At 55.5% G+C, this 198,552-nt stretch carries 192 protein-coding genes, 1 tRNA gene, 1 pseudogene and 1 other annotated feature (1 of these 195 cut by a window edge); of the genes and pseudogenes, 93 read left to right on the forward strand and 101 right to left on the reverse strand.

Annotation, left to right across the window (positions count from 1 at the left end; translation table 11 throughout):
* The 5 genes from selB to IM313_RS09160 form a co-directional block, all read right to left on the reverse strand.
* Positions 1–568, reverse strand: the 5' end (the start) of a protein-coding gene (gene selB, locus IM313_RS09140) for a selenocysteine-specific translation elongation factor (RefSeq protein ID WP_192971809.1). The gene continues 1,271 nt to the left of window position 1, outside the view; only the first 568 of its 1,839 coding nucleotides appear in the window; the start codon lies at positions 566–568; the stop codon falls past the left edge of the window.
* Positions 565–1,950, reverse strand: a complete 1,386-nt coding sequence (gene selA, locus IM313_RS09145; RefSeq protein ID WP_192971810.1) for an L-seryl-tRNA(Sec) selenium transferase — start codon at positions 1,948–1,950, stop codon at positions 565–567. The genes selB and selA overlap by 4 nt, the downstream gene beginning before the upstream one ends.
* 103 nt (positions 1,951–2,053) lie before the next feature.
* Positions 2,054–2,662: a glutathione S-transferase gene (locus tag IM313_RS09150; RefSeq protein ID WP_028015050.1), complete on the reverse strand. Its 609-nt coding sequence runs from the start codon at positions 2,660–2,662 to the stop codon at positions 2,054–2,056.
* Between the two features lie 90 nt (positions 2,663–2,752).
* Complete coding sequence (locus IM313_RS09155) at positions 2,753–3,889, reverse strand: HlyD family secretion protein (RefSeq protein WP_028015049.1); 1,137 nt, start codon at positions 3,887–3,889, stop codon at positions 2,753–2,755.
* A 2-nt stretch (positions 3,890–3,891) separates the two neighbouring features.
* On the reverse strand, positions 3,892–4,248 hold the full coding sequence (locus IM313_RS09160; RefSeq protein ID WP_028015048.1) for a DUF3302 domain-containing protein: 357 nt from the start codon (positions 4,246–4,248) through the stop codon (positions 3,892–3,894).
* Positions 4,249–4,882: 634 nt separating this feature from the next.
* Here IM313_RS09160 and IM313_RS09165 point away from each other — a divergent pair.
* The 9 genes from IM313_RS09165 (at position 4,883) to trmL (ending at position 14,969) form a co-directional block, all read left to right on the forward strand.
* On the forward strand, positions 4,883–6,790 hold the full coding sequence (locus IM313_RS09165) for a PTS mannitol transporter subunit IICBA (RefSeq protein ID WP_028015047.1): 1,908 nt from the start codon (positions 4,883–4,885) through the stop codon (positions 6,788–6,790).
* 102 nt (positions 6,791–6,892) lie between these two features.
* Entirely contained in the window at positions 6,893–8,041 is a 1,149-nt protein-coding gene (gene mtlD, locus IM313_RS09170; protein ID WP_192971811.1) for a mannitol-1-phosphate 5-dehydrogenase, read from the forward strand.
* Positions 8,038–8,628 (forward strand): mannitol operon repressor MtlR, encoded by a 591-nt coding sequence (gene mtlR / locus IM313_RS09175; RefSeq protein ID WP_192971812.1) that lies wholly within the window; start codon positions 8,038–8,040, stop codon positions 8,626–8,628. Before mtlD ends, mtlR begins: the two co-directional genes overlap by 4 nt.
* Positions 8,629–8,685: 57 nt before the next feature.
* The gene (locus tag IM313_RS09180) at positions 8,686–9,048 is read left to right on the forward strand and encodes a YibL family ribosome-associated protein (RefSeq protein WP_008502724.1); all 363 of its coding nucleotides are present in this window, start codon (positions 8,686–8,688) and stop codon (positions 9,046–9,048) included.
* Positions 9,049–9,319: 271 nt separating this feature from the next.
* A complete protein-coding gene (lldP, locus tag IM313_RS09185) occupies positions 9,320–10,975 on the forward strand; it encodes an L-lactate permease (protein ID WP_192971813.1) in 1,656 nt (551 codons plus the stop codon).
* Entirely contained in the window at positions 10,972–11,745 is a 774-nt protein-coding gene (gene lldR, locus IM313_RS09190) for a transcriptional regulator LldR (protein ID WP_192971814.1), read from the forward strand. The genes lldP and lldR overlap by 4 nt, the downstream gene beginning before the upstream one ends.
* Positions 11,742–12,929 (forward strand): quinone-dependent L-lactate dehydrogenase, encoded by a 1,188-nt coding sequence (gene lldD, locus IM313_RS09195; protein ID WP_045630252.1) that lies wholly within the window; start codon positions 11,742–11,744, stop codon positions 12,927–12,929. Before lldR ends, lldD begins: the two co-directional genes overlap by 4 nt.
* A 180-nt stretch (positions 12,930–13,109) precedes the next feature.
* Complete coding sequence (locus tag IM313_RS09200; RefSeq protein WP_192971815.1) at positions 13,110–14,450, forward strand: aromatic acid/H+ symport family MFS transporter; 1,341 nt, start codon at positions 13,110–13,112, stop codon at positions 14,448–14,450.
* Between the two features lie 45 nt (positions 14,451–14,495).
* The gene (gene trmL, locus IM313_RS09205; RefSeq protein WP_192971816.1) at positions 14,496–14,969 is read left to right on the forward strand and encodes a tRNA (uridine(34)/cytosine(34)/5-carboxymethylaminomethyluridine(34)-2'-O)-methyltransferase TrmL; all 474 of its coding nucleotides are present in this window, start codon (positions 14,496–14,498) and stop codon (positions 14,967–14,969) included.
* On the opposite strand, the gene cysE is transcribed toward trmL, so the two are convergent.
* From cysE to IM313_RS09230, 5 genes are all read right to left on the reverse strand, one after another.
* Positions 14,966–15,787, reverse strand: coding sequence for a serine O-acetyltransferase (gene cysE, locus IM313_RS09210; protein WP_008502718.1), 822 nt, complete (start codon positions 15,785–15,787; stop codon positions 14,966–14,968). The genes trmL and cysE overlap by 4 nt on opposite strands.
* A 74-nt stretch (positions 15,788–15,861) precedes the next feature.
* Entirely contained in the window at positions 15,862–16,881 is a 1,020-nt protein-coding gene (gene gpsA, locus IM313_RS09215; RefSeq protein WP_059357133.1) for an NAD(P)H-dependent glycerol-3-phosphate dehydrogenase, read from the reverse strand.
* The gene (secB, locus tag IM313_RS09220; protein ID WP_003860835.1) at positions 16,881–17,348 is read right to left on the reverse strand and encodes a protein-export chaperone SecB; all 468 of its coding nucleotides are present in this window, start codon (positions 17,346–17,348) and stop codon (positions 16,881–16,883) included. Before secB ends, gpsA begins: the two co-directional genes overlap by 1 nt.
* A 32-nt stretch (positions 17,349–17,380) precedes the next feature.
* On the reverse strand, positions 17,381–17,632 hold the full coding sequence (gene grxC / locus IM313_RS09225; RefSeq protein ID WP_028015037.1) for a glutaredoxin 3: 252 nt from the start codon (positions 17,630–17,632) through the stop codon (positions 17,381–17,383).
* Positions 17,633–17,643: 11 nt separating this feature from the next.
* A complete protein-coding gene (locus IM313_RS09230; protein ID WP_014882007.1) occupies positions 17,644–18,075 on the reverse strand; it encodes a rhodanese-like domain-containing protein in 432 nt (143 codons plus the stop codon).
* A 246-nt stretch (positions 18,076–18,321) separates the two neighbouring features.
* Here IM313_RS09230 and gpmM point away from each other — a divergent pair, with 246 nt between their 5' ends.
* From gpmM to IM313_RS09255, 5 genes are read left to right on the forward strand one after another with little or no spacing between them, the layout of a single operon-like run.
* A complete protein-coding gene (gpmM, locus tag IM313_RS09235; protein WP_192971817.1) occupies positions 18,322–19,866 on the forward strand; it encodes a 2,3-bisphosphoglycerate-independent phosphoglycerate mutase in 1,545 nt (514 codons plus the stop codon).
* Between the two features lie 33 nt (positions 19,867–19,899).
* Entirely contained in the window at positions 19,900–21,159 is a 1,260-nt protein-coding gene (envC, locus tag IM313_RS09240) for a murein hydrolase activator EnvC (RefSeq protein ID WP_231940812.1), read from the forward strand.
* A 3-nt stretch (positions 21,160–21,162) separates the two neighbouring features.
* Positions 21,163–22,113 carry a divergent polysaccharide deacetylase family protein gene (locus IM313_RS09245; protein WP_192971818.1) on the forward strand — a complete coding sequence of 317 codons (951 nt, stop codon included), beginning with the start codon at positions 21,163–21,165 and terminating at the stop codon, positions 22,111–22,113.
* A gap of 20 nt (positions 22,114–22,133) precedes the next feature.
* The gene (locus tag IM313_RS09250; RefSeq protein WP_192971819.1) at positions 22,134–23,339 is read left to right on the forward strand and encodes a glycosyltransferase; all 1,206 of its coding nucleotides are present in this window, start codon (positions 22,134–22,136) and stop codon (positions 23,337–23,339) included.
* Positions 23,340–23,354: 15 nt separating this feature from the next.
* Positions 23,355–24,269, forward strand: a complete 915-nt coding sequence (locus IM313_RS09255) for a hypothetical protein (protein WP_192971820.1) — start codon at positions 23,355–23,357, stop codon at positions 24,267–24,269.
* A gap of 27 nt (positions 24,270–24,296) precedes the next feature.
* On the opposite strand, the gene tdh is transcribed toward IM313_RS09255, so the two are convergent.
* Both tdh and kbl read right to left on the reverse strand, forming a co-directional pair.
* Positions 24,297–25,325, reverse strand: coding sequence for an L-threonine 3-dehydrogenase (gene tdh, locus IM313_RS09260; protein ID WP_006812404.1), 1,029 nt, complete (start codon positions 25,323–25,325; stop codon positions 24,297–24,299).
* A gap of 9 nt (positions 25,326–25,334) precedes the next feature.
* Positions 25,335–26,531 (reverse strand): glycine C-acetyltransferase, encoded by a 1,197-nt coding sequence (gene kbl, locus IM313_RS09265; protein WP_192971821.1) that lies wholly within the window; start codon positions 26,529–26,531, stop codon positions 25,335–25,337.
* 215 nt (positions 26,532–26,746) lie between these two features.
* On the opposite strand from kbl, the gene rfaD reads away from it, so the two are divergent.
* Genes rfaD through IM313_RS09295 form a run of 6 tightly spaced genes read left to right on the forward strand, consistent with a single transcriptional unit; the run spans position 26,747 to position 32,935 of the window.
* Entirely contained in the window at positions 26,747–27,679 is a 933-nt protein-coding gene (gene rfaD, locus IM313_RS09270; protein ID WP_041911658.1) for an ADP-glyceromanno-heptose 6-epimerase, read from the forward strand.
* Between the two features lie 2 nt (positions 27,680–27,681).
* Positions 27,682–28,728, forward strand: a complete 1,047-nt coding sequence (rfaF, locus tag IM313_RS09275) for an ADP-heptose--LPS heptosyltransferase RfaF (RefSeq protein WP_049001260.1) — start codon at positions 27,682–27,684, stop codon at positions 28,726–28,728.
* 3 nt (positions 28,729–28,731) lie between these two features.
* Entirely contained in the window at positions 28,732–29,715 is a 984-nt protein-coding gene (gene rfaC, locus IM313_RS09280; protein WP_047366919.1) for a lipopolysaccharide heptosyltransferase RfaC, read from the forward strand.
* Positions 29,716–29,718: 3 nt separating this feature from the next.
* On the forward strand, positions 29,719–30,819 hold the full coding sequence (locus IM313_RS09285) for a glycosyltransferase family 9 protein (RefSeq protein WP_028015028.1): 1,101 nt from the start codon (positions 29,719–29,721) through the stop codon (positions 30,817–30,819).
* 5 nt (positions 30,820–30,824) lie between these two features.
* Positions 30,825–31,733, forward strand: a complete 909-nt coding sequence (locus tag IM313_RS09290) for a glycosyltransferase family 2 protein (RefSeq protein WP_192971822.1) — start codon at positions 30,825–30,827, stop codon at positions 31,731–31,733.
* Positions 31,721–32,935 (forward strand): O-antigen ligase, encoded by a 1,215-nt coding sequence (locus tag IM313_RS09295; protein WP_192971823.1) that lies wholly within the window; start codon positions 31,721–31,723, stop codon positions 32,933–32,935. The genes IM313_RS09290 and IM313_RS09295 overlap by 13 nt, the downstream gene beginning before the upstream one ends.
* A 24-nt stretch (positions 32,936–32,959) precedes the next feature.
* On the opposite strand, the gene IM313_RS09300 is transcribed toward IM313_RS09295, so the two are convergent.
* Positions 32,960–33,916 carry a polysaccharide deacetylase family protein gene (locus tag IM313_RS09300; RefSeq protein ID WP_028015025.1) on the reverse strand — a complete coding sequence of 319 codons (957 nt, stop codon included), beginning with the start codon at positions 33,914–33,916 and terminating at the stop codon, positions 32,960–32,962.
* A 150-nt stretch (positions 33,917–34,066) separates the two neighbouring features.
* Between IM313_RS09300 and rfaQ the strand changes: the two genes are divergently transcribed.
* From rfaQ to coaD, 7 genes are all read left to right on the forward strand, one after another.
* Entirely contained in the window at positions 34,067–35,137 is a 1,071-nt protein-coding gene (rfaQ, locus tag IM313_RS09305) for a putative lipopolysaccharide heptosyltransferase III (protein ID WP_192971824.1), read from the forward strand.
* The gene (locus IM313_RS09310) at positions 35,134–36,261 is read left to right on the forward strand and encodes a glycosyltransferase family 4 protein (protein ID WP_028015023.1); all 1,128 of its coding nucleotides are present in this window, start codon (positions 35,134–35,136) and stop codon (positions 36,259–36,261) included. Before rfaQ ends, IM313_RS09310 begins: the two co-directional genes overlap by 4 nt.
* A gap of 2 nt (positions 36,262–36,263) precedes the next feature.
* The gene (locus IM313_RS09315) at positions 36,264–37,364 is read left to right on the forward strand and encodes a glycosyltransferase (RefSeq protein WP_041911667.1); all 1,101 of its coding nucleotides are present in this window, start codon (positions 36,264–36,266) and stop codon (positions 37,362–37,364) included.
* An 11-nt stretch (positions 37,365–37,375) separates the two neighbouring features.
* Positions 37,376–38,365: a glycosyltransferase gene (locus IM313_RS09320; RefSeq protein ID WP_049001243.1), complete on the forward strand. Its 990-nt coding sequence runs from the start codon at positions 37,376–37,378 to the stop codon at positions 38,363–38,365.
* Between the two features lie 66 nt (positions 38,366–38,431).
* Positions 38,432–39,706 carry a lipid IV(A) 3-deoxy-D-manno-octulosonic acid transferase gene (gene waaA / locus IM313_RS09325; RefSeq protein WP_028015020.1) on the forward strand — a complete coding sequence of 425 codons (1,275 nt, stop codon included), beginning with the start codon at positions 38,432–38,434 and terminating at the stop codon, positions 39,704–39,706.
* A complete protein-coding gene (locus IM313_RS09330) occupies positions 39,706–40,476 on the forward strand; it encodes a glycosyltransferase family 2 protein (protein ID WP_192971825.1) in 771 nt (256 codons plus the stop codon). Before waaA ends, IM313_RS09330 begins: the two co-directional genes overlap by 1 nt.
* A 3-nt stretch (positions 40,477–40,479) precedes the next feature.
* Entirely contained in the window at positions 40,480–40,959 is a 480-nt protein-coding gene (gene coaD / locus IM313_RS09335) for a pantetheine-phosphate adenylyltransferase (protein WP_025758454.1), read from the forward strand.
* 2 nt (positions 40,960–40,961) lie between these two features.
* Here the strand turns inward: coaD and mutM are convergent, their stop codons facing one another.
* The 4 genes from mutM to radC form a co-directional block, all read right to left on the reverse strand.
* Entirely contained in the window at positions 40,962–41,771 is an 810-nt protein-coding gene (gene mutM / locus IM313_RS09340) for a bifunctional DNA-formamidopyrimidine glycosylase/DNA-(apurinic or apyrimidinic site) lyase (RefSeq protein ID WP_028015018.1), read from the reverse strand.
* Between the two features lie 72 nt (positions 41,772–41,843).
* Positions 41,844–42,011: a 50S ribosomal protein L33 gene (rpmG, locus tag IM313_RS09345; RefSeq protein WP_003024094.1), complete on the reverse strand. Its 168-nt coding sequence runs from the start codon at positions 42,009–42,011 to the stop codon at positions 41,844–41,846.
* A gap of 22 nt (positions 42,012–42,033) precedes the next feature.
* Complete coding sequence (rpmB, locus tag IM313_RS09350) at positions 42,034–42,270, reverse strand: 50S ribosomal protein L28 (protein WP_002436699.1); 237 nt, start codon at positions 42,268–42,270, stop codon at positions 42,034–42,036.
* Between the two features lie 218 nt (positions 42,271–42,488).
* The gene (gene radC / locus IM313_RS09355; RefSeq protein WP_028015017.1) at positions 42,489–43,154 is read right to left on the reverse strand and encodes a DNA repair protein RadC; all 666 of its coding nucleotides are present in this window, start codon (positions 43,152–43,154) and stop codon (positions 42,489–42,491) included.
* Between the two features lie 174 nt (positions 43,155–43,328).
* On the opposite strand from radC, the gene coaBC reads away from it, so the two are divergent.
* The 3 genes from coaBC (at position 43,329) to slmA (ending at position 45,691) form a co-directional block, all read left to right on the forward strand.
* Positions 43,329–44,540, forward strand: coding sequence for a bifunctional phosphopantothenoylcysteine decarboxylase/phosphopantothenate--cysteine ligase CoaBC (gene coaBC, locus IM313_RS09360; RefSeq protein WP_028015016.1), 1,212 nt, complete (start codon positions 43,329–43,331; stop codon positions 44,538–44,540).
* Positions 44,518–44,976 carry a dUTP diphosphatase gene (gene dut / locus IM313_RS09365; protein ID WP_015570042.1) on the forward strand — a complete coding sequence of 153 codons (459 nt, stop codon included), beginning with the start codon at positions 44,518–44,520 and terminating at the stop codon, positions 44,974–44,976. The genes coaBC and dut overlap by 23 nt, the downstream gene beginning before the upstream one ends.
* 118 nt (positions 44,977–45,094) lie before the next feature.
* Positions 45,095–45,691: a nucleoid occlusion factor SlmA gene (gene slmA, locus IM313_RS09370; RefSeq protein WP_028015015.1), complete on the forward strand. Its 597-nt coding sequence runs from the start codon at positions 45,095–45,097 to the stop codon at positions 45,689–45,691.
* Between the two features lie 41 nt (positions 45,692–45,732).
* On the opposite strand, the gene pyrE is transcribed toward slmA, so the two are convergent.
* Both pyrE and rph read right to left on the reverse strand, forming a co-directional pair.
* Positions 45,733–46,374, reverse strand: coding sequence for an orotate phosphoribosyltransferase (gene pyrE / locus IM313_RS09375; RefSeq protein ID WP_192971826.1), 642 nt, complete (start codon positions 46,372–46,374; stop codon positions 45,733–45,735).
* A 68-nt stretch (positions 46,375–46,442) separates the two neighbouring features.
* Positions 46,443–47,159 (reverse strand): ribonuclease PH, encoded by a 717-nt coding sequence (gene rph / locus IM313_RS09380; RefSeq protein WP_010426431.1) that lies wholly within the window; start codon positions 47,157–47,159, stop codon positions 46,443–46,445.
* A gap of 125 nt (positions 47,160–47,284) precedes the next feature.
* On the opposite strand from rph, the gene IM313_RS09385 reads away from it, so the two are divergent.
* Both IM313_RS09385 and IM313_RS09390 read left to right on the forward strand, forming a co-directional pair.
* Positions 47,285–48,148: a YicC/YloC family endoribonuclease gene (locus tag IM313_RS09385; protein ID WP_028015013.1), complete on the forward strand. Its 864-nt coding sequence runs from the start codon at positions 47,285–47,287 to the stop codon at positions 48,146–48,148.
* A gap of 206 nt (positions 48,149–48,354) precedes the next feature.
* Positions 48,355–48,972, forward strand: a complete 618-nt coding sequence (locus IM313_RS09390) for a trimeric intracellular cation channel family protein (RefSeq protein WP_023334014.1) — start codon at positions 48,355–48,357, stop codon at positions 48,970–48,972.
* Between the two features lie 2 nt (positions 48,973–48,974).
* On the opposite strand, the gene ligB is transcribed toward IM313_RS09390, so the two are convergent.
* A complete protein-coding gene (ligB, locus tag IM313_RS09395) occupies positions 48,975–50,645 on the reverse strand; it encodes an NAD-dependent DNA ligase LigB (RefSeq protein ID WP_192971827.1) in 1,671 nt (556 codons plus the stop codon).
* A gap of 251 nt (positions 50,646–50,896) precedes the next feature.
* Here ligB and gmk point away from each other — a divergent pair, with 251 nt between their 5' ends.
* The 5 genes from gmk to recG are packed head-to-tail and all read left to right on the forward strand — an operon-like array spanning position 50,897 to position 56,763.
* A complete protein-coding gene (gene gmk / locus IM313_RS09400; RefSeq protein ID WP_010426438.1) occupies positions 50,897–51,520 on the forward strand; it encodes a guanylate kinase in 624 nt (207 codons plus the stop codon).
* Between the two features lie 54 nt (positions 51,521–51,574).
* Complete coding sequence (rpoZ, locus tag IM313_RS09405) at positions 51,575–51,850, forward strand: DNA-directed RNA polymerase subunit omega (protein ID WP_000135058.1); 276 nt, start codon at positions 51,575–51,577, stop codon at positions 51,848–51,850.
* A gap of 19 nt (positions 51,851–51,869) precedes the next feature.
* Positions 51,870–53,984 carry a bifunctional GTP diphosphokinase/guanosine-3',5'-bis pyrophosphate 3'-pyrophosphohydrolase gene (gene spoT, locus IM313_RS09410; protein ID WP_045630233.1) on the forward strand — a complete coding sequence of 705 codons (2,115 nt, stop codon included), beginning with the start codon at positions 51,870–51,872 and terminating at the stop codon, positions 53,982–53,984.
* A gap of 4 nt (positions 53,985–53,988) precedes the next feature.
* A complete protein-coding gene (gene trmH / locus IM313_RS09415; protein ID WP_028015010.1) occupies positions 53,989–54,678 on the forward strand; it encodes a tRNA (guanosine(18)-2'-O)-methyltransferase TrmH in 690 nt (229 codons plus the stop codon).
* A 3-nt stretch (positions 54,679–54,681) separates the two neighbouring features.
* Positions 54,682–56,763, forward strand: coding sequence for an ATP-dependent DNA helicase RecG (recG, locus tag IM313_RS09420; RefSeq protein WP_063437255.1), 2,082 nt, complete (start codon positions 54,682–54,684; stop codon positions 56,761–56,763).
* A 2-nt stretch (positions 56,764–56,765) separates the two neighbouring features.
* On the opposite strand, the gene gltS is transcribed toward recG, so the two are convergent.
* Complete coding sequence (gene gltS / locus IM313_RS09425) at positions 56,766–57,968, reverse strand: sodium/glutamate symporter (RefSeq protein WP_028015008.1); 1,203 nt, start codon at positions 57,966–57,968, stop codon at positions 56,766–56,768.
* Positions 57,969–58,193: 225 nt separating this feature from the next.
* Here gltS and xanP point away from each other — a divergent pair, with 225 nt between their 5' ends.
* Together xanP and IM313_RS09435 are read left to right on the forward strand one after the other, a co-directional pair.
* The gene (gene xanP / locus IM313_RS09430) at positions 58,194–59,585 is read left to right on the forward strand and encodes a xanthine/proton symporter XanP (protein WP_014881972.1); all 1,392 of its coding nucleotides are present in this window, start codon (positions 58,194–58,196) and stop codon (positions 59,583–59,585) included.
* A 119-nt stretch (positions 59,586–59,704) separates the two neighbouring features.
* Positions 59,705–61,393, forward strand: coding sequence for an AsmA family protein (locus IM313_RS09435; RefSeq protein ID WP_192971828.1), 1,689 nt, complete (start codon positions 59,705–59,707; stop codon positions 61,391–61,393).
* 110 nt (positions 61,394–61,503) lie between these two features.
* Here IM313_RS09435 and yicI read toward each other — a convergent pair whose 3' ends face one another.
* Positions 61,504–63,822 carry an alpha-xylosidase gene (yicI, locus tag IM313_RS09440; RefSeq protein ID WP_192971829.1) on the reverse strand — a complete coding sequence of 773 codons (2,319 nt, stop codon included), beginning with the start codon at positions 63,820–63,822 and terminating at the stop codon, positions 61,504–61,506.
* Positions 63,823–63,834: 12 nt separating this feature from the next.
* Complete coding sequence (locus IM313_RS09445) at positions 63,835–65,226, reverse strand: glycoside-pentoside-hexuronide family transporter (protein ID WP_192971830.1); 1,392 nt, start codon at positions 65,224–65,226, stop codon at positions 63,835–63,837.
* Between the two features lie 289 nt (positions 65,227–65,515).
* On the opposite strand from IM313_RS09445, the gene IM313_RS09450 reads away from it, so the two are divergent.
* Positions 65,516–65,610: transfer RNA gene (locus tag IM313_RS09450), tRNA-Sec, on the forward strand.
* Positions 65,611–66,088: 478 nt separating this feature from the next.
* On the opposite strand, the gene IM313_RS09455 is transcribed toward IM313_RS09450, so the two are convergent.
* Complete coding sequence (locus IM313_RS09455; RefSeq protein WP_192971831.1) at positions 66,089–66,250, reverse strand: YlcI/YnfO family protein; 162 nt, start codon at positions 66,248–66,250, stop codon at positions 66,089–66,091.
* Between the two features lie 128 nt (positions 66,251–66,378).
* On the opposite strand from IM313_RS09455, the pseudogene IM313_RS09460 reads away from it, so the two are divergent.
* The 4 genes and pseudogenes from IM313_RS09460 (at position 66,379) to IM313_RS09475 (ending at position 69,043) form a co-directional block, all read left to right on the forward strand.
* A pseudogene (locus IM313_RS09460) lies at positions 66,379–66,644 on the forward strand (SymE family type I addiction module toxin).
* 417 nt (positions 66,645–67,061) lie between these two features.
* Positions 67,062–67,757 carry a hypothetical protein gene (locus IM313_RS09465; protein WP_192971832.1) on the forward strand — a complete coding sequence of 232 codons (696 nt, stop codon included), beginning with the start codon at positions 67,062–67,064 and terminating at the stop codon, positions 67,755–67,757.
* Between the two features lie 211 nt (positions 67,758–67,968).
* Positions 67,969–68,448 carry a type VI secretion system tube protein Hcp gene (locus tag IM313_RS09470; RefSeq protein ID WP_041911682.1) on the forward strand — a complete coding sequence of 160 codons (480 nt, stop codon included), beginning with the start codon at positions 67,969–67,971 and terminating at the stop codon, positions 68,446–68,448.
* 10 nt (positions 68,449–68,458) lie between these two features.
* Complete coding sequence (locus IM313_RS09475) at positions 68,459–69,043, forward strand: hypothetical protein (RefSeq protein ID WP_226837538.1); 585 nt, start codon at positions 68,459–68,461, stop codon at positions 69,041–69,043.
* A gap of 33 nt (positions 69,044–69,076) precedes the next feature.
* Here the strand turns inward: IM313_RS09475 and IM313_RS09480 are convergent, their stop codons facing one another.
* Positions 69,077–69,520, reverse strand: a complete 444-nt coding sequence (locus tag IM313_RS09480) for an acetyltransferase (protein ID WP_192971833.1) — start codon at positions 69,518–69,520, stop codon at positions 69,077–69,079.
* Between the two features lie 248 nt (positions 69,521–69,768).
* Positions 69,769–70,293: a lipocalin family protein gene (locus tag IM313_RS09485; protein ID WP_192971834.1), complete on the reverse strand. Its 525-nt coding sequence runs from the start codon at positions 70,291–70,293 to the stop codon at positions 69,769–69,771.
* 117 nt (positions 70,294–70,410) lie between these two features.
* Here IM313_RS09485 and IM313_RS09490 point away from each other — a divergent pair, with 117 nt between their 5' ends.
* The 5 genes from IM313_RS09490 (at position 70,411) to IM313_RS09510 (ending at position 74,932) form a co-directional block, all read left to right on the forward strand.
* A complete protein-coding gene (locus IM313_RS09490; RefSeq protein WP_192971835.1) occupies positions 70,411–71,136 on the forward strand; it encodes a MerR family transcriptional regulator in 726 nt (241 codons plus the stop codon).
* A gap of 99 nt (positions 71,137–71,235) precedes the next feature.
* On the forward strand, positions 71,236–71,646 hold the full coding sequence (gene uraH / locus IM313_RS09495) for a hydroxyisourate hydrolase (protein ID WP_028014995.1): 411 nt from the start codon (positions 71,236–71,238) through the stop codon (positions 71,644–71,646).
* 102 nt (positions 71,647–71,748) lie between these two features.
* Positions 71,749–72,708, forward strand: coding sequence for a DUF523 and DUF1722 domain-containing protein (locus IM313_RS09500; RefSeq protein ID WP_041911685.1), 960 nt, complete (start codon positions 71,749–71,751; stop codon positions 72,706–72,708).
* Positions 72,709–72,853: 145 nt separating this feature from the next.
* Positions 72,854–73,942 carry an AAA family ATPase gene (locus IM313_RS09505; RefSeq protein ID WP_192971836.1) on the forward strand — a complete coding sequence of 363 codons (1,089 nt, stop codon included), beginning with the start codon at positions 72,854–72,856 and terminating at the stop codon, positions 73,940–73,942.
* Positions 73,943–74,932: a DUF4225 domain-containing protein gene (locus tag IM313_RS09510; protein ID WP_370528752.1), complete on the forward strand. Its 990-nt coding sequence runs from the start codon at positions 73,943–73,945 to the stop codon at positions 74,930–74,932.
* Here IM313_RS09510 and IM313_RS09515 read toward each other — a convergent pair.
* The 5 genes from IM313_RS09515 to IM313_RS09535 all read right to left on the reverse strand — a co-directional run bounded on the left by IM313_RS09515 (position 74,910) and on the right by IM313_RS09535 (position 78,598).
* On the reverse strand, positions 74,910–75,239 hold the full coding sequence (locus IM313_RS09515; RefSeq protein WP_041911688.1) for a hypothetical protein: 330 nt from the start codon (positions 75,237–75,239) through the stop codon (positions 74,910–74,912). The two genes, IM313_RS09510 and IM313_RS09515, sit on opposite strands and share 23 nt — an antisense overlap.
* Before the next feature lie 109 nt (positions 75,240–75,348).
* Positions 75,349–76,302, reverse strand: coding sequence for a GlxA family transcriptional regulator (locus IM313_RS09520; protein ID WP_192971837.1), 954 nt, complete (start codon positions 76,300–76,302; stop codon positions 75,349–75,351).
* Positions 76,303–76,328: 26 nt separating this feature from the next.
* The gene (locus IM313_RS09525) at positions 76,329–77,108 is read right to left on the reverse strand and encodes an MBL fold metallo-hydrolase (protein ID WP_192971838.1); all 780 of its coding nucleotides are present in this window, start codon (positions 77,106–77,108) and stop codon (positions 76,329–76,331) included.
* 122 nt (positions 77,109–77,230) lie between these two features.
* On the reverse strand, positions 77,231–78,031 hold the full coding sequence (gene nlpA / locus IM313_RS09530; protein WP_192971839.1) for a lipoprotein NlpA: 801 nt from the start codon (positions 78,029–78,031) through the stop codon (positions 77,231–77,233).
* Between the two features lie 147 nt (positions 78,032–78,178).
* The gene (locus IM313_RS09535) at positions 78,179–78,598 is read right to left on the reverse strand and encodes a GNAT family N-acetyltransferase (protein ID WP_063155222.1); all 420 of its coding nucleotides are present in this window, start codon (positions 78,596–78,598) and stop codon (positions 78,179–78,181) included.
* 186 nt (positions 78,599–78,784) lie between these two features.
* Here IM313_RS09535 and IM313_RS09540 point away from each other — a divergent pair, with 186 nt between their 5' ends.
* From IM313_RS09540 to IM313_RS09560, 5 genes are all read left to right on the forward strand, one after another.
* The gene (locus tag IM313_RS09540) at positions 78,785–79,354 is read left to right on the forward strand and encodes a TetR/AcrR family transcriptional regulator (protein WP_192971868.1); all 570 of its coding nucleotides are present in this window, start codon (positions 78,785–78,787) and stop codon (positions 79,352–79,354) included.
* A 148-nt stretch (positions 79,355–79,502) separates the two neighbouring features.
* Entirely contained in the window at positions 79,503–80,624 is a 1,122-nt protein-coding gene (locus IM313_RS09545) for an efflux RND transporter periplasmic adaptor subunit (protein ID WP_192971840.1), read from the forward strand.
* On the forward strand, positions 80,624–83,734 hold the full coding sequence (locus IM313_RS09550; protein WP_192971841.1) for an efflux RND transporter permease subunit: 3,111 nt from the start codon (positions 80,624–80,626) through the stop codon (positions 83,732–83,734). Before IM313_RS09545 ends, IM313_RS09550 begins: the two co-directional genes overlap by 1 nt.
* Positions 83,734–85,098, forward strand: coding sequence for an efflux transporter outer membrane subunit (locus tag IM313_RS09555; protein ID WP_059357163.1), 1,365 nt, complete (start codon positions 83,734–83,736; stop codon positions 85,096–85,098). Before IM313_RS09550 ends, IM313_RS09555 begins: the two co-directional genes overlap by 1 nt.
* Before the next feature lie 121 nt (positions 85,099–85,219).
* Positions 85,220–85,516, forward strand: coding sequence for a YicS family protein (locus IM313_RS09560; protein ID WP_032661999.1), 297 nt, complete (start codon positions 85,220–85,222; stop codon positions 85,514–85,516).
* 44 nt (positions 85,517–85,560) lie between these two features.
* Here the strand turns inward: IM313_RS09560 and IM313_RS09565 are convergent, their stop codons facing one another.
* Positions 85,561–86,511, reverse strand: coding sequence for a LacI family DNA-binding transcriptional regulator (locus IM313_RS09565; protein WP_049000269.1), 951 nt, complete (start codon positions 86,509–86,511; stop codon positions 85,561–85,563).
* 293 nt (positions 86,512–86,804) lie between these two features.
* Here IM313_RS09565 and IM313_RS09570 point away from each other — a divergent pair, with 293 nt between their 5' ends.
* From IM313_RS09570 to IM313_RS09595, 6 genes are all read left to right on the forward strand, one after another.
* Positions 86,805–87,119 carry a PTS sugar transporter subunit IIB gene (locus tag IM313_RS09570; RefSeq protein WP_014830072.1) on the forward strand — a complete coding sequence of 105 codons (315 nt, stop codon included), beginning with the start codon at positions 86,805–86,807 and terminating at the stop codon, positions 87,117–87,119.
* An 11-nt stretch (positions 87,120–87,130) separates the two neighbouring features.
* Entirely contained in the window at positions 87,131–88,456 is a 1,326-nt protein-coding gene (locus IM313_RS09575; protein ID WP_028014981.1) for a PTS sugar transporter subunit IIC, read from the forward strand.
* A gap of 17 nt (positions 88,457–88,473) precedes the next feature.
* A complete protein-coding gene (locus tag IM313_RS09580; RefSeq protein WP_192971842.1) occupies positions 88,474–89,850 on the forward strand; it encodes a glycoside hydrolase family 1 protein in 1,377 nt (458 codons plus the stop codon).
* 5 nt (positions 89,851–89,855) lie between these two features.
* Entirely contained in the window at positions 89,856–90,158 is a 303-nt protein-coding gene (locus IM313_RS09585; protein WP_028014979.1) for a PTS lactose/cellobiose transporter subunit IIA, read from the forward strand.
* A 138-nt stretch (positions 90,159–90,296) separates the two neighbouring features.
* Positions 90,297–91,676, forward strand: a complete 1,380-nt coding sequence (locus IM313_RS09590; RefSeq protein ID WP_041911699.1) for a carbohydrate porin — start codon at positions 90,297–90,299, stop codon at positions 91,674–91,676.
* A 147-nt stretch (positions 91,677–91,823) separates the two neighbouring features.
* Complete coding sequence (locus IM313_RS09595; protein WP_028014977.1) at positions 91,824–92,729, forward strand: EamA family transporter; 906 nt, start codon at positions 91,824–91,826, stop codon at positions 92,727–92,729.
* Positions 92,730–92,777: 48 nt separating this feature from the next.
* Here IM313_RS09595 and nepI read toward each other — a convergent pair whose 3' ends face one another.
* Complete coding sequence (gene nepI / locus IM313_RS09600; protein ID WP_192971843.1) at positions 92,778–93,968, reverse strand: purine ribonucleoside efflux pump NepI; 1,191 nt, start codon at positions 93,966–93,968, stop codon at positions 92,778–92,780.
* A gap of 207 nt (positions 93,969–94,175) precedes the next feature.
* Here nepI and IM313_RS09605 point away from each other — a divergent pair, with 207 nt between their 5' ends.
* Positions 94,176–95,174 (forward strand): aldo/keto reductase, encoded by a 999-nt coding sequence (locus IM313_RS09605; RefSeq protein WP_192971844.1) that lies wholly within the window; start codon positions 94,176–94,178, stop codon positions 95,172–95,174.
* Positions 95,175–95,236: 62 nt separating this feature from the next.
* Here the strand turns inward: IM313_RS09605 and IM313_RS09610 are convergent, their stop codons facing one another.
* From IM313_RS09610 to IM313_RS09645, 8 genes are read right to left on the reverse strand one after another with little or no spacing between them, the layout of a single operon-like run.
* A complete protein-coding gene (locus tag IM313_RS09610) occupies positions 95,237–96,412 on the reverse strand; it encodes an acetyl-CoA C-acetyltransferase (RefSeq protein WP_192971845.1) in 1,176 nt (391 codons plus the stop codon).
* On the reverse strand, positions 96,409–96,822 hold the full coding sequence (locus IM313_RS09615; RefSeq protein WP_028014973.1) for a carboxymuconolactone decarboxylase family protein: 414 nt from the start codon (positions 96,820–96,822) through the stop codon (positions 96,409–96,411). Before IM313_RS09615 ends, IM313_RS09610 begins: the two co-directional genes overlap by 4 nt.
* Positions 96,809–98,029, reverse strand: a complete 1,221-nt coding sequence (locus tag IM313_RS09620) for an MFS transporter (protein ID WP_049000255.1) — start codon at positions 98,027–98,029, stop codon at positions 96,809–96,811. The genes IM313_RS09615 and IM313_RS09620 overlap by 14 nt, the downstream gene beginning before the upstream one ends.
* A 21-nt stretch (positions 98,030–98,050) precedes the next feature.
* Positions 98,051–98,701, reverse strand: a complete 651-nt coding sequence (locus tag IM313_RS09625) for an HAD family phosphatase (RefSeq protein WP_047366714.1) — start codon at positions 98,699–98,701, stop codon at positions 98,051–98,053.
* 3 nt (positions 98,702–98,704) lie between these two features.
* Positions 98,705–98,929, reverse strand: a complete 225-nt coding sequence (locus tag IM313_RS09630; protein WP_041911708.1) for a 2-hydroxymuconate tautomerase — start codon at positions 98,927–98,929, stop codon at positions 98,705–98,707.
* Positions 98,930–98,936: 7 nt separating this feature from the next.
* Positions 98,937–99,770: a hypothetical protein gene (locus IM313_RS09635; RefSeq protein ID WP_049000252.1), complete on the reverse strand. Its 834-nt coding sequence runs from the start codon at positions 99,768–99,770 to the stop codon at positions 98,937–98,939.
* Complete coding sequence (locus tag IM313_RS09640) at positions 99,763–100,539, reverse strand: AfsA-related hotdog domain-containing protein (RefSeq protein ID WP_028014968.1); 777 nt, start codon at positions 100,537–100,539, stop codon at positions 99,763–99,765. Before IM313_RS09640 ends, IM313_RS09635 begins: the two co-directional genes overlap by 8 nt.
* A 10-nt stretch (positions 100,540–100,549) precedes the next feature.
* On the reverse strand, positions 100,550–101,161 hold the full coding sequence (locus IM313_RS09645; protein ID WP_049000250.1) for a hypothetical protein: 612 nt from the start codon (positions 101,159–101,161) through the stop codon (positions 100,550–100,552).
* A gap of 187 nt (positions 101,162–101,348) precedes the next feature.
* On the opposite strand from IM313_RS09645, the gene IM313_RS09650 reads away from it, so the two are divergent.
* Entirely contained in the window at positions 101,349–102,269 is a 921-nt protein-coding gene (locus IM313_RS09650) for a LysR family transcriptional regulator (RefSeq protein ID WP_049000249.1), read from the forward strand.
* On the opposite strand, the gene IM313_RS09655 is transcribed toward IM313_RS09650, so the two are convergent.
* The gene (locus tag IM313_RS09655; RefSeq protein ID WP_045260830.1) at positions 102,266–102,718 is read right to left on the reverse strand and encodes a DUF1198 domain-containing protein; all 453 of its coding nucleotides are present in this window, start codon (positions 102,716–102,718) and stop codon (positions 102,266–102,268) included. The genes IM313_RS09650 and IM313_RS09655 overlap by 4 nt on opposite strands.
* A 324-nt stretch (positions 102,719–103,042) precedes the next feature.
* On the opposite strand from IM313_RS09655, the gene IM313_RS09660 reads away from it, so the two are divergent.
* Genes IM313_RS09660 through IM313_RS09670 form a run of 3 tightly spaced genes read left to right on the forward strand, consistent with a single transcriptional unit; the run spans position 103,043 to position 107,853 of the window.
* Positions 103,043–105,685, forward strand: a complete 2,643-nt coding sequence (locus IM313_RS09660) for a T6SS effector BTH_I2691 family protein (RefSeq protein WP_127334656.1) — start codon at positions 103,043–103,045, stop codon at positions 105,683–105,685.
* Between the two features lies 1 nt (position 105,686).
* The gene (locus IM313_RS09665; protein ID WP_192971846.1) at positions 105,687–106,790 is read left to right on the forward strand and encodes a DUF6708 domain-containing protein; all 1,104 of its coding nucleotides are present in this window, start codon (positions 105,687–105,689) and stop codon (positions 106,788–106,790) included.
* Positions 106,783–107,853 carry a DUF6708 domain-containing protein gene (locus IM313_RS09670; RefSeq protein WP_192971847.1) on the forward strand — a complete coding sequence of 357 codons (1,071 nt, stop codon included), beginning with the start codon at positions 106,783–106,785 and terminating at the stop codon, positions 107,851–107,853. The genes IM313_RS09665 and IM313_RS09670 overlap by 8 nt, the downstream gene beginning before the upstream one ends.
* 59 nt (positions 107,854–107,912) lie before the next feature.
* Here IM313_RS09670 and uhpT read toward each other — a convergent pair whose 3' ends face one another.
* The 9 genes from uhpT to IM313_RS09715 form a co-directional block, all read right to left on the reverse strand.
* The gene (gene uhpT / locus IM313_RS09675; RefSeq protein WP_028014963.1) at positions 107,913–109,304 is read right to left on the reverse strand and encodes a hexose-6-phosphate:phosphate antiporter; all 1,392 of its coding nucleotides are present in this window, start codon (positions 109,302–109,304) and stop codon (positions 107,913–107,915) included.
* A gap of 132 nt (positions 109,305–109,436) precedes the next feature.
* Complete coding sequence (locus tag IM313_RS09680) at positions 109,437–110,747, reverse strand: MFS transporter (protein ID WP_048999160.1); 1,311 nt, start codon at positions 110,745–110,747, stop codon at positions 109,437–109,439.
* Entirely contained in the window at positions 110,740–112,245 is a 1,506-nt protein-coding gene (gene uhpB, locus IM313_RS09685; protein ID WP_192971848.1) for a signal transduction histidine-protein kinase/phosphatase UhpB, read from the reverse strand. Before uhpB ends, IM313_RS09680 begins: the two co-directional genes overlap by 8 nt.
* The gene (gene uhpA, locus IM313_RS09690) at positions 112,242–112,835 is read right to left on the reverse strand and encodes a transcriptional regulator UhpA (protein WP_041911714.1); all 594 of its coding nucleotides are present in this window, start codon (positions 112,833–112,835) and stop codon (positions 112,242–112,244) included. The genes uhpB and uhpA overlap by 4 nt, the downstream gene beginning before the upstream one ends.
* Before the next feature lie 82 nt (positions 112,836–112,917).
* On the reverse strand, positions 112,918–113,205 hold the full coding sequence (gene ilvN, locus IM313_RS09695) for an acetolactate synthase small subunit (protein WP_028014960.1): 288 nt from the start codon (positions 113,203–113,205) through the stop codon (positions 112,918–112,920).
* Between the two features lie 3 nt (positions 113,206–113,208).
* Positions 113,209–114,897, reverse strand: a complete 1,689-nt coding sequence (ilvB, locus tag IM313_RS09700) for an acetolactate synthase large subunit (RefSeq protein ID WP_192971849.1) — start codon at positions 114,895–114,897, stop codon at positions 113,209–113,211.
* A 106-nt stretch (positions 114,898–115,003) separates the two neighbouring features.
* The gene (gene ivbL, locus IM313_RS09705; RefSeq protein ID WP_057979964.1) at positions 115,004–115,102 is read right to left on the reverse strand and encodes an ilvB operon leader peptide IvbL; all 99 of its coding nucleotides are present in this window, start codon (positions 115,100–115,102) and stop codon (positions 115,004–115,006) included.
* A gap of 107 nt (positions 115,103–115,209) precedes the next feature.
* Positions 115,210–115,689, reverse strand: coding sequence for a type VI secretion system tube protein TssD (locus tag IM313_RS09710; protein WP_063943320.1), 480 nt, complete (start codon positions 115,687–115,689; stop codon positions 115,210–115,212).
* Positions 115,690–115,897: 208 nt separating this feature from the next.
* Positions 115,898–116,602, reverse strand: a complete 705-nt coding sequence (locus tag IM313_RS09715; RefSeq protein WP_048957713.1) for a hypothetical protein — start codon at positions 116,600–116,602, stop codon at positions 115,898–115,900.
* Between the two features lie 106 nt (positions 116,603–116,708).
* Between IM313_RS09715 and IM313_RS09720 the strand changes: the two genes are divergently transcribed.
* The 5 genes from IM313_RS09720 (at position 116,709) to emrD (ending at position 120,150) form a co-directional block, all read left to right on the forward strand.
* On the forward strand, positions 116,709–117,191 hold the full coding sequence (locus IM313_RS09720) for a hypothetical protein (protein ID WP_192971870.1): 483 nt from the start codon (positions 116,709–116,711) through the stop codon (positions 117,189–117,191).
* Between the two features lie 102 nt (positions 117,192–117,293).
* Positions 117,294–117,383 carry a type I toxin-antitoxin system toxin TisB gene (gene tisB, locus IM313_RS09725; RefSeq protein ID WP_045260836.1) on the forward strand — a complete coding sequence of 30 codons (90 nt, stop codon included), beginning with the start codon at positions 117,294–117,296 and terminating at the stop codon, positions 117,381–117,383.
* A 64-nt stretch (positions 117,384–117,447) separates the two neighbouring features.
* A complete protein-coding gene (locus IM313_RS09730; RefSeq protein WP_028014956.1) occupies positions 117,448–117,894 on the forward strand; it encodes a GNAT family N-acetyltransferase in 447 nt (148 codons plus the stop codon).
* Positions 117,895–117,956: 62 nt separating this feature from the next.
* Positions 117,957–118,790 carry an EamA family transporter gene (locus tag IM313_RS09735; protein WP_028014955.1) on the forward strand — a complete coding sequence of 278 codons (834 nt, stop codon included), beginning with the start codon at positions 117,957–117,959 and terminating at the stop codon, positions 118,788–118,790.
* Between the two features lie 175 nt (positions 118,791–118,965).
* Positions 118,966–120,150, forward strand: coding sequence for a multidrug efflux MFS transporter EmrD (gene emrD / locus IM313_RS09740; RefSeq protein ID WP_192971850.1), 1,185 nt, complete (start codon positions 118,966–118,968; stop codon positions 120,148–120,150).
* Here emrD and IM313_RS09745 read toward each other — a convergent pair.
* Together IM313_RS09745 and dsdC are read right to left on the reverse strand one after the other, a co-directional pair.
* Positions 120,053–121,141: a glycoside hydrolase family 5 protein gene (locus IM313_RS09745; protein ID WP_192971851.1), complete on the reverse strand. Its 1,089-nt coding sequence runs from the start codon at positions 121,139–121,141 to the stop codon at positions 120,053–120,055. The two genes, emrD and IM313_RS09745, sit on opposite strands and share 98 nt — an antisense overlap.
* An 84-nt stretch (positions 121,142–121,225) precedes the next feature.
* Positions 121,226–122,152: a DNA-binding transcriptional regulator DsdC gene (gene dsdC / locus IM313_RS09750; protein ID WP_039024536.1), complete on the reverse strand. Its 927-nt coding sequence runs from the start codon at positions 122,150–122,152 to the stop codon at positions 121,226–121,228.
* A 204-nt stretch (positions 122,153–122,356) separates the two neighbouring features.
* On the opposite strand from dsdC, the gene dsdX reads away from it, so the two are divergent.
* Both dsdX and dsdA read left to right on the forward strand, forming a co-directional pair.
* The gene (gene dsdX, locus IM313_RS09755) at positions 122,357–123,694 is read left to right on the forward strand and encodes a D-serine transporter DsdX (RefSeq protein ID WP_192971852.1); all 1,338 of its coding nucleotides are present in this window, start codon (positions 122,357–122,359) and stop codon (positions 123,692–123,694) included.
* Positions 123,695–123,711: 17 nt separating this feature from the next.
* A complete protein-coding gene (dsdA, locus tag IM313_RS09760; RefSeq protein WP_192971853.1) occupies positions 123,712–124,998 on the forward strand; it encodes a D-serine ammonia-lyase in 1,287 nt (428 codons plus the stop codon).
* A 17-nt stretch (positions 124,999–125,015) separates the two neighbouring features.
* Here dsdA and IM313_RS09765 read toward each other — a convergent pair whose 3' ends face one another.
* The 4 genes from IM313_RS09765 to IM313_RS09780 form a co-directional block, all read right to left on the reverse strand.
* A complete protein-coding gene (locus IM313_RS09765) occupies positions 125,016–125,363 on the reverse strand; it encodes a DUF202 domain-containing protein (RefSeq protein ID WP_023309822.1) in 348 nt (115 codons plus the stop codon).
* On the reverse strand, positions 125,353–125,700 hold the full coding sequence (locus IM313_RS09770; RefSeq protein ID WP_028014948.1) for a YidH family protein: 348 nt from the start codon (positions 125,698–125,700) through the stop codon (positions 125,353–125,355). The genes IM313_RS09765 and IM313_RS09770 overlap by 11 nt, the downstream gene beginning before the upstream one ends.
* Before the next feature lie 92 nt (positions 125,701–125,792).
* Positions 125,793–127,115 (reverse strand): 6-phospho-alpha-glucosidase, encoded by a 1,323-nt coding sequence (locus tag IM313_RS09775; RefSeq protein WP_045260840.1) that lies wholly within the window; start codon positions 127,113–127,115, stop codon positions 125,793–125,795.
* Positions 127,112–128,734: an alpha-glucoside-specific PTS transporter subunit IIBC gene (locus IM313_RS09780; protein ID WP_028014946.1), complete on the reverse strand. Its 1,623-nt coding sequence runs from the start codon at positions 128,732–128,734 to the stop codon at positions 127,112–127,114. The genes IM313_RS09775 and IM313_RS09780 overlap by 4 nt, the downstream gene beginning before the upstream one ends.
* Positions 128,735–128,955: 221 nt before the next feature.
* On the opposite strand from IM313_RS09780, the gene IM313_RS09785 reads away from it, so the two are divergent.
* Entirely contained in the window at positions 128,956–129,702 is a 747-nt protein-coding gene (locus IM313_RS09785; RefSeq protein ID WP_192971854.1) for a GntR family transcriptional regulator, read from the forward strand.
* Here IM313_RS09785 and IM313_RS09790 read toward each other — a convergent pair.
* From IM313_RS09790 to ibpA, 3 genes are all read right to left on the reverse strand, one after another.
* The gene (locus tag IM313_RS09790) at positions 129,670–131,331 is read right to left on the reverse strand and encodes a putative transporter (protein ID WP_063943335.1); all 1,662 of its coding nucleotides are present in this window, start codon (positions 131,329–131,331) and stop codon (positions 129,670–129,672) included. The genes IM313_RS09785 and IM313_RS09790 overlap by 33 nt on opposite strands.
* Before the next feature lie 129 nt (positions 131,332–131,460).
* A complete protein-coding gene (gene ibpB, locus IM313_RS09795; protein WP_028014943.1) occupies positions 131,461–131,889 on the reverse strand; it encodes a small heat shock chaperone IbpB in 429 nt (142 codons plus the stop codon).
* 136 nt (positions 131,890–132,025) lie between these two features.
* Positions 132,026–132,436 carry a small heat shock chaperone IbpA gene (ibpA, locus tag IM313_RS09800; RefSeq protein WP_008500162.1) on the reverse strand — a complete coding sequence of 137 codons (411 nt, stop codon included), beginning with the start codon at positions 132,434–132,436 and terminating at the stop codon, positions 132,026–132,028.
* Positions 132,430–132,501, reverse strand: a sequence feature (ROSE (Repression Of Heat Shock gene Expression) occurs in the 5'-region of heat shock genes and acts as an RNA thermometer to modulate expression.). It overlaps the preceding gene by 7 nt.
* A gap of 250 nt (positions 132,502–132,751) precedes the next feature.
* Here ibpA and IM313_RS09805 point away from each other — a divergent pair.
* A complete protein-coding gene (locus IM313_RS09805; RefSeq protein WP_014881914.1) occupies positions 132,752–133,084 on the forward strand; it encodes a YceK/YidQ family lipoprotein in 333 nt (110 codons plus the stop codon).
* On the opposite strand, the gene IM313_RS09810 is transcribed toward IM313_RS09805, so the two are convergent.
* From IM313_RS09810 to IM313_RS09845, 8 genes are all read right to left on the reverse strand, one after another.
* Positions 133,081–134,310: a DUF3748 domain-containing protein gene (locus tag IM313_RS09810; RefSeq protein ID WP_192971855.1), complete on the reverse strand. Its 1,230-nt coding sequence runs from the start codon at positions 134,308–134,310 to the stop codon at positions 133,081–133,083. The genes IM313_RS09805 and IM313_RS09810 overlap by 4 nt on opposite strands.
* A gap of 51 nt (positions 134,311–134,361) precedes the next feature.
* The gene (locus tag IM313_RS09815; RefSeq protein ID WP_080351061.1) at positions 134,362–135,699 is read right to left on the reverse strand and encodes an MFS transporter; all 1,338 of its coding nucleotides are present in this window, start codon (positions 135,697–135,699) and stop codon (positions 134,362–134,364) included.
* A 78-nt stretch (positions 135,700–135,777) separates the two neighbouring features.
* A complete protein-coding gene (gene dgoD, locus IM313_RS09820) occupies positions 135,778–136,926 on the reverse strand; it encodes a galactonate dehydratase (protein WP_028014940.1) in 1,149 nt (382 codons plus the stop codon).
* Positions 136,923–137,540 (reverse strand): 2-dehydro-3-deoxy-6-phosphogalactonate aldolase, encoded by a 618-nt coding sequence (locus IM313_RS09825; RefSeq protein WP_028014939.1) that lies wholly within the window; start codon positions 137,538–137,540, stop codon positions 136,923–136,925. The genes dgoD and IM313_RS09825 overlap by 4 nt, the downstream gene beginning before the upstream one ends.
* Positions 137,524–138,402 (reverse strand): 2-dehydro-3-deoxygalactonokinase, encoded by an 879-nt coding sequence (locus IM313_RS09830; protein ID WP_192971856.1) that lies wholly within the window; start codon positions 138,400–138,402, stop codon positions 137,524–137,526. The genes IM313_RS09825 and IM313_RS09830 overlap by 17 nt, the downstream gene beginning before the upstream one ends.
* Positions 138,399–139,088: a D-galactonate utilization transcriptional regulator DgoR gene (dgoR, locus tag IM313_RS09835; RefSeq protein ID WP_003861109.1), complete on the reverse strand. Its 690-nt coding sequence runs from the start codon at positions 139,086–139,088 to the stop codon at positions 138,399–138,401. Before dgoR ends, IM313_RS09830 begins: the two co-directional genes overlap by 4 nt.
* Before the next feature lie 228 nt (positions 139,089–139,316).
* Positions 139,317–140,126: a sugar-phosphatase gene (gene yidA / locus IM313_RS09840; RefSeq protein ID WP_049001544.1), complete on the reverse strand. Its 810-nt coding sequence runs from the start codon at positions 140,124–140,126 to the stop codon at positions 139,317–139,319.
* 115 nt (positions 140,127–140,241) lie between these two features.
* A complete protein-coding gene (locus IM313_RS09845) occupies positions 140,242–141,267 on the reverse strand; it encodes an NAD(P)-dependent alcohol dehydrogenase (RefSeq protein WP_049001546.1) in 1,026 nt (341 codons plus the stop codon).
* Positions 141,268–141,376: 109 nt separating this feature from the next.
* On the opposite strand from IM313_RS09845, the gene IM313_RS09850 reads away from it, so the two are divergent.
* Positions 141,377–142,312: a LysR family transcriptional regulator gene (locus tag IM313_RS09850; RefSeq protein WP_192971857.1), complete on the forward strand. Its 936-nt coding sequence runs from the start codon at positions 141,377–141,379 to the stop codon at positions 142,310–142,312.
* A gap of 34 nt (positions 142,313–142,346) precedes the next feature.
* Here the strand turns inward: IM313_RS09850 and gyrB are convergent, their stop codons facing one another.
* The 4 genes from gyrB to dnaA are packed head-to-tail and all read right to left on the reverse strand — an operon-like array spanning position 142,347 to position 148,359.
* Positions 142,347–144,758 carry a DNA topoisomerase (ATP-hydrolyzing) subunit B gene (gene gyrB / locus IM313_RS09855; protein ID WP_028014934.1) on the reverse strand — a complete coding sequence of 804 codons (2,412 nt, stop codon included), beginning with the start codon at positions 144,756–144,758 and terminating at the stop codon, positions 142,347–142,349.
* Between the two features lie 28 nt (positions 144,759–144,786).
* Positions 144,787–145,860, reverse strand: a complete 1,074-nt coding sequence (gene recF, locus IM313_RS09860) for a DNA replication/repair protein RecF (RefSeq protein WP_192971858.1) — start codon at positions 145,858–145,860, stop codon at positions 144,787–144,789.
* Positions 145,860–146,960, reverse strand: a complete 1,101-nt coding sequence (gene dnaN, locus IM313_RS09865) for a DNA polymerase III subunit beta (protein ID WP_008500170.1) — start codon at positions 146,958–146,960, stop codon at positions 145,860–145,862. The genes recF and dnaN overlap by 1 nt, the downstream gene beginning before the upstream one ends.
* Positions 146,961–146,964: 4 nt before the next feature.
* Complete coding sequence (gene dnaA, locus IM313_RS09870; protein WP_032644944.1) at positions 146,965–148,359, reverse strand: chromosomal replication initiator protein DnaA; 1,395 nt, start codon at positions 148,357–148,359, stop codon at positions 146,965–146,967.
* Between the two features lie 599 nt (positions 148,360–148,958).
* On the opposite strand from dnaA, the gene rpmH reads away from it, so the two are divergent.
* The 9 genes from rpmH to IM313_RS09915 all read left to right on the forward strand — a co-directional run bounded on the left by rpmH (position 148,959) and on the right by IM313_RS09915 (position 156,478).
* Entirely contained in the window at positions 148,959–149,099 is a 141-nt protein-coding gene (gene rpmH, locus IM313_RS09875; protein WP_000831330.1) for a 50S ribosomal protein L34, read from the forward strand.
* A 16-nt stretch (positions 149,100–149,115) separates the two neighbouring features.
* A complete protein-coding gene (rnpA, locus tag IM313_RS09880; RefSeq protein WP_014072458.1) occupies positions 149,116–149,475 on the forward strand; it encodes a ribonuclease P protein component in 360 nt (119 codons plus the stop codon).
* Entirely contained in the window at positions 149,439–149,696 is a 258-nt protein-coding gene (gene yidD, locus IM313_RS09885) for a membrane protein insertion efficiency factor YidD (RefSeq protein ID WP_001307474.1), read from the forward strand. Before rnpA ends, yidD begins: the two co-directional genes overlap by 37 nt.
* A gap of 2 nt (positions 149,697–149,698) precedes the next feature.
* Positions 149,699–151,342 carry a membrane protein insertase YidC gene (gene yidC, locus IM313_RS09890; RefSeq protein WP_028014931.1) on the forward strand — a complete coding sequence of 548 codons (1,644 nt, stop codon included), beginning with the start codon at positions 149,699–149,701 and terminating at the stop codon, positions 151,340–151,342.
* A gap of 72 nt (positions 151,343–151,414) precedes the next feature.
* Entirely contained in the window at positions 151,415–152,779 is a 1,365-nt protein-coding gene (gene mnmE, locus IM313_RS09895) for a tRNA uridine-5-carboxymethylaminomethyl(34) synthesis GTPase MnmE (protein WP_126327371.1), read from the forward strand.
* 111 nt (positions 152,780–152,890) lie between these two features.
* A complete protein-coding gene (locus IM313_RS09900; RefSeq protein WP_192971859.1) occupies positions 152,891–154,066 on the forward strand; it encodes an MFS transporter in 1,176 nt (391 codons plus the stop codon).
* The gene (gene yidZ / locus IM313_RS09905) at positions 154,035–155,006 is read left to right on the forward strand and encodes an HTH-type transcriptional regulator YidZ (protein ID WP_048961462.1); all 972 of its coding nucleotides are present in this window, start codon (positions 154,035–154,037) and stop codon (positions 155,004–155,006) included. Before IM313_RS09900 ends, yidZ begins: the two co-directional genes overlap by 32 nt.
* Before the next feature lie 122 nt (positions 155,007–155,128).
* Positions 155,129–155,875 (forward strand): 4'-phosphopantetheinyl transferase superfamily protein, encoded by a 747-nt coding sequence (locus IM313_RS09910; protein WP_192971860.1) that lies wholly within the window; start codon positions 155,129–155,131, stop codon positions 155,873–155,875.
* A gap of 36 nt (positions 155,876–155,911) precedes the next feature.
* Positions 155,912–156,478: an NADPH-dependent FMN reductase gene (locus IM313_RS09915; RefSeq protein WP_003861147.1), complete on the forward strand. Its 567-nt coding sequence runs from the start codon at positions 155,912–155,914 to the stop codon at positions 156,476–156,478.
* A 61-nt stretch (positions 156,479–156,539) separates the two neighbouring features.
* Here the strand turns inward: IM313_RS09915 and adeP are convergent, their stop codons facing one another.
* Positions 156,540–157,877, reverse strand: a complete 1,338-nt coding sequence (adeP, locus tag IM313_RS09920) for an adenine permease AdeP (RefSeq protein ID WP_192971869.1) — start codon at positions 157,875–157,877, stop codon at positions 156,540–156,542.
* 165 nt (positions 157,878–158,042) lie between these two features.
* Between adeP and yieH the strand changes: the two genes are divergently transcribed.
* Positions 158,043–158,708: a 6-phosphogluconate phosphatase gene (gene yieH, locus IM313_RS09925; protein ID WP_047366739.1), complete on the forward strand. Its 666-nt coding sequence runs from the start codon at positions 158,043–158,045 to the stop codon at positions 158,706–158,708.
* A 44-nt stretch (positions 158,709–158,752) separates the two neighbouring features.
* Here yieH and phoU read toward each other — a convergent pair whose 3' ends face one another.
* The 24 genes from phoU to asnC form a co-directional block, all read right to left on the reverse strand.
* On the reverse strand, positions 158,753–159,478 hold the full coding sequence (gene phoU, locus IM313_RS09930; RefSeq protein WP_003861153.1) for a phosphate signaling complex protein PhoU: 726 nt from the start codon (positions 159,476–159,478) through the stop codon (positions 158,753–158,755).
* Positions 159,479–159,504: 26 nt separating this feature from the next.
* Positions 159,505–160,278 carry a phosphate ABC transporter ATP-binding protein PstB gene (gene pstB / locus IM313_RS09935; protein WP_010426574.1) on the reverse strand — a complete coding sequence of 258 codons (774 nt, stop codon included), beginning with the start codon at positions 160,276–160,278 and terminating at the stop codon, positions 159,505–159,507.
* 47 nt (positions 160,279–160,325) lie between these two features.
* Positions 160,326–161,216 (reverse strand): phosphate ABC transporter permease PstA, encoded by an 891-nt coding sequence (pstA, locus tag IM313_RS09940; protein WP_014881893.1) that lies wholly within the window; start codon positions 161,214–161,216, stop codon positions 160,326–160,328.
* Complete coding sequence (gene pstC / locus IM313_RS09945; RefSeq protein ID WP_028014924.1) at positions 161,216–162,175, reverse strand: phosphate ABC transporter permease PstC; 960 nt, start codon at positions 162,173–162,175, stop codon at positions 161,216–161,218. Before pstC ends, pstA begins: the two co-directional genes overlap by 1 nt.
* Before the next feature lie 81 nt (positions 162,176–162,256).
* A complete protein-coding gene (gene pstS / locus IM313_RS09950; RefSeq protein WP_028014923.1) occupies positions 162,257–163,297 on the reverse strand; it encodes a phosphate ABC transporter substrate-binding protein PstS in 1,041 nt (346 codons plus the stop codon).
* 245 nt (positions 163,298–163,542) lie between these two features.
* Positions 163,543–164,616 (reverse strand): fimbrial protein StgD, encoded by a 1,074-nt coding sequence (gene stgD / locus IM313_RS09955; RefSeq protein ID WP_053087970.1) that lies wholly within the window; start codon positions 164,614–164,616, stop codon positions 163,543–163,545.
* A 9-nt stretch (positions 164,617–164,625) separates the two neighbouring features.
* Positions 164,626–167,148 carry a fimbria/pilus outer membrane usher protein gene (locus tag IM313_RS09960; RefSeq protein ID WP_192971861.1) on the reverse strand — a complete coding sequence of 841 codons (2,523 nt, stop codon included), beginning with the start codon at positions 167,146–167,148 and terminating at the stop codon, positions 164,626–164,628.
* A gap of 17 nt (positions 167,149–167,165) precedes the next feature.
* Positions 167,166–167,852 carry a fimbrial chaperone gene (locus IM313_RS09965; RefSeq protein ID WP_192971862.1) on the reverse strand — a complete coding sequence of 229 codons (687 nt, stop codon included), beginning with the start codon at positions 167,850–167,852 and terminating at the stop codon, positions 167,166–167,168.
* A 69-nt stretch (positions 167,853–167,921) separates the two neighbouring features.
* Complete coding sequence (locus IM313_RS09970) at positions 167,922–168,503, reverse strand: chaperone-usher fimbrial major subunit (protein WP_047366742.1); 582 nt, start codon at positions 168,501–168,503, stop codon at positions 167,922–167,924.
* A gap of 443 nt (positions 168,504–168,946) precedes the next feature.
* Positions 168,947–170,776 (reverse strand): glutamine--fructose-6-phosphate transaminase (isomerizing), encoded by a 1,830-nt coding sequence (gene glmS, locus IM313_RS09975; protein WP_047366743.1) that lies wholly within the window; start codon positions 170,774–170,776, stop codon positions 168,947–168,949.
* A 224-nt stretch (positions 170,777–171,000) separates the two neighbouring features.
* On the reverse strand, positions 171,001–172,371 hold the full coding sequence (gene glmU / locus IM313_RS09980) for a bifunctional UDP-N-acetylglucosamine diphosphorylase/glucosamine-1-phosphate N-acetyltransferase GlmU (RefSeq protein ID WP_192971863.1): 1,371 nt from the start codon (positions 172,369–172,371) through the stop codon (positions 171,001–171,003).
* A 138-nt stretch (positions 172,372–172,509) separates the two neighbouring features.
* Positions 172,510–172,929 carry a F0F1 ATP synthase subunit epsilon gene (locus IM313_RS09985; RefSeq protein ID WP_006177560.1) on the reverse strand — a complete coding sequence of 140 codons (420 nt, stop codon included), beginning with the start codon at positions 172,927–172,929 and terminating at the stop codon, positions 172,510–172,512.
* Positions 172,930–172,949: 20 nt separating this feature from the next.
* Positions 172,950–174,332 carry a F0F1 ATP synthase subunit beta gene (atpD, locus tag IM313_RS09990; protein WP_003862362.1) on the reverse strand — a complete coding sequence of 461 codons (1,383 nt, stop codon included), beginning with the start codon at positions 174,330–174,332 and terminating at the stop codon, positions 172,950–172,952.
* Positions 174,333–174,363: 31 nt separating this feature from the next.
* A complete protein-coding gene (gene atpG / locus IM313_RS09995) occupies positions 174,364–175,227 on the reverse strand; it encodes a F0F1 ATP synthase subunit gamma (protein ID WP_003862364.1) in 864 nt (287 codons plus the stop codon).
* A gap of 51 nt (positions 175,228–175,278) precedes the next feature.
* Positions 175,279–176,820, reverse strand: a complete 1,542-nt coding sequence (gene atpA / locus IM313_RS10000; protein ID WP_003862367.1) for a F0F1 ATP synthase subunit alpha — start codon at positions 176,818–176,820, stop codon at positions 175,279–175,281.
* Positions 176,821–176,832: 12 nt separating this feature from the next.
* A complete protein-coding gene (gene atpH, locus IM313_RS10005) occupies positions 176,833–177,366 on the reverse strand; it encodes a F0F1 ATP synthase subunit delta (protein WP_003862369.1) in 534 nt (177 codons plus the stop codon).
* A gap of 14 nt (positions 177,367–177,380) precedes the next feature.
* A complete protein-coding gene (atpF, locus tag IM313_RS10010) occupies positions 177,381–177,851 on the reverse strand; it encodes a F0F1 ATP synthase subunit B (protein WP_003862370.1) in 471 nt (156 codons plus the stop codon).
* A gap of 48 nt (positions 177,852–177,899) precedes the next feature.
* Positions 177,900–178,139 (reverse strand): F0F1 ATP synthase subunit C, encoded by a 240-nt coding sequence (gene atpE / locus IM313_RS10015; RefSeq protein WP_000429386.1) that lies wholly within the window; start codon positions 178,137–178,139, stop codon positions 177,900–177,902.
* 49 nt (positions 178,140–178,188) lie between these two features.
* Positions 178,189–179,004, reverse strand: a complete 816-nt coding sequence (gene atpB, locus IM313_RS10020; protein WP_028014916.1) for a F0F1 ATP synthase subunit A — start codon at positions 179,002–179,004, stop codon at positions 178,189–178,191.
* 8 nt (positions 179,005–179,012) lie between these two features.
* On the reverse strand, positions 179,013–179,393 hold the full coding sequence (atpI, locus tag IM313_RS10025; RefSeq protein WP_008500194.1) for a F0F1 ATP synthase subunit I: 381 nt from the start codon (positions 179,391–179,393) through the stop codon (positions 179,013–179,015).
* Positions 179,394–180,009: 616 nt separating this feature from the next.
* Positions 180,010–180,633 (reverse strand): 16S rRNA (guanine(527)-N(7))-methyltransferase RsmG, encoded by a 624-nt coding sequence (gene rsmG / locus IM313_RS10030; RefSeq protein WP_049001577.1) that lies wholly within the window; start codon positions 180,631–180,633, stop codon positions 180,010–180,012.
* 107 nt (positions 180,634–180,740) lie between these two features.
* A complete protein-coding gene (gene mnmG / locus IM313_RS10035) occupies positions 180,741–182,630 on the reverse strand; it encodes a tRNA uridine-5-carboxymethylaminomethyl(34) synthesis enzyme MnmG (RefSeq protein ID WP_080329734.1) in 1,890 nt (629 codons plus the stop codon).
* Between the two features lie 374 nt (positions 182,631–183,004).
* On the reverse strand, positions 183,005–183,454 hold the full coding sequence (mioC, locus tag IM313_RS10040) for an FMN-binding protein MioC (RefSeq protein ID WP_041911749.1): 450 nt from the start codon (positions 183,452–183,454) through the stop codon (positions 183,005–183,007).
* A 90-nt stretch (positions 183,455–183,544) separates the two neighbouring features.
* Complete coding sequence (gene asnC, locus IM313_RS10045; protein WP_008500198.1) at positions 183,545–184,003, reverse strand: transcriptional regulator AsnC; 459 nt, start codon at positions 184,001–184,003, stop codon at positions 183,545–183,547.
* 151 nt (positions 184,004–184,154) lie between these two features.
* Between asnC and asnA the strand changes: the two genes are divergently transcribed.
* Entirely contained in the window at positions 184,155–185,147 is a 993-nt protein-coding gene (gene asnA, locus IM313_RS10050; protein WP_041911750.1) for an aspartate--ammonia ligase, read from the forward strand.
* Here the strand turns inward: asnA and viaA are convergent, their stop codons facing one another.
* Together viaA and ravA are read right to left on the reverse strand one after the other, a co-directional pair.
* Positions 185,148–186,599 carry an ATPase RavA stimulator ViaA gene (gene viaA / locus IM313_RS10055; RefSeq protein ID WP_041911751.1) on the reverse strand — a complete coding sequence of 484 codons (1,452 nt, stop codon included), beginning with the start codon at positions 186,597–186,599 and terminating at the stop codon, positions 185,148–185,150.
* Complete coding sequence (gene ravA, locus IM313_RS10060; protein ID WP_045631286.1) at positions 186,593–188,089, reverse strand: ATPase RavA; 1,497 nt, start codon at positions 188,087–188,089, stop codon at positions 186,593–186,595. The genes viaA and ravA overlap by 7 nt, the downstream gene beginning before the upstream one ends.
* Positions 188,090–188,310: 221 nt before the next feature.
* On the opposite strand from ravA, the gene kup reads away from it, so the two are divergent.
* The 7 genes from kup (at position 188,311) to rbsR (ending at position 196,261) form a co-directional block, all read left to right on the forward strand.
* Complete coding sequence (gene kup / locus IM313_RS10065) at positions 188,311–190,179, forward strand: low affinity potassium transporter Kup (protein ID WP_192971864.1); 1,869 nt, start codon at positions 188,311–188,313, stop codon at positions 190,177–190,179.
* Positions 190,180–190,406: 227 nt separating this feature from the next.
* The gene (gene rbsD / locus IM313_RS10070; RefSeq protein WP_192971865.1) at positions 190,407–190,826 is read left to right on the forward strand and encodes a D-ribose pyranase; all 420 of its coding nucleotides are present in this window, start codon (positions 190,407–190,409) and stop codon (positions 190,824–190,826) included.
* 7 nt (positions 190,827–190,833) lie between these two features.
* On the forward strand, positions 190,834–192,339 hold the full coding sequence (gene rbsA, locus IM313_RS10075; RefSeq protein WP_028014908.1) for a ribose ABC transporter ATP-binding protein RbsA: 1,506 nt from the start codon (positions 190,834–190,836) through the stop codon (positions 192,337–192,339).
* 4 nt (positions 192,340–192,343) lie between these two features.
* The gene (rbsC, locus tag IM313_RS10080; RefSeq protein WP_006808742.1) at positions 192,344–193,309 is read left to right on the forward strand and encodes a ribose ABC transporter permease; all 966 of its coding nucleotides are present in this window, start codon (positions 192,344–192,346) and stop codon (positions 193,307–193,309) included.
* Positions 193,310–193,336: 27 nt separating this feature from the next.
* A complete protein-coding gene (gene rbsB, locus IM313_RS10085; protein WP_010426610.1) occupies positions 193,337–194,227 on the forward strand; it encodes a ribose ABC transporter substrate-binding protein RbsB in 891 nt (296 codons plus the stop codon).
* A 108-nt stretch (positions 194,228–194,335) separates the two neighbouring features.
* Positions 194,336–195,265 (forward strand): ribokinase, encoded by a 930-nt coding sequence (gene rbsK / locus IM313_RS10090; RefSeq protein ID WP_192971866.1) that lies wholly within the window; start codon positions 194,336–194,338, stop codon positions 195,263–195,265.
* A 3-nt stretch (positions 195,266–195,268) separates the two neighbouring features.
* Positions 195,269–196,261 carry a ribose operon transcriptional repressor RbsR gene (gene rbsR, locus IM313_RS10095; protein WP_028014905.1) on the forward strand — a complete coding sequence of 331 codons (993 nt, stop codon included), beginning with the start codon at positions 195,269–195,271 and terminating at the stop codon, positions 196,259–196,261.
* Here rbsR and mdtD read toward each other — a convergent pair.
* Both mdtD and IM313_RS10105 read right to left on the reverse strand, forming a co-directional pair.
* Positions 196,227–197,660: a multidrug transporter subunit MdtD gene (gene mdtD, locus IM313_RS10100; RefSeq protein WP_028014904.1), complete on the reverse strand. Its 1,434-nt coding sequence runs from the start codon at positions 197,658–197,660 to the stop codon at positions 196,227–196,229. The genes rbsR and mdtD overlap by 35 nt on opposite strands.
* Positions 197,657–198,364, reverse strand: a complete 708-nt coding sequence (locus IM313_RS10105; RefSeq protein ID WP_028014903.1) for a FadR/GntR family transcriptional regulator — start codon at positions 198,362–198,364, stop codon at positions 197,657–197,659. Before IM313_RS10105 ends, mdtD begins: the two co-directional genes overlap by 4 nt.
* Positions 198,365–198,552: the final 188 nt, after the last annotated feature.

Consider the following 198,552-nt stretch of genomic DNA (forward strand, 5'->3'; position numbering starts at 1 on the left):
GCCCCGCACCTTTGACGGTAAACGCCCGGTCAATCGCCAGACGGAAGCGGTGATGGCTGGCGTGGTCTCGCGACGAAAGCTGCTGCAAATGGTGGCGAAGTTCGCCGATACCGCGCTCTTCTGTCGCTACGGTGACAAAAAGCGGTGCATCGGCAAAACCATATTCCCGTAAGGTCGCCTGCACCGCTTCGCGCACCTCGCTGACGCGCGCGTCGTCAACGCGATCGGCTTTCGTCAGCGCCACGGTCAGCTGCGGGTTGCCTGTCAGCTGGAGGATCGCCAGATGCTCACGGGTTTGCGCCATCACGCCGTCATCGCAGGCCACCACAAGCAGGGCATGATCGATGCCCCCCACGCCCGCCAGCATGTTGGAAAGAAATTTTTCATGCCCCGGAACATCAATAAAGCCCAGCACGCGGCCATCGGGCTGGGGCCAATAGGCATAGCCAAGATCGATGGTCATGCCGCGCTTTTTCTCTTCCGGCAGACGATCGGCGTTTATGCCGGTAATTGCCTGCAGTAACGTGGTTTTTCCGTGGTCGACGTGACCGGCGGTGGCAATAATCATTTCAACAACATCTCCAGAAATCGCTCTTCATCTTCAAGGCAGCGCAGATCCAGCCACATGCGGCCGTCGTAAATCCGTCCGATAACCGGTGTCGGCAGGCCACGCCAGCGCAACGACAGGGCCTCAAGGCGGCTACCGCGCCCGTCACGCGGGGTGAAGGTGAGCGCTTGACTCGGCAGCCTGTCCACCGGCAGCGAACCGCTGCCAATTTGCGACTGGCAGGGCTCAATGCGAACGTCAAAATCGGGGTAGTGCGGGGCAACGCGCGGCAGCAGCAGTTCGGCCTGGTCGCGAATCGAGGCGGCATCCCGGCTTAACAGGCGCAGCGTGGGCAGGCGGTCAGCCAGTTTCTCCGGGTGGAGATAGAGGCGCAGCGTCGCGTCCAGCGCGGCAAGGGTCATTTTATCGGCGCGCAGGGCGCGTTTGAGCGGGTGCTGCTGCAGCTGCGCAATCAGCTCGCGCTTGCCGACGATAATTCCGGCCTGCGGCCCGCCCAGCAGTTTGTCGCCGGAAAAGCTGACCAGGCTCACGCCCGCCGCAATCATCTCTTGCGGCATCGGCTCTTTAGGCAGCCCGTACTGGCTGAGATCCACCAGCGAACCGCTGCCGAGATCGGCAATCACCGGAATATTCAGCTCGCGCCCAATCGCCGCCAGCTCGGCCTCTTCAACCGTTTTGGTGAAGCCTTCAATATGATAATTGCTGGTGTGGACCTTCATCAGCAGGGCGGTGTTTTCATTCACCGCCGCGCGATAATCTTTCGCATGGGTACGGTTAGTCGTACCCACTTCATGCAGCGTGCAGCCCGCCTGGCGCATCACGTCCGGGATGCGAAACGCCCCGCCAATCTCCACCAGCTCGCCGCGGGACACCACCACCTCTCTGCCGCTCGCGGTCGCCGCCAGCATCAGCAGCACCGCCGCCGCGTTGTTATTCACAATGCAGGCATCTTCCGCACCGGTTAGCTGGCAGAGCAGATCCGCCAGCGCGCGATCGCGATGCCCGCGCCCGGCGCCGTCCAGATCGTACTCCAGCGTCACCGGCGAGCGCATGGCCTGCACGACCGCAGCCACCGCCTCTTCCGCCTGCTGGGCGCGTCCCAGGTTGGTGTGCAGCACGGTCCCTGTCAGGTTGACCACCGGGCGTAACGCGCTTTGCGCCTTCTCACCCAGCCGATGCTCAACTTCCTGCTCCCACGCTGCACACCAGTCGGGCAAGGCGTTTTCGGCCTGGATATGGCCTCGGGCTTCATCCTGAAGCAGACGTAACATCTCCACCGTCGCGGTATGGCCGAAGCGCTCAACGGCAGCGTGAATGCGGGGCTCGCGAAGAAGTCGGTCGGTCGCGGGGATCTGGCTGTACAGCGAATGATGAGTAGTCATGAAAGCGCCTGGCGAGTAAATATCTTCCCCCCTCCCGACGGGAGAGGGAGTTAACATATGGAGGGATTGTACCGCCTCCGACGCCGAAGTGTTATAACCCGCGTCAAGCCTTTGGCGGTTCGGTGCGGGCAAAGCTCTCGCGGCTAAAGAGCGTTTCTGCGAGTTTCACCAGCAGCGGACGGTCAACGCACCAGCCAGGGGACACCCGGCGGAAGTTGAGATAGCCGATGGCGCAGGCGATGGCGATGGTTGCCAGATCCAGGCTGTCGGTGTGGATCTTGCCCTCCCGGATAAGCTTTTCACACATATCCAGACTGCGGCTGATTTTTTCCCGCTGGCGCAGCAGCTCGCTTTCTGACTGCTGGGCGGCGGGCCTTGCCTGCTCGCGAACGGAGGTGAGTGCTGCATCCATAATGCCGTCGGCCAGGGCTTCAATTTGCTTCACCGCCAGCGCCGCTTTAGGGTCAGACGGCAGCATTGCCGGGGCAATGCCCAGCTGTTCGATATACTCCGCAATAATGGGGGAATCGAACCAGTATTCGCCCTCGTCCGTCACCAGCGCCGGAACTTTCCCCAGCGGGTTATACTGCGCGACGCCGTTTTCGGCGTTGTAGGGCTGTTCATTAACGAATTCAAATTCAATCCCTTTCTCCAGCAGGAGAATCGAGATTTTTCGCACGAAGGGACTGGTGTAGCTACCGATGAGTTTCATTGCCTGATCCTTGATGCCGGGAAAAAGTCAGTATGGATCAAGCGATGAAAAAAGGGCAGATATGCGTGTCGCATTCCCGCCCCGGAAGGATTAGTGATCGAGATAGAGGTAGTGCATCCAGCTGGTCATACGCAGCAGCACTTTACGCATCACCGAGACGTGGGCGAAATGATCCGAATAGACCGCCACCTGGGCATAAATACCGTCCGGCAAAGCATCGACGTCGGCGTTAGGCTCCAGTTCAATCAGCGCCTGTACCCCATCCGTACCCGGCGCAACGGTCAGTGCCTGCAAGGCACCCTGCGCCTGATACGACCCGCCCGGCACTACCGGCAGAACGCTGGTGAGCTTACCGGTGAACACCTGGCCCGGCAGCGCGTTAAATACCACTTCCGCTTCATCGCCCGGCTTCAGACGCAGCAGCGAGTTCTGACGGAACTGGGCCACAATCTGGCGCTTCTGTTCAGGAATGAAGACCATCACCGGGCGCAGCGGCAGCGCGGCGGCATAGGTTCCCGGACGAATCAGCACCTGGGTGATATAGCCATTGCTCGGCGCGCGCACCACGGTCTGATCGAGGTTGTATTTTGCTTCAGCAAGCTGGGCGCGTAACGAGGCAATCTGCGACTGCTCGCCGTTCACCATGCTGTCCAGCTGGCTTTGAATCTGCGTCTGCTCAGCAACGGAGCCTTTCACCATGGCATCCTGCGCCAGATAGTTCTGCCGCGCGTTATCAATATCGCTTTCAGAGAACGGATTCACCTTCGCCTGGCTGCCTTTGAGGTAGCGCTGATAATCTTTATATAGTCGATCGCGCTCAGCGGAGACGCGTGTCGTATTGGCAACCGCTTCCGAAAGCTGCGCTTTCAGAGTGTCGATATTGTGCGTCGCGGTCACCAGGTCCGCCTTCAGTCTGTCGACGCGCGCCTGATAGCGGCCCGGATCCAGTTTAAATAACACTTCGCCTTTTTTAATGAGCTGGTTATTTTTATCGGTCACTTCAGTAACCACCCCTGTGACCTGCGGCGTAATCGGAATGGAAATTACCGCTTTTTGCGCCGTAAAGGTATACGGATGGTTATAGTTCATTAGCAGAATGAGTCCGGCAACAATAAACACCCCGCCTAACGTCGCGGTAGCAAGCGTCCACTGATTTACCGGAATACGAAATATTTTAAAGATTGCCCAGGCAAATGCCACATAGGTCAGAATAATCAACAGATCCATGATTAGCGCTCCAGCGTGTTTTTATCATCAGAGGGCTGAACCGCTGCCAGCTTGTGTTCTAACTCGGCCACGCGTTTGGCCAGCGCATCCATCCCCGGAACTTCATCAGGCTTAGTGATGTGGTTCTGCATGCCCCAGCCGCGATCTTCACGGTACAGCGTGGCCCAAATCCACAGGAACGGCCAGATGGCATGGAGCGTAAACAGGCTGATCCAGCCTGCCGTATGAATAGCATCGGCATGGGGATGATTACGCTTTTTAGCCATATTATAGGGGATGTCATGGATAGCGATGATTCCGTAAAAAAGAACCAGAAATACAAAAATCAACACGCCCAGCGCAAAATAGTTGAGAAACATAGTCTCCTCACTTAAACAACGTCAACTCATTACATTAATAAAACAGCACGCAGCCTAATTAATTTATTTTTAAATTTAAAAGGCACACTGATTATTTCAGAGCCGGGGAGTATCGGTTTTTATAATATCTCCACGCAAGTTTATAAGCGTGTCAAAATATATCCTGAATAATAATATACTCAACCTTACATTATGAGCGTAATTCAGGTTTCAACTTTCCGCCATACTACATATGTAAACTGTTTTATTAGCTTTCCGTGTTACTCAAGGCCGTCCTGACGCCGATCGCAGTCGGAGAAATCGGCATAAAAATATTTTGTGAAACCAGTCACAATCCAGAAACAAACCCGCAAAAGCAAAACGTGACATTAATCACATAAAGAGGTGGTTTTTGCTCTATTTTTCGCCATCGTATTTTTTTTACTCGTCTATTTTGTGACTCAGATCACTTCATTCAACGCCACACCCCCTACATTTACGTGACATGCATCACACAAAATTCCGCTGTCTGGACAGTTGAACGATTCAGTGCCAGATTTCACAGCATCAGAACAGGGTCCGGCTACCTCTGCCGCCTCATTAACAATAAACCTCGGGCCGCAAGCCTAAGCGTAAACAGAAGAAGGGGTGTTTTATGTCATCCGATTTCAAGATCAAAGTTCAAAGCTTTGGTCGTTTCCTCAGCAACATGGTGATGCCAAATATCGGCGCGTTTATCGCGTGGGGTATTATCACCGCATTGTTCATTCCGACAGGGTGGTTGCCTAACGAAACGCTGGCGAAACTTGTTGGCCCAATGATTACCTATCTCCTGCCGCTGCTCATCGGTTATACCGGTGGTCGTCTGGTGGGCGGTGACCGTGGTGGCGTCGTGGGTGCCATCACAACCATGGGCGTGATCGTCGGTGCGGATATGCCGATGTTCCTCGGTGCGATGATTGCCGGTCCTCTGGGCGGCTGGGCGATTAAGAAATTCGACGTCTGGGTTGATGGCAAGATCAAGTCCGGCTTCGAAATGCTGGTGAACAACTTCTCTGCGGGCATCATCGGGATGATCCTCGCGATTCTGGCGTTCCTCGGCATTGGTCCGGCTGTTGAAGTGCTGTCCAAACTGCTGGCAGCGGGCGTTAACTTCATGGTGGCGCACGACATGCTGCCACTGGCGTCTATCTTCGTTGAACCGGCGAAAATCCTGTTCCTGAACAACGCCATTAACCACGGTATCTTCTCGCCGCTGGGTATTCAGCAGTCTCACGATCTCGGTAAGTCCATCTTCTTCCTGATTGAAGCGAACCCGGGTCCGGGTATGGGCGTTCTGCTGGCGTACATGTTCTTTGGTCGCGGCAGCGCGAAGCAGTCTGCTGGCGGCGCGGCTATCATCCACTTCCTGGGCGGTATCCACGAAATTTACTTCCCGTACGTGCTGATGAACCCACGTCTGATCCTGGCCGTTATCCTCGGCGGTATGACTGGTGTGTTCACCCTGAGCGTGCTGGGCGGCGGTCTGGTCTCCCCTGCTTCTCCAGGCTCTATCCTGGCGGTGCTGGCGATGACGCCGAAAGGCGCGTACTTCGCGAACATCGCGGCGATCTGTGCGGCGATGGCGGTCTCCTTCGTGGTCTCTTCTATCCTGCTGAAAACCAGCAAGGTGAAAGAAGACGACGATATCGAAGCGGCAACCCGTCGTATGCACGACATGAAAGCCGAATCCAAAGGTGCGACCCCGCTGGCGGCTGGCGATGTCTCTAACGACCTGAGCCACGTGCGTAAAATCATCGTTGCCTGCGACGCCGGTATGGGTTCCAGCGCAATGGGTGCCGGCGTGCTGCGTAAGAAAGTGCAGGATGCGGGCCTGACCAATATCTCCGTAACCAACAGCGCGATTAACAACCTACCGCCGGACGTTGACCTGGTCATCACGCACCGCGATCTGACCGAGCGCGCTATGCGTCAGGTACCGCAGGCACAGCACATCTCGCTGACCAACTTCCTGGACAGCGGCCTGTACACCAGCCTGACCGAACGTCTGGTTGCCGCGCAGCGTCACGAAGACAACGAAGTGAAAGTGCGCACCAGCCTGCAGGACAGTTTTGACGAAAGCAACGCTCACCTGTTTAAGCTGGGCGCGGAGAACATCTTCCTCGGCCGTACCGCGAGCACCAAAGAAGAGGCGATTCGCTTTGCCGGTGAACAGCTGGTGAAGGGCGGCTACGTTCAGCCAGAATACGTTGACGCGATGCTGGAACGTGAAAAACTGACGCCAACCTACCTGGGTGAATCCATCGCGGTTCCGCACGGTACGGTTGAAGCAAAAGACCGCGTGCTGAAAACCGGCGTGGTGTTCTGTCAGTATCCTGACGGCGTGCGCTTCGGTGAAGAAGAGGACGACATCGCCCGTCTGGTGATTGGTATCGCAGCTCGCAACAACGAGCATATTCAGGTGATTACCAGCCTGACCAACGCGCTGGATGATGAGTCCGTCATCGAGCGCCTGGCACAAACTGAAAGCGTTGAAGAAGTTCTGGCCCTGCTCAACAAATAGCAGCGCCTCTTCCCTCTCCCCTTCGGGGAGAGGGCTAGGGTGAGGGGGAAACGTTCCTCACCCCAGCCCTCTCGGGTAAAAACATTGATGAAGGTTAACACTATGAAAGCATTACATTTTGGCGCAGGTAATATCGGTCGTGGCTTTATCGGTAAACTGCTGGCAGACGCGGGCATTACCCTGACATTCGCCGATGTGAATCAGGTGGTTCTGGATGCCCTGAATGCCCGTCATAGCTATCAGGTTCATGTGGTGGGTGAAAACGAACAGGTTGAAACCGTCTCTGGCGTCAACGCGGTCAGCAGCATCGGCGACGACGTGATTGACCTGATCGCCAGCGTTGATCTGGTGACCACCGCCGTGGGTCCGGTGGTGCTTGAACGTATTGCTCCTGCTGTCGCGAAAGGCCTGACGAAGCGTAAAGCACAGGGCATTGAAACACCGCTGAACATCATCGCCTGTGAAAACATGGTGCGCGGCACCACGCAGCTGAAAGGCCACGTTATGGCGGCCGTGGCTGAGGAAGATAAAGCCTGGGTTGAAGCGCACGTCGGGTTTGTGGATTCCGCTGTAGACCGTATCGTTCCGCCGTCCGAATCCGCCACCAACGATCCGCTGGAAGTCACGGTTGAAACCTTCAGCGAGTGGATCGTCGATAAAACTCAGTTCAAGGGCGCGCTGCCGACCATTCCGGGAATGGAACTCACTGATAACCTGATGGCATTTGTCGAACGCAAACTCTTCACGCTGAACACCGGGCATGCTATAACCGCGTACCTCGGAAAATTGGCCGGTCATCAGACCATTCGCGACGCGATCCTCGATGAGCAGATCCGCGCGGTGGTGAAAGGGGCAATGGAAGAGAGCGGCGCGGTGCTGATCAAACGCTACGGTTTTGATGCTGATAAACACGCAGCATATATCCAGAAAATCCTCGGTCGTTTTGAAAACCCGTATCTGAAAGATGACGTTGAGCGCGTGGGCCGTCAGCCGCTGCGTAAGCTGAGCGCGGGCGACCGCCTGATTAAGCCGCTGCTGGGCACGCTGGAATACGGTCTGCCGCACGCCAACCTGGTGAAAGGAATTGTTGCCGCGATGCACTACCGCAGCGAGCAGGATCCGCAGGCGATTGAGCTGGCTCAGCTGATTGATGACAAAGGCGCGCAGGCTGCGCTGGCGCAGATTTCCGGTCTGGACGCCAGCAGCGACGTGGTTGCGGAGGCGGTTAACGCATACAACGCAACCAAATGATGCAGAATCCGGCGCAGGTAAACCTGCGCCCGAATAACAGATTGTCAGATATGCAGGCAATAATGGAACAAACCCAGGCCTTTGAAAATCGTGTGCTTGAGCGTCTGAATGCTGGCAAAACCGTACGAAGTTTCCTGATTGCCGCCGTCGAGCTGTTAACCGAGGCGGTGAATATCCTGGTGCTTCAGGTGTTTCGCAAAGACGACTACGCGGTAAAGTACGCTGTAGAACCGTTACTGGACGGAGACGGACCGCTGGGCGATCTGTCGGTGCGTCTGAAGCTGATTTATGGTCTTGGCGTGCTCAACCGCCAGGAGTATGAAGACGCTGAACTGTTAATGGCGCTGCGCGAAGAGCTCAATCATGACGGTAATGAGTACACTTTTACCGATGATGAAATCCTGGGGCCGTTCGGCGAGCTGCACTGCGTCACCGCCCTGCCTCCTGCTCCCCATTTTGATAACAGCGACCCTGAACTGTACGCGATGCAAAAGCAGCGCTATCAACAGGTTGTCCGTTCCACTATGGTCCTCTCCCTGACTGAGCTGATTTCTAAAATCAGCTTAAAAAAAGCGTTTCAGAAGTAAGCCCGTTCACATTGGTGTATCCTTCCCTGTAATTCCCCCGATTTAGAGTCAATTGTCATGAAAGAAGTCGAAAAGAACGAAATTAAACGCCTGAGCGACCGTCTGGATCTGATCCGTCACCAGATGGCTGGCCTGTCTCTGGTTGATTCCGCCGAGAAATATGCCGAGCTGGAAAAAGAGACCGCGAAGCTGGAAGCGGAGATTGAGCGCCTGCGCGAAGTGAAAGGCCAGAAGCTGAGCAAAGAAGCGCAGAAGCTGATGAACATGCCGCACCGCCGCGCGATCACCAAAAAAGAGCAGGCCGACATGGGCAAGCTGAAGAAAAGCGTCCGTGGTCTGGTGGTGGTTCACCCGATGACCGAGCTTGGCCGCGAAATGGGCCTGAAAGAGATGACGGGTTTTTGTAAGACCGCATTCTGATTTCATGCCGGGTGGCGCTGCGTTTACCCGGCCAACTCTTTTCCGCTTCGCGTGAATTGGTCCAACCAATAGCGCAATCAATCCTCCCCCGGTTCACAATTCCATTATTTGCGCTCACAAAACCATTGCCACTCCATAACATCTGGTTAACCATTCATTGTCATTAACCCTACAACACAATATTGGCAGGACCACTTTTACACAGCTTGTGACGCAGAGTTGAGCGGAGACTCACCCGCAGCACAGGCTGTCTGGTCCCCAGGAGACCTGCATGAGCCTCTGGCAACAAAACTACGACCCGGCCGGCAATATCTGGCTGTCGAGCCTGATCGCATCGCTACCGATCCTGTTCTTCTTCTTTGCGCTGATTAAGCTCAAGCTGAAGGGCTACCTTGCCGCGACGTATACCGTTGCCATCGCCCTGCTGGTGGCGCTGTTCTTCTACAAGATGCCGGTCGACCGCGCGCTGGCCTCCGTCGTCTACGGTTTCTTCTACGGCCTGTGGCCGATTGCGTGGATCATCATCGCCGCGGTCTTTGTCTATAAAATCTCGGTAAAGACCGGGCAGTTCGACATCATTCGTTCGTCGATTCTCTCCATCACGCCTGACCAGCGCCTGCAGATGCTGATTGTCGGCTTCTCCTTCGGGGCGTTTCTGGAAGGCGCGGCAGGTTTTGGCGCACCGGTGGCGATCACCGCCGCGCTGCTGGTCGGGTTGGGCTTTAACCCGCTCTACGCCGCTGGCCTGTGCCTGATTGTGAACACCGCACCGGTGGCGTTTGGCGCGATGGGGATTCCTATTCTGGTGGCCGGACAGGTGACCGGGCTGGACAGCTTTGAGATCGGCCAGATGGTTGGCCGCCAGCTGCCGTTCCTGACCATTATTGTCCTCTTCTGGATCATGGCGATTATGGACGGCTGGCGCGGCGTGAAGGAGACCTGGCCTGCGGTGATGGTGGCAGGCGGCTCGTTCGCGATTGCCCAGTATCTCAGCTCAAACTTCCTCGGCCCGGAACTGCCGGACATTATCTCTTCCCTGGTGTCGCTGGTCTGCCTGACGCTGTTCCTGAAACGCTGGCAGCCGGTGCGTATCTTCCGCTTTGGGGACATGGGCGCGTCGCATGTGGATCAGACCCTCGCCCGCACGGGCTATACCGCAGGACAGATCGTCCGCGCCTGGTCGCCGTTCCTGTTCCTGACCGCCACCGTGACGCTGTGGAGCATACCGCCGTTTAAAGCGCTGTTCGCTCCCGGCGGCGCGCTGTACGACATGGTGATTAACATCTCCGTGCCGTTCCTCGACAAGATGGTTGCCCGTATGCCGCCGGTCGTGCACGACGCCACCCCGTATGCGGCAGTGTTTAAGTTTGACTGGTTCTCCGCCACCGGTACGGCCATCCTGTTTGCGGCACTCCTTTCCGTGGTGTGGCTGCGCATGAAGCCTGCCGCCGCGGTGCAGACTTTTGCGGCAACGATTAAAGAGCTGATGCTGCCGATCTACTCCATCGGCATGGTGCTGGCGTTCGCGTTTATCTCGAACTACTCCGGCCTGTCGTCGACGCTGGCATTAGCGCTGGCCCACACCGGACACGCGTTCACCTTCTTCTCGCCGTTCCTCGGCTGGCTGGGGGTGTTCCTGACGGGTTCAGATACCTCGTCTAACGCCCTGTTTGCTGCCCTGCAGGCGACGGCTGCGCAGCAGATTGGCGTGTCGGACGTGCTGCTGGTCGCCGCGAACACCACCGGCGGCGTGACCGGCAAAATGATCTCCCCGCAGTCCATCGCCATTGCCTGTGCGGCGGTGGGACTGGTGGGCAAAGAGTCGGACCTGTTCCGCTTTACCGTGAAACACAGCCTGATATTCACCTGCATGGTGGGCGTGATCACCACCCTGCAGGCCTATGTCTTAACCTGGATGATCCCATGATAGTGATGCCCAGACGCCTATCCGACGAGATTGCCTCTCGCGTGCGGGCGCTGATTGAAGAACAACAGCTGGAAGCGGGCATGAAATTGCCCGCCGAGCGCCAGCTTGCCGCCCGGCTTGGCGTATCGCGTAACTCACTTCGCGAGGCGCTGGCGACGCTGGTCAGCGAAGGCGTACTGGTGAGCCGTCGCGGCGGCGGCACCTTTGTGCGCTGGCAGCATGATGACTGGTCCGAGCAAAACATCGTGCAGCCGCTGAAGACGCTGCTGGAAAACGACCCGGACTACAGCTTCGACATTCTTGAAGCGCGTCACGCCATCGAAACCAGTACCGCATGGCACGCAGCGATGCGGGCAACCGAAGCCGACAAAGAGAAGCTCAAAGCCTGCTTCGAGACCACGCTAAGCAGCGACCCGGACATCGCCTCCCAGGCGGACGTGCGCTTCCATCTGGCAATCGCCGAGGCGTCGCACAACGTGGTGCTGCTCCAGACCATGCGCGGGTTCTTCGACCTGCTGCAATCCTCCGTGAAGCAGAGCCGCCAGCGCATGTATCTGGTCCCGCCGGTCTTTGCCCAGCTGACCGAACAGCACGAGGCGGTGCTCAACGCCATTCTGGCCGGCGATGCCGAAGCCGCGCGCAAGGCGATGATGGCGCATCTCGGCTTCGTGCACACCACCATTAAACGATTTGATGAAGACCAGGCCCGACAGGCGCGTATTACCCGTCTGCCTGGCGAAAGTGATATTTCCAGGGAGAACAAAGCATGATTATTTCAGCAGCCAGTGACTACCGCGCCGCGGCGCAGCGCATTTTGCCGCCGTTCCTGTTCCACTACATCGACGGTGGGGCGTATGCCGAATACACCCTGCGCCGCAACGTGGAGGATCTGTCAGAAGTGGCCCTGCGCCAGCGCGTGCTGAAGAATATGTCTGACCTGAGCCTTGAGACGAAACTGTTCAACGAAACGCTCTCCATGCCCGTCGCGCTCGCGCCCGTCGGCTTATGCGGCATGTACGCCCGCCGGGGCGAAGTGCAGGCCGCCGCCGCGGCAGATGCCAAAGGCATTCCGTTTACCCTCTCTACCGTGTCCGTCTGCCCGATTGAAGAAGTCGCGCCGACCCTCAAGCGCCCGATGTGGTTCCAGCTGTACGTCCTGCGCGATCGCGGCTTTATGCGTAACGCCCTGGAGCGCGCTAAAGCGGCGGGCTGCTCCACGCTGGTCTTTACCGTTGATATGCCGACCCCGGGCGCGCGCTACCGCGATGCGCACTCCGGCATGAGCGGCCCGAACGCCGCGATGCGCCGTTACTGGCAGGCGGTAACGCATCCACAGTGGGCGTGGGATGTGGGTCTGAACGGCCGTCCGCACGATCTGGGGAATATCTCGGCCTATCTCGGTAAACCGACCGGGCTGGAGGATTACATCGGCTGGCTGGCGAACAATTTCGATCCGTCGATCTCGTGGAAAGACCTGGAGTGGATCCGCGAATTCTGGGATGGCCCGATGGTGATCAAAGGGATCCTCGACCCGGAAGATGCCCGCGACGCGGTGCGTTTTGGCGCGGATGGAATTGTGGTCTCTAACCACGGCGGACGCCAGCTCGACGGCGTGCTCTCTTCCGCCCGCGCCCTGCCGGCCATTGCCGATGCGGTGAAAGGCGATATTGCCATTCTGGCCGACAGCGGCATCCGCAACGGGCTGGACGTGGTGCGCATGATTGCCCTGGGTGCCGACAGCGTGCTGCTGGGCCGCGCATATCTTTACGCCCTGGCGACGGCCGGTCAGGCGGGCGTGGCAAATCTGCTAAACCTGATCGAGAAAGAGATGAAGGTGGCGATGACCCTGACCGGCGCGAAGTCGATCAGTGAAATCAGCAAGGATTCGCTGGTGCAGGAGCTGAGTAAACTGCCGGCGGCGCTGGCTCCGCTGTCACATGGCGACGCGGCCTGATCCTCTCCCGTTACCCCACCTTTCCCATGCGTCCGATTTCCCCCTCGGGCGCTTTTTTTGTTGAAAATAACACCTGCGTAACATTCTGGATAAGAAAATTTGACACATCCCTCCCGTTCGCAATTGTATAGACAAGCAAATACAAGAACACAAAAACAACATCACATCGGAGGGGAGCGTATGACCTATTCAGGTAAGGTGGATATTCAGCAGGTGATCGACGAGAGTCCTTTTTCAGGGTTTCACTGGCTTCTTATCGTGCTGGGCTTTCTGGTTCTGGCGATCGATGGTTTTGATACGGCAGCGATGGGCTACATCGCGCCCACGCTGTCGGCAGAATGGGGGATCCATAAGCAGGATTTGGGGCCAGTGCTGAGTGCGGCGCTGCTGGGGCTGTCGCTGGGAGCCCTTGTTGCAGGTCCGGTATCGGACCGGATGGGACGCAAGCGCGTGCTGGTCTTTTCGTGCCTGTTCTTCGGCCTGGCGAGCCTGGGGACGGCCTGGGCGCAAAGCCTGAATACCCTGACGCTGTGGCGCTTTCTGACGGGTCTCGGGCTCGGCGCCGCGATGCCAAACGCCATCACGCTGATCTCAGAGTTCGCCCCCCAGCGCTGCCGCGCCATGGCGATTAATACCATGTACTGCGGCTTCCCTCTGGGCGCTGCGGGCGGCGGGGCGATCTCTTCCTGGCTTATTCCCCACCACGGCTGGCGAAGCGTGCTGCTGACCGGCGCGATTGCGCCGCTGATTTTAACCGTGCTGCTGGCGCTGCTGCTGCCGGAATCGGTGAAGTTTCTGGTGCAGCGCGGGAAAGACGTCGCGCAGGTTCGCCGCATTGCCAGCCGGTTCAGCCGCAGCACGCTGGAGAGCGTTACGGGCTTTTTCCTGGCGGAAGAGAAAACCGCGTCTAAAAAAGGAAGCGTGGGGCAGCTGTTTTCCATGCCCTGGCTACCCGGCACCCTGATGCTGTGGGTGACTTATTTTATGGGGCTGGTGATTTACTACGTCCTGCTTAGCTGGATGCCGACGCTGATGCAGGGGATGGGTTATGCCCTGGCGGAATCCGCCTGGCTCACCTCGCTGTTTACCTTCGGCGGCACCGCAGGCATTCTGCTCGCGGGCTGGATGATGGACCGCTGGGAAGCGCACAAGGTGGTCGCAGGTGGTTTTGTGCTGACGATGGGCCTGATTCTTTTGCTTGGCCTTGAGCATAACCATATCGCCCTGTTTGGCGGGCTGATTTTCCTGATGGGGATCGCGATGAACGGCGCGCAGTCGGGCATGCAAACCCTCGCGGCCACCTTTTACCCTACCGAGTGCCGCGCGACGGGCATCGCCTGGATGCAGGGGATCGGCCGCTTTGGCGGCGTGGCGGGCACCATGACCAGCGCCCAGCTTCTTTCCATGCAGTGGCAGGCAGACAGTATTTTAATGATCCTCAGCGTACCCGCCCTGCTGGCCGCGGCGGCAACCGTCTACAAAATGCTGTACAGCCGCTCGCAGGAACCCGGCGTCGCGTAGTTCCTCTCTTTTCTGCTATTCTGCCCCCGCAATTAAGGGGGCAGCATGCTTAACATCGTTTTATTCGAACCAGAAATTCCGCCGAACACCGGCAATATCATCCGCCTGTGCGCCAACACCGGTTTTCGTCTGCACATCATCGAGCCGATGGGCTTTACGTGGGACGACAAACGCCTGCGCCGCGCGGGGCTGGATTACCATGAATTTACCGCCGTGGTTCGCCATCACGATTACGCCGCGTTTCTGGAAGCAGAGAGGCCGCAGCGCATGTTCGCCCTGACCACCAAAGGCACGCCAGCGCACAGCGCCGTGAGCTATCAGGAGGGTGACTATCTGATGTTTGGCCCGGAAACCCGCGGCCTGCCGGCCACGATCCTCGATGCCCTGCCCGCTGAGCAGAAAATCCGTATTCCGATGATGCCGGACAGTCGCAGCATGAACCTGTCGAACGCGGTGTCGGTGGTAGTGTATGAAGCCTGGCGCCAGCTGGATTACCCGGGCGCCATTCTCAGAAGTTAAATGCCGTCACCATACTCGAAGGTATGGTGAATGCCGTTGAAGTGCTGATCCATATCCATCGACGGCTTATCGCTGTCTGGCTTACCAACGATGCGCGCCGGTACGCCAGCGGCGGTGGTGTGCGGTGGCACGGGCTGGAGCACAACCGACCCCGCGCCAATCTTCGCGCCGCGCCCGACTTCGATATTGCCGAGGATTTTAGCCCCCGCGCCAATCATCACCCCTTCACGAATTTTCGGATGGCGATCGCCGCTGGTTTTTCCGGTACCGCCCAGGGTAACCGACTGCAGGATCGAGACGTCGTCTTCAATCACCGCCGTTTCCCCGACAACGATACCGGTGGCGTGGTCGAGCATGATCCCGCGGCCAATCTTCGCCGCCGGGTGAATATCAACCTGAAACGTCACGGAAACCTGGTTTTGCAGGAAGATCGCCAGCGCGCGGCGGCCTTCATTCCATAGCCAGTGGCCAATGCGGTACGCCTGCAGGGCGTGGAAGCCTTTCAGGTACAGCAGCGGCGTAGAGTATTTATCCACTGCCGGGTCACGGGTGCGCACGGCCTGGATATCACAGGCGGCAGACGCAATCATTTCCGGGTCAGCGGCGTAAGCCTCTTCCACCACCTCACGAATCGCAATCGCGGGCATGATCGAGGACGCCAGCTTGTTGGCGAGCATATAGCTCAGGGCGCTGCCGAGGTTTTCGTGCTTGAGTAGCGTTGCGTGGTAGAAACTGGCCAGCATAGGCTCACAGTCGGCCAGCGCCCGGGCTTCGGCTTTAATGTTATTCCAGACGATATCCAGTTCTTCACACGGCATTGCTTACTCCAGACGATAGTTAATGACCAGCCAGTTCTGCGCTGGCTGGGTCATTCAGGTGACAACGGTTCCGACTAGTTACTGCTGCGCTCGTCCTTGCGCGCACGACCTAATAAGGTCAATGCTGCCTCGCGCGCATTTTTTCCGCAATACAATACCTGATAAATTTCCTCGGTTATTGGCATTTCGACACCGAAACGGTGCGCCAACTCGCGGACTTCTTTGGTATTGCGGTAGCCTTCAACCACCTGGCCAATCTTCTCCTGCGCCTCTTTCACATCGCTGCCCTGTCCGAGCATCATGCCAAAGCGGCGGTTACGAGACTGGTTGTCGGTACAGGTCAGCACCAGATCGCCCAGGCCCGCCATCCCCATAAAGGTGGCCGGATCGGCACCCAGCGCTTCGCCCAGACGGGACATCTCGGTTAAGCCGCGGGTAATCAACGCCGTACGCGCGTTGGCGCCAAAGCCAATACCGTCAGACATCCCGGCCCCAATGGCAATCACGTTCTTCACCGCGCCACCCAGCTGCACGCCGATAAAATCGGGGTTGCTGTAGACGCGGAAGCTCTTGCCGCAGTGCAGCAGTTGCTGGAGATCGTCGGAGAAGGCCTGATCGGTGGATGCCAGCGAGATCGCCGTCGGCAGGCCCGCAGCCAGCTCTTTGGCAAAGGTCGGCCCGGAGATGACCGCCAGCGGGATCTCATCCCCCAGCGCTTCGCGGGCAACGTCCTGCAGCAGACGTCCGGTTTCCGCTTCCAGCCCTTTGGTCGCCCAGACGATACGCGCATCCTGGCGCATCAGCGGCTTGATCTGATTCAGCACGTCGCCAAAGACATGGCTTGGCACCACAATCAAAATGTTGCGGCTGGCCGCCAGCGCGGTTGCAAGATCGCTTTCCAGGTGCAGGGTGTCAGGGAACGGAACATCCGGGAGAAACGCCACATTGCAACGGTCGCGCTGCAGCGTGGCGATATGTTTTGGATCGTGGCCCCACAGGACCACGTCGTGACCATTTCTTGCCAGCGTGATGGCAAGAGCGGTGCCGTATGAGCCGGCACCGATCACAGTCATTGACGCATTAACAGTGCTCATCAGGCATCCTGATGTTGTTCGGCACCTTCGCCAGCCTGCTGCTGCAGATAGTTCATGAACAGCGCATCAAAGTTCACTGGCGCAAGGTTCAGTTGCGGGAATGTACCGCGAGAAACCAGGCTGGTGATGCATTCACGGGCATACGGGAACAGGATGTTCGGGCAGTATGCACCCAGGCAATGCGCCATCTGGTTGCCTTCGATGCCGCCGATGGAGAAGATACCGCCCTGCTGTACTTCGCACAGGAATGCAGTTTCTTCGCCCAGAGAGGCGGTCACGGTCACACGCAGTACGACTTCATACACGTCATCCGCCAGCTGGGTGGATGCGGTATCCAGATCAAGTTTAACCTCTGGCTGCCAGTCTTTCTGGAAAACGTGCGGCGCATTTGGCGCTTCGAAAGAGACATCCTTGGTGTAGATACGCTGGATCTGGAAAGTCATTTCGGTGTTGTTTTGTTCTGACATGGAAATACCCTTTTTAATTGTCCTAAAGTCTCTTAGCTCAGCAGCGGATCGAGTCCACCACGGGCGTCGAGCGCATACAAGTCATCACAGCCGCCAATGTGCTGCGCATCAATAAAAATCTGCGGAACCGTCGTACGACCACTACGTTGGATCATCTCTTCGCGTTTGATCGCGTCACCGTCAATCGGCAGTTCCTGGAACGTGACGCCTTTGCTGCTCAGCAGCGCTTTCGCACGGTGGCAGAACGGGCACGTCGCTTTGGTGTAGATCTCAATATTGGCCATGACTGAACTCCTTATTTACCGCGAACCAAAGGAAGATTTTCCCCGCTCCAGCCGGAAATCCCTTCTTTCAGTACCGTTACGTTTTCGAAGCCCGCTTTGTAAAGCGCGCTGGCAGATTCCTGCGCCTGCATACCGGTCGCATCCACAACGATAATGGGCTGGGCTTTGTGTTTCTCAAGCTCACCAACGTTGTTGGCTTTGATTTCAGCTGGCAACAGGTTGATTGCGCCGGCAATGTGACCTTTACGGAAATCGTCACGCTGACGCAGATCGACAACGACGGCATCTTCTTTGTTAATCAGACGCGTCGCTTCACCACGGGTGATAACCTTAATCTTAGACGTCAGGCTCTTAAATGTGGTGAACAGCACAGCAGCCAGCAGGCCAATCCACGCGATGCTCAGTACCGGATGGCGGCTAACGAATTGCATAATTTCTTGCATGGAGGGTAACTACTCCCGACTAAGTGATAAAAAAACCAGGACAGGAGTATACCTGTGCGTTCTGGCAAATACAGCCAGCGACCATAACCTAATCCATTTTCTGCGGCATGCCACCTAAAAAAATGCCTCAAAATGGTCCGGTCAGCATCTTGCCCCCGCATTTTCTTTGATCTTCTGCGGCTATTTGATCGATTCAGCTGTAGTAAAATTACGCAAATTTTGACTCTTGAGCATGAGGTTATTGCAATGTCGGTTTCTAAAAAACCTATGGTACTGGTGATTCTGGATGGCTATGGCTACCGTGAAGATAGCCAGGATAACGCTATTTTCAACGCAAAAACCCCGGTCATGGATGCACTGTGGGCAAAACGTCCGCATACCCTGATTGACGCATCCGGTCTGGAAGTGGGCCTGCCGGATCGCCAGATGGGCAACTCCGAAGTTGGCCACGTTAACCTCGGCGCGGGTCGTATCGTGTATCAGGATCTGACCCGTCTGGACGTCGAAATCAAAGAACGCACCTTCTTCGCTAACCCGGTTCTCTGCGGTGCGGTAGATAAAGCCGTTGCGGCAGGTAAAGCGGTGCACATCATGGGTCTGCTCTCCGCAGGCGGCGTGCACAGCCACGAAGATCACATCATGGCGATGGTTGAACTGGCCGCTGAACGCGGTGCGGAAAAAATCTACCTGCACGCCTTCCTGGACGGTCGCGACACGCCACCGCGCAGCGCAGAAGGGTCCCTGAAAGCTTTCGAAGACAAATTCACTGCGCTGGGCAAAGGCCGCGTGGCCTCCATCATTGGCCGTTACTACGCTATGGACCGCGACAACCGCTGGGATCGCGTTGAACAGGCCTATGACCTGATGACCCTGGCAAAAGGGGAATTCCAGTTCCCGACTGCGGTTGAAGCACTTGAAGCCGCTTACGCGCGTGATGAAAACGATGAATTCGTAAAAGCGTCCGTGATTCGCGCGGAAGGCCAGGCCGATGCCGCAATGGAAGATGGCGACGCGCTGATCTTCATGAACTTCCGCGCTGACCGCGCGCGCGAAATCACCCGTGCGTTCGTCAACAGCGACTTCGACGGTTTCGCCCGTAAAAAAGTGGTGAACATCGACTTCATCCAGCTGACCGAATACGCGGCAGATATCAAAGCGCCGTGCGCTTACCCACCAGCCTCGCTGGCTAACACCTTCGGCGAGTGGATGGCGAAGAACGACAAAACCCAGCTGCGTATCTCCGAAACTGAGAAGTATGCGCACGTGACCTTCTTCTTTAACGGCGGCGTTGAAGAGCCGTTCAAAGGCGAAGAGCGCATTCTGATCAACTCGCCGAAAGTTGCGACTTACGATCTGCAGCCAGAGATGAGCTCTGCGGAATTGACTGAAAAATTGGTCGCGGCCATCGAAAGCGGCAAGTACGACACCATCATTTGTAACTACCCGAACGGCGACATGGTCGGCCATACCGGCGTAATGGAAGCGGCAGTGAAGGCGGTTGAAGCGCTGGACCACTGCGTTGAGCAGGTTGCGAAAGCGGTTGAGTCCGTTGGCGGCCAGCTGCTGATCACCGCTGACCACGGTAACGCCGAGCAGATGCGCGACCCGGCAACCGGTCAGGCGCACACCGCCCATACCAACCTGCCTGTTCCACTGATTTATGTGGGTGATAAATCACTGAAAGCAGTAGAAGGCGGCAAGCTTTCCGACATCGCGCCAACCATGTTGTCGCTGATGGGTATGCCGATCCCTGAAGAGATGACTGGTAAGCCGCTGTTCATCGTGGAATAATCGCTCCCCATGAGGGGAAAGGCGATTTTTTCAATCACATGGGTCGTGAAGCCGCTTAGGCTATCAGTCAGACCTCTGCTTTGCGCCAGCGCACTCAGCGCTGGCGTATTGCTGTGCGCCGCATCCGCCCACGCGGATGACCGCGACCAGCTGAAATCCATTCAGGCCGATATCGCCGCCAAAGAGCGTGCGGTACGCCAGCAGCAACAGCAGCGCGCCACCCTGCTCGCCCAGCTTAAGCAGCAGGAAGAGGCCATCTCCGCTGCCGCACGTAAACTCCGTGAAACGCAAAACACCCTCACCCAGTTGAACAAACAGATCGACGAGATGAATGCGTCGATTGCCAAACTGGAGCGCCAGCGTGACGCGCAGGAGCGCAACCTCGCAGCACAGCTGGATGCCGCATTCCGCCAGGGTGAGCATACCGGACTCCAGCTGATCCTCAGCGGTGAAGAGAGCCAGCGCGGCCAGCGTCTGCAGGCCTATTTCGGCTATCTGAACCAGGCGCGTCAGGAGACCATTGCACAGCTGAAGCAGACGCGTGAAGAGGTTTCCACCCAAAAAGCGGAGCTGGAAGAGAAGCAGAGCCAGCAGCAGACGTTGCTCTACGAACAAAAAGCGCAGCAGGCGAAACTTGAGCAGGCCCGTAACGAACGCAAGAAAACGCTGTCGGGTCTTGAGTCCTCCATTCAGGCAGGACAGAGCCAGCTGAGCGAAATGCGCGCCAACGAATCAAAACTGCGTAACAGCATTGCCCGTGCGGAAGCCGCAGCGAAGGCGCGCGCCGAAAAAGAGGCCCGCGAGGCGCAGGCGGTTCGCGACAAGCAGCAGGAAGCCTCCCGGAAAGGGACCACCTACAAGCCAAGCGAAAGCGAACGCTCCCTGATGTCGCGTACCGGCGGTCTGGGTTCCCCGCGCGGTCAGGCCTACTGGCCCGTTCGCGGCACTATTCTGCATCGCTATGGCGAACAGCTGCAGGGTGAGCTACGTTGGAAAGGGATCGTTATCGGTGCGTCTGAAGGTAGCGAAGTGAAAGCCATCGCCGATGGCCGCGTGATTCTGGCCGACTGGCTGCAGGGTTACGGGCTGGTGGTGGTGGTCGAGCATGGTAAAGGCGACATGAGTCTTTACGGCTACAACCAGAGCGCGCTGGTCAGCGTCGGCACCCAGGTGCGCGCCGGCCAACCCATCGCCCTTGTGGGCAGCAGTGGCGGTCAGGGCCGCCCGTCACTCTATTTCGAAATTCGTCGTCAGGGTCAGGCGGTCAATCCACAGCCGTGGTTGGGAAGATAAGTTTTGCTTCAATTTCGTCGAATGGTTCTCTCCGTCGTCAGCGCACTGGCGCTGGCTGCACCGGTATATGCAGGTAAACTCGCCATCGTGATTGATGACTTCGGTTATCGACCACACTATGAAAATCAGGTGCTGGCGATGCCGTCAGCCATCTCCGTCGCCGTCCTGCCGAATGCGCCACACGCGCATGAAATGGCGACCAAAGCGCACAATAGCGGCCACCAGGTCCTCATCCATCTGCCGATGGCACCGCTCAGCAAGCAGCCGCTGGAAAAAGACACCCTGCGCCCGGATATGAGCAGCGATGAGATCGAGCACATCATCCGCGACGCCTACAACAAGGTGCCGTATGCCGTGGGTCTGAACAACCATATGGGTAGCGCGATGACCTCCAGCCTGTACGGTATGCTGAAGGTGATGCAGGCGCTGGAGCGTTACAATCTCTATTTCCTCGACAGCATGACCATTGGCAACAGCCAGGCGATGCGTGCCGCTCAGGGTACGGGGGTGAAGGTGATCAAGCGCAAAGTCTTCCTGGACGACTCCCAGAACGAAGCGGATATCCGCGTGCAGTTCAACCGCGCGGTACAGCTGGCGCGCCGTAACGGTTCGGCGATTGCCATCGGGCACCCGCATCCGTCTACCGTTCGCGTTTTGCAGCAAATGCTGCCGACCTTACCCGCCGATATCACGCTGGTACGCCCGAGCGATCTGCTCAATGAACCGCAGGTAGACACGTCTCGTCCGGAGAGCGCTCAACCTCCGGCAACGCAGCCGCGTAATCCGTTCCGCGGCGTGAAGAACTGCGCGCTGAAAAAGCCGCTCGAGCCGGTGCATGCAACCCGCTTCTTTGCGGTCATCAGCGAAAGCGTGGGCCAAAGTACGCTGGTGCAGTACTTCCAGCACCAGTGGCAGGGATGGGGTAAAAAAGTCTCAGCGAACCAATCCCAGTGACAGGCGATTAAGGTAGAAAGATGCCACAGCGACACAAAATTCTGCTCCTCGATACCGGTAAAGAGTGGGGAGGAGGCACCAACAGCATGCTCGAGCTTCTGAAGCGGATTAACCGCGAGAAGTTCGATATTACCTGTTGTTTTTACAGTGATTACAGCCGGGCCGAAGGACAAACCATCGGCCAGGTGTTGAACGGCATTGGCATCCCGTTAATTGTCATTCCGCAGCAAAAGCAGCCCGGATGGGCGAAGGTTGCGAAAGAGCTGGGCCGCAGCCTGCTATTTTTCTCGCGCAGCGCCCGCAAGGTATTTACCCGACATATTGATACGCTCTGGCGCATCCGGCCCAACGTCAGCAAGATCGAGACGATTTTCAGGGAAGGCGGTTTCGATACGCTGTACATGAACAATCAGCCGGGCTCTAACGAAGAGGGTTATCTGGCGGGCGCGAACCTGCATGCGCGGATAATTCAGCATTGCCGGATTGAACCGGTGCTGACCCCGCCGCTGGTGAAGCTGGTGAATGCCCACGCCACAAAAATCATCGCGGTTTCGCACGGCGTTGAACGCGTGTTGCTTCAGCATGGCGTCCGGCCCGAGCTGTGTACCACGGTCAACAACGCCATCGACATCCACCAGCCTTTACCCGACCGACGCGCCATGCGCCAGCGTCTGAACATCGATGACGACACCTTTGTGTTCGGTAGCATTGGGTCGCTTATCCCTCGCAAGTCCAACCACCATACTCTGGAGGCGCTGGCCCAGTTCAGCCAGAAGCACCCGCAGGCAAAATGGAAGATGGTGCTGGTCGGTGAAGGGGCTGAACGCGGCGCGCTGACGGCGCAGGCTGACGCGCTGGGGATTGCTGAGCACATCATTTTTACCGGTTTCCAGAACACGCCTTTTGACTATCTCGCCACCTTTGACGCGTTTATTCTGGCTTCGAAGAGCGAAGGTTTGCCCCGCGTCGTGCTGGAGGCAATGCTGCTGAATATTCCGGTGATTGGCTCAAAGGTAACCGGCACGGCAGAATTGATCGACCATGAGTCGACCGGGCTGCTGTTCCCGTGGAGCGATGTGTCGCAACTTGCTCAACATCTGGATAATATCTGGCAGGATCCTGCTCTGCGCGCCCGGCTCGCCGCAGCCGCGCACCAGAATGTCTGCAACGTGTATGCCATTGAAAGCTATGTTAACGGTGTCGAGGCCGTTCTTGGCGCGCAATAACCAAACGAGAAGAACATGTTTAAATTCCTGAATGCTCGCTACCGCCACATTACCGGGCGTCATAACATTCCGTACGCTTCCCTTCCGGTCACGCGCGATCTCGTTGCGGTTGATTCCATCGTGATCCCTTGTACGGGCGCGGATTTCGTCGAAGAGGCGTTATTATCAGCGACCTTTGCAGAGCGTTACGCCACCGACGTCAGCGAGATTGTTATCGTCAGCGATCAGCCTGAATCCGCTTTCGGCGAGCTGCCGCCAAAAACCCGCGTTGTGACCCTCACGCTGCCAAAACGTGAAGAGGGGTACCGCTATAAGCAAATCTACCTCAGCCGTCTGGTGAAGCTTAACGCTCCGCTTCAGGCGCGCGGAGAAGGCGTATTGATGATCGACTCCGATCTCAACCTGCTGAAGATGCCCCAGATCAACATGGCCGATATGCACATCTACTCCAGCTTCCGTCAGGGCAAAATGATCGCCAAGCTGGACGGCGCCCCCGCAGAAAAAGTGCCGGCCTATTACAAAGAAACGGTGCGCCCGTATCTGATCGATCACGTTAACGGCGCGTTTCTTGCCGCAACCAAAAAGACCTGGCGTCGCATCTGCCCGCTGTGGCTGACGCTGTTCCAGGATACCTGGGAACTGATGGACGATACCCAGCCGCCGACCGATCAGCTGCCGCTCGCTGCGCTGCTGGACATGCTGGATGTTAAAACGGTTAACCTGGGCGACTGGATGAACTGGCCGGTCTCCAAGAAGATCGGCGGTCAGGAAGCGGTTGTGCCGAAAGAGGTGATTGGCGCGCACGGGGGTTTCCCGCTTTCCGAATGGCAGAAGTATCTGGAATCGCCGGATAACAAATTGCTGTTCAAAGGGCAGGACTATACCCGCAAGGTGCGCTACCTGACGGATGAAGAGAAAAAGAATCAGTAAAAAAGGGGGCCTGAGGCCCCTTTTTGTTTACTTATCCCAGCTCAGGATCACTTTCCCTGACTGGCCGGAACGCATCGCGTCGAAGCCCTGCTGGAACTCATCGATGGAGAAACGGTGAGTGATAATCGGGGACAGATCCAGGCCGGACTGGATCAGCGCTGCCATCTTGTACCAGGTTTCGAACATCTCGCGGCCATAGATGCCCTTGATGAACAGCCCTTTGAAGATGACTTTGTTCCAGTCGATGGACATATCTGACGGCGGAATGCCCAGCATCGCGATACGGCCACCGTGGTTCATAGTGTCCAGCATGGTGCGGAACGCCGGCGGCGCGCCGGACATCTCCAGGCCTACGTCAAAGCCTTCGGTCATACCCAACTCTTCCATCACGTCGGTCAGGCTCTCTTTCGAAACATCCACCGCACGGGTGACGCCCATTTTGCGCGCCAGCGACAGGCGGTATTCGTTCACGTCGGTGATCACCACGTTGCGCGCGCCCACGTGCTTCGCCACGGCTGCCGCCATAATGCCGATTGGGCCGGCGCCGGAGACCAGCACGTCTTCACCGACCAGGTCGAAGGAGAGCGCGGTGTGTACCGCGTTGCCGAACGGGTCGAAGATGGAGGCCAGATCGTCAGAGATATTATCCGGGATTTTGAAGGCGTTAAACGCCGGGATCACCAGGTATTCCGCGAAGCAGCCCGGACGGTTTACGCCCACGCCGACGGTGTTGCGGCACAGGTGGGTGCGACCGCCACGGCAGTTGCGGCAGTGACCGCAGGTAATATGGCCTTCACCAGAGACGCGATCGCCAATGCTAAAGCCTTTGACTTCCTGGCCGATGCCGACCACTTCACCAACATATTCGTGACCGACAACCATTGGGACAGGAATGGTTTTTTGCGACCACTGATCCCAGTTGTAGATGTGAACGTCAGTACCGCAGATGGCGGTTTTACGAATTTTGATCAGCAGATCGTTATGACCGACTTCCGGCTCCGGCACGTCGGTCATCCAAATCCCTTCTTCCGCTTTCAGTTTGGATAACGCTTTCATCACACGTCCTCAGGCAATTACGCCCAGCTGTTTGCCGATGCGGGTAAAGGCTTCCACCGCACGCTCAATTTGTTCAGGCGAATGCGCCGCAGACATCTGGGTGCGGATACGCGCCTGACCTTTTGGTACCACCGGGAAGAAGAACCCGGTGACGTAAATCCCTTCTTTCTGCAGCTCACGGGCAAACTGCTGCGCCACAACTGCGTCGCCCAGCATCACCGGAATGATCGCGTGATCAGCGCCGGCCAGGGTGAACCCTGCGGCGCTCATTTTTTCGCGGAACAGACGGGCGTTTGCCCACAGGCGGTCGCGCAGCTCGGCGCCGGACTCCACCATCTCCAGCACTTTGATGGAGGCGGCCACAATGGCCGGCGCCAGGGAGTTGGAGAACAGGTACGGGCGGGAGCGCTGACGCAGCCACTCAACCACCTCTTTACGCGCAGCGGTATAACCGCCGGACGCGCCGCCGAGCGCTTTGCCCAGCGTACCGGTGATGATGTCCACGCGGCCCATCACGTCACAGTATTCGTGGGAGCCGCGGCCGTTTTCGCCGACAAAACCGACCGCGTGGGAGTCATCGACCATCACCAGCGCGTCGTATTTATCCGCCAGGTCGCACACGCCTTTCAGGTTGGCGATCACGCCGTCCATGGAGAACACGCCGTCGGTCGCGATCAGTACATGGCGGGCACCCGCGTCGCGTACCTCTTTGAGCCGCGCTTCCAGCTCAGCCATATCGTTGTTGGCGTAGCGGAAACGCTTCGCTTTACACAGGCGAACACCGTCGATAATGGAGGCGTGGTTCAGGGCATCGGAGATAATCGCATCTTCTGCGCCGAGCAGGGTTTCAAACAGACCGCCGTTGGCGTCGAAGCAGGAGGAGTACAGAATCGCGTCTTCCATTCCGAGGAAGTTTGCCAGCTTTTGCTCAAGCTGCTTGTGGCTATCCTGGGTACCGCAGATGAAGCGCACGGAGGCCATGCCGAAGCCGTGGGTGTCCATGCCGTTTTTCGCGGCGGCAATCAGCTCAGGGTGATTCGCAAGACCTAAGTAGTTGTTCGCGCAAAAGTTGATCACATGGCTGCCGTCGGCAACGGTGATGTCCGCCTGCTGGGCAGACGTGATAATACGCTCTTCTTTGAACAACCCTTCCGCACGTGCGGTGTCGAGGTCGCTGTTTAACTGTTTGTAAAAATCACCACGCATTGCAATTCTCCAGACTCGGCAAATTTTGGCACATATTACCCAAACCTATAGTTCATGACGAGATGACGCCGTATCTCTTCTCGTTTTTGCAGCATAAATCACGTGTACCCCTGCTGCATATCGGTGAATGGCTGAAGACCGGGCATTGTGATGATATGATATGAATATTAGCGTCCGGGATTGTCCCCGGGCTCAACACTTCAAAGGTTACAGTTATGATCATCGTTACCGGCGGCGCGGGCTTTATCGGCAGCAACATTATTAAGGCCCTCAATGATAAGGGCATCACCGACATTCTGGTGGTGGACAACCTGAAAGACGGCACCAAGTTCGTTAACCTGGTGGATCTGAACATCGCTGACTACATGGATAAAGAAGACTTCCTTATCCAGATTATGGCGGGTGAAGAGTTCGGCGAGATCGAAGCCATCTTCCACGAAGGCGCGTGCTCTTCCACCACCGAGTGGGACGGCAAGTACATGATGGATAACAACTATCAGTACTCTAAAGAGATCCTGCACTACTGCCTGGAGCGTGAAATTCCGTTCCTGTACGCCTCTTCCGCGGCAACCTACGGCGGGCGCACCTCGGACTTCATCGAATCCCGCGAATACGAGCAGCCGCTGAACGTCTACGGCTACTCCAAGTTCCTGTTTGACGAGTACGTGCGTCAGATCCTGCCGGAAGCGAACTCACAGATCGTCGGCTTCCGCTACTTCAACGTCTATGGGCCGCGCGAAGGCCACAAAGGCAGCATGGCGAGCGTGGCGTTCCACCTGAACACCCAGTTGAATAACGGTGAAAGCCCGAAACTGTTCGAAGGCAGCGACGGCTTCAAGCGTGACTTCGTCTACGTAGGCGACGTTGCAGCCGTAAACCTGTGGTTCCTGGAAAACGGCGTCTCCGGCATTTTCAACCTGGGCACGGGCCGCGCGGAATCCTTCCAGGCGGTGGCAGACGCGACGCTGGCATACCATAAGAAAGGCAGCATCGAGTACATTCCGTTCCCGGATAAGCTGAAGGGCCGTTACCAGGCGTTCACGCAGGCCGACCTGACCAACCTGCGCGCAGCAGGTTATGACAAGCCGTTCAAGACCGTTGCCGAAGGCGTAACGGAATATATGGCCTGGCTGAACCGCGACGCATAAGTATGAAGATTCTGGTGATCGGCCCGTCATGGGTGGGCGACATGATGATGTCGCAAAGTCTCTATCGCACGCTCAAGGCGCGTTATCCCCAGGCGATAATCGACGTGATGGCACCCGCATGGTGCCGTCCGCTGTTATCGCGTATGCCGGAAGTAAACGAGGCGATCCCGATGCCACTCGGCCACGGGGCGCTGGAAATCGGCGAACGCCGCAAGCTCGGTCATAGCCTGCGCGAGAAGCGCTATGACCGTGCGTACGTGTTGCCAAACTCCTTTAAATCCGCCCTCGTACCTTTCTTTGCGGGCATTCCGCACCGTACCGGCTGGCGCGGCGAAATGCGCTACGGTCTGCTGAACGACGCGCGGGTGCTGGATAAAGCGGCCTGGCCGCTGATGGTGGAGCGCTACGTGGCGCTGGCCTACGACAAAGGGGTGATGCGCAGCGCGAAAGACCTGCCGCAGCCGCTGCTGTGGCCGCAGCTTCAGGTGAACGAGGGGGAGAAATCCCACACCTGCAACGCGTTTGCCCTTTCGTCCGAACGCCCAATGATTGGCTTCTGCCCCGGCGCCGAGTTTGGCCCGGCAAAACGCTGGCCGCACTACCACTACGCCGAACTGTCGAAACAGCTGATCGACGAGGGCTACCAGATTGTGCTGTTTGGCTCGGCGAAGGATCACGAGGCGGGCAACGAAATTCTCGCCACGCTGAGCACCGAGCAACAGGCCTGGTGCCGCAACCTGGCTGGAGAAACGCAGCTTGAGCAGGCCGTTATCCTGATTGCCGCCTGTAAGGCCGTGGTCAGCAATGACTCTGGCCTGATGCACGTCGCCGCCGCGCTGGATCGTCCGCTGGTTGCGCTGTATGGCCCAAGCAGCCCGGACTTCACGCCGCCGCTGTCACACAAGGCGCGCGTAATCCGTTTGATCACCGGCTACCACAAGGTACGCAAAGGCGATGCCGCTGAAGGTTACCATCAGAGCCTGATCGACATAACGCCGCAGCGCGTTCTCGAAGAGCTCAACGAACTGCTGTTGAGCGAAGAAGGATAACGGATGCGGGTATTGATCGTTAAAACCTCCTCAATGGGCGATGTTCTGCATACGCTGCCGTCGCTGACGGACGCCATGCGGGCCATCCCCGGCATCCGTTTTGACTGGGTGGTGGAAGAAGGCTTCGCGCAGATCCCCACCTGGCATGAAGCGGTTGACCGCGTGATCCCGGTCGCGATTCGCCGCTGGCGCAAAGCGTGGTTCTCCGCGCCGATTAAAGCCGAGCGTAAAGCCTTCCGTGAAACGGTGCAGGCGCAGCGTTACGACGCGATTATCGACGCGCAGGGGCTGGTGAAAAGCGCGGCGCTGGTCACGCGTCTGGCGCACGGCGTAAAGCACGGCATGGACTGGCACACCGCCCGCGAACCGCTGGCGAGTCTGTTCTATAACCGTCGCCACCACATCGCAAAGCAGCAGCACGCCGTAGAACGCACCCGCGAACTGTTTGCGAAAAGCCTCGGCTATGCGAAACCGGAAGCGCAGGGCGACTACGCCATTGCGCAGCACTTTTTGCGCAATACAGATCCCTGTGCTCAGCCTTATCTTGTCTTTCTGCATGCCACAACGCGCGACGATAAGCACTGGCCGGAAACACACTGGCGAAGGCTGATTGAACTAATGCAACCCTCCGGCATCCATATTAAACTCCCGTGGGGCGCTGAGCATGAGCGGCAGCGTGCGGCGCGTCTGGCAGCAGGCTTTTCCCACGTCGAGGTGTTACCCAAACTCACGCTGGCGCAGGTTGCCGCAGAGCTGGCAGGCGCTAACGCCGTTGTTTCCGTGGATACGGGTTTAAGCCATTTAACCGCGGCGCTGGATCGCCCAAATATCACCCTTTTTGGCCCGACCGATCCCGGCCTGATCGGGGGCTATGGCAAAAACCAGCATCAGATGGTCAGCCCGACTCAGCAAACGAAGGATATCAGCGCAGATGCGATTTTTTCATTTTTACAGGGCAGCCGTTGGCTTTCCAACAGGGATATTTAACCCATGAGTTACGTATTTCTGCTGATTTTACTCTTTCCGGTGAAGCTTATCCGGAAGCTGTTGCGCAAAGAGACAGGGAAAAACCTGGTCATTCAGACAGCCAAAATCGGTGATTTTGTTAATGCAACGCCTCTTCTGGCCTGGCTGCAAAAAAGCGACGTGCTCATCAGCCGCAGCGTAGGTGCGCTGGCGAAGCACGACGAGACGGTCGAAGAGATTTATTTTATTGAGCAGCATAAGCGTAACCTGTGGCGTAAGCTCTGTTTCGCCTGCAGGATCATGAACCGCTATGACAACGTCTACCTTCTGCAGCCTAACAGCGTGAATCTTTTTTTCGCCTCCGTTTGTAACGCCAAAAACAAGCAATTCTTAAGCACTTACACGCGCAGGTGGTATCACGGGATTTTCTATTCAACGGCCGATGGTACGGTTGACCACGGTAGAAAAACGTTAACAGTCACTAACTATCTTAAGCTGGCCGACCGCGCTCTGACCTGGCAAGACTCTCCAAAGCACGCCACAAAGCCACTGTTTAAACCCGCGACTTATCCGGCGATCCTTGATAAACCCGGCGTGATCCGCATTGGCATCAGTATCGCCGCCGGGAATAAAGCCAAAACCGTTCCGCCTGTCATCTGGAAGCAAATTGCCGATCGTCTCGCCGACCTGCCCTGCGAGTTTTATGTCTTTGGCGCCCCGAATGAACAGTCCTGGATGGATGACATCACCCGCGCTTACGGTGAACTGCCCAACTTTATTAATCTGATTGGCAAGATCTCGCTTGAAGAGCTTCCGTGGGCAATTTCTAAAATGGATTGTTATATCGCCTCCGACTCGGGGAATGTCTACATCGCCGATGCGGTTGGCGTGCCGGTCGTCTTACTGTTCGGTCCGTGCTGTCACTACGAGCAGCGCCCGCTTGGCAACGTGTTGCTGATTGGCAACGATGACAATATTTGCTCGTATGTTTTTGAAACTCGTTATTATTTCTCGCAAGGCCGGGAAGAACTCTTCGCGGTAACAGATGAATCGCTGGACGAACTTAAACATTTCATTTGCGGGCTACCAACAGCAAAATCTGCCTTTGATGCTCAGGGAAACTAATTACTATGGCTTTTCTCAGCATCATTATTGCCGCACATAATGCCGAAAACACGCTTCACGCCACACTGGAAAGTCTGCAAAACGCGATTCAGAATGCAGGCGATGATGTAGAAGTTATTATCATTAATGACAGTTCCAACGATTCCACACAGGATATTATTGAGGCGTGGTTGCCAAAGCTTCCGCATGCGCAATGCCAATACGTTGAGTACCGTAACGTAGGGCATGTTCGAAACAGCGCAGTCTCGCTGGCGTCAGGCGATTACATCACGATGCTTGATAGCGACGATCTGTTAAAGCCGGGTAGCATCCGGGATGCCGTCGCCTTCCTGAAAGCAGAGCGTCCTGATATGTTGCTGACGCGCCTGCTGGAAATACGCGATATGCGGAAAATCACCTCCGCATGGCAGGGATTCACGCCCGTCTCATTATCGCAAAATGATGCAATAAAGCGTTTCCTGCAGCACAAAGATTTTCAGGCGCATCTGATCGGGCAATTCATCCACCGCAAGCTGTATGCAAGCAACCCGATCCCGTCTATGGTCTGCTATGAAGATTTTGCGGTATTTCCCGGCATGCTGAGGCAATCGCGTAAAATCTTCTTTCAGCGTCAGGGACACTATTTTTACATCAAACGCAGCGACAGTTTGTCGAGCCGTCTTGACGCCAGTAAAATCGCCACGCTGATTGAATGTACGCTACAGATGGAAAATACATTCCCGCAATCATTTAAGCATCTTATTAATTGCCACTGGTTTGATATTTACAGTAATCACCGACAATATCTGACCGACCTGCAGCTCAAACTGGTTAAGGCGCGGGTAAATGCACTTTATTCTTTCTCTTTTTTCTTCTCCAGAGATGTACGTTTCAGCTACAAAAAAAGGGTCATTGAGGCATTATGGAAAAAGTAAAACTGCGGCTCTATCAGCTGACGCTGATTTTGAGCCTCATTTCGTTTGCACTGGCGCTGCTGAGCTCAGGTAAACAACGCGAATTTTTCTATATTGCGGTTTATGCCAGCATTATCGGCTTAGCTTGCGAATATAAAAAAATCACCCTGCGCCCCTTTTCAATCGCGCTCCCCATATTGCTGATTGGGCTACTCAATCTTGTCTGGTATATGGTGTACGAATACCATAGCGAAGGTTTAAACGCTTACAGCGATTATCTGGGTGCCAGTAAGAAACTGATATTAGCGAGCATTCTCGTTTTCTATCTTGACCGGTTTAAAACTTACGTCGATAAAAGCGCTTTCCAGAAGTACTTCCTGTACGCGGCAGGTACAGGGTTTGTCCTCGCCACGGGATATGGCTTGTGGCAGGCGACGCAGGGTATGGCACGTATAGAGATGGCCATCAATCGCGCCACCGTGTCTGCCTATGTTTACTCCGTACTGTCACTGGCGCTGGTATACAGCCTTTATCTTCAAAAAAACAGAAAACTGTATGTCGTCGCGGGTCTTACCATCTTAATATCTTACTTCGTTATTCTTTTAACGGGGACGCGTGCTGCAATGGGATTATATTTGCTCCTTGCGATTGTACTCACGCTCTACCACTTCAGAAGAATTCATCTGAAATCAACGCTGATTTTTTTATGTATTGTGGCAGGTGTAGTTGTCGTTAGTTACAAACCATTAATTTCACCCAAGATTATGCAAGCACAGGCTGAGCTTGAGAAATATGAAAGCGGAGTAGACGGCACCTCACTTGGCTCTCGTTTTACCATGTGGAATGTAGGTATTCAGAACGGGCTTGCACATCCACTAGGGCAATCATTAGAAGAAAGGTATTTCTGGACGCAACATTATATTAATGATGGACATCCTAATCTAATCACTGCACTTGGCTATTTAAAAATACACCTACACAATGAATTTATCGAAAAATACTCTCTGCAGGGGCTTCCGGGTCTGGCGATATTACTCTTTTTCTTCGTTTCGATGATTACTTACGCGCTTAAAAACCGAAATGGCCTGCTGCTGACAACGATGCTTCTTTTATTACTCTATGGCCTGACGGACGTCATTTTATTGAGCTCAGAAGCCCTAATATTCTTTGTTACTCTTTTTGCATTGAGTACTCCTTTATCGCAAACCAGACAACATCAATAAGAGATAATGCCCGCCAGCCGGGCATTATTTTTTCTTGTATTGATAAAACTCCACCAGCGTCATCCCCACCGTCTTATCGGATAGCCAGCTAAAAAGCGCTTCTAAATCCTGATACAACCCTTCGATCGCCGCCTCATCTTTAAACGTGGGGCTTCCGCCGGGCATAAATTCTGACGAATGAAGCATAAACTCCACATAGTCATTTCCCCGCGACAGGCACTGCTGCGCGACCTGAATCATCTGCGCCGCATTGCCGCCGGACGGTCGCAACCAGTTTACGGACGGAGAGCGGTATTTCCCGCGCAGACGATCATAGCCTTGCTTGATCGTGTTCAACCAGGCCGGATGTTTATACTGAATGCTCATCGGCACTTCGAGTAAGGGGCTATTTCCCGCCTGGGAAATAGTATCTAAATCCATAAAATAGGCGTGGTCGGGGAAATGCTGATAATCCGTTCCGCCATTGCCCTGCGGAGCACCTTTCGCATTGCGCCAGTTCACGCGTGGCGTCACGGAGCAATCAACCTGGTAGCCCAGTTCAACGAGCAATTTTGCATAGCGGCTATCAAATGCCCAACGCCCGGCGCGGTGGCTCAGCATTTTGGTCTGGAATGTCTCTTCCAGCAGACGGGTCATGAACAGCACTTTCTCACGCATCACCTCGTCTGAAAATTCAATCAGATACGGTTGCCAGCGCCAGTCATCTCCCGTGAGATCGTGCTCAGGTGGGCTATTCCATGCGTGAAGGTGCATACCCACCTCCCCCTGACCGCGAGCGATCGCGTCCCTGGCGAATTCAATGAAAACGGGCTCGATTGCCATCTCATAGTTTGTCAGCCATACGGGCTTAAAACCAAAACGCTCACAGAGGGCCTGGAACCGGGCCAGATAGCGCGCATTTTCCGTTTTAATGACGCGGTGATTCTGCCAGAGATTATCGCCCTCAGTATCAATCGTGATGATAAACGCTGGTTTTTTCATAATGAGTCCGCATGACAGGGAAGTTAGCGCTATGTTACGCACTCACCAAAGCCTGAGTAAAGCCTCCCTGGGAAATTCCTGAGATTATGGAGAAAGAGTGCAAGTCGCTACCAGGTCTATTAGAATTGCCAACAGTACAACGCCGATAAGATGATGATGAATAACTTACCTGACACGCCTGATTTGCGCATTCTACTGATCAAACTCCGCCATCATGGCGATATGTTATTGACCACCCCCGTCATTGATTCATTACGTCAAAAATGGCCACAAGCGCAAATTGACGTGCTGTTGTATGAAGAAACGCGCGATATGCTCGCCGCGCACCCGACGATTGGCACTATTTATGGAATCGATCGTAAATGGAAGCAGCTGGGCACGCTAAAGCACCTTCAAAAGGAGTGGCAGTTACTCTGCGCGTTACGAAAGCAACATTATCATCTGGTGATAAATCTTGCCGATCAGTGGCGTAGCGCTATCGTCACCCGTTTCACCGGTGCGCCGGTTCGCCTCGGATTTGCCTTTAACAAACGCAACAATCCATTCTGGCGTTTCTGTCATAGCGATTTAGTCTCTGTTGCAAATCACAAATGCCTGCACACTGTCGAACAAAATCTCTCCATTCTGTCACCATTACAGGTCGCGCCTGAGCCAGCTGTTACCATGGCCTACAGCGCAGAAGACTGGCACCACGCCCACCAGCAGCTGGTGCAAAAAGGAGTGGGCGATAACTACATCGTCATTCAGCCGACATCACGCTGGTTCTTCAAATGCTGGGATGAAAGCAAAATGGCGCAAACCATCACCGCGCTGCAGCAGGATGGGCATACCGTTGTACTCACGGCCGGGCCGGATAAAAAAGAGCTGGCGATGATAGATCGCATACTCGCCGCCTCACCGAAAACGGGGGTCGTCTCGCTGGCGGGACAGCTAACGTTGCGCCAGCTGGCCTCACTCATCGACCACGCGTGTCTTTTTATTGGCGTTGACTCCGTTCCGATGCATATGGCCGCCGCGCTGCAGACGCCCTGCGTGGCGCTGTTTGGCCCTTCCAAACTGACGTTTTGGTCTCCATGGCAAGTCAACGGTGAAGTCATCTGGGCTGGCGACTACGGTCCCCTTCCCGATCCCGACGCTATTGATACCAAAACGAAAGAACGCTATCTCGACGCCATTCCTGTTGATGCTGTCGTCTCCGCTGCAAGGAGATATTTGTCATGAAACACCATCGTCTGGCGATTGTTCGCCAAAAGTATCGCCCTGATGGCGGAGCGGAGCGCTTCGTTTCACGTGCGCTCACCGCGCTGAGCAATCAGAATCTTGAACTCAACGTCATTACGCGTGAATGGCAGGGCGAGAGACAGGACGACTGGCATATCCATATTTGCGACCCGAGCAAATGGGGCCGAATTAGCCGCGAACGCGGGTTTGCCCATGCTGCCCGCGCGCTGTGGCAGCAACAGCAGTTTGATATTGTGCAAAGCCACGAGCGGATTCCGGGCTGTGATATCTACCGCGCTGGCGATGGCGTTCATCGCCGCTGGCTGCTACAGCGTGCGCGCATCCTGCCCGCCTGGCGCGCGAAAATGCTGATGGTCGACCGCTATCACCGCTACGTGATGCACGCCGAGCGTGAAATGTACCAGGCACCAGAGCTGAAAGCGGTTATCTGTAATGCGGAGATGATCAAACGCGAAATCGTCGAAGACTTTGATATTGACGCAAAAAAGATCCATGTGATTTATAATTCAATTGATTCCAGCCGCTTCGTTCCGGCCCAGGAAGCACAGCGTGCCGCGCTGCGTCAGCAATTTGGTTTGCCAGCCGATGCCGTGGTGTTCTGTTTTGTAGGATCGGGATTTGAACGAAAAGGATTGGCCAGCGCCATACGCGCTATCGCAGGAACTTCAGCCTGGCTGATTGTGGTTGGACAGGATAAAGCAGAACATCGTTATCGTGACCTCGCCCGTTCATTGGGCTGCGAAGGGCAAATCCGTTTCCTGGGGATGCAGAAAGAAACGCTGCCTTTTTATCAGCTATCCGATGGTTTACTGTTGCCAACGCTGTATGATCCCTTTCCAAACGTCATTCTTGAAGCGATGGCCTGCGGCTTGCCCGTCATTACTTCAGAGAGTTGCGGAGGCGCTGAATTTATTCAGCAAGGCCAGAACGGATTTTATTGTGACGCCTTGGATATCAACACATTGAAGGAGGCAATTGCAGCCACTCCTTCTCTGGGAAAAAATAACACGATGGGGCAAGCGGCACGTGAACGGGTAAAAGACGCCACCCCCGAAAAACTGTCAAGTCAGCTTATTTCGCTTTATCAAAAATTACTGGATTAAAAATGCGCATCCTAATGATTATTGATGGTTTACCCGGTGGGGGAGCTGAAAAAACAGTTCTTACACTTTCCAGCGGATTAACGGAAATGGGGCATCAGGTCTCCCTTTTCTCTCTGCGGAAAGTGTGTGATTACGCCATCCCGGAAGGCATTGATTATCAGGTGGTTCAGGATACCTGCAAAAAACCGTGGCGCAAGTTGACGGAGATCCCACGCCGAGCCCGCCTGCTGGATCAGGCAATTGAGCGGGCTGAGCGCAGCGGAAAATTTGACGTTGTGTTCTCTCATCTGCACAAAACTGACCGCATTGTGGCGCACTGCCGCGCGCTGGAGCGTGAAAAAGTCTGGTTCTGCGTGCATGGCATGTTCTCTTTCTCCTATCTTCGCCATCGCAGCGGGCTGTCGCGCTGGTTTAAGCATCTTAAAATTCGTCATACCTACGAAAACCGAAACGTTGTCGCCGTCTCAGGCGCCGTGCTGAAAGACCTTTCCGAGACCCTGGCTCTGAAACTCCGGCGTAAAGCGGTTATCCACAATCCTTTTGATATCCCTGAAATTCAGCGTCTGGCGGATGCCCCCTTCGAGATGCAAGGGAAGGATTACATCATCCATGTCGGCCGCTTCCATGAACACAAACGCCACGACCGTCTTTTACGCGCGTTCGCACAGAGCCAGCTCGACACTACGCTTGTCATGATGGGCAATGGCTCCGAAGCCAAAATTCAAAAGCTCAAACAGCTTGCCCGCGACCTGGGTATTGAAGACAAGACGGTTTTCCGTCCCTTCGACTCCAATCCCTACCCCTGGATTAAAGGGGCACGCCTCTTAGTGTTAAGTTCTGACTGCGAAGGTTTTGGTAATGTGCTGGTGGAATCCATTATCTGCCAGACGCCACCGGTCAGTACCAATTGTCCGGGTGGCCCCGCAGAAATCCTCACCGGCGCCTTAGCGCGCGGGCTGGCAGAGCTAAATGACGCGTCACTGGCAAAAACCCTGGTAGATATTTATACCGCCCCGCCGGTTGTTGGCGATGCAACGATTGCGTCGTTCGGTATCAATGCCATTTGCCAGCAGTACATTGCTTTGGTCGACAATCAAAAATAATCAGGTTTCTTATGCAAAATTCAGCGCCATTGTTAAGCGTGGTGGTTGCCGTTTATAACGGCGAAGCTTTTCTGGATCAGTTCTTTACCTGCCTTGTGAATCAACGCATCGACAGCATGGAAGTCATTATTGTCAATGATGGCTCAACTGACCGCTCGATGCAGATCGTCGAAAGCTGGCGTGAAAAACTGCCGCAGATGCAGGTGATTGAACAGCAAAACCAGGGCGTTTCCATTGCGCGAAATACCGGCCTGGCCGTTGCAACCGGTCAGTATCTCTCTTTCCCGGATATTGATGACGTCTTCAAACCTGGCATGTACCAGCGTCTGCTGGATATGGCCGTCACGCAGGATTTGGATGTCGCCACCTGCAACGGCAACTACGTCTGGGAAAATGATAAGAAACCGTCTCGACCTATCTTCCCCGAGGATAAACTCGCCTCAACGGGCGTTATGACGGGCCCGGCATGGTTAAAGATGGCGCTGGATTCACGTAAGTTCCTGCACGTGACCTGGCTTAATATCTATCGCCACGATTTTATTCGTAAACACAGTTTCCATTTCGAACCCGGCCTGCGCCATCAGGATATCCCATGGACTACCGAGGTGCTGCTTGCCGCAGAGCGCGTTCAGTACACCAATGAACGCTTTTATGACTACTACATTCACTCTGCCTCGGTATCGCATACGCCGGATAATGACGACACGCTGATTCGCTCCGCGCGCCACTACATGAAAATCCTGCAGATGCTTGATGCCATTAACCAGCGTTACCCGGATAAAGTGAAAAATATCCCCGCCTGCCACTGGCAAATCGCCAAAGAGGGGCTGGGGATCATTCATACCTTCGACAACATGAAGGATGAGACAAAGAAAACAATGATTATCAAAGAGTTCTTCGACACCGGGATCTGGAAGCTTATCTGGAAAAGTGCCAAAAGCCCGCGTTTGCGCTGGCGCCTGGGCCGACGCTACTTCCGTTTAAAACGGTATCTGGCATAAGAGATAGCTTTACCTGGCTTAAATGCTTAGAATTTGCCCGCCGAAACTAAAAAGACGGATAATCGCTTGGAATTGTTGTATACCGCCCTGCTCTATATCATTCAGCCACTGGTGTGGCTGAGACTGTTGCTTCGTAGCCGTAAAGCGCCTGCGTATCGTAAACGCTGGGCTGAACGCTATGGCTTTTGCCGCAATAAAGTCGCCCCGGACGGTATTTTGCTGCATTCCGTTTCTGTCGGTGAAACGCTGGCGGCGATCCCGCTGGTTCGCGCTCTGCGCCACCGCTACCCGTCTCTGCCGATTACCGTCACCACCATGACGCCAACCGGCTCAGAGCGCGCGTTATCCGCGTTTGGCAAAGACGTTCATCACGTCTACCTCCCTTACGATCTGCCCTGCGCTATGAATCGTTTCCTGAATACCGTTCGCCCGAAGCTGGTGATCGTGATGGAAACCGAGCTGTGGCCGAACATGATTTCCGCTCTGCATGCCCGTAAAATTCCGCTGGTGATTGCCAACGCGCGCCTTTCAGAGCGCTCGGCGAAAGGCTACGGCAAGCTGGGCAAATTTATGCGCCGCCTGCTGAGCAAAATCACGCTGATTGCCGCGCAGAACGAAGAAGACGCGGCACGCTTTATCTCTCTGGGCCTGAAGCGCAACCAGCTTGCCGTGACCGGCAGCCTGAAATTCGATATTTCCGTTACCCCTGAACTGGCCGCCCGCGCCATCACGCTGCGCCGCCAGTGGGCTCCGCGTCGCCAGGTCTGGATAGCGACCAGTACTCATGAGGGCGAAGAGGCGATTATCCTGCAGGCGCACCGTAAGCTGCTGGAAACCTTCCCGGACCTACTGCTGATTCTGGTGCCTCGTCACCCCGAACGTTTTAAAGATGCCCGCGAAATGGTGCAGAAAGGCGGCTTCAGCTTCACCCTGCGCAGCAGCGGAGAGATCCCTTCCGGCAGTACCCAGGTGGTGATTGGCGATACGATGGGCGAACTGATGCTGCTCTACGGCATTGCTGACCTCGCCTTTGTTGGCGGCAGCCTGGTGGAGCGCGGAGGCCATAACCCGCTCGAGCCGGCAGCCCACGCCATTCCTGTGTTGATGGGTCCACACACGTTTAACTTCAAAGATATCTGCGCTAAATTGCAGCAGGCCGATGGTTTAATTACCGTGACCGATGCGGACTCGGTCGTCAAAGAAGTATCGACCCTTCTGACGGATGAAGATTACCGCCTGTGGTACGGTCGCCACGCCGTCGAAGTGCTGCACCAGAACCAGGGCGCACTCACCCGTCTGCTGCAGCTTCTGCAACCTTATCTGCCTCAGCGGAGCCACTAATGTCTACGCGTCTGTCGGTCGTCATGATCGCCAAAAACGCCGCCGACCTGCTTCCGGACTGCCTGGCCTCCGTCGCCTGGGCTGACGAAATTGTTATCCTCGACTCCGGAAGCACGGACAAGACGGTGGACATCGCCCGGGCTGCGGGCGCAAAAGTCTTTACCGATACCGACTGGCAGGGCTACGGCATTCAGCGCCAGCGCGCGCAGGGTCACGCCACGGGCGATTATGTGCTGATGATCGACACCGACGAGCGCGTCACCACGGAACTCCAGCAGGCCATTCAGGCGGTGCTTTCCTCACCCCAGCCTGGCGCCGTATACAGCATCGCGCGTCGCAACTACTTCCTTGGCCGCTTCATGCGCCACAGCGGCTGGTATCCGGATCGCGTAATGCGCCTCTACGAGCGCGGGCGCTTTCAGTACAACGACAATCTTGTCCATGAGTCACTGGCCTGCGACGGCGCCCAGGTCATCCCCCTGACGGGTGATTTGCTGCATCTGACCTGCCGTGATTTCGCCAGCTTCCAGCAAAAGCAGCTCAACTATGCCACCGCATGGGCGCAGGAACGCCACCAGCGCGGCAAGAAGGCCTCGCTGACAGGAATCTTCACCCACACGCTGGGCGCGTTTCTGAAAACGCTGCTGCTGCGCGGCGGCGTGCTGGATGGTAAGCAGGGCTGGTTACTGGCGGTAGTGAATGCCCAGTATACTTTCAACAAATACACCGAGCTGTGGGCGCTCTGCCGCGGCTACTCAGAGAAAACGTGAGCCATGAGCACAAAAGCGATTTATCCGGGTACCTTCGATCCGATCACTAACGGTCATCTTGACATCATTACCCGTGCAGCGTGCATGTTCGACAAGGTGATCCTGGCGATTGCCGCCAGCCCCAGCAAAAAGCCGATGTTTGATCTCAACGAGCGCGTGCAACTTGCCACCGACGCCATTTCGCACCTGCCGAATGTTGAAGTTGTCGGGTTCAGCGATCTGATGGCGAACTTCGCCCGCGCCCAGCAGGCCAATATTCTGATTCGTGGCCTGCGCGCGGTGGCAGACTTCGAGTATGAGATGCAGCTGGCGCACATGAACCGTCATCTGATGCCGGAGCTGGAAAGCGTATTCCTGATGCCGTCAAAAGAGTGGTCGTTTATCTCGTCCACGCTGGTGAAAGAGGTGGCGCGCCATCACGGGGACGTTACCCATTTCCTGCCGGATAACGTCCACCAGGCGCTGATGGAAAAGCTAAAGTAGTTCTATTTCTGACACTGGCGGCAGTAGAACGTGGCGCGCTGGGCGTGCTTCGTGGCAATAATCGGCGTCCCGCATGCCCTGCATGGCTCGCCCTTACGGCCATACACCTGCAGCTCCTGGGCAAAATAGCCTGGTTTACCATCGCTCTGCAGAAAATCCTTCAGGGTGGTCCCGCCTTGCTCAATCGAGCGCAGCAGCACTGCTTTAATGACCCGAACCAGCAGCTCACACTCCTGCGCGGACAGCGACGAGGCCAGCCGATCGGGATGGATCCCGGCCGCGAACAGCGATTCACTGGCGTAAATATTCCCCACGCCGACCACCAGCTTGTTATCCATCAGCCAGGGCTTGATCGGGGTCTTTTTCTTCGCGCACTTCTCTTTCAGGTAGTCCGCATTAAACGCGTCTGAAAGCGGCTCAGGGCCCAGATGCGCCAGCACGTTGTGTCCTTCCAGCTCCTTCGTCCACAGCCACGCGCCAAAGCGCCGCGGATCGGTGTAGCGGAGCACTTTGCCGTTGCTCATTACCAGGTCAACGTGATCGTGTTTTTCCGCAGGCAGTTCTTCGGTCAGGATGCGCAGGCTCCCGGACATCCCAAGATGGATAATGATCCAGCCGTCAGGCAGCTCCAGCAGCAGGTATTTCGCGCGGCGCTGCACGCTAAGGACGGGTTTGTCGCTTAACGCGTGGATCTCATCGGACACCGGCCAGCGCAGTCGTCCATTGCGAACGACGGCATGAAGAATAGTCGCGCCGACCAGATGGGGCTCAATGCCGCGACGGCTGGTCTCTACCTCAGGTAATTCAGGCATGGTTCCTCCGTTGAGATGCAGAATGCAAAAAACCCCGCAGTTGCGGGGTTTTTCAATACAAGGAGGCTAAAATTATTTGATTTTAGCTTCTTTGTACAGTACGTGCTGGCGTACAACTGGATCGAATTTTTTCAGTTCCAGTTTTTCCGGCTTAGTACGTTTGTTCTTCGTGGTGGTGTAGAAGTGACCTGTACCAGCAGAAGAAACCAGCTTGATTTTCTCGCGAATACCTTTAGCCATGATTTATTTCCTCTTTAAGTACTTAGTACTTTTCGCCACGGGCACGCAGTTCAGACAGAACTGTATCGATGCCTTTCTTATCGATTACACGCATACCTTTAGCAGATACACGCAGGGTGACAAAACGCTTCTCGCTCTCAACCCAGAAACGGTGAGAGTGCAGGTTCGGCAGGAAACGGCGTTTAGTCGCGTTCAGTGCGTGGGAACGGTTGTTACCGGTCACCGGACGCTTGCCAGTAACTTGGCAGACTCGGGACATGTCTATTCTCCAAAAATCAAATTAGCTCGAGCTTCGTATGGGGTATCGGCGCCTCGTCAGGCTTTACAGCCCGGTCATCGCGTAGTTCTAAGTGAACTCTCGATTGCCAGGCCCAAATGCCAAACCCGAGATTCTCAAAGGTGGCGTAGTATACGCTGACTCGGCGGTGTGCTCAAGTCCCGAACAGACAAAGATCCCGATGGATCGCGAGAAATAGCCTAAATCCAGCCATGTTCTGCAAAAGAAATGTACTCTCCGCGGCCAATTATCAGATGGTCCAGAACACGAATGTCCATGAATTGACAGCATTTGATAATGCGTTCGGTGATTTCTTTGTCAGCTCTGCTCGGTTCTGCACAGCCAGAGGGGTGATTATGCGCGAGGATCACCCCCGCTGCATTCACTTTTATCGCTTCACGCACAATTTCACGCGGATGTACCTCAACGTGGCTCAGTGTACCCGAAAACAGGCGGCTGTGCTTCAGTACCCGGTTCCTGTTGTCGAGAAAGATCACCATAAAGATCTCCCGCTCCAGACCAGATAGCTGGCTTTGCAAAAATTCGCGGGTCATGTCAGGGGTAAGGATCGGATCTTGCTCCTCCATCTGTACGTTATAAAATCGCCGGGCAAGTTCAGCAATACCCCGTAACTGGGCATACTTCGCGACGCCAATGCCTTCTACGTGCGTAAACGCCTCCAGTTCGGCTGTCAGCAAACCATGTAGTGAACCAAAATGGTCTATCAGATTTTTCGCCAGCGTAAATACCGTTTTTCCCTTCGTACCTGTACGTAAAAAGAGCGCCAGCAGCTCCTCGTCTTTTAATAACGCGACGCCATGACGCAGCATTTTTTCGCGCGGTAGCAGCAGTTCAGTCTCTTCCATGCCCGGCCTCCTTCTGTTTGCCATTATGCTGCCACAGGCAAATCCGGGGCTCGACGCTGAGGTTTCGTTCTTGCGTAGCGCCTCGCAAAGTGCATAAAGGACTTCATCACCCCCCTATTTGGGATTGTGGTAAAATGCCCGCTCTCTGGTGAAACCCAACAGGAAAGAATCATGATGAGCCTGGCCGGTAAAAAAATCGTTCTTGGCGTGAGCGGCGGCATTGCTGCTTATAAAGCGCCGGAGCTGGTGCGTCGTCTGCGCGAGCGCGGGGCGGACGTGCGGGTCGCGATAACCGAAGGCGGTAAAGCCTTTATCACCCCTCTGAGCCTGCAGGCGGTTTCAGGATACCCGGTATCTGACAGCCTGCTCGATCCGGCCGCCGAAGCCGCGATGGGGCATATTGAGCTTGGGAAATGGGCCGATCTGGTGATTCTTGCCCCTGCCACGGCAGATTTAATTGCCCGCGTGGCGGCCGGTATGGCGAACGATCTGGTTTCGACCATTTGCCTCGCGACGCCTGCGCCCGTCGCCGTTGTGCCCGCCATGAACCAGCAGATGTACCGCAATGCCGCCACCCAGCATAATCTGGAGACGCTGGCTTCGCGCGGCCTGCTTGTCTGGGGCCCGGACAGCGGCAGCCAGGCCTGCGGCGACGTTGGCCCGGGGCGTATGCTCGACCCGCTGACGATTGTGGATATGGCCGCCGCCCATTTTTCACCTGTCAACGACCTGCAACATCTCAACATCATGATTACCGCGGGCCCGACGCGCGAGCCGCTGGACCCGGTGCGTTACATCACCAACCACAGCTCCGGTAAAATGGGCTTTGCGATTGCTGCCGCAGCGGCAAAACGCGGTGCTAACGTCACGCTGGTCAGCGGCCCGGTCTCGTTACCTACGCCACCTTTTGTACAGCGTATTAATGTTACCACCGCGCTGGAGATGGAAGCCGCCGTGCAGGCTCATGCGCAACGCCAGCAGATTTTTATCGGCTGTGCGGCCGTGGCAGACTATCGCGCCGAGACTATCGCCGAGTCTAAAATCAAAAAGCAAGGCGATGAATTAACACTGAAAATGGTGAAAAACCCGGACATTGTTGCCGGTGTCGCCGCACTAAAAAGCCATCGTCCTTACGTTGTTGGATTTGCCGCAGAAACGAATAATGTGGAAGAATATGCCCGGCAAAAACGTACCCGCAAAAACCTCGATTTAATTTGCGCGAACGACGTATCGCTGGCCACGCAAGGATTTAATAGCGACAGCAACGCACTGCACCTTTTCTGGCAGGATGGAGATAAAATCTTACCGCTTGAGCGCAAGGAACTCCTGGGCCAACAATTACTGGACGAGATCGTTACCCGTTATGATGAAAAAAATCGACGTTAAGATTCTGGACCCGCGTGTTGGCGAGCAATTCCCGCTGCCAACCTATGCCACCTCCGGCTCTGCCGGACTTGACCTGCGCGCCTGTCTCGATGACGCCGTAGAACTGGCTCCCGGTGCCACTACCCTGATCCCGACTGGCCTGGCGATCCACATTGCAGACCCGTCTCTGGCGGCAGTCATCCTGCCGCGCTCGGGTCTGGGCCATAAGCACGGCGTAGTGCTGGGTAACCTGGTCGGCCTGATCGACTCCGACTACCAGGGTCAGCTGATGGTGTCCGTCTGGAACCGTGGTCAGGACAGCTTCACCATTGAACCGGGCGAGCGTATCGCGCAGATGGTTTTTGTACCGGTGGTACAGGCAGAATTTAACCTGGTGGCAGACTTTGATGCCACCGACCGTGGCGAAGGCGGCTTCGGCCATTCCGGGCGCAAATAACCGCCCGACACACGTATCTCGCAGCGCCATAACGCAATAACAAACCGCAAACGTCAGTTTGCGGTCGCTGTGTGGATGCCAGCCTGGCAAGTGCTTATTTTCAGGGGTATTTTGTAACATGGCAGAAAAACAAACCGCGAAAAGGAATCGTCGCGAAGAAATACTTCAATCTCTGGCTCTGATGCTTGAATCCAGCGATGGCAGTCAACGCATCACCACCGCCAAACTGGCCGCCTCTGTGGGCGTGTCTGAGGCGGCGCTGTATCGTCATTTCCCCAGCAAAACAAAAATGTTCGACAGCCTGATCGAGTTTATTGAAGACAGTCTGATCACGCGCATTAACCTGATTCTGAAAGATGAAAAAGATACCACCGCGCGTCTTCGTCTGATTGTGCTGTTAATTCTGGGCTTTGGGGAGCGCAATCCGGGTTTAACCCGTATCCTGACCGGCCACGCGCTGATGTTTGAGCAGGACAGGCTGCAGGGCCGCATCAATCAGCTTTTTGAGCGTATTGAAGCGCAGCTGCGCCAGGTGCTGCGCGAGAAGAAAATGCGTGAAGGCGAAGGATACAATACGGATGAGACATTGCTGGCAAGCCAGATTCTGGCGTTTTGTGAAGGCATGCTCTCCCGCTTTGTGCGCAGCGAATTCAAATACCGACCAACGGACGATTTTGACGCCCGCTGGCCGTTAGTGGCAGCGCAGCTGCAGTAGCACCGCAGGCCCGGTAAGCGTAGCGCCGCCGGGCAATTTAATTACACGCCAAACTCTTCGCGATACGCCCGCACCGCCGCCAGGTGATCCGCCATCTCTGGCTTCTCTTCCAGATACGCAATCAGGTCTTTCAGAGTGATGATAGAGATCACTTTGCAGCTGTAATCACGCTCTACTTCCTGGATAGCAGAGATATCGCCGCGACCACGCTCCTGACGATCAAGAGAAATCAGCACGCCAGCCAGCGTCGCACCGTTGGCCTGGATAATCTCCATAGATTCACGGATCGCGGTGCCTGCGGTAATCACGTCGTCGACCAGCATCACGCGGCCCTGCAGCGCGCTGCCCACAAGATTACCGCCTTCACCGTGGGTTTTGGCCTCTTTGCGGTTAAAGCAGTACGGCACATCACGGTCATGGTGCTCCGCCAGCGCCACCGCCGTGGTGGTTGCAATCGGAATGCCCTTGTACGCAGGGCCAAACAGCAGGTCGAAATCAATCCCGGAATCCACCAGCGCTTCGGCATAGAAGCGGCCTAACAGTGCCAGATCGCGCCCGGTATTAAACAGCCCGGCGTTGAAGAAATACGGGCTCTTACGCCCGGACTTCAGCGTAAATTCGCCAAACTTAAGGACCTGTTTATTAATCGCAAACTCAATAAACTGGCGCTGATACGATTTCATGGATTCGCTCCTTTGGTTTTTTCTGTCTTACAGGCAAAAAAAAGGCGACTCATTGGTCGCCTTTAAAATCAATTTTCTAACGCCGCTTTTTGCGTCGTTACAATGGATTCGATTCCCCCTCGGGCCAACGCCAGCAGGGAGAGAAGTTCTTCATGGGTGAACGGCTCACCTTCCGCCGTCCCCTGCACCTCAATGATGCGACCATCTTCGGTCATCACCACGTTCATGTCGGTCTCGGCGGCAGAATCTTCAACATATTCCAGATCGCAAAGCGCTTCACCATTAACGATCCCCACAGAAACCGCCGCGACCATCCCTTTCATAGGGTTGGTTTTCAGCTTACCAGCTGCAACCAGCTTGTTCAGGGCATCGGCCAGCGCCACACAGGCACCGGTAATGGACGCGGTACGCGTGCCGCCATCTGCCTGAATCACGTCGCAGTCCAGGGTAATAGTGAATTCACCGAGGATTTTCAGATCAACGGCGGCGCGCAGCGCACGTGCGATCAGGCGCTGGATTTCCATGGTACGTCCACCCTGCTTACCCTTTGCCGCTTCACGGGCGTTACGGGTATGGGTCGCGCGCGGCAGCATGCCGTACTCGGCGGTGATCCAGCCCTGGCCCTGACCTTTCAGAAAGCGCGGAACACCTTCTTCGATGGACGCGGTGCAAAGCACTTTGGTGTCACCAAACTCAACCAGCACGGAGCCTTCAGCGTGTTTTGTATAGTTACGGGTCAGGGTGACGGGACGCACCTGATTGGCGCTACGACCTGATGGACGCATGATGGATTCTCCGGCTTGAAACGAATGTGGCTGCGCATTATACGGATAAAGGACGCTTATTCCTATCCTGAGAAGCCCCCGAAAGCTATAATCCCCCCATCTCTCCTTTAAAAACGGGAATGTCTATGATCCGCAGTATGACCGCCTACGCCCGGCGTGAAATCAAGGGTAGCTGGGGTAGCGCTACCTGGGAAATGCGTTCGGTAAACCAGCGCTATCTGGAAACATATTTCCGTATGCCGGAACAGTTCCGCAGCCTTGAACCTGTGGTGCGCGAGCGTATCCGTACGCGTCTGACCCGCGGGAAAGTGGAATGCAACCTGCGCTTTGAGCCCGATGCCAGCGCACAGGGCGAGCTGATCCTCAACGAAAAACTGGCGAAACAGCTCGTTAATGCGGCGAACTGGGTCAAAATGCAGAGCGATGAAGGCGAAATCAACCCGGTTGATATTCTGCGCTGGCCTGGCGTCATGGCCGCCGGCGAGCAGGATCTGGACGCGATTGCCGCAGAAATTCTGGCAGCCCTCGACGGCACGCTGGATGACTTTATCGTTGCCCGCGAAACCGAAGGTCAGGCGCTGAAAGCGATGATTGAGCAGCGCCTTGAAGGCGTCAGCGCTGAAGTGGCGAAGGTTCGCGCCCATATGCCGGAAGTGCTGCAATGGCAGCGCGAGCGTCTGGTCGCCAAGCTGGAAGAAGCGGAAGTTCAGCTGGAAAACACCCGTCTGGAACAAGAGCTGGTGCTGATGGCGCAGCGTATCGATGTTGCTGAAGAGCTGGATCGTCTGGAAGCGCACGTGAAAGAGACCTATAACATCCTGAAGAAGAAGGAAGCTGTAGGCCGCCGCCTGGACTTTATGATGCAGGAGTTCAACCGCGAGTCGAACACTTTGGCGTCTAAGTCTATCAACGCTGAAGTGACCAACTCAGCGATTGAACTCAAGGTTCTGATTGAGCAGATGCGCGAGCAGATCCAGAATATTGAGTAATCGCTTTTTGGATGGCGTCGGCTGACGCCATCCATTATTATTTCTAATCCGAATTCCCGTCTCTTTTCAAATTCAGCAGCCAAGAATCAAAGATATTCAACATGTATTGATTAAATTTTATAGGTGAAACCCAATCGCCTTAGAAAATCTCAATCGTGATCTTGCGCACAAATCGCTAACCTTTCCGCGTTCACACCGGAGGGTATATGCTGCTTCACATTCTTTATCTTATTGGTATCACCGCTGAAGCCATGACTGGCGCTCTCGCCGCCGGGCGTCGCCGGATGGACACCTTCGGCGTGATCATTATTGCCACTGCAACCGCCCTGGGCGGCGGTTCCGTGCGCGATATCCTGCTTGGCCATTACCCGCTCGGCTGGGTGAAACATCCTGAGTATGTGATTATCGTCGCAACGGCTGCCGTATTAACCACCATAGTGGCACCCGTTATGCCCCATCTGCGCCGCCTGTTCCTGGTGCTTGACGCGCTGGGGCTGATCGTCTTTTCTATCATCGGCGCGCAAATCGCGCTCGATATGGGGGAAGGCCCGGTTATCGCCACCATTGCTGCCGTGGTGACGGGCGTTTTCGGCGGCGTGCTGCGCGATATGTTCTGCAAGCGCATTCCTCTGGTCTTCCAAAAAGAGCTGTATGCCGGCATCTCCTTCGCCGCAGCGGTGCTCTACATTGCCCTGCAGCATTACGTTTCAAACCACGACGTGGTGGTCATCTCAACGCTGCTGTTTGGCTTTACGGCCCGCATGCTGGCGCTGCGTCTGAAGCTCGGATTGCCCGTGTTTCACTATAAGCACAGCGCCCACTGATCTCAGAACCCATTGATGTGCTGCTGAGCAAGCCACCTGACCAGCACATCGATCTCTGGCGCGTGCAGCCAGGCAACGATTTGCCGCGCCGTCTCCGCACCCGTACCCGGCAAGGCCTGCCAGGCCTTTTCACTGCGTTCGCTCATCTTTTGCCACGACACATCTTCCAACGCCTTCAGCGAGGCCTGTGGCAGCGGAACACCCAGCGCCATAATCCAGCGGATAAAAGGCTGCTCATGCACCTGATTAAAGCGATGCCAGAGCGCCAGCCCGCGTGCGGCAGAGAATCCCGGCGTCGACTGCAGCTGCTCCTGCGTTAATAGCAGCCACGAAAAGAGATGTTCAAAATGATGCGCCTGCCAGAGTGTGCGCCAGCCTGACTCACCTAATCCTTCAATGTTGAATACCTGCTTTGAACTGAGCCACGTCAGCCGGGCAAAGAACTGATCCATACACTCCGGCGAGGCATAAAAGCAACTCAGGGAGTGATAACGCGAGGCCGGAGGCTCTGGTTTTTGTCTGTCCGCTCCTCGCCAGACCACCTTATCAAACCGGGGGATACCCTGCCCTGCCAGGCTGACCTGGATCTGATCGCCCGGGGCAATATCCAGCCTCTGCCAGCGCCCAACCGAACCGAGACTCACTCGCTGCACCCGTTTATCGTCCAACTGCGCAGACTCAAGTGCCGCCACGACAGAAATTTTGCCCGTGCGCCCCACGGAAAAAAGAATATTCCTGACCTCTGCGACCTGTGCCGCAGGCGAATATTTCCACGCGATAATCCAGTTGCCTTCGCCGGGCAGCCAACTCTCCCCTGTAGGTGGCTCCGCAGACCGAACCACTATGCCATCCGTGGCAAAGGGCAATGCCGTGTTTTGCCAGGCCAAACGCTGTTTTTCAACAGCATCAACCGCTTGTACGGGCAACGTATAGCGCGCCGTCAGGGAAAAGCCTGCGCTGGACAGCTCAGAAAGCCTGTTTTCCATTCCCTTCGGTCCATCCGGCCAGGCCCAGATAAATATTCCTGTCTGGCTCAGAAGCGCGTTGTCCTTTTGTCGCATCATCGCACCCGCCACTTTTGCGCGAGCATTCATTCCGCCCATCTGCCGCTGGACGTGGTTTTCGCGTAACCAGAAAAGCTCCCCCTGTAAGACGCTGTTTGCAAGCGCGCCGGATACCTCCTTGGGTACGGACGGGATCAAACGCACGCGGGCCGTCCAGTCCTCGCCTTTTAACCCATTACCACGGCTGATGGCCCGCGCTAGCTTTCCGTTGCGATACACCAGCGTCACCGCCACGCCATCGACTTTTGGCTGCATCCAGAGATTTTTCCGGCCGTGCATCCAGTGACCCAGCGCTTCTTTGCTGGCTGCTTTACGTACCCCCGTATGGGCAACAGGATGTTTTACGTTTCCCTCCAGCGCAGGAAGGGCGCTCTCAGCAAAATCGTTGCCGAAACAGCGCTGCCACTGGGTTAAACGGCCGTTGAGCTGGTCATACACTTCGTCACTGACCTCGCTCAACCCCAGCTTCCAGTAAGCCTCATCCCAGCGTTTGATTTGTGCACTTAATGACGCAATCTCTTTTTCGGCTTTTGCCTGTGACCACACCGGGCACACCGCCGCCCCGTAACCACACCACAACAGCATTAACCCGCTTATCCACCGCCACATCGCTATCCCTCCTTTGCAATGCAGGAGGTATAACCTGACGTGAGAAACGACGCTAATAGCAACCTTTCACGTTGCGAGGCGCTATCCAGCGTTAATTTTTATTGCTGCAAACCGCAGGTAAAACCTGAAAACGGTACGCAAAATTCAATAATCTAGGGGAAAAAGTGTGACAAAGGCTACGTCACACAGCGGCGACGTGTATAATAAGCCCGTATGTAGGACTTCTTCGTTAACACATACAAAAGACTCTCATGGCTCAAGGCACGCTTTATATTGTTTCTGCCCCTAGCGGCGCGGGTAAATCCAGCCTTATTCAGGCACTGTTAAAAACCCAACCGTTGTACGACACACAGGTTTCTGTTTCTCACACCACGCGAGCGCCGCGTCCGGGTGAAGTGCACGGTGAACACTATTTCTTTGTGGATCACGACGAGTTCAGAGCGATGATCGGCAGAGATGCGTTTCTTGAACACGCAGAAGTGTTTGGTAACTACTACGGCACCTCGCGTGAAACCATTGAGCAGGTTCTGGCGACGGGCGTGAATGTGTTCCTCGACATCGACTGGCAGGGCGCACAGCAAATTCGCAAGAAAATGCCTGACTCGCGCAGTATCTTTATTTTACCGCCGTCGAAGGATGAGCTGGATCGCCGCCTGCGTGGCCGCGGTCAGGACAGTGAAGAAGTCATCGCAAAGCGTATGGAACAGGCAGTTGCAGAAATGAGCCATTACGCGGAATATGATTACCTTATTGTGAATGATGATTTTGATGCCGCGCTGAGCGATCTCAAAACCATTCTTCGCGCAGAACGACTGCGTATGAGCCGCCAGAAGCAGCGACATGACGCATTAATCACCAAACTGTTGGCAGACTGAACCCACTTTCAGTATCATGCCCAGTCATTTCTTCACCTGTGGAGCATTTTAAGTATGGCACGCGTAACTGTTCAGGACGCTGTAGAGAAAATTGGTAACCGTTTTGACCTGGTGCTGGTCGCCGCGCGTCGCGCTCGTCAGATGCAGGTGGGCGGTAAAGATCCGCTGGTACCGGAAGAAAACGATAAAACCACCGTTATTGCACTTCGCGAAATCGAAGAAGGTCTGATTAACAACCAGATCCTCGACGTGCGTGAGCGCCAGGAGCAGCAAGAGCAGGAAGCCGCAGAACTGCAGGCCGTAACCGCCATTGCTGAAGGTCGTCGTTAATTAAACCTGCGGGTCGCCCTTGTATCTGTTTGAAAGCCTGAATCAACTGATTCAAATCTACCTGCCTGAAGACCAGATTAAGCGTCTTCAGCAGGCGTATCTCGTTGCACGTGACGCTCACGAGGGCCAGACACGTTCAAGCGGTGAACCCTACATCACGCACCCAGTTGCGGTAGCCTGTATTCTGGCCGAGATGAAACTCGACTACGAAACGCTGATGGCCGCCCTGCTGCACGACGTGATCGAAGATACCCCTGCCACCTACCAGGATATGGAACAGCTGTTTGGCAAAAGCGTTGCCGAGCTGGTGGAAGGGGTCTCTAAGCTTGATAAGCTGAAATTCCGCGACAAGAAAGAGGCGCAAGCCGAAAACTTCCGCAAGATGATTATGGCGATGGTGCAGGATATCCGCGTCATTCTCATCAAACTCGCTGACCGTACCCACAACATGCGCACGCTGGGCTCACTTCGCCCGGATAAACGTCGCCGCATTGCCCGTGAAACCCTCGAAATTTACAGTCCGCTGGCGCACCGTTTAGGTATCCACCACATCAAAACCGAGCTGGAAGAGCTGGGCTTTGAAGCGTTGTACCCGAACCGCTATCGCGTGATTAAAGAGGTGGTGAAAGCCGCACGCGGTAACCGTAAAGAGATGATTCAAAAGATCCTCTCTGAAATTGAAGGGCGTTTGCAGGAAGCGGGAATCCCGTGCCGCGTCAGCGGTCGCGAAAAACATCTTTACTCCATCTACTGCAAAATGGTGCTCAAAGAGCAGCGTTTTCACTCGATCATGGATATCTACGCGTTCCGCGTAATCGTCCACGACTCTGACACCTGCTACCGCGTGCTGGGGCAGATGCACAGCCTCTATAAACCGCGCCCGGGGCGCATGAAAGATTACATCGCCATTCCGAAAGCGAACGGCTATCAATCTTTGCATACCTCGATGATCGGTCCGCACGGCGTGCCTGTTGAAGTGCAGATCCGCACCGAAGACATGGACCAGATGGCAGAGATGGGTGTAGCCGCACACTGGGCTTACAAAGAGCACGGTGGCGAAAGCAGCACCACCGCGCAAATCCGCGCCCAGCGCTGGATGCAGAGCCTGCTGGAGCTTCAGCAGAGTGCGGGTAGCTCGTTCGAATTTATCGAGAGCGTTAAATCCGATCTCTTCCCGGATGAGATTTACGTTTTCACCCCAGAAGGCCGCATTGTCGAACTGCCTGCGGGCGCAACGCCGGTCGACTTCGCCTACGCCGTGCATACCGATATCGGGCACGCCTGCGTGGGCGCGCGCGTCGACAGACAGCCTTACCCGCTGTCTCAGCCGCTCTCCAGCGGACAGACGGTCGAAATTATTACCGCGCCGGGCGCACGTCCGAACGCGGCCTGGCTCAACTTTGTCGTGAGTTCCAAAGCGCGCGCCAAAATTCGTCAGCTGTTGAAAAACCTCAAGCGCGATGACTCCGTGAGCCTGGGGCGTCGCCTGCTCAACCACGCGTTGGGCGGCAGCCGCAAGCTGGCTGAGATCCCACCGGAGCATATTCAGCGTGAACTCGACCGTATGAAGCTCACGTCTCTGGACGATCTGCTGGCGGAAATTGGTCTGGGTAACGCGATGAGCGTCGTGGTGGCGAAAAACCTGCAGCAGGGCGAAGCGACGCCATCTGCTCCAGGCGCATCCGGCCATGCTCATCTGCCGATCAAAGGCGCGGACGGGGTGCTGATCACCTTCGCAAAATGTTGCCGTCCAATCCCTGGCGACCCGATTATTGCGCACGTCAGTCCGGGCAAAGGGCTGGTTATCCACCATGAATCCTGTCGTAACATTCGCGGCTACCAGAAAGAAGCCGAGAAGTTTATGGCGGTAGAGTGGGATAAAGAGACGGCGCAGGAATTTATCACCGAAATTAAGGTGGATATGTTCAATCACCAGGGTGCCCTGGCGAACCTGACGGCAGCCATCAACACGGCCTCGTCCAACATTCAGAGCCTGAATACGGAAGAAAAAGACGGCCGCGTCTATAGCGCTTTTATCCGTCTGACCGCTCGCGACCGCGTGCATCTGGCGAACATTATGCGCAAGATCCGCGTCATGCCGGACGTGATTAAAGTCACCCGAAACCGAAACTAGGTTTATGAATTCACAACGTTATGCCCGTATCTGCGAAATGCTTGCCAGACGCCAGCCTGACCTGACGGTCTGCATGGAGCAGGTGCATAAACCTCATAACGTCTCTGCCATCGTCCGTACCGCAGATGCCGTCGGCGTGCATGAAGTGCACGCCGTCTGGCCGGGTCACCGGATGCGAACCATGGTCTCTGCTGCGGCAGGCAGTAACAGCTGGGTATCCGTCAAATCTCACCAGACGATTGGCGATGCCGTATCGCATCTGAAAGGACGCGGGATGCAGATCCTGGCGACAAACCTGTCCGATAAGGCCGTGGATTTCCGCGAGATCGACTATACCCGCCCGACCTGCATTTTGATGGGTCAGGAGAAAACCGGGATCTCCCAGGAGGCGCTGGATCTGGCGGATCGGGACATCATCATTCCGATGATCGGCATGGTCCAGTCCCTTAACGTCTCCGTGGCGTCCGCGCTCATTCTGTATGAAGCGCAGCGCCAGCGTCAGAACGCCGGGATGTACGAGCGCAGCAACAGCATGCTGCCGGAAGAAGAACAGCAGCGCCTGCTGTTTGAAGGTGGCTATCCGGTGCTGGCACGCGTTGCGAAGCAGAAAAAATTGCCTTACCCCCACGTCAACGCGCAGGGCGAAATTGAAGCCGATGCCGAGTGGTGGGCCACTATGCAGTACGCCGGGTAACCGATGAAAGGCCGCCTGCTGGATGCTATCCCGCTCAACAGCCTGACGGGCGTGGGCGCGGCGCAAAGCAATAAGCTGGCAAAAATTGGCCTGCACACCGTGCAGGATCTCCTGCTTCACCTCCCCCTGCGTTACGAAGACCGCACTCAGCTCTACAAGATTGGCGATCTGCTTCCCGCCATTTACGCCACCGTTGAAGGCGAAGTCCTGAACTGCAACATCTCTTTCGGCGGACGCCGGATGATGACCTGTCAGATCAGCGACGGCACCGGCATCCTCACCATGCGTTTCTTCAACTTCAGCGCGGCGATGAAGAACAGTCTGGCGACCGGCCGTAGGGTGCTGGCCTATGGCGAAGCTAAACGCGGGAAATACGGCGCAGAGATGATCCACCCGGAGTACCGCGTGCAGGGCGATCTCAGCACGCCGGAACTGCAGGAGACGCTCACCCCGGTTTACCCGACGACCGAAGGCATCAAGCAGGCGACGCTGCGTAAGCTCACCGATCAGGCGCTGGAGCTGCTGGACACCTGTGCCATTACCGAACTGCTGCCGCCAGAACTGGCTCAGGGGATGATGAGCCTGCCCGAGGCGCTGCGCACCCTGCACCGCCCGCCGCCAACGCTGCAGCTCAGCGATTTAGAAAGCGGTAAACACCCCGCCCAACGGCGTCTTATCCTTGAGGAATTACTGGCGCATAACCTGAGCATGCTGGCGCTGCGCGCCGGCGCGCAGCGTTTCCACGCTCAGCCGTTAAGCCCGAATGATGTGCTCAAAGATAAGCTGCTGGCCTCGCTGCCCTTTAAGCCCACCGGCGCGCAGGCGCGCGTCACCGCCGAGATTGAGCGCGACATGGCGCTCGACGTGCCGATGATGCGCCTGGTGCAGGGCGACGTAGGTTCAGGTAAAACGCTGGTTGCCGCCCTGGCCGCGTTACGCGCCATCGCCCACGGCAAACAGGTCGCCCTGATGGCACCGACAGAGCTGCTGGCCGAGCAGCACGCCAATAATTTCCGCGCCTGGTTCGCACCGCTCGGGATTGAGGTGGGCTGGCTCGCCGGAAAGCAAAAAGGCAAAGCGCGTCTTGCGCAGCAGGAAGCCATCGCCAGCGGCCAGGTGCAGATGATTGTCGGCACACACGCTATCTTTCAGGAGCAGGTGCAGTTTAACGGCCTCGCGCTGGTGATTATCGACGAGCAGCACCGCTTCGGCGTGCATCAGCGTCTGGCGCTGTGGGAAAAAGGGCTGCAGCAGGGCTTCCACCCGCACCAGCTGATCATGACCGCCACGCCGATCCCGCGTACCCTGGCGATGACCGCCTACGCCGATCTGGATACCTCTACCATCGACGAACTGCCGCCGGGCCGAACGCCGGTGACGACGGTCGCCATACCGGATACGCGCCGCAGCGACATCATTGACCGCGTGCGCAACGCCTGCACCCATGAAGGGCGCCAGGCCTACTGGGTCTGTACCCTGATAGAAGAGTCTGAACTGCTGGAAGCCCAGGCCGCCGAAGCGACGTGGGAAGAGCTCAAGCTGGCACTGCCCGAGCTGAACGTTGGCCTGGTTCACGGCCGCATGAAGCCTGCCGAGAAGCAGGCGGTGATGCAATCCTTCAAACAGGGGGAACTGCATTTGCTGGTCGCGACGACGGTCATCGAAGTGGGCGTTGACGTACCCAACTCCAGCCTGATGATTATCGAAAACCCGGAACGTCTGGGGCTTGCCCAGCTCCACCAGCTGCGCGGGCGCGTTGGCCGCGGCGCGGTAGCATCTCACTGCGTTCTGCTTTACAAAGCCCCTCTCTCGAAAACCGCCCAGATGCGACTGCAGGTGCTGCGCGACAGCAACGACGGCTTTGTGATTGCGCAAAAAGACCTGGAGATACGCGGCCCGGGCGAACTACTGGGCACGCGCCAGACGGGAAATGCTGAATTCAAAGTGGCGGATTTACTGCGCGATCAGGCCATGATCCCGGAAGTTCAGCGCCTTGCGCGCCATATTCATGAACGCTACCCCGAACAGGCGGCAGCGTTAATTGAACGCTGGATGCCGGAAACCGAACGGTATTCCAACGCCTGATCTCAGGCAAATATCGGCAGCATCAGGTACAGCTTGATCACCAGCGCGTTGACGATATCAATGAAGAATGCGCCGACCATCGGGACCACCAGAAACGCCATATGCGATGGCCCGAACCGTTCGGTGATCGCCTGCATGTTGGCGATAGCCGTTGGGGTAGCCCCCAGACCAAACCCGCAGTGACCGGCCGCCAGCACCGCCGCATCATAGTTTTTCCCCATCATGCGCCAGGTCACGAACATGGCATACAGCGCCATAAACAGCGCCTGCACCGCCAGAATCGCCACCATCGGCAGCGCCAGCGAGGCCAGTTCCCACAGCTTAAGGCTCATCAGCGCCATCGCCAGGAACAGCGACAGACAGACGTTGCCAAGCACCGATACCGCACGGTCAAACACGCGATAGAAGCCCATCAGCGCCAGACCGTTGCTCAGGATCACCCCGATAAACAGCACGCAGACAAAGGTCGGCAGTTCAAACGCCGTTCCCGCCAGCCATTGCGCAACCACTTTGCCCACGGTCAGGCAGATGGCAATCATCGCGATGGTTTCAATCATCACCAGCGAGGTGATGCTGCGGCCAACGTCCGGTTTTTCAAACGCGGTCGGCACCATTTCATCGTCCGGTCTGCCATTCGGCGTGGTGGAGTGCTTCACCAGATAACGTGCTACCGGGCCGCCAATCAGGCCACCCAGTACCAGGCCAAAGGTCGCGCAGGCCATCGCCACTTCCGTCGCGTTTTCAAAACCGTAGCGTTCGATGAACAGCTTGCTCCACGCCGCGCCGGTGCCGTGACCGCCCGAAAGGGTAATCGACCCCGCCAGCAGCCCCATCAGCGGATCCAGCCCCAGCAGCGTTGCCATACCGATGCCAATGGCGTTCTGCATCAGCAGCAACCCCACCACCACAATCAGGAATACGCCGAGCACCTTACCGCCCGAGCGCAGGCTCGCCAGGTTGGCGTTCAGGCCGATGGTGGCAAAGAAAGCCAGCATCAGCGGGTCTTTCAGGGACATATCAAAATCAATTTCCCAGCCCATGCTTTTTTTCAGTATCAGCAAGGCCAGCGCCACCAGCAGACCGCCGGCGACAGGTTCAGGAATAGTGTATTTTTTCAGAAAGGAAACGCTGTGGACCAGCTTGCGACCAAGCAGAAGAACCAGCGTTGCGGCAACAAGGGTCGACAACGTATCGAGATGAATCATAAAAGGCTCCTGTTATGCGCGTATTCCATACACACGCGGCGTTATCCTGGGCCGGTTTGCGCTCGTCATGAGCCCCCGGCGCAAAAAGTGTAATTTTTTTTTCCGATAGGTTGTAAAAAACCTGCTCACAGCGGCAGATTTTCTTCCTTTTTTTTGCTGGCAATCGTTTGCTTTTACCAGGTGGTCAGATAAAATGCCCGCTTTTCCACCGTGGGATTGCCGCCGATGTCCGTTAACACCATAGAATCGCCAGATGCGCAACCGATTGCGCAGAAGCAAAATAGCGAACTGATTTACCGCCTTGAAGACCGACCGCCGCTGCCGCAGACGCTTTTTGCCGCCTGCCAGCATCTTCTGGCGATGTTTGTTGCGGTGATCACCCCGGCGCTGCTGATTTGCCAGGCGCTCGGTTTACCGGCGCAGGACACGCAGCACATTATCAGTATGTCTCTGTTCGCCTCCGGTGTGGCCTCCATTATTCAAATTAAAGCCTGGGGCCCGGTGGGGTCTGGGCTACTGTCGATTCAGGGCACCAGCTTTAACTTCGTGGCGCCGCTGATCATGGGCGGTACGGCGCTGAAAACCGGCGGTGCGGATGTTCCGACCATGATGGCGGCGCTGTTCGGCACGCTGATGCTGGCAAGCTGCACGGAGATGGTCATCTCCCGCGTGCTGCACCTGGCTCGCCGTGTGATCACCCCGCTGGTTTCCGGCGTGGTGGTGATGATTATCGGCCTGTCGCTGATTCAGGTGGGCCTCACCTCCATCGGTGGCGGCTACGCGGCAATGAGCGACCACACCTTCGGCGCGCCGAAAAACCTGCTGCTGGCGGGCGTGGTGCTGGCGATCATTATTTTGCTTAACCGTCAGCGTAACCCTTACCTGCGCGTGGCCTCGCTGGTGATCGCCATGGCGGCGGGCTATCTGCTGGCGTGGGCGCTGGGGATGCTGCCGGAGAACACCGCGCCGACCAACAGCGCGCTAATCACCGTCCCAACGCCGCTTTATTACGGCCTGGGCATAGACTGGGGTCTGCTCCTGCCGCTGATGCTGGTCTTTATGATTACTTCTCTGGAGACCATCGGTGATATCACCGCTACCTCCGATGTCTCCGAGCAGCCGGTGTCCGGCCCGCTGTACATGAAGCGTCTGAAAGGCGGCGTACTGGCGAACGGCCTGAACTCGTTTGTCTCTGCGGTATTCAACACCTTCCCGAACTCCTGCTTCGGCCAGAACAACGGTGTGATCCAGCTGACCGGCGTGGCCAGCCGCTATGTTGGTTTCGTGGTGGCGCTGATGCTGATCGTCCTCGGCCTCTTCCCGGCGGTGAGCGGCTTTGTGCAGCACATTCCTGAGCCGGTGCTGGGCGGCGCAACGCTGGTGATGTTTGGGACTATCGCGGCCTCAGGCGTGCGTATCGTCTCCCGCGAGCCGCTGAACCGCCGCGCAATCATGATTATCGCGCTGTCGCTGGCCGTTGGTCTGGGTGTTTCCCAGCAGCCGCTGATCCTGCAGTTTGCGCCGGACTGGGTTAAAAACCTGCTCTCTTCCGGCATTGCCGCGGGCGGTATCACCGCTATCGTGCTGAACCTCGTTTTCCCGCCTGAGAAGAACTGATCTCCCTCACGGCAGGCAGTCAATGCCTGCCGTGACATCTAATTACACCATTCCCGCCTTGAGCATTGCGCATAAATCGTGCATAACTCCCTTATGTTCGTTTCGCGGGATGGAAGACCATGAAATTTATTGGAAAGCTACTCGTCTATCTTCTGGTAGCCCTGCTTATTGTGCTGCTGGCGTTCTATATTTTGCTGCAGACCCGTTGGGGCGCGGCGCAAGTCAGCAGCTGGATTACGGTGAATACCGACTACGAACTCAGTTTCGACAAGATGAATCACCGCTTTTCATCGCCTTCCCACCTCATTCTGGAAAATGTCACCTTTGGGCGGGACGGTAAACCCGCCACATTAGTTGCCAAAAAAGTCGATATTGGCCTGAGCAGCCGTCAGATCACCGCTCCGCTGCACATGGGCACTATCACCCTGTTCGACGGCACGCTGAATCTCTCGCCTCAAACAGCGCCGCTGCCCTTCCAGGCCGATCGTCTGCAGCTGAACAACATGGCCTTTAACAGCCCGAATACTGAATGGGATCTGAGCGCACAGAAGGTCACGGGCGGCGTCAGCCCATGGCAGCCAGAAGCCGGGAACGTGCTGGGTAAAAACGCGAAAATCCAGATGAGCGCCGGCTCGCTGACCCTGAACGGCGTACCGGCCACTAACGTGCTAATCGACGGCCAGTTGAACGGCAAGGAGGTGGTGCTGAACACGATTGGTGCCGATATGGCCCGTGGCTCGCTCACCGGCTCCGCCCTGCGTAACGCTGACGGAAGCTGGATAATCGACACCATGCGCCTGAACGAGATCCGCCTGCAGAGCGACAAAACGCTGAAAGCGTTCTTCGCGCCGCTGGCTACCATCCCCTCCCTGCAAATTGGCCGTCTGGAGGTCACCGATGCCCGCCTGCAGGGCCCGGACTGGGCGGTGACCGATCTCGACTTAAGCCTGCGCAACCTGACTCTCAGCAAAGGCGACTGGCAGAGCCAGGAAGGTCGCCTGTCCATGAACGCCAGCGAGTTTATCTTCGGCTCGCTGCATCTGTTTGACCCGATCCTGAATGCGGAGTTTTCCCCGCAGGGCATAGCGCTGCGTCAGTTCACCTCCCGCTGGGAAGGCGGTATGGTGCGCACGTCCGGCAACTGGCTGCGCGACGGTAAAGCGCTGGTTCTGGACGATGTTGCCATCGCCGGGCTGGAGTACACCCTTCCTGAAAACTGGAAAACGCTGTGGATGGAGCCGCTGCCGGAATGGCTGAACAGCGTCACGCTGCAAAAATTCGGCCTGAGCCGCAACCTGGTGATCGACATCGATCCCGCCTTCCCGTGGCAGATCACCTCCCTGGACGGCTACGGAGCAAACCTGCAGCTGGCGAAAGATCGCCAGTGGGGCGTCTGGGGCGGCAGCGCAACATTAAACGGCGCGGCGGCGACCTTTAACCGCGTCGACGTGCGCCGTCCGTCGCTGGCGCTGAATGCCAACGCCGCCACGGTGAACATTAGCGACCTGAGCGCCTTTACCGAGAAAGGTATTCTGGAAGCCACGGCGACGGTTTCACAGCTCCCGCAGCGGCAGACCACGGTAAGCCTGAACGGGCGCGGCGTACCGCTCAACGTGCTGCAGCAGTGGGGCTGGCCTGCGTTACCGATTACGGGCGACGGCAATATTCAGGTGACCGCCAGCGGCAGCGTGCAGGCCGGTGCGCCGCTGAAGCCAACGGTAAATGGGAAGCTGAACGCGGTGAATATGGATAAGCAGCAGGTAGAGCAGACGATGACGGGCGGCGTGGTTGCAACGCCTGTGCAATAAAGTTTTTGATGTTTGTTCCCTCTCCCTTTGGGAGAGGGTCAGGGTGAGGACATCAGAGCGCATAATTACCTTAGGCCCGGTAAGCGAAGCGCCACCGGGCATTTTCCACCTCAGAGCTGAACCACCACCTCATCCCCCTCCGCTTTCACCACCACACCCCACTCGCTGCCCGCGTGCGAGCCGCCTTTCACGCCACTCACCTTCTGCACGTTGCGCAAGCACACCGACCAGTTTTGCGCGTCACCCGCGCCGGTAAAAGTCACAATGTCGCCCCGACGTGACGCCTTCAACGTAAACGCCACGGAACCGTCCGCCGCAGGCACTTCGCTCACCGCCGCTGCGCCATCCTCCAGGTTAAACAGCTGGAAGGCCGTCCCCGCGTTCCACGCGTAGTCCGGCTTCTGGTTATTGTTACCCAGCGCCAGCAGGGTGTTGTCGCGCACGTAGACCGGCAGGCTCATAAAATCGTGCTGCTGCTTATGCCAGCGGCTGCCATGGATTTCGTCGTTGTGCCACAGGTGGGTCCAGCGGCCTTCCGGCAGGTAGAACTGCACGTCCCCCGCCTCGGAGAACACCGGCGCCACCATCATGGAATCCCCCAGCATGTACTGACGGTCGAGGTAATCACACGCCGGATCGTCCGGGAACTCCAGCATCATCGCACGCAGCATCGGCGTGCCGAACTCGCGGGCCAGCGCCGCCTGACGGTACAGGTACGGCATCAGCTGACACTTCAGCTGCGTGAAGTGGCGCACCACGTCGCAGGACTCGTCATCGTACGCCCACGGCACGCGGTAGGATTTGCTGCCGTGCAGGCGGCTGTGGCTGGAGAACAGCCCGAACGCGCACCAGCGTTTATAGACGTGCGCCGGAGCGGTGTTTTCGAACCCGCCGATATCGTGGCTCCAGAACCCGAAGCCGGACAGGCCAATCGACAGCCCACCGCGCAGGCTTTCCGCCATCGACTCGTAGTTGGCGTAGCAGTCGCCGCCCCAGTGTACCGGGAACTGTTGCGCTCCGACGGACGCCGAGCGGGCAAACAGCACCGCCTCCTCTTCGCCGACGGTCTCTTTCAGCACGTTCCACACCAGTTCGTTATAAATGTAGGCGTAGTGGTTGTGCATCTTCTGCGGATCGGCCCCGTCGAACCACTGCACGTCGGTCGGGATACGCTCGCCGAAGTCGGTCTTGAAGCAGTCAACGCCGATATCCACCAGGCCTTTCAGCTTGTCGGCATACCACCGGCATGCGTCCGGATTAGTGAAGTCGTAAATCGCCAGCCCCGGCTGCCATTTGTCCCACTGCCACAGAGAGCCGTCCGGACGCTTGAGCAGATAGCCCTTCTCTTTCAGCTCGCGGAAAATCGGGGATTTCTGGCCGATATACGGGTTGATCCACACGCAGACCTTCAGCCCTTTCTCTTTCAGGCGGCGGATCATCCCTTCCGGGTCCGGGAAGGTCACCGGGTCCCACTCGAAGTCGCACCACTGGAAGGCCTTCATCCAGAAGCAGTCGAAGTGGAACACGTGCAGAGGCAGGTCGCGCTCGGCCATGCCGTCGATAAAGCTGTTTACCGTGGCTTCGTCGTAGTTGGTGGTGAACGAGGTGGTGAGCCACAGGCCGAACGACCACGCAGGCGGCAGCGCCGGGCGCCCGGTGAAGCGGGTATAGCGGTTTAATACCTCTTTTGGCGTCGGGCCGTCGATCACGAAATACTCGAGATATTCCCCTTCCACGCTGAACTGCACTTTTGACACTTTCTCGGAGCCGACTTCAAACGAGACGTTTTCCGGATGATTCACCAGCACGCCGTAGCCGCGGTTGGTCAGGTAGAACGGGATATTTTTGTAGGACTGCTCGGTGCTGGTGCCGCCGTCGCGGTTCCAGGTTTCGACCGTCTGGCCGTTGCGCACCAGCGCGGTAAAGCGCTCGCCCAGGCCGTAGACTGTTTCCCCCACGCCCAGATCCAGACGCTCGAACACGTAATTACGGTCGGCGTTACTGTCCTGCACGTAGCCGTTGTTTTTCAGCTGGCTGCCGGAAATGCGCTGGCCGTTGCGCAGGAAATCCAGCGCCCAGAACTCGCCTTTGGTGACGCGCACGCTGACGCTGCCGCTTTTCAGCTCGGCAAATTCGGCGTTGTTTTCAATCTCGACCTTCACGTCTTTCAGAACGTTCAGCGGATAGTGCGGGCCGCTGTTCAGCGCGCCCTGGAAGTGCTCGATGCGCACCCCGACAATCCCTTCCTGTGGAGCAAACAGGCGCACCGTGAACATCAACGTGTCGAGCTGCCAGGTGCGCTCACGCACGTCGCGCGGCGCAACATACACCACCAGGTCATTGCCCTGCTGCTCCACGTCGAACACCTGAACCGGATAGGTCACGTTCAGGCCCGGTTGAATAAGCCAGTTTCCATCACTGATTTTCATGCTTTCATCCTCTTAGTTCTGCAATTCTTTGCTGACCGGCAGGTTTTCAAAATCCTGCTGATTGCGGCGCGCGCCCTGCGCCAGCTCGCGCAGGATTTTGGTCAGGAAGGGGGTTTTCAGCGTGTAGTAGCGTTTGGCGATAATGGCGCTCAGCACGTAGCAGATCGCCGGCGCCAGCGTAAACAGGCCGATAATGATGCTGATGGTCGCGCTGTTCTGGGTTTTGGCCGCCGCGTCGTAGCCGCCGCCTGCCAGCATCCAGCCGATCATCGCCCCGCCCAGCGCCAGGCCGAGCTTCAGCACGAACAGCGTGCCCGCAAAGCTGATGCCGGTCAGGCGTTTGCCGTTGGTCCATTCGCCGTAGTCGACGGTATCGGACATCATTACCCACTGGATTGGCGTCACCAGCTGGTGCAGCACGCCGATAACGAAGATAAAGGAGAACATCAGCACGGTGGCATGCATCGGTACGAAGAACATCGCCACGCTGACCACCGCCAGCGCGGCGTTGGTCCACCAGAAGATGCTGACCTTGCACTTCCAGTCGGTGAGCGGTTTCGCCAGCGCGGAGCCGATCAGGTTGCCGACACAGTAGGTGGTGAGGAACGCGACGAACACCTCCGGCGAGCCCATGATCCAGGTGCAGTAGTACATCATCGCGCCGCCGCGCACGCAGACGGCGAGGATGTTGAGGATGGTGAGCACGCCGACAATGCGCCACTGGTCGTTTTGCCAGATATCGCGCAGGTCTTCCCGCATGGAGGTGGTGCTCGGCGGCACCTGGATGCGCTCTTTGGTGGTGAAGAAGCAGAACGCCAGCATCAGGAACGCGACCACCGACAGCACGGCGATCCCGCCCTGGAAGCCGAACGCCTTATCGTCGCCGCCGATCAGGTTCACCAGCGGCATCATCAGCACCGTGGAGAGCATGCCACCCGCCGTCGCCAGCACGAAGCGCCAGGACTGAAGGGAGATACGCTGCGTCGGGTCGCTGGTGATTACCCCGCCAAGCGCGCAGTAGGGGATGTTGACCACGGTATAGAGCAGGGTCAGCAGGGTGTAAGTCACGGCGGCGTAAACCATTTTGCCGTTGAGGCTGAGGTCCGGTGTGGTGTAGGCCAGCACGCAGACGATGCCGAACGGGATGGCGCCGAACAAAATCCACGGGCGGAACTTGCCCCAGCGGCTGCGGGTGCGGTCGGCAATCAGCCCCATGCACGGGTCAGAGATTGCATCCAGCGCGCGGGCCAGCAGGAACATGGTGCCGACAAACCCGGCGGGAATGCCGAAAATATCGGTGTAGAAAAACATCATGTACAACATGACGTTATCAAAAATGATGTGGCTGGCGGCGTCACCCATACCGTAGCCAATCTTCTCTTTTACTGACAATACTTCGCTCATATTTTTTATCCTTCACGCTGTAGGGGGCGCTGAGACCGGTTGCATTGGTTTTAAACCATTGTTTCAACGGCGGGTATTGCGTTTTCTGGTTAGCAGATTACGTTTCTTGTTTTTTGTGATCGCGATAAATGTTGGAGAGCACAAAAGGCTAACCTGAGGATTTTCTTAGGAATTAGCTGAAACAGGGGGGTACAGGTCAAAAGAGAGGTGAAAAAAGTGGTGTGGGGTATGTGGTAAATGCCTGAAAGTAGCTATAATGCGCCCCGCCTCCATGTAGCAATCGAGGCGCGGAAGATCGTCATCTCCGGTGAGGTGGCTGGACTTCAAATCCAGTTGGGGGCGCCAGCGTTCCCGGGCAGGTTCGACTCCTGTGATCTTCCGCCAAAAATGTCATTCACCTCGATAATAAAAAACGTCACTCGTAAATAGAACCGCTTATTGCAACCACCTTATGTGAGCTTGATCAATTATTCATTTGAATATTGAGTGTTATCCTTTTACTTATTCAAAAAATATTTAAGGGAAGCTGTAATGGAATGGATTATTGGTGCGGTGATTCTAATGGCTATTATTTGTACCATATTCAAGCCCAGACGGTGTGATATCTGCCAAACTTATTTCAAGAAAAAATATTACACATGGAAAATCCAAGGAAAGAAACAACATCTATGCCCCAACTGCAATGGTAAAATGCAGCGTCGAGTTAGTTCGCAAAAATTTAAGAGTAGATTTGGTTAAAAGTTTTTTAATCATTTTTTAATCGCAAACTTCAGGATAATCATAAATGATAAGTTTTTTATTATAGTTCTATAACTTATCATTTATTCCCTTATTATCATCACCAAATTAAAAACCATGATAGCTACTTATTCATAAGCCTAAGCCTACAAGCTTCTTTAACCCACTTACTAAAATTCCCTTTCCCCGCAGCCTTCTCAATCTGCCCCAAAAGGTCATCCTCGAACCGGATGTTTTTCATCGTGCTCTTTGTGCGGTCAAAATTTGGTTTGTTTTTCTCTTGCATGGTAGGTACCACTTCGGTTAGTTTTTCCGCATGTGGTACCTACCACATGGATTATAAATTCCTGACAACGCCCAGCAGTGTTGGAGCACTAAAGGGCGTCTACCATACCAACTATCAATGAGTTGATTATAACTGATTCACATTCTATCCAGACACCGACCAATCCGGAACCGAGCGTTCGTTGATTATGGGATACAGCCCAAATGTTTTCGACAAATCGACGCTGAAAATCATCCTTTCTGGCAAGTAGCTGCGCGCGGCGGGGTTTGATACCGGACAGCATGTCACTGTAAAGGTCATGAAAGGATGTATCATTCTGGTGGCGTATAACGAGCAGGAAGCGGTTGCAGGATAAACGCTCATTGAGATAGAGGACGCGCTTGCAGCGATTTAAGCTCCCTGTTCGAACCATCAACTAACATCTCATAAATAGAATTTCTGATGGCGACATTGATCAGCATTCAACTATCCGGAAATTCCGGATAGTTGGCCCGGAAAGGTGACATCAGATTTCCACTGAGTGATCACTACAATCTCAAAGCTACACTCGTAGTTACGCTCAGCTCATGGCTCCCAGTTTCGCCTTTAGCGGCCATACGGCTATTAAACTAATATGCAACGGATCTAACGCCCTCATTCTCACGCTCATATAATATCTAAATTAATAGCCAACAATTATTCACGACAAATATAATGCGAAGATTAAGATATCTGAATTTTTCATTACGTATAAACTATTGCGATATGCATCACAGCAGAAATACAATATTAATAGAAACTTGTACCTATGGTTACTGTTAAAAGATGCAATATGTATTATAGCGACTCATTAATAACATCAATGGATGCGAATAAAATATTGGCACAAAAGTTAGATCACGCCTTAACAGGCGTAAAAGATGAAGTATTAAAGCAAGCGCAACTGTTAGATGATGGGGCAACGCGATTAAGCTATCAGCTATCGTGCTTTACTGAAAACTATCAGGATGTATGTTTACGATTACGCAAAGAAGACTCAAGATTTTTGACAGGTATCGTCCAGTTAATAAAACACAGAGACATTATCTATAAGATGCTTTATATTTATATTAAAAGCCTATTAATTAACAAGAGTGAAAAAAGAATACATAACATACAAATAAATCTTATGCGTTTAGGTGTATCAATTTCATCATCGATGCTCTCCAGCCAGGCTTTTATATATTCAGCAACTATTGCAATCTGTAGTAGTGTTCATACCAACATTTGGATGAAAGAAAAGATTACATCGTTTTCTACTTATGCTGTTCTTGGTTTAAAAGTTTATGGCATCGTTGAGCAGGCATCCAGAAGCGCAAACCATCTAAAAAGCTATAATGCTTATTATTATAATCTACTTTATCAGGAAGAACTTGAAATGATGTTTTTCTTGATTGAGCCCATAATAACGAGATCCCCCATGCTTAACCAAGTTTATGCTTCAGACAGCGACATTGCATATGCGATTTCAAGGATGATAAAGGGATGATTAAAGCTATTAAAGACTGGTTAAAAGGCCAATTCATATTCTTCCTGAGAGGCGCAATACCACTTCTATTCGTCATAATATTTGCATTATTTGCCGTAACCTGGTTACCGGAAAAAATCGCAATGAATGCAATATGGTCAATTGTAGTTATTGTAGGCCTCTATATCCTTTTACGTAAAAAGAGATAATTACTATTTAACAGGAGTAAATTATGTCAATTCCCGCACATCTGTGGTTGTTTGATGAAAATGGTTCGCCCATCGTTGGTCCATCATTACTGCCAGCGAGATTAGGATCGTTTGAAATCCGTTCAGTTAACCATCAGGTATGGATCCCTGAGAGCGCGAATACTGGTCGCTTGACAGGCACGAGAGTTCATTCCCCCTTAACCTTGCATAAGGAATTTGATGCTGCAACGCCTGTTTTGTACCGTGCTATGTGTGAAGGAAGAACATTCCAAAAAGCAGTTTTGAAAATGTATCGAATTCTTGACCATGGTATTGAGAGTGAGTATTTCAATATGATAATGGAGAACGTAAAGATCACCTCAATATCACCCCTGCTGCATCCCACCGGCTTGACGAGCACGCATCTAGAAGAGATTCAACTCAGGTACGAGAAGATTACATGGAAGCATTGCGACGGGAACGTTCTCTACACTGACGAATGGAATAACCGTGCTACGTATTAGGGTATCTAAAATGAAAGTACTGCTAATTTTGGCTGCACTCCTTTTCCTTGTTCAAAATGCAGCATCAGCCCAAATGTCCGGCTTCGCAGCCAGGTATTATCAGGATGATGTAACAACACCAGAAGAACCCACAGAAGTGCCCCTCTATCCCACTATTACCATCGGTAAGAAAACCGTACAAATGAAGGTTACTCACCTGTCAGACATCACCGGTTCACCCATTGAGAAAGACCGTTCCGCGCGCTGGATCTGCCTCCATGACGACGATGGCACGAATTACTGGTTCATCTCGGATAACGAAATGGGTGCAGGATTGCTAACGGCACTAGCCATAGCCAGGGATGGGATTCATAAAGAGTGTGCAAAAACAACGGAACCAGTCAGAGTCTCAGTCGCTAATGTTCCATTGTTGAATGCTACTCACGGGAATTTAGTTAAACTGTTCGGTAATAAGGAGCTCGCCACAAAGAAAGCGATGCTCTTTTATCATGAGACGCCAGTGCAGGATGGATTCATCCAGAGTAATACAGTCTCTTATTCCTTCGATGACGAAAAAGTGCGTGGTGTAATCATCGGGCAAATTACCAGCAACTAGTTCGCAGACTCCCTCTTCCACAGGAACGGGGAGTTAAGCCTGTCCACCCAACCGCATATGCAACAACGGAAACGGATTTCCCTGCCCGTCCAGTTCCGAGCGTCCGACCTGCTCAAACCCCATATGGCGATAAAACGCGACGCCCTGCGGGTTCTGCTCATTCACGTCCACTTCGTTTACGCCAAACTCGGCGATGGCGTGTTTTAGCAGCAATTTCCCAACGCCCTTCCCTCGGCTCGCGTCATCCACAAAAAGCATTTCAATGCGGTTTTCATCCACGCCCAAAAAGCCGTAAATAACGCCTGCGTCATCGCGAGCTATCACGACCTTGAGGTTAGGCAGATAGGCGTTAAGCAATAACGGGCGCAGCGCCGCAATATCGCTTTCCTGTAAAAAGTGATGGGTGGCGCGAACGGAAGATTCCCAGATCGCGACCAGACGTTCAAAGTGTATGGGGAGTGCGGTTTCTATTTTCATGGGGGGATCATGATTAGAAAACCGAACTATTTCAATCCACTCTTTACAATCTGTTCCCCATCACCCCATCCCTACGGTGACGTTTTCCATCGGCACGCCTGCCGCAAGGTGAATATCCTGTAGCTGCTGTGACGCTCCCCGCAGGGATGGCAGCTCCGCTCGCCAGTTCATGCCGTCTTTCTCCGTTGGGCTTTTAACGGAAGTCTATCCAGGCGAGCCAGTAATGCCCAAGGAAGAAAGCACGATTTTTACTGCTTCACCCATACCAGCTGATCAACCCGGAAGCCCAGACTGCGCGCGGTGTTCAGGTAATCCTGCTTCACCGCATCCGGAATGGTCGGCGTGCGCGACAGGATCCACAGGTAGTCGCGGTTCGGGCCGCTGACCAGCGCGTACTGGTACTTATCGTCCAGCTTAATGACGTTATAGCCGCCGTAGAACGGGCCGAAGAAGGAGACCTTCAGCGCGGCGGTGGTCGGCTCGCCGGTGAAGTACGCTTTCCCTTCGCTCTCGTTCCACTTGTTCTTCACCGGGTCGTAACCCCGGTTAAGCACGCTGATGCCGCCGTCGCTGCGCTCGCCGTAGGTCGCCGTCACCTGTTCCAGACCGCGTTCAAAGCGGTTTTCCAGACGGGCGACTTCGTACCATTTGCCGAGATAGCGGCTGGCGTCAAAGTTGGTAATAGGCTGCACGCCTTTCGGCGGCGTGGGGGATTTACAGGCGACCAGCGTCAGGGCAATCGCAACACCGGTCACAACAGGCCATAGCTTCATGAGAATTCCTTTCATTTGCACGGTAGGAAGTTAAGTGTAGTGCACCGTTTTGGCGCTTCATCCCGTTCGGGAAAATTCGTAGTATATTGAGAGTATTCCTCCACCCTGGACACGGACATGGCTTACTCCATCGGCGAATTCGCCAGACTCAGCGGCATCACCGCCACCACCCTGCGGGCGTGGCAGCGTCGCTACGGTTTACTCAAGCCACAGCGCACGGAAGGCGGCCACCGCCAGTACAGCGATGAGGACGTCCAGCAGGCGCTCAAAATCCTCGACTGGGTAAAAAAAGGCGTCCCGATCGGCCAGGTCAAACCGCTGCTGGAACGCCCGACGCCGGGGCGGACCAACAACTGGCAAACGCTGCAGCAGAGCATGCTGCAACGCCTGCAGGACGGCAAAGTCGAGTCCCTGCGCCAGATGATTTACGACGCCGGGCGCGAGTACCCAAGGCCGGAACTGGTCGCGAACGTTCTGCGTCCGCTGCGCAGCCAGGTCTCGGCTAACGTCGCCGCCGCCATGACCCTGCGCGCGATCCTCGACGGCATCATCATCGCCTACACCTCGTTTTGCCTCGAAGGCGATAAAAAAGCGCCGGGCGACAATATTCTGCTCAGCGGCTGGCACCTGAACGACCCATGCGAGATCTGGCTCGAAGCCCTAACGCGCACCGGGCAGGGCCACCGCATCGACATCCTGCCGGCTCCCCCTGACGCGCTGGCACCGGAGATTTTCCCGGAGCGGAAATGGCTGCTGGTCACCAGCGGCAAGCTCACCGCCGGGCGGAAAAAGCAGGTGGAGCAGTGGCAGCAGCAGGTATCGCTTGAAGTGATTATCCTCTGATAATTTTCTCCTGCGGGAATCTTCACGAAAAGTTGAATATTTTCCCGCGCCGCAGATGCTAACGTTTTCCTGTGACGAATAACTCAACAGGAAAACACCATGAAAAAAACTGCCCCTCTGCTGATCCTGGCCTCGATGGCCTTTGCCCCTGCCGCCTTTAGCGCCCCTGCCGGCACGCTAAGCGTCCACATTCTTGACCAGCAAACCGGAATGCCGCCATCAGACGTTACCGTTACGCTGGAGAAGCAGCAGCAGGACAAATGGACTCAGGTTGCCAGCGGCAAAACCGACCAGGATGGCCGTATCAAATCGCTCTATCCGCAGGATCAGGACATGCAGCCTGGCGTGTACAAAGTAACCTTTAAAACCGCAGAGTATTTCCACGGCAAAAAGCTGGATACCTTCTTCCCGGAGATCCCGGTGCTGTTTACCGTGACCCGCACCAACGAGAAGCTGCACATCCCACTTCTGCTTAGCCAGTACGGCTACTCGACCTACAAGGGCAGTTAAGACGCATTGATTTTAAAGGATTATAAAAAATAGTTCCGCGAATACTTGGACAAATTAGTCATGTTGTGTAAGTTTTAGTTATATGAACGGGAGGACTACACCATGACAACGAAACCTGTGCTCGGTATTAGCGGATGTTTGACCGGATCCGCCGTTCGCTTTGACGGCGGACATAAGCGCATGGGCTTCATCATGGATGAGCTGGCCCAGTGGGTGAATTTCAGGCCCGTCTGCCCGGAGATGGCCATCGGCCTGCCGACGCCTCGCCCGGCGCTGCGTCTGATCGTCACGACAGACGGTGAAACGCAGATGCGCTTCAGCCACGCGCCTCACGAAGACGTTACGCAGAAAATGGCCGACTTTGCGGCAGATTATTTGCCGAAAATCGGCGACCTCGCAGGCTTTGTTGTCTGTGCAAAATCCCCAAGCTGCGGCATGGAACGCGTGCGGCTGTACGATGAAAACGGCAACCGGGGCCGCAAGGAGGGGGTCGGGCTGTTCACCGCCGCCCTCCTTGAAACCTTGCCGTGGCTGCCCGTTGAAGAGGATGGACGCCTGCACGACCCGGTGCTGCGGGAAAACTTCGTCGAGCGCGTTTTTGCGCTGCACGAACTCAACACGCTACGTAAAAATGGCCTGACCCGCCGCGCGCTGCTGGACTTCCACAGCCGCTATAAGCTTCAGCTGCTGGCGCACCATCAGGCGGGTTACCGCGAAATCGGCCCGTTCGTTGCCTCGCTGCACGAGTGGGAAGACCTGGACGCTTTCTTCGTGGCGTACCGGGAAAAGCTGATGACCATCCTGAAAAAACCCGCCTCGCGGAAGAATCACACCAACGTGCTGATGCATATTCAGGGCTATTTTCGTAACCAGCTCAACACCCGCCAGCGCGGCGAGCTGCGCGATGTGATCCTGCATTATCGCAACGGACAGTTGCCTATCCTCGCGCCGATCACGCTGCTGAAGCACTACCTGGCCGAATACCCCGACCGGTATCTGATGACGCAAAACTACTTTGATCCCTATCCTGATGATTTGGGTCTGCGTCTGGCAGTCAAGTGATGAAAAAAATGCGAAGGCCCCATTGACCCATAGAGGCCCAAAGCAGTACCCCGTTTAGACGACATCCTCACTGTCGTCTCTTTTTTGCATTTCATCTTAAAGACTGTGATTATATACAGGCTTATTCTGCAAAAGGGGCCTGCCTGTGATCAACACCCTGCACATACAAAACTACCGCTCCATCCGCGAGATGTCGCTGGAGCTGGAGCAGCTCAACATCGTCTTCGGGCCGAACGGTACCGGGAAATCCAATATTTACAAGGCGATACACCTGATGCACAGCGCCGCGCAAGGGCAGTTTTCCCAGGCGCTGGCGAACGAGGGCGGCATTCTGAAGGTGTTCTGGGCAGGCAAAACCCGCAGCGACCAGCTGCGGCGGATGAATCTGGCGGTAGAAACTGAGACCTACGAATACGAACTGCAGGTCGGTTTTGTGGAGAAGCTGCCGTATCCCTCACAGTTTCAGCTCGACCCGGTGATCAAAGAGGAGTCCATCTGGCTGAGCGGCCAGCACCGTCGACCGTCGTCACAGCTGATGAAGCGCAGGAATCAGGCCGTGTTTCTGAACAACGTGCATCACGAGAAAGTGACCCACAGCGGCACGCTGTACGAGAACGAATCGGTATTCGGACAACTCGGCGAACCGCACCTTTACCCGGAAGTGTCGCAAATGCGCGAGTCCCTGCGTAACTGGCGATTTTATCATGAGTTTTCTGTATCAATCGGCTCGGCGATGCGCGCTCCGCAGGTTGGTTTCCGCTCCCCGGTGCTGGCCAGCGACGGCGCTAACCTGGCAGCGGCGTTTCAGACTATCGTGGAGATTGGCGACGAGCTGCTGCTGATGCGTATCCTTGACCAGGCCTTCCCCGGCTGCGTGTTTTACAGCGACAACAGCGGCGGACATTTTCGCATGATGATGCAGCGCGAGGGGCTGAGCAGGCCGCTGGAACCGGCGGAGTTCTCCGACGGCACCCTGCGCTTTCTGTGCCTGGCGGTGGCGCTGTTAAGCCCGCGCCCGCCGGCGTTTATCGCATTGAACGAACCGGAAAACAGCCTGCACCCACAGATGCTGCCCGCCCTGGCGAGCTTAATCGCCGAGGCCAGCCGCTACTCGCAGATCTGGCTCACCAGCCACTCGCCGGAGCTGGCGACGTTGATTGAGAAGCACAGATCGTTTTCCCTGTATCAACTGTCGATGGCGGAGGGGGAGACGAGGGTGGAGAGGCTGGGGTAAGTGTTTGTTTCCTTTATTACTTTTCTCCAGTCATCCCTCTCATGGTCGCCATCAACGACGATGATGATTTCCGCAGGTATATGCTTCAGCGAATTCAGGGCTCGCGATACATTATCCAATTTATTGTTGTCAGTTTCTGCTGGCTGGATAATCTGTAAACATTGGTTATCAGATGAGAAAATTAAAATGGATATTGCACTTTTCCCTGGTCAGAACACCCGTGCATGGGCTGAAACAATGATTAACCTTGAAGCCCGAAAGCTTATCAATACTGCGAATATTGTCGGAGGGCAACATCTCAGCGACGGACTCGCACGAATTAAATTTATGGATGATATTCGGCAATTTGTAATGCAACAGTTTAGCGCTACCCGGGCGGCCAGAAGTCATGATGAGTGCATGGAATGCCTGAAAAACATCCGGGCTGAGAACGAAAGTCTTCTTGATCAAAGCAGAATGCTTCGCTCACGTACAGCTCAGCTTTTTGCTCAGATTGAACTGGTTAAAGAAAATAACAAAGTCATCGGTTACTTTATCTCGTCGATAAAGGTTGTACTTTCTGGGTTACAGATTGTTGCAGGCGTTGGTGCAATGATGACAATGAATCCAGTGGGTGCGCTTGCAGGAGCGATTCTGGTTATGGATGGTGCAAATGCTATTTCAAAAGAAATTAACAGAACGCTTCAACATCAACCAAATTCTGAAGGTATGCTGGCAGATGGCGTCATGGATATCGCTCAGTTTATGGGATTTAAACGTGAATCAGCACTGGGAGTCTTCAACAGCGTAAGCCTGGCAGCAAGCGTCTATACGGTATTTGGCGCCATCCGAAAACCCGAATCATGGCGTCTGTTTCGCTATCTCCCGCTGGATTTCTACCGCAAGGTAGACGGTATGAATCGCGCAGCGCTCACTATGAAAATTGTCGGCTGGGGTGTCTCTGCAAAAGTCTCGTTTGATTTAATTTCTAATGCGTCTGGCCAGAACTAATGTATTTCTTTCTGTAGCGCCAGGCTTTGTAGGTAATGACCGGGGGTTGAAAAAACCAGACAATCGCCAACACGATGAAAAGAGAGATGCCCCCGGAAACAAGATTGTAATGTTCAGCGAAAAAAATAAGCGCCAGGAAAATCAGAGCCACAGCCGCAGTAATACACAGAACCATGATAAATCGCTTACCTAACTCAAGCACGACCTCGAGCAAGGATGAACCATAACGACTGATGTTTCGGTTCAGATACGCTAACTCTTTTACGGTGAAACCTGATTCAAGTAACTGCGTTTCAATATTGTTCATGCCACTACCTTTTCTTCTGGAAAGTAACGTGCAATATCTTAACCGGAAGAGATGCGTCTTGTAACCCGTCTGATACATCAGCATTTTCAGCAAAAAAAACAGGACCACGCTAAAAAGACACTGGCGCTAAAGTAGAAAATAATAGATTACGGTGTTTAAAGCGCGCCTTAAACTGCTGTCGCCAGGTGACGGCGGAATTAAATCCCACCAGCTCCGCCACGCTCTCAACGGGCATATTTCCGGCTTCAAGCAAAATCTGGCTGCGCCGCAGGCGTTCGGCGGTAAGCCAGTCGGCGACGCTCATCCCCGTGGCTTTAACAAAATGACGAGTCAGCGTGCGGCGGCTCATCGAAACCACCTCCGCCAGCGAGTCCAGACTATGCGGTTCGGTGATGTGCTGCTGCAGGTAGTCGATCAGGCAGTTAATACGTGCGTCACGGGTATCTTTCGGAACCGGCTGGGCGATGAACTGCGCCTGCCCGCCCTCGCGATGGGGCGGTACAATCATCCGACGGGCAATCTGGTTGGCGACGACGCTGCCAAAACGCTGGCGAATGATGTACAGGCAGCAGTCCAGCGCAGCCGCGGTACCGGCAGAGGTGATGATATTGCCGTCATCCACGTAGAGGGCATTGATATCCAGCTGGACGTTCGGAAAGAGCGACTGGAAGTGATGTTCAAACTCCCAGTGGGTGGCGGCCCGTTTACCGTCGAGGATCCCCGCCCAGGCCAGCACAAACGACCCCAGACACAGGCCGACAATTTCCGCGCCGTTGTCTCTCGCCAACACCAGGCTGTCGAGCAGCGCCTGAGGCGGCCGTTGAAGGACGTGCTGCCAGTAGGGAACGACAACAATGTCGGCCTGCCCGATGGCGGTGTAATCCTGCGTGGCGTTGAGGGCAAACCCGTCTTTTGAGGTAAGAAACCCCGGCGTTTCGGCGCAGATCGTCACGTTAAAGCGCTTTTCGCCGGAGACCGAATCACCAAACAGAATGCAGGGAACGGAGTAGTGGAACGGGCTGAACCCGTCTACCGCGACAATCGCGACGTTGATTAGCGACATCTGTCTCTCCTTTCCCGTTAACGCACTCAGAATATAACGGTTTCGCCATCCTGGGGAATGCTCACCACATCGCTCACCTGGTTGGCTTCGACGTACTCACGCAGCGCGCTGCGGGTCAACAGGCAGTGGTTAATCGCCTCCATGTGGCTCGCGACGATTTTAGCCTGCGGCAGCAGGAAATGGACGTTAAGCACATCTTCCTGCCCCATAATAATGGGCCCAAAGCCGATGACGTGGGCATAACCGGCGTTCAGTACCACCACATCCGGCTGGTGTTTTTGCAGATCGGCTGCCACCTCTTCGCGCCAGATGGTATCCCCGGCAAGATAGAGCGTCTTCTCATCAGGATGACGCAGCACCACGCCACAGGCCTCGCCCAGCCGCTCCGCCAGTTCTGGCACGGCGTAAGCGCGATCGGTCCCGTGCTGGCCGCCGTACGTTTTCGCAATCCGAACCTCCCCAAAGGTGGTCTCGTCGGTCATGATCGTCAGGTTGGTAAATCCCTGGCTGCGCAGCAGCGCGGCGTCACGATCGTTTTGCACGTAGATCGGTTTGTCTTTGGCGATCAGCTCTGCCGCGGTGCGATCCCAGTGATCGTCATGGGTATGGGTGACGATCACCGCGTCAGCGTCAAGCAGCGTATTGACATCGACAGGGAGTTCGACCGTCGGGTTACGGCGTTCGGCATGCGCCGTACCGGGAAAGCCCGGATAAGCGCCTTTCGAGGCCAGCATCGGGTCGATTAAAAGGCGTTTTCCGGCGTAGGTAATCAGCAGGGTGGCATTGCGAATTTGGGTAATGTTCATGGGCTATCCTCCGGTTGGTGTGATAAGGAGGATAGCCAGCCGTCACAATTGGTGCTGTGGGCTAAAGGGGGATTACCGATGGAATCGGGCCATTTTCATCACCGCGTTTTCTGCCGGCACCTTTACCAGCCTGGCACCGCCCCGCCGTTAAAGATCGTCTCTGCCGCTTTCGCCACTTCCGGTGACTGATAGGACTGGATAAACGCCTTCACGTTCTCCGCGTCTTTGTTGTCTTCGCGCGTCACCACGATGTTCACGTACGGCGAGTTTTTATCTTCAATAAAGACGCTGTCATGCACCGGCGATAGCCCTGTTTGCTGAATATAGGTAGTGCTGATGATGGCGACATCCACTTTCGGGTCGTCCAGCACGCGCGGCAGCTGTGCCCCTTCCAGTTCCATGATTTTCAGCTGCTTAGGGTTGGCGGTAATATCCAGCGCCGTCGGCAGCAGCCCGGTGTCCGGCTTCAGGGTGATGAGCTTCTCTTTTTGCAGCAGCAGCAGCGCGCGGCCAAGGTTGGTCGGATCGTTTGGAATGGCGATAGTCGCCCCGTCCTTCAGGTCAGAGACGGATTTGATTTTGTGGGAATAGCCGGCCATCGGGAAAACAAAGGTGTTGGCCACGGCGACCAGCTTGTAGCCATGCGCCTTGTTATCTTCTGCAAGGAACGGGCGATGCTGGAAGACGTTGGCATCCAGCTCTCCCTGGTTAGTGGCATCGTTGGGCAATAGCGAGCCGCTGAAGCCGACCAGCTCCACGTCCAGGCCATATTTTTCTTTTGCCACCTTTTTGGCGACTTCCGCCACGTCCTGTTCAGCGCCGTTGATGACGCCCACTTTTATGTGTTTGGCATCGCTGCCACTTTGATCGCACCCTGCCAGCAGCAGGCCAGCGAGAACCAGAGCACCCAATCGACGTTTCACGAGACAGTTCCTTTTGCTGAATGTTGTAGTGACTATATCGACAACGAGGCGGTGAAATAAAAAACGAAAAAGAATCAATAAGAAGGATAAGTTATATGCGGGTATGGCCGGGTGACGCTGCGCTTACCCGGCCTACGGATTCAGAGCTTAAAGGACTTTCGCCAGGTAATGTCGCTGCATGCCCGGGTACGGATAATCCTGCAAAGACATCTGCAGCTGGTACCCCTGTTTTTCATAGAACGGACGCGCCTGGAAGCTGACGGTATCCACCAGCGCATGCTTGCAGCCTTTGCGTCTGGCTTCATCTTCCGCCGTTTTGATAAGCTGGCTGCCCACGCCGGTACCCCGCACGGTGTCGCTGACCCAGAGAAAATCGATATTCAGCCAGTCACCTTTACGCACCCCAATGAGCCCGCCGAGCATGACGCCTTTATCGTCTCGTACATAAACGCCAATGTCGCCGCTAAAGTTTGTCAGATCGATAAACTGTCCGTTATAGGCTCTTAACCCCACAAATAGCTCTTCTTTTTCTGCGGGTGTTACATTATAAGTAATGCTCAGGTGCATATTCCTCTCCTTATTTTCCGCGCAATTTGAATATCTCACAGCTTAACCTTCATAAAAACTCCTAATTTCCTCCATTTTTTTAATACAGAAACATTCACTCAATAACTAAATAAAAAAAGCCTTTCCAATACGCACCTAAAACGTATACTGAGAACGATCATTCTCACTTTTACACGGTAGACGATGATGAGCACAAAGCTGGAAGAACGACAAAAACAACGTCAGGACGAAATCATCACCGCCGCGCGTCGCTGCTTTCGCGCCAGCGGATTTCACGCCGCCAGCATGTCGCAAATTGCCAGTGAGGCGAAGCTTAGTGTCGGGCAAATTTACCGTTATTTCAGTAACAAAGACGCGATTATTGAAGAGATGATCCGCCGCATTATCGACTCACGCATCGAAGGGATGCAGGACAAAACGGTGGTGGAAGGGATGCCGCAGGCGCTCGCCTGGCGTCAGACGCTCAACGAAGACGACGATGCGTTGATGCTCGAAATGTCTGCCGAGGCGACCCGTAACCCGCAGGTGGCGGCCATGATGATCGCAGCCGATGCCCGGATGTTTACCAATGCCTGTGCGCACCTGAAAAAACAATTTCCCCATCTGAGCGATGAACATATTCGCTGCTGCGTGGAAATTACCGCGGTGATGATCGAAGGCACGATTTACCGTCGACTCACGCCTTTAAAAGTACCATCAGAACAATTAGAGCCTATCTATCAGAATATTTTAAATATGCTTTTCTCTGCGAAGTAATCGCATGTGAATAATTAGCGGGAATAAGTAATTTCCCAACTTAACATTTCCGGCCATGCCGGAGATGCGGTATCGCTGTGCCTTTAAATAGCCCCCCTCCCTGTTGATCCTTTAACAGGGCAGGCATCGTTCACCCTGGAAAAAGATTATGAAAACCATAACAACCTCCATCGCGGCATTACTCCTCCTGACCGGGTGCGATAATGCGCAAACATCTGCTCCCCAGCATCCTCTTCCGGATGTGGGGATTGTCACCCTCATGAGCCAACCGGTCTCCGTCGTCAGCGAACTCACGGGCCGCACCACCGCCGCCATGAGCGCCGAAGTGCGCCCGCAGGTGGGCGGCATTATTCAGAAGAGGTTGTTCACCGAAGGCGATACCGTGAAGGCCGGACAGGCGCTGTATCAAATTGACCCTTCCAGCTACCGCGCGGCGTTTGATGAAGCCGCCGCGGCGCTGAAACAGGCCCAGGCGCTGGTGCAGGCCGACTGCCAGAAAGCCCAGCGCTATACGCAACTGGTGAAAGACGACGGCGTGTCGCGTCAGGACGCAGAAGACGCGAAGTCCACCTGCGCGCAGGACAAGGCCAGCGTTGAATCAAAGAAGGCCGCGCAGGAGAGCGCGCGCATTAACCTCAACTGGACCACCGTCACCGCGCCGATTGCCGGACGCATCGGCATCTCCTCCGTCACCCCCGGCGCGCTGGTCACCGCCCAGCAGGATACCGCGCTCGCCACCATTCGCGGGCTGGACAGCATGTACGTCGACTTAACTCGTTCCAGCGCCGATCTGCTGCGTTTACGCAAGCAAACCCTTGCCACCAATAGCGATACGCTAAGCGTGTCGTTAATCCTCGAAGACGGCAGCACCTACAGCGAGAAAGGCCGCCTGGCGTTAACCGAAGTGGCGGTGGATGAATCAACCGGCTCGGTCACGCTGCGCGCCGTCTTCCCGAACCCGCAGCATCAGCTCCTGCCGGGCATGTTTGTCCGCGCCAGGGTGGATGAAGGCGTCATGAGCGACGCGATCCTCGCGCCGCAGCAGGGCATCACCCGTGACGCCAAAGGCACCGCCACCGCTCTGGTGGTCAATGCCAGCAACAAGGTCGAGCAGCGTCAGCTGGAAACGGGTGACACCTACGGCGACAAATGGCTGGTGCTGAGCGGCTTGAAGGCGGGCGATAAGCTTATCGTCGAAGGCACCGACAAGGTGACCGCCGGGCAGGAAGTGAAAGCCGAAGAGATGAAAGCCAGTGGAGGAAACGCCTGATGTTTTCCCGTTTCTTCGTGCGTCGCCCGGTCTTTGCCTGGGTTATCGCCATTCTTATCATGCTCGCCGGGATGCTGGCGATCCGCACGCTGCCGGTGGCGCAGTATCCGGACGTCGCCCCGCCGTCGATTAAAATCTCCGCCACCTATACCGGTGCCTCCGCGCAGACGCTGGAAAACAGCGTAACGCAGGTGATCGAGCAGCAGCTGACCGGGCTGGATAACCTGCTCTACTTCACCTCCACCAGCAGCTCGGACGGATCGGTGAGCATTACCGTCACCTTCGAGCAGGGCACTGACCCGGACACCGCTCAGGTGCAGGTGCAGAACAAAGTCCAGCAGGCGGAATCGCGCCTGCCCACCGAGGTGCAGCAGTCCGGGATCACCGTCGAAAAATCCCAGAGCAACTTCCTGCTGATCATGGGCGTGTACGATAAAACCGACACCGCCAGCAGCTCGGATATTGCCGACTGGCTGGTGAGTAATATGCAGGATCCGCTGGCGCGCGTGGAAGGCGTCGGGAGCCTGCAGGTGTTCGGGGCGGAATACGCGATGCGCATCTGGCTCGATCCGGCGAAGCTGGCGTCCTACTCGCTGATGCCGTCCGACGTGCAGAGCGCGATTGAAGCGCAGAACGTGCAGGTCTCCGCCGGTAAAATCGGCGCGCTACCCTCGTCGAACGCCCAGCAGCTGACCGCCACCGTCCGCGCCCAGTCGCGCCTGCAGACGGTGGATCAGTTTAAAAACATCATTGTGAAGAGCCAATCCAACGGCGCGGTGGTGCGCATCAGCGATGTCGCCCGCGTGGAGATGGGCAGCGAAGATTATACCGCCACCGCGAAGCTCAACGGCCACCCGGCGGCGGGTATGGCAGTCATGCTTTCACCGGGTGCGAACGCGCTCAACACTGCGACGGCGGTGAAAGATAAGATTGCCGAGTTCAAAAAGTCGATGCCGGAAGGCTACGACGTGGCCTACCCGAAGGACAGCACCGAGTTCATCAAGATCTCCGTTGAGGACGTGATTCAGACCCTGTTCGAAGCCATTGTCCTCGTGGTGGTGGTGATGTACCTGTTCCTGCAAAACGTCCGCGCGACGCTGATCCCCGCGTTGGCGGTACCTGTCGTTCTGCTGGGTACCTTCGGCGTGCTGGCGCTGTTCGGCTACTCCATCAATACCCTGACGCTGTTTGCGATGGTGCTGGCGATTGGGCTTTTGGTGGATGACGCCATCGTGGTGGTGGAAAACGTCGAGCGTATTATGCGCGACGAGGGGCTGCCCGCCCGGGAAGCCACCGAGAAATCGATGGGCGAAATCTCCGGCGCGCTGGTCGCCATTGCGCTGGTGCTCTCTGCGGTATTCCTGCCGATGGCCTTCTTCGGCGGCTCCACCGGGGTGATTTACCGTCAGTTCTCGGTCACCATTATTTCGGCGATGTTCCTATCCGTGGTGGTGGCGCTGACCCTGACGCCCGCGCTCTGCGGCTCGATTCTGAGCCACACGACGCCGCACAAAAAGGGCTTCTTCGGCGCGTTTAACCGCTTCTATAGCAGGACCGAGCGCGGTTATCAGAACAAGGTGCTGCGCGCTCTGCGCCGTTCCGGCGGCATGCTGGTCATCTACGCCCTGCTCTGCGGCGCGATGGGCTTCGCCATGCTTAAGCTGCCGGGCAGCTTCCTGCCGACGGAAGACCAGGGCGAAATCATGGTGCAGTACACCCTGCCAGCCGGCGCGACGACGGTACGTACCGCCGAAGTCAGCCGCCAGGTGCGCGAGTGGTTCCTCACCAAAGAGAAAGCCAACACCAACGTGATCTTCACCATTGAAGGCTTCAGCTTCAGCGGCAGCGGCCAGAACGCCGGGATGGCGTTTGTCTCCCTAAAGAACTGGTCAGAGCGTAAAGGCGATGCAAACACGGCTCAGGCCATCGCCCTGCGTGCCACGCAGGAACTGAGCACCATCCGCGATGCGACCATCTTTGCGATGACGCCGCCTGCGGTGGACGGCCTGGGCCAGAGCAACGGTTTTACCTTTGAGCTGATGGCCAGCGGCGGCACCGACCGCGATGCGCTGCTGAAACTGCGTAACCAGCTGATTGGCGAAGCCAACCAGGACAGCTCGCTGCACGCCGTGCGCGCCAACGATCTGCCGCAGATGCCGCAGCTTCAGGTGGATATCGACAACAACAAGGCCGTGTCGCTGGGGCTGTCCCTGAGCGACGTCACCAACACCCTCTCCAGCGCCTGGGGCGGGACCTACGTGAACGACTTTATCGATCGCGGCCGCGTGAAAAAGGTCTACATCCAGGGCGACAGCGACTATCGCGCCGTGCCGTCCGATCTCAACAAATGGTATGTGCGCGGCAGCGACAGCACCATGACCCCGTTCTCCGCCTTCGCCACCACCCGCTGGGAGTATGGCCCGGAAAGCCTGGTGCGCTACAACGGCTCGGCGGCGTATGAGATACAGGGCGAAAACGCCAGCGGCGCGAGCTCCGGCACGGCGATGAGCAAAATGGAGCAGCTGGCAAACAGCCTGCCGTCCGGCAGCACCTGGGCGTGGAGCGGTTTGTCTTTGCAGGAAAAACTGGCAAGCGGTCAGGCGATGAGCCTCTATGCCCTTTCCATTCTCGTGGTGTTCCTGTGCCTGGCGGCGCTGTATGAGAGCTGGTCGGTGCCGATTTCGGTCATCCTGGTGATCCCGCTTGGGGTGCTGGGTGCGGCGCTTGCGGCCTCCCTGCGCGGCTTGAGTAATGACGTCTACTTCCAGGTGGCGCTGCTCACCACCATCGGCCTGTCGTCGAAGAACGCCATCCTGATTGTCGAGTTTGCCGAAGCCAAAGTCGCAGAAGGTTACTCCCTGACGCGCGCCGCCCTGCGTGCCGCCCAGACGCGTCTGCGTCCCATCATCATGACGTCGCTGGCGTTTATCGCAGGGGTGACGCCGCTGGCCGTTGCAACCGGTGCCGGTGCCAACAGCCGCGTGGCAATTGGTACCGGCATTATCGGCGGAACGCTGGCCGCGACGCTGCTGGCGATCTTCTTCGTCCCTTTATTCTTTGTACTGGTGAAACGTCTGTTCTCCGGTAAACACGCGAACCGGAGGTCATAATGTTTCGTGTCACTGTTTTAGCGTTAGCCCTGCTGAGCGCAGGGTGTGTGTCGTTAGACCCTACCTATCAACGCCCGGACGCTCCCGTCCCGGCGACCTTGCCCGGCGCGCACGGCGAAGCCACCGCCGTGGTGAGCCAGTGGCAGCAGGTGATGAACGACGCGAGGCTGAAAAGTGTGGTGACGATGGCGCTGAACAGCAACCGCGACGTGCAAAAAGCGATCGCGGATATCGACGCCGCCCGCGCACAGTACGGTGAAACGCGCTCGTCCCTGTTTCCGACGGTGGACGCCGAGCTGAGCCACACCCGCAGCCGCACGCTGGCAAGCGGTGTTGCGACAAGCGACGAAGCCAACGGCGCGGTCTCCAGCTTCGAGCTGGATCTGTTTGGCCGCAACCAGAGCCTCTCCCGCGCCGCGCGTGAAACCTGGCTTGCCAGCGAGTTCACCGCGCAGAACACGCGCCTTACGATGGTTAGCGAGCTGACCACGGCCTGGGTGACGCTGGCGGCGGATAACAGCAACCTGGCGCTGGCGAAATCCACAATGGAGAGCGCGGCAAACTCGCTGAAGATTGTGAAGCGCCAGCAGGAAGTGGGCGTCGCGGCGGCTACGGACGTCAGTGAAGCGATGGCGGTTTACCAGCAGGCGCGCGCCAGCGTAGCAAGCTACCGGACGCTGGTGATGCAGGACAAAAACGCCCTCAATCTGCTGGCGGGCGATACGGTGCCGGAGAACCTGCTGCCGGGCACGCTGGAGAGCCTGAGCGATAACGCCATCACGCTGATCCCGGCGGGCGTCAGCTCCAGCGCGCTGCTGCGTCGCCCGGACATACAGGAAGCCGAGCATAACCTGCTGAGCGCCAACGCCAATATCGGCGCGGCGCGCGCCAACTTCTTCCCGACCATTTCACTGACCGCCAGCGCGGGCGTCGGCAGCGACTCGCTCTCCTCCCTGTTCAGCCACGGGATGAAGGTCTGGTCATTCGCGCCGTCCATCACCCTGCCGCTGTTCAGCGGTGGCAACAATCTGGCGCAGCTGCGTTATGCAGAAGCCGAGAAAAAAGGGTTAATTGCGACCTACGAAAAAGCCATCCAAAGCGCGTTTAAAGACGTAGCCGACGCGCTGGCGCGCCGTGAAACGCTCAGCGAGCAGCTTGATGCCCAGCGAGAATACGTGGCGGCCGAGCAAAAAACGTTGGATGTGGCAACGCGCAGCTATAAGGCGGGCGCGGGGGATTATCTGACGGTACTGACCGCGCAGCGGTCGCTGTGGTCGGCGCAGGAATCGCTGATTGCGCTGCAGCAAACCGACCTGGAGAACCGCATCACGCTGTGGCAGTCGCTGGGCGGGGGGATCCAGTAACCTTATCGGTGGGCGATTCTCATGCGCAGAAAAGAGAAAATCATACTTTCGACTGGAATCGCTACACTGAATGTAACGATATATTTCATGGGAAGCCTGTGACGTCTAAAGGGGGTTGTTGATGAAAGCTGCGCACCTGGTCTGCCTGCTGGTTTGTCTGCTGTTCGCCGCGTTTGTCCATGCTCAGGAAAAAGAGGATCCGGCGAAAGAGGCGCAGATTAAGCAACAGGTCCTGAAAGATATTAAGAAAACCTGTACGCCTCAGAAAAAGCAGAGCGATAAGGCCTGGCAGGAGATGATTTTGTCGTCCGAGGCCAATCAGCTGCTGATCAAAAACGCCATCACCGCCGTGAAGCGCGACAACCTGGACGCCTACTGGGCTGCGGTTGGTCAGGTGGATTGTCTGGAAGATTATTGAGTTCTCGCCGGGTGGCGCTGCGCTTACCCGGCCTGGAAAATGTTTTAACGCTTCCGCACGTCCGGAATGATGAGATCCCCGCGCAGAACATAGGACCCGAGCATCTGCGTTTTCTCCGTCAGCCAGCTTACGATACGCGCCGCCATGGCATCCATTGAATATTCAATCGCCGGGATCACCGGAATCCCCGGCAGGTGCAGCGATCCGGCTAGGCTAAAGACCATAATGTCGTCCGGTACGGATTTATTAAACGCCTGCAGCTGCGGGATCACCCGCTGGGCTTCCTGCTCATCCGCCACCAGCAGCGCGTTGAAGTTCAGCGTGGACGCATTGTTGAGTAATTCCTGAAGCGCAACGGACGAGGAGGTTGCGTCCATAAAGACGAGGTTGCGATTAAAGGGCAGGAAATTTTTCTCCAGCGCGTGCTTATAGCCAAGCAGCACCTGGTCGGCAAACCCGCTGCCGTGCGGGTGGATCAGCGCAATCTGGCGACGCCCCTGGCTGGTCAGATAGTTACAGGCGGTTTCGGCGGCAAAGGCGTGATCGAACTGAATGCTGTTGGAGTAATCAGCCTCCATGCAGTCCACCAGAATGACGTTTTCCATATCCACGTCCAGCGGGAAACGGGCGCCAATCACCAGAATGTCGTCACACAGGCCACAGGAGAGTTCTTCAAGAGCATTCATCACTTCCGCTTTGCTATGGGCGAAGCGCAGCAGCAGGTGTTTTTGATGCTGGCTGAGCTGTTTTTCCAGCGCGTAAAGATAACCGGTGGTCTGGTTAATGTTTTCCTGCGCGCAAATCACCCCAATGCAGCCCGTCGACTGGCTCAGCAGCGACTGGGCAATCACGTTAGGCCGGTAGTTCAGCTCATCCACCGCCTTCAGCACGGCCTGACGGCTGGCTTCCTTAACGCCACGTGACCCACTCAACACTCGCGATACCGTGGCTTTAGACACCCCGGCCAGACGTGATACATCATTGATTGTCGACATCTCTTTCCCCTGGCAGGCTAACCTCGCGCCTGCAAATTCCATAACCGCTACGGCTCACATTATAGCCAGAACGGAGTATATCCGTTTCCGTTTTTCATGGAAACCGATTTTCCGTTTCCACTCAAAATGATGTCAAAACAGCCAAATTATGTGACCCACATCCGGTTAATTAGCCTCATAAGCATTGGATCTTGATGGTTATCACAGTTCTGCTTTTTATAAATGGAAACCGGTTTCCGTATCATGTCCAATCATTCTCGCAATAACTATTTACATTTAGAGGATGGTTGTCGATGTTCAAGATTATGCTGTGTTGTTCTGCCGGGATGTCCACCAGCCTGCTGGTTAGCAAAATGGTCGATGTCGCGAAAGAACGTGGTTTGCCGGTGAAGATTGATGCGTACGGTGTTTCCGAATTTGATACGCAGTTTCCGCAATACCAGGTGGTACTTCTCGGACCGCAAGTGAAATACATGTTACAGACACTCTCAGACAAGGCGGCTACGAAAGGCATTCCGGTGCAGCCCATCGACATGATGGACTACGGCATGCAGCGTGGCGATAAAGTACTGGACTATGCTCTGTCGCTCATCGAAGCGGCACACTAAAAGGTGTTCACATGAGTTCGTTATATCAATCCATGGTCGCGGTGATTGAGCAGTCAATTACCCCGCTGGCCGCAAAGCTGGGTCAGCAAAAGTATGTGATTGCCATCCGCGACGGCTTTACCGCCGCGCTACCGTTTATGATCATCGGCTCGTTTATGCTGGTGTTCATCTTCCCGCCGTTCTCGGCGGATACCACCAACAGCTTCGCCCGCGGCTGGCTGGATTTCTCCCAGACCTACCGCGAACAACTGATGCTGCCGTTTAACCTCAGCATGGGCGTGATGACCTTCTTCATTTCGGTGGGGATTGGGGCGAGCCTGGGGCGTCAGTTTAACCTCGACCCAGTGATGTCCGGCCTGCTGGCCTTTATGGCCTTCCTGCTGGTCGCCGCGCCGTATGCCGACGGTAAAATCTCGACCCAGTATCTCTCCGGTCAGGGCATCTTTACCGCGCTTATCACCGCGATTTACGCCACACGTGTCTATGCGTGGCTGAAGCAGAACAACGTGACCATCCGCCTGCCGAAGGAAGTGCCCACCGGCGTGGCGCGTTCGTTTGAGATCCTGATCCCGGTGATGGTGGTAATCGGTACGCTGCACCCGCTGAACCTGTTCATTGAAGCGCAGACCGGAATGATCATCCCGCAGGCGATCATGCACCTGCTGGAGCCGCTGGTATCCGCATCCGACTCCCTGCCCGCGATACTGCTCTCCGTGCTGCTGTGCCAGATCTTCTGGTTTGCCGGTATTCACGGCTCGCTGATTGTCACCGGCATCATGAACCCATTCTGGATGGCGAACCTCTCCGCAAACCAGGCGGCGCTCGCCGCAGGCGCGGCGCTGCCGCACGTTTACCTGCAGGGCTTCTGGGATCACTACCTGCTGATTGGTGGCGTAGGCTCCACGCTGCCGCTGGCGTTCCTGCTGCTGCGCAGCCGCGCCACGCACCTGCGCACCATCGGCAAAATGGGCATTGTGCCGAGCTTCTTTAACATCAATGAGCCGATTCTGTTCGGTGCGCCGATCATCATGAACCCGATGCTGTTTATCCCGTTCGTGTTTGTTCCGCTGGTCAATGCCTGCCTGGCGTACGGCGCAACGAAGCTCGGCTGGCTGGCTCAGGTGGTGTCATTAACCCCGTGGACCACCCCCGCGCCGATTGGTGCCTCATGGGCGGCAAACTGGGCGCTCAGTCCGGTGATAATGTGCCTGGTCTGTATGGTGATGTCCGCGCTGATGTACCTGCCGTTCCTGCGCGCCTATGAGCGTACGCTGATGAAAAACGAAGAGCAGAAAGCCCAGGCAACCGTCGGTACCGCTGAAGCCGCAAGCAATTAAGTCAAAGAGGAAAGGACATGAAATACGCATTTCCCGATAACTTCTGGTGGGGCAGCGCAAGCTCCGCTCTCCAGACCGAAGGGGCAAGAGAGGGGGAAACCACATGGGATTACTGGTTTGCCCGCGAGCCGAACCGTTTTCACAACGGCGTGGGGCCGCAGCACACCTCCACGTTTTATCAAAACTGGAAAACGGACATTCAGCTGTTAAAGCAGCTGAACCACAACAGCTTTCGCACCTCGATTAGCTGGGCGCGCCTGATCCCCGACGGTATCGGTGAAGTGAACCCGGAAGCGGTCGATTTTTACAATCAGGTCATTGATGAGCTGAATGAACAGGGCATCACGCCGTTTATCACCCTGTTCCATTTCGACATGCCGATGGCGATGCAAGAGATCGGCGGCTGGGAAAACCGTGACGTGGTGGACGCTTACGCCCGCTATGCGCAGATCTGCTTCGAACTGTTCGGCGACCGCGTGCTGCACTGGTTTACCTTCAACGAGCCGATCGTGCCGGTGGAGGGCGGTTATCTGTACGACTTCCACTATCCCAACGTGGTGGATTTCCGCCGGGCCGCCACCGTGGCGTATCACACCGTGCTGGCCCACGCGAAGGCCGTTCAGGCTTACCGCGCCGGACATTACGCGGGTGAGATCGGCATCGTGCTGAACCTGACGCCGTCCTACCCGCGCTCGCAGAACCCGGCGGACGTGAAGGCGGCGCACATCGCGGACCTGATGTTTAACCGCAGCTTCCTTGACCCGGTACTGCGCGGGGAGTATCCGGCCGACCTGGTGGCATTGCTGAAATCCTACGATCAGTTGCCCGCCTGCAGGCCGGAAGACAGCGCGTTGATTGCGGAAGGAAAAATCGACCTGCTCGGCGTGAACTACTATCAGCCGCGTCGCGTGAAGTGTCGCGACAGCGCGGTGAACCCGCAGGCGCCGTTTATGCCGGAGTGGTTCTTTGATAACTACGAGATGCCGGGCCGCAAGATGAATCCGTACCGCGGCTGGGAAATCTACGCGCCGGGTATTTACGATATTCTGGTTAACCTGCGCGACAATTACGGCAACCCTCGCTGCTTTATTTCTGAAAACGGCATGGGCGTCGAAAATGAACAGCGCTTTATTGAAAATGGCCAGATTAACGATCACTACCGCATCGAGTTTATTTCTGAGCATTTAACGTGGCTGCATAAAGGGATTAGCGAAGGGTGCAATTGCCTTGGCTACCATATGTGGACGTTTATTGATAACTGGTCGTGGTGCAATGCCTATAAAAACCGCTACGGATTTATCCAGCTTGATTTAGAGACGCAGCAGCGCACCATTAAGAAAAGCGGAGAGTGGTTTGCCGCCACCGCCTTAAATAATAGTTTTGAAAAAGAGTAATAATGATGATCGCACTAGAAGAAGCCGTAATGGAAATTATCGTCAACGCCGGACAGTCCCGCAGCCTGTGCTTTGAAGCGCTGCACGCAGCGCGTCAGGGCAACTTTGACGAGGCCAAAAGCCTGCTGCACGAAGCCGACGGCTACGCGCGCCAGGCGCACAAGATGCAGACCAAACTGATCGAGCAGGATGCGGGCGAAGGCCGCCAGCCGATGACGTTAATCATGGTGCACGCGCAGGATCATTTAATGAATTCCTTATTAGCGCGTGAACTGTCTGAAGAAATTATTCATTTATATCAGAGATAGTCTATGGCGAAATAAAGTTAATGTAATACCTCTGTACCCTAAATAGAGATCCACTTGTTCTGATGATAGCGACATACTCTGTCAGATCGGAGCGGGATGGTTATTGTCTGAATAAAATTAAACTATATTGAGATAACCATGAATACGATTAAAAAACTTCCATTAACCATGGCGGTTATCGCCGCGCTTTGCCCAATTTCCGTACTCGCACAAGAATTTACCCAGGAGCAAATCGACGCCATTGTGGCGAAAGCGGTAGATAAAGCTTTGGCCGAGCGTCAGGCCAAAATGGATGCGGCGGTTGCGAAAAAAGCGGACGTGGTAACCGAGCCGCAAAGCGCGGCGCAATCCCCGGATATGGCGATCCCGTTCGGCATTAAATTTACCGGCTACGCCCGCTACGGCGCGCACTTCCAGGCCGCCGATCAGAAATACGTGGCGGTGGACGGCTCCTACAACGGCGCGTCCGCGATTGGTCGTCTGGGTAACGAAGGTAACGGCGGGGAATTCCAGCTCTCCAAGGCCTTCAAAGGGGACAACGGCGCCATCTGGGACATCAACGTGATGATCGACCACTGGGGCGACGAGGTTAACCTGAAAAAAGCCTACGCGGGGGTGACCAACATTATGGCCTCCAACCCAAATGCCTACTTCTGGGCCGGTCGTGACTTCCACCAGCGTCCGCAGCAGGGCATCAACGATTACTTCTGGATGAACCACGACGGCCAGGGCGCGGGCGTGAAGAACTTCGACATCGGCGGCGTGCAGTTTGACGTGGCTGCCGTGGCGGCAGTCGAATCCTGTAGTCCGGAAGTGATGGAAGATGAAGCGAACCCGTCGCGCATCACCTGTACCGGCGGTTCCGGCACGGGCGACAAGGGCAACTACGCCGCGACCTCCAAAATCCACGGCATGAAGCTCGGCCCGATCGACATGGAGCTGTACGCCAACTACGGCTTTGACTCCAAAGCGGTGGAGAGCGACGAACGCCTGAACGCCTGGCAGGGCGGCGTGGTGCTGAGCCACACCAACGACAGCGGCGTGAACAAGGTGATCGCCCGCTACTCCGATAACGCGGACAACAGCGTGTTCAACAAAACCGAAGATCTGACCACGGTCTACGCCAGCTTCGAAGGGCTGTATAAATTCACCCAGGCCACGCAGGTGGAGTACATCCTCGCCTTCCACGACTACGACAACAGCCGCGATAAGACCGACAACCGCAAGAACTACAACGCCATCGTGCGCCCGATGCACTGGTGGAACGACGTTCACTCTACCTGGCTGGAAGCAGGCTGGCAGCACGTTGACTACGACAACGGCGGCGACAACAAGGGCTGGAAGCTGACCCTGTCGCAGAACATGTCTATCGCCATGGGGCCGGAGTTCCGTCCGATGCTGCGCTTCTACGTCACCGGCGGCAAAGTGGATAATGAACGCACCGCGCGCGTGAACAATACCAAAGACGAGACGCTCGACGACTTCAACGTCGGCGCGATGTGGGAGGCGTGGTTCTAAGGTCAACAACATGCCGGGTGGCGCTACGCTTACCCGGCCTACGGTTTTCCCCCTCTCCCCGTGGGAGAGGGCCGGGGTGAGGGCATCAGGCCGCACACAACCATGCTATGCTGTTGGCCAATTAACGACAACATAGCAGGGGAGAAAATGGGTTCCACACGCAAAGGGATGCTGAACGTCCTGATCGCCGCCGTTTTATGGGGCAGTTCCGGAGTTTGCGCGCAGTACATCATGGAGAAAAGCCACATTTCTTCGCCTTACCTGACCATGGTTCGCCTGCTGTTTACCGGCGTGATCCTGCTGACGCTCTCCTTCGTTCACGGCGACAAGATTTTCTCGATCATCAAGCATCGTAAAGACGCCCTCAGTCTGCTGTTTTTCTCGCTGGTCGGCGCGCTCACCGTGCAGCTCACCTTCCTGCTGACGATTGAAAAATCCAACGCCGCTACGGCGACCGTGCTCCAGTTCCTGTCGCCGACCATCATTGTGGCGTGGTTCGCCCTGGCGCGGAAAACGCGCCCCGGCGTGTTTGTCCTGTCAGCGATTTTTACGTCGTTGATCGGCACCTTCCTGCTGGTGACCCACGGCGACCCAACCTCGCTCTCCATCTCCCCTGCCGCGCTGTTCTTCGGCATCGCCTCGGCGTTTGCCGCCGCGTTTTACACCACCTATCCGTCAGCGCTGATTGCCCGCTACGGCACGCTGCCGATTGTCGGCTGGAGCATGTTGATTGCCGGGTTAATGCTGACGCCGTTCTACGCCGGGCGCGGCACCACTTTCGTGATTGACGGCGGCCTGCTGCTGGCGTTTTTCTACCTGGTGGTGATCGGCACGGCGCTGACGTTCAGCCTGTACCTGAAGGGCGCGCAGATGATCGGCGGGCCGAAGGCGAGCATTCTGAGCTGCGCCGAGCCGCTGAGCAGCGCGCTACTGTCGGTGGTGTTACTGGGCGTGGCGTTTACGCTGCCGGACTGGCTGGGGACACTGCTGATCGTGTCGTCGGTGGTGCTGATTTCGATGGATTCGCGTAGAAGGGTTAAGGCATCGGCGTAGCCTGATGCCCTCACCCCAACCCTCTCCCACGGGAGAGGGAGAAAAACACTACTTCGCCTTAACCTTCCCCGCCACCAGCAGCGCGGTCAGCAGCATCAGCGTGCCGGAGATCACCAGCGGCGACGTCAGCCCCAGATGGTCGAGCGCCACGCCGCCAATGGCCGCACCGCAGGTGTTCGCCAGCTGGATCACCGCCACCTGAATCGACCCGGCTTTTTCCGCCTGATCGGCAAGCGTTCGGGTGATCCACGTCGACCAGCCCACCGGTACCAGCGCAAAGGCAAAGCCCCAGATAATCGCAATCGCCGAGGCAACCCACTTATCGCTGCCCCACAGCACCAGCACAGCGGCGCTCGCTGCCAGCACCAGCGGCGCCCCTGCCAGCGCCACCTTCAGGGAGCGCTTCAGGAACTGGGACGACAGCGACGTGCCGATAAAGCTGGCGATACCGAAGCTCAACAGCACCAGCGTCAGGCCGTCCACGTCAAAGCCCGCCATGGTCATAAACACCGGACGGATGTAGGTGAAAAAGGCAAACTGCCCGGCAAAGGCCATAAAGATGGCGGTCATCCCCGCCAGCACGCCCGGACGCTTGAGCAGCGCGAACATGTTCTGTTTGTGGTGCGCCGCTTCGCCCGGCAGGGACGGCAGCGCCTTCCACACCCAGATAATGCAGAGCACACCCATCACTGCCGCCGCGTTAAAGACGTTACGCCAGCCGATAATCCCACCAAGGAAGCTGCCCAGCGGCGCGGCAATCACCAGCGCAATAGAGACCGCGCCGAAGATAACGGACAGCGCTTTTGGCACGGTGCGCGCGGGCACAAGGCGCATGGTCAGCGAGGCCGACATCGCCCAGAAGCCGCCTAATCCCAGCCCCAAACAGGCGCGACCGAGCAGCAGCAGGGTGAAGCTTTCCGCGAAAGAGACCAGCAGGCAGGAGAGCGTCAGCAGCACGCTGAACAGAATGACCACTTTGCGGCGATCAATCGCGCCAATCACCTGAGTGATAAACAGGCTGGCGAACATCGCCACAAAGGCGGTGACGGTAACGGACTGCCCCGCCACGCCTTCGGAAATGCCCAGATCCTGCGCCATCGGCGTCAGCAGGCTCACCGGTAGAAACTCAACGGTAATCAGGCAGGCGACGCAGAACGCCACGGAGAAAACCGCCGACCAGTTGGGGCGCGACACCTCTTTGGTCTGCGGTCTGGTTGTGGGCTGGATATGTTCTGTCATGGCGTCACCTGAAGATAAAAACGTGCGGAAAAGTCGCGCAGTTTATCATCAAAAGTGTGACGAATTTAACGTTTAGACAACTTTTGTCGTTTTTAATGATTCGGAAGGCAGATCGGCGGTGACTGATACCTTTTCAGCATAACGAAAATGAAAATTCAGTAACCACAATTGAGGTGAAACAATCATAGCGTCTGAAAAGGAGAAACTATGAAAACACGTACTTTATCTCAAAATCTTACCGTCAGTGCCGTCGGCTACGGTGCCATGGGTCTGAGTGAATTTTATGGCCAGACTGATGACAAAGGCTCACTGCAGGTATTGCATAACCTCATCGATCTGAACGTGACGTTTATTGATACCGCAAATTTATATGGCCGTGGCCATAATGAAAGGCTAATCGGTCACTTTCTTGCCGGGCTGGATAAAAACACTCGCGACCAGTTCAAAATCGCCACGAAGTGCGGCATTGATCGCTCTCCTGACGAGTCCTACGCCCGCACCATCAACAATACGCCGGACTATATCATCCGCTGCTGTAACGAATCCCTTAAGCGGCTTGGCGTGGAGCGAATCGACCTCTTTTATCTTCACAGAGTGAGTAACGCAACCCCGATCGAAGAGAGTATGGATTGTCTGCGCACCCTTGTTAAAGAGGGCAAGATCAACCACATCGGCCTTTGCGAAGTGTCGGCTTCAACGCTGCAACGGGCTCATGCGGTGCATCCGGTCACCGCATTGCAAACAGAATATTCTCTGTGGACACGAGACATCGAGGAAAACATTTTGCCGGTCGTGAAAGCGCTAGGTATCGGCCTGGTGCCCTACTCACCTCTTGGCAGAGGCTTCCTGACGGGAAAATACCTGAACAACAACGATTTTGCAGAAAGTGATTTCCGCAAGAATAACGAACGATTTGTTCAGTCCAGTCTCGATCATAATCGCCAGTTGCTCGATATCATTACCCCGCTGGCGACAAAATACGGCTGTACCGCAGGTCAGATTGCGCTTGCCTGGCTGTTAGCACAATACGATCGGCTGGTTCCCATTCCGGGTACTAAGCACGTCAGCTATCTGGCCGAGAACGCGCGCGCTGCCGATATTGTGCTTGAGAAGAGCGATATCGAATCGTTGAACAACCTTCATCGCCGGGTAGCGATTAAAGGCGATCGTTATTCTGCCGAGGGTATGAAGGGCGTGAATGCCTGATACAGCATCTTAAAAATAAAAAACCGGGTTTCCCCGGTTTTTTTATATCTACGGAAACGCCGTTAGCGATAAACGCTCAACGCGACGCCTTCCCCGCCGCCAACGCACAGTGCGGCAACGCCACGCCTGGCATCATTACGGATCAGGGAGTGAACCAGCGTCACCAAAATTCGGCAGCCGGATGCACCTATCGCATGCCCAAGCGCGATCGCCCCGCCGTATGGATTGATACGATCCGGGGAAATCCCGGCCCGCTGAATCACGGCCAGCGCCTGGGCGGCAAACGCTTCGTTGGATTCGAGATGATCGACATCCTCAGGCTTCCATCCCGAGCGGGAAAGACAGTCGGCAATGGCCTGAATCGGGGCTGCACCCATTAATGCCGGCTGGATACCGGAATTGGAAAATACGCCCAGTGATGCCAGAACCGGCAAACCACGTGCTTCGGCAGTCTCACGCGTACAAAGCAGGACCGCCGCGGCACCGTCATTCAACGATGAAGCATTTCCCGCCGTCACCGTACCCTCTTTTCGGAAGACAGGCTTTAGTTTCGTCAATTTTTCGATACTGGTTGCACGCGGTCCTTCATCCCTCTCCACGCTGATCGTTTCACCTTTTCGCGTCTGCCACTCAACCGGGACAATTTCACGCTCAAAAATGCCACGCGCCTGCGCTTCAAGCGCATTGTGGTGAGAGGCAAGGGCATATTCATCCTGCATTTCGCGGCTAATACCAAACTCCGTCGCAACATTCTCTGCGGTGATACCCATGTGATAATCGTTGAAAGCATCCCAGAGCCCGTCAGAAACCAGGCTATCTTTGAGAGTAATATCACCCAGCCGCGTTCCGCTACGCGACGTCGTGGCGATATGCGGCGCGTTGGACATACTCTCCTGACCACCGGCGATAACAAACTCGGCCTCACCCGTCTGCAGCGCCTGCATGCCAAGATGGACCGCCTTAAGCCCGGACCCGCACACTTTGTTTACCGTCAGACATTGCGTATCTACGGGCAATCCAGCATTCAGTGCCGACTGTCGGGCCGGGTTCTGGCCGCACCCCGCAGTAAGAACCTGTCCCATAATGACCTGAGAGATATCACTGGCTTCTACGCCAGATTCTTTCAGGAGCGCCTGAATGACGCGGCTTCCCAGGCCAGAGGCTGAATGCTCCGCAAGCGCGCCCTGAAATGCGCCCGTCGCCGTGCGGCGGGCTGCAATAATAACAATCTCGCTCATGCGTCACTTCCCTTCAGTCCTGGCAAAGTATGGCCCGTCGCGGCCATTGCCGCGCGGTATGCAGTAAGACCATTCATGCAGGCGGGAACGCCAGCATATACCGCCATCTGTATCACAATTTCAAGCAGCTCTTCCGGCGTCACGCCGGTATTGAGCGCGCCTCGCATATGCAGTTCTAGCTGCGGCATGGCATTACCCAGCGTCACAAGCGAGGCGACGGTCAACATTTCGCGCGTTTTGAGATCCAGTCCCGGACGACCCACCACATCCCCGAACGCATAGTCGGTAATCAGGGCGGGCAGCCCCGGGTCCAGCTCGCTCAGGCGGCGGGTGACTTTATCCGCAAGCCCCGCTTCAAGACGGTCCATAATCTCTCTGCCATAGCGCGTGCGGTCATTAATTTGACTCATAAGATTTCTCCATACGGGATTGTTTTGCGGTCAACGTTGCCGGAATAACCGCGACAAGCAGAACGGACAGACCGATGGCCGTACCGGCGACGATATACAGGAGCGGCATTGAAAATGATGAAACCATCCAGGCACCGACTGACGCACCGATACCAATGGCGGTATTGAAAAATGAAACGTAGATTGCGGAGGCCGGGAAGGCTTTATCCTCTGCCATACGTAAAACCCACGTCTGGAAACCGACAAATATTCCTGATACGGCGACACCCCAGACAACCATACTGGTAAATATCAACGCAGCAGAGAGCGAGGAACCAGACAGGCCCAGGAACAGCAGCACTGCACAGATCAGCAGTACAGACAAAGAGACCGTCAGCTTGAGATACTTATCAATCAACACGCCGGTCAGGAAATTACCTGCCAGACCCGCGATGCCGTAAACAAAAAGCACAGCAGGAATAATGGTGGTGGACAGTAAACTCTGCGTGTGTAGCCAGGGTTCAATGTACGTAAAGGCAGCAAAGTGAGCCGTCACAGCCAGCAAGGTTGCTGAGTAAATTTTCCATAATGTTGACGATTTCAGCACGCCTTTAAGCGCATCCAGCCCGAGCGCGCTTTTGCTGGTAATCCTGGGAACAAGAACGCTAATACCCACAAAGGCAATTACGCTCAGCGCGGCCATCAGCCAAAATGCCTGCCGCCAGCCGAAGTGAATACCAATATAGTTGGATACCGGTACGCCAAAAACGCTTGCTGCGGAAACACCACCAAATACGATTGACGTCGCCGCCCCTATATATCTGGCAGGGACCATAGCCACCGCCGTTGCGCCGATCATCGCCCAGAATGCGCCGTGAGCGAGCGCACCCAGTACGCGGGCGCTAAGCAGCATGCTATAGACGTTTACCGTCGCAGCCATAACGTTAGAGACCAGAAGTACCACGGTAAGCACAAGTAAAAGCCGCTTCTTGGCCACATTCCCTAAAAAGACGGAGGCAAACATCGCACTCAACGCCCCCACCCAGGCATAAAGCGACACGGTCATGCCCACCGCAGATTCCGAAGTCTGTAGCCCCTCTGCGATTGGCGTTAATAATCCGACTGGCGCCAGTTCGGTGGTGACAATAGTAAAGGTTGAAATTGCCAGAATGAATAAAGCAAGCCATGACCTTAACGTCATATTCTGCGGAGTGAGTTCTGAAGTCATACTACTTACCTCAATATGGATTTAAATAATGTGCCAATTTTTTTCAGTTGCATATCTGGTAAGCGCGGAATGCTCTCCCACACAGACGGGATGGCCAGTGGCTTCCAGCATTGGAATATCCGAAAGATCGTCGCCGTAGGCATAACAATCCACGGGGTTAATCTCTTTATCATCGCAAAAGGCGATAAGCGCGTCTTTTTTACCTGTTCCAATTGTTTGAGGCAGGCCGATTTCACCCGTCAACTCACCTTCGTCATTTATTATCACCGGCGCACAGAGTACTTCCGTTACTCCAAGATATTTTGCAATGGGTGAAAGAATCGGAAGCATAGAGCCCGATATAAATACGGTATACATGTTCTGGTTCTGATGTTTTTTAAGGGCTGAAACAGCACTCTCAATAAAAAAATTGCTTTCCAGCTTACGCCTGAACCACTTCTCACCCATTTCTTCCAGATAACGACAAGACACACCTTTAAACTGACGATAATAATCTCTGTTCAGGGCTTCCCTTGGCACGCCGTTTTTCACGTCGGTGCGAAAACGAGACATATAGCGTTGAAGACGATCGTTTTGATTATTTTCCCTGCACCAGAAATCATAGAAATCAAACATGCTTTTAATATTTATAAGCGTTTCATCAACATCAAAAAAAGCGGCATGTTTACGCAAACTTTATTCCTCGTAGTTTTTTCTTCGACTCTTAACCGGAAAATCTCTATCCGTACCAGACACGCCTGCATCCGCCCAGCGAGAAGGCGCAATTTCAGAAACCACCACGGAAATTTTATCCAGCGGCGCACCCGTGTTTTTGTGAACGGCAAATGTAATATCTTCCTGGAGTCTTATGATTTGATTTTCATCTTTCGCAGGCCAGGTCATAACATGAACAAATGGCATATTTTTCTCACTCTATAGTTGTAAATTCATCGAAGGAACGGCCTTTGAGTTTTAAATGGGCATGGATATCGCCTCCAAGACCATAAAAGCCAATTGCCCCGCCGTAGCTCTGACGCGAGCTCATATAAAGTACGACTACGTTAATAATTCTGTTTCCTTTCCTCGCCGGAGCCGGGAAAGGATCGGTTAACTCAGCCCAATATTCGGCATTACCTTCGCTATCGGTTATAAATACGTTGGGTATTCCCAGCGGACCTGGCCTGCTCGGATCCTCCGAGGCTAGATCGTTTTCCCTGAGACTCATCACGGTGTAAACGCTATCCGGAACAAGGCTCCGGAACGAAAACGTGAACCGGGCTCGTTTCTTATCTTCGGACAATGTGACCTCAAAGGAGCCCTCTGCCTCGAGCCAGGCAGCGAGGGTCACTGGCTCGATCTCTCGCTTTCCATCGCTGCTGCGATAATCCGCGATATAGCCTTCATGAAGTGGCAGGCCAGGCCTTATTTCATTATTGGCCTGTGGCCGCTGTTCTGGTGCGAAAATCATCCGATAGTTGTTCATCGGAATGGGTAAAGGAAGAGTATGAAGAATGATGTCCTTCAACGCGTCCTGAGGCATCTTTTCCAGATCGCACAGAATGTTATAGGGTGCGACTTCCCCAAATGCCGGAAGCGGGCTGTCCGGAGAGACAATGACGCTTCGCCACTGCAGTCCGTTATCCCCTGGCACCATGCCCACCACGACAAAATTACCCTTCCCGTCCATGACCTCCGCAGGGGGGTAAAGCGGCCCCTGCGTGGTCGCAGCCAGACGGTATTTCTGGCTACGTAATTCAGGCATGCGTTACCCCCTGAGTCACCCCTTGCTGCTCAACAATGGTCGCCTGCATGGCAACCTCAGCCAGAGATTTCTCTTTCTCTGTAATCAGGGCTGAAGGATAAACGGTGAACGAGACATCCATTGTCGCGCAAAGCGTTTGGTGCTGAGTGACGCGAACCTGAGCCTTGAAACGCCCCCGGCGGTCGTTAATATCTTTTTCAAGAAATTCAAAGTGGACCAGCGCCGGTAAAGGGAACAGGAAACTGGCGAAATTGATTGCCATGCTATTAATGACGTAATAGCGTCCACTTTCCTGCTGGTAAATAAATTCTTCGGTGACACCGATAAAGGCCTGTCGGCTGGCTTCAACCAGGAGCATTCCCTGAATATGCTGCCCCGTCTGATGATCCGCCATCAATTCGCAACGCTCATCAATTAACAGCGGCATCGCATAAAGATCGTGGTTATGCTCAGCTTGTTCCGCAGGTCCTATAAGTACATTCTGTTCCAGTCTTTTATGGCAATAAGCATTTTTTTTGTCGCTAACCAGTTTTTCCAGAGAGCACATTTTTAACTTATTACCATGAATCGCATTTCTTGCCTGGTTTGAAATTACCTTTCCGGCAAAATCCTTGCGCACGCCCTGCCCAACAATAATTTCATGTTCTTTATCAATGATATTCGCAGGTATTTGAGTCAATAATTCTAGCTGAGATATAGTCAGTACATCTTTACCATTGGCAAATTCATTAAATTTATCGCCAACAACTACCAACTTTTTACAGTTCATTCATTGTCCCTCAACAACAGCAAGCACGATAGATACGTGTATAAAGGCCGTCATTACCGCCAGTAATAAAGTTATCGCCGGCCTGTTGAATGATTTCCTGATAACGCGCATTGGTAAATGCTTCTTTATATGCTGCTTTATCGCCGTTGAATGAGGAGATAAACATTACACCCGGAACGCCGCTGATCAGTGAATGAAATGCTTCGAAACTTTCAATCTTATCTTTGTTATCTCTTACAACATTAAAAATGGTTTCATCGCGCCACTGACGGTACTGCTGATAGTTATGCGCAGGCACTTCGACGTGTCGGAGTTGAATATAATTTGATTGTGGCAAGCTATTTTTATTATCAATTGGGGATTCAACAAACTTAAGCAGTTCGCGACGGATATCGGCAGAAAGAACTTCAGAGAAACGATGGAACATGGATTCCATTTCACTTTCAACCCATGCAATTTCTTTAATATCGTTGAATGCGCGTAATTCCAGCAATTCATTAACGCCGTTTTCTTCACAGGTATAGTAGCGAACGTTTTCATTGCTTTTTAAGGAAGTAAATTCTTTTTCAGAAAAAGTGTTTTTTAATGGGAAGCGTGATAACAGTACATATTTAGACGACATAATTACTCCGAGTATTGATTAAGTGAGGATTCGGATAGAAATTTATCAATACAGGAAACTATTGGAATTGTTAAATTTGTAATATATTTTTTGTATTACTGTTAAAACGGGTTTTGCTGCCAGCATTTAGCGTGTAATATCGAAATGGAAAAAAGACGAAATACCTTTTCGCATTTAGGACCCACGTATGGCTACAGCAGAACATTTAATCAGCAATAACCTGCCCAGTATCAAACAATTACAATGCTTTCTCGCTGTTGCACATGAACTGAACTTTCGTAAGGCTGCCGAACGTCTGCGCATGACTCAACCTCCTCTGACGCGTCAGATAAAATGCCTTGAAGCGGTGTTGAAACGTCAGTTGTTCAGTCGCAGCACGCATGACGTTAGCCTCACTGAAGCAGGCCGAGCGCTGGTCGTTCAGGCAGAAAAAATACTCAAAGACATCAGCAGCTTAAAAGAAGATCCTCACTCTTCAGAAACGAGTCTGCGCATCGGTCTCACGCGCACGCTTAATTTTGAATATATTGAACCTGTAAATACCCAGCTTCAAAAAATGAACGTCGGAGATGACGTTGAAACGCCCGACCTGACGTCAGCACAGCTGCTGCAAAGCTTGTCTAAAAATATGCTGGATCTGGTGCTGACCGGGGAAAAAGGAACGGGTCATGAAGACATTGTTCAATACCGCTGGGTCTGCCAGGAACCGTTGCTCATCGCAATGCCTTCTTTACATCCTGCCAGTCTGAAAGAGAAAGTCTCGCTGGAAGACATTAGCGATCTTCCACTTTTTTGGTTTTCGAGAAGCGCTAATCCGTCATTCTATGATAAATGCGAAAGCTACTTTGACACGCTGAAAACGCCGCTGAAGCGTATTAAAGAGCCGGATGATTCCCTCGTGATGCTAAGCCGTATCGCAAGAGGGAAAGGGTTTGCGCTACTGCCTCAGTCAAAATGCACCTTCAATCAGGAGGGGCTATGCTATCGCGAACTAACGGACGATGAGGCAAAGAGATTAAATATTGATATCTATGCCGCAACCCGCCTCAATGAAAACAGAGAGGAGATCCTGAACGCTCAGAATATCTTGTGCGGGAAAAAGGCTTAATGCAGATAAAACACACCTTCTTCCGGCAGAAATAGCTGGTTATAGCGCAGCTGGAAGACGTTCAGCTCCTGCGGATCGGGCTCCATTTCGCGCATAAAGCCAAGTGCCAGACGAATTTGCGCGTCGGTAATGGGTGCGGCAAGGCGGGCTTTACGCAGCATACGGTGCCAGGTATGCAGATTCTCTTCGCTACCGTCGACAATACAGACCTGCCAGATGAGCAGCACCTGCGCGGCGTTTTGCAGATGCGCCTCGTCAGGCCGCTCAAGGTAGCGGATAAATTCATTGCCCGGTGTTTTACCGAACTGGTCAATCATCGACTCGATCGGCATCGGGGTAATCCCCAGCCGTTCGCTTAAACGTTTGATGGCGCGGCGGGAATCTGAGGTCAGGACGCGAAATCCCACCACAAACACCACGGCAAGCGTTGCCAGCATTATCCAGACCATGCGTTCTCCTTAGACTAGCCGCTCATCATAGCGGGAAACGCAGCGTGTCGACAGCGGGCATAAACATAATAGTGAATGGAAAACAGGTGGAAAATCGGCATGAAAGCGGATCTGCGCGCGCCTGATCTTAACCTTTTGAAAATGCTTGATGAGCGCAGCGCCGTAGACGCAATCCTCAAAACCTGTAATACGTATTAAACAGGTTAATTTCCTAAAATATCGTGCTGCCGTAATTTAGACTCTGACATATCTTAACCTTTTTTTTTGTATGGTTATAATCATCCCCTTACAATACTTTTTAGATATCAATAAGACAGGGATAGAATGAATACGACGCATGGATGCAATTTTTGTCGACGTATGGGTATGCCATTACTACCGATACGCCCAGCAGTCATGGCAAAGGGAGATGACTTACCTTCTCTCCCCAGTGATTTTTCACCTTCCATACAACCAGAAGGCGAAACAGACTATACCGCGCGACTATTACGAAAGGGATTTTTGTATATTTGGTCCGAGCAATGCCGTTACTGGTTAAACTACTTTGTGACTGATGATGGCTATTTTTATCCCCTTCCGCACAACGGTAATGTTCCGCCTCGATTGTTTGAGGGGGAGTTGAAGCCATGTATCGCACAACCGCAAGAATTAGCGGCGGCTTCACTTATCACACTCCCCATGAAGCCGCCGGGTATACAAAATGGTAGTTACTGGTTCATTTGGTCTGAAGAGCAATGGACTGATAAAACCCGCCAGTTACATGAAAAGCCAGAATGGCAACAAATGTATATGCAAAAATTTGATATGGATGCATGGTTGATGACACATCAAGGTCAACAGGCCAGGTCTATCAATCTCCTCACACAGACCGTAGCGGAATACAGCCCTTCGGTCCGTATTTGTCAAATGAAAGACTGGACACCTACGCCATTTAAACCAGTAACGGCGAATTCAGCCAGTGAATTAATTAAAGCTGCAACTAGCCTGGATGCTCAGCATGGTGCACTTCTTTTACTTTCTGACCCAGTAGCTGCTGCCATGGAAATCTCATCACTGTCGCGATATCGTTTTGACCAGGCGATAGCCGACAACCCTGAATTTAAACGTGGTATTGCATTAAGTGCGATGTTGAACGGACTGGAACTCTCAGTTCGGGAATGCCTGTTCCAGACGGTGAAGGACAGTGATATCAGGAATGAACAAAAAACCCGTTTCGGTTGGGATAGCCCTGCCGGGCCACATTTTCCCGATCCTGAATCAGCAGAAAAACTTCACAGGCTGGATGAAGAAACACGCAATGAGCGAGTTAACGAGGTCTGGCAGCACTACGAAAAGTATATCGACAGAAATCAGCAAAACGAATTTACCAGCAAGCTGATTAAGCACATTACAAGCTATAACGAACGCATTATCGTTCCGATGACCAGAATGTTTCTTAATTGGTTACAAAGCACGGCAATGAAGTCCTACTTCATTCAACATTTTGATCCAACTTCGCCTCAGAGTGGTGCTCGTTACATTCAAACCGTATTTAATTGTCTGGTAGGTATGGAGGATAAGGCCGGGGTTATAAAGTTTATTGAGCAACAGTTGTATATGTCTGAAAAGGAGGAGCAAAACTATCTTTTAAGGGCGGTGTTTTTTAACAATAATGCATGGATCTCGCAGTTCGAAGCCGAAATGAATACGCATGGCGGTCGGGACTGGGATAAAGGTATCAGCTGGGACAGGTTGGCTGATGGTGTAAAGGAAATCAGTCAACAATATTCATCAGCAATAAACCTCGCGCTTGAAAGGCTGCATTACCTGTACCTGCCTGCAATCATGAAAGCGACAGGCGAAATGGCCAAAGGCGTACAGGTCAATTTTGCGATTTCTATTCTTGCTATACAGGGAAAAGCGTTTTTGCGAATACCCGTTGATACAGGAACAAAACAATACCTTAACGCCCTCACGCGGGGTATGGCTGGTCTTCTTGAAATGAGTGGTAAGACAGGCGGGCGGCTTTACCAGGCACTGCAGAAAGAAGCTGAATACCTGTCCCGTGGCATATCTGAAACAGCAAGGATAAAAACCTATTTACCCACACTGATAGATATTGATGAGGTGAAGAAACTACAGGCCCTTTCTGAACATGAACGTCTGGCGAAACTTGGATCCGTACTGAAAACAGAGGATGAGATCGTCAACGCCGTGTTTCCGTTCTCCACTCACCTTCAGCTTGCAAAAGCCCAAGGGATATCAGGCAATACCATACTCTCAGAACTCGGTCATAATGCCTTCCCCTTTGCTGGAAGCACCTTTTCAGCTCTGTTTCAGGGATGGGTCGTGCTAAATGGTTTTCAAAAAGAGGGATGGCCCGGAACACCCGACGGATGGGCGCGCTTCTCGTCAAATGGCGCTATGGCATGGGCAGCCGCAATGGATACCCTGAAGCGCGCTTCCGCTGGAATTATCCGATTAGAGCTTTCTCCGACGGTGACGTTTGGTGCTCGATTTGTGCTAAAAATCGCCAGTTGGCCATGGTGGGAGCGGCTTGGATTTCTGGGAGGGTTAGTATTTACCGGTGTTGAATTTACAGATGGCATAATAAAGATATCTGAGGGTAAAACGGATATTGGTATAGCTCATTTGGTCAATTCTCTAGGTGTTGGTCTTATGACTCTGGCCACCGGAAAATCCATCATTCTTCCTCTACTAACCTATCTAGGTCTTTCAAGTGCCAGCGTGGCGGAAGGTAGCCTGTTTGCCCTGATCCTCGGCCCTTGGGGGATCTTTGTCAGCGTGTTATTGATTTTAGGAGCGAACGCCTGGTTAGTCAGCCAGACGCGTAATGAGATCCAGGGATGGCTGGCAAGCACCTTATGGCGGCGCATTCCTGATGGCGAATCAACTATTCCAACACAATACCAAAATAGTCTATTGGAACAAGACGCGTTCAAAGCCTTGGGCAAAGGAAATGCATAATATGTTTAAACGTATCCCCCTCGATCCGTCCCGGATGTACATGAACACGTTCACCCGCATCACGGATAAGACCGTGTTACAGCGCTATTTCCGTGGAAAAGGCAACCCCGGCGTCACTGCGGTGTCCGCCATGGACAGCGTGATCCGCATCAACTCCACCTGTCTGGAGCTGGTCGACCGGCTCTATTTTTCCCGTGGTTCCGGTACATTAATTGCCAGTTTTTTCTTTGGCTTATTTTTTGGCGTGTGCTTTCTTTGGTTGGTTTTTAAGGCATTTTTTTTGGGGCAAGGGGAGAATACCCCCTGGGGTGTATTAAGTATTATATGGATTATATTTGTATTACCTCTATCCTGGCTGTCATATAAATTCCTGGTTCTGGAGGTCTTTAACTACACCCACTACCCCATCCGCTTTAACCGCAAAAATAAAACCGTCTATCTCTTTCGCAACGGTAAACCCGTACTCGCCGTACCGTGGCACGACCTGGAGTTTGTCCGCATATCCAACGGCGGCAAACCCGAGTCATGGTCCATTGTCGGCTGCACGCTCGCGGATGACGGCGAAACCGTCACACACTACATTCCCCTCCCCGTCAGCAACAACTGGGGGCCGGAATACCTTGAGGTTTACTGGGAATACATCCGCTGCTACATGGAAGAGGACGACTGCGTGGCAGACCTCGCTGATATCGTCACTTACTGTCTCCCCGTCGAAAAACAGAAGGAAGGCTGGTTTTTTGGGCTGCTCTATATCAGCAAAATGACCAGCAGGCTGGGGTGGCTGGTTAACCTCCCGCTCTTCCCTTTTGTGTTTTTTGTCAGCATCACGCGCTGGCTGGTGATGCTCACCTGCCGCGTTCCCGTCTGGCCGCCTGAAGTGGAGGAGGCCTGCCGCCCGGATGAAAACGACCCGGTCAACAAAGGGGCAGAGCACAACCCGCCGCAGGTTTGGCGCCCGATGCTGGCGGTACAGGGGAAAAAGCGTTATGAGGAAAACTACGCCCGCGAGCGGGGCGCGATGGACAGGATCATTGCCCGGCTGAAAGCGAAATATCCACCGTCTGTTCAGCCAAAAAAGCGCCGGGAGAAGAGAAAGCATGTTTAAACGACTCCCCCTCGATCCGTCCCGGATGTACATGGGCACGTTCACCCGCATCACGGACAAGACCGTGTTACAGCGCTATTTCCGTGGAAAAGGCAACCCCGGCGTCACTGCCGTATCCGCCATGGACAGCGTTATTCGTATCAACTCCACCTGCCTGGAACTGGTTGACCGGCTCTATTTTTCCCGTGGTTCCGGGACGCTGCTTGCCGCCTTTGGGTTTTGCATGATGTTTATCGCTTCTTTTCTCTGGCCAATATTTCAGTTTCTGTTTCTTGGTCATCACATTAAAGCGTCATCCTGGTTGGCTCTGATTTTTGCCTGGGCTATTTTTATCCTCCCTCTTTCCTGGGTGACCTATAAATTCCTGGTTCTGGAGGTCTTTAACTATACCCACTACCCCATCCGCTTTAACCGCAAAAATAAAACCGTCTATCTCTTTCGCAACGGTAAGCCCGTGCTCGTCGTCCCGTGGCACGACCTGGAGTTCGTCCGTATCTCCAACGGCGGCAAACCCGAGTCGTGGTCCATTGTTGGCTGCACGCTCGCGGATGACGGCGAAACCGTCACACACTACATTCCCCTCCCCGTCAGCAACAACTGGGGGCCGGAATACCTTGAGGTTTACTGGGAATACATCCGCTGCTACATGGAAGAGGACGACTGCGTGGCAGACCTCGCTGATATCGTCACTTACTGTCTCCCCGTCGAAAAACAGAAGGAAGGCTGGTTTTTTGGGCTGCTCTATATCAGCAAAATGACCAGCAGGCTGGGGTGGCTGGTTAACCTCCCGCTCTTTCCTTTTGTGTTTTTTGTCAGCATCACGCGCTGGCTGGTGATGCTCACCTGCCGCATTCCCGTCTGGCCGCCTGAAGTGGAGGAGGCCTGCCGCCCGGATGAGAACGACCCGGTCAACAAAGGCGCAGAGCACAACCCGCCGCAGGTATGGCGCCCGATGCTGGCGGTACAGGGGAAAAAGCGTTATGAGGAAAACTACGCCCGCGAGCGGGGCGCGATGGACAGGATCATTGCCCGCCTGAAAGCGAAATATTCTTCATTTGTATGATAGAACCGCTTAAATAAAAAAGCCCGGCGGTCAGCCGGGCAAAGAAGTTACCTGCACACTCAGGCCGCTTTTAATTTCTGCGCGCGGTTCTCGCGGCGAATTTTACGTTCTTCCAGCACCGCGACCATCGCCATCAGGACGATACAGCCGATCGCTGCCGCATCCAGCGCCGCGAAGGTGCCCGCCCAGCCGGTGAGACCGAAAATCGGCGTACCGTCGGCGATCATCCCCAGGCCAAGCTTGGCGAAGCTGTCGCCGATCAGGTAGGCGAAGGTGCCTTTAATCCCATCGGCGGCGCCGATCGCTTTTTTCGGCACGAACCCTACGGCCGCCACGCCAATCAGCAGCTGCGGGCCAAACACCAGGAAGCCGAGCGCGAACAGGGACGCCAGGTAAACGTACTGGTTGCTGGCGTGCTGGTAGATGCCGAGCGTGGCGATAATCAGCGCCAGCGCGACGCAGGCCACCAGCGCACGGCGGCCGTTGGCGAGGTCGGAGAGCCAGCCCCACAGCAGCGTGCCGACCAGCGCGCCCACTTCGAACAGGGTGAAGCCCTGAATCGCCACCTCTTTCGACAGCTTCAGCTCCTGGAAGGCATACACCGTTGACCACTGGTCGATGCCGATGCGCACCACGTACAGGAAGATGTTTGAGAAGCACAGCAGCCAGATCACTTTGTTTTTCAGCACGTACTCAACAAAGATCTGCCATTTGGACATCTCGTTCTCTTCGGTCTCTTTGTCCTCTTCGCTGATCTCCTCCCCGAACAGCTCTTCGGCTTTGCCGAGGCCGTAGGATTCCGGGGAGTCGCTGCCGAAACGCAGGCCGATAAAGCCGACGATCAGGGCGATAATCGACGGGAAAATAAACATGCCGATCACGTGGCCGTCGAACAGATAGTTCGCGCCAAACAGCGCCACGCCTGCCGCACCCGCCCCGCCGAGGTTGTGGGAGATGTTCCACATGCCGAGGTACGAACCCCGCTTACGGCGCGGCGTCCATTTGGTGATGGTGGAGTAGCTGCACGACCCGCCGGTGCTCTGGAAGAAACCGCTCAGGGCGTAGAAGGCAATCATCAGGAACAGGCTGACGGAGCCCGCTCCCATGCTGGCGCTGAAGCCGAGCATACAGATGGCGGAGAGGATCAGCATAAACGGCAGGAACTGCTTGGTGTTTTTGCCGTCCGCGTAGTAGGACACAACCGTTTTCCCCACCCCGTAGGTGATGGAGAAGCCCAGGCCAATCATCCCCAGCTGCGTCATGCTCAGCCCGTAGGTGGAGATCATGTCGTTCTGCGCGATGTTAAAGTTTTTGCGGATCAGGTACATGGTCAGGTAGCCGATGAAGACCACCAGATAAGACTGCATGAACGGTTTGAACCACATCTTGCGCCGCACGTCGAGCGGCAGATCCAGGGTCGGCTTGCGCACCTGGTTTAAGAAGGCCAGCATGGTTGGTTTACTCCTGAGCTGATTTTTGCAGCATTGTAAAAATCAGCCGGGAGAGATGCCTGAGACAGCGTCCAGGTGAAACCGGGAAAATTTCTTAGTTTTGCGCCATTCGGCAACAAAAGGTGAGGCACGTCACGCTTCGCGCGGCGCCTGGGCGTGCAAAAACGGCAGCAGCAGCAGGGCGGAAATGCCCGCCGCGATGGCGATCGCCGCGAAGAATCCGCTCCAGTGCCAGACGTCGATGACCCGTGCCAGCGGCCAGCCGGAGAGCGATGCGCCGAGGTAGGCAAACAGCCCGACAAAGCCCGTCGCCGCGCCTGCCGCCTCTTTGTGCGAGCACTCTGCCGCCGCCATGCCGATCAGCATCTGCGGACCAAACACGAAAAAGCCGATGGTGAAGAAGCACGCCGCCTGCATCACGTAGCTGGCGAACGGCATCAGCCACAGCGAGCCCACGGAGAGCAAAATCCCGGCGGCAAAAATCAGATTCATCGGGCCGCGGTTGCCGTTGAACAGCTTGTCCGAGCCCCAGCCCGCCACCAGCGCGCCGATAAACCCGCCCAGCTCAAACATTGTGACCGCAGAGTTAGCGGTCACCAGGTCCACGCCGAGCGTCTCGGACATGTACAGGTTGCCCCAGTCGTTGATCGCCGCGCGCACCACGTAGACCAGCACGTAGCAGAGGGACAGCAGCCAGATGTACGGATTTTTCAGCACGTACTTGGTGAGGATTTCCTGGCGGGACAGCCCGGCGCCCTCCTGCTGCTGGGCGATCTCCATCTCGTCGTGCCGCCAGTCGCCCACCGCAGGCAGGCCGACGGTTTGCGGCCTGTCACGCAGGCGCCAGCAGAGGAACAGCCCGGCGATAATCGCGAGGCCACCGGCAATCATCATCCCCGTGCGCCAGCCGTAGTGCAGCGCGGCAGCCCCCACCACCATCGGGATCAGTGCCCCGCCAACGTTATGCGCGGTGTTCCAGATCGCCCACCAGCCGCCGCGCTCGTTGCGCGAGTACCAGGCGGTGAGCAGGCGGGCGCAGACCGGCGCACCCCAGCCCTGGAAAAAGGCGTTCAGCGCCCACAGCAGGGCAAAGGCCCACAGCGAGGTGGAGAAGCCAAACAGGATGTTCACCACGCCGGTGGCGATCAGCCCAACGCCCATAAAATAGCGCGCGTTGGAGCGGTCGCTGACGATGCCGGAGAAGAACTTCGACAGCCCGTAGCTGATGTAAAACAGCGTCGCCAGCAGGCCGATATCGGTGCGCGTCATCACGCCGCTGGCGAGGATTTCCGGCGCGGCGGCGTTGAAGCTTTTACGGGTGAAGTAGAACAGCGCGTAGCCGAGCCAGATGGTGATCAGGATATGGCGACGCCAGTAGCGATAGCGGGCGTCGATTTCCGCCTTGTCGCGCAACGGAGCCGCGCTGGTTGGGGTTTTAAACATGGTACGTCCTTAACGGCAAACTGACGCTGACGCGCGTCCCGTGGGTGCAGGAGAGGGTCAGCGTGCCGCCCAGCGCCTTCACGCGCTCGCGCATGCCCGCCAGGCCAAAGCCCTGCTGGCCGGAGCCCGGCGGCAGGCCACAGCCGTCGTCTTCAATCACCAGCATCAGGCGCTCGTCCTGCTGCCAGCCCTGGAGCGTCACCGCGCTGGCATTGGCGTGTTTGACGATGTTGTTCAGCCCCTCCTGGCAGACGCGGAACAGCGTCACGCGCTGGCCTTCGCTGAGCAATGATTCATCAATGCGCCAGTCGAGATGACTGACAATGCCGCGGCTTTCCAGCTCCATCTCGCGCATCAGGGAGCGTATCGCCTGCTCCAGCGACAGGTCATCAAGCTGGCGCGGACGCAGCCGTCCCAGCAAGCGGCGAACGGCGTCATAGACACCCAGCGAAAGCTGTTCGATATGCGCCCCGCCCTGCTTCACGCCCGCGTTATCCGCCGCCAGGCGCTGAACAATGCCCGCCTGGGTGCGGATGGCGGTAATGGTCTGGCCGATATCATCGTGCAGCTCGCGAGCCACCTCCTGACGCACGCTCTCCTCAGTCTCCAGCAGACGCTCCGCCAGACGACGGTTGCGCGCCAGCTCGGCTTGCAGGGACTGGTTCAGCTCGCGAAGACGCTGAATGCCCGCGCCGAGCAGCAGTCCGGTCAGGCTCTGGGCCAGCAGCGAGAGCAGCAGATCCACCGGATGGTCGTGCCAGGTCTGGCTGGCGATCAGCGCGATGGCGTTCATCAGCGTGGCGATCAGCGCCCCCTGCCAGCCGTAGTGCCAGGCCAGAGCGATGATCGGCAGCGCCAGGCAAAACGGCGTGAAGCGCGAAAGCTCGGCGGGCAGACCAAGCTGCAGCCACAGGCTCACCATAAACAGCAGCAAATACCAGATGAGATGCCGGGCGCGCCAGTTCACCGGCTGGGAGACCAGCGCGGGGCCGAGCGGCTGCCAGGCGGTGCTGGTGAGGTAGTGCCAGAAAACCAGACAGGTCGGCGCGAGGGTCAGGCCGCCGGTAAGGGTCAGAAGCAGGGCGTTAAGCATCTCCTTCTCGCCTAACCACGGCAGTGACTGCAACAGCGCGGCGGCAATCAGCGCCGCCCCCTGATGCAGCAGCGTGCGCCAGTCGCGCTGGTGGCGGTAGCGGGAAATCAGGGCAACGGGGAGAAGCGTGAGCAGGCTTCCGGTCATCAATAAGGGAAGATGTGCGAGGGCCACTTCCTGCGCCAGCCAGACCAGCATCAGCCACTCCGCGCCGAGCAAAACGGGCCAGTAGCCGCGCGGGCACTGGAGCATTAGCCCCAGACGCAGGCCGAAGGGAAACAGCAGCACCGCCAGCTCAGGACGTTCCACCAGATGCAGACTGATGCTCCACAGGCAAAACCACGCGGCGGAGAAGATAAAAAAACTGGCGACGACGGCGATCAGCCGCGAAAACACGGGACTCATTGCCAGCTGTCGAACATGCGGCGCGCCAGCTCGACGTCGTTGCTGACGTTGAGTTTTTCCATCAGGTTGGCGCGGTGGACGTGCACGGTTTTCGGCGACAGATCCAGCTCGGCGGCAATCTCTTTCACCGACATGCCCTGGGCAAGCTTCTCCGCCACCTGGCGCTCGCGTCTGGTGAGCGGATCCTGACGTCCGGCCGCCAGCTTGATGGCGATATCCGGCGTCAGGTAGCAGCCGCCGGTGGAGACGGTGCGCACGGCAGCGATCAGCTCGTCCGGGCTACAGCGTTTGGAGAGGAAGCCGCGTGCGCCCGCGTTGAGCGCCTGCTCGACCAGCGCCGGGCTGTCGTGGACCGAGAGCATGATCGTCGCCATCCCTTTCGGCAGCTGGCTCAACAGCTCCAGCCCGGAGAGATCCGGCATCGAGATGTCACAGATACAGACCTGCACCCCGCGCCCCGGCAGGCCCGCCAGCGCCTCGTGACCGGAGCCAAACTCGGCCACGACCTGGAAATCCGGTTCGAGGTTAAGAAGCTGGGCAAAGCCGGAGCGGACGATAAGGTGGTCGTCGATGAGAGCGATGGTGGTCATGTGTGTTCCTGCGGTCTGAAAAAGCCGGATGACGCTGCGCTTATCCGGCCTACAAGAGCGAAAGACGCTTACCTTAAGCGATTTACTCGAAAAACACCGCAATTTTGTTAAACATGGTGGGATCGGACTGGTTGCGCGCCACTTTGGTGACGTCTTCCAGCTTGTCGATCTGCGCTATCATCTGCTCCAGACGCTGATCGTCGTTGACCAGTAGCCAGATGCGGCTGTGCTCGCTGCCCTGAATCGGCAGGCAGAGAATACCTTCCACGTTAAACGCCCGGCGGGCAAACAGCCCGCAGACGTGGGTCATAACGCCAGGGTGGTTGCGGACGGTGAGTTCCAGAATGACGTTATCATGTTGTTTCTGCATGGTTTATTCCCCCACCATCTCAGTATTGGCCGCACCCGGCGGCACCATCGGATACACTTTTTGTTCAGGGTCGATACGCACGTGGATCAGCGCCGGGCCAGGACGCGAGATCGCCGCCTGCAGCGCCGCGTGGGCGTCTTCTTCCGCGTTCAGATCGCAGGTGTGCAGGCCAAAGCCGGCGGCAATCTGCATAAAGTTAATCATTCCCGGATAGGTCGCCGCAAACACGCCCTGCTTGTAGAACAGGCTCTGCTGCTGGTGCACCAGACCCAGCGCCTCGTTGTTCATCAGGATGATTTTCACGTCTAACTGGTTTTCGGCCGCAGTCGCCATCTCCTGAATATTCATCATCAGGCTGCCGTCGCCGGAGAAGCAGATAACCTTGCGGTCCGGGTTGGCGAGCGCCGCGCCTACTGCCGCCGGCAGGCCGAAGCCCATGGTGCCGAGGCCGCCGGAGGTCAGCCACTGGCGCGGACGGTTCAGCGGATACGCCTGCGCGGCCCACATCTGGTGCTGGCCCACGTCGGTGGTGATAATCGCGCTGTCGTCCACGCAGGCGGCCACGGCGTTGATCAGCCCGTAGTGGCTCAGCGGGTCGCCCTCAGCTGGGATGGCACCCGGGAACTCGCGCTGCAGATCGGCCACCAACTGACGCCAGTCGGCCCGGTCAGTTGCGTCAGTCTGCGGGATCAGCTGCGCCAGCACTTCGGCCACGTCGCCCTGAATCGCCACGTGCGGCTGTTTGATTTTACCCAGCTCGGCGCGGTCGATATCCACGTGAATAATTTTGGCGTTCGGGCAGAACTGCTCGGTTTTGCCAATCGCCCGGTCATCAAAACGTGCGCCCATAACAATCAGCAAATCCGCCTCTTGCAGGATGTAGTTGGTGCTGCGCGCACCGTGCATGCCCAGCATGCCTAATGACAACGGATGCGCTTTAGGCAGCATACCCAGCGCCATCAGGGTCATGGTGGTCGGCAGGTTGGCCTTTTCCGCAAACTGGCGGATTTCATCCGCAGCGTTAATCGCCCCGCCGCCCAGATAGAGCACCGGGCGTTTAGCGGCGTTAATCATGGCGGCGGCGTCGCGAACGCTTTCAGCGCTGAATTCCGGCGCGGGGGCGCGCTCGCCCGGCTCCGGCAACACGTCGATCTCGATCTCTGCGGTCTGGACATCCTTAGGAATGTCTATCCACACCGGGCCCGGGCGGCCAGACTGCGCAATGCGGAACGCATCGCTGATAACCTGAGGCAGCTCGCTGATATCGCGAACTAAATAGTTATGTTTAGTGATGGGGATAGAGATGCCGTAGGTGTCCACTTCCTGGAACGCGTCGGTGCCGATCATCGAGGACGGCACCTGGCCGGTAATGCAGATCAGCGGAATGGAGTCGAGGCGCGCGTCGGCGATGGCGGTCACCAGGTTGGTTGCGCCGGGGCCGCTGCAGGCCATACAGACCGCCGGTTTGCCCTGCGTACGCGCCATGCCCTGAGCGATAAATCCTGCCCCCTGCTCGTGACGCGCCAGCACGTGGCGGATCTGCGTGCTTTGGCTCAACGCATCGTACAGCGGCAACACGGTTCCACCCGGGATACCCGCAACCGTGGTGATGCCCTGTCGTTCCAGTAAATGAACAATCAGCTGCGCGCCTGTAAAACGCGTCTTTGTGGATGTTATGCCCGAACTTGCCATGCTCCAGTCCTTTTCTTCTGGGCCGACTTTCCGGGGAGGGTCCTAAACGAAAAACCCCGCCCGGTTTGCGCCGGCGGGGTTTTGGATTCGTGTGTTGATCCAGTCCCTACGGCGCATTGCCGACGACCACCACCACACGCACGACGACCACTGCGGCTGGTTGCGCAGTTTTTAGTAGGGTCGAAGTGAAGATGGATGAAGTCATTGGGGACCTGTGTTTGGAATCATTGCTTGAATTTATACAAACACAGGTTTTCGGGCGTGACAATGGAAATATTTTCATCTGCGCAAAAATGCATCAGGGATCACGTTTCAGTACGTTGCTCGCTCATTCCAGGAGTCACTATAGATGACATTGCCGTCGCAATGCTTCCAGGTGATTTTCTCATAGCGTATGAGAACCGTTTCAAGGTGTGTTCCCGTGTTTGCGCCGGGATACAGGTCAGGTGTGATTGAGGTTATTTTCACATTCTCCAGGAGGATATTAAAATATTCCTGTTCTAAACCCGCCTCATTAATCTGATACATCTTAATGGTGGCTGACTGGAGTGTTCTTCCCGTACTCAGCGCGCGAAAGAGAAGCGGGGTTACACGATCAAATTCTTTCTGGAACATGATGGGCATGTGTATGCGCGTGCCCGTCAATTTCCCGGTATTCCCGTCGACTGGAATGTTGACATTATGAGTGAATGATTTGAGTTCAATTGCACCTTCACGCCCTGTCACAAGGCAGGGGCCAACCATGGGGGAACCATTTTCATCTGTAAGAAATAAATAAGCCGGGTTTGACATAAAGAATACCTTTTTTTTAAAAAATCAATCGTACTTATCAAAACGACCAAAAATTATTGGATGAACAAGGATAAATACACCGATAGCAATAAATGTGAGTAATACCCAGTGGTCAGGTATCAACCATAGAAAAAAAGAGGCGCATACAAAAACATAAACGGGAAATAAAATATCCGTAAATAGAATTGATAACAGACTCTTAAACACGCTACTTGTCCCTTAAGTCGTCATAAATCGCTTCAAAATCCCTGTAGAAACCCATTTGAACCTTCTTAATCAGTTCAGACAGGAATGGTTCAATAAAGTAATAGAGCATTTCCAGTTGTGCGGCATAGAGGGTAGCGTAATACTTTGGGTCCAACGTTTTCAGGCGACGAGCAGCAAGCGCGCACTTCTGGTCCGTGCCAATCAATTGAAATGCCATGACAACGTTCGGTACGCGACGTGCAAGCCGTTCGACGACGATTTCTGAGAGCAGGCCAGATTTGGAAAGATATATTGCCAACCCCCATGCTATTGCTAAACGCGCTGCTTTGCTTGTCGGGATATTTTTAACAAATCCGGTTACTTGTGAACCCGTCTTGCGGGCGCGATTTTGTTCATTTCCATTTTTAGAGTCATTTAGAACACTTTTAAAATAAAGATAGAGCATCTGTGCTATTACATCGCGATAACGGTAAAGAGACACAATGGAGAGGTACATTCTCTTTTCTTCTGAGAGAAGCTCATCACATACATCGTGATAGCTGGGGATTAAGCATGATGAGTACCAGCTTACACGCTCCATTCCTGAATAGATATCAGAGCCGATTCCCTTTAATGCTTTCCATGTCCCGGCAACGCCTTGCTGTCCATAAATAGCCAACTGTCTGTCGCCCTGGAACTTCATCTTCAAATAATCCGATGCTTGCATAAGATATCCATATCATGATTGTGGCTATAGAAATATACAATGAAAAGCAGTGTAATTCAAACTGGTGAATTGCCTAAAAAATACATTCACGAGAAAAATAATTCGATTGAATATTATTTTTTACGGCTATATCCGATGCGGTTTTAATATCCTGGCGAGTCTGTTTTTTATATTAAATGACTTATTTGGTGCTGCATCTCGTAAAACTATCCTGGTTCCCCTGCATAAAATTGATTTCTTAAGAAGCCTGACCAGGCCACCGCTTATCCCGGTATTTTTTTGTGGGCAGACCAGAAAACAAAAAACCCCGCCGGAGCGAGGTTTTTATCAGGGTTTTGCGGTTGGTCGCCGCAGAACACACTGTGTTACGTCAACGCGAAAAGTATACGCGATAGAACTCGAACGCGCAATTCCGGCACGGATTTTGACGTTTTTGAGTATGGATCACCTTCCAAATTTTGTCCAAAAAATACTGTTCATGCATACAGTATTTATCTATACTGAGGGTGTTCGCAGTGAGCGAGGGGGCCGCAGTTCTACCGGCGCAACGAAGTCCTGGCTGAAACGGGTGGTGCCGTCAGTGCCTTAACCCCTGAAGTGAGCACACTGTGTTACGTCAATCCAGGTGCTGGCAACAGGCGGCGGAAAGGTACGCCAGCATCGTGCTCCTTTTAACCAAAAGGAGACGCGTATGAGCGTAGTGGATATGGTGATACTTATCCTCAAACTCATTGTTGCAGTACTGCAACTGCTTGATGCTGTCCTGAAATACGTTCGGTAATTCAGGTTCAAGTCGCACCTGAGAGGGGCGGGCAACCGCCCCTCTTTAATAACGAGGGAATGCTATGTCGCGTCTGTTAATTGAGCCTGTCACACCGGATGAGCCGGGGTATATCGCCCTGAAGGCGGAAAGTATCGCGCTGAATTTCAACATGCTGCGCAGGCTGGAAGAGAACTGGCTGCGGGGTGAGAACCGCTTTAACGCGCCGGGTGAAAAGCTGCTGGGTGCGTTTCTTAACGGCAAGCTGGTGGGCGTGTGTGGCCTCAACCGCGATCCGTTCAGCCAGCAGCCGCGTGCCGGACGCATTCGCCATCTCTACGTCAGCGAGAAGTGCCGCGGGCTGGGCATTGGAAAACAGCTTTTAACCGTAGTGATGGCGGATGCCAGCATCTGGTTTGATTTTCTGAATACTCACGCGCCAGACAGCGCGTACGGATTTTACAATCGAGCCGGTTTTACGCTGGTCTCAGACGAACCGCGGGTGACGCACCGCCTTTTTTGTGCGGTGTAACCGGCTGGCGGCAACAGGATGTGAATGTTACAGTTGAGTGACAATTCATCACCCAATACGCCATGACCATCACCGTTTTCTGCATTTTGCTTTTCGCCGCACTGCTGCATGCCAGCTGGAACGCTATCGTTAAAGCCGGAACGGATAAACTCTACTCTGCGATCGGCGTTAGCGGCTCAGCCGCGATTATTGCCCTGATTTTACTGCCCTTCTCACCACAGCCTTCTGCGGCAAGCTGGCCGTTTTTGATCGTCTCCTGCGCCTTACAGGTGGTCTACACCGTGCTGGTGGCGAAAACCTATCAGGTCTCGGACATGAGCCAGACCTATCCGCTGATGCGCGGCACCGCCCCGCTGCTGGTGGCGCTGATCAGCGTGCTGGCGCTCGGCGACCATCTCTCCTGGCTCGCCTGGTCCGGTATCGGAGTCATTTGCCTGTCGATTCTGGCGATGGCGATGAATGGCCGCATGCAGTCACGCAGGGGGATCTGGCTGGCGCTGCTGAATGCCTGTTTTATCGCCGGGTATACGCTGGTGGACGGCACCGGCGTGCGGCTGTCGGACACCGCGCTGGGCTACACGCTCTGGACCTTCTTTATGAACGGCTTCTGCCTGCTGGGCTGGGCGATGGTGGCGCGTCGGCGCGAGGCGTCCAGCTACCTGCGCCTGCACTGGAAAAAAGGGCTGCTCGGCGGCGTGGGAACCATGGGCTCTTACGGTCTGGCCCTCTGGGCGATGACGCAGGCGCCGCTGGCGGTGGTCGCCGCGCTGCGTGAAACCTCGATTCTTTTCGGGGCGCTGATCGCCTTTGTCCTTTTAAAAGAGAAGGTTGCGGGCCTGCGCATCGCGGCAGCGCTGGGTATTGCTGTCGGCGCTATTCTGCTGCGTCTGGCGTAAATCGCTGGCAACATTAGTTGCCGTTCTTGTTTACAAATCCTGCCTTTACCGGTTTTTTCATTCACCGCCACAATGCTTAAATTGTCATCTCTCTGTGGTAGATTCCTCGCGCATTTATGGGAATGCGCAGTCACTTATTCTTCATTTTTCTCTTTTGGCAAAAGTATTCAGCGACATGAAAAAGCAACGGAACGTTAACTTATTGTTGATGCTGGTTTTACTGGTGGCCGTCGGTCAGATGGCGCAAACCATCTACATTCCGGCGATTGCCGACATGGCAAAGGAACTGAACGTCCGCGAAGGCGCGGTGCAGAGCGTGATGGCAGCCTACCTGCTGACCTATGGCGTTTCACAGCTCTTCTACGGCCCGCTCTCCGACCGCGTCGGGCGTCGCCCGGTGATCCTGGTGGGCATGAGCATTTTCATGGTAGCGACGGTGATTGCCATTACCACCCACAGCCTGACCGTACTGATTGCCGCCAGCGCCCTGCAGGGCGTTGGGACGGGTGTCGGCGGGGTGATGGCGCGAACTTTACCGCGCGATATGTATCAGGGCACCCAGCTCCGCCACGCCAACAGCCTGTTAAATATGGGCATTCTGGTCAGCCCGCTTCTCGCTCCGCTGATTGGCGGCCTGCTGGACACAATGTGGTCCTGGCGCGCCTGCTACGCCTTCCTGCTGGTGCTCTGCGTAATTGTCACCTTCAGCATGGCGCGCTGGATGCCGGAAACCCGCCCAAAAGACGCGCCGCGCACGAAGCTTCTCACAAGCTATAAGACGCTTTTCGGCAACGGCGCGTTTACCTGCTACCTGCTGATGCTGATCGGCGGCCTGGCAGGTATTGCAGTGTTCGAAGCCTGCTCCGGCGTGCTGCTGGGCGCGGGTCTAGGCCTGAGCAGCATGGTGGTGAGCATTCTGTTTATTCTGCCAATCCCGGCGGCGTTCTTTGGCGCGTGGTTTGCCGGGCGTCAGAACAAGCGCTTTTCAACCCTGATGTGGCAGGCCGTGATCAGCTGCCTGCTGGCGGGTCTGATGATGTGGATCCCGGGGCTGTTTGGCGTGATGACCGTCTGGACGCTGCTGATTCCGGCGGCGCTGTTCTTCTTCGGCGCGGGAATGCTGTTCCCGCTCGCCACCAGCGGCGCGATGGAGCCGTTCCCGTTCCTCGCCGGCACGGCGGGCGCGCTGGTGGGCGGTTTGCAGAACATCGGTTCCGGCGCGCTGGCCTGGCTCTCGGCCATGATGCCGCAGACCGGGCAGACTAGTTTGGGCCTGCTGATGACGCTAATGGGGCTGTTGATTTTACTGTGCTGGCTGCCGCTGGCGTCGCGCGTTCCGCATCACGAGCAGCCGGTTTAACCGCATGATGGCCCGGCTTCTCGCCGGGCTTTTCACAGACGGGCGCAATCATCGCCTGCAATAATGGCTCCGGCGCAGGCCGCCAGGCCCCCTCTTCCCCGTCGTAAAACTGGAAATCCGCGTTAAGCGCATACGGGATTTTCGCCTTTTGCAGCTCGCAGGCCATAAAGGTGGCGAAGGCCATTTGCGAAGCGGTTGGCGTGAGGTGGTTTGACTCCCCCACGCCCCAGCCCCCGACCCAACTGACGTGCCCGGTTTTTTGCTGCCAGCGCAGCGCGGTGCTGATGCGGTTACGGATAGCCGCCTTCTCCGCCGCCGTGCCGGACGTCCACGGGTATTTACCGCTATTTTTCAGCGGCCCCCACGGGAAAATATGCCACTCCGCCAGCAGGTAGTTTTGACTGTGCGCAGGCAGCTTCAGGCCGGATAAATCTTCCGGCGCGGCACGCAGGCGCGGCGCAATGAAAATCATGCGCTGCGGGTCGATGTCGTGGATCGCTTTAATGGTTTTTTCATACACGCGGTTTAACGACGCGAGGTTGTGGTTAAGCTTGTCGGCTGGCTCATAGATGAGATCAAAACCCAGCAGCGGATAGCTCTGGCCGAAATAGTGCGCCACGGCAATCCACCAGTTGATCGTCTCTTTCTCGTTATCGGCTTTGGGGTCGTTTTTATATTCATCGGCCTGATAAGCGATAATCGGGATCACGCCATATTGCTCGCAGGCTTCCACCAGCTTGCGTAGGTGGATCAGCCGCGCTTCCGTCGGCTCATCGGCGACGCGAATGCGCACGTGGGTAATGCCTTTTGCGCGAAAATCGCGAACCACCAGCGGGTCGAACTCGCGTATGCCGCGCTCGGTGCGCGCCCAGTCCACATCCATCCCGACGCCAAGCTGCTGCGCATAACGGGCAGCCGTCAGCGGCGGCTCAGCGGCAATGGCCCAGCCGGAAGAGATCAGTAACGCGGTCGCTATAAGAGGCTTTAACACGGTTTACCCTGGATAAATCGAAAGCATTACCTGTATTTAGCACGCTTTTTCACATTTGGTGTAGCGCGAAAGCGTAATAATTCTTCAACCTGCCAGTTCTCTCAGCCAGCCGATAAAGGCGTCTATTTTCGGCCACTGTCGGCCCGAAAGCGTCGAAACATAGTAGTGCTGATGGCATTTCAGGGTCTTGTCACCAAACGGGGCGATCAGTTCGCCCCGTTCAAGCCGTTTTTGCACCAGCCGCTTTCTCCCCATCGCGACGCCGACATGGTTGATGGCCGCAATAATCGCTAAGTCGGAACGATCGAAACCAATACCCGACGATGGCGGCATATTCACCGCAAAGTGCTGCGCCCAGCTCAGCCACTCATCCGTACCGGAATCATTGCTCCAGGCCTGACGGTCGTGCAGCAGCGTGCAGTGGCTAAGGTTATCGGGGTTTTTCAACAGCTCATGCTCGCGGGCATACTGCGGCGAGCAGACGGGCAAAATCTCTTCGTCCATCAGGAAGTGATGAGACAGATGGTTTGGCGGCGTATCGTCGAAATAGAGCGCCAGATCGACCCCCGTTCGCTGCATATTGATGTAATCATTGCCGGTCAGGACGGTGAGCGAAATCGACGGATAGCGGCGGGTAAAGTCGCCCAGCATGGGTACCAGCCAGCACTGAGCGATCGACGGCCGGGAGTAGACCGTCAGCGTGCCGGACAGCGCCTGGTTTTTGATGTCCAGGATCTCCTGATTCAGGGTGTCGAGGGACGATTTTAGCGTCCAGTAAACGCGCTTTCCCTCCTGCGTCAGCTCGACTTTACGGTGCGAACGGACAAACAGCTGAATACCGAGCTCTTCTTCGAGCAGGTTGATGCGGTGGCTCACCGCGCTGGGGCTGAGCGACAGCTCCTCCGCCGCCAGCGCGAAGGATTCATGTCGAGCCGCCACTTCAAAGGTGTACATTTTCGACAGCTGCCAGCCGTTGAGCAGCCGGTTTCTGGCTTCATTTGCATCGGTCATCACAATTCTCACGCGTGGTTTCTGCGCTCAGCATACTGTTTAAGGGTGAATATATGTGAACCTAATGCGGTTTAAGTGCGTTTTTTAGAGCGCAGTCACTCAGTTGATTCAATCTGGCTCACCTGAACGCCAATTTATATCGTTTGTCAGCCCACGCCGCTTTTTCGTCCAATACCCCCAGATGACATAAGGGTGAGGTGAGATATGGGATCTCAGGTCTGGGTTGTGGCAACGCTGCTGGTCAGCATTGTGTTGATTGTTTTAACCATCGTTAAGCTAAAGTTTCACCCGTTCCTCGCGCTGCTGCTGGCGAGCTTTTTCGTCGGCGCAATGATGGGAATGAGCCCGCTGGATATGGTAAACGCTATTGAGAGTGGGATTGGCGGCACGCTGGGCTTCCTGGCGACCGTGATTGGTCTTGGGACCATTCTCGGCAAGATGATGGAGGTTTCCGGCGCGGCAGAGCGCATCGGGATTACGTTGCAGCGCTGCCGCTGGCTGTCAGCAGACGTGATTATGGTGCTGGTGGGCCTGATCTGCGGCATTACGCTGTTCGTGGAAGTGGGCGTGGTCCTGCTGATACCGCTGGCGTTTTCCATCGCCAAAAAGACCCACACGTCGCTGCTCAAGCTGGCCATTCCGCTCTGTACCGCGCTGATGGCGGTGCACTGCGTGGTGCCGCCGCATCCGGCCGCGCTGTTTGTGACCAATAAATTAGGGGCGAACGTTGGAACGGTCATTGTCTACGGTTTGATGGTCGGCCTGATGGCCTCTCTGGTCGGCGGCCCGCTGTTCCTGAAGCTGCTCGGCAATCGTCTGCCGTTTAAACCGGTTCCGGCGGAATTTTCAGACCTGAAGGTGCGGGAGGAGCATACCCTGCCGTCGCTGGGCGCCACGCTGTTTACGGTGCTGCTGCCGATTGCCCTGATGCTGGTGAAGACCATCGCTGAACTGAATATGGCAAAAGACGGCACGCTGTATACGCTGCTGGAGTTTATCGGCAACCCGATCACCGCCATGTTTATCGCCGTGTTTGTCGCCTACTACCTGCTGGGCATCCGCCAGCACATGGGCATGGGCGCGATGCTGACGCACACCGAGCACGGCTTTGGCTCTATCGCCAACATTTTGCTGATTATCGGCGCGGGCGGCGCGTTCAACGCCATCCTGAAAACCAGCGGACTGGCGGACTCGCTGGCGCAAATTCTCTCGAACCTGCACATGCACCCTATCCTGCTCGCCTGGCTGGTGGCGCTGGTGCTGCATGCCGCCGTAGGCTCCGCCACGGTCGCGATGATGGGCGCCACGGCCATCGTCGCGCCGATGCTGCCGCTCTACCCGAACGTCAGCCCGGAGATCATCACCATTGCCATCGGTTCCGGCGCCATTGGCTGCACGATCGTGACCGATTCTCTCTTCTGGCTGGTGAAGCAATACTGCGGCGCGACCCTGAATGAGACCTTCAAATACTATACGACGGCGACGTTTATCGCCTCGGTGCTTGCACTTGGCGGCACATTCCTGCTTTCTTTCATTATCTGAGCGCGAAGAGACATATTATGGAAAACGCAACTATCACCACTTTAACCGCACAGTTTCCTCTGGTTGAGGATCTGATTGCCCTGAAAGAAACCACCTGGCTTAACCCGCGCACCACCACGCTGGCGGAAGGGTTACCCTATGTCGGGCTGACCAAAGCCGACGTGGACGACGCCCACGCGCGCCTCAACCGCTTCGCGCCGTATCTGGCGAAAGCCTTCCCGGAGACGGCGGCAACGGGTGGGATTATTGAATCTGAACTGGTCGCCATTCCGGCAATGCAGGCGCGGCTGGAGAGAGAATCTGGCAAATCCATTCCCGGCACGCTGCTGCTGAAAAAAGACAGCCACCTGCCGATTTCCGGCTCGATTAAAGCGCGCGGCGGCATCTATGAAGTGCTGACCCACGCGGAAAAACTGGCGCTGGACGCCGGGTTGCTGACCACCGAAGACGACTACAGCATTCTGCTGGAGCCACGCTTTAAGGCCTTCTTCAGCCAGTACAGCATTGCCGTGGGCTCCACCGGCAACCTGGGGTTATCCATTGGCATAATGAGCGCACGCATCGGCTTTAAGGTGACGGTCCATATGTCCGCCGACGCCCGCGAGTGGAAGAAAGCCAGGCTGCGCAGCCACGGCGTCATCGTCGTGGAATATGAGCAGGATTACGGCGTGGCGGTGGAGCAAGGGCGCAAAGCGGCGGAAAGCGATCCGAACTGCTTCTTCATTGACGATGAGAATTCCCGCACCCTGTTCCTGGGCTATGCGGTGGCGGGCGAGCGCCTGAAAGCGCAGTTCACCGAACAGGGCCGCGTGGTGGATGCGGATCATCCCCTGTACGTCTATCTGCCGTGCGGCGTAGGCGGCGGGCCTGGCGGCGTGGCGTTTGGCCTGAAGCTGGCCTTTGGTGATAACGTGCACTGCTTCTTCGGGGAGCCAACGCACTCGCCGTGCATGCTGCTGGGCGTTTACACCGGCCTGCATGATGCGATTGCAGTGCAGGATCTGGGCATTGATAACGTGACGGCGGCGGACGGTCTGGCGGTTGGGCGCGCGTCCGGCTTCGTAGGCCGCGCGATGGAGCGCCTGCTCGACGGGTTCTATACGCTTTCCGATCGGAGCATGTACGACATGCTCGGCTGGCTGGCGCAGGAGGAAGGGATCCGCCTTGAGCCTTCAGCGCTGGCGGGGATGGCCGGGCCGGTGCGCGTTCATTCTCATACCAACGTTACCCACCTGGTGTGGGCAACCGGCGGCGGCATGGTGCCGGAAGACGAGATGGCGAAGTATCTGGCTAAAGGGAAGTAATTAAGCCGCCACCGGGCTTACAGGCTCAAAATTTGCTGAATATGGGTTACCGCAAACAGCAGCGATAGCGAGAGAACAGCGAGTGCGATCAGGAATTTATCCCGCACTGCTTTCGGCTGTACAAAATCGTTCTGCGCCACGTCCATCAGGTTACGGCTGCGGGTATAGCGCCATAAAATGATGGCCACCAGCGCCAGCACAATAATAGAGATCCAGAATGGCACCCCGGTTCGGTGCCAGTTGTGCTTAATCGCCAGGGCAATCAGCGCGCCATACCCCAGCAACGTGCGCAGCCAGGCCAACGACGTCCGCTCCGGCTGCAGGCCGGGGTCCGCTTCGCGCCGCGCTTTGCGGCTATCCGCCATAGAACACCAGCCCCATCACCACGCCCGCCACCGCCAGCAGAATTACGCTGATGATGAGTAACCCGCGCGTATAGGGCAGATCCTGCTTCAGGCGCATCGCCTTCTCATTGCGCAGCCATCGCAGGTAGCCGTAAATCGCCAGCACGCCCGCGAACAGGCACAGCAGCAGCGCCAGCACTTCACGAATCAGCGGCGTGGCAAAATCGGGGGCGAGCTGATCAAGGCCGACACCTGCGGCCAGAAAGCCCAGTGCGGTGCGGATCCACGCTAAAAACGTGCGTTCATTAGCCAGAGAGAAGCGGTAGTCCGGCGCTTCGCCGAGGCGGGAAATTTTCATGGAGATTCCTTGTCGTGCTACGGGCAGGCTTCAGCATAGCGTAAATCGACAAGGACAAGGAGACCGGCATCGGGCGATGCCGGTCAGGACGATTAATGCAGCTCTGGCCAGTACTCTTTGTTGGCCTCGATCAGGTCATCCAGAATCGCTTTCGCGACGGAGGCGCTCGGCACGGTTTTCGACAGGGTAATGGCCTGCCAGAGCTTCTGGTACGAGCGCTGCTCCCAGGCATCCACCACCAGTTTTTCCACCGCCACCTGCTGGCTCATCAGCCCTTTCTGGAAGTGCGGAATATCGCCCACCGTAAGCGGCTCCGGTCCGTTATGGCCCACCAGGCACGGGATCTCCACCATCGCGTCGGCGTCAAAGTTATGGATGGCACCGTTGTTTGGCACTATCAGCAGCATCCGCTCCTGGGTGTTAAAGGCAATCGCAGTCGCCAGATCGACGATGTACGACGCATGTTCGTCGATTTCCAGCTCACCGGCGGCGGAGTTGCCGGCTTCGATAATCGCCCGACAGGAACTGAACACATGCTTCTCACGGTGATCCATAACTTCATTGGCGCGGGTCCGTTCCGGGTTGGAATGCGCGACCACGTAGTCCGGGAACAGGTAATACTTCAGGTAGGTGTTCGGCATGGTGTCCGGATCCAGCGCCTGCACGTCTTTAGCTTTGGCAAAGGTATCGTTCCAGCTCGCTTCGGTATGCGCATCTTCCGAAGGCGGAACATAGCCGTTTTTCGCCACGTATTCGCGCAGCTTCGGCATCAGATCGTTGCCGTTCAGGTCTTCAATCGACGTCCACCAGCCGAAGTGGTTCAGGCCGTAGTAGCGCACGCGCATCTCTTTGCGGTCCTTCAGGCCGACAATCTGCGCCATGCGCCCTTCAATGCCGATCGGCATATCGCAGATGTTGAGGATTTTAGCGTTCGGACGCAGGCGGCGCGTGGCTTCCGCGACAATCGCCGCCGGGTTGGAGTAGTTCAGCATCCACGCGTTCGGGGAGTACTGCTCCATATAATCCACCAGCTCCAGCACGCCGCCGATAGAGCGCATGCCGTAAGAGATACCGCCCGGTCCGCAGGTTTCCTGGCCCAGCACGCCGTGGCGCAGCGGGATTTTTTCATCTTTTTCGCGCATCGGGTATTTGCCCACGCGGATGTGCGCCATCACGAAATCGACATCGGTAAACGCCGCTTTTGGATCGGTGGTGTAGCTGAATTCAATCTCCGGGGCCTGCTCCTTAAGGATGATTCTGCACGCTTCGGCGATGGTCTCCTGACGCGCGCCGTCGTTGTCATAGAACTTCAGGGCGCGCAGCGGAAAACGGTCACGGTTGGCTAACAGCATCAGGACGATACCAGGCGTAAAGGTGCTGCCGCCGCCTGCAATGACAACTGAGAATTTTTTCATGATATAGCCTCTGTCAGGGTGGTTTGTTCATTTGTTAAAGGAGTTTTCATCAGCGATTCCAGCTGGTCACGCACCTGAGGAACGTGCAGGCCGACAATCACCTGAATGCCGTTGCCGCGTCGCACTACGCCGTGTGCGCCCAGGGCTTTGAAGACGTCGTCGCTTTGGGTTTTCGCCATATCCACCAGTGCGATACGCAGGCGGGTGGCGCAGTTATTGATGCTTTCGATGTTGGCCGCGCCGCCGAGCGCCTGCAGGAATCCGGCGGCTTGCCCAACCTGCTGGCTGGCCGCCGCCGGGGCGGTGGTTTGCCCGCGCGCCGCCTTATAGTCGGCCTTGCTGTAGAGTTTGATTTCGCTCTCTTCCCGGCCCGGCGTTTTCAGGTTCAGACGCTCAATCAGCGTTTTGAAGATCACGAAGTAGATGCCGGTGAAGCAGACGCCAATGCCGATCTGGGTGAACACCGTCGAGGCATGGTTATGGAACATCGGGATCCAGTTTTGCGGCAGGAACTGGTCCAGCAGGCCGCCGCCCATATTCCCCACGACGCCGAAGGCGTACATCACCGTCGCCATGGTGGCCGCCAGCACGGCGTGCACGGCGAACAGCAGCGGCGAGATAAACAAGAAGGTGAACTCAAGCGGTTCGGTAATGCCCACCAGCACGGCGGTGAGCGTGGCCGGAACCAGCAGGCCCGCCACCTTGACGCGATTTTCTGGCGACGCGGTGTACCAGATAGCGAAGGCAATCCCGACCGAGCCAAACACTTTTGAGTTGCCGTGCAGCGCGAAGCCACCTTCCGGGAAGAGGGTCTTCAGCGGCAGGGTGCTCTGGCTGAATTCCTGCAGATGCTGCGCCCAGTAGACCTGAATACCGCCCTCCACCGCCGCCGGGCCGAAGATGAACGGACCGTAGACGAAGTGATGCAGGCCAGTTGGGATCAGAATGCGTTCCAGGAAGGTATACACCCACACGCCCAGCGCACCGGCAGAGCGCAGGAACGCCTGCAGGGATTCGATGCCCATCTGCACTTTCGGCCAGCCCAGCAGCGTCAGCCAGGCACAGGGGATCATCACGAAGAACGCGAGGATAACGACAAACGAACTGCCCTGGAAAATCCCCAGAAAGACCGGCAGCGGCTTGTCGAAATAGCGGTTGTGGATGGCGGTGACGATGCCTGAGATCACGATGGCACCGATGATGCTGGTATCGAGCGTTTTGATCCCGGCAATCATCGCCAGCCCGCTTCCCGCCGTCGGTTCGGCGGAGAAGTCGACGCCAAAGAAGTGGCCCCAGGTCATCCCCATCGCGTTAATGAAGTAGTTCCAGGTCAGGAAGCTAATCAGCACGGCCAGACAGGCGCGGCCCTGCGCCTGCTTCGCCAGCCCAATCGGCAGGCCGACGGCAAAAATCAGCGGCATATTGCGAAACACCGCCCAGCCGCCCTCTTCAATGATGTGAACGATCTGCGCGAAAAGATGATCGGGGGCGGTTAAGGCTTCGCCGACAAACAGCGGGTTGCGAAGCATGATGGCGATTCCCACCACGATCCCGGCAAACGGAAACAGCAACACCGGGGTAAACATGGCACCGCCAAAACGTTGTATTTGACTGAGCATTTTTAAATCCTCACGTAACAACCTGTAGGGGTAGAGGCCTTTATGGTTTTGTGCTGGCCTGAGGTGAGCATAAGAACTTACTGATGCGCGAACATGGCGTGCCGCTGCGATTCGTGATCGCATTCATGGTTTTATTTTGACCAATCAGGTCTACTTTTTGAGTTAAATATGGACATGTCAGGACGCATTCCACGCCCTGATAAGGGCAGAGAGGTCTACTGGTGATCTACAAATCAATTGCTGACAGGTTGCGGCTGCGGCTGAATTCATCGGACTACAACATCGGCAGCCCGCTGCCTGGTGAAAAAGCGCTGGCGCAGGAGTTTGGCGTGGCGCGCATGACCATCCGCAAGGCGCTGGATCTGCTGGTGAGCTGGGGGCTGGTTGAGCGCCGGCACGGCAGCGGAACGTTTGTCTCGCGCAAAGACGTTCACCACGAAACCACTAACCTGACCGGGCTGGTGGAGGTGCTGCGTCAGCAGGGAAAAGAGGTGCAGAGCAAGGTGCTGCAGTTCGAAGTGATGCCCGCCCCGCCCGCCATCGCCAGCCAGCTGCGGATCCAGGTGGATGAGCGGATCTACTTTTCACGGCGGGTGCGCTACGTGGACGGAAAGCCGCTGATGCTGGAAGACAGCTTTATGCCGGTGAAGCTGTTCCGCAACCTGTCGCTGGCGCATCTTGAGGGGTCTAAGTTTGATTACATTGAGAAGGAGTGCGGGATCACCATCAGCGGCAACTACGAGAGCCTGACGCCGGTGCTGGCAGATAAACAGCTGGCCGGTTATATGAATCTGCCGGAACAGACGCCGCTGCTGCGCATTACCTCTCTCTCCTACAGCGACAGCGGCGAGTTCCTCAATTATTCCGTGATGTTCCGAAATACCAGCGATTACCAGGTGGACTACCATCTGCGGCGCATCCACCCGGAAGAGCTGTTAACCCATCCCCCAGAACAGCACCGCCAGTAGCTGCGGGGTGATGATGCGCAGGAACATCACCAGCGGGTAGACGGTGGCATAGGAGAGCGCGGCCGCGCCGCTGGTGGCGTGCAGGTTGTTGGCAAAAGCGAGCGCTGGCGGGTCGGTCATGGAGCCCGCCAGCATGCCGCACAGCGTCAGGTAGTTCATTTTGGCGAACATCCGCGCCAGGATTGCCACCGTCAGCAGCGGGATCGCCGTGATAAAGATGCCGTAGCCGACCCAGCTCATCCCTTCGCCCTTGACCAGGGTATCGACAAAATCCCCGCCGGACTTCAGCCCGACAACCGCCAGGAACAGCACGATGCCCAGCTCGCGCAGCGCCAGGTTAGCGCTCGGCGGCATAAACCAGTAGAGCTTCCCGATACAGCCGATACGCCCGAGGATCAGCGCCATAATCAGCGGCCCGCCCGCCAGGCCGAGCTTGAGCGCCACCGGGAAGCCCGGCACGTACAGCGGAATAGAGCCGAGCAGCACGCCAAGCCCGATGCCGATAAACACCGGCAGCATCTGCACCTGCTGCAGTTTTTGCTGGGCGTTGCCCACCATATCCGCCACGGCATCGATGGACGACGGGCGTCCGACCAGGTTGAGGATATCCCCGAACTGCAGGCTGGCCTCCGGGATGGCAACCAGTTCGACGCCCGCACGGTTGAGGCGGGAGATGACCACGTCGTAGCGCTCTTTTACCTGCAGATCGCGTATTTTCTTGCCCAGAACGTGCTCGTTGGTCACCACAACACGCTCCACGCGCATATCGGTGCCGCGGGTTGAAAGCGAGGTATCCACTTCCTGACCAATCACCAGCCGCGCGTTGTTCAAATCCCCCGGCTGGCCGACCAGGTGCAGCAGGTCACCCTGCTGGATCATCGTGCCGGGCGCAGGCACCATCAGCACGTCGTCGCGCTTAAGGCGGGAGCAGATAATATTGGCGCTGTTCAGGATCGGCACGTCCTGAATCGCCATATTGTTCAGGTTGGGGTTATCGACGCGAATGTTGATGGTTTTGATCGGCATGTGGCCATTGGTGAGCGTGGTTTCGTGATCCTTCGCCTCTTTGTCGACGTTAACGCGAAACAGGACGCGGACCAGCCACATGGAGAGCAGAATGCCGCAAATCCCAAACGGATAGGCCATGGCGTAGCTCATCCCCATCTGGTCGACAATGCCGGGTTCAATGCCCAAATCGCGAAGGATTTGCTGCCCGGCTCCGAGCGCTGGCGTGTTGGTAACCGCCCCGGAGAAAATGCCCAGCACCACGGGCAGGGGGATAGCAAAGATTTTGTGCAGGATCGCGGTGACCAGCCCGCCCATCACCACAATGCCGAGGGCAAACAGATTGAGCCGTAGCCCGGAGACGCGCAGGGAAGCGAAAAAGCCCGGCCCTACCTGAATCCCGATGGTGTAGACGAAGAGGATCAGGCCGAACTCCTGAATAAAGTGGAGCATATCGGCGCTGAGAACCAGCCCGAGCTTGTCAGCAAAATGCCCGACAAAAATGCCGCCAAACAGCACCCCGCCAATCCCAAACCCGACGCCACGGATTTTGATATTGCCAATCCATAGCCCTACAACCGCGGCCAGGGCCAACACGCTGACGGTTAACGCGATATCACTCATGATCCACATCCTTGGCATAACCTTAGTTATAACAAGGATTTTCTCAGAGCCGGATGCGGTTGTATGGGCGATGGCGCACAAAAAAGCCCTGCCGGAGCAGGGCTTTGTGCAGTCTGTGGGTAAAGCGGATTAGCTGTTCAACGCCGGCCGCTCGCTAATGGCGATACGCTGCGGCGCGATGGCTTCCGGCACGTTACGGATAAGATCGATATGCAGCAGCCCGTTGGTAAACGTCGCACCGGACACTTCCATATGGTCTGCCAGGGTAAAGCTCAGGCTAAACGGCTGATTAACCAGACCCTGATGCAGCCACCGGGTTTCGGTCTCTTGTTTTTCCGGCGTACCCTTCACGGTCAGGCGCGCGCCTTCGAGCTGGATATCCAGATCTTCCTGGCGGAACCCGGCCAGCGCAAGGGTGATGCGATAGTGGTTATCGTCGCTTTTTTCAATGTTGTACGGCGGAAATGTCTGTTGCTCGGTGGTGCTTTGCAGGGCATTAGCCAGTTTGTCAAAACCAATCCACTGACGCAGCAGGGGGGATAAATCGTAGTTACGCATACTAAATCTCCTTCTGAGAAGCGAGTTCGGCACAGTTTAATTTTGTGCACAGTTGTTCCTGCAAATCCTGATGGATTCGCATATGCTCCCGTTACGGCAAGCAAGTCTGGGTGGGCCGCTCGCGCGACCCGCGTAATTAGTTAATTTCGATACGGCGCGGTTTTTTCTCTTCCGGAATCACGCGTTCCAGTTCGATAAACAGCAGGCCGTTAACCAGGTTCGCGCCTTTAACGTGAATGTTCTCGGCTAACTGGAACTTGCGTTCAAAGTTGCGCTCGGCGATGCCCTGGTAAAGGTAGGTACGTTCTTTCTGCTCGGCCGTATGGGAACCTTTCACCACCAGCAGGTTGTCCTGCGCGGTGATTTCCAGCTCGTTTTCTGCAAAACCGGCGACGGCAATGGCGATGCGGTAGTGGTTTTCGTCAACCAGCTCAACATTGTATGGAGGGTAGCCGTTGCTCTGGCTTTGGTTATTTTCTAAATGGTTAAACAGGCGGTCAAAACCAATTGCAGAACGGTATAGCGGAGAAAGATCGAAGTTACGCATAGATAATACTCCTGAAATCAGCGAGAAATTGTAGCCTTCCACCATGGACAGGCCTTTGCGCCCCCGAGCACCCATCAGGCGTGTTCGTTATCGGGTCACATTCTTAAAATGGGTCTGGAATCGAGCTTTTCAAGACTATTTAGGCGAGATTTTTTTGCACTTTGCTGGTTGTCGCATAGACTCTGGGACAACAGCACAAAGGGTTAAATTGCGATGGCTGCCACAGTGCGGGGTTATCGGGCTATTCATTTCGGATAAGGCTCGCTATAACCCTGAGTTGCAGGTCTATGCAGTGCCATTAACGATGACTGAGTGATGATGAAAAATGTTCTGATAAAGCTGACGACGTTCAGCGGGGTGGTTTTACTTTGCGGGTGTTCGAGCGTGATGTCTCACACCGGCGGTAAAGAAGGAACATATCCGGGGACGCGCGCCAGCGCGGCGATGATCTCCGATGACGATACGAACTGGGGCACCAAATCCCTGGTTATCCTGGATATGCCCTTTACAGCAGTGGCGGATACGCTTCTGCTGCCGTGGGATGTATTCCGTAAGGACGATTCCGTGCGCTCACGGGTAGAGAAAAGCGAGCAGGAAAATCTGGCGACAAACGCCGTTATCCCGCCCGCCGAGATGCCGCCGCGCTAGTCCTTCGCGGTTTCCGTTACCCAAAGCTGACGGAAACCGCCCGTCTCTTGCATCCACGCAATAAAGCGCCCGTCCGGGGAAAACACGACCGCATCAGCAGACGGCGGATTGCCGTGATCGGACGTCAAAAACGTCACTTCTCCAGTCTTCGCGTCACAGCAGGCGATTCGGTTTTCAAGCACAAATCCCAGCATGTTCCCGGAAGGGTGCCAGTTAAACGCAGACTGAATACCGCTCCCGGTGCGCGTCAGCTGGCGCGGTTCGCCGCCCTCAGGAGAGATCAGCCACAGCTGCACAATGCCGTTATCATCCCGCATCAGAAACGCGATTTGCGTCCCCTGGGGGTTACTGCGCACCCAGTGACGCGGCACGTTCACCAGACCCGGGTAGACCCTCTGGTGGGTAAAGGTCAGACGACGCTGCTTCACCCCGGCAGGCGGCGCTGGCAGGGTGTCTGGGGTGCCCTGCAGCGGCGCATCGCCCGCTTGTTTCCAGTCCTGCTCGTCTTCTGGCAGGTTAACAATAAACAGTTCAGGCACTTTTTCGCCCTGCGCGGAGAGGGTGTCGCCGATAAACGCCAGCCTGTTGTTGCCCACCCAGCCCTCTTCGTAGGCGCGGTTGATTTCATCGCTGCCCGGCTGCGGGTTGGGCGTTGTGCGACTGACCAGCACGCTCCAGAACGTGCCTGAATATTCACGTGGATGATTCCCCTGCGGGTTCACCGGGCCAAACGGTGCCGCCACGCCGACGTTGCGTAAATCGAGCTTCGGATCGCGCTCATGTAAAACATGGTCGTTATAGGTGAAGCTGACGAACTGCCCGTTCGGGCTGAAGACGTGCACGTGGCTGCCGCCGCGCAGCGCGCCTGCGGTATAAGGCGCGGTGATATCCATCGCGTCCAGGTTGCTGACCTGACCGTGATGCACAATCACACCCTGACGATGATGAAAATCGTAGTGCCAGTCAGCATCCGGGTTTTTCGGACCGTGGATAAAGACGTATTTGTCCTGTGCCGGATGAACGGTCACCACGCCGACATGCGCCCCGTCAGTGGCGCGATAAACCACCTCCACCTCACCCGTAGCGACATTGACCTGCTCAATGGTTTCGCCGGTGAACGACGCCCCGGACGGGCGCACGTCGTAGACCAGCCACTGGCTGTCCGGCGTCCAGGTATTGATGTTGGTCAGCTGGTGGTTGCGGGAAGCGAAGGTGATTTGTTTCATGAGGATACCCTGATGCACGGTGAGTGCATCAGGGTAAAACATCCGCAGGGATTAGCCTACTCGTTTCACATCGCCCACCAGCAGGATGTAGGAGAGTGCCCCGATCAGCGCCACGGCAGAGATGTAGACCAGCGCCGGGCCGAAGCCGTAGTCCTGCGCCAGGTAGCCGATAACCAGCGGTACGGTGATCCCGCCCAGTCCGCCGACAAAGTTGAACACACCGCCGGTAAGGCCAATCAGCCGCATCGGCGCAAGGGACGACACCAGCGACCAGGTGATAGAGGCGAAACCGTTACCAAAGAACGCCACCGCCATCAGGGCCATAATCCACACCGGATCGTTGGTGTAGTTGGCACCCATGATACAGGTTGAGATCAGCAAGCCGCAGATAATCGGCGTTTTACGCGCCACGCCCAGCGAGTATCCTTTTTTCACCAGCTTATCGGCCAGCCAGCCGGAGAGCAGCACGCCGAAAAATGCGGCGAGGAACGGCACGGTGGTCATAAAGCCCGCCTTTAGCGCCGCGATCCCCTTTTCCTGGGTCAGGTAGTTCGGGAACCAAGTGAGGAAGAACCACAGCGTAGAAGTAACCGCGAACTGACCCAGATAAACGCCCACCAGCTTACGGTGGAAGACCAGCTTCCAGTCCGCTTTGGTCAGCGGCTGGCGCGCCTCTTTTTTCACCGGCGCATCACCATCCACCAGACCGCCACCGTCGCGGATGTAGTCCAGCTCGGCCCTGGTGATACTTTTGGTCAGACGCGGCGGCTGGTAGACCTTGAACCAGATTAACGACCAGATAATGCCAATCCCGCCGGTGACGATGAACACCCAGTGCCAGCTCAGCAGCTCCTGGATCCAGATCAGCAGCGGCGTCAGGAACGCCAGGCCGACAAACTGGCCAGAGGTGTAAAAACCAACGGCGGACGCGCGCTCATGTTCCGGGAACCAGCTGGTCACCATACGGTTGTTGGTCGGAAACGCGGGCGCTTCGAAAACCCCGGTGATGGCACGCAGGCCAATCAGCGATATCAGCCCGGTGGCGAAGCCCTGGAATAGGGTCGCCACGGACCAGCCTAATATGGCGATAAAGTAGGTCAGACGTGAACCCACGCGGTCAAGAAACCAGCCGCCGGGGATCTGGCATAAGGTATACAACCAGGCAAACGCCGAGAAGACGTAGCCCATTTCCGCTTTGGTGATGCCAAACTCTTCCTGAATATGGGCCGATGCCACGGCAAGGTTGGCGCGGTCAACATAGCAAATGACCACGGTAATAAAGATCATCATCAGCGTCAGGTAGCGGCGACGCCCGATTTTTGTAGCGGTAACTGGAATATCCATCGCAATCTGTCTCCAGATTTTGGGCATAGCGAAGCCGCTCACCATGCCCTGTAATTTACAGAGGGTTATATTTTTGTATGTATGATTTTTGCCCGGAGGCTTACCGGGTCTACGGGATGGCGATTACCATTCCGCTACGCTGCCGTCCTCATGACGCCACAGCGGGTTTCGCCAGTCCGGCGCATTCTTACTCAGCTCAATGACTTTAGCTTCGTCAATTTCCACGCCAAGGCCCGGCTTCGTAAGCGGTTTAAAGAAACCGCCTTCCATGCAGAAGTCTTCTTTATTTTTCACAAAATCGAGCAGTTCCGCGCCCTTGTTATAGTGAATCCCCATGCTCTGTTCCTGGAACACCGCATTGCGGGAGACGAAGTCGACGTGCAGGCAGGCCGCCAGCGCGATTGGGCCGAGCGGGCAGTGCGGCGCCAGCGCCACATCGTAAGCTTCTGCCATCCCGGCAATTTTGTAGCATTCGGTGATGCCGCCCGCATGAGAAAGGTCCGGCTGCAGGATCGCTATGCCGCCCGCTTCAAGTACGCGTTTAAACTCGAAGCGCGAGAACATACGTTCACCCGCCGCGATAGGAATGTGGGTCTGTTCAGCCAGCTTCGGATAGTACTCCGCCTGCTCGGCCAGCACCGGCTCTTCGATAAACAGCGGGCGATACGGCTCCAGCTCTTTGATCAGCACTTTGGCCATCGGCGCGCTGACGCGGCCGTGGAAATCCAGGCCAAACTCAATCTCGTTGCCGAAGGCTTCACGAATTTGCGCCACGGTATTGACCGCCCGGTCTACCGCACGCGAATTGTCGATAACGCCCATCTCTTCGCAGCCGTTGAGCTTGAAGGTGTCAAAGCCGATATTGCGCAACTGCGTGATGCCGTCGATCACTTCCGCAGGGCGGTCGCCGCCCACCCAGCTGTAGGCTTTGATTTTGTCGCGCACCAGGCCGCCCATAAGCTGCCATACCGGCGCGTTAAGCACTTTACCTTTGATATCCCACAGCGCCTGGTCGATACCGGCGATGGCGCTCATCAGGATCGGACCACCGCGGTAGAAGCCCGCGCGGTACATCACCTGCCACAGGTCGTTAATGCGCGCCGGATCCTGACCAATCAGGTATTCGCCCAGCTCGTGTACTGCCGCTTCAACGGTGCGCGCGCGCCCTTCAATCACCGGTTCGCCCCAGCCTACAACCCCTTCATCGGTTTCGATTTTCAGGAACATCCAGCGCGGGGGTAAACGGTACGTGGTGAGTTTGGTTATTTTCATTTCACTGCCTCTCGATACGCTTTCACAAATGCTGCCGCCTGCTGTGCGGTACGTTCCACGGACTGTCCGGCACGATAAAGATCGCTACCCAACCCTGCGCCCACACAGCCAGCGCTCATCCACTGGCCCAGGTTTTCTGGCGTTACGCCGCCCACGGCAAAGACCGGCACGCTGGCGGGCAATACCGCTTTCAACGCCTTGATGTAGTCCGGTCCAAAAGCCGATGACGGGAAAATTTTGAGCGACTGCGCGCCCGCATCAAGGGCAGTAAAGGCTTCCGTGGCGGTGGCGCAGCCCGGGCAGACCGTCATGCCGTAACCCACCGCGCGGCGGATCACCTCAGGCTGAATATTCGGCGTGACGATAAGCCTGCAGCCCATCGTTGCCAGCCGATCGACCTGCTCAGGCTGTAACACGGTGCCTGCGCCAATCAGCGCCTTATCGCCGAAAACCTCCACCACGGCCGGAATGCTTTTTTCCCAGTCGGGCGAGTTGAGCGGGATTTCTACCGCGTCGAATCCGGCGTCGATAACCGCGCCGACGTGGTCTAACGCCTCATCGGGCGTGATGCCGCGCAAAATCGCGATAAGGGGAAGATCAGTTTGCCACTGCATGAGCGATGCTCCTTATTCCTGCCTGAAATGCCGTGTCGCCGGATACCGTCGAAACATCACGCCCAACGGCGCGAAATGCCTGTTCGTAGCGCGACGTTAGCGATGCGCCTGCGACAATCGTAATGGCCTGCTCGTGCGCGATGAACTCACGCATGCTGGCGACCTCTGCGCCAATCAGCAGGCCGGAGAGAAACTCGCTGACCTGCTCGCGCGGGAGAAGTCCCAGCACGTGCGAGGCGCGAACCTCAAAAAGCTGCGGCAACACATCAGGGGAGGCGATCCCACGTTCAAGCCCGGCGGCAAACGCCTCTGACGAGGATTCCTGCTCAGGTAAACCGGCCCCGACCAGCGAATGGTTGAGCAGCAAATGGTGCAGCTCGCCGGTCATTACGGTGCGAAATTCGTGGATTTGCTCAGCGTCAGCCTGGACCCACTTACAGTGCGTGCCGGGCATGACGTAGACAGAAGAAGGAGAGAGAGCGCGCGCGCCAAGCAGCTGCGTCTCTTCGCCGCGCATCACGTTGTGGTTATCGTCGCGAGAGACGCTCAAACCGGGAATAATCCAGATATTGTCGCCAACGGACGTTAACTGCTCGCCAATAGCAGAGAAATGGGCGGGAACCGGCAGATAAGGTGCAATTTTCCAGCCTACGTTACTGCCCACCATTCCCGCCATTACCACCGGCGTGGCGCTGTCGCGCCAGTTTTGTGTGACCTCTGCTAACACCGCCTCGGGGGATTTACCGTTCAGGCGCGTCACGCCTGCTTCTGATTGCCTGCTCTCCAGGCACTGCTCGCCCTGATAAAGCCAGGCGCGCAGATTGGTCGATCCCCAGTCAATTGCGATGTAGCGAGATGTCATGTGATTTCCTTCAGCCTTCGTGTCGAGCTGGCAATCATGGTAAGCGCCGCCTGCTCTGCCGCATCGCCGTCCTGATGCCGTATCGCATCGAACAGCGCTTTATGTTCCTGGAGAGTTTTTGGCATGTTGGCCTCATCACCCATCCAGGTACGTTCAAATACCGCTCGCTGTAGCGAGCTGATCGCCACGCTAAGCTGCTGTAAAACCGGGTTATGCACCGACTGCAGCACCGCTTCGTGGTAGCGAATGTCCGCCTCGTTGAACGCCTCCCGGTTCTGGTTATTGGCGATCATGTCGTTTAAAGCCGATTCAATCTGGGCCAAATCACCGGAGGTCGCGCGTTCCGCCGCCCAGCGCGCAATTGCCGGCTCCACCAGGTTTCGAACTTCACTCATCGCGCCGATAAGCCGCGGGTCGTAGTCGTTTTCCAGCACCCACTGCAGCACGTCGGTATCGAGGTAGTTCCACTGGTTGCGCGGAGCAACAAACGCGCCGCGATAGCGCTTCATTTCAATCAGCCGCTTCGCCATCAGCGAGCGGAACACTTCCCGGATGATGTTGCGCGAGGTTTCAAACTCCTCGCACAGTTCAGCCTCTGCGGGGAGCGGCGAACCGGGAACGTATTTACCGCCCACAATCTGGGTGCCCAACGTAATAACGATGCGATCGGTTTTATTGAGAGTCATGGAGAGTCCTTGTGCTCTGTATGTCCATCACTACTTTACCGCGACCGCTGAATTTCGCCTCACTTTTGCAGTACAAACGTGAGGCCATTCGTCTTTGCCGTGGTGACAATGTAGTACAATCAATTAATGTTGTACTACAATCAAGATCACAAAAAGAACAATTCGATAAATTCAGGGCAAAAAAAGCCCCGGTTGATAACCGGGGCTGATGATTGAAAATAAGCGTTACTACAGCACAAACTTTTCGATCGCGTAGGCAACGCCGTCTTCCAGGTTGGATTTGGTGACGAAATCAGCCACCTCTTTCACCGAAGGAATGGCGTTATCCATTGCCACGCCAACGCCCGCGAATTCAATCATCGCGATGTCGTTTTCCTGGTCGCCGAGCGCCATGATTTCTTCCTGCTTAATCCCTAACGCATCAGCAAGTGATTTCACGCCGGTGCCCTTATTGACGCGTTTATCGAGGATTTCGAGGAAGTACGGCGCACTTTTCAGCACGGTGTACTTCTCTTTTACCTCCGCCGGAATGCGCGCGATGGCTTTATCCAGGATCTCCGGCTCGTCGATCATCATCACCTTCAGGAACTGCGTCGCCGGATCCATTTTCTCGGCTTCACAGAATACCAGCGGAATGGTCGCAACGTAGGATTCATGCACCGTGTAGTAGCTGATATCGCGGTTGGCGGTGTAGAGCGTATTGCGATCGAGCGCGTGGAAGTGGGAGCCCACTTCACGGGACAGTTTTTCGAGGAACAGATAGTCATCATAGCTCAGCGCAGTTTGCGCAACCGTGCTGCCGTCTGCGGCTTTCTGCACCAGCGCGCCGTTATAGGTGATGCAGTAATCGCCCGGCTGATTCATGTGCAGCTCTTTCAGGTAGCTGTGTACGCCCGCATATGGACGCCCCGTGGTCAGAACCACATTCACGCCCTTCGCTCGTGCGGCGGCGATCGCGTTTTTAACGGCAGGAGAGATAGTGTGGTCTGGCAGCAGCAGCGTGCCGTCCATATCGATTGCAATGAGTTTGATAGCCATGAGTTCCCCGGGATAAATGAGTGCTACCTCATGCTAACGCGATTAAGCACACAAAAATAGAGCTACATTGCGCAACAGAAACACCCCTTTTACGCTTATCCCGGGGAACGACGACTTACTCGCGGATGAGAACGATTTTACCGAATGCGCCGCGATCCAGATGTTCAAGGGCCTGTTCAAGCTCGTTAAAACGGTAGCGATGCTCAATCACCGGCTTCAGTCCCGTGACGTCAACAGCGCGGACGAAATCCTCCAGCGCCCGGCGGTGTCCCACGCCAATCCCCTGAATGACGGGGGATTTCAGCAGCAGCTCACCAGCAGGCAGTGAAATGTCAGTCCCGGCCAGCACGCCAATGACGGAGATACGCCCGTGAACGGCAACGGCACGCAGGGAATGCTTCAGGTTTTCCCCACCTACGGTTTCGATAATATGGTCGATGCCGCGATCCTGAGTCAGCGCCAATGCTTCTTCAGCCCAGTCACTTTTCAGGCGGTTGACGCCCTGACTGGCGCCCAGTTTTTTGGCGAGCGCCAGCTTTTCATCGCTCCCGGACGTGACAATAACCTCTGCGCCGTGCGCTTTTGCAATTTGCAGGGCGAAAATCGCCACGCCGCCCGTCCCCTGTACCAGCACCGATTGCCCGGCGCGGAGCTGACCCCGCTCCACCAGCGCGAACCAGGCGGTAAGCCCTGCGCAGGATAACGTGCTGGCCTCTGCGTCATTCAGAGTTTCCGGAGAGGCCACCAGCGCGTTTTCATTTACAACCACATATTCGGCCAGCATGCCCTGGAAATAGCCGCCGGACGTTTTGTAGGGCAAATCACGCGCGTCTGCCTGCGGCTTGCCGTCGATCCACTCCGGGAAGAAGGTTGAAATGACGCGAGCGCCGGGTTTGAAACGCGTGACACCTTCACCTACGCTGTCCACCACGCCCGCCATGTCAGACGCCGGAGTGAACGGGAAGGAAAGCGGAATCGGCATCGTGCCTTCGATGACCATTTTATCGCGATAGTTGAGCGCAACGGCATTTACCCGTACGCGAACCTCACCGGGGCCTGGCTGTGGAACCGATTCATGAATGAGTTTGAGATTCTCGCGCCCGAGGGCGTTCATTGACCAGCGCTGCATTGTCTCTGTCATTTTTTTCTCCTGCCATCAGATAAGCTTCAGTAATGACAGTCTACCGTTGACTCCTCGTCACCAGTGGCGATAAGTTTTCTCTTCATTGACGCCTGAATGGATACAAACCGTGACCGATACGCTGAAAGATATTCCTGTTTTTGTCGCTGCCGTGGAGGCAGGTAGCTTTGCGCAGGCCGCAGTTCGCCTGCACCTGTCGCGCTCTGCGGTGGGTAAAAGCATTGCTCGACTTGAGGAACGTCTGGGAGTGCGGCTGTTTCGGCGCACCACCCGCAGCCAGCGGCTCACCGATAACGGCGCCCTGTTCTACGAGCGCTGCCTGCGCGCGCTGGAGGAGATCAGGAGCGCGGAATCCCTGCTGGAAACGGGGAAACATCAGATCAACGGTCGGCTTCGTGTTGCCATGCCGGTGCTGTTTGGACGCCAGTGCGTCGCGCCGCTGCTGATTGAACTGGCGCAGGAACACCCTGGGCTTGAGCTTGAAATGTCGTTCAGCGACCGCGTGGTGGATCTGGTCGAGGAAGGCTTCGATATGGCGGTACGTAACGGCACGCTGCAGGACAGCAGCGTGCTGGTGGCCAGAAAGCTGGGAGAACACCGCATGGTCCTGTGCGCCTCGCCCGACTATCTGCAAAAAAGAGGTCATCCAGACGCTGTGGATGATTTATCCCGGCACGCGGCCATTAACTATCTGCGCGCAGGCCGCGTGCTATCCTGGCAGCTTATGGACAGCGACGGAACGCCGCGCACGTTAACGCCGCGGTCATCACTCAATATGGATGATTTGCAGGCCATCTGCGACGCGGCGGTGACCGGGCACGGCATTGCCTGGCTCCCCTGCTGGATGGCCATCAAAGAAATTCATCAGGGAAAGCTTGTCCCGCTCTTTAAGCAGGCGCCGGATGTCCATTTTGACGTCCATGCCGTCTGGCAACAGACGCCGTACCTGCCGCTAAGGGTAAGAATGGCCATAGATGCGCTGGCGAGCCGTTTACCGGCGGCGATGTCGCTGGACATTCCTGCGCCCATAAAAAAGCTGCGCTAAAAGCGCGGCCAGTTTTCATGCGGGATAGCGACTGTTAAATATCGATATTCGCCGCTTTCAGCGCGTTCTCTTCAATGAACGCACGACGTGGTTCTACCGCATCGCCCATCAGGGTGGTGAACAGCTGATCCGCAGCAATCGCGTCTTTAACGGTGACGCGCAGCATGCGACGGCTTTCCGGATCCATGGTGGTTTCCCACAGCTGATCCGGGTTCATTTCGCCCAGACCTTTATAACGCTGAATAGACAGACCGCGACGGGATTCTTTCACCAGCCAGTCCAGCGCCTGCTCGAAGCTTGCTACCGGCTGACGACGCTCGCCACGTTCGATGAAGGCATCGTCTTCGATCAGGCCGCGCAGCTTCTCGCCGAGGGTGCAGATACGGCGGTATTCCGGGCCGGTCACGAATTCGTGCTCCAGCGGGTAGTCGGTGTCGACGCCGTGAGTACGCACGCGAACAATCGGCTCAAACTGCTGTGCCGCATTCTGTTGAACGTCGAACTTCCACTGGCTGCCGTGCTGCTCTTTCTCGTTCAGCTCGCTCACCAGGGTATTCACCCAGCGGGTCACGGCCTGCTCGTTGCTCAGATCGGCTTCGGTCAGGGTTGGCTGATAGACCAGCTCCTTCAGCAGCGCTTTTGGATAGCGGCGTTCCATACGGCCAATCATTTTCTGCGTGGCATTGAACTCGGAGACCAGACGCTCCAGCGGCTCGCCGGCCAGCGCTGGCGCGCTGGAGTTCGCATGCAGGGTCGCGCCATCAAGGGCAATCGCGATTTGGTACTGATCCATCGCGTCGTCATCTTTAATGTACTGTTCCTGCTTGCCTTTCTTCACCTTGTACAGCGGCGGCTGGGCAATGTAGACGTGGCCGCGCTCAACGATTTCCGGCATCTGACGATAGAAGAAGGTCAACAGCAGCGTACGGATGTGCGAGCCGTCGACGTCCGCATCGGTCATGATGATGATGCTGTGATAGCGCAGCTTGTCCGGGTTGTACTCGTCGCGGCCAATGCCGCAGCCGAGCGCGGTGATGAGCGTCGCCACTTCCTGAGAAGAGAGCATCTTGTCGAAGCGCGCTTTCTCAACGTTGAGGATTTTACCCTTCAGCGGCAGGATCGCCTGGTTCTTACGGTTACGGCCCTGCTTCGCAGAACCGCCCGCGGAGTCCCCTTCCACGAGGTACAGTTCGGACAGCGCCGGGTCACGTTCCTGACAGTCAGCCAGCTTGCCCGGCAGGCCTGCCAGGTCCAGCGCGCCTTTACGACGGGTCATTTCACGGGCTTTACGCGCCGCTTCACGGGCACGTGCCGCATCAATAATTTTGCCCACCACGATTTTCGCATCGTTCGGGTTTTCCAGCAGGTATTCGCTCAGCAGTTCGTTCATCTGCTGCTCAACCGCCGATTTCACCTCAGAAGAAACCAGCTTGTCTTTGGTCTGTGAGGAAAACTTCGGATCCGGCACCTTCACGGAGACCACGGCAATCAGGCCTTCACGGGCGTCGTCACCGGTGGCGCTGACTTTCGCTTTTTTGCTGTAGCCTTCTTTGTCCATGTAGGCGTTCAGGGTACGGGTCATCGCCGCACGGAAGCCCGCAAGGTGAGTACCGCCGTCGCGCTGTGGAATGTTGTTGGTAAAGCAGTAGATGTTTTCCTGGAAACCGTCGTTCCACTGCAGCGCCACTTCCACGCCGATACCGTCTTTTTCGGTGGAGAAATAAAAGATATTTGGGTGAATTGGCGTTTTGTTCTTGTTCAGATACTCAACAAACGCCTTGATACCGCCTTCGTAGTGGAAGTGGTCTTCTTTATTGTCGCGTTTGTCGCGCAGGCGAATAGAGACGCCAGAGTTCAGGAACGACAGTTCACGCAGGCGCTTCGCCAGGATGTCGTACTCGAATTCAGTGACGTTGGTGAAGGTTTCAAGGCTCGGCCAGAAACGCACCATGGTACCGGTTTTATCGGTATCACCGGTAACGGCCAGCGGGGCTTCAGGCACGCCGTGCTGATAGATCTGACGGTGAATTTTGCCTTCGCGCTGAATAACCAGCTCCAGCTTTTGCGACAGGGCGTTTACTACGGAAACGCCTACGCCGTGCAGGCCGCCTGAAACCTTATAGGAGTTATCGTCGAACTTACCGCCTGCGTGCAGTACGGTCATGATCACTTCCGCAGCCGATACGCCCTCTTCCGGGTGAATACCGGTTGGGATGCCACGACCGTCATCGGTAACGGAGACGGAGTTGTCCGCATGGATGGTGACCACGATGTCTTTACAGTGACCCGCGAGCGCTTCGTCGATAGCGTTATCTACCACCTCGAATACCATGTGGTGCAGACCGGTGCCGTCATCCGTGTCGCCGATATACATACCCGGGCGCTTACGCACCGCATCCAGCCCTTTCAGGACTTTGATACTGGAGGAGTCATAAGAATTCGACATCAACGTTTCTCGCTCATTTCAACTTGGGTTAATCCGTTATTTTACCCTTTTCCACGGTAAACATCTTCGAATTTTCGTCCGACATGTCCATAACGTGTTCAGCGCTAATGGCGCTGACGAAAACCTGCGACTGCGTGGCTTTTAAGCGGCTGGCAAGCAGCCCGCGCCGCGCGTCGTCAAGTTCCGAGGCAAAATCATCTATCAGATACAGGCAGCGTCGTCCGCTCTCGCGGGTGAGGAACTCCCCCTGCGCCAGGCGTAGCGCGCACATCAGGAGCTTGAGCTGCCCGCGCGACAGCGTGTCTTCCACCGGCGCACCGTCGGCACGAATGCGGAAATCCGCCTTGTGCGGGCCGTGCGCGGTGTAGGTCAACATCCGGTCGCGCTCGAAGCTTCTCTCTAACACCTCGGCATAATCCGTCTCTTTCTCCCAGCCACGCTGGAAGGAGAAGGTGAGAGAGAACTCGGGTAAAAACTGTTTGCAGGTGTCGGCCATATCTTCGGCGATACCCGCGCTGTATTCGGCACGCCAGCGGCTTATCTGTTCCGCAAGAGGGATGAGTTCCATGTCCCACGGACGCAGCTGGGCGTAGCGCGTGACCTGGCGCAACGCGGCGTTACGCTGTTTAAGCAGACGCTTCAGGTTGCTCCAGGCGTTAAAGAAACCGGCTTCATTGTGAAAGCATCCCCAGTCGAGGAACGCTCTTCTGTATTTGGGGCCGCCGTTGAGTAAAGTAAACCCCTCGGGCGTAATCAGCTGCATTGGCATCAGCAGCGCCAGCTCCGCCACCTTATGGCCGTCGGTGCCGTCGATGCGCACCTTGCTATCGCCCTGCTTGTCTTTGGTCAGGCCGATGGCGGTTTCCCGCTCTGCGCCCTGCAAACGCCCGTGCAGAACAAAGGATTCCTGCTCGTGGCGAATGACGCGACCAATCTGCAAACTGCGAAACGCCCGGCCATGGCCGAGCGTATAGATGGCTTCCAGCACGCTGGTTTTGCCGCTGCCGTTCGCGCCAACCAGGAAGTTAAAGCCGGGGGATAAAACGAGATCCGCGCTTTCGATATTGCGAAAGTCGCGGATCAACAGACGGGTGAGCGACATTACAGTCTCATTGGCATGACAACATAAGCCGCGCTTTGGCTGGCCGCATCTTCAATCTGTACGCTTGAAACGGAGTCGGTCAGCAGAATGCGCACATTCTCGCATTTCAGTGCATTGAGCACATCCAGCACGTAGCTGACGTTGAAGCCGATTTCCATCTCAGCCCCGGCGTAGGTGACGTCCAGAATCTCTTCTGCCTCTTCCTGCTCCGGGTTGTTGGCGGTGATTTTGATCTGGTTTTCACTCACGTACAGGCGCACGCCGCGGAATTTCTCGTTCGAGAGAATGGCCGCGCGGGCAAACGCCTGCTTGAGGCTATCGCAGCCCGCTTCCAGCGTTTTGTCCGGGTTCTTCGGCAATACGCGGCGATAATCCGGGAAACGGCCATCAACCAGCTTCGAAGTGAAGACAAAATCGCCCACGTGGGCACGGATGTTATTGCTGCCAATCTGCACCCGCAGCGGCGTGTCACCGCCGTCGAGCATACGCATCAGTTCAATCACGCCTTTACGCGGCACGATCACCGAATGGTTCGGCAGCGAGTCGCCAATCGGCATGGAACAGACCGCCAGACGGTGGCCGTCGGTCGCCACGGTACGCAGCTCTTCACCTTCGGTTTCGAACAGCATGCCGTTTAAGTAGTAACGAACGTCCTGATGCGCCATGGAGAACTGCGTGGCTTCAATCAGACGCTTCATCGTCGCCTGCGGAAGAGTGAATTCTACTTCACTCTGCCAGTCGTCCAGGTTCGGGAAGTCCGCAGCGGGCAGCGTGGAGAGCGAGAAACGGCTGCGGCCAGAGCGCACCAGCATGCGGTCGCCCTCCAGCTGCACGGCGATTTCAGCGCCTTCAGGCAATCCGCGGCAAATATCAAAGAATTTACGTGCCGGAACCGTGGTCGCGCCCGCGTCGTGCGGCTGCGTCAACGTAACGCGCGCGATCATTTCCATTTCCAGATCTGTACCGGTCAGCGACAGCGTACCGTCCGCGACCTGAAGCAGCAGGTTTCCGAGAATAGGCAGCGTTGGGCGGCCGCCTAATGGGCCACTCACCTGTTGCAGCGGTTTTAATAAATGTTCACGTTCAACGGTAAATTTCATAGCGTCACGATGATAATGTTCTGATTAGATTGGAAAAATCTTCTTTTATGTCGTGGCTTTCTTCGCGTAACTGCTCAATCTTGCGACACGCGTGCAGCACGGTCGTATGGTCACGGCCACCAAACGCATCGCCGATTTCCGGCAGACTGTGGTTGGTTAACTCCTTTGCCAGCGCCATCGCCATCTGACGCGGACGCGCCACCGAGCGGGAACGACGTTTAGACAGTAAATCTGCCACTTTGATCTTGTAGTACTCAGCCACCGTCTTTTGAATATTGTCGATGGTGACCAGTTTTTCCTGCAATGCCAACAAATCGCGCAGTGCTTCACGCACAAAATCGATGGTGATCGCACGACCGGTGAAGTTGGCATTGGCGATAACGCGGTTCAGCGCCCCTTCCAGCTCACGCACGTTGGAGCGCAGGCGCTTGGCGATGAAGAACGCCACTTCACCCGGCAGGCGGATGTCGTTCTCATCGGCTTTCTTCATCAGGATCGCGACGCGGGTTTCCAGCTCCGGTGGCTCGATCGCCACGGTGAGGCCCCAGCCGAAGCGGGATTTGAGACGATCTTCAACACCGTTGATCTCTTTAGGATAACGATCCGAGGTCAAAATGATCTGCTGATTGCCTTCCAGCAGGGCGTTAAAGGTGTGGAAAAACTCTTCCTGCGATCGTTCTTTATTGGCAAAGAACTGGATGTCATCGATCAGCAGCGCGTCAACGGAACGGTAGTAGCGTTTAAACTCTTCGATCGCATTGTTTTGCAGGGCTTTTACCATGTCCTGAACGAAGCGCTCGGAGTGCATATACACCACTTTCGCGTTGGGCTTGCGCGCCATAATGCCGTTACCTACCGCATGCAGCAGGTGGGTTTTACCCAGACCCGTGCCGCCATACAGGAACAGCGGGTTGTAAGCACCGCCGGGGTTATCGGCAACCTGACGGGCTGCCGCGCGCGCCAGCTGGTTCGACTTACCTTCAACGAAGTTATCGAACGTGTGTTTCACGTTAACGTTAGAGCGGTAGGTTGGCTCTGCGGGGGCAGGGACGTTATCCCAGCCCTGACGAGCAGGTGCAACGCGAGGCGCCGGAGCCGGAACAGCCTGAGCGGGCGCAGCCACATTCACGGTTTCACGTACGGTTTGGGTGACCGGCTTTGTGCCCACTTCAAAACGCAGCTGTGGGACATCTGACCCGCAAAAATCGTTCAGCAGGCCATTGATGTTATTAAGGTACTTGTCTCTTACCCAATCGAGCACAAAACGGTTTGGCGCATACAAAGCCAGCGTGTTATCGCTCAGCTCCGCCTGCAACGGGCGGATCCACATACTGAATTCTGTGGCTGGTAACTCATCCTGCAATCGGGCAAGACACTGCTGCCAAAGCGAAAGTGACACGGCGGACTCCACTCGAACAATAAAAGAAAACTATTGAATATTCATGATTGTTGGCGCACATCGACATGACCCTGTGTAAAGGGGGACGTGCGAATTGCTATCTGCAATTTATCCTGACCAGGATCCTGGGATCCCGATCGGGACCGCGGATCATAGCGTAAACTGAGCCAGAGATCTTCTGTTTCTCACAGATTCTTCCCGATTTATCCACAGGAAGATCCGAAACCGGGTAAGTGTAAACGATCCTGGCGCGAGTGCCCCGCGATTTAGCCCGCATATTGGAAAATTTAATGAGCAGCGACAATTTATTGCTTAAATGATCTAACGAAGATCCGGGACGATCCTTGCGCTTTGTTGGCGAGGCCGTATAATCCTCGACCCGGCGCGTGATGCTCATCTTCCTGCGTCGTCCGTTGCTCATTTTCCACGCGAAATCGTGCGGAAATACGCGGGAAATAAGGAAAGAGAATTGACTCCGGAGTGTACAATTATTACAATCCGGCCTCTTTAATCACCCACGGCTTCGGCGTCCGTCATTCGAAACTCGGTCGGGCATCCGCAAAAGTCATGAATTTTTTCAAGTTTAGGTAGAAATCGCCATGAAACGCACTTTTCAACCGTCTGTACTGAAGCGCAACCGTTCTCACGGCTTCCGTGCTCGTATGGCTACTAAAAATGGTCGTCAGGTTCTGGCACGTCGTCGTGCTAAAGGCCGCGCTCGTCTGACCGTTTCCAAGTAATAAAGCTAACCCCTGAGTGGTTAAGCTAGCATTTCCCAGGGAGTTACGTTTGTTAACTCCCACTCATTTCACTTTCGTCTTCCAGCAGCCACAACGGGCTGGCACGCCGCAAATCACCATCCTCGGCCGCCAAAATTCGCTGGGGCATCCCCGCATCGGTCTCACAGTCGCTAAGAAAAACGTTAAGCGTGCGCATGAACGCAACCGGATTAAACGTCTGACGCGTGAAAGCTTCCGTTTACGTCAGCACGAACTGCCTTCTATGGATTTCGTGGTGGTGGCTAAAAAGGGGGTTGCCGACCTCGATAACCGTGCTCTCTCGGAAGCGTTGGAAAAATTATGGCGCCGCCACTGTCGCCTGGCTCACGGGTCCTGATAGCCCTCATTCGGGTCTATCAACGCCTGATTAGTCCGCTACTCGGGCCGCACTGCCGTTTCACACCAACATGCTCAAGCTACGGAATTGAGGCATTGCGCAGGTTTGGAGTGATAAAAGGCAGTTGGTTGACGGTGAAACGCGTATTAAAATGCCACCCTTTACACCCCGGTGGAGACGACCCCGTCCCCCCAGGACCTTTTGATACCAGAGAACACTAACGATGGATTCGCAACGCAATCTTCTTATCATCGCTTTGTTGTTCGTGTCTTTCATGATCTGGCAGGCATGGGAGCAGGATAAAAATCCTCAACCCCAGCAGCAGACCACGCAGACCACGACCACCGCAGCGGGTAGCGCCGCCGACCAGGGCGTACCGGCCAGTGGCCAGGGGAAACAGATTACGGTTAAGACCGATGTGCTTGAGCTGACTATCAACACCCGTGGTGGTGATGTTGAGCAGGCGCTGCTGTTGACCTACCCGAAAGAGCTGAAGTCTAACGAACCGTTCCAGTTACTGGAAACCACACCGGAGTTCCTGTATCAGGCGCAGAGCGGCCTGACCGGTCGTGATGGCCCGGACAACCCGGCTAACGGTGCGCGTCCACTGTATAACGTCGAGAACGACACCTTTGTACTGGCTGATGGCCAGAACGAACTCGTTATCCCGATGACCTACACCGACGCGGCAGGCAACACCTTCACCAAAACCTTCACCCTGAAACGCGGTGAGTATGCGGTGAACGTGGGCTACAGCGTACAGAACGCCGGTGCGAAACCGCTGGAACTGTCTACCTTCGGTCAGCTTAAGCAGTCCATCAATCTGCCGTCACACCGTGACACCGGAAGCAGCAACTTTGCGCTGCATACCTTCCGTGGCGCGGCGTACTCCACGCCTGATGCGAAGTACGAGAAATACAAATTCGACACCATTGCCGATAACGAAAACCTGAACGTCAGCTCCAAAGGCGGTTGGGTCGCAATGCTGCAGCAGTATTTCGCGACCGCGTGGATCCCGAATAACGACGGTACGAATAATTTCTACACCGCGAACCTGGGCAACGGTATTGCAGCCATCGGCTACAAATCACAGCCTGTTCTGGTTCAGCCGGGTCAAACCGGTAAGCTGGCAAGCACCCTGTGGGTCGGCCCGGAAATCCAGGACAAAATGGCTGCCGTCGCGCCGCACCTGGATCTGACCGTTGATTACGGCTGGTTGTGGTTCATCTCGCAGCCGCTGTTTAAGCTGCTGAAGTTCATCCACAGCTTCCTGGGTAACTGGGGCTTCTCCATCATCGTTATCACCTTCATCGTGCGTGGCATCATGTACCCGCTGACCAAAGCGCAGTACACCTCCATGGCGAAGATGCGCATGCTGCAGCCGAAGATTCAGGCGATGCGTGAGCGTCTGGGTGATGATAAACAGCGTCAGAGCCAGGAAATGATGGCCCTGTATAAGGCAGAGAAAGTGAACCCACTGGGTGGTTGCTTCCCGCTGCTGATTCAGATGCCAATCTTCCTTGCGCTTTACTACATGCTGATGGGTTCCGTTGAGCTGCGCCACGCGCCGTTCGCCCTGTGGATCCATGACCTGTCCGCACAGGACCCGTACTACATCCTGCCGATCCTGATGGGCGTGACGATGTTCTTCATCCAGAAGATGTCGCCGACCACCGTGACCGACCCGATGCAGCAGAAGATCATGACCTTTATGCCGGTCATCTTCACCGTGTTCTTCCTGTGGTTCCCGTCAGGTCTGGTGCTGTACTATATCGTCAGCAACCTGGTGACCATCATCCAGCAGCAGCTGATTTACCGTGGTCTGGAAAAACGTGGCCTGCATAGCCGCGAAAAGAAAAAGTCCTGATTCGGTAAGATAACGCTAAAATAAGGGCGGTCGATTGACCGCCTTTTTTATTTGTATTGAACGAGACCAACCATGAGCCATAACGACACTATCGTCGCCCAGGCAACCCCACCGGGACGCGGTGGTGTAGGCATTCTGCGCATCTCCGGCCTGAAGGCGCGCGAGGTGGCAGAAGCGGTGCTGGGTAAATTGCCAAAGCCGCGCTACGCTGATTACCTGCCGTTTAAAGATACCGACGGCACGCCGCTGGACCAGGGCATTGCGCTGTGGTTCCCCGGCCCGAACTCCTTTACCGGAGAAGACGTGCTGGAACTTCAGGGCCACGGCGGCCCGGTTATCCTCGACCTGCTGTTAAAACGTATCCTGACCCTGCCTGGCCTGCGCATTGCGAAGCCGGGCGAATTTTCCGAGCGTGCGTTCCTGAACGACAAGCTCGACCTGGCGCAGGCGGAGGCGATTGCTGACCTGATCGATGCCAGTTCTGAACAGGCGGCCCGCTCCGCGCTGAACTCGTTGCAGGGCGCGTTTTCCGCACGTGTGAATCACCTTGTGGAAGCACTTACTCACCTGCGAATCTATGTCGAAGCGGCTATCGACTTCCCGGACGAGGAGATCGACTTCCTCTCTGACGGTAAAATCGAAGCCCAGCTGAACCAGGTGATGAGCGATCTGGATGCCGTCCGCGCCGAAGCGCGTCAGGGCAGCCTGCTGCGTGAAGGGATGAAGGTCGTCATTGCTGGTCGCCCTAACGCCGGGAAATCGAGCCTGCTGAACGCCCTGGCGGGCCGTGAAGCGGCGATCGTCACCGACATAGCCGGGACCACCCGCGACGTGCTGCGCGAGCATATCCACATCGACGGGATGCCGCTGCACATTATCGATACCGCGGGTCTGCGCGATGCCAGCGACGAGGTTGAGCGCATCGGTATCGAGCGCGCCTGGCAGGAAATCGAGCAGGCCGACCGCGTGCTGTTTATGGTAGATGGCACCACGACCGACGCCGTTGACCCGGCGGAGATCTGGCCGGACTTTATCGCCCGTCTGCCGGCCAAACTGCCGATCACCGTAGTGCGCAACAAGGCAGACGTGACCGGCGAAACGCTGGGCATCAGCGATGTGAATGGTCACTCACTTATTCGCCTTTCGGCACGTACAGGGGAAGGCGTGGAAGCCCTGCGTAACCATCTCAAGCAGAGCATGGGCTTTGATACCAGCATGGAAGGCGGCTTCCTGGCGCGTCGCCGTCACCTGCAGGCGCTGGAAGAGGCGGCACGCCATCTTGACCAGGGCAAAGCGCAGCTGATTGGTGCGTGGGCGGGTGAACTGCTGGCGGAAGAGCTGCGTCTGGCGCAGCAGAATCTAAGCGAGATCACCGGGGAGTTTACGTCGGACGATCTGCTGGGACGGATCTTTTCGAGCTTCTGTATCGGTAAATAGTTTCCGCTAATTGATGGTGATTTCCTCTCAGGAAATCACCATTGTCCAAATGGCAACTCGCTTTAACCCTTTTCACCCCCTATTCTGCTTGCCTGCATTTATGGGGGGTTTATGGCGCGTTTTCTGTTTTGTAGTTTCGCATTAGTTCTGCTTTATCCGTCGGGTATTGATATGTATCTGGTGGGATTACCGCACATCGCCCGCGATTTGGGTGCCAGCGAAGCGCAGCTGCATATCGCGTTTTCGGCCTACCTCGCAGGAATGGCGTCGTCGATGGTCTTTGCCGGGAAGATCGCGGATAAGGCTGGCCGTCAGCCCGTCGCAATAACCGGAGCCATCATCTTTGCCCTGGCCTCTCTTCTCTGCTCACAGGCACAGAACAGCACCTTGTTCCTGGCAGGACGGTTCATCCAGGGCATTGGTGCCGGCGGCTGTTACGTGGTGGCGTTTGCTATTTTGCGCGACACCTTAAGCGCCCAGCGCCGTGCTAAGGTGCTCTCCATGCTGAACGGGATAACCTGCATCATTCCGGTGCTGGCACCGGTTGTAGGCTATCTGATCATGCTGAAATTCCCGTGGCAGAGCCTGTTCTGGACCATGGCTGCAATGGGCGCCCTGGTCTTTGTGCTGTCGATCGCCGTACTGAAAGAGACCCACCCGGGCTCGCAGAATCCCAGCCATACCGCGACCATTCATCCGGCAGAGAAACTTCTCAATCGCTTTTTCCTCAGCCGTCTGGCCGTAACCACGTTAAGCGTGGCGGTGATCCTGACGTATGTAAACGTTTCCCCGGTTTTGCTGATGGAGACCATGGGTTTCGATCGCGGTGAGTATTCCACGGTAATGGCATTAACCGCTATGGTCAGTATGGCCGTCTCATTTTCTACCCCCTTCGCGCTGAATCTTTTCCGCCAGCGCACGCTGATGCTGACCTCTCAAGTACTGTTTCTCGCCACAGGTGTGGTTCTGGCAACCACCAGCTCTCATGCGCTGATGCTGGTGGGCATTACGCTCATCTGTGCCGGGTTCTCGGTTGGCTTTGGCGTGGCGATGAGTCAGGCGCTCGGCCCGTTCTCGCTGCGGGCAGGCGTGGCAAGCTCGGTGCTGGGGATCGCGCAGGTCTGCGGCTCGTCTCTGTGGATATGGCTGGCGGCGGTCATCGGACTTAACGCGCTCAATATGCTGATCGGGATTCTGATTGGCTGTAGCATAGTCTGCATCACCTTACTTATGGTCATCCAGCCCGCGGCACAGTATGAAGAAGCCCATCAGCAGTCTCGATCTTAACCTGTTGCTTTGCCTGCAGCTTTTGCTGCAGGAGCGCAGCGTCACCAAAGCCGCGAAGCGGATGAACGTGACGCCGTCGGCAGTGAGTAAATCGCTGGCCAGGCTGCGCGACTGGTTTGACGACCCGCTGTTTGTCAAAACGCCGTTAGGGCTGCTGCCTACGCCGCTGACGGTCAGCCTGGAGCAGGATTTGGCCGACTGGATGCAGATCGGCAACCAGATCCTCGATAAATCTCACCATGATTCGCCTGGCGGGCTGACGTTTGTGCTGGCCGCCGAAACGCCGCTGATGCTCATCCGCTTTAACGCCCTGCTTGAGCTGGTGAACCAGCGTTATCCGCAGGCGACGGTGAAGATGCGTCACTGGGATTACGACTCGCTGGACGCCATTACGCGCGGGGAAGTGGACGTTGGCTTCACCGGTCGCGAAACCCACCCGCGCTCGCGTGAACTGCTGAAGCTGATGCCGTGGTTTATCGACTACGAAATCCTGTTTAGCGACCGTCCATACGTCTATTTGCGTGAGGACCACCCCGCTCTGCAGGAGGAGTGGAATCTGGAGACCTTCCTGCGCTATCCCCATATCAGTATCTTCTGGGAACGGAGCGACACCTGGGCGCTGGATGAGGTGCTAAAAGAGATGGGGCGGGAGAGAAACATTGCCATGTGTTTGCCGGGCTTTGAGCAGTCGATGTTTATGGCGGCGCAGCCCGGTCATAACTATATCGCCACGGCTCCCCACTACTGTCGCCACTACAATGAACTCCACCAGCGGAAGCTGATCGCGCTTCCTATTCCCATTGACGAAGCGCAGGCTGAAAAGCTGACCGTTCCCTTCACGCTGATCTGGCATAAACGGAACAGCCATAATCCGAAAATCCTCTGGCTGCGGGAGACCATCAAGGCGTTGTACGGTGGCAGCGATCCAATTTTTGCCTAAGAAAATGTAAAGTTCGGCCTTCAGGCTTCTCTTACTCCGATTTACTGATTAAAACAGGAGTCAAGTTAAGCGATAATCATGTAACCGTTTAACCGATTACGACCATTATCAAGGAGCGAAAAATGGCAACGCACTTTGCAAGAGGGATACTTACAGAAGGACGTCTCGTATCGGCCAGACTCTCTTCAGCCTGTCACAGTGAGGCGCTCAAACTCCCCGAACACCGCAGGACGCGGTTTTTAGCCTCGAGAGCACTTCTCGCAGAACTGCTGTTTATGCTGTACGGCACCAGCGAACTGCCGGAGATCGTCACGCAACCAGAAGGCCGCCCGGTCTTTGCTGACCCGGAACTCCCCCGTTTTTCCATTGCCTATACGGGCAATATCATTGGCGTGGCGCTGACCACCGAAGGGGATTGCGGGCTGGATATGGAGCTTCAGCGTGCGACGCGGAGCTTCCACGGCGCAAGCCCGCACGATGACTACCCGCTCTCCAGTAATGAGAAGCTGTGGGTACGCAACCAGAACGACTCCGTCGAGGCCAGAGCCCAGCTCATCACCCTGCGCCAGAGTATTCGCAAGCTCTGCGGATGCGCTTCAGACGACGCCAGTCTGTTGCAATTGTTGCCTGGCTCCGGACGCCTGCGTGCCGCTAAAGCCACGCTTGTAGAGGCGCTCAGCGATGCAGAAGATGTGTTGATATGGTCTGTTGCAGTTAGCCCAGCCATCGAACGGCTAAAGATTTGGGAATTTGACAGTAAAGAGGGATGGAATAGCCTTCCGGATGTGCCCGAGCGCGCCAACGAGCCCGCCGCACGCCTGATGCGTTTAACCAGTTTACCGGCAGAAAAAGCATTTACCCATAGCTGATCCAATCAGGGTCATCATGATGAAACAGGAGTAATCATGTCTGATACGTTGAAAGTAGTTACGTTACTGGGAAGCCTGCGCAAAGGTTCATTTAACGGAATGGTTGCCCGCACGCTGCCGCAGTTGGCCCCGGCAGGTATGGAAATTAGCGCCCTGCCATCTATTGGCGATATCCCGCTGTATGATGCAGATGTCCAGCAGGAAGAGGGGTTCCCGCAGAGCGTGGAGGCGATAGCCGAGCAGATCCGCCAGGCCGACGGTGTGGTCATTGTCACGCCGGAGTATAACTACTCGGTTCCGGGTGGCCTGAAGAACGCGATTGACTGGTTATCCCGTTTACCGGAGCAGCCGCTGTCTGGCAAACCGGTGCTGATCCAGACCAGCTCAATGGGCGCGATTGGTGGCGCACGCTGCCAGTATCACCTGCGTCAGATCCTGGTGTTCCTGGATGCGATGGTGATGAACAAGCCGGAATTTATGGGCGGTGTGATTCAAAACAAGGTCGACCCGCAGACGGGTGAAGTGGTGGATCAGAGCACGCGTGACCATCTCTCTGGCCAGCTGACCGCGTTTGGGGATTATATTAAGCGGGTGAAGGCGTAAGCCGGAGCGGCCTGATGCCCTCACCCTGGCCCTCTCCCACGTGGAGAGGGAACAAACCTGTTTATTTCGCGTCAATAAACACAATCTTCAACACAAACAGCACCGCAACGATAATCACGCACGGGCTGAGTTCGCGGAAGCGGCCGGTACCGATCTTCATCACACAGTAAGAGATAAAGCCCAGCGCGATACCTTCGGTGATCGAGAAGCTGAACGGCATCATCACGGCGGTAATAAAGGCCGGCACCGCTTCGGTTAAATCTTCCCACTTCACGCGCGCCAGGCTCGAGGTCATCAGCACGCCCACGTAAATCAGCGCGCCGGCAGCCGCATACGGTGGAACCATACCCGCCAGCGGAGAGAGGAAGATCACCAGCAGGAACAGGATACCCACCACCACCGCCGTCAGGCCGGTACGGCCACCCACGGACACGCCGGAAGAGGATTCAATGTAAGCGGTAACAGATGAGGTGCCAATGAAAGAACCCGCCACGGAAGAGATGCTGTCCACATACAGCGCCTGCTTCATGCGCGGGAATTTGCCTTTCTCGTCAGCCAGACCCGCTTTGTCCGTCACGCCAATCAGCGTACCGGAGGAGTCAAACAGGTTGACCAGCATGAAGGAGAAGATCACGCCCGCCAGGCCCAGGTTCAGGGAACCCGCCAGGTCAACGTGACCAATCACGGTAGAGACGCTCGGCGGCGCAGAGACAATACCGCTGTAATGCACGTCACCCAGCATCCAGCCCAGCAGCGTGGTCACGATGATAGAGACCAGCACCGCAGCGTGGATGTTGCGCGACGCCAGGATCGCGATGATGAAGAAGCCCAGCACGCCCAGCAGCACGCTGTGCGAGGTCAGGTTACCGATGCTCACCAGCGTTTCCGGGTTCGCCACGATCACACCGGCGTTTTTCAGCCCCATCATGCCGATGAACAGACCGATACCGCTGGTGATACCCACGCGCAGGCTCACCGGGATATTGGCAATCATCCAGTAGCGGACGCGGAAGATGGTCAGCAGCAGCAGGCCGACCGCACCCCAGAAGATAGCGCCCATACCAACCTGCCACGGCAGGCCCATCGCCTGAACCACCACGAACGCGAAGAACGCATTCAGGCCCATAGCGGGTGCCAGCGCCACGGGCAGGTTAGCGAAAACGCCCATCAGGATGCTGCCAAGGGCCGCGATCAGACAGGTGGTAACAAAGACGGCGCTGGTGTCCATGCCAGCGACGCCCAGAATTTGCGGGTTCACAAAAACGATATAGACCATCGTCAGGAAGGTGGTGAAACCGGCGATCACTTCGGTGCGTGCCGTTGTGCCGTGCTCGCGCAGTTTGAATACGCGCTCAAGCAGACCCTGACCAGATGTCTGGGTTGTGTGTTGTTGACTCATCATCAATTTCCGAACAAGGAGGGAAAATTCGTCGCTATCCTATACCAAAATGCGACAATAGTGGCGGTTACGGGATACTTTTTTCATTGATTATGCTTATACGGCAACGATTGCGTCTCGTAAATCTGTCGTACGTAAACGTTAAACTTGTTAAAAGGGAAGGGCATGTCCGGAATTGAAGCGGTATTTTTCGACTGTGACGGTACGCTGGTCGACAGTGAGGTCATTTGTTCCCGCGCGTATGTCGCCATGTTCCAGGAATTTGGCATTACGCTCGATCTCGAAGAGGTGTTCAAACGCTTTAAGGGCGTGAAGCTGTACGAGATCATCGACATCATTAACGAAGAGCACGGGGTGGATCTGGCGAAAGCGGAGCTGGAACCAGTGTACCGCGCCGAGGTCGCACGCCTCTTCGACTCAGAACTGGACGTTATTGCCGGGGCTAACGCGCTGCTGGATGCGATGACGGTGCCAATCTGCGTAGTTTCCAACGGTCCGGTCAGCAAAATGCAGCATTCACTGGGCAAGCTTGAAATGCTGCACCACTTTCCGGAAAAACTGTTCAGCGGCTACGATATTCAGCGCTGGAAGCCCGATCCGGCCCTGATGTTCCACGCGGCGAAAGCGATGAACGTCAACGTGGAGAACTGCATTCTGGTGGATGACTCGCCTGCGGGTGCCCAGTCGGGGATTGATGCAGGGATGGAGGTTTTTTACTTCTGTGCCGATCCGCACAACAAGCCGATCGATCATCCAAAAGTGACGACCTTTACCGATCTGGCGCAATTGCCAGAGTTGTGGAAGGCACGCGGGTGGGATATTACGCGTTAAGCTAACGTAGGGCGGGTAAGCGCCAGCGCCACCCGCCACAACCATCACTCTTTCGGATCTTTACCCGCCAGCAGCTTGTCCAGCTCGTCGCCGCCCACGTGACGGAAGTCCTGTCCCTTCACGAAGTAGAAAATATATTCGCAAATGTTCTGGCAGCGGTCGCCGATACGCTCGATTGAGCGCGCGCAGAACAGGGCCGTCAGCACGCTTGGGATGGTACGGGAATCTTCCATCATGTAGGTCATCAGCTGACGCACAATGCCTTCATACTCCTGGTCGACTTTCTTGTCTTCACGGTAGATACGCACCGCTTCGTCCAGATCCATACGCGCAAAGGCATCCAGCACGTCGTGCAGCATCTGCACAGTGTGGCGGCCCAGCGACTCCAGGCTCACCAGCAGCGGCTGATGCTGCTGGGAAAACTTCTCCAGCGCGGTGCGGCAGATTTTATCCGCCACGTCACCAATACGTTCCAGCTCGGCGATGGTTTTAATGATCGCCATTACCAGACGCAGGTCGCTCGCGGTCGGCTGACGCTTGGCGATAATACGCACGCAGGCTTCATCGATCGCCACTTCCATCATGTTGACGTTATGGTCGCCTTCGATGACGCGCTTCGCCAGCTCGCTGTCCTGGTTATGCATTGCCGTAATCGCATCAGAAAGCTGCTGCTCGACCATGCCACCCATGGTCATCACCTGCGTGCGAATACTTTCCAGCTCTGCGTTGAACTGGCCTGAAATGTGTTTATTAAGATTGAGGTTGTCCATGGTTTCTCCACATGCACTAAGGCAAATCAACCGTAGCGGCCAGTAATATAATCTTCGGTTTGTTTCTTCGCGGGCCGGGTGAACAGCGCGTCCGTATCGCTGAACTCAATCAACTCGCCCAGGTACATAAACGCCGTGTGATCTGAGCAACGCGCAGCCTGCTGCATGTTGTGGGTCACGATAACCACGGTGTAATCCTGCTTCAGCTCGGTGATCAGCTCTTCAATACGGCCGGTTGAGATCGGGTCCAGCGCTGAACATGGTTCATCCAGCAGCAACACTTCCGGGCGAATGGCGATACCGCGCGCAATGCACAGACGCTGCTGTTGACCACCGGAGAGAGAGTACCCGCTCTGATGAAGTTTATCTTTGGTTTCGTTCCATAATGCGGCCTTGGTCAATGCCCACTGCACGCGCTCGTCCATGTCCGCACGGGAGAGCTTCTCAAACAGGCGAACGCCAAACGCGATGTTGTCATAGATGGACATCGGGAACGGCGTCGGTTTCTGGAACACCATCCCCACTTTAGCGCGCAGCAGGGCGATATCCTGGGCCTGGGTCAGAATGTTTTCGCCATCCAGGATAATTTCACCTTCAGCGCGCTGCTCCGGATAGAGCGAATACATTTTGTTAAAGGTACGCAGCAGCGTGGACTTGCCACAGCCAGACGGACCGATGAATGCCGTGACCTGGTTCTTCGCGATATCCAGGTTGATGTTCTTCAGGGCATGGAATTTGCCGTAGTAGAAGTTCAAATCACGAACCTGAATCTTACCCGGGGCAGTATCAACCATACTCATTGACTCATTTCCTCATTCGGCGCCGCGAGCTGCCGCGCCGTAAAAAATTAACCGTGTTTCTTCTTCGCGAAAATGACGCGCGCCAGAATGTTCAGCAACAGTACGCAAAGGGTGATGATCAGCACCCCGGCCCAGGCCAGCTGCTGCCATTCCGCGAATGGGCTCATCGCAAATTTAAAGATCGTCACCGGCAGGTTGGCGATCGGCTGCATCATGTCCGTGCTCCAGAACTGGTTGGAGAGGGCAGTAAACAGCAGCGGTGCCGTTTCACCAGCAATACGGGCGATAGCCAGCAGGATGCCGGTCATGATCCCGGAGACCGACGCTTTGAGGGTGATCGCAGAAATCATTTTCCATTTCGGCGTACCCAGCGCGTAAGCTGCTTCACGCAGGCTATCCGGCACCAGTTTCAGCATGTTTTCGGTGGTACGAATGACGATAGGCACCTGCAGCAGCGCCAGCGCAATTACGCCCGCCCAGCCGGAGAAGTGTTCCATTTGCGCGACTACAATGGTGTAAACAAACAGGCCCACGACAATCGACGGAGCGGAAAGCAGGATGTCGTTAATGAAGCGAATCACCTCTGCCAGCCAGGATTTACGCCCGTACTCGGCCAGGTAGATGCCGGCCATGATGCCCAGCGGCGTACCGAAAACGGTCGCCCACAGGATCAGCAGGCCGCTGCCCGCCAGGGCGTTCGCCAGACCACCACCCGCCGTATTTGGCGGCGGCGTCATCTCGGTGAACAGCGCCAGAGACATTCCATCAATACCACGGGTGATGGTGGACATCAGGATCCAGATCAGCCAGAACAGGCCGAATGCCATCGTTGCCATGGAAAGCGTCAGCGCAATGCGGTTTTTAAAACGACGCTTCGCCTGCATTTTGCGGCGAGATTCGGCAAGCTGGGCGGTGCTTTGCATTTCGAGAGTTGCCATCAGCGTGCCCCCTCATTTTTCGCGAGACGCAGGATCATCAGCTTGGAAATCGCCAGAACAATGAAGGTGATAACGAACAGAATCAGCCCCAGTTCCATCAGCGCTGCGACGTGAAGCCCGGATTCCGCTTCGGCAAATTCGTTTGCCAGCGCGGAGGTAATACTGTTACCCGGCATATAGAGTGAAGCGCTGTCGAGCTGGTAGGTGTTACCGATGATAAAGGTGACCGCCATAGTTTCACCCAGCGCGCGACCTAAGCCCAGCATTACGCCGCCGATCACCCCATTTTTGGTGAACGGAAGGACAATGCGCCAGATAACTTCCCAGGTGGTACAGCCGATGCCGTAGGCCGACTCTTTCATCATCACCGGGGTTTGTTCGAAGACATCGCGCATTACCGCCGCAATGTACGGAATAATCATGATGGCGAGGATCACACCTGCCGCCAGAATACCGATACCGAATGCCGGGCCAGAGAACAGGGCTCCCACAAACGGAACGGCGGAGAGAACATTACCTACCGGCTCCTGGAAGTACGTGGCAAACAGCGGCGCAAAGATAAACAGGCCCCACATGCCGTATACGATACTTGGGATGGCCGCCAGCAGTTCGATGGCAATACCCAGCGGGCGACGCAGCCAGCCCGGCGCCAGTTCCGTCAGGAACAGCGCAATACCGAAGCTTACCGGAACCGCAATCAGCAGGGCGATGAACGAGGTCACCAGCGTGCCGTAAATCGGCACCAGCGCACCGTAGATATCGTTCGGCGCGTCCCACTCTTTGGTCCACAGGAAGGAGAAACCGAATTTCTGAATGCTCGGCCAGGAGGAGAAAATCAGAGACACGATAATGCCGCCCAGCAGCAATAGCACAATCAGCGCAGCCAGTTTGACCAGCGCGCCGAAAATCATGTCACCTTTTTTACCCGGAGGGTTAAATGCAGGCTTGGTTGCAGCCATAAATCACTCTTCTGTTAAACGCGTTTACGAAATCGGCGGGTAAGCGCAAGCGCCACCCGCCATTTTCGTCAGAATGCTAAATTAATACAATGCTTTACCGCTGCTGTCTTTCACGTTGGTTTTCCATGCAGCACGAATCTGCTCAACCACGCTGTCTGGCAGGCTGGCGTAATCCAGGTCGTTAGCCTGTTTGCCGCCGTTTTTGTATGCCCAGTCAAAGAACTTCAGCACTTCAGTACCTTGCTCTGGTTTCTTCTGATCTTTGTGAATCAGAATGAACGTTGTAGAAGTGATTGGCCACGCGTTGTCGCCTTTCTGGTTAGTCAGATCCTGTGCGAAGGATTTGCTCCAGTCAGCGCCTTTCGCGGCGTTAGCGAAGTTCTCTTCGGTTGGGCTAACCGGTTTGCCGTCAGCAGAAACCAGTTTGGTGTAAGCCAGGTTGTTCTGCTTAGCGTAAGCGTATTCTACGTAACCGATAGAGCCAGGCAGACGCTGTACGAAGGCAGCGATGCCGTCGTTACCTTTACCGCCCAGACCGGTTGGCCAGTTAACGGTAGAGCCGGAGCCGACTTTCGATTTCCACTCTTCGTTCACTTTTGCCAGGTAGCTGGTGAACACGAAGGAGGTACCAGAGCCGTCAGCACGGCGAACCACAGCGATGTTCTGCGAAGGCAGCTTAACGCCCGGGTTCAGCTTAGTGATGGCTTCGTCATCCCATTTTTTGATTTTGCCCAGGTAGATGTCGCCCAGGGTTTTGCCGTCCAGCACCAGCTCGCCTGATTTCAGGCCAGGGATGTTAACGGCCAGCACAACGCCGCCGATCACGGTCGGGAACTGGAACAGGCCTTCCTGATTCAGTTTTTCATCAGACAGCGGAGCGTCGGATGCGCCGAAATCAACGGTATTCGCGGTAATTTGTTTTACGCCACCGGAGGAGCCGATACCCTGATAGTTAACCTTGTTACCGGTTTCTTTCTGGTAGGTATCCGCCCATTTGGCATACACCGGCGCAGGGAAGGTTGCACCAGCGCCAGTCAGGCTTGCTGCTGCAAAAGCAGAGAAAGCGCTCAGAGATAAGGTCGCGGCGACAACAGTTGCGACAGTGGTACGCATAACTTTCATAATGTCTCCTGCAAGGATTTCGTAAATCATTGTTTAAGTGGCTACGATGAGCAAAATAGGACAAACAGGTGACAGATAAATGTACGAAATATGACAGTTTTATGACAATCAACGTGTTTGAGTTAAGCTAATGATTTTAATAAAAATAAAATCATATCCCTGTCATGATAATGTCACACTGAGATGCGTTAAGCCTGGTTCAAAGATGTGAATATGACAACGGCTGTCATAAACAGCCGTTGTCATTAATTTTGAATTTCGAGGGTCAGGGTTGCCCAGGCTTCAAAGGCGCCGGGCTTCGGAATACTCCCCGTCGCGCTGGCCGGGGCAGCAGAGAAGGTGAGCGAGTTAACTTCGGCGCCCCCCTGGTTGGCTCCCATATCCATCTCCATGCTCCCCCCATTGACGTTGACGACGCGGTCCCATTTATCATAAATAACGATCCCTACGTCATCATTGCCGTTCACTTTCATCATCGTGGCGTCAGCGTCAACGGGATCGGCATGGAAAGCGGATCGGACGATGTTCTCATCCAGCATGCCGGTACATTTCACCTGTATCATCTTGCGGATTTTGCGGCTACCGACCGCCTCGCCTTTGGTGGCGGAAAACGCGCTGGCGGGAATTTTTCCAAAATCAATTTCCAGCGACTGACCCGGCGCGATCTCGCAGTTTTGCGGTACCACGATGTCTCCGGCAATTTTTATTTCGGCGAGCTTCTCGGTACTTGCCAGAGAGGACGCTTCATCGATACCGCCATAGAGCGTGGCAATAGTCGTACCCGGAACGGTAACTTTTCCAATAAAGGGCTTGTCGATTAAAAACGATAATTTTACCTGAGAACCGGTATCAAGCGTTGCCTCTGAGCCTTCTTCACCGGAGGCATAGCAGTAAAGACCGGATGTCACCCGGTTGGGCTCGGCCTCAAAGGGAACGGGAAGGTAGTCGCGTCCCAACACGTGAATAGAGGACGCAATGCTGAGCTGGTCGTTCAACCTGTAGTAGGTATACCCGTTTTTTACGGTATCAACGCTTAAGGGCGAACGCGCGGTGAAGTAGATGCTACGAAAAGTGGTGGTGAAATGGGTCAGGCAGTTACATCCCAGTTTATACCGGGAAGGCGATTGCAGGGTCGTCAGATCGCGCACCTCGGTTCCCGCCTGATTTTTATCTGCCGGTATCTCTGCCCCGTTAAGATTAAGGTTGAAAATATAGGTGCCGCCGATGGCGAAACACACCCCGCCTTCTGTCGTCGCGGCGTGGGAAAAAGGGGTAAAAAGCAGCATGGCGACTGCTATAAAAGTGATACGTCGTTTCATCTCATTTCCCTATTGGCACACGACCGCTGTTTGAACCAGTTCAACACCCGTTGGTTTGGGGAACTGATAATGGACCTTGCAAGGTTTTGTCTTTTCACTCCCCCACTTCAGCGTGAACGTTCCCTCTTCCGGCATGCCCGAAAGATAGAGTTCGCCATTCTCGCCGGTAATGCCCGACACGCTGCCCGTCGCCAGTTCGGCAGACGCCACTGCGCCAAAGGGAACCGGTTTGCCGTTGGCCTGTGTGACCTCAAAGAGCACGCGATAGCCAACGTGGGTGATAAATTCCGCCCGCACCACCGCACCTCGCGTGGGGATGACGTTAAGCACGCTGTTCTCCAGCTCGACGTTCGCTTTTTCAAAATAGCCGCTCTCAATTTCCACACGGTTTTCATCGTAAGCGTTAAGCTGCGTTTGAACGGTGTAGCCTCGCCAGTCGGTTGCCGTACCGGTGCCGTTTTCCATTGCCAGACCGGCTGCACCGGGTGCTTTAATCAGCGCCACGGTTTCGCCCATCTCCTGCGAGAACGTCACTCCATCGCCATGCAGCAGGATCCCGCCGCGCGCGCCGTAGTTGAGCCGCTGGCTGTCCTGGTTGTAGTCATAGCTGCCGTTAACCGAACCATAGGTTCCGTCATATCCCACCCCCGCGCTGCTGCTGTACACACTGTCATCCGCATCCCAGGACTGCTGGAGGTTCCAGGAGAGATTACGGTTATCAAGCGCCGTACCGTTCAGGCCAAGCTGGTGCATTCCTTTTCCGCTGTTGTTCTGCGTGAGGCCGTAGCTCACATAGCTGTCCGGCAGCAATGCTGACAGCGGCACGGAGAACGACAGCATAAAAACCTGTTCGCTTTCTCGATCGTCGCTATCTGAATACTCCGCGCTCTGCGCCGTGGTGATGGAATCGCTGTAGTTCCAGGAGAGGTTCCAGGAAAGCGACCGCCAGACATTGCTGTAGCCAAGCTGAACCAGGCGTTCAACTTCGTCGGTTTTCCAGTACTGCTGGCGGCTCAGCGTGAGATAAATGTTCCCCATGCCATCGCCGAAATTCTGCGTCCAGGACCCTTCAAGCCGGCTGCGTCGGTTGCCCGTTACCCAGAAATCGCGCTGACTGTTCTGGCGTGACGCCCATTCATTGAGGGTGTAGTAGCCCTGTGTTGAGTAGCGATACCCCACCAGCCTCAGCGTGGTATCCGTCTCATCAAACCGTTTCGAATAGAGAAAACGCCAGGACTGGCCGGACTCCTCTGAGTCCTCGTCCGTAAACTGCGCGCGTGCCTGGGTGATATCGACGGAAAACGCGCCAACTGCACCCATATCTTTGCCGACCCCCACCGCTGCCGAGCGATACGCTTCCGCGGCCTGCACGCCACCGTATACCGTTATCCCGGCAGGAAAGCCGTGCAGAACCTGCGCCTGAAAAACGTTGGGCTGGAATTCGCTTTGATCGCGCAGTTCACCCGCGCTGATATCAACGTCGGTCTGATCTTCACGCTTGAGGATGGCCAGCGAGGCGTAGGGCTGCGTGAAGTGTTGCTCACTGCCGTCTTCTTCTTTTATGGTCACGTCCAGGTCGCCGCCGGAGCTGGTGGTGTTTAAATCTTTAAGCGCAAATGGCCCCTGCGGCACGGCAGATTGATAAATGACGTAGCCATTCTGCCGAATAATCACCGTCGCATTGCTTTTCGCTACGCCCCGGACGACCGGCGCAAAGCCCGTCAGGCTGGAAGGAAGCATTTCATCATCGGTATACAGGCGCACGCCGCGCACCTGGGTACTGTCAAAGACATCGCTTGCGGTCCAGGTATCACCCAGCATGATCTGGCTGCGTAACGTCGCAAGGTTTCGCTGCACATAGGTGCTGATGGAATGGTAATCCGAATGACCGTCGATGATGTTTAGCGTGCTGTAATTGCGTAAACGCCACGCGCCAATGTTCGCCCCGTTTCGCAGGTTCAGGTAGTAGAAATCGCTGTTGTCGTCATCATCAGACTGCAACGTGCTGGAGCCGGAAAAGTCATAGTTCATCATTAGCGCATTAATACCTTCATCCCAGCGGGCAGGATTGATGGTGCCGCGGGCGGTGGTATCAATGTAAATCTGCGGCAGCGTGACGTTGAGCAGCAGCTTATCGGTATCGAATGTCCATGTGGCGCCAGGGATCAGCGGGGTAGGGTCCACACAGGCGTTTTCGTCCAGGCGATCCAGCGAACCGATCGCCGCCACCTTAGCCCCGAGCTCCGCAAGCACCGTCCTGACGTGCTTAAAACAGGGATGCAGCCTATCGCCAGCCTTATCTTCAATAAAGGTGACCTCCCGGCTACCGATAAACTCATCGTTAACATGAATATCAACCTTATAAGAGCCCGCAGGTAACGTATTGGCGCGGTTAAACTGGTGGATATCAACATCCACCGGATGGTCAATTTCAAGAAGCGCAGGGTTAAAGATATCTTTTGCCAGCGTCACGCCTGAAAAGCCGAGAGATACCCCCGAGGCCAGCGCAATGAAAAAACGGAAACACCCCATATCAAACATCCCTATGTTTACAGCGTGACGTGAATTTCCTGACTGATTGCCCCAAAATCGTTAACGAAACGCCAGACCAGCGCGCGGCCGTTAATGCCATCCGGAAGCGGCAAACGCACGGTGTCAAAAGGGGGAATAATATTTAACGTAACGTCTTTACCATCGACGGTAACATTCATAGCGTTAATATGTAGCGGGCTCGGATTTTCAATCACGAGCTGCCGGTTTTGAACACGCCATTTAACCTTCGCCGCAGCCCGTTCAGGCGTGATATTCAGGGTCGCCGGACGCCAAAAAAGTTTTATCCGCGTCTTAATCGCAATTTCGAGCGAATTGGGGTTTGAACTGGACGGCGGAATATTTTTGATGTTGAGCCAGAACAGCGATTCCCGATCGTGAGGCAGTTCGCCCTTCACTTTCATGATGCGCAATACTTTCTCCTGCCCGGCCTCCAGCCTTGAAACCGGCGGAATAACGGTAAAAGGAGGTTTATTCGACGCTGTATCGCCTTTAAAAGGATCGACCCACGTCTGTATGAGATAAGGCGTGGTCGCTTCGTTATTTTTTATGCTAATTGTCGCATCGGATTTATCGCTACTATAAACAACGCGGGTTCCGCCAATAATGACGCCAGCCGTCGACAAGGGTGTTAAAAATGAAAAAGAGAGCATGATGAACAGAGTCAACAAACGCCGTAAATACATCAGTTATCCTCACATCCTGTGGAGGAGCCTGCAAAAGGATAAAACAGGCTCCTGGCGAACAGCTGAAGATTATTTCAGGTATTCAATGGTGAACTGGGAATCCGCGTTCGCTGTACCCGGCGTAACCGTAGCCAGCGTCTGCACAAACTTCGCTTTAAAGCCCATGTCCGCTTTGCCGTCGGTGATAGCAACATAATTTGAATTGTTATACAGCGGGATCGCCGTATCATCGTTCAGGTTGAAGAGCTTGATTGCAACGCCGGTAGCCGTAACGGCTTCACCTTCGCCGGTGTAAATACCGTCAGTATCCGCTTCACCGTTAACAGGCGTGCCAATAGACAAATATCCTTTGCCGATGGTGTCTTTATCTTCTGTTCCGTCAAAACGAACTGCTGCCTGAGTATAGGTTGCAGGGCATTTCTCCAGTTTAATATGGAAATCTTTTACTGACGCCGTTGAGTCAATGCCGGAGAATGTCGTTTTGGCAACGCGGCCGATATTCACCGTCTGATCGGCGGTATCAGGCGTCACTTCACACGTTGAATCAATAACCTCTCCGCGGAAATGAACCGTACCATCCGCAGCAAATGATTGTCCTGCCATTAAGGCCGATGCGAGTGCAATCGCCACCGTAATTCCATTATTTTTCATGATAACTCCATTAATTAAATCAATATTGCGTTTATCATAAAGACAACGCCATCCCAAATGCGATGAAATAATATTCTTCGGGAAGAATGATCTTCAAGGGGGGAGTTTAAATTAATGGAATAATGACGAACCAGAGCTGGAATAATAATAGAGAAAAACAAATATAATATTATTTTTGCTTTATCATTAAAATTCCTTTTCAGTATACACATAAAAAGGGCACATATTTTATAAACAAACCATTTTTAGGATTCCGTTAATAAAAGCTGATCGTTTAGTGATCAAAATAGAAAATACTAATGCTCAGAAGCAATCTCGTTCATTATTCACACAATAAAGTAACGAAATGCGTCAGAATAAGATGATTGATAGCAAAGAGAAAGCTGATGAGAAAAAAGTAAGGAAAAAATGGCTACACGTCGTGTAGCCATTAACAGAAGGGATTATTCTACGGTGACCGATTTCGCCAGGTTACGCGGCTGGTCAACGTCGGTGCCTTTGATCAGCGCCACGTGGTAAGCCAGCAGCTGCAGCGGAACGGTGTAGAAGATCGGTGCAATCACCTCTTCCACATGCGGCATCTCGATGATGTGCATGTTGTCGCTGCTGGCGAAACCGGCATCTTTATCAGCGAAGACGTACAGCACGCCGCCGCGGGCGCGTACCTCTTCGATGTTGGATTTCAGTTTTTCCAGCAGTTCGTTGTTCGGTGCGACAACAATGACCGGCATATCCGCGTCAATCAGCGCCAGCGGGCCATGCTTCAGCTCGCCTGCCGCGTAGGCTTCCGCATGGATGTAGGAGATCTCTTTCAGCTTCAGTGCGCCTTCCAGCGCAATCGGGTACTGATCGCCACGACCCAGGAACAGGGCGTGATGTTTGTCAGAGAAATCTTCCGCCAGCGCTTCAATGCGTTTGTCCTGAGACAGCATCTGCTCAATACGGCTCGGCAGCGCCTGGAGACCGTGAACGATGTCGTGCTCAACGGAAGCATCTTCGCCTTTCAGACGCGCCAGCTTCGCCACCAGCATCAGCAGAACGGTCAACTGAGTGGTAAACGCTTTGGTGGAGGCCACGCCGATTTCGGTACCCGCTTTGGTCATCAGCGCCAGATCGGACTCACGCACCAGGGATGAGCCCGGGACGTTACAGATGGCCAGCGAGCCCAGATAACCCAATTCCTTAGACAGACGCAGCGCTGCCAGCGTATCCGCCGTTTCGCCGGACTGGGAAAGGGTGATCATCAGGCTGTTACGACGCACCGCAGACTTGCGATAGCGGAACTCAGACGCGATTTCCACGTCGCATGGCACGCCCGCCAGGGATTCAAACCAGTAGCGAGAGACCATACCGGAGTTATATGAGGTACCGCAGGCTACGATCTGAATATGTTCAACCTTGCCGAGCAGTTCGTTGGCGTTTGCCCCCAGCTCGCTCAGATCCACCTCGCCGTGGCTGATGCGCCCGGTCAGAGTGTTTTTGATAGCGTTCGGCTGCTCGTAGATCTCTTTCTGCATGTAGTGACGGTAAGCGCCTTTGTCGCCCGCGTCGTATTGCAGGTTAGATTCGATCTCCTGACGCTTCACCTGCTCGCCTTTGGTGTCGAAGACGGTCACGCTGCGGCGCGTCACTTCCGCGATATCGCCCTCTTCCAGGAAGATAAAGCGACGGGTGACCGGCAGGAGCGCCAGCTGATCGGAGGCGATAAAGTTTTCACCCATGCCCAGACCGATAACCATCGGGCTACCGGAACGCGCGGCCAGCAGGGTAGATGGATCGCGGGAGTCCATGATCACCGTACCATACGCACCGCGCAGCTGAGGGATAGCGCGCAGCACCGCATCACGCAGCGTACCGCCCTTTGCCAGCTCCCAGTGCACCAGGTGAGCAATCACTTCGGTGTCGGTTTCAGAGACGAAGGTATAGCCGCGCGCTTTCAGTTCTTCGCGCAGCGGTTCGTGGTTTTCGATAATGCCGTTATGCACCACCACGATGTGTTCAGACACATGCGGGTGCGCGTTACCTTCAGACGGTTCGCCATGCGTCGCCCAGCGGGTGTGCGCGATACCGGTACCACCGTGCAGCGGGTGTTCTTCCGCGGCCTGGGCCAGCATCTGCACTTTACCGAGACGACGCAGACGGGTCATATGCCCTTCTGCATCGACGACAGCCAGACCGGCAGAGTCGTAACCACGGTATTCCAGACGACGTAAACCTTCGAGAAGGATTTCAGCAATATCACGCTGCGCAACTGCGCCAACAATTCCACACATATTTTAGATTCCGAATTTAGGCATTATGCCTGCGTTGTCGCTGACCTGTATTTACCCTTTCCGGGCGCCCCGAGCCTTGTAGAGAGTGGGGTTATTTTTATGGGTACTGCTTGTGGGGGGAGATATATATTTATCTCCTCTCCCGGATTTGCCTGATGACGGCTACGCCTTATCAGGCCTACTCAATCGTAGGGCGGGTAAGCGTAGCGCCACCCGCCTTGTTGTTACTTTTTCTTCACCGGGCGTTTCCAGCCCTGCTTGTGTACCTGCGGCACGCGGCTTAACACCAGCTCGTTATCCGCTACGTCGCGCGTGACGGTTGTGCCGGCGGCAATGGTCACGCCGTTACCCACGGTAACCGGTGCCACCAGCTGCGTGTCCGAGCCCACGAACACGTCATCGCCGATGATGGTTTTAAACTTATTGGCGCCGTCATAGTTGCAGGTAATGGTTCCTGCACCAATATTCACGTTATCGCCAATCTCCGCGTCGCCCAGATAGGTCAAATGACCGGCTTTCGAGCCTTTACCCAGACGCGCTTTTTTCATTTCCACGAAGTTGCCCACGTGCGCGCCTTCCAGCAGCTCAGCGCCCGGGCGCAGACGCGCAAACGGGCCGATGGTACACGCTGCTTCAAGATGAGCATCTTCCACCACGCTGTACGGGCTGATTTCGCAGTCGTCGGCGATGGCGCTGTTTTTAATCACGCAGCCAGCGCCGATTTTGACGCGGTTACCCAGCGTGACGTTACCTTCCAGGATAACGTTAGTATCGATCTCAACGTCGCGCCCGTGAGACACGGTGCCGCGCAAATCGAAACGCGCCGGATCGCGCAGCATCACGCCCGCGAGCAGCAGTTTTTCGGCCTGCTCGGACTGATAAATACGCTCAAGACGGGAAAGCTGCAGGCGGTTATTCACGCCGTCCGTTTCGCTGATGCGCGCCGGATGAACGGCGGCGATCTCACGCCCTTCGTGATATGCCATCGCAATGATGTCGGTGATGTAGTACTCACCCTGCGCGTTATTGTTGTCGAGCTGAGAGAGCCAGCGCTTCATGTCCGCACCATTGGCAATCAGGATGCCGGTGTTGATCTCCTGAATCTTGCGCTGTTCATCACTGGCATCTTTATGTTCAACGATACCCGTTACGTTGCCGTTTTCACGCGTGATACGGCCATAGCCCGTTGGATCGTCCAGCACAACGGTCAATAAACCGATGCCGCCCTGCGGCTTGGCTGCACGCAGGCGAGTCAGCGTTTCAACGGAGATCAGCGGAACGTCGCCGTAGAGCATCAGAATATCTTCGTCATCGGCAAAGAACGGCGCAGCCTGTTGCATCGCATGACCGGTACCCAGCTGTTCAGCCTGAAGCACCCAGTTGAGCGCATCATCGCTCAACGTCTTCTTAAGCAGATCGCCGCCGTGGCCGTAGACCAGGTGAACCTGACGGGCACCCAGTTCATTCGCTGCATCAATGACATGCTGCACCATTGGCTTTCCTGCCAGCGTGTGGAGCACTTTAGGCAGATCGGAATACATGCGGGTACCTTTGCCAGCGGCAAGGATCACCACGCTCATCGCACTGTTTGACATACGCATCCTGACGGTAGTTTGAGTGAGAAGTAAAAACGTTTGATGCCTAAAATTCTACATCTTTTTCATCATGAATTAAGGATCAAAAAAAAAGCCAGTCTGGTATCCAGACTGGCTTTTGTGCTTTTCAAGCCGGTGTTACATCGCTTTTTTGGTCAACTCGATAACGCGCAGTTTCGCGATCGCTTTGGCCAGCTCCGCAGACGCCTGAGCGTAATCCACGTCACCATGAGAGCTGCTAATGTGCTCTTCAGCCTTACGCTTCGATTCCAGGGCTCGCGCTTCGTCGAGATCCTGGCCACGAATAGCGGTATCGGCCAGAACGGTCACACTGCCAGGCTGCACTTCAAGAATGCCGCCGGACAGATAGATAAACTCTTCGTGACCGAACTGTTTAACGATGCGGATCATACCAGGCTTAATGGCGGTGAGCAGCGGTGCGTGACCCGGGAAAATACCCAGTTCACCTTCACTGCCCGTTACCTGGATTTTCTCGACCAGACCAGAGAACATTTGTTGCTCTGCGCTGACGACGTCCAGGTGGTAAGTCATTGCCATATCACCCTCCGATTAAGGCGTTAAAGTTTTTTGGCTTTTTCCACGGCTTCTTCGATGGAACCAACCATGTAGAACGCCTGCTCTGGCAGGTGATCGTATTCGCCTTCCATGATGCCTTTAAAGCCACGGATGGTGTCTTTCAGGGAAACGTATTTACCCGGAGAACCGGTGAATACTTCCGCAACGAAGAACGGCTGGGACAGGAAGCGCTGGATCTTACGCGCACGTGCTACCACCAGTTTGTCTTCTTCAGACAGTTCATCCATACCCAGGATGGCGATGATGTCTTTCAGTTCCTGGTAACGCTGCAGCAGGGACTGTACGCCACGCGCGGTGTCGTAGTGTTCCTGACCAACAACCAGTGGATCCAGCTGACGGCTGGTGGAGTCCAGCGGGTCAACGGCCGGGTAGATACCCAGAGACGCGATCTGACGGCTCAGTACCACGGTTGCGTCTAAGTGCGCAAAGGTGGTTGCTGGAGATGGGTCAGTCAAGTCATCCGCAGGTACGTATACCGCCTGAACGGAGGTGATAGAACCGGTTTTGGTAGAGGTGATACGTTCCTGAAGAACACCCATCTCTTCCGCAAGCGTAGGCTGATAACCTACCGCTGAAGGCATACGACCCAGCAGTGCAGATACTTCGGTACCGGCCAGGGTGTAACGATAGATGTTATCAACGAACAGCAGAACGTCACGGCCTTCGTCACGGAATTTCTCAGCCATCGTCAGACCAGTCAGCGCAACGCGCAGACGGTTTCCTGGTGGCTCGTTCATCTGGCCGTAAACCAGGGATACTTTGTCCAGAACGTTGGAGTCGGTCATTTCGTGGTAGAAGTCGTTACCCTCACGAGTACGTTCACCTACGCCCGCAAACACGGAGTAACCGGAGTGCTCGATCGCGATGTTACGGATCAGCTCCATCATGTTTACGGTTTTACCTACACCCGCACCACCGAACAGACCAACTTTACCGCCCTTCGCAAACGGACACATCAGGTCGATAACTTTGATGCCGGTTTCCAGCAGTTCCTGAGAGCTGGACAGCTCTTCGTAGGAAGGTGCCGCGCGGTGGATAGCCCAACGCTCTTCTTCGCCGATGTCGCCTTTCATGTCGATTGGCTGACCCAATACGTTCATGATACGACCCAGCGTTGCTTTACCTACCGGGACTTCGATCGGGTGCTCAAGGTCTTTAACTTCCAGACCACGACGCAGACCGTCGGAAGAACCCATGGCGATGGTACGCACGATACCGCCGCCGAGCTGCTGCTGAACTTCCAGCACCAGGCTCTCGTTACCATTCTGTACCTCAAGCGCGTCGTACACGCGTGGTACGGCGTCCTGAGGGAACTCGACGTCCACCACGGCGCCGATTACCTGGACAATCTTTCCAGTAGCCATCTTGAATCCTCTACGTAATTCGTAAACCTGGTTAAACCGCGGCGGCCCCCGAGACGATCTCGGTGAGTTCCTGAGTAATGCTGGCCTGACGAGCTTTGTTGTAAACCAACTGCAGCTCTTTAATCAGGCTGCCGCCATTATCGGTCGCGGCTTTCATCGCCACCATTCGTGCGGCCTGCTCGCTGGCCAGGTTTTCTACAACGCCCTGATAAACCTGAGATTCAACGTAACGACGCAGCAGGGTATCCAGCAGCGGTTTCGGATCGGGTTCATACAGGTAATCCCAGGCTTTCTGCTTCAGCTCGTCATCTTCTGATGCCGGTAACGGCAGCATCTGAGTGAGCGTTGGAACCTGAGACATGGTGTTAATGAATTTGTTGCTGACAACGTACAGTCTGTCCAGACGGCCTTCATCGTAGGCCTGCAACATCACTTTAACCGGGCCGATCAGTTCGGACAGGGACGGGTTATCACCCATACCGGTCACCTGAGCGACAATGTTGCCACCAACGGAGTTAAAGAAAGAGACGCCTTTAGAGCCAATCAGTGCCAGATCGCACTGAACGCCTTTATCAGACCAGCCTTTCATATCCGCCAGCAGTTTTTTGAACAGGTTAATGTTCAAGCCGCCACACAGACCACGGTCAGTCGACACCACCAGGTAGCCCACGCGCTTAACGTCGCGTTCTTCCAGGTAAGGGTGCTTATATTCCAGATTACCGTTTGCAAGGTGACCAATCACTTTGCGCATGGTCTCTGCATAAGGACGGCTGGCCGCCATGCGATCCTGCGATTTACGCATTTTGGAAGCGGCGACCATCTCCATCGCTTTAGTGATCTTTTGCGTGTTCTGGACGCTTGCGATCTTACTACGTATCTCTTTTGCGCCGGCCATGAGCTTCTCCTCAATGCCAGGCGGCTTGCCCTGAGACAAGCCGCCGGACGATTACCAGGATTGGGTTGCTTTGAAGGAATCGAGGATAGCTTTCAGCTTGCCTTCGATTTCGTCGTTATAGCCACCGGTCTGGTTGATCTCTTGCATCAGCGGAGCGTGATCACGGTCGACGTAAGCCAGCAGAGCGGCTTCAAAGCTACCGATTTTCGCCAGTTCCACATCTTCGAGGTAACCGCGTTCAGCCGCGAACAGTACCAGGCCCTGCTGAGCAACAGACATTGGAGCGTACTGTTTCTGCTTCAGCAGCTCGGTCACTTTCTGACCGTGGCTCAGCTGTTTACGGGTTGCTTCGTCCAGATCGGATGCGAACTGAGAGAACGCAGCCAGTTCACGATACTGTGCCAGCGCGGTACGGATACCACCGGACAGTTTCTTGATGATCTTGGTCTGAGCAGCACCACCCACACGGGATACGGAGATACCCGGGTTAACCGCCGGACGAATACCGGAGTTAAACAGGTTGGTTTCCAGGAAGATCTGACCATCGGTAATGGAGATTACGTTGGTCGGAACAAACGCAGAAACGTCACCCGCCTGGGTTTCAATGATCGGCAGCGCGGTCAGAGAACCTGTTTTGCCCTTCACTTCACCTTTGGTGAAGTTCTCGACGTATTCCGCGTTAACGCGGGAAGCACGCTCCAGCAGACGAGAGTGGAGGTAGAATACGTCGCCCGGGAATGCTTCACGTCCTGGTGGACGACGGAGCAGCAGGGAAACCTGACGATAAGCAACAGCCTGTTTAGACAGGTCATCGTATACGATCAGCGCATCTTCACCGCGGTCACGGAAGTATTCGCCCATTGCGCAACCGGCGTATGGCGCCAGGTATTGCAGTGCAGCAGATTCAGACGCGGTTGCTACCACAACGATGGTGTTAGACAGTGCGCCGTGCTCTTCCAGTTTACGAACCACGTTAGAAATGGTGGACGCTTTCTGGCCGATAGCCACGTACACACATTTGATGCCGGAGTCACGCTGGTTGATGATGGCGTCGATTGCCATCGCGGTTTTACCGGTCTGACGGTCACCGATGATCAGTTCACGCTGACCACGACCGATTGGGATCATGGCGTCAACGGACTTATAACCAGTCTGCACTGGCTGATCAACGGACTGACGGTCGATAACGCCTGGTGCGATAACTTCGATTGGGGAGAAGCCATCGTGCTCAACCGGACCTTTACCGTCGATTGGCGCACCCAGGGTGTTAACAACGCGACCCAGCAGGCCACGGCCAACCGGCACTTCCAGAATACGGCCAGTACACTTAACCTTCATGCCTTCGGCGAGGTCAGCGTATGGACCCATCACAACTGCACCTACGGAGTCGCGCTCCAGGTTCAGTGCGATAGCGTAACGGTTACCCGGCAGGGAAATCATCTCACCCTGCATACAATCGGCCAGGCCGTGGATGCGGATAACACCGTCACTTACAGAAACAATAGTACCTTCGTTGTGAGCTTCACTCACAACATTGAACTGAGCAATGCGCTGCTTGATCAGTTCGCTGATTTCGGTGGAATTCAGTTGCATGCTCCAGTCCCCTTAAGACTGCAAGACGTCTGCAAGGCGCTCAAGACGGCCGCGTACGCTGCCATCAATGACCATATCACCCGAGCGGATGATTACGCCTGCCATTACAGACTTATCGATTTTGCAATTCAGCTTAACTTTGCGTGACAGACGTTTTTCCATCGCGGCGGTGATTTTCGCAAGCTGTTCGTCACTCAGTTCAGTCGCGGAAGTCACTTCGACTTCTGCAGTTGCTTCACTAAGGGCACGTAAGTGCTCAAACTGCTCGAGAACATCCGGGAGCACACGGAGACGACCATTTTCTGCCATGACCTTAATTAGGTTCTGGCCGTTGGCATCCAGTTGCTCTCCGCACACGGCGATAAACGACGCGGCGAGGGTTTCAGGCGCTAACGCACCGGAAAGCAACTCGGCCATTTGTTCGTTTTTCGTCACCTCAGCGGCAAACGCCAGCATATTCTGCCAGCGATCGACATTTTGGTGTTCGACAGCAAAGTCAAAAGCTGCTTTGGCGTAGGGGCGAGCTACCGTAACAAATTCAGACATCAGCCCCTCCCTCCTTACAGTTCAGCGACAAGTTTGTCCACGATGTCGCTGTTAGCAGCTTCATCCACGGAACGTTCGATGATCTTCTCGGCGCCAGCAACAGCCAGAATCGCAACCTGCTTACGCAGTTCTTCACGAGCACGTTTACGCTCAGCTTCAATTTCAGCCTGAGCCTGTGTCACGATCTTAGTACGTTCCTGTTCTGCTTCAGCTTTGGCTTCGTCCAGGATCTGAGAACGGCGCTTGTTAGCCTGTTCAATGATTACCTGAGCTTCAGCTTTCGCTTTTTTCAGCTGGTCTGTCGCGTTGGCCTGTGCAAGGTCCAAATCTTTCTTAGCGCGTTCTGCGGAAGCCAGACCGTCAGCAATTTCTTTCTGACGTTTTTCGATGGCAGCCATTAAAGGCGGCCATACATACTTCATGCAGAACCAGACAAAGAGAATAAACGCGATGGCCTGGCCGAGGATTGTTGCGTTCATGTTCACAGCACAATACCTCTTAAATTTCTGTGGCTTGGGGTTTTAAAACAACTACTACGCGACAGCAAACATCACGTACAGACCCAGACCTACAGCGATCATTGGGATAGCATCCACCAGACCCATAACGATAAAGAACTGAGTACGCAGCAGAGGAATCAGATCAGGTTGACGCGCTGCGCCTTCCAGGAATTTACCTCCGAGGATGCCGATACCGATCGCAGCACCGATAGCCGCCAGACCCATCATCACAGCGGCAGCCATGTACAGCAGATCCATATTCAGGTTTTCCATGACAGTCTCCAGTTTGTTTCAATTAAAACGTAGTAGTGTTGGTAAAAAATCAGTGCTCTTCAGACGCCATCGACAGATAGACGATCGTCAGAACCATGAAGATAAAGGCTTGCAGCGTAATGATCAGGATGTGGAAAATGGCCCATGGCACATTCAGAACCCACTGTGACCACCACGGCAGAAGACCCGCGATCAGAATGAAAATCAGCTCACCCGCATACATGTTGCCGAACAGTCGCAGACCCAGTGAAACAGGTTTGGACAGCAGGCTAACGCCTTCCAGGATCAGGTTGACCGGAATAAACGCCCAGTGGTTGAACGGCTGCAAGGTAAGCTCTTTCACAAAGCCGCTTACGCCTTTCATTTTGATGCTGTAGAAAAGAATCAGGATAAACACGCCCAGCGCCATCGACAGGGTGATGTTCACGTCCGCAGACGGTACAACACGCAGCGCAGGCAGGCCGAAGATGTGCTCGCCGATGAACGGCAGCAGGTCAATTGGCAGCAGGTCCATCAGGTTCATCAGGAAGACCCAAACGAACACGGTCAGGGCCAGCGGAGCAATCAGCTTGCTCTTACCATGGTACATGTCTTTCACGCTGCCATGGACGAAGCCGATGATCATCTCAACGAACGTCTGGAATTTCCCTGGAACACCGCTGGTCGCTTTTTTAGCAACGCTGCGGAACATGGCCAGGAACAGAAGACCCAAAACCACCGAGAAGAACATGGAGTCGATGTTGATCGTCCAGAAGGTGGCCGGGGGGTTATGTGGATCCACCAGCGAGAATGTACGCAGGTCCAGCTGAAGGTTATTCAGATGGTGACCTATGTAATCCTGCGGCGTCATATTTTCTGAAGCCATGATGCCTTTTACCCTTTGTTATTGATTACAGCTGGAGCCAGAACTTGTACCACCAGCACCAAAACCCACGTTGCTATCAGCGGCATGAATACCACTTTCAAAACCGCCAGCGCCATCACCAGTAGAGCAAAGGTCAGCAACACCTTACACACTTCGCCGAGGGCGAAGGACCAGGCCACGCGGCCTTTGGCGGGTGTATGCGCCTGATGACGCCAGGCAAAAATCATAAACAACACGTTTGGCAGCACGACCGCCAAACCCCCGCACACGGCGGAGATGCCCCAGAAGGGGTCTTTGAGGCTAAACAGCAGTCCACTTGCTATCACAGCCAGAAACTGAATGAACAGAAGCTTACGAGCAACGTTTCTACTCAAGAGCGACACAGACATCACGTTTTTACTCCTGCTCCCTTCGAGGTATGCCGCGTGTCGTATAAAACGTCCTTTAAGGCTCAGAGTCAAGCATCAAAAAGCGGACAAATTATACGGTGCGTACCCGTGATTTCAAACATTAAGTAGCGAAAAGGTGAATAAATGTTTAAATATTTTTCCCCAGCGCTATTTTTTAACTTTCGTAGAAAGCACCGACCTTCGAGCAAAACTGCAAACAGCGCGAAAACGTTGACTACAAAGCGTGCACGAGATCACAAAACACACATTTGCGATAAGGTTGTATTTATCAAAGCCGTAAATCGCCCAGTATTATCTTTCTGAAATTAAACACAAAATATCGCAACTATTTTCAAAACAGCCCCGTACACAATAAAAACCTTTTATTGACATTCTTAATAAATAATTAACATTGCGTTCTGGTTACAGCCTTCCACTTTTAGCAGGCTGATATTTTCATAGTTGACTATCTTCGCGATGAATAATCGACTTGAGGTTAACCGCAAGAAAATCCCTGGTAAAAAAGCGGTTAAACGCTCTCTGGTTAATCCCGGTTAGTTGTGCTGTTTTTTAACATACTCAGAACAGCACAAATTCCACATTTTTTATTATTTTTTTAAAAATTGTTTGGCTTAATTATCACCAGATGACGTTCACCGTCGAGCTGCGGAACGTTTAATTTCTCGATGGTTTCAACGCTAAAACCGTCCGGAAGCTGTTCAATTTCATCACCGGGCAGCTGTCCTTTCAGCGCATAAAAACGGCCATCTTCTGCCGGCAGATGCTTACACCAGCTCACCATGTCATTGAGCGAAGCAAACGCACGGCTGATAACGCCGTCAAACGGCGGCTCTGCCGGAAACTCCTCTACCCTGCTCTGTACGGGCGTGATGTTATCGAGCTTCAGTTCATGCTGAACCTGGCGTAAAAAGCGCACGCGCTTGCCCAGGCTGTCCAGCAGCGTGAAATGGCTCTCGGGTCGGACAATCGACAGCGGAACGCCCGGCAAACCCGGCCCCGTCCCCACGTCGATAAAACGTTCACCTTTCAGGTACGGCGCCACCACGATACTATCGAGAATATGGCGAACCAGCATCTCGTTGGGATCGCGCACAGACGTCAGGTTGTACGCTTTATTCCATTTGTTCAGCATATCGACATACGCCACCAGCTGGTTTTTCTGGTGATCGGTGAGCGAAATACCTGCCTGATCCAGCAGACGAGAGAGTTTGTTGAGCACGGTGAATACCTGTTGAGAGTTTTTTTGCCCGGTGGCGCTGCCGCTTACCGGGCCTACGAATAAGTAGGGCGGGTCAGCGAAGCGCTACCCGCCAAAAGCAATGTCAATTACGCGCTACGGCGCAGCATGCCCTGCTTTTTCAGCCACACCAGCAGGATCGAAATCGCCGCCGGCGTAACGCCCGAGATACGGGAGGCCTGGCCAATCGATACCGGTTTGTGATCGTTCAGCTTAGCGATCACTTCGTTGGAAAGGCCCGTCACCTGACGGTAGTCCAGCATTTCCGGCAGCAGCGTGTTTTCGTTGCGCTGCTGTTTTTCGATCTCATCCTGCTGACGCGCGATGTAGCCTTCGTACTTCACCTGAATTTCGACCTGCTCGGCAGCTTCAGCGTCTTCAAGGCCCGGTGCGAACGCGGTCAGTTTGACCAGATTCTCGTAGGTGACTTCAGGACGACGCAGCAGATCTTCGCCGCTGGCTTCACGCGATAGCGGCGCTGTTAAGTGAGCGTTCACTTCGGCAGCGGTTTCCGCCTGTGGGTTTACCCACGTGGTTTTCAGGCGCTGACGTTCCTGTTCAATACGTTCCAGCTTCTCGTTGAAGCGCGCCCAGCGTTCGTCATCCACCAGACCCAGCTCGCGGCCTATCTCGGTTAGACGCAGGTCGGCGTTGTCCTCGCGCAGCATCAGACGATATTCCGCGCGAGAGGTAAACATACGGTACGGTTCTTTGGTGCCCAGCGTGCAGAGATCGTCGACCAAAACGCCCAGATAGGCCTGAGAACGCGACGGCGCCCAGCCCTCTTTCTCGGCAGAGAAGCGGGCAGCGTTCAGACCGGCAAGCAACCCCTGCGCTGCGGCTTCTTCGTAGCCGGTGGTGCCGTTGATCTGCCCCGCGAAAAACAGACCGTGGATGAATTTGCTCTCCAGCGTCGGCTTCAGGTCACGCGGGTCGAAGAAATCGTACTCAATAGCGTAGCCAGGGCGAACGATTTTCGCATTCTCCATCCCCTGCATTGAGCGAACAATTTGCATCTGCACGTCGAAGGGCAGGCTGGTGGAGATGCCGTTCGGGTAAATTTCGTTCGAGGTCAGCCCTTCCGGCTCCAGGAAGATCTGATGCTGGTTACGATCGGCAAAGCGCATCACTTTGTCTTCGATCGACGGGCAATAACGTGGGCCGATCCCTTCGATCACGCCAGCGTACATTGGGCTGCGATCGAGGTTATTGCGGATCACGTCATGGGTTTTTTCGTTGGTATGCGTGATGTAGCACGGTACCTGCTGCGGGTGTTGCGCCGCGTTGCCCATGAACGAGAAGACCGGCATCGGGTTATCGCCGTGCTGTTGGGCCAGTACGCTGAAATCAATGGTGCGCGCATCGATACGCGGCGGCGTGCCGGTTTTCAGACGGCTGACGCGCAGCGGCAGTTCACGCAGACGACGAGACAGCGGAATGGACGGCGGATCGCCAGCACGGCCACCGCTGTAGTTGTCCAGACCAATATGGATTTTGCCGTCCAGGAATGTCCCGACCGTCAGCACCACGGCTTTGGCGCGGAACTTGAGGCCCATCTGGGTCACGGCGCCCACGACGCGATCGTTCTCAACGATAAGATCTTCTACCGCCTGCTGGAAGATCATCAGGTTCGGCTGGTTCTCCAGCGCGGTGCGCACGGCCTGGCGGTAAAGCACGCGGTCTGCCTGCGCACGAGTGGCGCGAACAGCAGGGCCTTTACTCGCGTTTAGTATCCTAAACTGAATGCCCGCATGATCGATCGCTTTCGCCATCAGGCCGCCAAGTGCATCCACTTCTTTTACCAGGTGTCCTTTCCCAATGCCGCCAATCGCCGGATTACAGGACATTTGTCCCAGCGTGTCGATATTGTGTGTCAAAAGCAGGGTCTGCTGACCCATTCGCGCTGCGGCCATTGCGGCCTCAGTGCCTGCATGACCCCCGCCAATGATGATGACGTCAAAAGGATCCTGATAAAACATGGTGGTCTGCCTCGCGTAAAGCGGTATGAAAATGGATTGAAGCCCGGGCCGTGGATTCTACTCAACTTTAGTCTTTCGAGAAAGCATTGGGATCCTGGGCTATTAAAAAGAAGATCTTTTTATTTAGAAATCTGTTCTATTGTGATCTCTTATTAGGATCGCGGACACGTGTGGATAAGTCCGATCCTGCAAATAAGATCATGCAGTTAGGAAGGATCGTTTGCTGTGAATGATCGGTGATCCAGGACCGTATAAGCTGGGATCAGATCGCGACTTTATGCACAGGCCAAAAACGACGCTAGGGTTGTTATTTGGATAACTACGGGTTAATACGAGCTTTTAACCAGAGTTATCCACATCTGTTCGCGCGATCTTTAATCGTTTTTGAGTAAATTTTTCCATTCCGCGAGCCAGATCTCGGCTGGATCTTCCGGAATGTCATGATCGAGGATGTTGATCTTGAGCGTTTCACCCAGCTGTTTTGCTCCGCAAGCGGTAACAGCGGCTTCGACCTTCTCTATTGCCCCGCAAAAGGTGTCATATTCACGACTGCCGATCCCCACTGCGCCAAAACGGACGTTTGACAGGTCGGGCTGCTGTTCCAGCAGTTCGTCATATAAAGGTTGCAGGTTATCCGGCAGATCGCCCGCGCCGTGCGTGGAGGTGATCAGCAGCCAGACCCCGTCAGCCGGGAGATCTTCAAGCAGCGGCCCGTGCAGCGTTTGTGTAGAAAAGCCTGCATCTTCCAGCTTTTCAGCCAGATGTTCCGCTACGTATTCCGCACCGCCAAGAGTGCTGCCGCTGATAAGGGTAATGTCCGCCATTGATCGCTCGCTCAGATAAAGAGGGGATCATTGTACGCTGTGAACGAGCTGGGATCTACCTGTGGAAAATGTGGGAATGAATTTGCCCGATCACGGGCGGATGGTACGCATGATCGGGTTTTGCAGGGAGATCAGTGTCTCGGTGGACTGAATTTCATCGATTGTTTGGATCTTGTTGATAAGTACCTGCTGGAGGGCATCGATGGAGCGGCACATCACCTTAATAAAGATGCTGTAGTGCCCGGTGGTGTAGTACGCCTCGGTGACTTCATCGAGCGCGTTCAGCTTTGCCAGCGCGGAGGGGTAATCTTTTGCGCTTTTAAGAATAATGCCGATGAAGCAGCAGACGTCGTAACCCAGCTGCTTCGGGCTGACGTCGATGCGCGCACCGGTAATGATCCCTGCCTGCTTCATCTTCTCTACGCGAACGTGAATGGTTCCCGGGCTGACGCCAAACTGTTTCGCCAGTTCGGCGTAGGCTGTACGGGCATTGGCCATTAAGGCCTCAAGGATGCCGCGGTCCAGATTGTCGATCTGATAATTTTCCATAGCTTTTTCTTATGAAGATTAATGAATACGTCTATTCTAGCGTCTTATTTTAACGAATCAAAAGTGAAGTTGGCTTTTTGTTGATGGGTTATTGAATTAAGTGTCGGTTCTGTTGCTTAATCATTATCAACAGGACGCAGGAGTATAAATAATGAAAACCGCTTACATCGCAAAACAACGCCAGATCAGTTTCGTAAAATCCCATTTTTCCCGCCAGCTTGAAGAGAAGCTTGGTCTTATTGAAGTTCAGGCGCCGATTCTGAGCCGCGTGGGTGACGGGACGCAGGATAACCTGTCTGGTTGCGAAAAAGCGGTACAGGTAAAAGTGAAAACACTGCCAGATGCACAGTTCGAAGTGGTGCATTCCCTGGCGAAGTGGAAGCGTCAAACCCTGGGACAACACGACTTCAGCGCGGGCGAAGGGCTTTACACGCACATGAAAGCCCTTCGCCCCGATGAAGACCGCCTCTCCCCTATTCACTCTGTCTACGTTGACCAGTGGGACTGGGAGCGCGTGATGGGTGACGGCGAGCGTCATGTCGGTACGCTGAAATCAACCGTTGAGGCGATCTACGCGGGGATCAAAGCGACCGAAGCGGCCGTGAGCAAAGAGTTTGGTCTGGTACCGTTCCTGCCGGATACGATCCACTTTGTCCACAGCCAGGAACTGCTGAGCCGCTTCCCGGATCTGGATGCCAAAGGCCGCGAGCGGGCGATCGCCAAAGAACTGGGCGCGGTATTTCTGATTGGCATCGGCGGCAAACTGTCTGATGGCAAACGGCACGACGTTCGTGCGCCGGATTATGATGACTGGAGCACCGCGGGCGAAAGCGAATATGCCGGTCTGAACGGCGATATTCTGGTCTGGAACCCGGTTCTGGAAGATGCGTTTGAGCTCTCTTCGATGGGGATCCGCGTGGATGCAGAGGCGCTGAAGCGCCAGCTGGCGGTGACTGGTGATGAAGATCGCCTTAAATTAGAGTGGCATCAGGCGCTGCTGCGCGGTGAAATGCCGCAGACCATCGGCGGCGGTATCGGGCAGTCCCGTCTGACCATGCTGCTGCTGCAACTGTCTCACATTGGTCAGGTGCAGTGTGGGGTCTGGCCGCAGCAGGTACGTGAAAGCGTCGATTCTCTTCTTTAATTAACGCCGCCAGCGTCTGAGCAGGCGGCTACGCAACCCGGTATCAAAGCGCCAGATATGATCGAAGATGCGCATGATGCCGGGTTTTCCATGTGCGGACATCGCCACGGCATGAAAACGGTGCTGGTGCACGCGCTGCAGCTCCTTCACTTTATTTACCACATCTTCCGGCAGCCGCTGGGCAATGAAATCGGAAATCACCACCGCGTCAGCGTCGTACCAGTCGCCGCCCTGCATCCGTTCTACAATGCTGCGAAAACAGCTGGCCAGATCGGTGCCGCCGCGAAAACGCTGGCTTAAAAAGCGGATGGCCTGCTCAATGCCCTGCTGGTTCGTCAGCTCGTAGCCCACGACTTCGCTGGAGAAGAGCATGATAAAGCAGCGACGGCGGTCAGCGAGCGCCACGCGCATCAGCGCCAGACAGAACGCCTTCGCACACTGCTCGTTAAAGCCGCCCATTGAGCCGGACGTATCCACGCAGACAATAAACGGCCCGCGCGGCTGCTCATCAAAGTCCTGATGCACGACCGGGCGCTGGCTGAGCTTCTCTCGCCAGGCTTCGCCGTGCAGCCGATAGGTGAGAAGCTGTTTTTCCACCAGCCGCCGGTAAAACTCATACTCCAGTTCGGTCATCCCCAGCGTGCTTAGCTCGGTCGGCAGCAGGCGCAGGATGTCATCGCTTTGCTGGAGTCCGTCGACCTGCTCCGGCACGGTAGCCGGTTCGCGTACAAGGGTGCGGAAGGTTTCCATCGGGGCATCCTTCTTTGGGACCGATTTGGCCTCTCGCGAGCGGCCGAGCTGTTCCGCGAGCTTCATCAGCTCCGGCTGCTGGGTAAGAAAGTCGCCGTACTTCACGATCAGTTGATAATCCCCGCGCCGCAGCTGCCCGGCGCTCATATCCCAGAGGCGACCAGCGGCGTTTTCATTTTCTACCAGCACCTCTTCGAGCTGGCCACTCAGCGTCATGCGTTCCTGGACTTCGCTGAGCAGCTGTTCCCGCTCTTCATCCAGAAGCTGTTGGTTCAGCGTGGTAGCCTGGACGACCAGGCTCAGGCGCCAGCGCTGTAAAAAGAGCGTGTGCAGCGCCGGGGTAAAGGTGGCGTTTTCTGTGACCAGCGTTCTGGCCTGGCTGGCAAACGGAGAGTGGACTTTATCGAGCAGGGTAAGGGTTTGCGGGATCTGGACGATAAACTGTGGCGTCGATAGCCGCTGACACTGCTGATAGGCCGCGACTTCCTCCGTCAGTTCAGGCGGGACTTCTGTCTCCTTAAACCGCTGCCGCAGATTGTCGCGCCAGCGCGGGAGATCGTCCGTCATCGCTTTTTTGAGCTTCGGGAATTTTTCAAAGAAGGCCGCCAGCTGCGGCGATGCCAGAAGGGTAATCACCACCTCCTCGATCAACCCTTCCTCGCTGACGGCCAGCATCATATTGAGCGTGTCCAGCGTTAGCATTGACGCGCCTGTTTGATCTGCGCGCTGACGTCCTGCAGGCTGGCTTCAATGCGACCTAGCCAGTCGCTATGAATAAAGAGGCATTTTTGCTGCTCGCTGAAGCGTGTGTGCTGCTGATGCCATTCGGTATCCAGCGCTTCCAGCTGCTGTTTAATCTCTTCCGGCACGCTGTCCGAGGCGGTGCCGGGAAGCGCAAGACGCGATCCCTGAAGGCTCACGTCGCGGATCACCAGGTGCTGGCTGCTGTCCACTTCCATATTCAGCGGCTGCGCGAAACCGATGCCGTTGAGCTTTCCGCGGATCTCCCCGCCCTTATCCAGCCACTGCGCCAGCGGCTCGCGCTCAATCGTAATGTGCACCACCTGCATATCATGCAGCTTGAGGGGCTGCTGGAGCAGCAGTGTCAGCGTCGTGCCGGTCAGATCGGCGGGTAGCTCGTAATGCGGTTTGCGGGCGAACATGCCGCCCAGTCGGTTCACTTTTAGCGCGGTTTTATCGCTTTGCTGCTGCTGGAGCTGAATGCGCCGTTGGGCAATCGCCCCCAGCTGGTTGAGCATCGCCTGCTGCCCCCAGGCGTGCCCGGTCATCAAAACGTCCAGCTGCTGCTGCATCAGGTTCATGCCTTCTGCGTCGTGCCAGAGGCAGTCTTTTAGCAGGATCAGATCGATAGGGGCGACCGCGTCGCGACCGCTGAACAGCGCGCTGGCCTGGAGCAGACGGATCGCTTTTTTCCAGCGACGATCCGAGACGTACGGGGCGGAAGGCAGGGAATCAAGCTGCTGGCGCAGCATGAAGATCAGCTCAAAGACGGCGTCGGGCAGCTTAATTTTACCGATCTCGTCCTGCCACTGATGGTACTCCTCGTCCGTCACCTGCAGTGAAGGCGCGACCGGGTTTTCGTTTTCGTCCTGCTGGCTCACCAGCATTGAACGGAAGTTTGATTTATCCTGGACTTTATCCAGCCACAGGCGGATCAGCATGCGGTCATACAGCGCTTCCAGGCTGCTGTCGGCTTCGGGCAGTTCGTTTGACGCGGCCACCAGCAGGCGCATGGGGATCTTCTCTTCGCTCGCGCCGTTACGGAAGCGGCGTTCGTTGATTGCCGTCAGCAGGGTATTCAGAATGGCCGGGCCGGCTTTCCAGATCTCATCAAGAAAGACGATTTCCGCTTCCGGGAGATAGCCCGCCGTCAGACGCTCATAGCGCCCTTCATCTTTCAGCGCCTGAATAGAAAGCGGGCCGAAAACTTCTTCTGGCGTGGAGAAGCGCGTCATCAAATACTCGAATGCGCGAGCGTTCTGGAAAGCGAACTTTAGGCGGCGTGCAATCAAACTTTTGGCAATGCCCGGCGGTCCCAGCAGAAATACGCTTTCACCGCTCAATGCCGCCAGCAGGCAAAGGCGAATGGCGTGGCTACGCTCGTAAAGGCCTTTCTCCAGCGCGCTGCTGAGGCGGGAAATTCTTTCTGCTAATAAATGTGAGTGAGCCATAATAGTTTTGCATCCTTTCGCCGTTGTGGCGGCCAATTGAAGCGAGTATAGACGTTTCAGTCAGGGCTGGTAATAGGCTGAAGTGCGGCGCAATTTTCTTTGCGCTACATTAATGCGGTTGCATTTAGGGGTACGATTTTGCAATGAATCGTGCATACTGTGCGCTTTTTGTGGACCAAGGGACAGGAACACATTTGTTATTTAAACGAAAAGACTAGTCTATGAGCACTGATAATAAGCAATCATTACCCGCAATAACGCTTGCGGCGATCGGGGTTGTCTACGGTGATATCGGCACCAGCCCACTTTATACGCTTCGTGAATGTTTGTCCGGCCAGTTTGGCTTTGGTGTTGAGCGCGATGCCGTGTTTGGCTTCCTGTCCCTCATCTTCTGGCTGCTGATTCTGGTCGTTTCCGTTAAATATCTCTCCTTCGTTATGCGTGCAGATAATGCGGGCGAAGGCGGGATCCTGACCCTGATGTCCCTTGCCGGTCGCAATACCTCGGCCAGAATGACGTCTGTGCTGGTGATTATCGGCCTGATAGGTGGCAGCTTCTTCTACGGGGAAGTGGTGATAACACCGGCTATCTCGGTGCTCTCGGCGATTGAAGGGCTGGAGATTATTGCCCCGCAGCTTGATACCTGGGTTGTCCCGCTGGCAATCATCGTGTTGACGCTGCTGTTCATGATTCAGAAACACGGTACCGGGCTGGTGGGCAAACTGTTTGCGCCGATTATGCTGGCCTGGTTCCTGATCCTGGCGGCGCTCGGTTTGCGCAGCATTATTGCGAACCCGGAAGTGCTGCATGCGCTGAACCCTTACTGGGCGGTGCATTTCTTCCTTGAATACAAAGTGGTTTCCTTCGTGGCGCTGGGTGCGGTCGTGCTCTCCATCACCGGTGTGGAGGCGCTCTATGCTGACATGGGGCATTTCGGGAAGCTGCCTATCCGCGTGGCATGGTTTATTGTGGTGCTCCCGTCGCTGGTGCTGAACTACTTCGGTCAGGGCGCGCTGTTGCTCAAGAACCCGGAAGCGATTAAGAACCCATTCTTCCTGCTGGCACCTGACTGGGCGCTGGTGCCTATGCTGATCCTCGCAACGCTGGCGACCGTGATTGCGTCTCAGGCGGTGATTTCCGGGGTGTTCTCTCTGACACGTCAGGCCGTTCGTCTGGGATATCTCTCGCCAATGCGCATCATCCATACCTCAGAGATGGAGTCGGGCCAGATCTACATCCCGTTCGTTAACTGGCTGCTCTACTTCGCTGTTGTGATCGTGATTGTTAGCTTCGAACACTCCAGTAATCTGGCGGCGGCCTACGGTATTGCCGTGACCGGTACGATGGTGCTGACGTCGCTTCTCTCCACCACGGTGGCGTACCGCAACTGGCACTGGAATAAGTTCCTCGTGGGGATGATTCTGGTGGGCTTCCTGTGCATTGACGTGCCGCTTTTCTCTGCGAACCTCGACAAAATTGTCTCCGGTGGCTGGCTGCCGCTGACGCTGGGCCTGTTGATGTTCATTGTCATGACCACATGGAAAAGCGAGCGCTTCCGCCTGCTGCGCCGCATGCATGAGCACGGTAATTCTCTGGAGGCAATGATCGCGTCGCTTGAGAAATCCCCGCCGGTGCGCGTGCCGGGTACCGCGGTTTACATGTCTCGTGCCCTGAATGTGATCCCGTTTGCGCTGATGCATAACCTTAAGCACAACAAAGTGCTGCACGAGCGCGTGATCCTGCTGACGCTGCGCACCGAAGATGCGCCGTACGTTCACAACGTGCGCCGCGTACAGATTGAGCAGCTGTCCCCGACCTTCTGGCGCGTGGTGGCGAGCTACGGCTGGCGCGAAACGCCGAACGTGGAAGAGGTGTTCCACCGCTGCGGTCTGGAAGGGTTAAGCTGCCGGATGATGGAGACGTCGTTCTTTATGTCCCACGAGTCGCTGATCATCGGCAAGCGCCCATGGTACCTGCGTCTGCGCGGCAAGCTGTATCTGATCCTGCAGCGTAACGCCCTGCGCGCGCCTGACCAGTTTGAGATCCCGCCTAACCGCGTCATTGAGCTGGGGACGCAGGTTGAGATTTAAGTCTCCGTGCGGCCTGATGCCCTCACCCCGTCCCTCTCCCATAGGGAGAGGGCGCAAACATCTAAAACGGTAACCTGACGGTTACCGTTTTGCATTTACCTCCCCCTCCATTTCACTTAGCGAAACGTTTCGACGTTGATCACAAATCCGTTACGTCATGATGGTTTTCTGAACATTTATGCGGCTACACTGTTTTTAGCGAAACGTTTCGCTAGTGGAGCAAGAAAATGAAGAAAGGCACGGTTCTCAACTCAGAAATCTCATCGGTTATTTCCCGTCTTGGGCATACCGATACGCTGGTGGTTTGCGATGCAGGCTTACCGGTTCCGCGCAGCACAACCCGTATCGATATGGCGTTAACGCAGGGCGTGCCCTCGTTTATGCAGGTACTGGAGGTGGTGACGGCGGAGATGCAGGTTGAGGCGGCCATTCTCGCGGCGGAAATCAAACAACATAATACGCAACTCCACGAAACGTTGCTCAGCCATATTGAGCAGCTGCAACAACACCAGGGAAACACCATAGAAATTCGTTACACAACGCACGAACAGTTCAAACAACAAACCGCAGACAGTCAGGCGGTGATTCGCAGCGGGGAGTGTTCCCCGTATGCGAATATCATTCTCTGTGCTGGCGTCACCTTCTGAGGCCATCATGGACGCATTACTGCAACTCAAAGGGATCGATAAGTCGTTCCCGGGCGTAAAAGCCCTCTCAGGTGCGGCGCTTAACGTCTACCCAGGACGCGTGATGGCGCTGGTGGGCGAAAACGGTGCCGGCAAATCCACCATGATGAAAGTGCTGACCGGGATCTACCAGCGCGATGCCGGTTCACTCGTTTGGCTGGGTAAAGAAACCACCTTTAACGGCCCGAAATCCTCTCAGGAAGCGGGTATCGGCATTATTCACCAGGAGCTGAACCTCATCCCGCAGCTGACCATTGCGGAGAACATCTTCCTGGGCCGCGAGTTCGTGAACCGGTTCGGCAAAATCGACTGGAAAACCATGTACGCCGAAGCGGACAAGCTGCTGGCGAAGCTGAACCTGCGCTTTAAGAGCGACCGCCTGGTGGGCGACCTCTCCATCGGCGATCAGCAGATGGTGGAAATCGCGAAGGTGCTGAGCTTCGAGTCGAAGGTCATCATTATGGATGAACCGACCGATGCCCTGACCGATACCGAAACCGAATCCCTGTTCCGCGTGATCCGCGAACTGAAAGCGCAGGGGCGCGGCATTGTCTATATCTCTCACCGCATGAAAGAGATCTTCGAAATTTGCGACGACGTTACCGTCTTCCGCGACGGCCAGTTTATTGCCGAGCGCGAAGTGGCGACGCTGACCGAAGATACGCTGATCGAAATGATGGTGGGACGTAAGCTCGAAGACCAATATCCGCATCTGGACAAAGCGCCGGGCGAGATCCGCCTGAAGGTAGATAATCTCTGCGGCCCGGGCGTAAACGATGTGACCTTTACCCTGCGTCAGGGCGAGATCCTGGGCGTGGCGGGCCTGATGGGCGCGGGCCGTACCGAGCTGATGAAAGTGCTGTACGGCGCACTGCCGCGCACCAGCGGTTACGTTACTCTTGACGGCCATGAAGTGGTGACCCGCTCGCCGCAGGACGGGTTGGCGAACGGCATTGTCTATATTTCCGAAGACCGCAAGCGCGACGGCTTAGTGCTGGGCATGTCGGTGAAAGAGAATATGTCCCTCACCGCGCTGCGCTATTTCAGCCACAGCGGCGGCAGCCTGAAGCATAAAGATGAGCAGCAGGCGGTCAGTGATTTTATCCGTCTCTTTAACGTTAAAACCCCGTCGATGGAGCAGGCTATTGGCCTGCTTTCCGGCGGGAATCAGCAGAAAGTGGCGATTGCCCGCGGGCTGATGACGCGCCCGAAGGTGCTGATCCTCGACGAGCCAACCCGCGGCGTGGACGTGGGCGCGAAAAAAGAGATCTATCAGCTGATTAACCAGTTCAAGGGCGACGGTCTGAGCATCATTCTGGTCTCTTCCGAGATGCCAGAAGTATTAGGCATGAGCGATCGCATTATCGTCATGCATGAAGGGCATCTCGGCGGTGAATTCACTCGCGAGCAGGCCACCCAGGAAGTTCTGATGGCTGCCGCTGTGGGCAAGCTTAATCGCGTGAATCAGGAGTAAGAAGATGACTACCCAGGCTGTTTCTGGTCGCCGCTATTTCACAAAGGCATGGCTGATGGAACAAAAATCGCTGATTGCCCTGCTGGTGCTGATCGCGATTGTTTCGACCATGAGCCCGAACTTTTTTACCGTCAATAATCTGTTCAACATTCTGCAGCAGACGTCGGTGAACGCCATTATGGCGGTCGGCATGACGCTGGTGATTTTGACCTCGGGTATCGATCTGTCCGTCGGTTCCCTGCTGGCGCTCACCGGTGCGATCGCCGCTTCAATTGTGGGAATTGAGGTCAACGCGCTGGTGGCCGTTGCGGCTGCACTGGCGGCTGGCGCGGCGATTGGTGCCGTTACCGGCGTGATTGTGGCAAAAGGCCGCGTTCAGGCGTTTATCGCCACGCTGGTGATGATGCTGCTGCTGCGCGGTGTGACCATGGTTTACACCAACGGTAGCCCGGTGAATACCGGGTTTACGGATAACGCGGATCTGTTTGGCTGGTTCGGTATCGGTCGCCCGCTGGGTGTCCCGACCCCGGTCTGGATCATGGCTATCGTCTTCCTGGCGGCGTGGTACATGCTGCACCATACCCGCCTGGGCCGTTATATCTATGCGCTGGGTGGTAACGAAGCAGCCACGCGCCTGTCCGGTATCAGCGTTAATAAAGTCAAAATTATCGTGTACTCCCTGTGCGGCCTGCTGGCCTCTCTGGCGGGCATCATCGAAGTGGCGCGCCTCTCTTCCGCACAGCCAACGGCGGGGACGGGGTACGAGCTGGATGCCATCGCGGCGGTGGTTCTGGGCGGTACGAGCCTTGCGGGCGGTAAAGGTCGCATTGTTGGGACATTGATCGGCGCACTGATCCTCGGTTTCCTGAATAATGGTTTGAATTTGTTAGGTGTTTCCTCCTATTACCAGATGATCGTTAAGGCAGTGGTGATTTTGCTGGCGGTACTGGTAGACAACAAAAAACAGTAACTGACGACACTACAGGACATCTTAGATATGAACATGAAAAAACTGGCTACCCTGGTTTCCGCTGTCGCGCTGAGCGCAACCGTAAGTGCTAACGCCATGGCGAAAGATACCATCGCGCTGGTCGTCTCTACCCTGAACAACCCGTTCTTCGTCTCCCTGAAGGACGGTGCGCAGAAAGAAGCGGACAAACTGGGCTACAACCTGGTGGTGCTGGATTCACAGAACAACCCGGCGAAAGAGCTGGCTAACGTTCAGGACTTAACCGTTCGTGGCACCAAAATTCTGCTGATCAACCCAACCGATTCTGATGCCGTAGGTAACGCCGTGAAGATGGCAAACCAGGCGAAAATTCCGGTGATCACTCTGGACCGTCAGGCAACGAAAGGCGAAGTTGTGAGCCACATTGCGTCTGATAACGTGCTGGGCGGTAAAATTGCTGGTGACTACATCGCGAAGAAAGCCGGTGAAGGCGCGAAAGTTATCGAACTGCAGGGTATCGCCGGTACTTCCGCGGCCCGTGAACGTGGTGAAGGCTTCCAGCAGGCCGTGGCTGCACACAAATTCAACGTGCTGGCCAGCCAGCCGGCAGACTTCGACCGTACTAAGGGTCTGAACGTCATGCAGAACCTGCTGACCGCGCATCCAGATGTGCAGGCGGTATTTGCACAGAACGATGAGATGGCGCTCGGTGCGCTGCGTGCGCTCCAGACCGCAGGTAAATCAGATGTGATGGTTGTCGGATTTGACGGCACGCCGGATGGTGAAAAAGCAGTAAATGATGGCAAACTGGCTGCGACCATCGCTCAGCTGCCTGAGCAGATTGGCGCGACTGGCGTTGAAACTGCCGACAAAGTGCTGAAGGGCGAAAAAGTTCAGGCCAAATACCCTGTTGACCTGAAGCTGGTCATTAAGCAGTAAAGGCGATTCAGGCAGTCGCTGGCTGCCTGAGGGACACCAAATAAAAGAAAAGTGTGGCATACGCCACCGGGTAATACCGGTGGCGCTCTCAGATGGACACCTCAATACATGAAAACCGCAGGCAACCTCGTCGTCCTTGGCAGTATCAATGCCGATCACATTCTTAACCTTGAAACGTTCCCCACTCCGGGCGAAACCGTCACCGGCAATCAGTATCAGGTCGCGTTCGGCGGTAAGGGCGCAAACCAGGCAGTTGCCGCCGGGCGCAGCGGGGCGAATATCGCGTTTATCGCCTGTACGGGTGATGACGATACCGGCGAGCGCGTACGCAAGCAGCTGGCAAGTGACAACATCGATACTGCACCCGTCAGCGTTGTTGAAGGGGAATCTACCGGTGTGGCGCTGATCTTCGTCAATGCGGAAGGTGAGAATGTCATCGGTATTCATGCAGGGGCTAACGCCGCGTTAACGACTGAACGCGTCGAAGCGCAGCGTGGGATCATCGCCGGAGCGGAAGCCCTGCTGATGCAGCTGGAGTCTCCGGTTGAAAGCGTGCTGACCGCCGCGAAAATTGCGCATGAAAATCATACCACTGTCGTACTTAACCCTGCGCCTGCCCGTGTATTATCAGATGAACTGCTGGCGCTGGTAGACATCATTACGCCGAACGAAACCGAAGCGGAAAAGCTGACGGGCATTCGCGTTGAAAATGACAATGATGCCGCGCGTGCGGCGAAAGTGCTGCATGCAAAAGGCATCGGGACCGTTATCATTACTCTTGGTAGCCGCGGGGTGTGGGCTAGCGTCAATGGCGAAGGCCGTCGCGTGCCGGGCTTTAAGGTCAAAGCCATCGATACCATCGCCGCTGGAGACACCTTCAACGGTGCGCTGGTGACGGCATTGCTGGAAGGAAAAGCGATGGATGACGCGATCCGCTTTTCGCATGCCGCCGCCGCGATTGCGGTGACGCGCAAAGGCGCACAGCCTTCTGTTCCGTGGCGTAAAGAGATCGATGAATTCTTAAGTCAGCAGGGGTAACGCTTGGCTACGATGAAAGATGTCGCCCGCATGGCGGGCGTTTCTACTTCGACCGTCTCTCACGTTATTAATAACGACCGCTTCGTCAGCGAGGCGATTCGGGAGAAAGTCGAAGCCGCAGTAAAAGATCTTAACTATGCGCCGTCGGCGCTGGCGCGCAGTCTGAAGCTTAACCAGACGCGCACCATCGGCATGCTGATCACGGCCAGTACCAATCCTTTCTATTCTGAACTTGTTCGTGGCGTAGAGCGCAGCTGCTTCGAGCGTGGCTACAGTCTGGTGCTGTGCAATACCGAAGGCGACGAGCAGCGCATGAACCGCAACCTGGAAACGCTGATGCAAAAACGCGTCGACGGGCTGCTGCTGCTCTGTACCGAAACGCATCAACCTTCAAAAGAGATCATTCAGCGCTATCCTTCTATTCCAACGGTAATGATGGACTGGGCGCCGTTCGACGGGACCAGCGATCTGATTCAGGATAACTCGCTGCTGGGCGGCGATATGGCGACGCAGCACCTGATTGATAAAGGCCATACCCGCATTGCCTGCATTACCGGACCGCTGGATAAAACCCCGGCGCGCTTGCGTCTGGAAGGCTATCTTTCGGCAATGGAGCGGGCAGGGCTTGCCATTCCTGATGGCTATCGCATCACCGGCGATTTCGAGTTTAACGGCGGTTTCGAGGCTATGCAGACGCTGCTGGCGCAAGAGCCTCGCCCGCAGGCGGTGTTTATCGGCAACGATGCGATGGCGTTTGGTGCCTATCAGGCGCTGTATCAGGCGGGATTGCGCGTTCCGGACGATATGGCGATCGTCGGTTACGATGATATCGAACTGGCGCGCTACATGACGCCGCCGCTGACCACGATCCATCAGCCGAAGGATGAACTGGGTGAGCTGGCCATCGACGTGTTGATCCACCGTATGGCGCAGCCCACGCTGCAACAGCAACGTTTGCAGCTTACTCCTGTTCTGATGGAACGCGGTTCGGTTTAGCTTTCTCTTTGTGACGCTCTTTAATCAGGTTCCGGCCATCTTTCGGTTTTAACAACATAAAGACCAGCGCCGACACCACGGTAAGCGCGCCCATGGTGATAAAGGTATAGTGGAACTGCTCAACGGTATTCGTGCCGTCAAACCCTTCATAAAACCGCAGCACCGCCGCGCTCACGGCTACCCCGAGGCTGATCGACAGCTGTTGGGTCACCGCCAGTACGCTGTTGCCGCTGCTCGCGTTCTCGTCGGTCAGGTCCGCAAGGGTGATGGTGTTCATCGACGTGAACTGCGTTGACATCGCCATTCCCAGCACAAACAGCGGCAGGATCAACATCCAGACCGGTAACGCCGCGGATTGCAGCGAGAACTGCGCAATCATCAGACCGATAAAGACCGTCACGCCAACCAGCGTTTTACGATAGCCAAACCAGCGCAGTACCTGCGTGACCGTTGATTTCGCCAGAATGGAACCCATTGCCGTGGGCGCCATCATGCAGCCGGCAATCAGCGCCGGGTAGCCGAACCCCACCTGCAGCATCAATGGCATCAGGAACGGTACGCAGCCCGTGCCCAGACGTGAGGCAATATTGCCCGCGATCCCGACGGAAAAGGTTCGGGTGTTAAAGAGAGATAAAGAGATAAGCGGTGTCGGGTGACGACGCGCATGGCGTATATAAAGAAGGAACAGCAGAATACCACTGAGGATGACGGCGAGCGCCAGCCACGTTTCAACGAGCTTCTCGCCAATGAGCTCCATGCCACTGGAGAACAGCACCAGGCTCAGTCCAAACAGGAAAAAGCCGCCCATATCGAAGCTGCGCCTTGGCGTGGTGAAGTTCGGCATATATTTGCGGGCATAGATCAGCCCTGCCACGCCAATCGGAATATTAATCAGGAAAATCCAGTGCCAGCTTGCCCAGGTAACCAGCACACCCCCGAGGACCGGGCCAAGTATTGGGCCGACCAGCCCCGGCATGGTGACAAAGTTGAGTACGGGGAGCAGTTCGCTGCGTGGGTAGGCACGCAGCAAAGCGAGGCGCGCCACCGGCATCATCATCGCGCCGCCTATTCCCTGCAGTACGCGAAAGATAACCAGCTCCGTTAATGAAGTGGAGAGCGCGCAGGCCAGTGAACCGAGCGTAAAGAGCGTTACGGCCAGCATGAAAACTCTGCGGGTACCGAAGCGATCGGCCAGCCAGCCACTTACCGGGATCAACATCGCCACCGTGAGGGTGTAGCTGATGATGGCGGACTGCATTGCCAGCGGGGAGCGGTTAAGGCTTTGCGCAATGGCGGGAAGCGCCGTATTGAGGATGGTGGCATCCAGTGCCTGCATAAAGAACGCCATGGCTGCAATCCACGGCAATCCGGCCATGCTGCGCGCTTTTTTCTCTGTCATTTATTTACCTGCTGGTGGGTTGGTGCGGTCAGCAATGCCTGACATGCAGTCAGGGCTCGCTGCCCGTCGCTCTCCTGAATGGCATCTACTATCGCCTGATGCAAATCCAGCTTTACCACTTCGTCTTGTGTAATAGAGGTAAAGTAGGTGTGGTACACCGAATGGAATAACGAAGCAAAGGAAGTGAGGAACGGATTGGCGCTCATCATATAGATATGTTCATGCCAGGCCATATCGACCTCAATCCATCGTTCCCGGTTGAAGTGTTTTTTCAGGAACACCATCTCTTCCATGAGTGCGTTAAGCTGCGCTTTCTGCTCTGCTGTCCCGAGCGTGGCGGCAAGCAGGCATGCCTGAGGTTCAAGGCTGCTGCGCATTACAAGAAAGTGATCGACGACCTGATGAAAGTTGTCTTCGGTCATCCACCAGGAGAGCAGCTCCTGATCGAGAAAATTCCAGTTATTCTGTGGCATCACGCGCGTGCCAATACGAGGGCGTGGAAGCACCATGCCTTTTGCCGTCAGGGTTTTCACCGCCTCGCGAACCGCGGTACGGCTTACTCCAAACTGCTCACCCAGCTCCAATTCACCCGGCAGGATGCTCCCCGGGGCATATTTACCCGCTAAAATCCGCTGCGCCAGCTTTTCTGCCAGCACATAGGACAGATTTTTTTGGGCGGCCAGCTGTTGTGCGCTTAATGGCATCGCTTTTATTCCTTAATGTTTCATGCTGTTAATTATGCCACCTCGAATGTGATTGTGGTTGCAGATACATCAAATAGAACAATTTGTAGCTTGATATCACCTCTGTTGGTGAAAAAAAACACGGTCAGAAACTTTTTTTGAATTTCCTCTTGTCACTTAAGAATAACGCCCTATAATGCGCCTCCACT

The sequence above is a fragment of the Enterobacter cloacae complex sp. P2B genome, assembly GCF_014895985.1.
Taxonomy (GTDB): domain Bacteria; phylum Pseudomonadota; class Gammaproteobacteria; order Enterobacterales; family Enterobacteriaceae; genus Enterobacter; species Enterobacter bugandensis.

Bases quoted from the DNA above. Each gene is read 5' to 3' on its own strand.
- dsdA (WP_192971853.1), top strand. From the start codon at position 123,712: ATGGAAAACGCAACTATCACCACTTTAACCGCACAGTTTCCTCTGGTT.
- IM313_RS09525 (WP_192971838.1), bottom strand. From the start codon at position 77,108: ATGAACATTACCCAAATTCGCAATGCCACCCTGCTGATTACCTACGCC.
- phoU (WP_003861153.1), bottom strand. From the start codon at position 159,478: ATGGACAACCTCAATCTTAATAAACACATTTCAGGCCAGTTCAACGCA.
- IM313_RS09545 (WP_192971840.1), top strand. From the start codon at position 79,503: ATGAAAACCATAACAACCTCCATCGCGGCATTACTCCTCCTGACCGGG.
- IM313_RS09775 (WP_045260840.1), bottom strand. From the start codon at position 127,115: ATGAAAAAATTCTCAGTTGTCATTGCAGGCGGCGGCAGCACCTTTACG.
- atpA (WP_003862367.1), bottom strand. From the start codon at position 176,820: ATGCAACTGAATTCCACCGAAATCAGCGAACTGATCAAGCAGCGCATT.
- ravA (WP_045631286.1), bottom strand. From the start codon at position 188,089: ATGGCTCACTCACATTTATTAGCAGAAAGAATTTCCCGCCTCAGCAGC.
- dut (WP_015570042.1), top strand. From the start codon at position 44,518: ATGATGAAAAAAATCGACGTTAAGATTCTGGACCCGCGTGTTGGCGAG.
- IM313_RS09320 (WP_049001243.1), top strand. From the start codon at position 37,376: ATGCAAAATTCAGCGCCATTGTTAAGCGTGGTGGTTGCCGTTTATAAC.
- rpmH (WP_000831330.1), top strand. From the start codon at position 148,959: ATGAAACGCACTTTTCAACCGTCTGTACTGAAGCGCAACCGTTCTCAC.
- yidA (WP_049001544.1), bottom strand. From the start codon at position 140,126: ATGGCTATCAAACTCATTGCAATCGATATGGACGGCACGCTGCTGCTG.
- IM313_RS09610 (WP_192971845.1), bottom strand. From the start codon at position 96,412: ATGAGCGAGATTGTTATTATTGCAGCCCGCCGCACGGCGACGGGCGCA.
- IM313_RS09790 (WP_063943335.1), bottom strand. From the start codon at position 131,331: ATGAGTGATATCGCGTTAACCGTCAGCGTGTTGGCCCTGGCCGCGGTT.
- rfaC (WP_047366919.1), top strand. From the start codon at position 28,732: ATGCGGGTATTGATCGTTAAAACCTCCTCAATGGGCGATGTTCTGCAT.
- rpmG (WP_003024094.1), bottom strand. From the start codon at position 42,011: ATGGCTAAAGGTATTCGCGAGAAAATCAAGCTGGTTTCTTCTGCTGGT.
- IM313_RS09635 (WP_049000252.1), bottom strand. From the start codon at position 99,770: ATGCCTGAATTACGTAGCCAGAAATACCGTCTGGCTGCGACCACGCAG.
- lldP (WP_192971813.1), top strand. From the start codon at position 9,320: ATGAGCCTCTGGCAACAAAACTACGACCCGGCCGGCAATATCTGGCTG.
- IM313_RS09655 (WP_045260830.1), bottom strand. From the start codon at position 102,718: ATGGTCTGGATAATGCTGGCAACGCTTGCCGTGGTGTTTGTGGTGGGA.
- IM313_RS09445 (WP_192971830.1), bottom strand. From the start codon at position 65,226: ATGAGCGAAGTATTGTCAGTAAAAGAGAAGATTGGCTACGGTATGGGT.
- gpsA (WP_059357133.1), bottom strand. From the start codon at position 16,881: ATGAGCACTGTTAATGCGTCAATGACTGTGATCGGTGCCGGCTCATAC.
- gpmM (WP_192971817.1), top strand. From the start codon at position 18,322: ATGTCGGTTTCTAAAAAACCTATGGTACTGGTGATTCTGGATGGCTAT.
- rbsK (WP_192971866.1), top strand. From the start codon at position 194,336: ATGAAAACCGCAGGCAACCTCGTCGTCCTTGGCAGTATCAATGCCGAT.
- tdh (WP_006812404.1), bottom strand. From the start codon at position 25,325: ATGAAAGCGTTATCCAAACTGAAAGCGGAAGAAGGGATTTGGATGACC.
- kup (WP_192971864.1), top strand. From the start codon at position 188,311: ATGAGCACTGATAATAAGCAATCATTACCCGCAATAACGCTTGCGGCG.
- IM313_RS09485 (WP_192971834.1), bottom strand. From the start codon at position 70,293: ATGAAGCTATGGCCTGTTGTGACCGGTGTTGCGATTGCCCTGACGCTG.
- yidD (WP_001307474.1), top strand. From the start codon at position 149,439: ATGGCGCCGCCACTGTCGCCTGGCTCACGGGTCCTGATAGCCCTCATT.
- IM313_RS09550 (WP_192971841.1), top strand. From the start codon at position 80,624: ATGTTTTCCCGTTTCTTCGTGCGTCGCCCGGTCTTTGCCTGGGTTATC.
- coaBC (WP_028015016.1), top strand. From the start codon at position 43,329: ATGAGCCTGGCCGGTAAAAAAATCGTTCTTGGCGTGAGCGGCGGCATT.
- yidZ (WP_048961462.1), top strand. From the start codon at position 154,035: ATGAAGAAGCCCATCAGCAGTCTCGATCTTAACCTGTTGCTTTGCCTG.
- IM313_RS09650 (WP_049000249.1), top strand. From the start codon at position 101,349: ATGGCTACAGCAGAACATTTAATCAGCAATAACCTGCCCAGTATCAAA.
- dsdX (WP_192971852.1), top strand. From the start codon at position 122,357: ATGGGATCTCAGGTCTGGGTTGTGGCAACGCTGCTGGTCAGCATTGTG.
- nepI (WP_192971843.1), bottom strand. From the start codon at position 93,968: ATGACAGAACATATCCAGCCCACAACCAGACCGCAGACCAAAGAGGTG.
- pstC (WP_028014924.1), bottom strand. From the start codon at position 162,175: ATGGCTGCAACCAAGCCTGCATTTAACCCTCCGGGTAAAAAAGGTGAC.
- uhpT (WP_028014963.1), bottom strand. From the start codon at position 109,304: ATGCTGGCCTTCTTAAACCAGGTGCGCAAGCCGACCCTGGATCTGCCG.
- IM313_RS09465 (WP_192971832.1), top strand. From the start codon at position 67,062: ATGTATTATAGCGACTCATTAATAACATCAATGGATGCGAATAAAATA.
- IM313_RS09630 (WP_041911708.1), bottom strand. From the start codon at position 98,929: ATGCCATTTGTTCATGTTATGACCTGGCCTGCGAAAGATGAAAATCAA.
- rfaQ (WP_192971824.1), top strand. From the start codon at position 34,067: ATGATGATGAATAACTTACCTGACACGCCTGATTTGCGCATTCTACTG.
- kbl (WP_192971821.1), bottom strand. From the start codon at position 26,531: ATGCGTGGTGATTTTTACAAACAGTTAAACAGCGACCTCGACACCGCA.
- lldR (WP_192971814.1), top strand. From the start codon at position 10,972: ATGATAGTGATGCCCAGACGCCTATCCGACGAGATTGCCTCTCGCGTG.
- IM313_RS09585 (WP_028014979.1), top strand. From the start codon at position 89,856: ATGATCGCACTAGAAGAAGCCGTAATGGAAATTATCGTCAACGCCGGA.
- rbsB (WP_010426610.1), top strand. From the start codon at position 193,337: ATGAACATGAAAAAACTGGCTACCCTGGTTTCCGCTGTCGCGCTGAGC.
- selA (WP_192971810.1), bottom strand. From the start codon at position 1,950: ATGACTACTCATCATTCGCTGTACAGCCAGATCCCCGCGACCGACCGA.
- IM313_RS09295 (WP_192971823.1), top strand. From the start codon at position 31,721: ATGGAAAAAGTAAAACTGCGGCTCTATCAGCTGACGCTGATTTTGAGC.
- uraH (WP_028014995.1), top strand. From the start codon at position 71,236: ATGAAAAAAACTGCCCCTCTGCTGATCCTGGCCTCGATGGCCTTTGCC.
- IM313_RS09805 (WP_014881914.1), top strand. From the start codon at position 132,752: ATGATGAAAAATGTTCTGATAAAGCTGACGACGTTCAGCGGGGTGGTT.
- trmL (WP_192971816.1), top strand. From the start codon at position 14,496: ATGCTTAACATCGTTTTATTCGAACCAGAAATTCCGCCGAACACCGGC.
- IM313_RS09965 (WP_192971862.1), bottom strand. From the start codon at position 167,852: ATGTATTTACGGCGTTTGTTGACTCTGTTCATCATGCTCTCTTTTTCA.
- atpE (WP_000429386.1), bottom strand. From the start codon at position 178,139: ATGGAAAACCTGAATATGGATCTGCTGTACATGGCTGCCGCTGTGATG.
- rfaD (WP_041911658.1), top strand. From the start codon at position 26,747: ATGATCATCGTTACCGGCGGCGCGGGCTTTATCGGCAGCAACATTATT.
- asnC (WP_008500198.1), bottom strand. From the start codon at position 184,003: ATGGAAAATTATCAGATCGACAATCTGGACCGCGGCATCCTTGAGGCC.
- ibpB (WP_028014943.1), bottom strand. From the start codon at position 131,889: ATGCGTAACTACGATTTATCCCCCCTGCTGCGTCAGTGGATTGGTTTT.
- IM313_RS09985 (WP_006177560.1), bottom strand. From the start codon at position 172,929: ATGGCAATGACTTACCACCTGGACGTCGTCAGCGCAGAGCAACAAATG.
- IM313_RS09285 (WP_028015028.1), top strand. From the start codon at position 29,719: ATGAGTTACGTATTTCTGCTGATTTTACTCTTTCCGGTGAAGCTTATC.
- IM313_RS09765 (WP_023309822.1), bottom strand. From the start codon at position 125,363: ATGGCGGATAGCCGCAAAGCGCGGCGCGAAGCGGACCCCGGCCTGCAG.
- coaD (WP_025758454.1), top strand. From the start codon at position 40,480: ATGAGCACAAAAGCGATTTATCCGGGTACCTTCGATCCGATCACTAAC.
- IM313_RS09615 (WP_028014973.1), bottom strand. From the start codon at position 96,822: ATGAGTCAAATTAATGACCGCACGCGCTATGGCAGAGAGATTATGGAC.
- IM313_RS09480 (WP_192971833.1), bottom strand. From the start codon at position 69,520: ATGAAAATAGAAACCGCACTCCCCATACACTTTGAACGTCTGGTCGCG.
- IM313_RS09250 (WP_192971819.1), top strand. From the start codon at position 22,134: ATGCCACAGCGACACAAAATTCTGCTCCTCGATACCGGTAAAGAGTGG.
- IM313_RS09315 (WP_041911667.1), top strand. From the start codon at position 36,264: ATGCGCATCCTAATGATTATTGATGGTTTACCCGGTGGGGGAGCTGAA.
- xanP (WP_014881972.1), top strand. From the start codon at position 58,194: ATGTCCGTTAACACCATAGAATCGCCAGATGCGCAACCGATTGCGCAG.
- IM313_RS09960 (WP_192971861.1), bottom strand. From the start codon at position 167,148: ATGGGGTGTTTCCGTTTTTTCATTGCGCTGGCCTCGGGGGTATCTCTC.
- IM313_RS09910 (WP_192971860.1), top strand. From the start codon at position 155,129: ATGGCAACGCACTTTGCAAGAGGGATACTTACAGAAGGACGTCTCGTA.
- ivbL (WP_057979964.1), bottom strand. From the start codon at position 115,102: ATGACTTCATCCATCTTCACTTCGACCCTACTAAAAACTGCGCAACCA.
- IM313_RS09155 (WP_028015049.1), bottom strand. From the start codon at position 3,889: ATGGATCTGTTGATTATTCTGACCTATGTGGCATTTGCCTGGGCAATC.
- IM313_RS09490 (WP_192971835.1), top strand. From the start codon at position 70,411: ATGGCTTACTCCATCGGCGAATTCGCCAGACTCAGCGGCATCACCGCC.
- IM313_RS09160 (WP_028015048.1), bottom strand. From the start codon at position 4,248: ATGTTTCTCAACTATTTTGCGCTGGGCGTGTTGATTTTTGTATTTCTG.
- IM313_RS09565 (WP_049000269.1), bottom strand. From the start codon at position 86,511: ATGTCGACAATCAATGATGTATCACGTCTGGCCGGGGTGTCTAAAGCC.
- IM313_RS09620 (WP_049000255.1), bottom strand. From the start codon at position 98,029: ATGACTTCAGAACTCACTCCGCAGAATATGACGTTAAGGTCATGGCTT.
- IM313_RS09845 (WP_049001546.1), bottom strand. From the start codon at position 141,267: ATGACAGAGACAATGCAGCGCTGGTCAATGAACGCCCTCGGGCGCGAG.
- rpmB (WP_002436699.1), bottom strand. From the start codon at position 42,270: ATGTCCCGAGTCTGCCAAGTTACTGGCAAGCGTCCGGTGACCGGTAAC.
- tisB (WP_045260836.1), top strand. From the start codon at position 117,294: ATGAGCGTAGTGGATATGGTGATACTTATCCTCAAACTCATTGTTGCA.
- pyrE (WP_192971826.1), bottom strand. From the start codon at position 46,374: ATGAAATCGTATCAGCGCCAGTTTATTGAGTTTGCGATTAATAAACAG.
- ibpA (WP_008500162.1), bottom strand. From the start codon at position 132,436: ATGCGTAACTTCGATCTTTCTCCGCTATACCGTTCTGCAATTGGTTTT.
- mdtD (WP_028014904.1), bottom strand. From the start codon at position 197,660: ATGACAGAGAAAAAAGCGCGCAGCATGGCCGGATTGCCGTGGATTGCA.
- dnaN (WP_008500170.1), bottom strand. From the start codon at position 146,960: ATGAAATTTACCGTTGAACGTGAACATTTATTAAAACCGCTGCAACAG.
- atpG (WP_003862364.1), bottom strand. From the start codon at position 175,227: ATGGCCGGCGCAAAAGAGATACGTAGTAAGATCGCAAGCGTCCAGAAC.
- pstA (WP_014881893.1), bottom strand. From the start codon at position 161,216: ATGGCAACTCTCGAAATGCAAAGCACCGCCCAGCTTGCCGAATCTCGC.
- IM313_RS09575 (WP_028014981.1), top strand. From the start codon at position 87,131: ATGAGTTCGTTATATCAATCCATGGTCGCGGTGATTGAGCAGTCAATT.
- ilvB (WP_192971849.1), bottom strand. From the start codon at position 114,897: ATGGCAAGTTCGGGCATAACATCCACAAAGACGCGTTTTACAGGCGCG.
- emrD (WP_192971850.1), top strand. From the start codon at position 118,966: ATGAAAAAGCAACGGAACGTTAACTTATTGTTGATGCTGGTTTTACTG.
- IM313_RS09670 (WP_192971847.1), top strand. From the start codon at position 106,783: ATGTTTAAACGACTCCCCCTCGATCCGTCCCGGATGTACATGGGCACG.
- yieH (WP_047366739.1), top strand. From the start codon at position 158,043: ATGTCCGGAATTGAAGCGGTATTTTTCGACTGTGACGGTACGCTGGTC.
- IM313_RS09590 (WP_041911699.1), top strand. From the start codon at position 90,297: ATGAATACGATTAAAAAACTTCCATTAACCATGGCGGTTATCGCCGCG.
- IM313_RS09540 (WP_192971868.1), top strand. From the start codon at position 78,785: ATGAGCACAAAGCTGGAAGAACGACAAAAACAACGTCAGGACGAAATC.
- IM313_RS09165 (WP_028015047.1), top strand. From the start codon at position 4,883: ATGTCATCCGATTTCAAGATCAAAGTTCAAAGCTTTGGTCGTTTCCTC.
- stgD (WP_053087970.1), bottom strand. From the start codon at position 164,616: ATGAAACGACGTATCACTTTTATAGCAGTCGCCATGCTGCTTTTTACC.
- IM313_RS09470 (WP_041911682.1), top strand. From the start codon at position 67,969: ATGTCAATTCCCGCACATCTGTGGTTGTTTGATGAAAATGGTTCGCCC.
- glmU (WP_192971863.1), bottom strand. From the start codon at position 172,371: ATGTCAAACAGTGCGATGAGCGTGGTGATCCTTGCCGCTGGCAAAGGT.
- rfaF (WP_049001260.1), top strand. From the start codon at position 27,682: ATGAAGATTCTGGTGATCGGCCCGTCATGGGTGGGCGACATGATGATG.
- IM313_RS09970 (WP_047366742.1), bottom strand. From the start codon at position 168,503: ATGAAAAATAATGGAATTACGGTGGCGATTGCACTCGCATCGGCCTTA.
- IM313_RS09810 (WP_192971855.1), bottom strand. From the start codon at position 134,310: ATGAAACAAATCACCTTCGCTTCCCGCAACCACCAGCTGACCAACATC.
- mioC (WP_041911749.1), bottom strand. From the start codon at position 183,454: ATGGCGGACATTACCCTTATCAGCGGCAGCACTCTTGGCGGTGCGGAA.
- IM313_RS09595 (WP_028014977.1), top strand. From the start codon at position 91,824: ATGGGTTCCACACGCAAAGGGATGCTGAACGTCCTGATCGCCGCCGTT.
- IM313_RS09915 (WP_003861147.1), top strand. From the start codon at position 155,912: ATGTCTGATACGTTGAAAGTAGTTACGTTACTGGGAAGCCTGCGCAAA.
- grxC (WP_028015037.1), bottom strand. From the start codon at position 17,632: ATGGCCAATATTGAGATCTACACCAAAGCGACGTGCCCGTTCTGCCAC.
- rbsD (WP_192971865.1), top strand. From the start codon at position 190,407: ATGAAGAAAGGCACGGTTCTCAACTCAGAAATCTCATCGGTTATTTCC.
- ilvN (WP_028014960.1), bottom strand. From the start codon at position 113,205: ATGCAGAAACAACATGATAACGTCATTCTGGAACTCACCGTCCGCAAC.
- IM313_RS10105 (WP_028014903.1), bottom strand. From the start codon at position 198,364: ATGCCATTAAGCGCACAACAGCTGGCCGCCCAAAAAAATCTGTCCTAT.
- rph (WP_010426431.1), bottom strand. From the start codon at position 47,159: ATGCGTCCATCAGGTCGTAGCGCCAATCAGGTGCGTCCCGTCACCCTG.
- IM313_RS09825 (WP_028014939.1), bottom strand. From the start codon at position 137,540: ATGCAGTGGCAAACTGATCTTCCCCTTATCGCGATTTTGCGCGGCATC.
- IM313_RS09290 (WP_192971822.1), top strand. From the start codon at position 30,825: ATGGCTTTTCTCAGCATCATTATTGCCGCACATAATGCCGAAAACACG.
- recF (WP_192971858.1), bottom strand. From the start codon at position 145,860: ATGTCGCTCACCCGTCTGTTGATCCGCGACTTTCGCAATATCGAAAGC.
- IM313_RS09200 (WP_192971815.1), top strand. From the start codon at position 13,110: ATGACCTATTCAGGTAAGGTGGATATTCAGCAGGTGATCGACGAGAGT.
- dsdC (WP_039024536.1), bottom strand. From the start codon at position 122,152: ATGACCGATGCAAATGAAGCCAGAAACCGGCTGCTCAACGGCTGGCAG.
- IM313_RS09555 (WP_059357163.1), top strand. From the start codon at position 83,734: ATGTTTCGTGTCACTGTTTTAGCGTTAGCCCTGCTGAGCGCAGGGTGT.
- IM313_RS09645 (WP_049000250.1), bottom strand. From the start codon at position 101,161: ATGTCGTCTAAATATGTACTGTTATCACGCTTCCCATTAAAAAACACT.
- IM313_RS09730 (WP_028014956.1), top strand. From the start codon at position 117,448: ATGTCGCGTCTGTTAATTGAGCCTGTCACACCGGATGAGCCGGGGTAT.
- IM313_RS09830 (WP_192971856.1), bottom strand. From the start codon at position 138,402: ATGACATCTCGCTACATCGCAATTGACTGGGGATCGACCAATCTGCGC.
- IM313_RS09180 (WP_008502724.1), top strand. From the start codon at position 8,686: ATGAAAGAAGTCGAAAAGAACGAAATTAAACGCCTGAGCGACCGTCTG.
- uhpA (WP_041911714.1), bottom strand. From the start codon at position 112,835: ATGACCACCATCGCTCTCATCGACGACCACCTTATCGTCCGCTCCGGC.
- IM313_RS09605 (WP_192971844.1), top strand. From the start codon at position 94,176: ATGAAAACACGTACTTTATCTCAAAATCTTACCGTCAGTGCCGTCGGC.
- asnA (WP_041911750.1), top strand. From the start codon at position 184,155: ATGAAAACCGCTTACATCGCAAAACAACGCCAGATCAGTTTCGTAAAA.
- gmk (WP_010426438.1), top strand. From the start codon at position 50,897: ATGGCTCAAGGCACGCTTTATATTGTTTCTGCCCCTAGCGGCGCGGGT.
- viaA (WP_041911751.1), bottom strand. From the start codon at position 186,599: ATGCTAACGCTGGACACGCTCAATATGATGCTGGCCGTCAGCGAGGAA.
- IM313_RS09435 (WP_192971828.1), top strand. From the start codon at position 59,705: ATGAAATTTATTGGAAAGCTACTCGTCTATCTTCTGGTAGCCCTGCTT.
- rbsA (WP_028014908.1), top strand. From the start codon at position 190,834: ATGGACGCATTACTGCAACTCAAAGGGATCGATAAGTCGTTCCCGGGC.
- IM313_RS09150 (WP_028015050.1), bottom strand. From the start codon at position 2,662: ATGAAACTCATCGGTAGCTACACCAGTCCCTTCGTGCGAAAAATCTCG.
- atpH (WP_003862369.1), bottom strand. From the start codon at position 177,366: ATGTCTGAATTTGTTACGGTAGCTCGCCCCTACGCCAAAGCAGCTTTT.
- IM313_RS09500 (WP_041911685.1), top strand. From the start codon at position 71,749: ATGACAACGAAACCTGTGCTCGGTATTAGCGGATGTTTGACCGGATCC.
- radC (WP_028015017.1), bottom strand. From the start codon at position 43,154: ATGGAAGAGACTGAACTGCTGCTACCGCGCGAAAAAATGCTGCGTCAT.
- IM313_RS09455 (WP_192971831.1), bottom strand. From the start codon at position 66,250: ATGCAAGAGAAAAACAAACCAAATTTTGACCGCACAAAGAGCACGATG.
- IM313_RS09900 (WP_192971859.1), top strand. From the start codon at position 152,891: ATGGCGCGTTTTCTGTTTTGTAGTTTCGCATTAGTTCTGCTTTATCCG.
- atpI (WP_008500194.1), bottom strand. From the start codon at position 179,393: ATGTCTGTGTCGCTCTTGAGTAGAAACGTTGCTCGTAAGCTTCTGTTC.
- IM313_RS09475 (WP_226837538.1), top strand. From the start codon at position 68,459: ATGAAAGTACTGCTAATTTTGGCTGCACTCCTTTTCCTTGTTCAAAAT.
- IM313_RS09715 (WP_048957713.1), bottom strand. From the start codon at position 116,602: ATGCAAGCATCGGATTATTTGAAGATGAAGTTCCAGGGCGACAGACAG.
- uhpB (WP_192971848.1), bottom strand. From the start codon at position 112,245: ATGAGTCCCGTGTTTTCGCGGCTGATCGCCGTCGTCGCCAGTTTTTTT.
- IM313_RS09580 (WP_192971842.1), top strand. From the start codon at position 88,474: ATGAAATACGCATTTCCCGATAACTTCTGGTGGGGCAGCGCAAGCTCC.
- mtlR (WP_192971812.1), top strand. From the start codon at position 8,038: ATGATGCAGAATCCGGCGCAGGTAAACCTGCGCCCGAATAACAGATTG.
- pstB (WP_010426574.1), bottom strand. From the start codon at position 160,278: ATGAGTATGGTTGATACTGCCCCGGGTAAGATTCAGGTTCGTGATTTG.
- cysE (WP_008502718.1), bottom strand. From the start codon at position 15,787: ATGCCGTGTGAAGAACTGGATATCGTCTGGAATAACATTAAAGCCGAA.
- IM313_RS09385 (WP_028015013.1), top strand. From the start codon at position 47,285: ATGATCCGCAGTATGACCGCCTACGCCCGGCGTGAAATCAAGGGTAGC.
- IM313_RS09780 (WP_028014946.1), bottom strand. From the start codon at position 128,734: ATGCTCAGTCAAATACAACGTTTTGGCGGTGCCATGTTTACCCCGGTG.
- yidC (WP_028014931.1), top strand. From the start codon at position 149,699: ATGGATTCGCAACGCAATCTTCTTATCATCGCTTTGTTGTTCGTGTCT.
- IM313_RS09660 (WP_127334656.1), top strand. From the start codon at position 103,043: ATGAATACGACGCATGGATGCAATTTTTGTCGACGTATGGGTATGCCA.
- IM313_RS09520 (WP_192971837.1), bottom strand. From the start codon at position 76,302: ATGTCGCTAATCAACGTCGCGATTGTCGCGGTAGACGGGTTCAGCCCG.
- mtlD (WP_192971811.1), top strand. From the start codon at position 6,893: ATGAAAGCATTACATTTTGGCGCAGGTAATATCGGTCGTGGCTTTATC.
- IM313_RS09390 (WP_023334014.1), top strand. From the start codon at position 48,355: ATGCTGCTTCACATTCTTTATCTTATTGGTATCACCGCTGAAGCCATG.
- IM313_RS09310 (WP_028015023.1), top strand. From the start codon at position 35,134: ATGAAACACCATCGTCTGGCGATTGTTCGCCAAAAGTATCGCCCTGAT.
- dgoR (WP_003861109.1), bottom strand. From the start codon at position 139,088: ATGACTCTCAATAAAACCGATCGCATCGTTATTACGTTGGGCACCCAG.
- secB (WP_003860835.1), bottom strand. From the start codon at position 17,348: ATGTCAGAACAAAACAACACCGAAATGACTTTCCAGATCCAGCGTATC.
- mutM (WP_028015018.1), bottom strand. From the start codon at position 41,771: ATGCCTGAATTACCTGAGGTAGAGACCAGCCGTCGCGGCATTGAGCCC.
- IM313_RS09560 (WP_032661999.1), top strand. From the start codon at position 85,220: ATGAAAGCTGCGCACCTGGTCTGCCTGCTGGTTTGTCTGCTGTTCGCC.
- pstS (WP_028014923.1), bottom strand. From the start codon at position 163,297: ATGAAAGTTATGCGTACCACTGTCGCAACTGTTGTCGCCGCGACCTTA.
- IM313_RS09515 (WP_041911688.1), bottom strand. From the start codon at position 75,239: ATGAACAATATTGAAACGCAGTTACTTGAATCAGGTTTCACCGTAAAA.
- rbsC (WP_006808742.1), top strand. From the start codon at position 192,344: ATGACTACCCAGGCTGTTTCTGGTCGCCGCTATTTCACAAAGGCATGG.
- glmS (WP_047366743.1), bottom strand. From the start codon at position 170,776: ATGTGTGGAATTGTTGGCGCAGTTGCGCAGCGTGATATTGCTGAAATC.
- IM313_RS09665 (WP_192971846.1), top strand. From the start codon at position 105,687: ATGTTTAAACGTATCCCCCTCGATCCGTCCCGGATGTACATGAACACG.
- IM313_RS09255 (WP_192971820.1), top strand. From the start codon at position 23,355: ATGTTTAAATTCCTGAATGCTCGCTACCGCCACATTACCGGGCGTCAT.
- IM313_RS09710 (WP_063943320.1), bottom strand. From the start codon at position 115,689: ATGTCAAACCCGGCTTATTTATTTCTTACAGATGAAAATGGTTCCCCC.
- gltS (WP_028015008.1), bottom strand. From the start codon at position 57,968: ATGATTCATCTCGATACGTTGTCGACCCTTGTTGCCGCAACGCTGGTT.
- mnmG (WP_080329734.1), bottom strand. From the start codon at position 182,630: ATGTTTTATCAGGATCCTTTTGACGTCATCATCATTGGCGGGGGTCAT.
- dgoD (WP_028014940.1), bottom strand. From the start codon at position 136,926: ATGAAAATAACCAAACTCACCACGTACCGTTTACCCCCGCGCTGGATG.
- IM313_RS09535 (WP_063155222.1), bottom strand. From the start codon at position 78,598: ATGCACCTGAGCATTACTTATAATGTAACACCCGCAGAAAAAGAAGAG.
- atpB (WP_028014916.1), bottom strand. From the start codon at position 179,004: ATGGCTTCAGAAAATATGACGCCGCAGGATTACATAGGTCACCATCTG.
- rpoZ (WP_000135058.1), top strand. From the start codon at position 51,575: ATGGCACGCGTAACTGTTCAGGACGCTGTAGAGAAAATTGGTAACCGT.
- IM313_RS09300 (WP_028015025.1), bottom strand. From the start codon at position 33,916: ATGAAAAAACCAGCGTTTATCATCACGATTGATACTGAGGGCGATAAT.
- adeP (WP_192971869.1), bottom strand. From the start codon at position 157,877: ATGAGTCAACAACACACAACCCAGACATCTGGTCAGGGTCTGCTTGAG.
- IM313_RS09770 (WP_028014948.1), bottom strand. From the start codon at position 125,700: ATGAAAATTTCCCGCCTCGGCGAAGCGCCGGACTACCGCTTCTCTCTG.
- yicI (WP_192971829.1), bottom strand. From the start codon at position 63,822: ATGAAAATCAGTGATGGAAACTGGCTTATTCAACCGGGCCTGAACGTG.
- lldD (WP_045630252.1), top strand. From the start codon at position 11,742: ATGATTATTTCAGCAGCCAGTGACTACCGCGCCGCGGCGCAGCGCATT.
- IM313_RS09680 (WP_048999160.1), bottom strand. From the start codon at position 110,747: ATGTTTAAAACCCCAACCAGCGCGGCTCCGTTGCGCGACAAGGCGGAA.
- gyrB (WP_028014934.1), bottom strand. From the start codon at position 144,758: ATGTCGAATTCTTATGACTCCTCCAGTATCAAAGTCCTGAAAGGGCTG.
- mnmE (WP_126327371.1), top strand. From the start codon at position 151,415: ATGAGCCATAACGACACTATCGTCGCCCAGGCAACCCCACCGGGACGC.
- ligB (WP_192971827.1), bottom strand. From the start codon at position 50,645: ATGTGGCGGTGGATAAGCGGGTTAATGCTGTTGTGGTGTGGTTACGGG.
- IM313_RS09330 (WP_192971825.1), top strand. From the start codon at position 39,706: ATGTCTACGCGTCTGTCGGTCGTCATGATCGCCAAAAACGCCGCCGAC.
- IM313_RS09735 (WP_028014955.1), top strand. From the start codon at position 117,957: ATGACCATCACCGTTTTCTGCATTTTGCTTTTCGCCGCACTGCTGCAT.
- IM313_RS09570 (WP_014830072.1), top strand. From the start codon at position 86,805: ATGTTCAAGATTATGCTGTGTTGTTCTGCCGGGATGTCCACCAGCCTG.
- IM313_RS09640 (WP_028014968.1), bottom strand. From the start codon at position 100,539: ATGAACTGTAAAAAGTTGGTAGTTGTTGGCGATAAATTTAATGAATTT.
- IM313_RS09815 (WP_080351061.1), bottom strand. From the start codon at position 135,699: ATGGTGAGCGGCTTCGCTATGCCCAAAATCTGGAGACAGATTGCGATG.
- recG (WP_063437255.1), top strand. From the start codon at position 54,682: ATGAAAGGCCGCCTGCTGGATGCTATCCCGCTCAACAGCCTGACGGGC.
- trmH (WP_028015010.1), top strand. From the start codon at position 53,989: ATGAATTCACAACGTTATGCCCGTATCTGCGAAATGCTTGCCAGACGC.
- IM313_RS09230 (WP_014882007.1), bottom strand. From the start codon at position 18,075: ATGCAAGAAATTATGCAATTCGTTAGCCGCCATCCGGTACTGAGCATC.
- atpD (WP_003862362.1), bottom strand. From the start codon at position 174,332: ATGGCTACTGGAAAGATTGTCCAGGTAATCGGCGCCGTGGTGGACGTC.
- slmA (WP_028015015.1), top strand. From the start codon at position 45,095: ATGGCAGAAAAACAAACCGCGAAAAGGAATCGTCGCGAAGAAATACTT.